The organism is Rahnella sp. RcJ3 (assembly GCF_009498575.1).
GTDB classification, from domain to species: Bacteria; Pseudomonadota; Gammaproteobacteria; order Enterobacterales; family Enterobacteriaceae; genus Rahnella; species Rahnella aceris.
Map to the genome: position 1 here is coordinate 1 of NZ_QSNX01000010.1, position 226272 is coordinate 226272.

General features: G+C 52.4%; 208 protein-coding genes, 1 other RNA gene, 1 pseudogene and 1 riboswitch. Of the genes and pseudogenes, 96 read left to right on the plus strand and 114 right to left on the minus strand.

Translation table 11 applies throughout. The features are described 5' to 3' along the window. The first annotated feature begins 428 nt into the window (after positions 1 to 428). From DXU84_RS14215 to DXU84_RS14235, 5 genes are all read left to right on the plus strand, one after another. On the plus strand, positions 429 to 1880 hold the full coding sequence (locus DXU84_RS14215) for a circularly permuted type 2 ATP-grasp protein (protein WP_013577183.1): 1452 nt from the start codon (positions 429 to 431) through the stop codon (positions 1878 to 1880). After that, entirely contained in the window at positions 1874 to 2815 is a 942-nt protein-coding gene (locus DXU84_RS14220; RefSeq protein WP_013577184.1) for an alpha-E domain-containing protein, read from the plus strand. Before DXU84_RS14215 ends, DXU84_RS14220 begins: the two co-directional genes overlap by 7 nt. After that, positions 2815 to 3609 (plus strand): transglutaminase family protein, encoded by a 795-nt coding sequence (locus DXU84_RS14225; RefSeq protein ID WP_013577185.1) that lies wholly within the window; start codon positions 2815 to 2817, stop codon positions 3607 to 3609. Before DXU84_RS14220 ends, DXU84_RS14225 begins: the two co-directional genes overlap by 1 nt. Positions 3610 to 3635: 26 nt before the next feature. Next, a complete protein-coding gene (locus DXU84_RS14230; RefSeq protein ID WP_153376073.1) occupies positions 3636 to 4367 on the plus strand; it encodes a proteasome-type protease in 732 nt (243 codons plus the stop codon). A 99-nt stretch (positions 4368 to 4466) separates the two neighbouring features. Beyond that, a complete protein-coding gene (locus DXU84_RS14235) occupies positions 4467 to 5498 on the plus strand; it encodes a LacI family DNA-binding transcriptional regulator (protein WP_370461781.1) in 1032 nt (343 codons plus the stop codon). Positions 5499 to 5543: 45 nt separating this feature from the next. Here DXU84_RS14235 and DXU84_RS14240 read toward each other — a convergent pair whose 3' ends face one another. The 15 genes from DXU84_RS14240 to uxaC all read right to left on the minus strand — a co-directional run bounded on the left by DXU84_RS14240 (position 5544) and on the right by uxaC (position 23831). After that, on the minus strand, positions 5544 to 6554 hold the full coding sequence (locus tag DXU84_RS14240) for an OmpG family monomeric porin (protein ID WP_013577188.1): 1011 nt from the start codon (positions 6552 to 6554) through the stop codon (positions 5544 to 5546). A gap of 99 nt (positions 6555 to 6653) precedes the next feature. Continuing rightward, positions 6654 to 7742, minus strand: a complete 1089-nt coding sequence (locus tag DXU84_RS14245; RefSeq protein ID WP_112151035.1) for an ABC transporter ATP-binding protein — start codon at positions 7740 to 7742, stop codon at positions 6654 to 6656. Between the two features lie 9 nt (positions 7743 to 7751). After that, the gene (pgmB, locus tag DXU84_RS14250; protein ID WP_153376076.1) at positions 7752 to 8435 is read right to left on the minus strand and encodes a beta-phosphoglucomutase; all 684 of its coding nucleotides are present in this window, start codon (positions 8433 to 8435) and stop codon (positions 7752 to 7754) included. Further along, positions 8425 to 10671: a glycoside hydrolase family 65 protein gene (locus tag DXU84_RS14255; RefSeq protein ID WP_153376078.1), complete on the minus strand. Its 2247-nt coding sequence runs from the start codon at positions 10669 to 10671 to the stop codon at positions 8425 to 8427. Before DXU84_RS14255 ends, pgmB begins: the two co-directional genes overlap by 11 nt. Beyond that, the gene (locus tag DXU84_RS14260) at positions 10668 to 11726 is read right to left on the minus strand and encodes a Gfo/Idh/MocA family protein (protein WP_112151038.1); all 1059 of its coding nucleotides are present in this window, start codon (positions 11724 to 11726) and stop codon (positions 10668 to 10670) included. Before DXU84_RS14260 ends, DXU84_RS14255 begins: the two co-directional genes overlap by 4 nt. Positions 11727 to 11741: 15 nt before the next feature. Beyond that, the gene (locus DXU84_RS14265) at positions 11742 to 12533 is read right to left on the minus strand and encodes a sugar phosphate isomerase/epimerase (protein ID WP_015690503.1); all 792 of its coding nucleotides are present in this window, start codon (positions 12531 to 12533) and stop codon (positions 11742 to 11744) included. Between the two features lie 12 nt (positions 12534 to 12545). Beyond that, positions 12546 to 13598, minus strand: a complete 1053-nt coding sequence (locus DXU84_RS14270) for a zinc-binding alcohol dehydrogenase (RefSeq protein WP_013577194.1) — start codon at positions 13596 to 13598, stop codon at positions 12546 to 12548. Positions 13599 to 13641: 43 nt separating this feature from the next. Next, positions 13642 to 14487, minus strand: coding sequence for a carbohydrate ABC transporter permease (locus tag DXU84_RS14275; RefSeq protein WP_013577195.1), 846 nt, complete (start codon positions 14485 to 14487; stop codon positions 13642 to 13644). Beyond that, a complete protein-coding gene (locus tag DXU84_RS14280) occupies positions 14474 to 15355 on the minus strand; it encodes a carbohydrate ABC transporter permease (protein WP_013577196.1) in 882 nt (293 codons plus the stop codon). Before DXU84_RS14280 ends, DXU84_RS14275 begins: the two co-directional genes overlap by 14 nt. A 30-nt stretch (positions 15356 to 15385) precedes the next feature. After that, positions 15386 to 16678 (minus strand): ABC transporter substrate-binding protein, encoded by a 1293-nt coding sequence (locus tag DXU84_RS14285; RefSeq protein ID WP_194286520.1) that lies wholly within the window; start codon positions 16676 to 16678, stop codon positions 15386 to 15388. 106 nt (positions 16679 to 16784) lie between these two features. Beyond that, a complete protein-coding gene (locus DXU84_RS14290; RefSeq protein ID WP_153376082.1) occupies positions 16785 to 18464 on the minus strand; it encodes an alpha-amylase family glycosyl hydrolase in 1680 nt (559 codons plus the stop codon). Positions 18465 to 18658: 194 nt separating this feature from the next. Continuing rightward, positions 18659 to 19213: a YgjV family protein gene (locus DXU84_RS14295; protein ID WP_013577199.1), complete on the minus strand. Its 555-nt coding sequence runs from the start codon at positions 19211 to 19213 to the stop codon at positions 18659 to 18661. 96 nt (positions 19214 to 19309) lie between these two features. Next, positions 19310 to 20800, minus strand: coding sequence for a UxaA family hydrolase (locus DXU84_RS14300; protein WP_037035079.1), 1491 nt, complete (start codon positions 20798 to 20800; stop codon positions 19310 to 19312). 10 nt (positions 20801 to 20810) lie between these two features. Next, complete coding sequence (locus DXU84_RS14305; RefSeq protein WP_153376084.1) at positions 20811 to 22262, minus strand: tagaturonate reductase; 1452 nt, start codon at positions 22260 to 22262, stop codon at positions 20811 to 20813. A gap of 156 nt (positions 22263 to 22418) precedes the next feature. Next, entirely contained in the window at positions 22419 to 23831 is a 1413-nt protein-coding gene (gene uxaC, locus DXU84_RS14310) for a glucuronate isomerase (RefSeq protein ID WP_112197450.1), read from the minus strand. A gap of 971 nt (positions 23832 to 24802) precedes the next feature. Here uxaC and DXU84_RS14315 point away from each other — a divergent pair. The 10 genes from DXU84_RS14315 (at position 24803) to DXU84_RS14360 (ending at position 31951) form a co-directional block, all read left to right on the plus strand. Next, complete coding sequence (locus DXU84_RS14315) at positions 24803 to 26095, plus strand: MFS transporter (protein WP_013577203.1); 1293 nt, start codon at positions 24803 to 24805, stop codon at positions 26093 to 26095. 190 nt (positions 26096 to 26285) lie between these two features. Further along, positions 26286 to 27062, plus strand: coding sequence for a transcriptional regulator ExuR (exuR, locus tag DXU84_RS14320; RefSeq protein ID WP_013577204.1), 777 nt, complete (start codon positions 26286 to 26288; stop codon positions 27060 to 27062). Positions 27063 to 27445: 383 nt separating this feature from the next. Beyond that, positions 27446 to 28126, plus strand: coding sequence for a DedA family protein (locus DXU84_RS14325; RefSeq protein ID WP_013577205.1), 681 nt, complete (start codon positions 27446 to 27448; stop codon positions 28124 to 28126). Further along, positions 28126 to 28509: an EnvZ/OmpR regulon moderator MzrA gene (gene mzrA, locus DXU84_RS14330; protein ID WP_015690506.1), complete on the plus strand. Its 384-nt coding sequence runs from the start codon at positions 28126 to 28128 to the stop codon at positions 28507 to 28509. Before DXU84_RS14325 ends, mzrA begins: the two co-directional genes overlap by 1 nt. A gap of 132 nt (positions 28510 to 28641) precedes the next feature. Continuing rightward, complete coding sequence (locus DXU84_RS14335; protein WP_112151103.1) at positions 28642 to 29019, plus strand: DUF1090 domain-containing protein; 378 nt, start codon at positions 28642 to 28644, stop codon at positions 29017 to 29019. Positions 29020 to 29166: 147 nt separating this feature from the next. Then, the gene (locus DXU84_RS14340) at positions 29167 to 29469 is read left to right on the plus strand and encodes a YqjD family protein (protein WP_013577208.1); all 303 of its coding nucleotides are present in this window, start codon (positions 29167 to 29169) and stop codon (positions 29467 to 29469) included. 2 nt (positions 29470 to 29471) lie between these two features. Then, complete coding sequence (locus DXU84_RS14345) at positions 29472 to 29879, plus strand: phage holin family protein (protein ID WP_013577209.1); 408 nt, start codon at positions 29472 to 29474, stop codon at positions 29877 to 29879. Beyond that, positions 29876 to 30160, plus strand: coding sequence for a YqjK-like family protein (locus DXU84_RS14350; RefSeq protein WP_037035072.1), 285 nt, complete (start codon positions 29876 to 29878; stop codon positions 30158 to 30160). The genes DXU84_RS14345 and DXU84_RS14350 overlap by 4 nt, the downstream gene beginning before the upstream one ends. Before the next feature lie 240 nt (positions 30161 to 30400). Further along, the gene (locus DXU84_RS14355; RefSeq protein WP_013577211.1) at positions 30401 to 30793 is read left to right on the plus strand and encodes a DoxX family protein; all 393 of its coding nucleotides are present in this window, start codon (positions 30401 to 30403) and stop codon (positions 30791 to 30793) included. 174 nt (positions 30794 to 30967) lie between these two features. Then, on the plus strand, positions 30968 to 31951 hold the full coding sequence (locus DXU84_RS14360) for a glutathione S-transferase family protein (RefSeq protein ID WP_131638404.1): 984 nt from the start codon (positions 30968 to 30970) through the stop codon (positions 31949 to 31951). A gap of 41 nt (positions 31952 to 31992) precedes the next feature. Here the strand turns inward: DXU84_RS14360 and DXU84_RS14365 are convergent, their stop codons facing one another. Next, a complete protein-coding gene (locus DXU84_RS14365) occupies positions 31993 to 32898 on the minus strand; it encodes a LysR family transcriptional regulator (protein ID WP_013577213.1) in 906 nt (301 codons plus the stop codon). A 110-nt stretch (positions 32899 to 33008) separates the two neighbouring features. On the opposite strand from DXU84_RS14365, the gene DXU84_RS14370 reads away from it, so the two are divergent. From DXU84_RS14370 to DXU84_RS14430, 13 genes are all read left to right on the plus strand, one after another. Next, a complete protein-coding gene (locus DXU84_RS14370) occupies positions 33009 to 33713 on the plus strand; it encodes a pirin family protein (RefSeq protein WP_015690510.1) in 705 nt (234 codons plus the stop codon). Positions 33714 to 34311: 598 nt separating this feature from the next. Then, on the plus strand, positions 34312 to 35010 hold the full coding sequence (locus DXU84_RS14375; protein ID WP_013577215.1) for a prepilin-type N-terminal cleavage/methylation domain-containing protein: 699 nt from the start codon (positions 34312 to 34314) through the stop codon (positions 35008 to 35010). 95 nt (positions 35011 to 35105) lie between these two features. Next, positions 35106 to 36773, plus strand: a complete 1668-nt coding sequence (locus DXU84_RS14380; RefSeq protein ID WP_153376086.1) for a Tfp pilus assembly protein FimT/FimU — start codon at positions 35106 to 35108, stop codon at positions 36771 to 36773. Between the two features lie 58 nt (positions 36774 to 36831). After that, on the plus strand, positions 36832 to 37272 hold the full coding sequence (locus DXU84_RS25140; RefSeq protein WP_223510127.1) for a TcpQ domain-containing protein: 441 nt from the start codon (positions 36832 to 36834) through the stop codon (positions 37270 to 37272). 23 nt (positions 37273 to 37295) lie between these two features. Further along, positions 37296 to 38744 carry a type II and III secretion system protein gene (locus DXU84_RS14390; RefSeq protein ID WP_013577218.1) on the plus strand — a complete coding sequence of 483 codons (1449 nt, stop codon included), beginning with the start codon at positions 37296 to 37298 and terminating at the stop codon, positions 38742 to 38744. Positions 38745 to 38882: 138 nt separating this feature from the next. Beyond that, complete coding sequence (locus tag DXU84_RS14395; protein WP_223510128.1) at positions 38883 to 39320, plus strand: pilus assembly protein; 438 nt, start codon at positions 38883 to 38885, stop codon at positions 39318 to 39320. 4 nt (positions 39321 to 39324) lie between these two features. Beyond that, positions 39325 to 40173 (plus strand): hypothetical protein, encoded by an 849-nt coding sequence (locus tag DXU84_RS14400; RefSeq protein ID WP_153376090.1) that lies wholly within the window; start codon positions 39325 to 39327, stop codon positions 40171 to 40173. Next, positions 40155 to 40658 (plus strand): hypothetical protein, encoded by a 504-nt coding sequence (locus DXU84_RS14405; RefSeq protein ID WP_153376092.1) that lies wholly within the window; start codon positions 40155 to 40157, stop codon positions 40656 to 40658. The genes DXU84_RS14400 and DXU84_RS14405 overlap by 19 nt, the downstream gene beginning before the upstream one ends. Further along, a complete protein-coding gene (locus DXU84_RS14410) occupies positions 40655 to 42184 on the plus strand; it encodes an ATPase, T2SS/T4P/T4SS family (protein WP_013577222.1) in 1530 nt (509 codons plus the stop codon). The genes DXU84_RS14405 and DXU84_RS14410 overlap by 4 nt, the downstream gene beginning before the upstream one ends. After that, positions 42168 to 43214 carry a type II secretion system F family protein gene (locus tag DXU84_RS14415; protein ID WP_013577223.1) on the plus strand — a complete coding sequence of 349 codons (1047 nt, stop codon included), beginning with the start codon at positions 42168 to 42170 and terminating at the stop codon, positions 43212 to 43214. Before DXU84_RS14410 ends, DXU84_RS14415 begins: the two co-directional genes overlap by 17 nt. 11 nt (positions 43215 to 43225) lie before the next feature. Continuing rightward, complete coding sequence (locus DXU84_RS14420) at positions 43226 to 44572, plus strand: hypothetical protein (RefSeq protein WP_153376094.1); 1347 nt, start codon at positions 43226 to 43228, stop codon at positions 44570 to 44572. Between the two features lie 19 nt (positions 44573 to 44591). Next, positions 44592 to 45458 (plus strand): A24 family peptidase, encoded by an 867-nt coding sequence (locus DXU84_RS14425; protein ID WP_223510130.1) that lies wholly within the window; start codon positions 44592 to 44594, stop codon positions 45456 to 45458. A 3-nt stretch (positions 45459 to 45461) separates the two neighbouring features. Continuing rightward, positions 45462 to 46271: a M23 family metallopeptidase gene (locus DXU84_RS14430; protein ID WP_015690517.1), complete on the plus strand. Its 810-nt coding sequence runs from the start codon at positions 45462 to 45464 to the stop codon at positions 46269 to 46271. A gap of 55 nt (positions 46272 to 46326) precedes the next feature. Here the strand turns inward: DXU84_RS14430 and rnpB are convergent. Continuing rightward, an RNA gene (gene rnpB, locus DXU84_RS14435) (RNase P RNA component class A) lies at positions 46327 to 46705 on the minus strand. Positions 46706 to 46730: 25 nt separating this feature from the next. After that, positions 46731 to 47600 (minus strand): 16S rRNA (cytidine(1402)-2'-O)-methyltransferase, encoded by an 870-nt coding sequence (gene rsmI, locus DXU84_RS14440; RefSeq protein WP_013577227.1) that lies wholly within the window; start codon positions 47598 to 47600, stop codon positions 46731 to 46733. A 61-nt stretch (positions 47601 to 47661) separates the two neighbouring features. Between rsmI and DXU84_RS14445 the strand changes: the two genes are divergently transcribed. The 4 genes from DXU84_RS14445 to dolP all read left to right on the plus strand — a co-directional run bounded on the left by DXU84_RS14445 (position 47662) and on the right by dolP (position 51338). Then, positions 47662 to 49698 (plus strand): penicillin-binding protein activator, encoded by a 2037-nt coding sequence (locus DXU84_RS14445; protein WP_013577228.1) that lies wholly within the window; start codon positions 47662 to 47664, stop codon positions 49696 to 49698. A gap of 65 nt (positions 49699 to 49763) precedes the next feature. Continuing rightward, complete coding sequence (locus DXU84_RS14450; protein WP_153376096.1) at positions 49764 to 50132, plus strand: YraN family protein; 369 nt, start codon at positions 49764 to 49766, stop codon at positions 50130 to 50132. 30 nt (positions 50133 to 50162) lie between these two features. Next, the gene (gene diaA, locus DXU84_RS14455; protein ID WP_013577230.1) at positions 50163 to 50753 is read left to right on the plus strand and encodes a DnaA initiator-associating protein DiaA; all 591 of its coding nucleotides are present in this window, start codon (positions 50163 to 50165) and stop codon (positions 50751 to 50753) included. Positions 50754 to 50762: 9 nt separating this feature from the next. Continuing rightward, positions 50763 to 51338, plus strand: coding sequence for a division/outer membrane stress-associated lipid-binding lipoprotein (dolP, locus tag DXU84_RS14460; RefSeq protein WP_013577231.1), 576 nt, complete (start codon positions 50763 to 50765; stop codon positions 51336 to 51338). A gap of 80 nt (positions 51339 to 51418) precedes the next feature. Here dolP and mtgA read toward each other — a convergent pair whose 3' ends face one another. Both mtgA and arcB read right to left on the minus strand, forming a co-directional pair. Next, a complete protein-coding gene (gene mtgA / locus DXU84_RS14465; RefSeq protein ID WP_013577232.1) occupies positions 51419 to 52141 on the minus strand; it encodes a monofunctional biosynthetic peptidoglycan transglycosylase in 723 nt (240 codons plus the stop codon). A gap of 896 nt (positions 52142 to 53037) precedes the next feature. Beyond that, positions 53038 to 55377: an aerobic respiration two-component sensor histidine kinase ArcB gene (gene arcB / locus DXU84_RS14470; RefSeq protein WP_013577233.1), complete on the minus strand. Its 2340-nt coding sequence runs from the start codon at positions 55375 to 55377 to the stop codon at positions 53038 to 53040. A gap of 872 nt (positions 55378 to 56249) precedes the next feature. Here arcB and gltB point away from each other — a divergent pair. Both gltB and DXU84_RS14480 read left to right on the plus strand, forming a co-directional pair. Beyond that, positions 56250 to 60707, plus strand: coding sequence for a glutamate synthase large subunit (gene gltB, locus DXU84_RS14475; RefSeq protein ID WP_112151045.1), 4458 nt, complete (start codon positions 56250 to 56252; stop codon positions 60705 to 60707). Between the two features lie 9 nt (positions 60708 to 60716). Next, a complete protein-coding gene (locus DXU84_RS14480; protein ID WP_013577235.1) occupies positions 60717 to 62135 on the plus strand; it encodes a glutamate synthase small subunit in 1419 nt (472 codons plus the stop codon). Between the two features lie 163 nt (positions 62136 to 62298). On the opposite strand, the gene sspB is transcribed toward DXU84_RS14480, so the two are convergent. The 5 genes from sspB to zapE all read right to left on the minus strand — a co-directional run bounded on the left by sspB (position 62299) and on the right by zapE (position 66068). Next, positions 62299 to 62793, minus strand: a complete 495-nt coding sequence (gene sspB, locus DXU84_RS14485; RefSeq protein WP_013577236.1) for a ClpXP protease specificity-enhancing factor — start codon at positions 62791 to 62793, stop codon at positions 62299 to 62301. Positions 62794 to 62796: 3 nt separating this feature from the next. After that, positions 62797 to 63438 carry a stringent starvation protein SspA gene (gene sspA / locus DXU84_RS14490; protein WP_013577237.1) on the minus strand — a complete coding sequence of 214 codons (642 nt, stop codon included), beginning with the start codon at positions 63436 to 63438 and terminating at the stop codon, positions 62797 to 62799. A 334-nt stretch (positions 63439 to 63772) separates the two neighbouring features. Then, on the minus strand, positions 63773 to 64165 hold the full coding sequence (gene rpsI / locus DXU84_RS14495; RefSeq protein ID WP_013577238.1) for a 30S ribosomal protein S9: 393 nt from the start codon (positions 64163 to 64165) through the stop codon (positions 63773 to 63775). 16 nt (positions 64166 to 64181) lie between these two features. Further along, the gene (rplM, locus tag DXU84_RS14500; protein WP_013577239.1) at positions 64182 to 64610 is read right to left on the minus strand and encodes a 50S ribosomal protein L13; all 429 of its coding nucleotides are present in this window, start codon (positions 64608 to 64610) and stop codon (positions 64182 to 64184) included. Between the two features lie 318 nt (positions 64611 to 64928). After that, the gene (gene zapE / locus DXU84_RS14510; protein WP_112151046.1) at positions 64929 to 66068 is read right to left on the minus strand and encodes a cell division protein ZapE; all 1140 of its coding nucleotides are present in this window, start codon (positions 66066 to 66068) and stop codon (positions 64929 to 64931) included. 285 nt (positions 66069 to 66353) lie between these two features. Here zapE and zapG point away from each other — a divergent pair, with 285 nt between their 5' ends. The 3 genes from zapG to degS all read left to right on the plus strand — a co-directional run bounded on the left by zapG (position 66354) and on the right by degS (position 69432). Continuing rightward, on the plus strand, positions 66354 to 66755 hold the full coding sequence (gene zapG, locus DXU84_RS14515; RefSeq protein ID WP_013577242.1) for a Z-ring associated protein ZapG: 402 nt from the start codon (positions 66354 to 66356) through the stop codon (positions 66753 to 66755). A gap of 154 nt (positions 66756 to 66909) precedes the next feature. Beyond that, on the plus strand, positions 66910 to 68277 hold the full coding sequence (gene degQ / locus DXU84_RS14520; protein WP_013577243.1) for a serine endoprotease DegQ: 1368 nt from the start codon (positions 66910 to 66912) through the stop codon (positions 68275 to 68277). Between the two features lie 87 nt (positions 68278 to 68364). Further along, the gene (gene degS, locus DXU84_RS14525; protein ID WP_037035040.1) at positions 68365 to 69432 is read left to right on the plus strand and encodes an outer membrane-stress sensor serine endopeptidase DegS; all 1068 of its coding nucleotides are present in this window, start codon (positions 68365 to 68367) and stop codon (positions 69430 to 69432) included. A gap of 96 nt (positions 69433 to 69528) precedes the next feature. Here degS and murA read toward each other — a convergent pair whose 3' ends face one another. From murA to mlaF, 7 genes are all read right to left on the minus strand, one after another. After that, the gene (gene murA, locus DXU84_RS14530) at positions 69529 to 70788 is read right to left on the minus strand and encodes a UDP-N-acetylglucosamine 1-carboxyvinyltransferase (RefSeq protein WP_013577245.1); all 1260 of its coding nucleotides are present in this window, start codon (positions 70786 to 70788) and stop codon (positions 69529 to 69531) included. Between the two features lie 67 nt (positions 70789 to 70855). Further along, the gene (gene ibaG / locus DXU84_RS14535; RefSeq protein WP_013577246.1) at positions 70856 to 71110 is read right to left on the minus strand and encodes a BolA family iron metabolism protein IbaG; all 255 of its coding nucleotides are present in this window, start codon (positions 71108 to 71110) and stop codon (positions 70856 to 70858) included. A gap of 168 nt (positions 71111 to 71278) precedes the next feature. After that, positions 71279 to 71593, minus strand: a complete 315-nt coding sequence (mlaB, locus tag DXU84_RS14540) for a lipid asymmetry maintenance protein MlaB (RefSeq protein ID WP_013577247.1) — start codon at positions 71591 to 71593, stop codon at positions 71279 to 71281. Next, a complete protein-coding gene (gene mlaC / locus DXU84_RS14545; protein WP_037035038.1) occupies positions 71590 to 72225 on the minus strand; it encodes a phospholipid-binding protein MlaC in 636 nt (211 codons plus the stop codon). Before mlaC ends, mlaB begins: the two co-directional genes overlap by 4 nt. 41 nt (positions 72226 to 72266) lie before the next feature. Then, positions 72267 to 72833, minus strand: a complete 567-nt coding sequence (gene mlaD / locus DXU84_RS14550) for an outer membrane lipid asymmetry maintenance protein MlaD (protein ID WP_013577249.1) — start codon at positions 72831 to 72833, stop codon at positions 72267 to 72269. 3 nt (positions 72834 to 72836) lie between these two features. Then, positions 72837 to 73619, minus strand: a complete 783-nt coding sequence (gene mlaE, locus DXU84_RS14555; RefSeq protein ID WP_013577250.1) for a lipid asymmetry maintenance ABC transporter permease subunit MlaE — start codon at positions 73617 to 73619, stop codon at positions 72837 to 72839. 15 nt (positions 73620 to 73634) lie between these two features. Further along, a complete protein-coding gene (gene mlaF / locus DXU84_RS14560) occupies positions 73635 to 74438 on the minus strand; it encodes a phospholipid ABC transporter ATP-binding protein MlaF (protein ID WP_013577251.1) in 804 nt (267 codons plus the stop codon). Positions 74439 to 74745: 307 nt separating this feature from the next. Here mlaF and DXU84_RS14565 point away from each other — a divergent pair, with 307 nt between their 5' ends. The 11 genes from DXU84_RS14565 to npr all read left to right on the plus strand — a co-directional run bounded on the left by DXU84_RS14565 (position 74746) and on the right by npr (position 82763). Further along, positions 74746 to 75723, plus strand: coding sequence for a calcium/sodium antiporter (locus DXU84_RS14565; RefSeq protein ID WP_121019667.1), 978 nt, complete (start codon positions 74746 to 74748; stop codon positions 75721 to 75723). Positions 75724 to 75742: 19 nt separating this feature from the next. Then, entirely contained in the window at positions 75743 to 76729 is a 987-nt protein-coding gene (gene kdsD, locus DXU84_RS14570) for an arabinose-5-phosphate isomerase KdsD (RefSeq protein WP_013577253.1), read from the plus strand. A gap of 16 nt (positions 76730 to 76745) precedes the next feature. Further along, entirely contained in the window at positions 76746 to 77312 is a 567-nt protein-coding gene (kdsC, locus tag DXU84_RS14575) for a 3-deoxy-manno-octulosonate-8-phosphatase KdsC (RefSeq protein WP_013577254.1), read from the plus strand. Next, a complete protein-coding gene (gene lptC, locus DXU84_RS14580) occupies positions 77309 to 77878 on the plus strand; it encodes an LPS export ABC transporter periplasmic protein LptC (RefSeq protein WP_013577255.1) in 570 nt (189 codons plus the stop codon). The genes kdsC and lptC overlap by 4 nt, the downstream gene beginning before the upstream one ends. After that, a complete protein-coding gene (lptA, locus tag DXU84_RS14585; RefSeq protein WP_013577256.1) occupies positions 77856 to 78413 on the plus strand; it encodes a lipopolysaccharide ABC transporter substrate-binding protein LptA in 558 nt (185 codons plus the stop codon). Before lptC ends, lptA begins: the two co-directional genes overlap by 23 nt. Positions 78414 to 78419: 6 nt before the next feature. Further along, a complete protein-coding gene (gene lptB, locus DXU84_RS14590) occupies positions 78420 to 79145 on the plus strand; it encodes an LPS export ABC transporter ATP-binding protein (RefSeq protein WP_013577257.1) in 726 nt (241 codons plus the stop codon). A 101-nt stretch (positions 79146 to 79246) separates the two neighbouring features. Then, positions 79247 to 80680 carry an RNA polymerase factor sigma-54 gene (gene rpoN / locus DXU84_RS14595; RefSeq protein ID WP_013577258.1) on the plus strand — a complete coding sequence of 478 codons (1434 nt, stop codon included), beginning with the start codon at positions 79247 to 79249 and terminating at the stop codon, positions 80678 to 80680. 23 nt (positions 80681 to 80703) lie between these two features. Next, positions 80704 to 80991, plus strand: a complete 288-nt coding sequence (gene hpf / locus DXU84_RS14600; protein WP_013577259.1) for a ribosome hibernation promoting factor — start codon at positions 80704 to 80706, stop codon at positions 80989 to 80991. 98 nt (positions 80992 to 81089) lie between these two features. Beyond that, positions 81090 to 81572: a PTS IIA-like nitrogen regulatory protein PtsN gene (gene ptsN / locus DXU84_RS14605; protein ID WP_173362074.1), complete on the plus strand. Its 483-nt coding sequence runs from the start codon at positions 81090 to 81092 to the stop codon at positions 81570 to 81572. A gap of 67 nt (positions 81573 to 81639) precedes the next feature. Beyond that, entirely contained in the window at positions 81640 to 82494 is an 855-nt protein-coding gene (rapZ, locus tag DXU84_RS14610) for an RNase adapter RapZ (protein WP_013577261.1), read from the plus strand. Beyond that, on the plus strand, positions 82491 to 82763 hold the full coding sequence (gene npr, locus DXU84_RS14615; RefSeq protein WP_013577262.1) for a PTS phosphocarrier protein NPr: 273 nt from the start codon (positions 82491 to 82493) through the stop codon (positions 82761 to 82763). The genes rapZ and npr overlap by 4 nt, the downstream gene beginning before the upstream one ends. A 25-nt stretch (positions 82764 to 82788) precedes the next feature. On the opposite strand, the gene DXU84_RS14620 is transcribed toward npr, so the two are convergent. The 9 genes from DXU84_RS14620 to DXU84_RS14660 form a co-directional block, all read right to left on the minus strand. Then, positions 82789 to 84708, minus strand: a complete 1920-nt coding sequence (locus DXU84_RS14620; protein WP_013577263.1) for a transcription antiterminator — start codon at positions 84706 to 84708, stop codon at positions 82789 to 82791. A 216-nt stretch (positions 84709 to 84924) separates the two neighbouring features. Next, positions 84925 to 85665 (minus strand): KDGP aldolase family protein, encoded by a 741-nt coding sequence (locus tag DXU84_RS14625; protein WP_153376100.1) that lies wholly within the window; start codon positions 85663 to 85665, stop codon positions 84925 to 84927. Continuing rightward, positions 85662 to 86789 carry a DgaE family pyridoxal phosphate-dependent ammonia lyase gene (locus tag DXU84_RS14630; RefSeq protein ID WP_153376102.1) on the minus strand — a complete coding sequence of 376 codons (1128 nt, stop codon included), beginning with the start codon at positions 86787 to 86789 and terminating at the stop codon, positions 85662 to 85664. The genes DXU84_RS14625 and DXU84_RS14630 overlap by 4 nt, the downstream gene beginning before the upstream one ends. Next, positions 86779 to 87912, minus strand: a complete 1134-nt coding sequence (locus DXU84_RS14635) for an amidohydrolase/deacetylase family metallohydrolase (RefSeq protein WP_013577266.1) — start codon at positions 87910 to 87912, stop codon at positions 86779 to 86781. The genes DXU84_RS14630 and DXU84_RS14635 overlap by 11 nt, the downstream gene beginning before the upstream one ends. A gap of 81 nt (positions 87913 to 87993) precedes the next feature. Next, positions 87994 to 88641 carry a DUF4310 family protein gene (locus DXU84_RS14640; RefSeq protein ID WP_119262142.1) on the minus strand — a complete coding sequence of 216 codons (648 nt, stop codon included), beginning with the start codon at positions 88639 to 88641 and terminating at the stop codon, positions 87994 to 87996. Between the two features lie 13 nt (positions 88642 to 88654). Beyond that, positions 88655 to 89431: a DUF4311 domain-containing protein gene (locus tag DXU84_RS14645; RefSeq protein ID WP_037035026.1), complete on the minus strand. Its 777-nt coding sequence runs from the start codon at positions 89429 to 89431 to the stop codon at positions 88655 to 88657. Positions 89432 to 89463: 32 nt separating this feature from the next. Further along, entirely contained in the window at positions 89464 to 89763 is a 300-nt protein-coding gene (locus tag DXU84_RS14650; protein ID WP_037035025.1) for a DUF4312 family protein, read from the minus strand. Beyond that, on the minus strand, positions 89763 to 90128 hold the full coding sequence (locus DXU84_RS14655; RefSeq protein WP_013577270.1) for an SFCGS family glycine-rich protein: 366 nt from the start codon (positions 90126 to 90128) through the stop codon (positions 89763 to 89765). The genes DXU84_RS14650 and DXU84_RS14655 overlap by 1 nt, the downstream gene beginning before the upstream one ends. Positions 90129 to 90174: 46 nt before the next feature. After that, positions 90175 to 90525, minus strand: coding sequence for a PRD domain-containing protein (locus DXU84_RS14660; RefSeq protein WP_112198097.1), 351 nt, complete (start codon positions 90523 to 90525; stop codon positions 90175 to 90177). Between the two features lie 399 nt (positions 90526 to 90924). Between DXU84_RS14660 and rnk the strand changes: the two genes are divergently transcribed. Further along, a complete protein-coding gene (rnk, locus tag DXU84_RS14665) occupies positions 90925 to 91335 on the plus strand; it encodes a nucleoside diphosphate kinase regulator (protein WP_119262143.1) in 411 nt (136 codons plus the stop codon). Positions 91336 to 91788: 453 nt separating this feature from the next. On the opposite strand, the gene cybC is transcribed toward rnk, so the two are convergent. Both cybC and pmbA read right to left on the minus strand, forming a co-directional pair. Further along, a complete protein-coding gene (gene cybC, locus DXU84_RS14670; protein WP_013577274.1) occupies positions 91789 to 92175 on the minus strand; it encodes a cytochrome b562 in 387 nt (128 codons plus the stop codon). A gap of 147 nt (positions 92176 to 92322) precedes the next feature. After that, positions 92323 to 93663: a metalloprotease PmbA gene (gene pmbA, locus DXU84_RS14675; RefSeq protein ID WP_015690526.1), complete on the minus strand. Its 1341-nt coding sequence runs from the start codon at positions 93661 to 93663 to the stop codon at positions 92323 to 92325. 227 nt (positions 93664 to 93890) lie between these two features. Between pmbA and yjgA the strand changes: the two genes are divergently transcribed. After that, positions 93891 to 94442 (plus strand): ribosome biogenesis factor YjgA, encoded by a 552-nt coding sequence (gene yjgA / locus DXU84_RS14680; RefSeq protein ID WP_013577276.1) that lies wholly within the window; start codon positions 93891 to 93893, stop codon positions 94440 to 94442. A gap of 52 nt (positions 94443 to 94494) precedes the next feature. Here yjgA and DXU84_RS14685 read toward each other — a convergent pair whose 3' ends face one another. The 3 genes from DXU84_RS14685 to DXU84_RS14695 all read right to left on the minus strand — a co-directional run bounded on the left by DXU84_RS14685 (position 94495) and on the right by DXU84_RS14695 (position 96778). Beyond that, entirely contained in the window at positions 94495 to 94788 is a 294-nt protein-coding gene (locus tag DXU84_RS14685; RefSeq protein ID WP_013577277.1) for a barstar family protein, read from the minus strand. A 5-nt stretch (positions 94789 to 94793) separates the two neighbouring features. Beyond that, positions 94794 to 95240: a ribonuclease domain-containing protein gene (locus tag DXU84_RS14690; RefSeq protein ID WP_153376105.1), complete on the minus strand. Its 447-nt coding sequence runs from the start codon at positions 95238 to 95240 to the stop codon at positions 94794 to 94796. A gap of 77 nt (positions 95241 to 95317) precedes the next feature. Next, positions 95318 to 96778, minus strand: coding sequence for an NAD-dependent succinate-semialdehyde dehydrogenase (locus DXU84_RS14695; RefSeq protein WP_013577279.1), 1461 nt, complete (start codon positions 96776 to 96778; stop codon positions 95318 to 95320). Positions 96779 to 96963: 185 nt separating this feature from the next. On the opposite strand from DXU84_RS14695, the gene DXU84_RS14700 reads away from it, so the two are divergent. Beyond that, a complete protein-coding gene (locus DXU84_RS14700; protein ID WP_013577280.1) occupies positions 96964 to 97545 on the plus strand; it encodes a maltose acetyltransferase domain-containing protein in 582 nt (193 codons plus the stop codon). Positions 97546 to 97552: 7 nt separating this feature from the next. On the opposite strand, the gene aaeB is transcribed toward DXU84_RS14700, so the two are convergent. From aaeB to aaeX, 3 genes are read right to left on the minus strand one after another with little or no spacing between them, the layout of a single operon-like run. Further along, positions 97553 to 99511 (minus strand): p-hydroxybenzoic acid efflux pump subunit AaeB, encoded by a 1959-nt coding sequence (gene aaeB, locus DXU84_RS14705; protein WP_121019661.1) that lies wholly within the window; start codon positions 99509 to 99511, stop codon positions 97553 to 97555. 10 nt (positions 99512 to 99521) lie between these two features. Next, positions 99522 to 100457 carry a p-hydroxybenzoic acid efflux pump subunit AaeA gene (gene aaeA / locus DXU84_RS14710; protein WP_013577282.1) on the minus strand — a complete coding sequence of 312 codons (936 nt, stop codon included), beginning with the start codon at positions 100455 to 100457 and terminating at the stop codon, positions 99522 to 99524. Between the two features lie 7 nt (positions 100458 to 100464). After that, positions 100465 to 100668: a p-hydroxybenzoic acid efflux pump operon protein AaeX gene (gene aaeX / locus DXU84_RS14715; RefSeq protein WP_013577283.1), complete on the minus strand. Its 204-nt coding sequence runs from the start codon at positions 100666 to 100668 to the stop codon at positions 100465 to 100467. Between the two features lie 273 nt (positions 100669 to 100941). Between aaeX and aaeR the strand changes: the two genes are divergently transcribed. Further along, on the plus strand, positions 100942 to 101880 hold the full coding sequence (gene aaeR / locus DXU84_RS14720; protein ID WP_013577284.1) for an HTH-type transcriptional activator AaeR: 939 nt from the start codon (positions 100942 to 100944) through the stop codon (positions 101878 to 101880). Between the two features lie 73 nt (positions 101881 to 101953). On the opposite strand, the gene tldD is transcribed toward aaeR, so the two are convergent. From tldD to csrD, 8 genes are all read right to left on the minus strand, one after another. Beyond that, positions 101954 to 103399, minus strand: a complete 1446-nt coding sequence (gene tldD / locus DXU84_RS14725) for a metalloprotease TldD (protein ID WP_013577285.1) — start codon at positions 103397 to 103399, stop codon at positions 101954 to 101956. A gap of 141 nt (positions 103400 to 103540) precedes the next feature. Beyond that, positions 103541 to 107368 (minus strand): AsmA2 domain-containing protein YhdP, encoded by a 3828-nt coding sequence (gene yhdP / locus DXU84_RS14730; protein ID WP_013577286.1) that lies wholly within the window; start codon positions 107366 to 107368, stop codon positions 103541 to 103543. Between the two features lie 98 nt (positions 107369 to 107466). Beyond that, on the minus strand, positions 107467 to 108936 hold the full coding sequence (gene rng / locus DXU84_RS14735; protein ID WP_013577287.1) for a ribonuclease G: 1470 nt from the start codon (positions 108934 to 108936) through the stop codon (positions 107467 to 107469). Continuing rightward, a complete protein-coding gene (locus tag DXU84_RS14740) occupies positions 108926 to 109519 on the minus strand; it encodes a nucleoside triphosphate pyrophosphatase (protein WP_013577288.1) in 594 nt (197 codons plus the stop codon). Before DXU84_RS14740 ends, rng begins: the two co-directional genes overlap by 11 nt. A 7-nt stretch (positions 109520 to 109526) precedes the next feature. Then, the gene (gene mreD, locus DXU84_RS14745; RefSeq protein WP_013577289.1) at positions 109527 to 110015 is read right to left on the minus strand and encodes a rod shape-determining protein MreD; all 489 of its coding nucleotides are present in this window, start codon (positions 110013 to 110015) and stop codon (positions 109527 to 109529) included. Beyond that, entirely contained in the window at positions 110012 to 111019 is a 1008-nt protein-coding gene (gene mreC, locus DXU84_RS14750) for a rod shape-determining protein MreC (RefSeq protein ID WP_013577290.1), read from the minus strand. The genes mreD and mreC overlap by 4 nt, the downstream gene beginning before the upstream one ends. Positions 111020 to 111274: 255 nt before the next feature. After that, entirely contained in the window at positions 111275 to 112318 is a 1044-nt protein-coding gene (gene mreB / locus DXU84_RS14755; RefSeq protein ID WP_013577291.1) for a rod shape-determining protein MreB, read from the minus strand. Between the two features lie 355 nt (positions 112319 to 112673). Beyond that, a complete protein-coding gene (gene csrD, locus DXU84_RS14760; protein ID WP_134706255.1) occupies positions 112674 to 114608 on the minus strand; it encodes an RNase E specificity factor CsrD in 1935 nt (644 codons plus the stop codon). 316 nt (positions 114609 to 114924) lie between these two features. On the opposite strand from csrD, the gene msrP reads away from it, so the two are divergent. The 18 genes from msrP (at position 114925) to DXU84_RS14850 (ending at position 131221) form a co-directional block, all read left to right on the plus strand. Beyond that, a complete protein-coding gene (gene msrP, locus DXU84_RS14765) occupies positions 114925 to 115926 on the plus strand; it encodes a protein-methionine-sulfoxide reductase catalytic subunit MsrP (RefSeq protein ID WP_153376109.1) in 1002 nt (333 codons plus the stop codon). Between the two features lie 18 nt (positions 115927 to 115944). Beyond that, positions 115945 to 116547 (plus strand): protein-methionine-sulfoxide reductase heme-binding subunit MsrQ, encoded by a 603-nt coding sequence (gene msrQ, locus DXU84_RS14770; RefSeq protein ID WP_013577294.1) that lies wholly within the window; start codon positions 115945 to 115947, stop codon positions 116545 to 116547. 241 nt (positions 116548 to 116788) lie between these two features. Further along, entirely contained in the window at positions 116789 to 117241 is a 453-nt protein-coding gene (gene aroQ / locus DXU84_RS14775) for a type II 3-dehydroquinate dehydratase (RefSeq protein WP_013577295.1), read from the plus strand. A 32-nt stretch (positions 117242 to 117273) separates the two neighbouring features. Continuing rightward, on the plus strand, positions 117274 to 117738 hold the full coding sequence (accB, locus tag DXU84_RS14780; protein ID WP_013577296.1) for an acetyl-CoA carboxylase biotin carboxyl carrier protein: 465 nt from the start codon (positions 117274 to 117276) through the stop codon (positions 117736 to 117738). A gap of 11 nt (positions 117739 to 117749) precedes the next feature. Further along, positions 117750 to 119099, plus strand: coding sequence for an acetyl-CoA carboxylase biotin carboxylase subunit (gene accC, locus DXU84_RS14785; protein ID WP_013577297.1), 1350 nt, complete (start codon positions 117750 to 117752; stop codon positions 119097 to 119099). 85 nt (positions 119100 to 119184) lie between these two features. Continuing rightward, the gene (locus DXU84_RS14790; RefSeq protein ID WP_015690529.1) at positions 119185 to 119427 is read left to right on the plus strand and encodes a YhdT family protein; all 243 of its coding nucleotides are present in this window, start codon (positions 119185 to 119187) and stop codon (positions 119425 to 119427) included. After that, complete coding sequence (gene panF, locus DXU84_RS14795) at positions 119417 to 120862, plus strand: sodium/pantothenate symporter (RefSeq protein WP_119262146.1); 1446 nt, start codon at positions 119417 to 119419, stop codon at positions 120860 to 120862. Before DXU84_RS14790 ends, panF begins: the two co-directional genes overlap by 11 nt. 43 nt (positions 120863 to 120905) lie before the next feature. Further along, positions 120906 to 121790, plus strand: a complete 885-nt coding sequence (gene prmA, locus DXU84_RS14800) for a 50S ribosomal protein L11 methyltransferase (RefSeq protein ID WP_153376111.1) — start codon at positions 120906 to 120908, stop codon at positions 121788 to 121790. A gap of 149 nt (positions 121791 to 121939) precedes the next feature. After that, the gene (locus DXU84_RS14805) at positions 121940 to 122692 is read left to right on the plus strand and encodes a carbonic anhydrase (RefSeq protein WP_225444940.1); all 753 of its coding nucleotides are present in this window, start codon (positions 121940 to 121942) and stop codon (positions 122690 to 122692) included. Between the two features lie 389 nt (positions 122693 to 123081). Next, on the plus strand, positions 123082 to 124047 hold the full coding sequence (gene dusB, locus DXU84_RS14810; protein ID WP_013577302.1) for a tRNA dihydrouridine synthase DusB: 966 nt from the start codon (positions 123082 to 123084) through the stop codon (positions 124045 to 124047). A gap of 21 nt (positions 124048 to 124068) precedes the next feature. Then, on the plus strand, positions 124069 to 124365 hold the full coding sequence (gene fis / locus DXU84_RS14815) for a DNA-binding transcriptional regulator Fis (protein WP_004097144.1): 297 nt from the start codon (positions 124069 to 124071) through the stop codon (positions 124363 to 124365). 197 nt (positions 124366 to 124562) lie between these two features. Further along, positions 124563 to 124994 (plus strand): DoxX family protein, encoded by a 432-nt coding sequence (locus DXU84_RS14820; RefSeq protein ID WP_370447499.1) that lies wholly within the window; start codon positions 124563 to 124565, stop codon positions 124992 to 124994. 420 nt (positions 124995 to 125414) lie between these two features. Beyond that, positions 125415 to 126335, plus strand: a complete 921-nt coding sequence (gene lpxP, locus DXU84_RS14825) for a kdo(2)-lipid IV(A) palmitoleoyltransferase (protein ID WP_013577304.1) — start codon at positions 125415 to 125417, stop codon at positions 126333 to 126335. An 86-nt stretch (positions 126336 to 126421) separates the two neighbouring features. Further along, a complete protein-coding gene (locus DXU84_RS14830; protein ID WP_153376113.1) occupies positions 126422 to 126607 on the plus strand; it encodes a hypothetical protein in 186 nt (61 codons plus the stop codon). Positions 126608 to 127024: 417 nt separating this feature from the next. Beyond that, positions 127025 to 128050: an amino acid ABC transporter substrate-binding protein gene (locus DXU84_RS14835; RefSeq protein WP_013577306.1), complete on the plus strand. Its 1026-nt coding sequence runs from the start codon at positions 127025 to 127027 to the stop codon at positions 128048 to 128050. A 103-nt stretch (positions 128051 to 128153) separates the two neighbouring features. Next, a complete protein-coding gene (locus DXU84_RS14840; RefSeq protein ID WP_013577307.1) occupies positions 128154 to 129332 on the plus strand; it encodes an amino acid ABC transporter permease in 1179 nt (392 codons plus the stop codon). 9 nt (positions 129333 to 129341) lie between these two features. Further along, positions 129342 to 130451 carry an amino acid ABC transporter permease gene (locus tag DXU84_RS14845; protein ID WP_041673173.1) on the plus strand — a complete coding sequence of 370 codons (1110 nt, stop codon included), beginning with the start codon at positions 129342 to 129344 and terminating at the stop codon, positions 130449 to 130451. Between the two features lie 8 nt (positions 130452 to 130459). After that, a complete protein-coding gene (locus DXU84_RS14850) occupies positions 130460 to 131221 on the plus strand; it encodes an amino acid ABC transporter ATP-binding protein (RefSeq protein WP_013577309.1) in 762 nt (253 codons plus the stop codon). A 392-nt stretch (positions 131222 to 131613) separates the two neighbouring features. On the opposite strand, the gene DXU84_RS14855 is transcribed toward DXU84_RS14850, so the two are convergent. Together DXU84_RS14855 and DXU84_RS14860 are read right to left on the minus strand one after the other, a co-directional pair. Further along, a complete protein-coding gene (locus DXU84_RS14855) occupies positions 131614 to 132303 on the minus strand; it encodes an LrgB family protein (protein WP_013577310.1) in 690 nt (229 codons plus the stop codon). Continuing rightward, entirely contained in the window at positions 132296 to 132718 is a 423-nt protein-coding gene (locus DXU84_RS14860; protein ID WP_013577311.1) for a CidA/LrgA family protein, read from the minus strand. The genes DXU84_RS14855 and DXU84_RS14860 overlap by 8 nt, the downstream gene beginning before the upstream one ends. Positions 132719 to 132862: 144 nt before the next feature. On the opposite strand from DXU84_RS14860, the gene DXU84_RS14865 reads away from it, so the two are divergent. Continuing rightward, on the plus strand, positions 132863 to 133741 hold the full coding sequence (locus tag DXU84_RS14865; protein ID WP_013577312.1) for a LysR family transcriptional regulator: 879 nt from the start codon (positions 132863 to 132865) through the stop codon (positions 133739 to 133741). 58 nt (positions 133742 to 133799) lie between these two features. Here the strand turns inward: DXU84_RS14865 and DXU84_RS14870 are convergent, their stop codons facing one another. The 3 genes from DXU84_RS14870 to DXU84_RS14880 all read right to left on the minus strand — a co-directional run bounded on the left by DXU84_RS14870 (position 133800) and on the right by DXU84_RS14880 (position 138163). Next, positions 133800 to 135449 carry a Na+/H+ antiporter gene (locus DXU84_RS14870; protein ID WP_113876704.1) on the minus strand — a complete coding sequence of 550 codons (1650 nt, stop codon included), beginning with the start codon at positions 135447 to 135449 and terminating at the stop codon, positions 133800 to 133802. A gap of 268 nt (positions 135450 to 135717) precedes the next feature. Further along, positions 135718 to 137085, minus strand: coding sequence for an NCS2 family permease (locus DXU84_RS14875; RefSeq protein WP_013577314.1), 1368 nt, complete (start codon positions 137083 to 137085; stop codon positions 135718 to 135720). A gap of 409 nt (positions 137086 to 137494) precedes the next feature. After that, on the minus strand, positions 137495 to 138163 hold the full coding sequence (locus DXU84_RS14880; protein ID WP_013577315.1) for a glutathione S-transferase family protein: 669 nt from the start codon (positions 138161 to 138163) through the stop codon (positions 137495 to 137497). A gap of 268 nt (positions 138164 to 138431) precedes the next feature. On the opposite strand from DXU84_RS14880, the gene DXU84_RS14885 reads away from it, so the two are divergent. Beyond that, entirely contained in the window at positions 138432 to 140525 is a 2094-nt protein-coding gene (locus DXU84_RS14885) for a bifunctional diguanylate cyclase/phosphodiesterase (protein ID WP_013577316.1), read from the plus strand. Positions 140526 to 140535: 10 nt separating this feature from the next. Here the strand turns inward: DXU84_RS14885 and DXU84_RS14890 are convergent, their stop codons facing one another. Together DXU84_RS14890 and DXU84_RS14895 are read right to left on the minus strand one after the other, a co-directional pair. Further along, positions 140536 to 142098, minus strand: coding sequence for a methyl-accepting chemotaxis protein (locus DXU84_RS14890; protein WP_013577317.1), 1563 nt, complete (start codon positions 142096 to 142098; stop codon positions 140536 to 140538). A 235-nt stretch (positions 142099 to 142333) separates the two neighbouring features. Next, the gene (locus DXU84_RS14895) at positions 142334 to 143137 is read right to left on the minus strand and encodes an inositol monophosphatase family protein (RefSeq protein ID WP_153376115.1); all 804 of its coding nucleotides are present in this window, start codon (positions 143135 to 143137) and stop codon (positions 142334 to 142336) included. Positions 143138 to 143294: 157 nt separating this feature from the next. On the opposite strand from DXU84_RS14895, the gene DXU84_RS14900 reads away from it, so the two are divergent. The 3 genes from DXU84_RS14900 to DXU84_RS14910 all read left to right on the plus strand — a co-directional run bounded on the left by DXU84_RS14900 (position 143295) and on the right by DXU84_RS14910 (position 145885). After that, on the plus strand, positions 143295 to 143927 hold the full coding sequence (locus DXU84_RS14900) for a LysE family translocator (RefSeq protein ID WP_013577319.1): 633 nt from the start codon (positions 143295 to 143297) through the stop codon (positions 143925 to 143927). 81 nt (positions 143928 to 144008) lie between these two features. Next, on the plus strand, positions 144009 to 145097 hold the full coding sequence (locus DXU84_RS14905) for an ABC transporter substrate-binding protein (RefSeq protein ID WP_037034992.1): 1089 nt from the start codon (positions 144009 to 144011) through the stop codon (positions 145095 to 145097). Between the two features lie 47 nt (positions 145098 to 145144). Continuing rightward, positions 145145 to 145885, plus strand: a complete 741-nt coding sequence (locus tag DXU84_RS14910) for a molybdate ABC transporter substrate-binding protein (RefSeq protein WP_013577321.1) — start codon at positions 145145 to 145147, stop codon at positions 145883 to 145885. A gap of 28 nt (positions 145886 to 145913) precedes the next feature. On the opposite strand, the gene DXU84_RS14915 is transcribed toward DXU84_RS14910, so the two are convergent. Then, positions 145914 to 146771, minus strand: coding sequence for a PA4780 family RIO1-like protein kinase (locus DXU84_RS14915; protein WP_013577322.1), 858 nt, complete (start codon positions 146769 to 146771; stop codon positions 145914 to 145916). Positions 146772 to 147218: 447 nt separating this feature from the next. Between DXU84_RS14915 and DXU84_RS14920 the strand changes: the two genes are divergently transcribed. Then, positions 147219 to 148334, plus strand: a complete 1116-nt coding sequence (locus DXU84_RS14920; protein ID WP_013577323.1) for an SDR family oxidoreductase — start codon at positions 147219 to 147221, stop codon at positions 148332 to 148334. Positions 148335 to 148499: 165 nt separating this feature from the next. Here DXU84_RS14920 and DXU84_RS14925 read toward each other — a convergent pair whose 3' ends face one another. The 3 genes from DXU84_RS14925 to DXU84_RS14935 form a co-directional block, all read right to left on the minus strand. Continuing rightward, positions 148500 to 149123, minus strand: a complete 624-nt coding sequence (locus DXU84_RS14925; protein ID WP_037034986.1) for a glutathione S-transferase family protein — start codon at positions 149121 to 149123, stop codon at positions 148500 to 148502. Positions 149124 to 149158: 35 nt separating this feature from the next. Beyond that, a complete protein-coding gene (locus tag DXU84_RS14930) occupies positions 149159 to 149692 on the minus strand; it encodes a GNAT family N-acetyltransferase (RefSeq protein WP_013577325.1) in 534 nt (177 codons plus the stop codon). 85 nt (positions 149693 to 149777) lie between these two features. Then, positions 149778 to 150656 carry an AraC family transcriptional regulator gene (locus DXU84_RS14935; RefSeq protein ID WP_162906083.1) on the minus strand — a complete coding sequence of 293 codons (879 nt, stop codon included), beginning with the start codon at positions 150654 to 150656 and terminating at the stop codon, positions 149778 to 149780. A gap of 188 nt (positions 150657 to 150844) precedes the next feature. On the opposite strand from DXU84_RS14935, the gene DXU84_RS14940 reads away from it, so the two are divergent. Both DXU84_RS14940 and DXU84_RS14945 read left to right on the plus strand, forming a co-directional pair. After that, a complete protein-coding gene (locus DXU84_RS14940; RefSeq protein WP_013577327.1) occupies positions 150845 to 151750 on the plus strand; it encodes a DMT family transporter in 906 nt (301 codons plus the stop codon). Between the two features lie 116 nt (positions 151751 to 151866). Further along, the gene (locus tag DXU84_RS14945) at positions 151867 to 152247 is read left to right on the plus strand and encodes a tautomerase family protein (RefSeq protein ID WP_013577328.1); all 381 of its coding nucleotides are present in this window, start codon (positions 151867 to 151869) and stop codon (positions 152245 to 152247) included. A gap of 21 nt (positions 152248 to 152268) precedes the next feature. Here DXU84_RS14945 and DXU84_RS14950 read toward each other — a convergent pair whose 3' ends face one another. The 3 genes from DXU84_RS14950 to DXU84_RS14960 form a co-directional block, all read right to left on the minus strand. Then, positions 152269 to 152613, minus strand: coding sequence for a type II toxin-antitoxin system PemK/MazF family toxin (locus DXU84_RS14950; RefSeq protein WP_013577329.1), 345 nt, complete (start codon positions 152611 to 152613; stop codon positions 152269 to 152271). Further along, entirely contained in the window at positions 152613 to 152867 is a 255-nt protein-coding gene (locus tag DXU84_RS14955) for a transcriptional regulator (RefSeq protein WP_223510138.1), read from the minus strand. Before DXU84_RS14955 ends, DXU84_RS14950 begins: the two co-directional genes overlap by 1 nt. A gap of 116 nt (positions 152868 to 152983) precedes the next feature. Continuing rightward, entirely contained in the window at positions 152984 to 153724 is a 741-nt protein-coding gene (locus DXU84_RS14960; RefSeq protein WP_112151070.1) for an SDR family oxidoreductase, read from the minus strand. Between the two features lie 121 nt (positions 153725 to 153845). Between DXU84_RS14960 and DXU84_RS14965 the strand changes: the two genes are divergently transcribed. Together DXU84_RS14965 and DXU84_RS14970 are read left to right on the plus strand one after the other, a co-directional pair. After that, entirely contained in the window at positions 153846 to 154748 is a 903-nt protein-coding gene (locus DXU84_RS14965; RefSeq protein ID WP_013577332.1) for a LysR family transcriptional regulator, read from the plus strand. Between the two features lie 54 nt (positions 154749 to 154802). Beyond that, the gene (locus tag DXU84_RS14970; RefSeq protein WP_013577333.1) at positions 154803 to 155288 is read left to right on the plus strand and encodes a hypothetical protein; all 486 of its coding nucleotides are present in this window, start codon (positions 154803 to 154805) and stop codon (positions 155286 to 155288) included. A 37-nt stretch (positions 155289 to 155325) separates the two neighbouring features. Here the strand turns inward: DXU84_RS14970 and DXU84_RS14975 are convergent, their stop codons facing one another. The 4 genes from DXU84_RS14975 to DXU84_RS14990 all read right to left on the minus strand — a co-directional run bounded on the left by DXU84_RS14975 (position 155326) and on the right by DXU84_RS14990 (position 161372). Continuing rightward, positions 155326 to 156912: a hypothetical protein gene (locus tag DXU84_RS14975; RefSeq protein ID WP_153376117.1), complete on the minus strand. Its 1587-nt coding sequence runs from the start codon at positions 156910 to 156912 to the stop codon at positions 155326 to 155328. Positions 156913 to 157037: 125 nt separating this feature from the next. After that, positions 157038 to 158195: an FAD-dependent urate hydroxylase HpxO gene (gene hpxO / locus DXU84_RS14980; RefSeq protein ID WP_013577335.1), complete on the minus strand. Its 1158-nt coding sequence runs from the start codon at positions 158193 to 158195 to the stop codon at positions 157038 to 157040. Positions 158196 to 158495: 300 nt separating this feature from the next. Beyond that, entirely contained in the window at positions 158496 to 160427 is a 1932-nt protein-coding gene (locus tag DXU84_RS14985) for a metallophosphoesterase (protein WP_153376119.1), read from the minus strand. A 255-nt stretch (positions 160428 to 160682) separates the two neighbouring features. Continuing rightward, positions 160683 to 161372 carry a YopT-type cysteine protease domain-containing protein gene (locus tag DXU84_RS14990; protein ID WP_013577337.1) on the minus strand — a complete coding sequence of 230 codons (690 nt, stop codon included), beginning with the start codon at positions 161370 to 161372 and terminating at the stop codon, positions 160683 to 160685. Positions 161373 to 161578: 206 nt separating this feature from the next. On the opposite strand from DXU84_RS14990, the gene DXU84_RS14995 reads away from it, so the two are divergent. Beyond that, positions 161579 to 162433 (plus strand): LysR family transcriptional regulator, encoded by an 855-nt coding sequence (locus DXU84_RS14995; RefSeq protein ID WP_037034979.1) that lies wholly within the window; start codon positions 161579 to 161581, stop codon positions 162431 to 162433. 95 nt (positions 162434 to 162528) lie between these two features. Continuing rightward, positions 162529 to 163947 carry an amidohydrolase family protein gene (locus tag DXU84_RS15000; protein WP_153376121.1) on the plus strand — a complete coding sequence of 473 codons (1419 nt, stop codon included), beginning with the start codon at positions 162529 to 162531 and terminating at the stop codon, positions 163945 to 163947. Positions 163948 to 164034: 87 nt separating this feature from the next. On the opposite strand, the gene DXU84_RS15005 is transcribed toward DXU84_RS15000, so the two are convergent. Continuing rightward, positions 164035 to 164577: a single-stranded DNA-binding protein gene (locus DXU84_RS15005; protein ID WP_013577340.1), complete on the minus strand. Its 543-nt coding sequence runs from the start codon at positions 164575 to 164577 to the stop codon at positions 164035 to 164037. Between the two features lie 326 nt (positions 164578 to 164903). On the opposite strand from DXU84_RS15005, the gene uvrA reads away from it, so the two are divergent. Beyond that, complete coding sequence (gene uvrA, locus DXU84_RS15010; RefSeq protein WP_037034977.1) at positions 164904 to 167759, plus strand: excinuclease ABC subunit UvrA; 2856 nt, start codon at positions 164904 to 164906, stop codon at positions 167757 to 167759. A gap of 49 nt (positions 167760 to 167808) precedes the next feature. Here the strand turns inward: uvrA and DXU84_RS15015 are convergent, their stop codons facing one another. From DXU84_RS15015 to DXU84_RS15030, 4 genes are all read right to left on the minus strand, one after another. Next, entirely contained in the window at positions 167809 to 168564 is a 756-nt protein-coding gene (locus tag DXU84_RS15015) for a hypothetical protein (RefSeq protein ID WP_013577342.1), read from the minus strand. Then, positions 168543 to 169583 carry a hypothetical protein gene (locus DXU84_RS15020; protein WP_013577343.1) on the minus strand — a complete coding sequence of 347 codons (1041 nt, stop codon included), beginning with the start codon at positions 169581 to 169583 and terminating at the stop codon, positions 168543 to 168545. The genes DXU84_RS15015 and DXU84_RS15020 overlap by 22 nt, the downstream gene beginning before the upstream one ends. 81 nt (positions 169584 to 169664) lie before the next feature. Beyond that, positions 169665 to 170846 (minus strand): esterase, encoded by a 1182-nt coding sequence (locus DXU84_RS15025; protein ID WP_015690548.1) that lies wholly within the window; start codon positions 170844 to 170846, stop codon positions 169665 to 169667. Between the two features lie 115 nt (positions 170847 to 170961). Then, positions 170962 to 171879 carry a LysR family transcriptional regulator gene (locus tag DXU84_RS15030; RefSeq protein ID WP_013577345.1) on the minus strand — a complete coding sequence of 306 codons (918 nt, stop codon included), beginning with the start codon at positions 171877 to 171879 and terminating at the stop codon, positions 170962 to 170964. Between the two features lie 101 nt (positions 171880 to 171980). On the opposite strand from DXU84_RS15030, the gene DXU84_RS15035 reads away from it, so the two are divergent. Both DXU84_RS15035 and DXU84_RS15040 read left to right on the plus strand, forming a co-directional pair. Next, positions 171981 to 172601: a glutathione S-transferase gene (locus DXU84_RS15035; protein WP_013577346.1), complete on the plus strand. Its 621-nt coding sequence runs from the start codon at positions 171981 to 171983 to the stop codon at positions 172599 to 172601. Positions 172602 to 172607: 6 nt separating this feature from the next. Continuing rightward, positions 172608 to 173528, plus strand: a complete 921-nt coding sequence (locus DXU84_RS15040) for a pyridoxamine 5'-phosphate oxidase family protein (RefSeq protein WP_013577347.1) — start codon at positions 172608 to 172610, stop codon at positions 173526 to 173528. On the opposite strand, the gene DXU84_RS15045 is transcribed toward DXU84_RS15040, so the two are convergent. From DXU84_RS15045 to yihU, 7 genes are all read right to left on the minus strand, one after another. Continuing rightward, complete coding sequence (locus DXU84_RS15045; RefSeq protein WP_153376123.1) at positions 173510 to 173863, minus strand: MmcQ/YjbR family DNA-binding protein; 354 nt, start codon at positions 173861 to 173863, stop codon at positions 173510 to 173512. The genes DXU84_RS15040 and DXU84_RS15045 overlap by 19 nt on opposite strands. 77 nt (positions 173864 to 173940) lie before the next feature. Then, positions 173941 to 175356 (minus strand): MFS transporter, encoded by a 1416-nt coding sequence (locus DXU84_RS15050; protein WP_013577349.1) that lies wholly within the window; start codon positions 175354 to 175356, stop codon positions 173941 to 173943. 46 nt (positions 175357 to 175402) lie between these two features. Continuing rightward, positions 175403 to 176788, minus strand: a complete 1386-nt coding sequence (locus DXU84_RS15055; RefSeq protein ID WP_121019649.1) for an MFS transporter — start codon at positions 176786 to 176788, stop codon at positions 175403 to 175405. 55 nt (positions 176789 to 176843) lie between these two features. Beyond that, a complete protein-coding gene (locus DXU84_RS15060) occupies positions 176844 to 178880 on the minus strand; it encodes an alpha-glucosidase (RefSeq protein ID WP_153376125.1) in 2037 nt (678 codons plus the stop codon). Positions 178881 to 178897: 17 nt separating this feature from the next. Next, entirely contained in the window at positions 178898 to 180139 is a 1242-nt protein-coding gene (gene yihS / locus DXU84_RS15065; protein WP_153376127.1) for a sulfoquinovose isomerase, read from the minus strand. Positions 180140 to 180154: 15 nt separating this feature from the next. Further along, the gene (gene yihT / locus DXU84_RS15070; RefSeq protein ID WP_013577353.1) at positions 180155 to 181033 is read right to left on the minus strand and encodes a sulfofructosephosphate aldolase; all 879 of its coding nucleotides are present in this window, start codon (positions 181031 to 181033) and stop codon (positions 180155 to 180157) included. 22 nt (positions 181034 to 181055) lie between these two features. Next, the gene (yihU, locus tag DXU84_RS15075; protein WP_153376129.1) at positions 181056 to 181952 is read right to left on the minus strand and encodes a sulfolactaldehyde 3-reductase; all 897 of its coding nucleotides are present in this window, start codon (positions 181950 to 181952) and stop codon (positions 181056 to 181058) included. Positions 181953 to 182124: 172 nt separating this feature from the next. Between yihU and DXU84_RS15080 the strand changes: the two genes are divergently transcribed. Both DXU84_RS15080 and DXU84_RS15085 read left to right on the plus strand, forming a co-directional pair. Beyond that, positions 182125 to 183021: a sugar kinase gene (locus DXU84_RS15080; RefSeq protein WP_153376131.1), complete on the plus strand. Its 897-nt coding sequence runs from the start codon at positions 182125 to 182127 to the stop codon at positions 183019 to 183021. 36 nt (positions 183022 to 183057) lie between these two features. After that, positions 183058 to 183843: a DeoR/GlpR family DNA-binding transcription regulator gene (locus DXU84_RS15085; protein WP_112197680.1), complete on the plus strand. Its 786-nt coding sequence runs from the start codon at positions 183058 to 183060 to the stop codon at positions 183841 to 183843. Between the two features lie 103 nt (positions 183844 to 183946). On the opposite strand, the gene DXU84_RS15090 is transcribed toward DXU84_RS15085, so the two are convergent. After that, positions 183947 to 185140, minus strand: a complete 1194-nt coding sequence (locus tag DXU84_RS15090; RefSeq protein ID WP_217243768.1) for an amino acid aminotransferase — start codon at positions 185138 to 185140, stop codon at positions 183947 to 183949. A 225-nt stretch (positions 185141 to 185365) separates the two neighbouring features. Between DXU84_RS15090 and DXU84_RS25145 the strand changes: the two are divergent. Further along, positions 185366 to 185536, plus strand: a pseudogene (locus DXU84_RS25145) (SDR family NAD(P)-dependent oxidoreductase); the annotation flags it as partial. Between the two features lie 94 nt (positions 185537 to 185630). Here the strand turns inward: DXU84_RS25145 and DXU84_RS15100 are convergent. Both DXU84_RS15100 and DXU84_RS15105 read right to left on the minus strand, forming a co-directional pair. After that, a complete protein-coding gene (locus tag DXU84_RS15100; protein WP_013577359.1) occupies positions 185631 to 186263 on the minus strand; it encodes a YitT family protein in 633 nt (210 codons plus the stop codon). A 245-nt stretch (positions 186264 to 186508) separates the two neighbouring features. After that, positions 186509 to 186973, minus strand: coding sequence for an Lrp/AsnC family transcriptional regulator (locus tag DXU84_RS15105; protein ID WP_013577360.1), 465 nt, complete (start codon positions 186971 to 186973; stop codon positions 186509 to 186511). A gap of 134 nt (positions 186974 to 187107) precedes the next feature. Between DXU84_RS15105 and DXU84_RS15110 the strand changes: the two genes are divergently transcribed. Then, entirely contained in the window at positions 187108 to 187887 is a 780-nt protein-coding gene (locus tag DXU84_RS15110; protein ID WP_013577361.1) for a transporter substrate-binding domain-containing protein, read from the plus strand. A gap of 3 nt (positions 187888 to 187890) precedes the next feature. Here the strand turns inward: DXU84_RS15110 and alr are convergent, their stop codons facing one another. Both alr and dnaB read right to left on the minus strand, forming a co-directional pair. Further along, positions 187891 to 188970, minus strand: coding sequence for an alanine racemase (gene alr, locus DXU84_RS15115; RefSeq protein ID WP_121019644.1), 1080 nt, complete (start codon positions 188968 to 188970; stop codon positions 187891 to 187893). Between the two features lie 108 nt (positions 188971 to 189078). After that, positions 189079 to 190485 (minus strand): replicative DNA helicase, encoded by a 1407-nt coding sequence (gene dnaB, locus DXU84_RS15120; RefSeq protein ID WP_013577363.1) that lies wholly within the window; start codon positions 190483 to 190485, stop codon positions 189079 to 189081. A gap of 182 nt (positions 190486 to 190667) precedes the next feature. Here dnaB and DXU84_RS15125 point away from each other — a divergent pair, with 182 nt between their 5' ends. Further along, the gene (locus tag DXU84_RS15125; protein WP_153376133.1) at positions 190668 to 191651 is read left to right on the plus strand and encodes a quinone oxidoreductase; all 984 of its coding nucleotides are present in this window, start codon (positions 190668 to 190670) and stop codon (positions 191649 to 191651) included. 395 nt (positions 191652 to 192046) lie between these two features. On the opposite strand, the gene pspG is transcribed toward DXU84_RS15125, so the two are convergent. Both pspG and dusA read right to left on the minus strand, forming a co-directional pair. Then, on the minus strand, positions 192047 to 192283 hold the full coding sequence (gene pspG, locus DXU84_RS15130) for an envelope stress response protein PspG (protein WP_013577365.1): 237 nt from the start codon (positions 192281 to 192283) through the stop codon (positions 192047 to 192049). Between the two features lie 192 nt (positions 192284 to 192475). Then, a complete protein-coding gene (gene dusA / locus DXU84_RS15135; RefSeq protein WP_121019643.1) occupies positions 192476 to 193483 on the minus strand; it encodes a tRNA dihydrouridine(20/20a) synthase DusA in 1008 nt (335 codons plus the stop codon). A 262-nt stretch (positions 193484 to 193745) separates the two neighbouring features. Between dusA and zur the strand changes: the two genes are divergently transcribed. Next, positions 193746 to 194255, plus strand: a complete 510-nt coding sequence (gene zur / locus DXU84_RS15140; protein ID WP_037035116.1) for a zinc uptake transcriptional repressor Zur — start codon at positions 193746 to 193748, stop codon at positions 194253 to 194255. 158 nt (positions 194256 to 194413) lie between these two features. Here zur and DXU84_RS15145 read toward each other — a convergent pair whose 3' ends face one another. The 4 genes from DXU84_RS15145 to DXU84_RS15160 form a co-directional block, all read right to left on the minus strand. Next, the gene (locus DXU84_RS15145; RefSeq protein ID WP_013577368.1) at positions 194414 to 194623 is read right to left on the minus strand and encodes a CsbD family protein; all 210 of its coding nucleotides are present in this window, start codon (positions 194621 to 194623) and stop codon (positions 194414 to 194416) included. A gap of 189 nt (positions 194624 to 194812) precedes the next feature. Next, entirely contained in the window at positions 194813 to 196177 is a 1365-nt protein-coding gene (gene dinF / locus DXU84_RS15150; RefSeq protein WP_013577369.1) for an MATE family efflux transporter DinF, read from the minus strand. Positions 196178 to 196475: 298 nt separating this feature from the next. Next, positions 196476 to 197084 (minus strand): transcriptional repressor LexA, encoded by a 609-nt coding sequence (gene lexA, locus DXU84_RS15155; protein ID WP_013577370.1) that lies wholly within the window; start codon positions 197082 to 197084, stop codon positions 196476 to 196478. Between the two features lie 119 nt (positions 197085 to 197203). After that, entirely contained in the window at positions 197204 to 197572 is a 369-nt protein-coding gene (locus tag DXU84_RS15160; RefSeq protein WP_013577371.1) for a diacylglycerol kinase, read from the minus strand. A gap of 117 nt (positions 197573 to 197689) precedes the next feature. Between DXU84_RS15160 and plsB the strand changes: the two genes are divergently transcribed. Then, complete coding sequence (gene plsB, locus DXU84_RS15165; RefSeq protein WP_013577372.1) at positions 197690 to 200173, plus strand: glycerol-3-phosphate 1-O-acyltransferase PlsB; 2484 nt, start codon at positions 197690 to 197692, stop codon at positions 200171 to 200173. Between the two features lie 97 nt (positions 200174 to 200270). Here plsB and ubiA read toward each other — a convergent pair whose 3' ends face one another. From ubiA to pgi, 4 genes are all read right to left on the minus strand, one after another. Then, positions 200271 to 201137 carry a 4-hydroxybenzoate octaprenyltransferase gene (gene ubiA, locus DXU84_RS15170; RefSeq protein WP_153376144.1) on the minus strand — a complete coding sequence of 289 codons (867 nt, stop codon included), beginning with the start codon at positions 201135 to 201137 and terminating at the stop codon, positions 200271 to 200273. A 41-nt stretch (positions 201138 to 201178) separates the two neighbouring features. Further along, positions 201179 to 201718 carry a chorismate lyase gene (ubiC, locus tag DXU84_RS15175; RefSeq protein ID WP_121019641.1) on the minus strand — a complete coding sequence of 180 codons (540 nt, stop codon included), beginning with the start codon at positions 201716 to 201718 and terminating at the stop codon, positions 201179 to 201181. A gap of 89 nt (positions 201719 to 201807) precedes the next feature. Further along, positions 201808 to 202215 carry a phosphate-starvation-inducible protein PsiE gene (gene psiE, locus DXU84_RS15180; protein ID WP_013577375.1) on the minus strand — a complete coding sequence of 136 codons (408 nt, stop codon included), beginning with the start codon at positions 202213 to 202215 and terminating at the stop codon, positions 201808 to 201810. Positions 202216 to 202465: 250 nt separating this feature from the next. Continuing rightward, positions 202466 to 204112 carry a glucose-6-phosphate isomerase gene (pgi, locus tag DXU84_RS15185; protein ID WP_013577376.1) on the minus strand — a complete coding sequence of 549 codons (1647 nt, stop codon included), beginning with the start codon at positions 204110 to 204112 and terminating at the stop codon, positions 202466 to 202468. Between the two features lie 228 nt (positions 204113 to 204340). Further along, positions 204341 to 204530, plus strand: a riboswitch (Lysine riboswitch). Between the two features lie 106 nt (positions 204531 to 204636). Here pgi and lysC point away from each other — a divergent pair. Further along, positions 204637 to 206025, plus strand: a complete 1389-nt coding sequence (lysC, locus tag DXU84_RS15190; RefSeq protein WP_013577377.1) for a lysine-sensitive aspartokinase 3 — start codon at positions 204637 to 204639, stop codon at positions 206023 to 206025. Positions 206026 to 206115: 90 nt separating this feature from the next. Further along, entirely contained in the window at positions 206116 to 207033 is a 918-nt protein-coding gene (panS, locus tag DXU84_RS15195; protein ID WP_013577378.1) for a ketopantoate/pantoate/pantothenate transporter PanS, read from the plus strand. Between the two features lie 65 nt (positions 207034 to 207098). Here panS and DXU84_RS15200 read toward each other — a convergent pair whose 3' ends face one another. The 7 genes from DXU84_RS15200 to DXU84_RS15230 all read right to left on the minus strand — a co-directional run bounded on the left by DXU84_RS15200 (position 207099) and on the right by DXU84_RS15230 (position 214029). After that, a complete protein-coding gene (locus DXU84_RS15200; protein WP_013577379.1) occupies positions 207099 to 208751 on the minus strand; it encodes a Na/Pi cotransporter family protein in 1653 nt (550 codons plus the stop codon). A 15-nt stretch (positions 208752 to 208766) separates the two neighbouring features. After that, positions 208767 to 209423 carry an HAD family phosphatase gene (locus DXU84_RS15205; RefSeq protein ID WP_112197686.1) on the minus strand — a complete coding sequence of 219 codons (657 nt, stop codon included), beginning with the start codon at positions 209421 to 209423 and terminating at the stop codon, positions 208767 to 208769. Continuing rightward, complete coding sequence (locus tag DXU84_RS15210; RefSeq protein ID WP_013577381.1) at positions 209420 to 210412, minus strand: ABC transporter ATP-binding protein; 993 nt, start codon at positions 210410 to 210412, stop codon at positions 209420 to 209422. The genes DXU84_RS15205 and DXU84_RS15210 overlap by 4 nt, the downstream gene beginning before the upstream one ends. A 2-nt stretch (positions 210413 to 210414) precedes the next feature. Beyond that, entirely contained in the window at positions 210415 to 211200 is a 786-nt protein-coding gene (locus DXU84_RS15215) for an ABC transporter permease (RefSeq protein WP_153376135.1), read from the minus strand. Positions 211201 to 211222: 22 nt separating this feature from the next. After that, entirely contained in the window at positions 211223 to 212065 is an 843-nt protein-coding gene (locus DXU84_RS15220) for an ABC transporter permease subunit (RefSeq protein ID WP_037034946.1), read from the minus strand. A 26-nt stretch (positions 212066 to 212091) separates the two neighbouring features. Beyond that, a complete protein-coding gene (locus tag DXU84_RS15225) occupies positions 212092 to 212889 on the minus strand; it encodes an alkaline phosphatase family protein (RefSeq protein ID WP_013577384.1) in 798 nt (265 codons plus the stop codon). 81 nt (positions 212890 to 212970) lie between these two features. After that, complete coding sequence (locus DXU84_RS15230; RefSeq protein WP_013577385.1) at positions 212971 to 214029, minus strand: ABC transporter substrate-binding protein; 1059 nt, start codon at positions 214027 to 214029, stop codon at positions 212971 to 212973. A 204-nt stretch (positions 214030 to 214233) separates the two neighbouring features. Between DXU84_RS15230 and DXU84_RS15235 the strand changes: the two genes are divergently transcribed. Next, positions 214234 to 214944: a UTRA domain-containing protein gene (locus DXU84_RS15235; protein WP_153376136.1), complete on the plus strand. Its 711-nt coding sequence runs from the start codon at positions 214234 to 214236 to the stop codon at positions 214942 to 214944. A 149-nt stretch (positions 214945 to 215093) separates the two neighbouring features. Here the strand turns inward: DXU84_RS15235 and metH are convergent, their stop codons facing one another. Further along, the gene (gene metH / locus DXU84_RS15240; protein WP_013577387.1) at positions 215094 to 218795 is read right to left on the minus strand and encodes a methionine synthase; all 3702 of its coding nucleotides are present in this window, start codon (positions 218793 to 218795) and stop codon (positions 215094 to 215096) included. 247 nt (positions 218796 to 219042) lie between these two features. On the opposite strand from metH, the gene iclR reads away from it, so the two are divergent. Next, entirely contained in the window at positions 219043 to 219885 is an 843-nt protein-coding gene (gene iclR, locus DXU84_RS15245; protein WP_013577388.1) for a glyoxylate bypass operon transcriptional repressor IclR, read from the plus strand. A 45-nt stretch (positions 219886 to 219930) separates the two neighbouring features. Here the strand turns inward: iclR and aceK are convergent, their stop codons facing one another. The 4 genes from aceK to metA all read right to left on the minus strand — a co-directional run bounded on the left by aceK (position 219931) and on the right by metA (position 225961). Beyond that, a complete protein-coding gene (gene aceK / locus DXU84_RS15250) occupies positions 219931 to 221643 on the minus strand; it encodes a bifunctional isocitrate dehydrogenase kinase/phosphatase (RefSeq protein ID WP_153376137.1) in 1713 nt (570 codons plus the stop codon). A 52-nt stretch (positions 221644 to 221695) separates the two neighbouring features. After that, positions 221696 to 223018, minus strand: a complete 1323-nt coding sequence (aceA, locus tag DXU84_RS15255) for an isocitrate lyase (RefSeq protein WP_013577390.1) — start codon at positions 223016 to 223018, stop codon at positions 221696 to 221698. A gap of 40 nt (positions 223019 to 223058) precedes the next feature. Beyond that, a complete protein-coding gene (gene aceB, locus DXU84_RS15260; protein WP_013577391.1) occupies positions 223059 to 224657 on the minus strand; it encodes a malate synthase A in 1599 nt (532 codons plus the stop codon). 374 nt (positions 224658 to 225031) lie between these two features. Continuing rightward, complete coding sequence (gene metA, locus DXU84_RS15265) at positions 225032 to 225961, minus strand: homoserine O-succinyltransferase (protein WP_013577392.1); 930 nt, start codon at positions 225959 to 225961, stop codon at positions 225032 to 225034. Between the last annotated feature and the right edge of the window lie 311 nt (positions 225962 to 226272).

Here is a 226272-nt window from a genome sequence, read left to right on the forward strand (position 1 = left end):
CAGATATCAAGTGAGTAGCGGGAAAGTGTGTCCATTCCGGTCCCTGGTTGGCATGTGAAAAGCATCCTGCTTTTCGGGGTGTGAGGAAACTGTATTCACATGGTGAAATTGTGGGAATTTTGTATCAGGATCCGGAGAATGCGAATGTGATGATGCACAGAAATACTAAACATAATTAATGTATCCATAAGTTTTTTTGTTGTTTTCATATCATCAATGGCGATTGCCTCATCAACGATCATACTTACAGTAACCTAATCATTTCTGCCCTCTTTTCACTCAACTTGAAAGCGCGCTGCACCCGAACAGGGCAGACCGGCCCCTTTTCACCTGATTTTCAGCCCGTTTTGCACGCTGGCACACTTTATGCCTGATCTTCATTGTTATTGAACGATTCAATTGCAGCCTGTCCAGTTTGTGAGGTGATGATGATCAAGATTGACCTTTCCGATTCACCCTTTTTTGATGAAATGTTGATGGCTGAAGGCAAACACCGCAGCCATTATCAGGCCTACTGGCAGTGGTTGCAGCAAGCCGATCAACAGGCAGTCCAGCGCAAAAAAGAGGAAGCTGCGCTGTTGTTTCACCGGGTGGGGATTACCTTTAATGTTTATGGCGAAGATGATGGCGCGGAACGGCTGATCCCGTTTGACAGCGTGCCACGCATTATTCCGGCCAGCGAATGGCAGATGCTTGATCGCGGGATCCGTCAGCGGGTTCAGGCGCTTAATGCTTTTCTGCATGATATTTATCATGACCAGAAGATCCTCAAGGCAGGGATCGTGCCCGCCGAACAAGTGCTGGCCAACGATCAGTATCAGCCCTGCATGCAGGGCATCGATCTTCATCGTGATACCTACGCCCACATTGCCGGAACCGACATGGTGCGGGGAGGCGATGGCGAATACTACGTGCTGGAAGACAACCTGCGCACGCCGTCCGGTGTGTCTTACATGATGGAAAACCGCAAAATGATGATGCGGTTATATCCCGAATTGTTTGCCGAGCAGCGTATCGCGCCGGTTTCCCGCTACCCTTCCCACTTACTGCAAACCCTGCGCGAAAGCACCACCGTCAACGATCCGACCGTCGTGGTACTGACGCCGGGCCGCTTTAACAGTGCCTATTTCGAGCACAGTTTCCTCGCACAACAAATGGGCGTTGAACTGGTAGAAAGTGTCGATCTGTTCGTGAAAGACGGCGCGGTGTTTATGCGCACCACCGCCGGACCGTGCAAGATTGACGTGATCTACCGGCGTATCGACGACGCCTTCCTCGATCCGCTGGCGTTCCGCGCCGATTCCATGCTCGGGGTTCCCGGCCTGCTGTCGGTGTATCGATCCGGTGGTGTGGTGCTGGCGAATGCGATCGGTACCGGCGTGGCGGATGATAAATCGATCTACCCGTATGTACCGGAGATGATCCGTTACTACCTGGCGGAGGATCCGATCCTCAATAACGTGCCGACGTGGCAATGCCGCAAGGAAAGCGATCTGTCTTTCGTGCTGGCAAACCTGGAAAAAATGGTGGTGAAAGAGGTTCATGGCGCAGGCGGTTACGGCATGCTGATTGGGCCGACGGCCAGCAAGGCAGAAATTGAACGCTTCCGCGAATTACTGCGCATCCGCCCGGAAAACTACATCGCGCAGGAAACGCTGGCGCTTTCCACCTGCCCGACCTTTGTCGGTAACGGGCTGGCACCGCGTCATATCGACCTGCGGCCCTTTGCGCTGACCGGCGCCGAAATTCGTCTGGTGCCGGGCGGATTAACCCGCGTAGCGCTGGAAGAAGGCTCGCTGGTAGTGAATTCATCTCAGGGCGGCGGGACCAAAGATACCTGGGTGCTGGAAGAAAATCCGACGGAGGATGACGCATGCTAAGCAGAACAGCCAGCGAACTGTACTGGATGGCGCGTTATCTGGAACGCGCCGAGAATATTGCACGCCTGCTGGACGTGACCAATAAGCTGTCGATGATGTCGATCCGTGACGTCAACGCACGCGATGAAAACAATGATTTACTGGTACCGCTGACCATGACCGGTACGCGGACACTGTTCAACGAGCACTATCCGCAGGAGTCGATGGGTAATCTGCTCAACTTCTTCGCTCTGGACAGCTTCAACCACAGCAGCATTTTCAGTTGCCTGCAGATGGCCTGGAACAATGCGCATGCGGTGCGCGGCAGTCTTTCTTCTGAAGTCTGGGAAAGCATCAATGCCACCTGGATAGAGATGAAACTGATCCGCCGTCAGGGCGTCGGTTCTGCTGGTGCAGACGCTTTCTTCGACTGGGTCAAGGAGCGCTCACATCTGTTCCGCGGTGCGATGTTCGGCACATTACTGCGCAGTGATGCACTGAACTTTATTCGCCTCGGCACCATGCTTGAGCGTGCGGACAGCACCGCCCGCCTGCTGGATGCCAAAAATCAGTTACTGAATGCCGATGAAGATCCGGTGCGCGAATACTACCGGATGGACACGCTGCTGCGTGCGGTCAGCGCCCGCGAAGCGTTCCACACGCTTTATAAGCAGCAACTTAGCCAGAAACGTATTGCCGAGCTGCTGATACTGCGCCGCGAGTTACCGCGTTCTCTGCTTTCCTGTGTCGAAATCATGGCCGAACAGCTGGAGGAAATCGGCGGCAGCGCAGGCAATTTGCCACGCCGCCGTGTCCATACCCTTCATGCTCAGCTTCGCTTCACCGAAATGGACGAGATTGTTGAGATGGGTCTCAGCCCCTGGTTGATGCAGTTTCTGGATCAGACCAATGCCATCGCTGAGAGCATTCATCAAACCTATCTGGAGGCCCAATAATGAAACTGAATGTCACACATCAGACGCATTACAGCTATGCGCAACAAGTTAAACACAGCACGCAATATCTGCGCCTCACACCGCAGGATTCCAGCCATCAGAAGATTTTGTCGTGGGATCTGACCTTGCCGGAATATGCCACCCGCACGCTGGATGCCTATGGCAATGTGCTGCATGTCCTGACGCTCGATCAACCCCATCAGGCGATCACCATTGAAGCCAACGGCGTGGTCGAGATTGAAGACAATACGGAAGACGATAATTGCGGGCATCTCTCGCCGCTGGTGTTTTTGCGCACCAGCCCGCTGACCCTGGCCGATGGCGCGATCCGCGATTTCGCCAGCCGTTATTACCGGCCGCAGGCACAGCATGAAAGTCTGTGCAGCCTGATGGGCGAACTGCTGCTGAAAATGCCTTACAACCCCGGCAGCACCACGGTGAAAGACAGCGCCTCACAAGCCTTTTCAGCACAAACCGGCGTATGTCAGGATCACACACACGTTTTCCTGGCCTGCTGCCGCAGCCTGGGCATCCCGGCGCGTTACGTCAGCGGCTATCTTTACTCGGAAGACTCGGCGCATGTGGCCATGCATGCGTGGGCGGAAGCCTGGCTGGATGACCGCTGGCAGAGCTTCGATGTCACCAATAACACCTGTAAACCGAATCAGCATTTGAAACTGGCTATCGGCATAGATTATCTTGATGCATGCCCGGTCCGCGGTATCCGGTTAGGGGGAGGAAGCGAAGACATGCGCACTGTCGCGGCCGTTGCCATACTCGACGTTCCGCAATGATCCTGAATACCTGAGGAAACCTTTTTATGACTTACTGTGTGGCCATGCGCTTGTCCTCTGGCCTGGTGTTTGTTTCAGATTCACGCACCAATGCCGGAGTGGACCATATTTCCACCTTCCGTAAACTGCATGTTTTTCATCAAAGCGATGAACGCGTGCTGGTGATCCAGAGTGCCGGAAATCTGGCGACCACACAGAGCATTATCAGTCTGCTGCATCGTCGCTGCGCAGACGATGAGCGGGAAAACCTGCTGAACGTGAAGTCGCTTTACGATGCCGCCAGCCTGCTGGGTGAAACGGTGCGTGAAGTGATTGCACGGGACAGCGGCGCAAATCAGGGGGGCAATACAGATTTCAGCTGCAATCTGTTGCTCGGCGGACAGATTAAAGGTGAGAGCCAGCGGCTGTTCCACATTTATCCGCAGGGGAATTTCATCGAAGCCACGCACGACACGCCATATTTCCAGATTGGTGAGAGTAAGTACGGTAAGCCGATTATCGATCGCGTACTGAGCTACGACACCGCGCTGGATCAGGCGATGCAATGTGCGCTGATTTCGATGGACTCCACACTGCGCAGTAATCTTTCCGTCGGCCTGCCGCTGGATGTGATGACCTATCCGACAGACAGCTTCAGCGCCGCGCAACAGCACCGGATCACCGAAACACACCCGTATTTCGACATGATCCGCAAAGGCTGGGGCGAAGGCCTGCTGAGCATTTTTGCGCAGTTGCCGCCGCTGAAATTAGACGAGTAATAATCCGCCACATCAGGTCTGGGGAAAATGGACAACCTCAGACCTGCCCCGTATTATCAATATCCCGTCCTTAATACGGATATTTGAGGTGCATATATTGTGGCAGTCACTATTTATGATATTGCCCGTCTGGCAAAAGTGTCCAAATCTACCGTTTCCAGAGTTATTACCAACCAAACCAATATTTCGCCAGATGCCCGTGAGCGCGTGCTGGATGCTATCCGCACGCTGAATTATCAGCCAAGCAAACTGGCGCGGGCGCTGACATCCAAAGGTTTTGATGCGATTTTAGTGATATCCACCCGTTCGACCAAAACAACCGCCGGGAACCCTTTCTTCTCCGAAATATTGCAATCCATTGCGCTGAGAGCGGAAGAAGAGGGTTTTGACGTTATTTTGCAGACGTCCAAAAATAGCGAAGAAGATCTGCAAAAGTGTGTCGCTAAAATAACGGAAAAAATGGTGAAAGGCGTGATAATGCTCAGTTCACCCGCCGATGAATATATTCTGGAACAGTTAGATAATTATCAGGTTCCTGTGGTGGTGATTGGCAATATTGAAGGAACATATCAGCACGTCTTTTCCGTCGATACCGATAATTTTCAGGACAGTTACCGGCTGACAGAACATCTTATTTCGCTCGGTCACCAGGATATTGCCTGCCTGCACGCGCCGCTGGATTATCACGTTTCCATTGACCGCCTTGCCGGTTATAAACGCGCCATGCAGGATGCCGGTCTGACTGCGCAACCGGGCCTGATGATTAACGGCGGTTATACCACCGAAAGCGCTTATCTGGCGGCGACGACATTGCTGCAAAAGGCGCATCCGCCGACGGCCGTTTTCGCCACGGATGCCGTGAAAGTCATGAGCATTTACCGCGCGGCCCATGAACAGAAAAAGATCATTCCCGATGAAATTTCCATCACCGGTTACAGCAGCGACAATATTTCGCCGATCCTGTCTCCGGGGCTGACCGGCATTGAAATTCCTATCCGCGAATTAGGCTGGCAGGGTTGCGGTGTGCTGTTCGATAAAATTTTCGATCGTCCCGGCGCGCATTCCCGCACGCTGGTGCCGACACAGCTGGTGGTGAATCATTCCGCCATAGAAATCACTGCCGGAAAATAAGAAAACCCAACCGGAAAACAGCTTCCGGTTGGGTGATGAGAGGCATCAGAAAGAATAGGTGACACCGACACCGGTATAATGGAATTTGGTCTTCGCATTGGCGCTGGCATCGGTATTATCGTGCAACTGCAATTCGTAGGCATATTCCAGTGAGATGGCAAAACCGTTGGGTAAAGGCTGATTGATTAACAACCCGAATCGCGTATCGGTTTCTCCTTCGCGTTCTCCGCGATCATCATTGTAATAATAGGTATCCAGCGTCCGGCGGGCATAAGGCGTCAGCACAGTTTTCCCGCTGGAGAAAAGATCGAAGCTCACCGGCAAATAGATACGCGCTTCCTGTTTAGCGAATTCCCCGCGCTGGCTGTCACCGGTATTCCATCCGCGATCTAAATAATAACTGACCTGCATCGCGATATCGTCGGTGAAACTGTATTTCAAACCGGTTTCACCTTCAAACTCTTTATTCAGATAGCCGTTATCGTCCATACTGTTATAATAATTATACAACGCCATCCAGCCGTTATATTTCAACGCAGGACTAAGCGACACCGACCAGTCTGGCTGAATGGTATAACGCTGGGTATTATAAGAATTGCCCTCTTTCTTTTTATCTTCATTATATTGCCACTGATAGTTCCTGAAACCGAGCATCAGCCCCAGCGCATAATCTGCGTTATCCACAAACTGATAATGCATATCGAATTCGACCTGATTAAACCAGTCACTTCGGGTATCTTCGGAGTAATCGACGTTATGGTCTTCCTGATAAAATGCGCCGTAGAAGTTCCACTTTCCTTTGCTGAAGTTAACAAATACCGTCGGTTCATAAGCGCCGTCTTTATCGCCCTGACCTTCTGTGTTCTCTGTTTCCTGCATGGCGCCGATCTGCACCTTCCAGGGTTCAGCAGGTAACGCAACGTTACCGATCGGTACCGGTGTCAGCATTGCCGGTGAATTATGATCTTCATTTTTATTTACGCTTTCGCTCTCAGCGGAAAAAGCCGACGAGCAGACTGTGCCGCATAATAATGCGGCAGCCACTTTCATTTTCATTATAATAATTCCTTTTACAGTAGGGGCAGATGGATATTAAAACAACGGATAACCTCTTTTAAAATTCGTGTTATTTATACACGTTAGTGAAATAACTTATTAATGCGCGGTAATGACTTCCTCAGTTTCACAATCAAAGAAATGACATTTATTCATATCAAAGCACAGGGATAATAATTGTCCGGCCTGATAATCAGTATTAGCGTTTGAACGGCAGACAAATTCATGACCGCCAATCGAGCAATACAACATAAATTCTGCTCCGGTCAGTTCAGCCACCGTAATTCGCGCGTCAAAATGTGCGTTCTGCTGCTCTGCACCGGCGATATCTTCAGGACGGATCCCGAGTACCAGCGGTTTACGTTGATAACCCCGTGCATTCAATATCGTCAGTTTGTCTTCAGGCACCGGAATATGCAGGCTTTCCGTCACGAAAAAGTTGCCATCCAGCGCACCACGGATAAAGTTCATCGCAGGTGATCCAATAAAACCGGCCACAAACATATTTTGTGGATGGTTATAGACCGTTTTAGGCGCGCCAACCTGCTGGATAATGCCGTCTTTCATCACCACAATCCGCGTCGCCATGGTCATAGCTTCGGTCTGATCATGGGTGACATAAATCATCGTCGTATTGAGTTTATGGTGCAGCTTGCTGATTTCGGCCCGCATCTGTACCCGCAGTTTGGCATCGAGGTTCGACAGCGGTTCGTCCATCAGAAAGACTTTGGCATCACGCACAATCGCGCGCCCGAGCGCGACGCGCTGACGCTGGCCGCCGGATAACGCCCCCGGACGTCGCGCCAGATACTCATTCAGCCCGAGGATCTGGGCCGCATACTCCACGCGCTGACTGATTTCCTCCGGCGCAATCTTTCTCAGTTTCAGGCCAAACGCCATGTTGTCGTACACGGACATATGCGGGTAAAGCGCATAGTTCTGAAATACCATCGCTATCTCGCGATCTTTCGGTGCGACGTCGTTCATGCGCACGCCGTCGATCAGCAGGTCGCCGGAAGAAATTTCCTCCAGCCCGGCGATCATACGCAGGGTGGTAGATTTTCCGCAGCCAGATGGCCCGACAAACACGATAAATTCTTTATCCGCGATCTCCAGATTGAAATCCTTCACCACGTGAACCTGTTTGTCATAAATTTTCTGAATGTGTTGCAGTGAAATCTGAGCCATAATTTTTCCTTAAATATCAGCCTGATGATGCAACCATAGTTGCCTGATAACCGCCCACGACAGCCCGTCGGTAGAATCCAGACGGTGATTTGCCCCTTCCAGCGTGGCGCCAATGCCAATCGAGAAAATGCCTCCGGCACGTAATGCATCAATCCCCGCCTGCGCATCCTCTATCCCTGCGGCATGCTGCGGCGCGATATTCAGCGCCTCGCAAACGTTGAGGAAAATTTCCGGATGCGGTTTGGAATGCGTGATCCGGCGGGCGTCCGCGACATAATCGAAAGCCTGCTCCAGTCCTAACGCCATGAGCACCTGCGGGGCATTTTGTGAAACGGAAGCCAGACCGGTGAGCACACTCTGTTCACGCAACGTGTGCAGCAATTCACTGATCCCCGGCAAAATGTCCGCCGTGGTCAGCCCGGCGAGTAATCCGACATAATCGTCATTTTTCTCCGCCGCCATTGCGTCACATTCTGCCTGCGTAAAAGTTCCGGTTTTTCCGCCCACAGCGAGGATCTTCAACAGCGATTCCTGACGACTGACGCCCTTCAGTTGCTCATTAAACGCAGCATCGATGGGGATCCCGATACGCTGCGCCAGTCGTTGCCAGGCCATAAAATGCAGGTGCGCGGTATCGACCACCACACCATCGAGGTCAAAAATAACGGCACGCGGCAGGGGTTCAGTTTTCATCATGAGATCCTTTCAGAATGAGGCTTTCCGTAAATGTGTGAGAGATGCCGTTGATCCAGACCTTCAGCGGCTGAGCATCCGTTTTGCTGAGGGTAAATTGCCGGGGTTCGATAGACACCGTCAGGCGTGTTCCACGCCAGCAAAGGGGAAACTGTAACCGCGTCCAGCCCTGCGGCAGCGAGGGCCGGAAATGCAGTTCGCCTGACTGATAATCCAGCCCCGCAAACCCCATCAGCGCCCCCGTCCAGATAGCGGCCGTGGCGGCCGCATGAATACCGTCGTCCGAAGAGTGAGGTTCTTCGCCCAAATCGATGCGGCACGCCTCGCGGTAAAACTGCAATGCCTGTGCGACCTGCCCGGTCCGGGCGGCAACAATCGCATGCACCGATTTACTCAGCGAAGAGTCGTGAATCGTACGCGGTTCATAAAAACTGAGACTGGCAGCCTGACATTGTGGCGTGAACTGTGCGGGCAGCAGTTGCATGAGCATGACCACATCGGCCTGTTTCAGAATCTGCATCTCGTTGATTTCCGCACGGGAATAATCCAGCAAAATGGCCTGTGTGCCCTGCCGGGATTTATAGGCTGTCAGGTCGCATTGCGGTTTGCTGAGGAAGGAATCATCCTGCGCGATCACACCCTGCACATCGGGCTGCGGCAGATACAGGTGCGTCAGAAAATCTTCCGCCTGCGCAAAGAATGCGGCGTCCTCATGATTAAATTCATGCAGATACCGGCAGGCCTCCCGGACGTTGTACTGCGCCATATAATTGGTAAACGCATTATTATCAACATGTTCGGTGTATTCATCCGGCCCGATGACGTTGAGAATTGCCAGCCGGTCGTCACGCCATTCAGCGCGGCTCATCCAGAACCGCGCGGTTTCTTTCAGCAGCGCCAGTCCCATTTGTTGCATAAATTCCGTGTCGAGCGTGGCCTGGAAATAGCCCACCGTGGCATAGGCGATATCTGCCACCAGATGATGTTCTGCCAGCGCCGATGCCACCCGTTGCCGCTGACCGGTACGGATATTGATCGCGGCAAATTCAGGCGTTTCCTCTTCGCCGCTGAACGCGCTTTCCCACGGAAACAGTGCGCCCTGATAACCGTTCTGCCGGGCTTTGTCCTGCGCCTGCGCCAGATGCAGATAGCGGTATTCCAGCAGTTTTCGCGCCTGTTCAGACGCATTCAGCAGGGCAAAAGGCAGGATAAATATTTCGGTATCCCAGAAAACATGCCCTTTATAGCCTTCGCCGGTCAGCCCTTTCGCCGCCACACTGGCGCGCGCGTCATGCGCCGGGATCATCAGCTTCAGGTGATACAGCGCAAAATCCAGCGCACGTTGATCCTGGGGATCATCTGACGCCACACAGACCCGTGATGCCTGCCAGTAATGCTGCCAGTGGCGGGTATTTTCCATCAGCAGGTGTCCGTAACCTTGCTGCGCGTGTGCCAGCAGGGCCTTCAGGCAGCGTGCTGCGAAGGTGTTTTCTGGCAGGAAATCTGCGTCGAGCGACGTGGCAATCCAGCTGAATTTCTCCAGCGTCACCGCTTCACCGGCAGATAACGGCAGGCTGATATGTTGCAGTAACTGGCGGTTTTTCGACGAAAAACTGCTGCTGGCGCGGGCAGGAAACAGGCACTGGCTGGTGATGACCGCCTGCTGCTGGCCGTCTGTGGTCTGATAACCGCCTTGTAAAACGTTTTGATCGAAAACCCGCACTGAACATTCATTCAGATGCTGTCTGCCGCTGTTGGTGAGCGTTGCATCAATGCCGGTGCTCACGCACAAATGTGCATTCGCATCCAGCGCGGTAACAGTTAAACGGCTCGCCACCAGCGCCAGCGGAGAAAGCGCCACAAAACGACGGGTTTCGATTTTGAAACGCTGACCGGCGGGCGACTGCCAGACCAGTTCGCGATACAGCTCACCGTTCATGGTGCGCAGTTCACGCTGATAGGACAGCAGCGTGCCGGAAAGCAGCGATAAACTTTCGCCGTCCAGCTCAATGCGCATACCAATAATATCCGGCAGATTCACCAGTTCGGTGACTTCGGTCGTATTCGCACGGTGATAAAAACCCGCGACAAACATGCCCCGCTGTTGATCGGTATAGGCTTCTTCGTGACAGCCACGGATACCAATCCGGCCATTGCCGCAGGTATGCAGGCTGCCGTACTTATTCAGGCGATGTGGTGAAAACGGTGCTTCGGGCAGGATCTGAGGCTGAATCATAGATACACGCTCTCCCCCGACTCTGCCGACTGATAGACAGCCGCCACCAGTTGCTGGATCCGGTATCCCTGTTCCGCGTCTGCCAGACTCACCGTTTCCCCGCGAACCGCCGCTACAAACGCCTGAACGCTGCGCACATGGCGCTGATCGTCGGCAACCTCCCGGTGGAATAACCTCACCAGTTCACCCTTTTCATCGGTATACACCTGGGCAGGAAACAGTGTGGCACCGGCCTTATCACCGCAAAACTCAACATTCATCACCGATTGCGGCTGAATATTCAGCGCAAACGCCGTTTCCAGACGCAGCAACCCGCCGTTGCAGAACTCAATCGCGGCAAATACTGAATCTTCCACGCTGTATTTCTGCGGATCCCAGCTTCCGAACTGCCCTTCACTTTTGCGGTTACCGATTTTCTGAAACATCTGCGCGGTGACTTTGCGCACCGCCGGAAAGCCGAGCACGTACATGGCGGCATCCAGCATATGAATGCCGATGTCGATCAGCGGTCCGCCGCCGGACTGCGTTTTATCCGTGAAATTGCCCCAGCCGGGCACGCCGCAGCGGCGCAGGGCACGCGCGGTGGTGACATAAACCTCACCCAGTTCTCCCGCTGCGACTTTCTGGCGTAAAATGCGCGCATCTTCGGCGAAACGGTGATGAAAGTCATAGGCCAGAAGCCGGCCAGCCTGTTCCGCCGCCTGCCACATTTCCAGCGCCTGCGCGGCGGTCATGGCAGGCGGTTTTTCACAGAACACATGACAGCCGTGCTGCAATGCCGTGATCACTTGCTGATGATGGAAAAGGTTGGGCGTACAGATGCTGACGATGTCGGGCCGTTCAGCCTCCAGCATCTCTTCCAGTGAGGTAAAAGCACGGGCGATACCGTTGCGCCCGGCAAATGCCTGAGCGCGCGCCGTATCGCAATCCACCACCGCGACCAGTTCAAGCCCCGGAAGCTGGCGGTAACAGGCCACATGGACCTTTTCCGCCACCTGACCCGCCCCCACCAGCGCCACTTTCAGCGTTCCTGCCGGTTTCGTTATAAATTCCATTTCGCGGCCTGTCAGTCAGAGTAAATTGCGAAGATAGGTCAGTGAATCCTGATAAGCCTGGGTCGGATTTTCTGCCCGCACGCGGCATTCGTAGACGATATAGCCGTCGTAGCCATCTTCTTTCAGTTGCTGAAATGCGCGGCCAAAATCAATGCTTCCGCTGCCCGGCTGGTAACGATGATTGTCAGCAATATGTACATGGCCGAGCAGATCGCGTTGCTGATGGAACGCAGCGCTGAGGCAATCCTCCTCAATACTCATATGGTAAAAATCACCGATAATTTTGACGTGCTCAAGCGCGCCCTCTTCGATATAACGGCGTGCCTCCGCCAGCGTGTTTATCATGTGATCCTGATAACGGTTCAGCGGCTCCAGATACACCGTGGTGCCGGTGCGTCTGGCGACATTTTCCAGCTCCCGCAAGGATGCGCTGACCGCCAGACGGTCGCCCGCCTGACTGCGCGGTGAGGTCATCGGCGGCAGACGGTAGGTAAACATTCCCCAGGCGGCGGGCACGATAATCCCTTTACCGCCGACCTGCGAAAGGGCTTCCAGAATCGCAGTGATTTGCTGCAATCCGTTCAGACGGCGCTCTTCGATGAAATCACCGATCCAACCCTCATAGCCGCCGCAGGCGGTAATCACTGGCAGGCCGGTTTGGGCGATAGCGGCTTTCACTTCGTCGAGATGATTTACCAGCAATTTGCCGTCAATTTCAAAACCGTCGAAACCCATTGCCTTGATAAATTTGAATTTCTCCAGAATATTTTCCGGGAAGAATGCCTGATTTTGTGTACCGATTTTCATGTCTAAGTCCTTTTAGAAAGTGATGCCGAGCTTGATGCTCTGATCAGGATGTTGATCGACGTATTTCATGTAGCTCTCCGCGCTGTTGCTGAACGTGACCACCGGATCGATCAGGTCTTCGCAGTTCAGGTAGCCGTTCATCAGCAGTTCCCAGCAGGAGTCTTCGATGCGTTTACGGCTCCAGCGGGGATAATCGGGATTGGGTTCGCTGCATGCGCGGGAAAAGACGATTTTGGCATTGTTAAAGTGGGCTTCCCGCCCGAGGTTAAAGCCTTCGGCAAAGGGTTTGGCAAAGGCGACATAAGAAATTGTGCCGCCGTAAGCGATACCCCGCAGCGCCGCCTGCAATGCCTGGGCATTGCCGCTGGTTTCGATGATGACGTCCGCACCCTGTTTGCCGGTGAGTTTTTTGATCTCCAGCCCGATGTCAGTACCGATCGGGTTAAACACGGCATCCGCGCCGTTTTTCAGCGCAATTTCCCCGCGTTTTTCCAGCGGATCGACGCCAATCACGATGCTGGCACCGGCCTTTTTCGCCAGTTGCACAGCGATTTGACCGATCGCCCCCAGCCCGACAATCACCACGAAATCGCCGACACGGACATTGCCGTCACGCACACCACTCATGGCGAACTGCGCCGGGTCATAACAGACGGCGTTTTTCCATGAGGCACCGGCGGGCATTTTGCGCAATTTGTAATTGTTCACGGCGTTGACGATCACCGTTTCGCTCAGCGGTCCGTAAGTACAGACATCATCGCCCAGCGCGTAATCCGTCACCTCGCAGCCCTTTTCGCAAACGGTGCCCACCACCATGTTGCCGAGCTGGAATTCGCCGAACACGATACCGCGCGGCGCATCCGCCGGACGGGGGACAAACATGCCCCATTCAGCCGAAAACTCCTCGTCAATAAACGGGCTGACGCCGCGAAAATCTACCACTTCGGTACCGTGTTTCGGTGCGCCAAATTTCACGCGAATTTTGACTTCATATGCCGCGACCGGGCGGTCCTCATAATCCATCAGTTCAGCCACACGCGGCTGGGTTGCGACCAGTTTTTTCATCGGATATTCCTTCATCTTTAATCAGTCAATATGCGTTTTAACGTCAGCCTTTTACGCCGCCGTCAGTAAGATTGCCTTTGATAAACCGCTCCGAAAGCGCGTACATCAGGACAACCGGCAGCGCGGTCACCAGCGAGGCAGCCATCATTCTTCCCCAGACATAATCCGGTGTGCTGAACAACGTGTTCAGGCCGACAGGCAGGGTGAAATTGGCAGAGCTGGAGAGGAAAATGGAGGCGAAGAGATAGTCATTCCACGCCACCATAAAGCAGTACACAAACACCGAAATGATGCCGGAGATCGCCAGCGGCACGGTGATGTAGAAAATGATTTGCAGCCGGTTAAGCCCGTCCATCATCGCCGCTTCTTCAATGTCGTGAGGAATGGTGTCGAAGTAACTTTTCAGCATAAACACGGCCGTCGGCAAGGTCTGAACCACCATGGTGATCACCAGCGCGGTAGTGGTGTCATACAGGCCCAGCGCCGAAATAATCTTGAACAGCGGCACCACCAGCAAAATGCCGGAAAACATGTAGACGGTATAAAAGCTGGCGTTGATGGTGACGCGCCCTTTAAAACGCAGCCGTGACAACGCATAAGCGCCCAGGATGCCGAAAAACACAGCGATCACGGACGCCAGTACCGACACGGTCAGGCTGTTTTTGAAGTAACTGAGGAACGGGAAAATCTGCGGATTGAAAATATCCACGTAATGATGGAAATCCCACTCCTGCGGAAACAGCGTCGGATGGCGGGAAATCGCCTCTTTACTGCTTTTGAACGAGGTCATCAGCATGATGAAAAAAGGAAATAACATCGCGCCAAGGAAAATCAGCAGGCTGGCATAAAAGCCCGCTTTGCGCAGGATCTTGCGGTTAGTTGCTGCCATTGATATTCACCCGTTTTCTGGCAAGAAGGATCACGATAAAGATCAGGGCAAACAGCACCATGGATATGGCGGCGGCTTTACCTAAATCGTTAAAGGCGAAGGCGGTTTTATAGAGATACACACCCAGAATATTGACCTTGTTGGTCAGCAGGTAGACGTCGGCAAACATGTAGAACATCCAGATCGCGCGCAGCGTGACCACCGTTGCCAGTACCGGCATGATGGCGGGCAGCGTGACGATGCGGAATTTCTGCCAGGCATTGGCGCCATCCATGCCTGCGGCTTCGTACAGGGATTTATCGACGGTCTGCAAAATCGCCAGAAACGAAATAAAGGCGTAGGGGAAGTAACGCCAGATGGCGAACAACACCACCAGCACGAAGCTGCTGACCGGATTGTCGAACCACAGCGGGGCATCGCTGAACAAATGCAGCATGTCAGCACCGATCACATTCACAATGCCGTAGCCGTTGTTGAACATGTATTTCCAGGCAAATACCAGCGAAATGGAAGGCGTGACATAGGACAAAATCACCAGCGAACGCGCCGTTTTGCGAAAGCGGAACTCACGGTTAAAAAACAACGCGACGCCCAGCCCCAGCCCGGTACTGCCCGCGACGACCAGTGCGGTGTACCAGAACGTCACCCACAACGAGTGATAAAAGCCCGGATCGCTGAGAATGCTGATGTAGTTATCCAGCCCGACAAACCGGTTATCAAGACGCGGATTCAGCGGGATTTGCAGAAAGCTGATCTGGATATTCGACAACATCGGATACGCCACCAGCAGCCCCAGCAAAAAGATGCTGGGGGCGAGCAGAAGCAGCGCAAAACGACCGTCAGAATGGTTAAATTTACGTGATTTCATGATCTTCCCTGACAATTCAGGCTCCTCCGTTTAGCGTTTTTGCATCAGTGCTTCGATACGCTTTTGCCCTTCCGCCAGTGACTGCTGCGGATCCTTCTTCCCGACGGTCACGCCATTGAGCATTTCGCTGAGCACGGCAGAGCCTGTGATATCGCCCATTGCTGCGAAGTTTTTCTCCCCGACGGAACCGAACACCTGCACGTTGGCAAACTCGTTCACCAGCATTTGCGGCAGCGTGCCAAATGCCTTGATCACCGGATTGTTTTGCCAGGTGGCATTACCGGTCACGCCTTGGGTCACCGGCAATGCGGCACCCGGCGACATCAGCACCCAGGCTGTCGCGTTATCCGGTTTTTCGAGGAAGCTCACCCACCGTTCGGCGGCCTCACGTTCAGGCGTATCCAGCCCGTTGGAGATGGTCAGTGAGGTGATGGTGCCGTAAACGGCTTTGGATTTTTCAGTCGGCACGGCAAAACCAAGGTCACCGGCTTTGCCTTCGCTGTACACCGCAGGAAGAATATAAGTGGAGTAAATCGCCATCGGCACCGTGCCGTTCATAAAGGCGTCTTTGATTTCCATGACGTCATTGGAACCAGGCATCGAGAAGGTGGCGAGCTGACGGTAATAATCCAGCGCCTGCTGCATTTCCGGCGTGTTAACCGTGATTTGCCCCTGAGCATTAAATACGTTGGCATCGTTGGAAAGCGCAAACTGCGAGAAAGCCTGTTCGGTCAAAACACTTTCGGCGGTCGGTAACGCAATGCCATATTTTTTCCGCGCGGGCTGATTAAATGCCGTGGCAATGCGGGTGACATCCTGCCAGTTTTGCGGCGCAGAGAATCCGGCGTCAGCCAGTTGTGATTTGTTGTACCAGATCCCCTGTATCCAGCCATGGATCGGTACGCCGGTGTAATTCTCGCCTTCTTCCGTGCGCACGATGCGCAATACGCCGGGATAAAACTGATCAGCACCTATGCCGTCGATCACCTGCCTGATGGCATCGCGGTCGATCAGCTGTTCCTGATCCATCACTTTGGCGTAATCGTGACTGACTTCAATCACGGCTGGCAGTGCGCCGGTACGGGCCAGCGTAATCACTTTGGTGTTGTAGGCATCTTCTTCCACCGGCACCGGTTTAATGGTGATCTGCGGATTTTCCTGTTCAAATTTCGCAATCAGCTGATTAATGACCACCTGACGTTCCTGCTCGACCGAAGAATGCATAAACTCAATGGTGACCTGTCTCTCTTTGGCGTCCTCACAGGCCGATAAACATAATGCGGATAATAATAACGGAGTTATAAGGATATATTTTCTTTTCATTTTTATATTCATGAACATCTCCTTTGCTAATTTATAGCCAGCCGAAATCACTGGTCTGTGAAATATCACACCCTTTAAATACAAAAAAAATAACGGAACATCTTAATTAATGGCGTAACCAGATATACTGATAAGGCTTTAATGTTATTTCCCCGTCACATTTCAGTGAATGATTATAAGGTAAGACCTGATAATCCCCCGAAGGGAGCGTTACCTGAATATTGTTAGCGGAAAGGTTAAACAGACACACTATTTCCTGGTTTCCCTGCCCCCGGATAAAGGCAAACACACTTTCATGACATTCTATGACCCGCATCGGCGCGGAAGGATGAAATGCCGCCTGTTCAGTTCGGCAGATAATTAATTTCTTCAGTTCACCAAATACCCGCGCACGTAATGAATCAGGTTCAGATAATATCTGTCCAATTTCCGTGACATCATATTTCTGCCGGTTAATTGCCCGGTTATGCCCGGTGTTCTCAACCCCCTGAATATCGTTACGCGAACCCAGAATACTTTGGATATACACCGCAGGAACACCGGGGAATGCCAGCAAAATAGCGTGCGCCAGCATGAAGCGTTGCAGACGGATATCGTCGTCGTCCGACTGCCGGTTCAGCGCATCCATATAGGTGACGTTGATTTCATACGGGCTGGTGCTGCCATCCGGATTATTTTTATACGACACCCTCGCGCCTTCCTGTTGCAGCGCATCCACCAGCCTGAGGATCTCTGATTCCGGCAGTAATCCGCGCAACGGGTTCAGGCCAATGCCATCATGCGAAGCAAGAAAATTAAAGAAGGTGGTGGCGGGTGTGCAGGCATCCAGACCGGCGGCCCAGCGTTTCAGCGTTTCCCCGTTTTCACTGTGAATGGCATGCAGAACCAGCGGCGGCAGCGGGAACTGATAGACCATCTGCGCCTCATCAAACCCGTTACCAAAGTAACTGATGTTGTCCTGATGCGGCACATTGGTTTCGGTAATAATCACAGTACCGGGTGAAACATACTCCACCACGGCGCGGAATAGCTTCACCAGTAAATGTGTTTTGGGCAGATGAATACAGGAGGTGCCGGGTTCCTTCCACATGTAGCCCACAGCATCAAGACGCACATATTCAGCGCCTTCCGACAGGTATTTCAGTAACACGTCCAGCATGTCGCGCAGTACGTCAGGATGCGCAAAATTCAGGTCGATCTGATCCGCGCTGAAGGTGGTCCAGACATGACGGGTTTCGCCATTTTCAAAGCGGAAAGGCGTTAACAGCGGCGATCTGCGGGGACGGGTCACGGCAGATAAATCACTATTTTCGTTCAGGCTAATAAAATAGTTTTCATATTTCGAATTGCCCGCCAGATATTGTTTAAACCATTCACTGCTCGCGGAAATATGATTACAGACATAATCAAACATCAGTCGTGAAGACTGGCCAAGCTTACGGATATCTTTCCAGTCCCCCGCCAGTGGATTGACCTGCTGATAATCAATCACCGAGAAACCATCATCCGACGAATAAGGATAAAAAGGCAGAAGGTGAACAATATTAAAAACATCCGCCAGATGCTGCTGATAAAAACTATCAAATACTGAAAGTGTTTTTTCTGCTTTGTTCGTGAACTGATCTGCATAGGTGATCAATACCACATCTTTTTCATCCCATCCCTGTTTGGCCGTATAGGTAATCTGATTTCTGGCAACCTCAATGCGTGTAATCAGATCATCTAAGAATACCGCTGACAATTTCCCTGCATATATCTGTTTCAGTAATCCCTGAATAGCGTCCATGATTTTCCTTTTTCCCTTTCCCTTTTTGTGGGACCGCTCCCACGGAATCGGAAATTACTCCTGCGTCCGGAGGTTGTCAACGAGGCAAACAGGCGGAAGGAATCAATAGAGGGGGAAACGCGGAATTATTATTGCAATCTGTGAGCAGATTCAAAATAAGCGGGGTACGCGAATGAAGGACAAAAAAGCAGGGACTATCCCTGCTCATCCATCTTCTGCACTAGCTTCTTCTCGACCTCAAACGGATCGATGCCACGCAATTGCAGGCGGCGGAAGCGAATGATATTAAAACCGTTCATGACCAGAAAACTGCCTTCGATAAGTGAACCGCCAATCGAGCCAAGCCAGATGTTGTGTGCCACCCAGCAGCAGGTTGAGCACCACATAATGCACCGGGTTGTCAGCCCGCTGGTGCGGAACAGCGCCCAGGTACTGACAACTGTCGCGCCGACCGGTAAGAGTTCCATCCAGTGATGGGCGCGGCTTAGCCCCAGCACCAGGGTCAGGACGATGAAAATTACCATAATCAACTGGTTACGGGTACGCAGGGAAATCAGTGTGCGCAGAGAATTCAGTAAGGCGCTCATGCCAGCGGGCGCGGCACCCATCATCAGAAAATGCACGCCGATAATGGCGCTGTAGGCAGAAAGCTGTTGTTTGAAACGGCGGTCGCTGCGGTTGAAAAACATCGTGATGCCGACCATGAAGGCCACAACACCAACTGACTGGGCAAACCAGTAATACGTCATTTGTCAGGAGTCTCATACGTGGGGGTCTTGCGCTGCAAAAGCAAACGGCGTTCCATAACTGAAACGCCGTTTCATCCTAACGATAAACCTGACCGGTTACAATGTGACACCGCTTTTAAAAATGGCTAATTCGCGGAAATCATTGAGTTCGTTTTTGGCTTTGCGGCCATCGGCGATCGCCACGATCAGATCCACAAATTCACCCAGTAACTGATCCATACTGACATCGTGGATCAGGCGTCCGGCATCGAAATCGATCCAGTGCGGTTTTTTCGTGGCCAGTTCACTGTTGGTTGCCAGTTTCACCGTCGGCACAAAACCGCCGTAAGGCGTGCCGCGTCCGGTACTGAACAGCACCATATGACAGCCCGCACCTGCCAGCGCACTGGTGGCGACGGCGTCGTTACCCGGCGCACTCAGCAGGTTCAGCCCCGGCGTAGTCAGGCGTTCGCCGTATTTCAGCACGTCCATTACCGGGCTTTGGCCAGCTTTTTGTGTACAGCCCAGCGATTTTTCTTCCAGCGTAGTGATGCCACCGGCTTTGTTACCCGGAGACGGGTTCTCGTAAATCGGCTGATTATGTTCGATGAAGTACTGTTTGAAATCATTCACCATGTGAACGGTTTTTTCAAACGTACTTTCATCGCGACAACGGCTCATCAGAATACGTTCTGCGCCAAACATTTCAGGCACTTCGGTCAGCACGGAAGTGCCGCCGTTGGCGATCACGTAGTCGGAGAAACGCCCCAGCAGCGGGTTAGCGGTGATACCCGATAAACCATCAGAGCCACCACATTCCAGACCGAATTTCAGTTCGCTGAGTTTACCGGCAACGCGTTTATCGTCACGCATTACAGCATACAGTTCGCGCAGGCGTTCCAGACCGGCTTCCACTTCGTCGTCGAACTTTTGCAGCGTCATGAAACGCACGCGCTCTTCGTCCACTTCGCCCAGCGTTTCACGGAACACGTCCACCTGATTGTTTTCACAACCAAGGCCGATCACCAGCACCGCACCCGCATTCGGATGGCGTACCATATTTTGCAGCATAGTACGGGTGTTCACATGGTCGTCACCCAGTTGCGAACAACCGAACGGATGCGTGAACAGGTAAACGCCGTCGGTACCCTCCGCGTCATTGGTTTCTTTCAGGAAACGTGTCTGGATCTGGCGGGCTATCCCGTTGACGCAACCAACGGTCGGGATCAACCACAGCTCGTTACGGATCCCCACCTGACCATTTTTACGACGGAAGATCTGCACATCGCGATCCGCCATCTGTTCCGGCAGGCTGGCGAAATCCGGCTGATACTGGTATTCGTCCAGATCACTCAGGTTAGTTTTGCCGTTTTGCGAATGAATATGCACACCCGGCTCAATCGCCGTCAGCGCATGCCCGATCGGCAGGCCGTATTTAACAATGTTCTCCCCCGCCGCAATCTGGCGAAGGGCAAACTTGTGGCCACGGGCAACCGGCTGAGCCAACACGACGGTGTGACCGCCTGCTTCGACCTGCTCGCCCGCGTCGATATCGCGCAACGCGACGGCGACGTTATCAGCGGTATGAATTTGAATGATACTTTGCATAGTTGCTCTCTTAGCTGTAAGCCGCCAACGCGTCACGCATGCCAAGGTCTTCAATCGACTGCAATTGTTCGGTCACTTTTGCAGTCAGACCCGGCACGGTATTCAGGTCACGTCCCCAGTGTTCTTCATCTGCCAGCACGGTTTCGACCAGCCCGGCCAACGGCAGGCTGCCATTACGCACGTTACCCCACAATTCGGAGAAACGGCTCAACCAGTGTGCATCGTCCTGCAGCGGATAAATTTCACCGTTACGTTCACCACGGTAAAACGCCAGCAAGGCTGCCAGTGCAAAGGTCAGGCGCGGAGGCAGAAGCTGATTCTTTTCCTGGCTCGCCAGCAGTTGCGGCAGAATGCGGGTGCGGTATTTGGTCATGCCGTTCAGGGCAATCGACAGCAGCTGATGCTGAATGAACGGGTTGCGGAAACGGCTGAGTACCGCCTGGGCAAAGGACGTCAGTTCATCCTGTGGCAAATCCAGCATCGGCGAGATTTCCTCAGCGATCGCCAGTTCGACAAAGCGGCTGATTTGCGCATCATTCATGGATTCGCCAACGGTGTTCAGCCCTGACAGGAAGGCCACCGGCACCAGCGCGGTGTGTGCGCCGTTAAGGATCGCCACTTTGCGTTCTTTATACGGTTTGATGTCGTCAACCAGACGGATATTCAGCGGCAGCTTGTCCAGACGCAGTTCCTGCGCGAGACTTTTTGGCCCCTGAATGACGAATAAATAGAAGTGTTCGGCACTGTCGAAGAAGCTGTCCTGATAACCCAGTTCTTCCTGCAGGCTGTCGACTTCACTGCGCGGATAACCGGTAACGATGCGGTCAACCAGCGTTGAGCAGAAGGTGTTGCTGTTTTTCAGCCACTGGATGAATGCCGCTGGCAATGCCCAAAGTTGTGCGTAACGCAGCACCAGTTCCTGCAACGCTTCACCGTTGTAGTCGATCAGTTCGCATGGCAGCAGAACCCAGCCTTTATCGGCCGCGCCGGAGAAATGGTTGAAACGCTCGAACAGCAACCGGGTCAGTTTAGCCGGGAAGCTGGCCGGAGGCGTATCGTCCGGACGGTCGCTTTCGACATAGCTGATACCGGCTTCGGTCGTGTTAGAAAACACGAAGCGGATATTCGGGTCACGGGCCAGCGCCAGGTATTCATCAAACTGGTGATAGATATTAATTTCGCGGTTAACGGAGCGGATGATCCGGGTATCACGCACCGTTTCCCCCTGCTCGTTCAGACCGCTGATGATGGTGGTGTACAGACCATCCTGCGTGCTGAGTGAAGGCGGAAAGTCAGTGTCAATCGGACGAACAACCACGATCCCGGCATCCAGATCGGTATGTTCATTCAGCAGGTCGATTTGCCAGTCGACAAACGCCCGCAGGAAATTACCTTCACCGAATTGAATAATTTTGTCCGGATGTTGACGGCCAGGGAAGTCACGGCGATTTAACCTTTGCATCTCACATTCACCTTAATTTGCTCAGACTCCGGTCTTTGAGGGCGGGAAAATTGCCCTATGGCCGTCGTTATCTGTTGGGATAGTTGTTTGTTATTTCAATGTTTATTTCAGGAGCGCAGGAACCTGCGCTCCGTCGTGCTACTCAGTTCAAGCCGATCAGTTCAGTTCAATCTGGAAATACTGTTTCGCGTTATCGAAGCAGATGTTTTTCACCATGCTGCCCAGCAGTTCGATGTCTGCCGGTGCTTCGCCCTCTTCCACCCAGCGACCAATCATCTGGCACAGAATGCGACGGAAATATTCATGACGCGTATAGGACAGGAAACTGCGGCTGTCAGTCAGCATGCCGACGAAACGGCTGAGTAAGCCGAGGTTGGCGAGCTGTGTCATCTGACGTTGCATGCCGTCTTTCTGGTCGTTAAACCACCAGCCGGAACCGAACTGCATTTTGCCCGGCATCCCTTCACCCTGGAAATTACCGACCATGGTGCCGATCACTTCGTTATCACGCGGGTTCAGGCAGTACAGAATGGTTTTTGGCAGGCCACCGGCCAGACCTTGCGCGCCCAGCAATTTGGACAGCGGCTCGGCCAGTGGCTGGTCGTTAATGGAGTCGAAACCAACGTCTGCGCCAATCAGCTGGAACATACGGGTGTTGTTATTACGCAGCGCGCCAATGTGATACTGCTGTACCCATTCACGACGTTGATATTCAGAAGCCAGATACAGCAGAACGCCGGTTTTGAACTGAGCAATTTCTTGCGCAGTTGGCGTTTCACCGCTCAGACGACGGGACAGAATGCCGTCCAGAGTCGCATCATCCGCTTCGCCGTAAACCACTACATCCAGCGCGTGGTCTGACACTTTGCAGCCGTGCGCCGCAAAGTGATCCATACGTTTTTTCAGGGCATCACGCAGATCGCTGAAACGGGTAATGGAGACATCCGCCGCGGCTTCGAGTTTCTTCATGTAATCGACGAAGGTTGCCGCTTCAATGTTGAAGGCTTTATCCGGGCGCCAGCTTGGCAGCACTTTGACATCAAAGCCGGAGTCTTGTGCCACCGCTTTATGATGTTCCAGAGAATCAATCGGGTCATCGGTAGTGCCGACCATTTTCACGTTCATCTGTTTCATGATGCCGCGGGCAGAGAATGCATCCTGCGCCAGCAATTCATTACCGCGCTCCCAGATTTCGCCCGCGGTAGACGGGGAAAGCAGTTTACCGGTGATGCCAAACGGACGGCGCAGCTCAAGGTGCGTCCAGTGGTACAGCGGGTTACCGATCGTGTGGGGAACCGTTGCAGCCCAGGCGTCAAATTTCTCGCGGTCGCTGGCATCGCCGGTACACATCCGCTCAGGCACACCGTTGGTACGCATTGCGCGCCATTTGTAGTGATCGCCTTTCAGCCAAATGTCATACAGGTTTTTGAATTTATAGTCCTGCGCAATCAGCTCAGGTGGCAAATGGCAGTGGTAGTCAAAAATTGGCTCATCTTTCGCGTAGTCGTGATACAGGCGACGTGCGAATTCTGTGTCGAGAAGGAAGTCTTCCGTTAAAAACTGCGCCATCTTAGGTTCCTCATCATGAATTCTGTAGAGTTGTCACTCAATGGTGCGAAGTTATCACACCAATTTAAGCTATCGTCCAGTACTTTTTAATGCACCAAAGCCATTAAAATGACTGATTTCATTCCAAAAAAACAAACTAATTCTCTGTAAAATAATGACTTTAGCGTCATCAGCTGCTGGTGCTTATTATCCTCACAATTAGAGTGTCATTTTGTGATGTCACTCAAACTTTAAATCTGTATGACAAGTTATTTCGTACCAAATGTGACAAAACCTAAAAAGTGCGCGCCGGCTTGCGGACATTCAACCGGGCTTCGGCCTCATTATCTCTCTTCCCACGCCAGCAGGGCTTATGTAATCCATTTGCCCTTCAGGCGGCCTGCATCGGTCAATTTTTACCAGATAACAGTGTTCATTAACTGCTCACGATAAATGTGATCATTTCGTAAAGTTGTCACACCAATTACGTTTCATTTTTCAGGCTGTCATTGTTAAGCATTGACAGAAAAGTGTGAACCTGATCAATCAAAATACAGTTTTCATTGTAAAATCAAGTAAATAACCGTGAAGTTAAAAAAGTTAAGTAACCACACAATATAAATGTGGTTTTGTGATGTCATTCAAATTTTAAATCTGTATGACAAGTTATCTTTGCATCGCCCGGACAAGAGCGTCAGAGATTACCTGCCACGTCCTTTCGCTGTTGTCCGGGCAAAACACTTCCCGGGTGCAGTCAGCCCCATGGCGAAGCAGTAATTCTGGTGTTCAGGACGTTCATCGGACCCTTACGCACAGATAACAATAACGCAGTGCGTAATAACACGGGCAGCTCCCAGTGAAATCATCTGGCGGCAACGTTCCCGAAAACACTTTAAGGAAAGCCAGAACCCCCACGCTTGTTCAGGTGGTGCGAAATACGCCCTGACAGCCTGATGTTGTCATCGCCGGATTATTTACTGGGAGAGAGTTAAATGGGTAAGATTAAAGGGTTACGCTGGTACATGATCGCACTCGTCACCTGCGGCACTGTATTAGGTTATTTGACACGTAACGCCATTGCGGCTGCAGCGCCAACGCTGATGAGCCAGTTAAACATCACCACACAGCAATATTCCTATATTATCGCCGCCTATTCCGCCTGCTACACCCTGATGCAGCCGGTCGCCGGTTACGTTCTCGACGTCATGGGCACCAAAGTCGGTTACGCGATGTTCGCTATTATGTGGGCCATCTTCTGTATGGCGACGGCGCTGGCAAGTAGCTGGGGTGGCCTGGCCATCGCCCGCGGTGCAGTCGGTATGGCAGAAGCGGCCATGATCCCTGCCGGCCTCAAAGCCAGCAGCGAATGGTTCCCGGCAAAAGAACGTTCTATTGCCGTCGGTTACTTCAACGTGGGTTCATCTATTGGCGGCATGATTGCGCCGCCGCTGGTCGTCTGGTGCATCGTGATGCATAGCTGGCAACTGGCCTTCATCATTACCGGCGTACTGAGCCTGATCTGGGCACTGAGCTGGCTGGTGTTCTATAAGCACCCTAAAGATCAGAAGAAACTCAGCGCAGAAGAACGCACCTACATTCTGGAAGGTCAGGAAGCACAGCATCAGACCAACAACGGCAAGAAAATGTCTGCCTGGCAGATCCTGCGTAACCGTCAGTTCTGGGGCATCGCGCTGCCACGTTTCCTGGCTGAACCCGCCTGGGGAACATTCAACGCCTGGATCCCGCTGTTCATGTTCAAAGTGTATGGTTTCAATCTGAAAGAAATCGCGATGTTTGCCTGGATGCCGATGCTGTTTGCCGACCTCGGCTGTATCCTGGGCGGCTATCTGCCACCGTTATTCCAGAAGTACTTCAAAGTTAATCTGATCGTTTCCCGTAAAATGGTTGTCACCATGGGGGCGGTTCTGATGATTGGCCCTGGCATGATCGGTTTGTTCACCAGCCCTTACGCCGCTATTGCTTTGTTATGTGTCGGTGGTTTTGCTCACCAGTCACTGTCCGGAGCGCTGATCACTCTGTCATCTGATGTGTTCGGTCGTAACGAAGTGGCTACCGCCAACGGTCTGACCGGTATGGCGGCCTGGATGGCAAGTACCATGTTTGCACTGGTGGTCGGGGCGCTGGCCGATACCATCGGTTTCAGCCCGCTGTTCGCCGCCCTTGCCGTGTTCGATCTGCTCGGCGCCATCATTATCTGGACAGTCCTGCAGAACCGTTCTGCAGTAGAACCTGTCCCGGCTCCGCTGAAAACCGCAAAAGCCTAAACGTCTGTTCGTCAGCCCGGTAACTCTCTTTACCGGGCTTTGCATTTTTCTGACATTTCTCCCATGCCTTTCTGTCCGATGCACGGTGCATCAAACTTTCGTAAAACGTATACTGGCACTTGTATAATAAGTTCACAGGTCTGTCCGACACTCATTTCTTACAGGTTTCACTACTTTAAAGAGCACTCATATGGAATCCACAGACACCAGACGCCTATATCAACAACTGGCTGCCACGCTCAAGGAACGCATCGAAACAGGCTTGTATCCGGTTGGCGAAAAGCTGCCCGCTGAACGTCTGATTTCAGATGAAATGGATGTCAGTCGCACGGTCGTGCGTGAAGCGATTATCATGCTGGAAGTTGAAGGTTATGTGGAAGTCCGTAAAGGGTCGGGAATTCATGTGATGTCAAATCAGCAGCGCCACCTTGTTGTGCCCGATTGTGGCAGCGAGTTTGGCACTGCCGGTCCGTTTGAGCTGTTACAGGCACGTCAGCTGATTGAAAGTAACATCGCTGAATTCGCCGCCACACAAGTCACCAAGCAGGACATCATGCGTCTGATGGAAATTCAGGAGCATGCCCGCCAGGAAGACCGCTTCCGCGATTCAGAATGGGATTTAAAATTCCATGTGCAGGTCGCACAGGCCACGCAAAACAGTGCGCTGGCGACCATCGTTGAGAAGATGTGGAGCCAGCGCTTGCATAACCCTTACTGGCGCAAACTGCATGAGCACATTGATGAGAAGTCCATTGAGAGCTGGTGTGAAGAACACGATCTGATTTTAAAAGCGCTGATCCGCCGTGATCCCCACGCCGCCAAACTGGCAATGTGGCAGCATCTGGAAAACACCAAACAAATGCTTTTCCGCGCGACCAGCGATGATTTCGAGTTTAACGTAGACCGTTATCTTTATTCAGAAAACCCGGTAGTTCATCTCGACCCGCCGGTACTCAATTCTAAATAAATTCCCCTTAAGGCAGGTTTATTCTCCCAACCTGCCTTTTTCGTGCCTCTGCTTTGCCCCCGCCAATCCTGTCAGGCACTGTCGAGTAGTGTCAGCCAATGTAAAACCCTTTTCCATAACGTGCTTCAGACTTAAATGATCAGTCTCAACGCGCTATATTTACCTGTCTGAGTTATTGTTATTTTGTTACAGTTAGACCACTTTTTTTACCCGTCCATGCCGAGTGAAACAGGCCCGGAGACGCGTAAATCCCCGAAAAACTCATGACCAGAAAGCCCGCCAGGGAAGAGGCGACCTTATCAGCAAAACAGGCAGCGTCGAGACAAATTCTCCGCTGATGTCTTTCGCTGACCCACTGAAAATGATGGAGTTTTACAACACCGATGGAAATTATCAGTTCGCTTATCGATGCCCTCTGGCAACAAGATTATAAAACCCTGGCTAATCCCCAATTAGTCTGGGCGTTGTATCTGATTTTATTCATGATTATTTTTCTGGAAAACGGTTTGTTGCCTGCGGCTTTTTTGCCGGGCGACAGCCTGCTGATCCTTGTTGGCGTTTTGATCGCCAAAGATGCCATGAATTTCCCTTTAACCATTTTCCTGCTGACCACCGCAGCCAGCCTCGGTTGCTGGCTGAGTTACGCCCAGGGAAAATGGCTGGGCAACACCCGGATAGTACAAAGCTGGCTGGCGCATTTACCCGTGCATTATCATGAACGTGCACACGCGCTTTTCCATAAGCACGGTCTTTCCGCCTTGTTAGTCGGCCGTTTTCTGGCCTTTGTCCGCACCCTGCTGCCAACAATTGCCGGACTTTCAGGCCTGAACAATAGCCGTTTCCAGTTTTTCAACTGGGTGAGCGGATTGTTGTGGATCCTGATCCTGACCTCGCTGGGGTATTTTCTCGGTAAAACCCCGCTGTTCCTGAAATATGAAGATCAGGTGATGAACTGCCTGATGCTGCTCCCTGTTTTGCTGCTGGTCGGCGGCCTGATCGGTTCGATTGTCGTGCTGTGGCGCAAAAAACACGCTGACCGTCAAAATAAAGGCAAGAACGCATAATGAACCGAAGATTACTCAAACGTTCATTTATCTGGCCTCTGCTGCTCATGCTGCTGGCGGCGGCGACTATGATCGGGCTGGCGGTATCCCGTCTTCCGGCACCGACCAGTGCGCTGCAAATCCGTCCTGCCAGAGCGGGCGTCGCGTTACCCGATGGTTTTTATGTCTATCAGGGGCTGAGCCAGCGCGGTATTCACATCAAAAGCATTACGCCGCTCAATGATGCTTTGGTGGTACAACTCGACACCGCCTCACAACGCAAACTGGCGGAGACCGTATTGCAGGACATTTTGCCTGCCGGATTCGTTATCCAGTACTACGAACCTCAACATGCCACGACCTGGGGGTCGAAACTGGATCGTGAGCGTCTTAAGTTCGGATAAGACCATGCGCAGGATTTGTCTCATATCACCACATATTCAGCGGTAATATAATTTAGACGCTAGCATTCATAAAACTCATCAACAAATGGAATTAAGTGCACATTCGCTTAAACGTCAAAAGGAAAACCGATGATGAAAATCACTTTATCTGCCCTCACTCTTGTTCCTGCATTGCTGTTTACCACTGCCGCTTTTGCCGCACCTCAGCCGGAAAGTTGCGTGACTAAACAACAGGAAATCCAGAAACAGATCGACGAAGCGCGGGCGCATAAAAACCAGAACCGCGTTGACGGTCTGGAGAAAGCGTTACGTGAAAATAAAGCGCACTGTACCGATGCAGGTCTGAAAGCAGAAAATCAGAAACGTGTTGAAGAGAAACGTGAAAAAGTTGCCGAACGTGAGCAAGAGTTGAAAGAGGTTCAGGCTAATGGCGACCACGAAAAAATCATCAAGAAACAGCAAAAACTGGAAGAAGCGAAGTCTGAACTGAAAGAGGCTGAAGGCCATTAATCGCTTTTCAGACTGACAGATTTTGCCTCACGCCATAGCGGGTTTACAGCGATCTTGCCTTTTGAAACAGACAATTCGCATTTGCGATAACCCGAATATCCGCTATGTTAAAAGTTCGAATCAGTTAACGTATGGAGTGACTTACACATGGCTAGTAATACATCAGAACAACTGCGCGCTGAACTCAAGTCATTGGCAGATACTCTGGAAGAAGTTCTCCAGACCTCTACCGATAAGCCGAAAGCTGAACTCGATAAACTGCGTGGTAAAGCAGAATCCCTGCTCAAAGATACCCGCGAGCGTCTGAGTGATACAGGTGACAAGATTGCCTATCAGACCAAAGAAATCGCCGGTAAAGCTGACGATTACGTGCATGAAAAACCCTGGACGGGCGTCGGTATTGGTGCCGCGGTCGGTGTTGTGATTGGCGTTCTGTTAGCCCGCCGCTGATTATGGCTGAATCGATCAAACCTTCGCCACAAGGGCCGGGTAAGGGCCTGTTTGACATCGTTTCCCGCATTGCCACCGTGGTGGTGAGCATTGTGGAAACGCGTGTCCGGCTGGCTGTGGTTGAGCTGGAAGAGGAAAAGGCCAATATTTTCCAATTACTGCTTATGGCCGGTATTACCCTGATCTTTACTGCCTTTGGTCTTATGAGTTTGCTGGTTGTTTTATTCTGGGCCATTGACCCGGCCTATCGTCTTACGGCGATAGCAACAACGACCGGCGTGTTGCTGCTTCTGGCGGTGATCCTTGGCGCGATGACACTGGCGAAAGCCAAACGATCAACACTGCTTAGCCTCACCCGAAAGCAACTGGACGTCGATCGCGCCCTGCTGGAAAAGGATGACGAGCTATGAGCATTCCGAACCGTGCTATCGAAAAAGTCAGGTTGCTGCGCAAAATTGAGCGTCAGCGTGGCGAGCTTTCTCAGGCCGGTTCTGACTGGCTGGATGCCACCGCGAAAGTGGATCACTACTGGGTAAAACTGGTGGATATGCGTAAATATCTGGTCGTAGGCTCAAGCCTGCTGGCTGTTTACGGTATCCGTCATCCCAGTGCAGTGGTTCGCTGGTCCCGGCGCGCTTTCGGTATCTGGGGAACGGTACGTCTGTTTCGCAAGACCATCGGCAACAAATAGCGTGATACCCATCCTGCAAAAAGGGCTGATTGAAAAACAATCAGCCCTTTTCTTTTTGAATAACAATACGGTGGCTGTTCAATTTATTTGAACCATTCAGACAGATTTACTTGCTAACATAACTTATTCATCCGACTTATTATCTCGTCATCAACTGATGCGGTAACGGCAGGAAATATTTTCCGACCGGACCGGTAACACTTTTAGCTCAATTTGGGCGCACCACTTTCGGAGTCGAAGATGAACAAGTTACACGACACAGCTTTACTGGTTGCACGTATTCTGATGCCTATTCTGTTTATTGTTGCAGGTTGGGGCAAAATTAACGGTTACACCGCGACTGCGGGTTACATGGCTTCCATGGGCGTACCAAGCTTCTTCCTGCCACTGACTATCTTGTTAGAGTTTGGCGGCGGTCTGGCAATCTTGTTCGGCTTCTTTACCCGTACCACCGCGCTGATCACCGCCATCTTCACTATCCTGACGGCGCTGATCTTCCACACTGATTTTGCACAGGGCGTGAACCAGATGATGTTCATGAAAAACCTGTCTATCGCGGGTGGATTCTTCGTCCTGTTTGCTTCCGGCCCTGGCGCATTCAGCATCGACCGCCTGATCAAGAAAAACTGGTAATTGCCCCGGCACCAGGGAGCAGCAACCACGCTATAATTAAATAAGACAATAAGTCAGACCTGCAGGGCGATGTGATTTATCACCTCGCCCTTTTTTATTACTTATCTGTAAATCTCCCCTAAATCATTCGGGTTGCATCACGGCGGCTCGAAGGATGAGGGGGAAGGAGGAAAAATGGGACAACTAGTGAATGGCGTTTGGCAGGACACCTGGTACGACACCAAGTCGACCGGCGGTCATTTCAAACGTTCAGCAGCGCAGTTTCGTAACTGGATAACGCCTGATGGGACGCCGGGCGAACACGGCGTTGGCGGCTTTACCGCAGAACGCGACCGTTATCATCTGTATGTTTCGCTGGCCTGCCCGTGGGCGCACCGCACCTTACTGATGCGTACGCTGAAAGGGCTGGAAGACATTATCCCGGTGTCTGTCGTGCACCCGCTGATGCTGGAACACGGCTGGACGTTCGGCACCGATTTCCCGGCCGCGACCGGTGATGATTTGTATCATCTGAATTACGCCTATGAAATCTATCTGCGCGCGCAGAACGATTACACCGGCCGCGTCACCGTGCCAATCCTGTGGGATAAAAAGCAGCAGACCATCGTCAGCAATGAATCCGCCGATATCATCCGCATGTTCAACAGCGCGTTTGATGCCGTGGGTGCCAAAGCCGGGGATTATTATCCCGAGGCGTTGCGTTCAGAGATTGATGAGATTAATGAGTGGGTGTATCCGCAAATCAATAATGGGGTGTATAAGGCGGGTTTTGCGACATCTCAGGAAGCCTACGATGAAGCGGTTGACGGTGTTTTTGCGGCACTGGAACGTGCCGAGGAATTACTGGGCAAACATCGCTATCTGACCGGCAATCAGCTGACCGAGGCGGATCTGCGTTTGTGGACCACGCTGGTGCGTTTTGATCCCGTCTATGTCACACACTTTAAATGCGATCGCTACCGCATCAGCGACTACCCGAATCTGTACGGTTTCCTGCGCGATATCTACCAGATGCCGGGGATTCGCGACACGGTGAATTTCGCGCACATCCGTAATCACTATTTCCGCAGCCACGCGACCATCAATCCTTACGGGATTATTTCCACCGGACCGGCGCAGGATTTAGACTCTGAGCACGGCCGCGATAGCCGTTTTTGATTTCGTTCGGCTCCTTCCCCTTTCACACGGGGAAGGACACATTACTTCACGTCCCGCGTAGCCAGCAGCTTAGGGATTTCACGCAGGAACCAGGCTTTTGCCTCGCCCATGCTGTCACGGCGCCACGCCATAATAATGTCGATTTCACGGTTATATTCCGCGCTCACCACCCGCAATCGCCCTTCCTCGATATCTTTCTCGACCATCGGATAAGGCATCGTCGCCACGCCCAATCCCGCCAGCAAGGCTTTACGCTTCTCTTCGATGGTACTGACCGTCAGACGCTGCTGTTTATCCAGCAACTGAACGGTTAATACCGGGCGCTCACGGGCGGTATCCGCCACGGCAATCCCGCGGTATTTAACCCGGCTAACGTCAGACAGCGGCTCCGCTTCAAGATGGATCGGGTGATCCGGCGCAGCCACGTATATGCTGGCCAGCTTATACAGCTTGCGGCTGTTAATTTCGGTGGAAGATCGGAAGTGCATATCCGGCGCGATCACAATATCCGCCCGGCCTTGCTCGAGACGTTCCCACGCACCGGCCAGCACTTCGGTTAACAGAGACACCTGCGTATTGGCTTTCAGCGCCAGCTTTTCAATCAGCGGGAACAACTGCGCAGCGGGCGATAACGCTTCACACACGATGGTGATGTGCGTTTCCCAACCGCGGGCCAGTGCTTCGGCATCCACTGTCAGTTTATCTGCGGCTTCCAGCAATACTCGTCCACGTTCGAGCAACATCCGGCCAACATTGGTGAATTTTGTCCGATGACCTGAACGGTCAAATAACACCACATCCAGCTCTTCTTCAAGTTTCTGCATGGTGTAGCTCAATGCCGACGGGACGCGGCCCAGCTCATCAGCGGCAGCGGCGAAACTCCCCCTGCGGTCAATCGCATCCATGACCCGTAATGCTTCCAGTGTGAGTGCGCGATCCTTAGCCATTCTCTTCTCTTTCAGGAAATTTGAATATAGCGACCAGATTAACTGGCTAACAATCACACGTCCAGACGCTTACCATTTATACATCGAAATTTTTAAGAGAGGCGACCGCCATGATTACCAGCAGAACGGCAAAAGAGTGCGGTACCGCTGACTTTGGCTGGCTCCAGGCACGGTATACATTTTCCTTCGGCCATTACTTTGATCCCAAGCTGATGGGCTACGCTTCCCTGCGCGTCCTGAATCAGGAAGTGCTGTCACCCGGCGCCAGTTTCCAGCCGCGCACGTATCCGCGCGTGGATGTGCTGAATCTGGTGTTGCAGGGTTCGGCGGAATACCGCGACAGCGAAGGCAACAGCATGCAGGTCAGCGCCGGTGAAGCTGCGTTGCTGTCGACGCAGGCGAATGTCAGTTACAGCGAACTGAACACCAGCACCACCCAGCCCCTGACGCGGATGCAACTGTGGCTGGATGCCTGCCCTGAACACGAGAATCCGTTAACGCAGAAAATGGTACTGCCGGAGGCGACGCATTTCCTGCTGGCCTCACCGGACGGGGAAAAGGGAAGCCTGCAACTGCGGCAAAATGTGTGGATCCATCAACTGACACTGGCGGCGGGTGAAGCAATAACATTGCCGGTTCGCGGACCACGCGCCTATTTGCAATCAATTCACGGGCAGATTGATGCGCAGGGTTCGGTCAGCCGCGAGCTACAAAAACTAGCCTGTGGCGATGGCGCGTTTATCCATCAGGAAAACAGCCTGACGGTTTCTGCCATTACACCGTTACGCGCACTATTAATTGATATGCCGGTATGAATTTTGAGGAATACGAAGAAAATAAAACGCCGCGCAGGGCAACCTGTCCGGCATTTTTTAAATGCTCGAATGACATTATTCCATAAAAAGAGTTACGGAAATACGTAATAAATGAGCTATCTGACAGCAGCCATTACCCGACAGGCTCACTCGAAAAAATGGATAGAGAAAAGGAATAAAAAACCTTCTATCCAATTGATAACACTGTACAAAAAACACCTTTTCCTCATGTGAAAGCCAACCCGGAATGATCACTAAAATTTATATTTAGAAGTCAGGCAATGACTATATATATAATATTCATCAAAATGATCTTATTATTAACACCCCCTAATAGTTCATATGAATAACATTTAATTCGTTTGATCCGATTTATTATCTATACGCATTCTTTTTTTTGCTCTATGATTTCCGGCGCTGGTTAATGGGATTGATTTTTTATAAAGGGAATGGCCATGAACTACTGCCTTTAAAACGTTAGTAACAACATTAAGACGTTAGTCTATATATTTCTTATTTATAAGAATCTTGCTCTATTCCAGCGGGATCGTATTACTACGTGATTTATAAAATTTATTTCAAGCCTAAGGATTAAGGTATGAAAAATGCAATTACTGCATTAAAGCGTAAAGCAAATCAGTATCAGGAACTTAAAAAACAGCGTGGTGTTACCTTACTGGAGATCATCATCGTTCTGGGCATTATCGGTATTATTGCAGCGGGTGTAGTTGTGTTGGCAAACCGTGCCTTCACAGCACAGGATATCAGTGAATTAGCCGATAATACTAACTCAGTCCGTGTGGGGACAACAGAAGCTTATAAAGACAGCGCTGAATATCCGGCTACTGCGTCTGCAGCGTCACTGACTAAATCGGATATCGGTAGTGCAACCGATACAACAGGCTCAATCATTTCGACTCTGGTTAAAATGGGTAAAATTTCCGTTGGAGAAGCTTTCAATGGTATATCAAACGACCCGTTCGAATTGGGTGGTGTTAAGTACGCGACTGCTGATACGAAGATGAAAGGTTTCTACCTTGTTATTAATGGTCTTGATACAGAAGATTGTCGTAATATTGCATCTCAAATTGGCGGGCAATGGGACTATGTTGCTTCCGCGCAAGTTGCTGCAGGTGGAGATTTAGCATCGGCGCCAACGTCATTATCAGGCACAGCTACAGCGCCGATTCTTAAGACGCTGACTGAAGACAAATTAACTCCAGAAACCATTGTTGGCACTGGTTTTTGTGATAGCTCCGTCGGTTCAGACAACGCGCTGGTGTTAGGCAGTAAATAAGTAAAGCGTTAAAACTATCCTTTATTAAAACAGGAGCCTGCCGCGATTATTGTTGCAGGCTCATTTTCGATGACGTTGAAATGATGAGAATGTGTATGCCAGGGGTAAGAAACAGTAAAGGGTTTACCTTATTGGAAATGATTATCGTCATGGGCATTATGGGTGTCGTATTCACCTCATTCTCCCTGTATAAGAAAAAACAAATCGAATCAGTTGCAAGGGAAAATCTGACCAATATACTTGCAGGTGAAATTCATGGCTTTTTACAGTTTGTAAATAAAGATAACATTCAACTAACCACCGATGTCGATGCGGATGGTGAATTAGATTTTATCGTTAACCCTCTCTATAACCCTGACATTTTAACTTCCGATGAAAAAGGAAAAGCTTACGCCACGCGTTTTAATAATAAGCCAAATGAAGAACCGAGTGATAAGAATGATTACATTAAATGGGACAATACTCAGGCACGAGGTTATTTCACCAGTCACCGCTGCTACAGCTCAACTAATCAGAAAGTTGCAGATGACGAATTCAATACGGAGGACTTACCCTGTAAGCAACCTCCGGACAGTCAGGATAAATATCTGGTGCTCGAACGTGTCGATCTGATCGGCCCGGATAACTCGCGGGCGATTGATCAGGTCGATTTTTTCATCAGTTTTCATCCAGGACGTAATGGAAAAAGTGATGTTGATAAATTTTCCATCGAAAATTATGCCACCGCCTTTAGCAAGGCATTTTCCCATTACGATCTGACGTTCATTCAGGCCGACTATCTCTATCGTAACGATGAAAAAAATACACAAGCCACAAACTTTGGTACCGGCTGGAAGTTGTTAAAAACAAATAATGCCAAGGCCACGGATAGTGCTATTCCGTTTGGAAGCATGGCTTCGTATCTGGACGATATGAATCAAAATATCGCGCAGTTGGGTGTCCGTTTCAGTTTCAAGGCGGGCGTGGGGAAAAACGTCAAGCCGGACGGCTCAGTCGGTGTAAATAAACTGTGCTGGAATTATAAAGAAAATATGATGACTCACTGTCTTGAAGTTGAAAACGGCTCAGGACGCAATCAGGATGAGGGTGTGATGCATCTGACGGCTAAAAATGCGAATAATCAGATTGTCACAGGTACATTGATGGCCAATGTCATTTTCGAAGGTGAGGCATTTGACCCGGAAAAAGGGAATGTCGTCGCATTAATGACCAGTCCAGTGGTTTCCTACCAATCCTTTGGCAATAAAAAGGACACCGGTACCAATGATGTCATTGTTAATGACCCGGAGAATTACAATAAAAAAGTCACTGATGAACCAGGCCACATCAAGCTTCCCGTACAAACTTGCCCTCTGGCTCCGCCCGCTCCCGCTGACCCGCAGAAAGTGCCGCGACAGCTTTACCCAAGAATGGCTGCCGCCATTTCTTCTATAGCGGCTGATGTGGGTAAGCTGGAAACATCAGAAGGCGAAGATGAAGACGGTGGAGACTTCACCGACTTTTCCAATAGTGAAAATAACCGGAGAACCACTACAGGTGTATTAGATCATTTAAGTGGCGTCGCCGTGCAAGTGAATCTTATTAAAGATGATGCCAACGGCGATTACTGGGTGATCAGTGCAACCAGCGGTGTTTTTGACAATGTGACGGGGCAAGGTGTTAGCGTTATTAATCCGAGTTCACTTTCCGTTGTACTGACCTCATGGTGTAGTTCAATAAAGCAACCTGAACTGGATGCTCATGTACCCATGCCACCGGATTAATTCAACATTGATATATGATTTAAAAATAGGTTTTTAACAATTTTCAGGATGAAGGAAAATGAAATTTAAAATAGCGGGATGCATAACGATTTTATTCATAGCCCTTGGACAATGTGCGTACGCGACAGTGAATGCAGATGGCAGTTTATCACATTCATCTTCGGTTCCCCCTGTAAGTAAACCGGCTGACGCACCGCGAAATCCTTTCTCTGGTGGGGATAGTATCTCTGTTCTGACTCCGGCAACGGTGAGTGTCACGCTGACACTGAACAGTGGTGAACTGTTAAGTCAGGGAATTAAAACATGGGCAGAACAGGCGGGTTATAAACTGCTCTGGCAAAGCAAAAATGATTACTTAATTTATAGTCATATTTCCCTCGTGGGAAACAATGACGATGAAGTTCTGGCAGAGTTAGGAAAGCTATTTTCTTCTGAAAACTACGGGTTGATTATTAAAAATTATCAGAAGAATCACGTATTACTTATTGATGATATGTAACGGAATTATTTCGGGATAGGGATATGAAAACCAAAATTGGATTAATGATAGCGTTTCTTCTCTTGCAAGGTTGCGCAGAAAGTTTCAACAAACAATTTTCACGTAGCAATGTGAAAGACGCTATACCTGGCGCGACGTCTGCGGATGAAATGAAGGTTAAGCCCTATGTGAAATATGACACGGCTTATTTAGGCACGAAAGTAGACTACAGTTCTACGCGTCAGATTTTACTGGCTAAAAAAGTCACCATAAATTCTTATGAACCTACAGACCTGAATACCGTTCTGGATGTATTGCTGGCGCAAACCGGGGTTAGCCACAGAATGAATTTGGCTATTCCTGGCCAGAAAGGAACTGATGCCGGCAAAGTCAGCATCGAGCCGCACAGCATCAATTTCACCGGAACCTTTGAAGAGTTCATGCGTTACATTTCCGCGCTGTACGATGTAAAAGCCAATCTGGATGAGAATAATATTCTTAAAATCGATGCTTATAGTGTCTATGCTATTAAGCTTGATTTTTATGGTGAGAACAATAAGTTCGAGGCCAGTCTGGACTTATCTAATGATGCAGTCAGTAACGGCGGACTGGAAGGAAAGTCTGAAACCAAATTCGAATCATCATTCTGGGATGATGTCGAAGACATGGCAGAGAAGTATGTTTCAAGCGGCATGTACAGTATTTTTAAAGATGCCTCCATTGTTACGCTTACCGGGCGTCCGTCAGAGTATAAAGTCCTGAGCGACGTCTTAAAAAAATATCAGGACGATAATAACCGGCAATTTGTCGTCACATACAAAATTTTCACTCTTAATAAAGAGAAATTGGAAGAGTACGGTGCTGGCCTGAATATGTCTTACATAGATGGGGGCAGCAGCGTCGTCATTGATACGTCAATGATGGATATGTTAGGGGGCGGTATGACTGTCGCTGGCGGCGCTGATCGTGCACTGAGTATCGATGCGAAGCTAAATGCCCTGTATTCACTTACCGGGAGTAAGGTGCTGCAAAGTGGTTCGTTTGTGACACGCAATAACACCCCCATTCCTCTCAACATGACTAATTCTCAGCACTACGTCTCAGGCCGTACCCGCACGGTGAATAAAGACAGCGGAGACGAGGATGTCGAGATCGAAACCGCTGAAATCATTACCGGCACCAGCTTTATTATTACTCCGCGTGTCATGACCGATGGTCGTGTCGAAGTCACCAGTGGATTTACCAAGAGCCAGTTAAACTCTATAGATGTGTTTGATACGGTTCAGTTACCCAATGTCACGACAACTGAAATGTTTAATTCAACAGCAGTGAACCCTGGTAGTTTACTGATGGTTGCAAAATATGAACTAAATGAATTAAGCAAAGACAAGGAATACCAGATGTTAGGTTATGGTCAAAGTACTGCTGACAATGAAAATACTGTCGTCATGGTGGTGGGTATTGACTATTACCGGGCACCTTTGAACCGTTAACGATTGGAGACGGACATCATGTTAAATACGTTGTCGCGTAACAATATATTGACGGGGTTAATTTGGGACTCCTCAAACCATGAAAATATGGACGCCGGATATATGCGATGGATGGTAAATATACGTCGGAGTCATCGTATGTATGTTTACCGTGTTCAGGATGACATAACGACAAACGAGCTCGTTGGCTATTCCATAAAGACAGCGCCGGGTTGTGAATCTTTTGCTGTTCATCTCAGAAAACTTTACGGAGATGGCCTTTATCACTTTATGGCGGGCGACGAAAAAGTTTATTTGTTGATCATTATGGACGGCATCATCATTAGTGGAAGTGACTGCGTTATCACTGAGACATTTTTTGGAGAAATATTGTCGTCTTTACCTGAATCAAAATATTCACGTTTGCGCGTCTCGGAAATAACGCCTGCACAGTTAGACTGTATCGCTGAGTCATGCAAAGAAAATCAACTCATTTATAGAAAAAAGCAGCGAATATTCTGGACAGGTGTGGCCGGTGGTGTAGCCCTTCTTGTTATTTGTTCTTCAATATTTCTGTATAGCATAATTTCCGGGTAACAATATGATAAAAGGACTTAAATTACAGAAAAACTCTCAGCCGCTTTCCAGAAACATTAAAGTTGCGATTGCGGTTGTCGTTCTCTTGTTGCTTGTTGCTGGCGGAGTGACCGTCTGGTATTTCTATGCCTATAAACCAGCACAGGTGAAGGAGGACGTCAGACGTCGTGAGGAACAGCAATTAGCGAATGATATAAAAACTGTCGAAAAGTACTATTTGAAATCGTTAACGGGTGGGAGCATCACGCAATTCACCAAACTGGCGTCTGAGATTTCAAAAAGTCAAAACATCCTGGCCGAATTCAATTATACAAATGAAACATTTGTTTGTGATCCACAGAACTGCTCATTTAGTTATCAGCTGAATAAAGGCAATGTATTTAATATAGCGCAGAAAAATTTTTGGGGTGAAAATTATACAGCGATTTTCTCAGATGACGCGGTTAATTTCTCGGGGATTCAATCAGGCCTGAGTGATAACCCGTTACTGAGTGCCTATAAAAACAAAGCAGATATTACTGCGCCATTCTGCGGGGATTTATTAAACTATCTTTATTCTTATAACTCGATATCGGGTATCCAGCAAACATTAAAAATAGTCTCCCTTCCTGGTTCGCCTGTGCAGACGAACGAAAATAAAATAGCCAAAAAAGGGAGAGGTAAATACTACGGACTTAACACGATGAACTGGGAAATGGAAATACCCAAAACGTCTAAAAATGGCATAGATGTATTGTACGTCGCCAGTATTTTAGAAAGACAAGCATTCGGGGACGCGTTTATTATTCAAAAAATCGATAGCGTTAAAGATAATAAAATTTCAGGAGTCATGGTATGCAAAATCGGAAATTAATGTTAACAGCTCTGATTGTTTTGTTTTCTTCTGGCAGTTTCGCTGATGACGTTAAAACCACCAGCGATCCTGTCGGGGAAGTCCCGGCTCCAATTCAGCAGCATATCTCCAGATTGATGGAAGATGACGTGGCTTTTAATCAGGCCCAGCGTGAGCTTTCACAACAGCTGACGCTCGCTAAGTTGCGGCTGGAAATGGCAAAGATAAAAAGTGAAGCCTCGGAACTGACTCAGGTGCCAATGATGAGCAACATGGGTGGCGAATCTGACGATAAAGAAGCTAAACCGGCTTCACAAGCCCCTCTTGTCGAACCGAAAATAATGATGCTGTCGCAGATTGCTGGCATCACACAGGCAGCCGTCTCCGTGGGCACAAAAATCGTATTTGTCCGTATCGGAGAGATTTTCTTAGCCAACGGTAAACGTTATGCCGTCCATCAGGGCAATAACGGACGTCAGTCATTTGTTCAGGAAGTCTCCCGGTGATCCTGGATTTCATACGACTTACGGACGATTCCATACACAGCGGCGAATGGACTTTTGCTGAAATTGAGGATCGCATGTTGCTCGCCCGTTTGGGCACGCAGGAGTATCTCGTTTCTCAACGTTCTTTAATTGAAGAGCTGCATATTCTTCAATATGAAGTTCGCAAAATGAACGACATCCATCGTCACAAGATTGTCGGAATCGGGGGCGTCACAGAAGCCGTTTATTTCAAAATTTATGAACTTGTTTCTTTGCAGAAACAGAGCCGTGTTGCACTGGATATTAGTGAAACGCAGAAGGAACTTGAAGCCATATTGATTGAAGCCGTTGATATGGGGGCCAGTGACCTTCATATCACCCGCAATGATATTCTTGCGCAGCTTGAGGTCAGGGTAAATGGCATGCTGCTACCAATGATGCAGATGCCTGCCAGCAAATGCGATGAGCTGGTATTCGTCCTGTACAACGTACAAGCCAGCACCCGTGATACCACCTGGAACCGTACTATTCCGCAAAGCGCCAATATTCTCTATACGCTTAACGGATTAAGTTTTCGTTTCCGCTACGCCCACTTTCCCATTTTTGGTGAAACGAACGATTGTTTTCATGCTGTATTACGTATTATCCCATCAGGACTCTCTAAAGGAGCCGTCGCTAATCTCAATAAACTCGGTATATCGGAAGAAGAATTAGAAGATCTGAAAAAGATCCTCAGTAATCCCTATGGGGCATATTTTATTGCGGGCACCACTGGTTCAGGAAAATCCACCACTCTGAAGAACCTGATGGAGTGGCTGCAGGTTAACCGTTATGGAAATAAAGGCTGTTTTCTTACTGTAGAAGATCCTGTCGAATATCAGATATTTGGAGCAAAACAAAGCTCAGTGGTCAGTGTTGAAGGTGGCGGTTTCCATTCTGCTATCAAATCCGCATTACGCCGCGATCCTGATGTTCTGATGGTGGGCGAAATCCGCGACTCTATCTCCGCGAATGCCCTCGCCGGCGCAGTTGAAAGCGGTCACTACTGTTTTACGACTGTTCATGCAGGGAATATTGTCTCCCTGCTACAGCGCTTATCCGCCATGGGCATCACCAGCGATAAACTCTCCACACCGGGCTTTATTGCCGGATTGCAGTGTCAAAAACTTGTCCCTGTTATTTGTCCTCATTGCCATCATTCTGTCGAAATCACATTTGGTGAGAAATTGATGACCCTCTACGAGCAAAACGAAAGGGGGTGTGAAAAATGTAAGCATACCGGTATAAGCGGCAGGCAACTTGTCATGGAATATATGCGACCCACATATGATGAACTCGCCGCAATATCTAAACAAGAGTGGTTACAGGTTTACACCTTATGGCGAAAAAAACGCATCTCGTCACCGGGTCTGAGTGAGGGATTTGAAATAAAAGAAAAGGTATTTGCGGAAGTACTTCGTGGTCGGGTTTGTGCTACCTGGTTCAGTATGGAATTTGGCGATGTAGATAAAGACAACTCGGAGATTATCCATGGCAAAGTTCGGTAAGAAACAGCGGCTTTTTCTTTATAAGTTCTGTGCTGACATGATCAGAACAGACCTGCCCCTTTACGATTCCCTGCTCAAACTTCAGCTCGAGGGTAAAAGCCTGTTAGGCCCGGGTTTTGCGAAGAATATTTCCGTGTTAACCAATAATATGAAGGCAGGTCTTAAAGGTGCCTCCATTGCCGTTATGTTTGATGGTCTGGTTCCCCAAAGTGAACTTAGCGTTATTCACGCGGCCGAGCAGAGCGGCAGTCTGGCTGATGGCTTTATGACGCTCGTCAATGTCATAAACTATAACAGTGAGTTGAAAAGCAAACTTATTTCCGCCGTGCTTTTCCCGGTGATTATGATGATTCTTTCTCTTATTGTCATCGCAGGATATTCGATGAAAGTTTTCCCGGCTTTCGAAAGTGTCGTTCCCGTCAACAAATGGCCTGGCGTGACACAATCATTATATACCTTCGGGAAAGCATTGGTGGCCGGCCTGTGGATTTATATACTGATTGTTATTACGGTGACAGTCTTTTTCATTAAGACGATTATTTCCAACTTTAGCGGTCAGTTCAGAAATAAATTTCTGGATCGGATCCTTCCCTTTTCGACCTATAAACAAATTGTCGCCTCGATATTTATAAACAACCTTGCGTTGATGTTAAAAAATGGCATTCCTTTAAATGACGGACTCGCCATTATCCTCTTAAACTCTAACAGATGGCTGAAGCATCATATCAATGGCATGCGCGAGAAAATGGCTATTGGGCTGGGTTACGGGGATGCATTGAATACAGGATTATTCGGTCCTGAAACGCTGCTTAACATTAGCTTGTATGCAGAATTACCTTCATTTAATGAGGTGCTTAGTTCTGTTTCAGCGAAGTCCAGAGAACATGTTCAGGAATATATTAAAAAACTAGCCGGGCTATTGAAATCACTTTCGACACTTGTACTGGGTGGCTGTGTGATTTGGGTTTTCGCAGCACTGTTCGCCCTTTCGGATACATTAGGGAAAATGGGCGCAAGTGGTTCTTTTTAAAGGGGTGTATGATGAAAAAAATAATTCTGCTTTTCATTTTCTTGAATATAGTATCGGTTAATAGCTTTTCGGCCACGATACCTAAAGGAGGCGTGTTCAAATTTGCTGAATCTGATAGCGGTGGCGGTACAGCACAACCGCTGGATATGCCCCTTGCGTTGCCTATTGCTAATTTTTTTGGATATACCCGAAGTGGTGACAAATATTCCTATGAGGAGAAAAACTCCCTGCCAATTGCAATAAATATTATGTATATAGAATCCTCTTCCGGACAGGTTCCTGCCCAGCGTTTACCGGAGATAACAGATGACAATTTTGATTTCTCAGAACACTACCTTCACTATGATACACAAGCCAATTACAGCTGGGTGAGTGGCGGTAAAGAAGGAGACTGGGGCCTGCCCATCATTAATGCGAAACCCTATCAGAAAGGCGACCCTTTCCCGGCAATTACGGCATGTTCAGGTACGCCTGTCTCCCTGAAAGAGCAGCGTTATAAATGTAAGCCAGCAATGACGAGCTCGACGCGAAATCTCTCTTTATATGATGAACTGATTGAACTGGCCGCCAGCAAAAATCAAAAGTTATGGGTTGGCACGATTATTTTCCCCCGCGCTTCAGACGGACCTGAAGGTAATACCAGCAACAACAGCACGGGGGGGGAAGGGCATGAATTAGTTGTTTATCTTCCTCATCGTCATATGGAAGTCATACACTTAGAAGCCTTGTTGCTCGGCGATGCTGATGGCAGTGAGCAACGGCTTGCAGCCTGGACACTCCAAAGTGATGACGGAGAATATTTCGTACGCTATAAGAGTTTCGGGATCAACAATGATTATCCTGCAGAGTATGCTTTCGTTTCAAACGGGAAAGATACGCTCAATCATGATAAAACAGAGAGTAAGTACCTTATTCCCTACTACCTGGATAACGAGAGGATGGCCATAACAGATGTTGCTGCAATTCATACTCGTCTTGCCGGAGGTGTGCATTGGTCGGGTATCTGGAACGGACAGGGGGCTATTAACGAGCAAGGTATACGGGGTAGTGATATATTTACATGCCTGAATGGTGCTAAAGGATCGGTGGATGATTATACCGACTTAACCCATTTTCAGGATCCGGCTGTCGATTCGTTTAGGGAAGTGCCCGGTTTCAATATTATCCATATTCCGGAAGGGCAGAAAGGATTTACCTTTGCACAAATGATGGGAAAGCAACCGACATCAGACAATGCTTATATTTGCGACACCAAAGGCACTCAGTTATTTTCGCAGCGATTAGAAATTGCAACGGAAGAAGAACCAAATATATTCATTGATTTTATGGAAGTAAAAAAAGGTATCACAGAGAAATAACGCTCTCATTGAAAATACCGTGTTTTTCCGTTCATTCTCGCAGGGAATCGTTTTAATGACTCTTTTCTATTTTTGGTTTTATCCTGTTATGGCACTGATATTCGGATTGTTTATTGGCAGCTTTATTAATGTGCTAATTTATCGATTGCCGTTAATGATTTTCGCAGAATACGGTACGGAACCGGACGCTGTTAAAGTGAATCTCTGGTGGCCACCTTCTCATTGCCCGGCATGTGGTGCTTCCGTAATGAAGCGAGACAATATCCCTGTTCTGAGTTGGTTATGGCTTAAGGGAAAGTGTCGTCATTGTGAAAGTCCAATCTCCGCACAGTATCTGATTTCCGAAATACTGTGCGGGGGCATTTTTGCCGCACTGGCGATTGCAGGGCTGCCGCATTTTACAGAAATTCAGATCTGCTGCTTTTTCCTCTATTTCTGTCTGCTTTACAGTCTGACGGTAATTGATTTTAAGCATCTGATTTTGCCCGACAGTTTGGTGTCATTGCTGTTATGGAGTGGCTTACTCTGCTCAGTATTGGGGATTACGGATATCGGGCCGCGATCGGCAATTTGTGGTGCCGTCATTATCTGGCTTGTGCTTTATGCCGTGATGGCAGCGTATGATAAATGGCGTGGCCGTGAGGGGCTGGGCTATGGCGATGTCAAACTAATGGCTGCGATCACCGTTTGGGTGGGAATGGAGAAAATTCCGGAACTGATCATGTGGTCGGCAGCCTCAGGCATTATGGTGTATGTGCTCTGTACTGTGCTGAACCAGCGCCGGACTCTGGATGAAAATCATCCGGCTGCTGAAAAGCATTACATTCCCTTCGGTCCTTCGATTTCGATGGCCGGTTTGGTGATTTTTTTTATTGAGCAGCTGTAAACCATGCGCCGGATATTTCCTTTCATCCTGCTCCTGCCGTTTATGGCAAAAGCAGGAGGCGATGCCCCTGTCACAATGGTTTTGCTGCGTGCAGCACGTGCCGACAAGGAAAATCCTCCTGCCACTTTTTCTCAGGCGATGTTATTTATCGTCGCCGGAGAAAAAACATCGCTCAGTCATCCGCAAGCGGTTAATGAAGTCTCCGCAGGTTATCCCCATTTTAGCTCACCACTGAACATTCCTTTACGGATCACTTCTGCATTCAGTATGCGCTGGCATCCTCTTTTGCGACGCTTTTCCCAGCATGAGGGAACCGATTTTGCCGCCCCACCGTTTACACCGGTGTTTGCCACAGAAAAAGGGATCGTCGTTGAAGCGAAGTACCATCCCGTCGCTGGCAATTACGTGGTGGTACGCCACCCGCAAGGATGGAAAAGCCGCTACCTGCATCTGAACAGACTGAATGTCGTCGCCGGCCAGGAGATCAAACAGGGCAGCATCGTGGCTTACTCCGGCAATACCGGACGCAGCACCGGCCCCCATTTGCATTTTGAGTTGATGCATCAGGGGCAGCCGGTTGACGCCGTGAAATTCCTGTCAGCATCCAATGCCTCATACGGCCAGATGACAGCCAAGATGACTTCGAAAATTTCAGTACCGAAAATCATGCTGGTGACTGAAATCGCGGGGCAGGAAAAAGTCATGGTGAAGTATCGCGAGAAAATAATTTATGCCAGTGCGGATCAGAAAGTGTTTGGGGATTATAAAGTGGTGCTGAAGAGCGGAAGATATCGTTTACAGAAAGTGTCCTGAAGGGAACAAAAGTTGGTGCATTCCTCAGGAATACACCAACTCATTGTTTTATATAGAGTGGAGTTGACCGTTAAGCCGGGTTCTGTCGTGGACAGTCATTCGTCTAGGCCAGCAATCGCTCACTGGCTCAAGCAGCCTACCCGGGTTCAGTACGGGCCGTACCATGTGAACCCCTATTTGGCCTTGCTCCGGGTGGAGTTTACCTTGCCACGAACTGTTGCCAGCCGCGCGGTGCGCTCTTACCGCACCCTTTCACCCTTACCTGATCCCGCTTGCGCGGGCCATCGGCGGTTTGCTCTCTGTTGCACTTGTCGTAAGCTCGCGCTTCCCAGGCGTTACCTGGCACCCTGCCCTATGGAGCCCGGACTTTCCTCCCCTCCTTCTGTCTCCCCCGAAAGGGACGGCAAAGAAGCGGCGACTGTCTGGTCAACTCCGCGGCGGATAATAGGGTATTACGCCCTATTTGTCACCCTCTTGCTCATCAAGCGCGTATTTATACAACGCATTCTTCTTCACACCGTGGATTTCGGCGGCCAGCGCGGCCGCTTTTTTGAGCGGCAGTTCTTTTTGCAGCAATGCCAGTGTGCGCAGGGCTTCCGCCGGTAAGGCTTCGGTATCGACCTTATGGCCTTCAACGATCAGCACCATTTCACCGCGCCGGCGCGTTTCGACTTCCTGCACCCATGCCAGCAGTTCACCCACCGGCGCACCGTGAATATTTTCCCAGGTTTTGGTCAGTTCACGCGCCAGTACGACATAACGATCTGGCCCCCAGACTTCGACCATATCCTGCAAACTGTCCAACAGGCGGTGCGTGGATTCATAGAAAATCAGCGTACGGGGTTCTTCAATCAATGCCTGCAACGTATCTTTACGGGATTTGGTTTTGGCGGGCAGAAACCCTTCGTAACAGAAACGATCAGAGGGCAAACCGGCGGCACAAAGCGCGGTGATCGCCGCACAGGCACCGGGTAACGGCACCACGCGGATACCAGCTTCACGGCAGCGACGCACAAGGTGATAGCCAGGATCATTGATCAGCGGCGTACCGGCATCCGAGACCAGCGCTATCGTCTGGCCTGCCTGCAATTTCGCCAGTAAATGCTCAGCTTTCTGCTGTTCATTATGATCATGCAGCGGATACATTTTTGCCGTGATCGCGAAATGTTGCAGCAGCAATCCGGTATGGCGGGTATCTTCTGCAGCAATCAAATCTACACTGTTCAGTACGGCCAGCGCGCGTTGGGTAATATCCCCTAAATTGCCAATTGGCGTCGGTACGATATACAGCGTTGAGGCAGAAATATCTGCTTGATCGTCTTGATTCATTGTTTCATCCGGATTGCCGATTTAATATTGAGCATCTTAAAAAAACATCACTGGAAACTGAATGCCTTCCTCAATGACCTTTCGTACCCGTTCGGGACGTTTACTCCCTGCCATCATCGTGGCCATGCTTCTTGCCAGCTGTTCAGGTCAGGCGCCGCAGGCACCGACAGAAAGTGTCCAGGGTGCAGCGTCCGGCAGCTCTGACTATTATTTGCAGCAGGCGCAGCAAAGCGGTGATGATAACAAGGCTGACTGGCAATTGCTTGCAGTGCGTGCCTTGATACGCGAAGGCAAAGCGCCTCAGGCGGCGGAACAGCTGGCTAAAGTGCCGCAAAATCTGACGGCAGCCCAAACCGTCGAACAGCAACTGACCAGTGCAGAAGTGCAGGTTGCGCTGAAAAATTATCCGGCAGCAGCCACCAGTCTGAGCCAGTTGGATCCCCACGATCTGACTAACGATCAGAAAGCCCGTTATTATCAGGCGCAAATCGATGCCAGTCAGGGGCGCACCAGCCTTGGCGTGATCCGCGCCTATATCGCGCAGGAGCCGCTGGTACAAGGTCAGCCGCATCAGGACAACATTGACCGCACCTGGATGGCGCTGACGCAGATGTCCGCACAGGACGTCAACAGCATCGTGATCAATGCGGATGAAAATACGCTGCAGGGATGGCTGGATTTACTCAGCGTCTGGCAAAGCAACAAGCAGGATCCTGATTTACTGAAAGCCGGGATTAAAGACTGGCAGCGCCGTTATCCGGTGAATCCGGCAGCGAAAAGCCTGCCGACTCAGCTCAATAATGTGCTGACTTTCCAGCCTGCTTCAACCGGCAAAATTGCGCTGTTTCTGCCAATGAGCGGCCCGGCACAGGTTTACGGGAATGCCATTCAGCAGGGTTTTAATGCGGCAATGAGCGGTCAGGTCAGCCAGCCAGCGGCACAAACGGCACCGACCGATCCAAACGCACAATCTCAGACGCCGGCAGACCCGAACGCAGCCGTCAGTACATCTGCACCGGACGCCAGCGCGCAAAATACCGCGTCTCAAACCGATCCTTCCCAGGCTCAGCCTGCCGCAACCCCAGCCGCTGCGCCCGTGGCCAGCAGCAACGGGCAGGTGAAAGTGTATGATACCAATGGTCAGCCTCTGGCCGCGCTTCTGACGCAGGCTCAGCAGGATGGCGCAACGCTGGTTGTCGGCCCGCTGCTGAAAGATCAGGTGAACGCACTCGCTTCTGACCAGACGCCTCTGAATGTTTTAGCGCTCAATCAGCCAGAAACTGAGAAAAACAGCCCGAATATCTGTTACTTTGCGCTCTCGCCGGAAGACGAGGCACAGGATGCTGCGCGCCACATGTGGTCTGAGCAGAAACGTATGCCGCTGTTACTGGTGCCGCGTGGCAGCTTCGGCGACCGTATCGCGCAGGCTTTTGCTAACGAATGGCAGAAACTGGGCGGGCAAACCGTACTGAAACAAGGTCTCGGTTCCGCCGGTGAATTGCGTTCTTCTATTGGCAGCGGTATCCGCCTGACCGGTACGCCGGTCACCACCAGTGATGCAGCCGCGCCAGCACAAGCGCAGGGTGTCACAATTGGTGGCATTACCATCCCGGCGCCGCCGACAGATGCACAGATTACGCAAGGCAGTACCGGTGGCGCAGTGGATTCCGTCTACGTTGTTGCGACACAAAGTGAACTGACGCTGATTAAACCGATGCTGGATCTGGCCGTGAATGGCCGCGTGCATCCTTCAGTGTACGCCAGTTCGCGCAGCTATCAGGCAGGTGCCGGTCCGGATTACCGTCTCGAAATGGAAGGCGTGCAGTTTAGCGATATTCCTTTACTGGCAGGCGGTAACCCTGCGCTGATGCAGCAGGCAGCCGCGAAGTTTGGTAACGACTATTCGCTGGTTCGTCTCTATGCGATGGGGATCGATGCCTGGAATCTGGCAAATCATTTCTCCCAGATGCGCACATTGCCTGGCTTCCAGGTTTCCGGCAGCACCGGAGAATTGAGCGCCAATAGCAATTGCGTGATCCACCGTAAATTGCCATGGCTGCAATACCGTCAGGGTTCGCTGGTGCCAGTTTCTTCTTAAGAGAAAACTGAAACAGCTCAACAGAGATCGGAATTCTCAGCCATTACAGGTACAAGGACGTACTGATGAAGTCTTTTTTGTCAAAAACGCGGGCGTGCGGCGATAAATACGAAGCATTTGCACGACGCTATCTCGAAGAAGCCGGGTTAACCTTCGTGGCGGCCAATGTGGCCTGCCGTGCCGGTGAAATTGACATGATCATGCGTGACCAGCAAACCTGGGTGTTTGTTGAAGTCCGTTACCGGCGCAACGCCAGTTTTGGTGGTGCGGCGGCCAGCGTGACGATTCAAAAACAGCAGCGCCTGTTACGCGCTGCCTCTTTCTGGCTTGCAGGAAAGAACGCAAGCTTTGACACATCATCTTGCCGTTTTGATGTTTTTGCCATCACCGGCAGCCAGATAGAATGGCTGCGTGATGCCTTCAATGCGGAATAAATATTACGACGACTGACTGGACGAAAACCCGTGCTGGATAGAATCAAAGTCTGCTTTACAGAAAGTATCCAAACTCAGATTGCGGCGGCAGAAGCCTTGCCTGACGCGATTTCCCGCGCCGCGATGACGCTGGTGCAATCGCTGCTTAACGGCAATAAAATTCTGTGCTGCGGCAATGGCACCTCTGCGGCAAATGCGCAGCATTTTTCCGCCAGTCTGATTAATCGTTTTGAAACTGAACGTCCCAGCCTTCCTGCAATCTCATTATGTGCAGATAACATTGTGCTCACTGCGATTGCCAACGATCGACTGCATGAAGAAATTTATGCTAAACAGGTCCGCGCCTTAGGTCAGGCGGGTGATGTTCTGCTGGCCATTTCTACCCGCGGCAACAGCCGTGATATTGTCAAAGCCGTTGAAGCAGCGGTAACCCGTGATATGACCATTGTCGCATTAACAGGTTATGACGGCGGCGAGCTGGCGGGTTTACTGGGGCCTCATGATGTTGAGATCCGTATTCCCTCTCATCGCAGCGCCCGCATTCAGGAAATGCATATGCTCACAGTTAACTGTCTCTGTGACCTGATAGATAACACGCTGTTCCCACACCAGGACGATTAAGGAGATCCCATGAAGGCGAGTCCTCTCTTTGCTGTATTGTTAAGCGCCCTTCTGCTACAAGGCTGTGTCGCCGCTGCGGTAGTTGGTGCGGCTGGCGTCGCAACAAAAACAACGACTGACCCACGTACGGTCGGCACTCAGGTTGATGACAGCACGCTGGAAGCCCGTGTCTCTAATGCGGTGAGTAAAGATAAACAACTGAAAGACGAAGCCCGCATCGTGGCGACTGCGTATCAGGGTAAAGTCCTGTTAACCGGTCAGGCGCCGACGGCGGATATGGCTTCTCGCGCAAAACAAATTGCGATGGGTGTTGAAGGCGCAACGGAAGTGTACAACGAAATCCGTACCGGTAAGCCGGTCAGCATGGGCACAGCGTCAATGGATACGTGGATCACCACCAAAGTCCGTTCTCAGTTGCTGACCAGTGATTCGGTTAAATCATCTAACGTCAAAGTCACCACCGAAAACGGCGAAGTGTTCCTGCTGGGTCTGGTGACGCAGGAAGAAGGTAAGTCAGCGGCTGGGATAGCGGCTGGCGTGAGCGGCGTTAAACACGTCACCACGGCCTTTACTTACGTTAAATAGCTACGTGAAATAATTCAGTACGTTATAACCAAAAAGGACAGCTCAGGCTGTCCTTTTTTTTACTGTAAACATCATCCGCTCTAATGCAGTTTATGCTCTTGCAGGAAAGACTCACCACCGAGCTGGCTCATCTGACGCAGGATCCATTGCTGACGGCGTATGACATACGCAGAAGGCGCATTCACCTTAAACAGATGCGGATTCGGCAACACTGCGGCCAGTAACGCGGCCTGAGACGCAGTCAGGCGGCTGGCCGGTTTATGGAAGAAATGCTGCGCAGCCTGCTCGACGCCAAAGACGCCATCACCAAACTCCGCGATATTCAGGTACACCGTCAGAATGCGACGTTTTGTCCATACGGTTTCAATACCCACGGTCAGCCCGGCCTCAAGCCCTTTACGCACCCAACTGCGCCCATCCCACAGAAACAGGTTTTTAGCGGTTTGCTGGGATAATGTCGAAGCACCACGCATTTTTCCGCCGTCTTTATCCAGCACCGACTGAATAGCATCGACATCAAATCCCCAATGAGTCGGGAATTTCTGATCTTCCGCCGCCATCACCGCGAGCGCCATTGGTGAGGAAATCTCACTCATTGGCACCCAGTCCGAATGTGCAACATAACCAAAATCACCGGTCAGCCACGCGGAAATCTGGCGCTCCACCATCACGGCAGAAAAAGGCACGGGTAAAAAAGAAAAAAGAAGAATGCCCGCTACCCATAAGCAGAGTAACAGTATCACTGCGCGTTTTAGCCATAACAGCGGCGTACGCAACAGGCCTTTTCGAGTAATTTTATTCATTTGGCGCTTTCCACAACACATCCGACCATCTAATCAATCTCAATAATAACCTGCAAGATCAGGCTAGCGAAATGCTGCACAATATTGCTAACAATTGAGCAATAACAATGAAACTTTTGCTTACATTCAGAACGAAAAATTCCGATTAAACCACTACCATCAAGGAGTTCCGTCAAACAGTCAGGAACTCTTGCTTTTTTCACTGCGACTGATTTTTAAGCAAAAAAGTAAAATTTTTGTAAACTAATCAACAAAAGATACGTAAGATTAATTTATGATTCCGATCAGTGAAAGTGAATAAATTCTCATCAATTATTCCGTAATGCGTTAACGCACTAAGTCAAATACAACACCTGTGATACCTAAAAAATCAGCAGGGTGTGCACCTTTTTATCAGATAAAAAACGCATAAACCTAAGTGAAATTTTTTCATTTAAAATAAATTTCAGATCTCTTTTGGCTCCGGAGAGATCATTTCGCTGAAATTCACACTTAAACCATATATTACAACAAGTTGGCATAAATTTTTCAATTTATAGAACCGGTTTCATAGACGGGCATGTCGCAAATTCACCTGCAAAACCGCCTGCTATTGTTCACTTCCATAAGCAAAATTGCATGTCGCCAATACAACATCAACATGCTTCATTTGTATTCTGTCAAAAATCCTGCGATAAAGACTTGATGTTTTGTATAGACAAAGACTAATCTACATCACAGTTTTTAATGAATGTTGTAACAGTTCTGCTTATATTTGTTATGTTGATTGCTACAGGATGTATTAGACTTTAAACCTGAATTCCAAGACCTGCGAAAACCGAACCCTAAAAACTATCGTGGGTTACCTCTTTCCCTGGTGTTGGCGCAGTATTCGCGCACCCCGGCCTCGGCCGGGGTTATTTTTTTTCAGCGTTTGCCGTCCAGTCACGTAATACTTTGATGTCATTGCGCCATTCGGCCTTCAGCTCATCAATCCATTCCTGAACGTTATCCCACCAGGCTGGCAATGTCGGCGTCTGAATTTGTTGTGCCAGTTGCTGTAAATGTTTCAGGCCAACAGAACCCGCCGCGCCTTTGATTTTGTGGCCTTCCTCGGCAATCCCTTTTTGATCGCGTGCCGTCATGTTGGAATCAAGCACAGCCAGATAGCCCGGCATCATTTTTTCAAACATATCCGCACTCTGATAAATCAGTTTCGCCCCAACCAGGTCGATGTACTGCTCAAGCATGGCGGTATCAAGCAACGATTCGCTGTCTTTCATCACTACGGGCTCCTTTTCCACTACGGAAACGTCAGGCTGATGATCCCAGAACTGCTGAATCATCGCGGTCAGCGCGGAAACAGACAGCGGCTTGCTCAGCACGTCATCCATTCCCGCATCGAGATACTCTTTTTTGTCTTTCAGCACGTTTGCTGTCAGGGCAATCAGTGGCGGCAGATGTTGTCCGGCGTAATCGGTGCGCAGCTTGCGGGCAATATCCAGCCCTGTCATGTCAGGCAACTGGATATCCAGCAGTACCAGATCGAATTCGTCAGGATCGAACATCTCCAGCGCATCATGGCCATTCATCGCCACTTCCACGCTGTTACCTAACTTCTCCAGCACTGAACGCGCCACAATGACGTTCAGCTCAATGTCTTCGACCAGCAGCACGTGCAGCGCCGGTAAGGGCATGTCTTCTTCGTCACTGGCCAGGTCAGCCGGTGAATCCAGCGTTGGTGCGCGTACGACGAGCGTAAAGCAGGAACCCTGACCCGGCACGCTGCTGACGGTGATATCGCCGCCCATTGCCTGTGCCAGACGTTTTGAGACCGCCAGCCCAATCCCTGTGCCGGTCGCCGGTTTACCGCCGTTCTGATCTTTCACCTGATAATACATGGCAAAGATTTTGTCCTGCTCATCCTGCGGGATCCCCAGACCGGAATCGCGCACGACAAATCGCAGCATATCGTTCGGTTCATAATGCACGCTCAGCACAATCTCACCTTCGCGGGTGAATTTGACGGCGTTGCCGATCAGATTCCACAGAATCTGGCGCAGACGCGTGCCGTCCGTCGTAATACTGCGCGGCAACGGCAGGTCAGGCTCCATGATAAATTTCAGCCCTTTCGGCTGGGCCAGCAGTCCGGAGAGATTTTCCAGATCGGAGAGGAATTCGGTGAAATCAACCGGCTGGTTATCAAGCTGCACTTTGCGGCGCTCAATTTTGTCCATTTCAATAATATCGTTGAAGATATTGCCGAGGGTGATCGCGCTGACATGAATGGTTTTCAGGTAGCTGTGCTGTTCTTTGTCCAGCTCGGTGTCGAGCAAAATGCGGCTCAGCCCGACGATACCGTTAAGCGGCGTACGCAGCTCGTGGCTGATCGTTGAGATAAAAGTGGTCTTCTCACGGCTGGCGTTCTCTAACGCGTCCTGATAGCGCTTACGCTCGGTAATATCACGTCCGAAGCCCATCAGCCCGTGTCGCTTACCGATACGGTCATAAAACGGCACTTTACGCAATTCGAAGCAGGCTTTGCGCCCGTCCGGATAGACCAGCCATTGTTCGTAGGTCAGGGAAACGTTGTGACGGAAAACCTTCTCGTCGGTTTCGACCACTTTCTCGGCGATATCCGGAGTATAAACATCGTTGGGAGTCAGGCCGATCAGTTGCTTTTCACTTTTGCCGGTCAGCAGTTCCATCGCCCGGTTACAGCCGGAGAATTCTTTGTCTTCGTTGCGGTAATACACCAGGTCCGGCGAGGCATCGAGGAAAGAGCGTAATAATGCAGATTGCTGGCTCAGTTCGATCTGCGCCTGTTCGCGGTGCTGCATTTCGAGTTTCAGCTTATCGACCACTGCCAGACGCGCTTCTTCCGCTTTCACACGGTCGGCGATTTCCTGATTCAGTTGGGTGATGTTGTCTTTGAGTTGCTGATTCAGTTCGAGGTCGCGGTGGCGCATTTCTTCCAGTTTATCGACCAGACGCGCTAAACGCTGACGCGACTCTTCAAGTTGTTCAACCACCACCGACAGGAAGTAAACCGCCCAGGGCGTGATCAGCAAACCAAAGAAGATGGAACGAACGACGTCGATACTCTCAACCTGCCCGCGCAGGAGCATAGTGACCGCCATCTGGACAATCATTGCCAGTACCACCAGCGCAGACGCCAGCAACAGTGAGAATCTCACCAGCCCCAGCTTGACCATCAGATCGACATAATACTGCGCTAAAACCCGGATTTGCTTCATAACGTTTCCCTTAAAACGAAGTCGTCTGAATCATACCGCAAAACCTCACCGGCGTGATGGCAGGGGATAAATTGAGCGTGAAGTTTGTGAGATGCACCTTGCAGGGGCTTGTCATGGTGCAATGCAGGAAATAAGGGCAGAGTTATTGACTATTATCTGCGGTGATATTATTAATATCGGCCGGCTTTATCAGGCTGCACGCGTTGCCAACTGCCGTCCAGCTAACATTTTTTCCTTTTATCCTCCGAATATTTTCTCTCCCGGTGCGTTTCGCACAGGCATAACTATTCATTATTACTGCAAATAAAGTCATTCGTGGCAGTATGAATAATTCTTATTACAAACACCGGACTAACACATTATTACTGTCAGGTTAAAAACAGTGACAAACCGCATGGGTACAGTATTTTCCAGTATAAAATACTGGTAATTACGCCCCTGCCAGCACGGTGCGGAGATCTTACGCTTTCCCCATAGTGAGTCAGCTCACACTTTACGTGCATGCCCCCATCGGAAATATGCCAGCAAAAACCCCATAAAACATATATATTTCAAATAATTAAATCTCTTTATATCACTTTTAATATAACTTAAATCGCCATTTGACCTGTCTGTGCTTTCTCGCTAAGTTGGGAGTCCGCTGGAAGCAATCTCGACGGGTGAGCAACTCGTCATATTTATGCAGTAATTGAAGACTCCCTCATTAAAACAAGTCAACCACCACTTGTGAGAACCATCACGAGAGGCCTTTGACGGAGATGTCCGGGCAATCAACGCACCGCAAGAGTGCGCGAAATTGCGGACAAACCTCTGTGTATAAGCCCGCTCGCGATTGGTGTGAGAGTCTCGCAGAGCCTGGGGAGGTTCACGTAATGTTGTACGATAAATCCCAAGAGAGGGACAACTGTGGTTTCGGCCTGATCGCCCATATAGAAGGCGAACCTAGCCATAAGGTCGTGCGTACTGCGATCCACGCGCTGGCCCGTATGCAACACCGTGGCGCGATCCTTGCTGACGGCAAGACCGGCGACGGCTGTGGCCTTCATTTACAGAAACCTGACCGCTTCTTCCGCATGATTGCTGAAGAACGTGGCTGGCGTCTGGCGAAAAACTATGCCGTTGGCATGCTGTTCCTCAGCAAAGATGAAAAAGAAGCTGAGGCAAGCCGCCGCATTGTTGAAGAAGAGTTGCAAAACGAGACGCTGTCCGTGGTGGGCTGGCGTGACGTTCCGACCAATCCGGACGTACTCGGTGAAATCGCGCTTTCCTCCCTGCCCCGCATCGAACAAATTTTTGTCAACGCGCCTGCCGGCTGGCGTCCGCGTGACATGGAACGCCGCCTTTATATGGCGCGCCGCCGTATTGAGAAACGCATTCAGGATAAAGACTTCTATGTGTGCAGTTTCTCCAACGTGGTCACGATCTATAAAGGCCTGTGTATGCCTGCGGATCTGCCACGCTTCTATTTAGACCTGGCCGACCTGCGTCTGGAATCGGCCATCTGCCTGTTCCACCAGCGTTTCTCGACTAACACCGTCCCGCGCTGGCAACTGGCTCAGCCTTTCCGCTATCTGGCGCACAACGGCGAAATCAACACCATCACCGGTAACCGCCAGTGGGCGCGTGCCCGTGCGTATAAATTCAAAACGCCGCTGATCCCCGATCTGCAAGACGCCTCACCGTTCGTGAATGAAACCGGTTCGGACTCCAGCTCGCTGGACAACATGCTGGAACTGTTCCTGGCAGGCGGGATGGATTTACTGCGCGCCATGCGTTTGCTGGTGCCGCCAGCCTGGCAGCAAAACCCGGATATGGACGACGATCTGCGCGCATTCTTCGACTTTAACTCCATGCACATGGAGCCGTGGGATGGCCCGGCCGGTATCGTGATGTCAGATGGCCGTTATGCCGCCTGTAACCTTGACCGTAACGGTCTGCGTCCTGCGCGCTATGTCATCACCAAAGATAAGCTGATCACCTGTGCGTCCGAAGTTGGCATCTGGGATTATCAGCCGGACGAAGTGGTCGAAAAAGGCCGCGTCGGACCGGGCGAGCTGATGGTGATCGACACCCGCAGCGGCAAAATCCACCATTCTGCAGAAACTGACAACGATCTGAAGGGCCGCCATCCTTATAAGCAATGGATGGAGAAAAACGTTCAGCGTCTGGTGCCGTTCGAAGACTTGCCGGAAGATCAGGTGGGCAGCCGTGAGCTGGAAGACACCTTACTGGAAACTTTCCAGAAGCAATTCGGCTACAGCAGCGAAGAACTCGATCAGATCATCCGCGTACTGGGTGAAAACGGTCAGGAAGCCGTCGGCTCCATGGGTGACGACACGCCATTTGCCGTGCTCTCCAGCCGTCCGCGTATCGTGTATGACTACTTCCGCCAGCAATTTGCGCAGGTCACTAACCCGCCAATCGATCCGCTGCGCGAAGCCCACGTGATGTCTCTGGCGACCAGCATCGGCCGCGAGATGAACGTGTTCTGCGAAGCCGAAGGTCAGGCTCACCGTCTGAGCTTCAAATCGCCAATCCTGCTGTGGTCTGACTTTAAACAGCTGACCACACTCGACAGCAAACACTATCGCGCGGAAACGCTGGATATTACGTACGATCCGACCGAACAAAATATGGAGCAGTTCGTCCAGAAACTCTGTGACGAAGGCGAACAGAAAGTGCGTAACGGCGCGGTTCTGCTGGTGCTGTCTGACCGCAATATCGCCCCGAACCGCCTGCCGCTGCCTGCACCCATGGCCGTCGGTGCGTTGCAGTTGCGTCTGGTTGAAAAAAGCCTGCGATGCGATGCCAACATCATTGTTGAAACCGCCAGCGCCCGTGACCCGCACCATTTCGCCGTGCTGATTGGCTTCGGTGCCACTGCGGTTTACCCGTATCTGGCCTACGAAACCCTGGCAAAACTGGTCGACTCCCAGGTCATCGAGAAGAAATACCGTGAAGTGATGCTGAACTACCGTAACGGCATCAACAAAGGCCTGTACAAGATCATGTCCAAAATGGGCATATCAACCGTCGCCTCTTACCGTTGCTCGAAACTGTTTGAAGCAGTCGGTCTGGCGAAGGATCTGTGCAACACCTGCTTTAACGGCGTCGTCAGCCGTATCGGCGGTGCCGGTTACAGCGACTTCGAACAGGACTTACTGAACCTGTCCAAGCGCGCGTGGCTGAAACGCAAAACGCTGGATCAGGGCGGCCTGCTGAAATTTGTCCACGGTGGCGAATACCATTCCTATAACCCGGACGTGGTCACTACCCTGCAAGCCGCTGTCAACAGCGGTGATTACGACGATTATAAGAAATACGCCAAACTGGTAAACGAGCGTCCGGTGGCCACACTGCGTGACTTGCTGAAAGTCACGCCAAAAGGCCAGCCGATCCCTGTTGATCAGGTTGAACCGGCGGAAGGTTTATTTACCCGTTTCGATACCGCAGCGATGTCTATCGGCGCACTGAGCCCGGAAGCGCATGAATCTCTGGCCGAAGCGATGAACAGCATCGGCGGACGTTCTAACTCCGGCGAAGGTGGCGAAGACCCGGCGCGTTACGGCACCAATAAAGTGTCCCGTATCAAACAGGTGGCTTCAGGTCGTTTCGGTGTAACCCCGGCGTATCTGGTCAATGCTGACGTTATCCAGATCAAAGTGGCGCAGGGTGCAAAACCAGGCGAAGGCGGCCAGTTGCCGGGTGACAAAGTGACGCCGTACATCGCGAAACTGCGCTATTCCGTACCGGGCGTGACCCTGATTTCTCCACCGCCGCACCACGATATTTATTCCATTGAAGATCTGGCGCAGCTGATTTTCGACCTGAAACAGGTCAACCCGAAAGCGATGATTTCGGTGAAACTGGTGTCTGAACCGGGCGTCGGCACTATCGCCGTTGGCGTGGCAAAAGCTTACGCGGATCTCATCACTATCGCTGGCTACGATGGCGGCACCGGCGCAAGCCCGCTGTCTTCGGTGAAGTATGCCGGTTGTCCGTGGGAACTGGGCCTGGTAGAAACACAACAGGCACTGGTGGCCAACGGCCTGCGTCATAAGATCCGTCTGCAGGTTGATGGCGGCCTGAAAACCGGCCTCGACATCATCAAGGCAGCGATTCTTGGTGCAGAAAGCTTCGGTTTTGGTACCGGCCCGATGGTGGCGCTGGGTTGTAAATACCTGCGTATTTGCCACCTGAACAACTGTGCAACGGGCGTGGCAACTCAGGATGAAAAACTGCGTCGCAACCATTATCACGGACTGCCGGAACGTGTAGTGAACTACTTCAGGTTCATCACGCAGGAAACCCGTGAAATCATGGCCGAGTTGGGTGTCAGCCAGCTGGTAGATCTGATTGGTCGTACCGATCTGCTGACTGAGCTGGACGGTTTCACCGCCAAGCAAAACAATCTCGACCTTTCTGCGATACTGGCAACGGCCACGCCGCATGAAGGCAAAGCGGTGTACTGCACCGAAAGCAACCCGGCGTTCGACAAGGGTCAGCTGAATAAAGACATCCTGGAACAGGCCGCGCCGCATATCGATTCAAAACAGAGCAAAGCGTTCTACTTTGATATCCGCAACACTGACCGTTCCGTTGGCGCTATGTTGTCCGGTGCGATTGCAGAGAAACATGGCGATCAGGGCATGGCGGCTGATCCGGTGCGTATTAACTTCAACGGCACCGCAGGCCAGAGCTTCGGCGTCTGGAACGCAGGCGGCGTAGATTTAATGCTGACCGGCGACGCGAACGACTATGTGGGCAAAGGTATGGCGGGTGGCCGCATTGCCATTCGTCCGCCAATTGGTTCTGCGTTCCGCAGTCACGAAGCCAGCATCATCGGTAACACCTGTTTATATGGCGCAACCGGCGGCAAAATGTTTGCTGCAGGCCGCGCGGGTGAGCGTTTCGCGGTACGTAACTCCGGTGCCATCACCGTGGTGGAAGGCATCGGCGATAACGGTTGTGAATATATGACCGGCGGCATTGTTTGTGTGCTGGGCCGTACCGGCGTCAACTTCGGCGCAGGCATGACCGGTGGTTTCGCTTATGTTCTTGATGAAGATGGCGAATTCCGCAAACGTGTTAACCCGGAACTGGTTGAAGTCCTGGAAGTAGCCGATCTGGCTATCCATGAAGAGCATCTGCGCGGTTTGATCATCGAACACGTACAGCTGACCGCATCGACCCGTGGTGAAGAGATTTTGGCGAACTGGCCGGAATGGGCGCCTAAATTTGCCCTGGTAAAACCGAAGTCCAGTGATGTCAAAGCATTGTTGGGTCACCGTAGTCGTTCCGCAGCTGAGCTGCGGGTACAAGCGCAGTAAGAGGTTAAGATGAGTCAAAACGTTTATCAATTTGTCGACCTGCAGCGTGTTGATCCGCCTAAGAAAGCGCTGAAGATCCGCAAAATTGAGTTTGTGGAAATTTACGAGCCGTTCTCAGCAACGCAGGCCGCATCACAGGCTGACCGCTGCCTGTCCTGCGGTAACCCTTACTGCGAATGGAAATGCCCGGTTCACAACTACATTCCGAACTGGCTGAAGCTGGCGAACGAAGGTCGCATCATGGAAGCAGCCGACCTCGCGCATCAGACTAACAGCCTGCCGGAAGTCTGCGGGCGCGTTTGTCCGCAGGACAGACTGTGCGAAGGCTCCTGTACCCTGAACGATGAGTTCGGTGCAGTGACCATCGGTAACATCGAACGCTACATCAACGATAAAGCGATCGAGATGGGCTGGCGTCCGGATATGTCTCACGTGCAGCCAACCGGCAAACGCGTGGCGATCATCGGCGCAGGCCCGGCAGGTCTGGCTTGTGCAGACGTCCTGACCCGTAACGGTGTGAAAGCGGTGGTTTACGATCGCCATCCGGAAATCGGCGGCCTGCTGACTTTCGGTATTCCGGCCTTCAAGCTGGAAAAATCAGTGATGACCAAGCGTCGCGAAATCTTCACTGAGATGGGTATCGAATTCCAGCTCAATACCGAAGTCGGCAAAGATATCACTATTGATGCGCTGCTGGCGGAATACGATTCTGTATTCCTCGGCGTTGGCACCTATCAGTCCATGCGCGGTGGCCTGGCGAACGAAGATGCGCCGGGCGTGTACGATGCCCTGCCGTTCCTCATCGCTAACACCAAGCAACTGATGGGCTACGATGACAGCCAGGAAGAACCTTACGTGACGATGGATAAGAAACGCGTCGTGGTGCTGGGCGGTGGTGATACCGCAATGGACTGCGTGCGTACCTCGATTCGTCAGGGCGCAACGCATGTAACCTGTGCGTACCGTCGTGATGAAGAGAACATGCCGGGCTCGCGTCGTGAAGTGAAGAATGCGCGTGAAGAAGGTGTGGATTTCAAATTCAACCTGCAACCGCTGAGCATCGAGCTGAATGATTCAGGCCGCGTATGCGGCGTGCGTATGGCGCGTACCGAACTGGGCGCTCCGGATGCCCATGGCCGCCGTCGTGCAGAAATCGTGGCCGGTTCCGAACATGTGATGGAAGCTGATGCCGTGGTGATGGCATTTGGTTTCCGCCCTCACAAAATGGAATGGCTGGCAGCCCATGACGTTGAGCTGGACTCTCAGGGACGCATCGTTGCCCCTGAAGGCAGCGACAACGCCTTCCAGACCAGCAATCCGAAAATCTTCGCGGGTGGCGATGCAGTTCGCGGTTCTGATCTGGTGGTGACAGCGATTGCTGAAGGCCGCAAGGCCGCAGAAGGCATCATGAACTTCCTCGAAGTCTGATCCGGCGGGGCATCAAAACGGGGCTGCCAGCGATGGCAGCCCCGTTGTTTTTTTAATCGTATGCAATCTGCACTGGCGAAAAGAGGCGGCGGCGTATTTAAGGCAATAAAAAACCCCACGTAACAACGCAGGGTTTAAGCATGAAGCCGGATTGAGCGGGTTGTTATTTCACAACACGCAATGCCGGGCGACCACCGCGAGGCGGTGTCGGCGGCTCATCATCCGGATCTTCTTCAGCCACATCCGGCAAATCACCATCAATGACTGACATGGTCGGTTCTGTCGGCTCATCAGCGCTCAGGTCACCGTCAAAGGCACCTTCGGCTTCATAAGCAGGTTCAGGTTCGAACATGGTACCGGCACCGTTTTCACGGGCATAAATTGCCAGAACAGCAGCAATCGGTACAAACACGTTACGCGGTACGCCACCAAAACGGGCGTTAAAGCGTACGTCATCATTACCCAGTTCGAGATTGCCGACAGCACGCGGCGCAACGTTCAGAACAATTTGTCCGTCACGCGCAAACTCCATCGGCACCATCACGCCAGGCATCGTCACGTCAACCACCAGATGCGGGGTTAACTGGTTGTCCAGCAACCAGTCATAAAAAGCCCGCAGCAGATAGGGGCGACGCGGAGACATGTCGGTCATCTCCATACCTTAACCTCGGGTATGCAAACGCATTTCGCGCTCTGCTTCGGTCAGGGAAGCCAGGAAAGCATCACGTTCGAAGACGCGGGTCATGTAGCCTTTCAGCTCTTTCGAACCGGTACCTGACAATTCAATGCCCAGCTCTGGCAAACGCCACAACAGCGGAGCCAGGTAGCAATCGACCAGACTGAACTCTTCGCTTTTGAAATAAGGCATGTACGAGAAGATTGGCGCAATCGCCAGCAGCTCTTCACGCAGTTGCTTACGTGCAGCGTCCGCTTCAGTCGCAGAACCTTGCTCGATTTGACGCATCAGCGAATACCAGTCATTTTCGATGCGGTGCATCATCAGACGGCTCTCACCACGGGCAACCGGATAAACCGGCATCAGCGGCGGATGCGGGAAGCGCTCATCAAGATATTCCATGATGATGCGGGATTCAAACAGGGTCAGCTCACGATCAACCAGTGTCGGTACAGTGCGGTAAGGGTTGAGGTCAATAAGATCCTGCGGCAGGTGATCCATCTCAACCTGCTCGATCTCGACACTGACACCTTTTTCCGCCAGTACGATACGTACCTGATGGCTAAAAATGTCGGTCGGGCCGGAAAACAGCGTCATTACCGAACGTTTGTTGGCAGCGACAGCCATGAAAACCTCCAAGTTTATCTAGAATATTACAGCGAGTTATCGCCAGCCTGCAGTTTTTGTCCCGTAGTTTCATAGACAACCATCGGCAAGGCGAACCCAGCCAGGAAGCGCGGCAACGTCAACTGCTCGGCGAACAGGCACAAAAGTGTGTGATAGTTTACCAGATTTTACGCAGGCTGTGGGGGACGGTGAGACGATTTCATGGGGAATTGTGTGTCAGGAGATCATTTCCCCTGCAATTACGGAACAAAAGGCATAAAAAAACCCGGTGAAACACCGGGTTTTTGACGCTGATTTTCGTGCCGAAGCACTGTGCTGCAATAGCAGCAGAAAATTAACGCTTGGAGAACTGAGGACGACGACGTGCTTTACGCAGACCGACTTTCTTACGTTCAACCTGACGAGCATCACGAGTAACGAAGCCAGCTTTACGCAGTTCGCCACGAAGATTTTCGTCATATTCCATCAGTGCACGGGTAATACCGTGACGGATAGCACCAGCTTGACCGGAGATACCACCACCTTTAACGGTGATGTACAGGTCGAATTTCTCAACCATGTCGACCAGTTCCAGTGGTTGACGAACTACCATGCGGGCAGTTTCACGACCAAAGTACTGTTCCAGGCTACGCTGGTTAATTACGATGTTACCACTACCCGGTTTGATGAAAACACGAGCGGCGGAGCTTTTGCGGCGACCAGTGCCGTAGTATTGATTTTCAGCCATTGCCTATAATCCCGAATTAAATGTCAAGAACTTGCGGTTGTTGCGCCGCATGAGTGTGCTCGTTACCCGCGTAAACTTTCATTTTACGGTACATTGCACGACCCAACGGGCCCTTTGGCAACATGCCTTTAACCGCGAGCTCGATCACGCGTTCAGGACGGCGAGCGATCATCTCTTCAAAGGTCGCTTGCTTGATACCACCGATGTGGCCGGTGTGATGGTAATAAATCTTGTCGTTACGCTTGTTGCCAGTAACAGCAACTTTTTCTGCGTTCAGAACGATGATGTAATCACCAGTATCAACGTGCGGAGTGTATTCCGCTTTATGTTTGCCACGCAGACGGCGAGCCAGTTCAGTGGCCAGGCGACCTAAGGTCTTGCCGGTAGCGTCAACTACGAACCAGTCACGTTGTACGGTTTCCGGTTTAGCTGTAAAAGTTTTCATTAAAAGCTTACCCAATTAAAGTTACACGTTGGCGAACACCCGAACGCTTACTTGTTTATAAAATAAGTATTTGAGGTTCACACGACCATCGTCCAGCAAACCTACCCCTTCGAATAGCCAATGCTGGCACTTATAAAGTTTCGGGAAAAAAACTTTGTAGTAACGTGGGGTCGCAAGATTATAGAGAAGTCTCCCGCAAAGATCGAACCCTTTTTCGACAAAAAGGAAGATTTCCCTCAACGTCTCCAGAGGGTTCGCCATGCAGGCTTTACTGCGCCTTTTTATACCACAGGCTGAACAAATAATAATCAATTAAAATCACGGCAGATGCGGCCGCCTGAGGTATTCCTCACTCTGCATCTCCTGCAGACGCGAGAGGCAACGCTGATATTCGAATTTCAGCCGTTCCCCCTGATAAATCTCAAACATCGGCACCGCTGCGGAAATCACCAGTTTTACATGGCGCTCATAGAATTCATCGACCAGCGCCAGAAAACGCCGCGCAGCGTTCTCACTGTCTGCGCCCATCACCGGCACATTATGCAGCAGTACACTGTGATAGATTTTCGACAGCGCAATATAATCGAGCTGGCTGCGCGCCTCTTCACATAAGGTATGAAATTCCACCGCCAGCACGCCGTCAACGGCAGCAATGGCCTGCAGCGGACGATGATTCACTTCAAGTACGGGTCTTTCGCCTGCCTCCGCGCCACTGTGATTGCCGGTCAGTTTGCCTAGCATGGAATGCATCGCGTCACTCGTATCAGGGCCAACAGGCGATAACCACAAATTGGCTTGTGTCAGCGTACGCAGACGGTAATCAATGCCGGCATCCACATTCAGCACATCGCAATATTCTTTAATCAGATCAATGGCCGGCAGGAACCGCGCGCGTTGCAGACCGTTGCGGTACAGCAAATCAGGCGGAATGTTCGACGTCGCAATCAGGGTGATACCGCGGGCAAACAGCGCCTGCAGCAACGTCGCCAGCAACATCGCATCGGTAATATCCGAAACAAAAAACTCGTCGAAACAGAGTACGTCCGTTTCCGCTTTGAAGCGGTCAGCAATCACTTCCAGCGGATCTTCCTGCCCCTGAAGCTCCGTCAGTTCTTCATGGACACGCAACATAAAGCGGTGAAAATGCAGGCGAAGCTTACGTTCACCGGGCAGGCTGTGGAAAAACAAATCCATCAGCCAGGTTTTACCGCGCCCCACGCCGCCCCACATATACAGTCCCTGTACTGGTCGCGAAGGGGTTTTCGGCGGAGATTTTGCAAACAAACGGCCCAGCAACCCTCCACGACCGGTGGTCTGAGGCATTGTTGCGGGCTGCGCGGAAAGTGCCTGATAAATCACATCAAGCTTTGCGACAGCCTGTTTCTGAACAGCATCCGCCTGGAATTCACCGGCATCCACAGCGTTCTGATAAAGGAAAAGGGGTGATTGAGATTGCATCTTTGTTAACGTCCCTGAGAAAAAATTTTTATGTTTTTCACGTCGTTTAGCCGCTTTTTTGCCGTGGGTTCGCCGCTTTTCCCGGCTGTCTGTGTATGAAAAAACCAACAGATAGCAGTGATTTTCCCCGCAGGATTCCACTCTGGCAAGGTTAACGGTTATAGTGGAGCTATTGCATGACAAATGCGTGTAACAATTACGTTAAAACCATTGTGTAAAGAAGTTAAGTCATAAAAGTTACGTGAAAAAGCCCTGCGGGACAACGAAGTCAAAATAGGAGTCATTATGACCTGGGAGTATGCACTCATTGGATTAGTGGTCGGTATCGCGATTGGTGCGGTAGCGATGCGCTTTGGTAATCGTAAATTACGTGATCAACAAGTCATGAAAAACGAACTGGAGAAAAGCAAAGCCGAACTCGACGAATACCGTCAGGAACTGGTGGGCCATTTTGCCCGCAGCGCAGAGTTGCTGGATAACATGGCGACTGATTACCGTCAGCTGTATCAGCACATGGCTAAAAGCTCCAACAATTTGCTGCCCGATATGCCCGAGCAAGATAATCCGTTCAACTACCGCCTGACCGGCTCCGAGGCCGATAACGATCAGGTACCGGTGCAAATGCCACGCGATTATTCTGATGGCGCGTCCGGTCTGCTGCGTGGTGAGCGTCCGGTTCGTAAATAACAGACGCCCCTGACCTGCATAACAATCGTTATGCAGGCGTATTTACGGCATATGTCCCGTGCATGTGCCGTTCTCCAGACCCTTCCCGTGCTGTGAATCACCGTTCTATTGTCCATAACTGACGTCCATTACAGAAAGCGAGAGAGTTATCGTGATGAAGAAAAAGTCATTTTTGCTCAGTGTGTTAGCTGTTAGCCTTGGATTAACTTTCGCTTCTGCGCCTATGGCGAATGCCGCTTTACCTACGGAAGTTCAGGGACAACCTTTGCCAAGTCTGGCACCTATGCTGGAAAAAGTATTGCCCGCAGTCGTGGGCGTTCAGGTTTCAGGTACCCAGCCACCCAGTGCGGATGTCCCACCGGAATACAAATTCTTCTTCGGTCAGCAGGACCCGGAACCCAATCAGGGGCCACAGCCTTTTGAAGGGCTGGGTTCAGGCGTTATTATTGATGCCGCCAAAGGCTATGTGCTCACCAACAACCACGTGGTGAATAATGCGGATAAAATCAACGTTCAGCTCAACGATGGCCGTGAATATAAAGCCAGGCTCATCGGCAAAGACGATCAGTCTGATATTGCGGTGATCCAGCTGATTGATGCTAAAAATTTGACACAAATTACGATGGCGGATTCCGACAACCTGCGTGTCGGTGATTTTGCCGTCGCCGTTGGCAATCCGTTTGGGCTTGGCCAGACGGTGACATCCGGCATTGTTTCTGCGCTTGGTCGCAGCGGCCTGAATCTTGAGGGGCTGGAAAACTTTATTCAGACCGATGCGTCGATTAACCGCGGTAACTCCGGGGGCGCATTGCTCGATCTGAAAGGTGAACTGATTGGTATTAACACCGCCATCATTTCCTCTCAGGGTGGCAGCGTCGGTATCGGTTTTGCTATCCCGGCGAACATGGCGAAGAACCTCAGCCATCAGTTGATTGAGTTCGGTGAAGTGAAACGCGGCCTGCTGGGGATCCGCGGCAGTGAAATGACGCCGGAACTGGCGCAGGCATTCAAACTTGACAGCCAGCGCGGCGCTTTCGTCAATGAAGTATTGCCGGATTCTGCAGCGGCGAAAGCCGGTATTAAACCGGGCGACGTACTGATTACCCTGCAGGGGAAAACGCTGAGCAGCTTTGCTGAGTTACGCGCGAAAGTGGGCACCGCAGGTCCGGGCGTCACCATGCAGATTGGTTTGCTGCGCGATGGTAAACCGATGACTGTGAACGTCACGCTGGATAAAAGCCCGGCCGTGGAAGTCAGCATTGAGAAACTCAATCCTGCCTTGCAGGGTGTGACGCTCAGCGATCCGGCGGATAAAAACGCCAAAGGCGTGCATGTCGATGACGTGAAAAAAGGGACGCCCGCTGACCAAATCGGTCTGGAAAAAGACGATGTGATTATCGGTGTAAACCGCGAACCGCTCGAAAATCTGGCCGCTTTCCGCAAAATACTGGAAAGCAAACCTGACCTGATCGCGCTGAGCATCTTGCGTAAAGGGCAAAATATCTACTTATTCATGCCGTAAAGCGTTGAAAATCGGACGCAGGTGCTGCTGCGTCCGATTAACTCATGCTATTCTTCCCTCACTTTTTATCTCGCATCCCATATACCCATGTTTGTTAAGCTATTGAGATCCGCTGTTATCGGCCTGATTGTTGCTGGCATTTTGCTGGCGGCGGTACCTATGTTGCGTAAAAACATCACAGAACCGCTGTTTGACCGAAACTTCACCCAAAACAGCGAAGAACCGGTCAGCTATAACTCAGGCGTCCGCCACGCTGCTCCGGCAGTGGTGAACGTTTATAACCGCAACATGGGTAACAGTTCACAGAACGAACTGGCCATCCGCACACTGGGTTCCGGTGTGATCATGAACGACAATGGTTATATCCTCACCAACAAGCACGTAATCAATAATGCCGATCAGATCATCGTCGCATTGCAGGATGGCCGCGTATTTGAAGCCTTGCTGGTCGGCTCTGACAGCCTGACTGACCTGGCCGTGCTGAAAATCAACGCCGGAAATCTGCCGGTGATCCCGATTAATCCACATCGCGCCCCGCATGTCGGTGATGTCGTGATGGCAATTGGTAACCCGTATAACCTCGGTCAGACAGTCACGCAGGGTATTATCAGCGCCACTGGTCGCATTGGCCTCAGCCCGTCAGGCCGCCAGAACTTTCTGCAAACCGATGCATCGATTAACCAGGGTAACTCCGGCGGTGCACTGGTGAATTCGCTGGGTGAGCTGATGGGGATTAATACACTGTCCTTTGACCAAAGTAATGACGGCGCCACACCGGAAGGTATCGGCTTTGCCATCCCGACCGCACTGGCGACAAAAGTCATGGGCAAGCTGATTCGCGATGGCCGGGTTATTCGCGGGTATATCGGAATCAGCGGGCGCGAGGTTTCCCCTCTGCACGGGCCGAATAGCGGACTGGATCATATTCAGGGGATTGTGGTGAATGAAGTCACACCCAATGGCCCGGCGGCTAATGCAGGCATGCAGGTCAGAGACGTGATCGTTAACGTCAACAACAAACCGGCTGTTTCCGCTATCGAGACAATGGATCAGGTCGCAGAGGTTCGTCCGGGTACGGTCATTCCGGTGGAGATTATGCGTGACGGTCAGAAGCTGACCTTGCAGGTGACCGTGCAGGAATATCCTGATCACTGACGATCGCTGAAGACAGCAACGAAAAAGCCGGAAAGGTTTCCCCTTCCGGCTTTTTTATTGCATCAGAAATCGTTTTATTGCATCAAGAGCTACGAATCATTCGCCGTTGAAGCGCTCAATTTTCGCACCCAGCTGACGCAATTTATCTTCGATACGCTCATAGCCACGATCGATGTGATAAATACGGTCAACCACGGTCACCCCCTCGGCAATACAACCCGCCAGAACCAGACTTGCAGAAGCACGTAAATCGGTCGCCATCACCTGAGCGCCAGACAGTTTTTCAACGCCATGACAAATCAGGGTGCTGCCTTCGATTTCAGCATGTGCGCCCATACGGATCAGTTCAGGAATGTGCATGAAACGGTTTTCGAAGATGGTTTCGGTGATCACACCGGTACCCTCTGCCACCAGATTCAGCAAGCTGAACTGCGCCTGCATGTCAGTCGGGAAGCCCGGATGCGGTGCGGTGCGGAAGGTGACGGCTTTAGCCCGTTTGCCATGCATGTCGAGACTGATCCAGTCTTCGCCCACTTCGATATCGGCACCGGCTTCACGCAGTTTTGCCAGTACAGCATCCAGCGTATCAGGACGGGCTTCGCGACAGGTAATCTTGCCACCGGAAATCGCGGCCGCCACCAGGAAGGTGCCGGTTTCGATACGATCGGGGACCACACGGTAAACACCGCCACCCAGACGTGCAACGCCTTCGATGGTGATTTTATCAGTACCCGCACCGGTAATTTTCGCACCCAGCGTATTCAGGAAATTCGCGGTATCGACGATTTCCGGCTCACGCGCGGCGTTTTCAATAATGGTGGTGCCTTCAGCCAATGTCGCTGCGCTCATGATGGTAACGGTCGCACCCACGCTGACTTTATCCATCACGATGTGCGCACCTTTCAGGCGGCCATCGACAGAGGCTTTCACATAACCTTCTTCCAGCACAATGGTCGCGCCCAGCTGTTCCAGACCGGTAATATGCAGGTCAACAGGACGTGCGCCGATAGCACAGCCGCCCGGCAGGGAGACTTCACCGCGACCAAAACGCGCCACCAGCGGGCCAAGAGCCCAGATAGAAGCGCGCATGGTTTTCACCAGGTCATACGGCGCACAAAACTCATTCACCGCACTGGCGTCAACGAAAACAGAACCGTTGCGTTCTATTTTGGTGCCCAGCTGGCTCAGCAGTTTGATGGTGGTATCGATATCTTTCAGATGAGGAACGTTCTGGAGTTCAACAGGTTCTTCAGCAAGCAGTGCGGCAAACAAAATAGGAAGTGCTGCATTTTTTGCACCAGAGATAGTGACTTCACCGCTCAGGCGAGTCCCACCCTGTACACGAAATTTATCCATTATGACTGCTCTCTATTCATTAAAACGACAGGTCAAATACGAGGAAGCTGCCGGAACTCCGGCAGTCTTATAAACCGCTCAGTTTACGGTCACGCGCCCATTCTTCAGGGGTATAAGCCTTAATAGACAGTGCGTGAATTCGATTGTCGGCGATGTATTCCATCAGCGGTGCGTAAACGGTCTGCTGTTTTTTCACGCGGCTCATGCCATCAAACATCGCACCAACGACAATGGCCTGAAAATGACTGCCATCGCCAGTAATGTGGGCTTCGTCCAGTGCCAATGCGTTCATCAGCACGTCTTTAATTTCACTCGTTTCCATAGGGATCTATTCTTCTGAAGAATCATAACAGCCCGATATCTTATAGGGATCGGCGCAATTCTTAAACCACGAAAAAGCCCCTGACGAAGAGTTTCGCACAGGGGCTTTACGGACATTCAGTCAATTATTCACATCCCGCAGCCTAACTCACGGGAACTGCTCATATATTTATTCAACAGAGCAGCCCGTAGTGTCCGACGGAATAATGTCCTGAAGGTTATACAAGGTAATCAGTGTTCTCAGCCTGTCGGTGATGCCCGCAATCGTCAGCGTAATCCCCTGCTGACGGGCTTCCTCGCGTAAATGCACCAGGAAAGCCAGACCGGAAGAATCCACACGCTCCAGCCCGGAAACATCCAGACAGGTCACGCCGGACATCAGCTTTCTGCGCATATCCCAGAATGCCACCAGCGTTTCGCGATCTAACTCACCGTGCAACATCAGTCGCGGCGGCTGCGATTCCCAGCGCAGGGCTTCACTCATTGTTGTTTATCCAGCGTGATCGGCTGAGCAGCGGCTTGTTTCAGACGCGCTGTCAGACCCTCGATACCTTTCTGGCGCAAGATATCTGCCCACTCGTTCTGTTTGGTCGAAATCATGCTGACGCCTTCGGCGATCATGTCATACGCCTGCCATTCGCCTGTGCGGCTGTTTTTACGCCACTGGAAATCCAGACGAACCGGAGGACGACCATTCGGATCAGTAATGGTGACACGGATAGCAATGATATCTTTATCCGCGTAGGACTGCTCTGGTTGCACCGTGTAGCTCTGGCCGTTGTACATCGCCAGCGCCTGACCGTAAGCCTGTTGCAGGTATTCAGAGAACGCCGCGAAATAAGCCTCGCGCTGTGCAGGTGTCGCCTGTTGATAATAGCGGCCTAATACCAGCGCGCCGGCGTATTTGACCTGCACATACGGCAGCAATTCTTCACGAACGATCTGGCGCAGATAGTTAGGATCCTGCTTGATTTTCGGCTGTTCGGTTTTGAGGCGGGTGAAGGTTTTGTTCGCTGCTTCATTCATCACGCTGTAAGGATTGGTCTTGTCCACAGCAGCATTCGCCAGCGGAGCCATAACCACCAACAGTGCAGCGATCACTAAACGTTTAAACATACTTATTTCCTCTTTTATGGAGAATCCGTAATGGCAAATTCTTAATGGGCAGCCGGCTGTGGCGCCGTATTAGCGTCAGGTGCAGGTGCAGCATTCCCTTCAGGCGCAGCAGGAGCCGCCGTTGCGTCAGGGTCAGCCTTGCCGTCGCCACTCTTATAAAGGAACTGGCCAATCAGGTCTTCGAGAACCATCGCTGATTTAGTGTCCTGAATAACGCCACCGTTTTTAAGGATAGTCGTTCCCATTTCAGGGTCTTCAAAACCAATATTCAACGCCAGGAATTGTTCGCCCAGCAAACCAGACGTGCGGATCGCCAGCGTACTGGTGCTCGGGATCTGGTTGTATTTCTGGTCGATATCCATTTCGACACGTGGGGAATAGTTTTTATCAAGCGTTATGCTGCTGACGCGGCCGATAACCACGCCACCGACTTTGACCGGCGAACCGCTTTTCAGGCCGCCTATATTGTCGAAGTCCGCAGAAATACGGTAAGTCGGGTCGGAGCCGATGGAACGGATGTCGGCCACTTTAAGACACAGGAAGATCACCGCAATCAATGCGATGATTAAAAACGCGCCTACCCAGATTTCACTCTTTTTCGTTTGCATGGTTTAATTTCCAAACATCAGTGCTGTCAGCACAAAATCCAATCCCAGCACCGCCAGTGACGAATGCACCACAGTACGTGTCGTTGCCCGGCTAATCCCTTCGGACGTCGGTATCGCATCATAGCCATTGAACAACGCAATCCAGGTCACAGTGATAGCGAAAACAAGGCTTTTAATCAGGCAGTTAAGTAAATCAGTCCGCCAGTCTACCGCGGTTTGCATCGCTGACCAGAAGAAACCGCTGTCGATGCCTTTCCAGTCCACACCCACCAGCGAACCTCCCCAAACCCCCACGGCAACGAAAATCGCCGTCAACAAAGGCATGGAAATCAGACCGGCCCAGAAACGCGGTGCAACAACGCGGCGCAGCGGATCGATAGCCATCATCTCCAGGCTGGAAATTTGCTCAGTGGCTTTCATCAACCCCAGTTCGGCGGTCAGCGCGGAACCCGCTCGGCCGGCGAACAGCAGAGCAGTCACCACCGGTCCAAGTTCGCGCAGTAAAGAGAGCGCCACCATCATGCCGAGGCTGGCCTCAGCGCTGTAGGTGGTTAAAATCAGATATCCCTGCAAACCAAGCACCATGCCGATAAACAAGCCGGAAACGAGGATAATCAGCAGGGAAAGTACACCAACGCTGTAAAGCTGCTTGATCAACAGCGGCCACTGCTTGGCAAATTGCGGCTTACCGACCAATGCCCGAAAGAGCATCAGACCGGCGCGGCCAAAAGACGCACAGGTGTTTATCCCGCGGCGCCCGACTGAGGCTAACGCCTTAATTAACATGAATAGGGAACTCCATCATCCGAGCAGCTCGGTTTTGTAATCACCGGCAGGGAAACGGAAAGGCACCGGTCCATCGGCAATACCGTCAAGGAACTGACGAACACGCGGATCAGGATTATTTTGCAGCTCCTCAGGTGTGCCTTCGGCAATCACATGCTGCGCGGCCACAATATAAGCGTAATCAGCAATACTTAGCACTTCAGGAACGTCATGAGAAACCACGATGCACGTCACACCCAGCGCATGGTTCAGTTCATCAATGAGTTTAACCAGGACGCCCATGGTGATCGGATCCTGTCCCACAAAAGGCTCATCGAACATGATCAGTTCAGGGTCGAGGGCAATCGCACGAGCCAGTGCGACACGTCTTGCCATACCGCCAGACAATTCAGCAGGCATCAGGTCACCGGCACCGCGTAACCCGACCGCTTCCAGTTTCATGGTCACCGTACTGCGCAGTAATTCTTCCGGTAATTTGCTGTGTTCACGCAGCGGGAACGCCACATTTTCGAACACAGTCAGGTCAGTAAACAATGCACCGGACTGAAACAACATACTCATTTTCTTGCGCGATTCGTACAATTTGCGACGGGACAACGTCGGAATGTTATCGCCGTCGAACCAGATTTCGCCGCTGTCGGGCGCAAGTTGTCCGCCAATCAGACGCAGCAAGGTGGTTTTACCGATCCCCGAAGGCCCCATGATTGCAGTGACTTTGCCACGCGGCACGGTCATATTTATCTCTTCGAAAATGGGACGATCGCCGCGCACAAAACTCATGCCTTTGATCTCAACCAGATTCGATTCGCTTTGACTCATTCAGTTTTTCCCTTCGGAATGCTTTCGCTAAGAATACGTCTGACACGCACAAGGTATCGTATAACTTTGGTATTTTTACAAAAACTTACCCCGGTTTCGTTACCAAAGTTGCCATCGATTTACTTTTCTGCCACAGACGGTCAAAATCAACGAATTACCATTTTAAAATAAAAGCCTTCATCGTCTAACATACAGGAACCCGCAGGCGTCATTTTCAGACAAAATGTCGCCTTAGCTCATGTTGACGAAGGAATCGCCTGCCCGCCAGGGCAACGAACCTCGCATTATACCCAATAAAGGATGTTTCATGCTTCTCGCTATCGTACTGATGATTGTCGGCTTGTTACTGTTAGTTTACGCCGCTGATCGTCTGGTGTACGGAGCCGCAGTGCTGGCACGCTCGATGGGCATCTCCCCGCTGGTGATTGGTATGACTGTCGTCGGCGTCGGAATATCCCTTCCTGAACTGGTGGTTTCCACCACCGCCGCCATCAACGATCAGATGGATTTGGCCGTCGGAAACGCAATTGGTTCGAATATCATTAATATTCTTCTGATTTTGGGCGGTGCTGCCCTGATTCATCCACTTTCCGTTCGTTCTGATATATTACGCCGCGAGCTCCCATTATTGTTACTGGTCACCGCACTGTGTGGTTTTCTGTTAAGCGACGGCGAACTCAGCCGGTTTGATGGCATTTTGCTACTGGCCAGCGCAGGCGTGTTCGTGATGCTGATGATAAAAATCGCCCGCGCCGCCGAAAAAGAGGGGCTGGATACGCTGACCTACGAGCAAATGTCCGAACTTCCGCAAGACAGTAGCAATACGGTCGCATTTTTGTGGCTGGCACTGGGCTTTATCATCATGCCGCTGGCGTCGGGCATGATCGTTGATAACAGCACTGTCATCGCGCGTTATCTGGGTGTCAGTGAACTGGTGATTGGCCTGACGGTGATTGCTATCGGTACCAGTCTGCCAGAACTGGCGACCTTTATCGCCGGCGCTATCAAAGGCGAAGATGACATCGCGCTGGGTAATATTATCGGCGCAAACATTTTTAATACCTGCCTGGTGCTGGGATTACCCGCGCTGGTAGCACCAGGTTCGTTCAACCCAGACGCGTTTCATCGCGATTATTGGGTCATGCTGGCGGTCAGCGTGGTGCTTTCCGGACTATGCCTGATGCGTAAACACCGTATCGGACATTTAGCCGGTGCATTACTGCTGTGTGGATTTATCGCTTATATGGCCGTGCTGTTTCTATTACCGGACAGCATTGCCTTCTGAACTCTGTCAGGAACCCACTATGGCTAACGATACCTTCGCCCCCGGTTTTGATTTTCAGGCCGTCGGACATGATGTGCTGAAAACAGAACGTGAAGGACTTGAGCAGTTAGATCAATACATTAACGGTGATTTTACCCGCGCCTGCGAAAAAATCTTCGCCTGCAATGGCAAAGTCGTCGTCATGGGCATGGGCAAATCTGGTCATATCGGCCGTAAGATGGCCGCCACCTTTGCCAGTACGGGCACACCGGCATTCTTTGTGCATCCCGGCGAAGCCAGCCACGGTGATCTGGGCATGGTATCGAAGCAGGATGTCGTCATTCTGATTTCCAACTCCGGCGAAGCCCATGAAATTCTGGGGCTGATACCGGTACTCAAACGTCTGGGCATTACGCTTATCTGCATGACGTCTAACCCCGAAAGCACGATGGGGAAAGCGGCAGATGTTCACCTTTGTGTAAAAGTGCCCAAAGAAGCCTGCCCGCTGGGTCTGGCACCGACCAGCAGCACCACGGCAGTGCTGGTGATGGGCGATGCACTGGCCGTCGCACTGCTTGAAGCACGCGGCTTCACACCGGAAGATTTCGCCCTGTCACATCCTGGCGGAGCACTGGGTCGCAAGCTGTTACTGCGCGTCAGCGATATCATGCACACCGGGGATGAAATTCCGCACGTCAGCCGTGAAGCTTCGTTGCGGGATGCGTTGCTGGAAATCACCCGAAAAAATCTGGGCATGACGGTTATCTGCAACGATTTGATGAAAATCGAAGGGATCTTTACCGATGGGGATTTACGACGCATCTTTGATATGGGCGTCAACATCAATACGGCATCGATTGCGGATGTGATGACGACAGGCGGTATCCGCGTGCGTCCTTCACTGCTGGCAGTTGATGCGCTGAATTTAATGCAGGACAAACACATCACTTGCGTGATGGTTGCTGATGGTGACCAGTTGCTGGGTGTGTTACATATGCACGATATGCTGCGCGCTGGCGTAGTTTAATTGAGGAATTCCCTGAATGAGTAATAGCGCAGCCCTGGTGGAAACCTGCTACGGTCCGGTCAGTGCGCAAGTGCTTGAACGGGCAAAAGCAATCCGCCTGCTGATTTGCGATGTCGATGGCGTTATGTCTGATGGCCTGATCTATATGGGAAATCAGGGAGAAGAGCTGAAAAGTTTCAACGTTCGCGACGGTTACGGTATCCGCTGCCTGCTGACATCCGATATCGAAGTCGCGATTATTACAGGCCGCAATGCGAAATTACTGGAAGATCGCGCTAAAACTCTGGGCATACGCCACTTGTATCAGGGGCAATCTGATAAGCTTTTGGCCTTCCGCGAACTGTTAGATACACTGTCTCTGCGGGCCGAAGAAGTGGCGTACATTGGTGATGACCTGATTGACTGGCCGGTGATGGCCGAAGTGGGTCTCTCTGTCGCGGTTCAGGATGCACATCCTGTTCTGTTACCGAAAGCGCATTATGTTACCCGTATCGCGGGTGGACGTGGTGCAGTACGCGAACTGTGTGATTTGATTCTGCTGGCGCAGGGTAAGCTGGAGGACGCCAAAGGGCTGTCGATATGAGTAAAGCAAAACTTTGGATTATTCTGGCGCTGACTGCCATCGTTCTGGTGCTGATTGGCTGGTCATTATCTGACAACAGCGATGATGTTCCGCAAGCGGTCAATGATCAGGATCCGACTTACCAGACGTCCCACACCGTTACGATGGTGTATGACCCGATGGGCAGCCTGACGTATAAACTGGTTTCAGACCAGGTAAAATATTACACCGCTGATCAGGTGTCATGGTTTACCAATCCAGTCGCGACCATGTATGACAAGAACAAAGTAGCCACCTGGGTATTGCGTTCTGATAAAGCGAAACTGACTCAGGATAAAATGCTCTATCTTTATGGGCATGTGCAGGCAGACAGCCTGACACCTGAGACATCACAGCTGCAAAGAATCAAAACGGACAATGCACGGGTTAACCTGACGACACAGGACGTTGCCTCAGACGATGAAGTGACGTTGTATGGTACAGGTTTTACATCTAACGGCATGAAAATGCGTGGTAATCTGCGTGACAAAACAGCAGAGCTGATCGAAAAGGTAACGACCTCTTATGAAATTCAAAGCAAAAAATAAAATCCGTGATCTCCTGATCGTCAGCTCATTGTTAGCCGTCAGCGTTCCGGCATTTGCCTTAAAAGACGATACAACGAAACCGATCACCATTGATTCAGCAAACCAGGCGCTCGACGTCAATACCAATACCGCGACCTTTACCGGCAATGTGGTCGTCAATCAGGGTACGATCCAGGTTAAAGCCGACAAAGTGGTCGTCATCCGCCCGCAGGGGGTTTCCGGTAAAGAAGTGGTAGAAGGTTACGGCAACCCGGTGACGTTCTACCAGATGCAGGATAACGGTAAGCCGATTAAAGGCCATGCACAGAAAGTCCGCTACGAAGTGGAAAATGACCTCGTCACGCTGACCGGCAACGCTTACCTTGAGCAACTGGACAGCAATGTGAAAGGCGACCGTATTACCTATCTGGTACAGAAACAGCAAATGGAAGCCTTTAGTGATAAAGGTAACCGTGTGACGACCGTTCTGGTACCTTCGCAGCTGCAACAAAAAACGCCTGCAGCGGGCGGCCAGCCGACCAAAAAGAGTAACTGATATTTTATGGCTAAATTAATCGCAGAGAATCTGGCAAAGGCATACAAAGGCCGTAAGGTCGTTGAAGATGTCAGTCTGATGGTCAACTCGGGTGAAATCGTCGGGTTATTAGGGCCAAACGGTGCGGGTAAAACCACCACCTTTTACATGGTCGTGGGCATCGTCCAGCGCGATGCGGGCCGCATTATCGTTGATGATGAAGACATCAGCCTGCTGCCGCTGCATACCCGCGCCCGTCGCGGTATTGGCTATCTTCCGCAGGAAGCCTCCATTTTCCGTCGTCTGAGCGTATTTGATAACCTGATGGCGGTGCTGCAGATCCGTGACGATCTGACCAAAGAACAGCGTAATGACCGCGCTAATGAATTAATGGAAGAGTTCCATATTTCTCATTTGCGCGATAACCTCGGTCAGTCACTGTCTGGTGGTGAACGCCGTCGTGTTGAAATTGCCCGTGCACTGGCAGCGAACCCTAAATTCATCCTGCTGGATGAACCGTTCGCCGGGGTTGACCCGATTTCCGTTATCGACATCAAAAAAATCATTGAGCATTTACGTGACAGCGGCCTCGGCGTACTGATCACTGACCATAACGTTCGCGAAACACTCGACGTTTGTGAACGCGCGTATATCGTCAGTCAGGGGAAATTGATCGCCCACGGCACGCCAGCCGACATTCTTGCTGATGAACAAGTTAAACGTGTTTATCTTGGTGAAGAATTCCGTCTGTGATCTGTGCCGCCGGAACCGTGCCTGTTTCAACCTACACTGAAACAGGCCGTCTCTGACAGAAGTGTTGCCGTTTTCACTCATCAACGGAATTAAGCCAAGATATGAAGCAAGGTTTGCAACTCAGACTCAGCCAACAACTGGCAATGACTCCTCAGTTACAACAGGCCATCCGCTTGTTGCAACTATCCACGCTTGAGCTCCAGCAGGAGATCCAACTCGCGCTGGAGAGCAACCCTCTGTTGGAACAAACCGACCTTCATGAAGAAATCGACTCGGTAGAAACCACCGACAGCGAAGGGTTAGACACCCGCGAGGCACTCGAGCAGAAAGACATGCCGGAAGAGTTGCCGCTGGACGCCACCTGGGATGAGATTTACACCGCAGGCACGCCGTCAGGCACCGGCAATGATTACAGCGACGATGAGCTACCGATTTACCAGGGCGAAACCACGCAGACACTTCAGGATTACCTGATGTGGCAGGTCGAGCTGACGCCGTTCTCTGATACCGATGCCGCGATTGCCACCTCAATCGTCGATGCAGTGGATGACACCGGTTACCTGACCGTCTCCCTTGACGACATTCTCGAAAGCGTCGGTGATGAAAATGTCACCATGGACGAAGTCGAAGCCGTACTTAAGCGCGTTCAGCGTTTTGATCCGGTGGGTGTGGCCGCCCGTGACCTGCGCGACTGCCTGCTGATCCAGCTTTCTCAATATGCGACTGACACGCCTTTCATCACTGAAGCCCGTCTTATCATCAGCGAACATCTCGATTTGCTGGCGAACCATGATTTCCGCGCACTTATGCGATCAACCCGGTTAAAAGAAGATACACTGAAAGGAGCGATGCTCCTGATCCAGTCTCTTGATCCGCGTCCGGGCCAGTCTATCAACACCGGCGAATCCGAATACGTGATCCCGGATGTGCTGGTGCGTAAAGTGTCAGGTGTCTGGGCGGTAGAACTCAATTCCGACAGCATTCCGCGTCTGAAGATTAACCAGCAGTACGCCGCGATGGGGAATTCCGCACGCAGCGACAGCGACGGGCAATTTATCCGCAGCAATCTGCAGGAAGCCAAGTGGTTAATCAAAAGCCTGGAAAGCCGTAACGACACGCTGTTGAAAGTGACGCGCTGCATCGTTGAGCAGCAGCAGGCGTTCTTTGAACTGGGTGAAGAATTTATGAAACCTATGGTGCTGGCAGATATTGCCAGTGCCGTGGAAATGCACGAATCGACGATTTCACGTGTGACGACGCAGAAGTTCCTGCACAGCCCGCGTGGCATTTTCGAACTGAAGTATTTCTTCTCCAGCCATGTCAGTACAGACAGCGGTGGCGAGGCATCGTCAACCGCGATCCGGGCGCTGGTGAAGAAATTAATCGCAGCGGAGAATCCTGTAAAACCGCTCAGTGACAGTAAGTTAGCGACCCTGCTTTCCGATCAGGGAATTATGGTTGCGCGTCGGACTGTCGCCAAATACCGAGAGTCTTTGTCCATCCCGCCCTCAAACCAACGTAAACAGTTAGTTTGACCTCAACAGAGAAGGAAGACATTATGCAGCTCAACATTACCGGACATCACATTGAGATCACGGATCCCCTGAGAGAATTCATCACGTCGAAGCTGGCTAAGCTTGAGCAGTATTTCGACAGGATTAATCAGGTGTATGTGGTGTTGAGCGTGGAAAAGGTGCAGAAAGTAGCGGAAGCCACTTTGCATGTGAACGGAGGCGAATTACATGCCACCTCGGAACATCAGGATATGTACGCAGCGATTGACGGACTGGTTGATAAACTGGCCCGACAGTTGAATAAACATAAAGACAAACTGAAACAGCACTGACATTCATGTAGCCAACCCTGTGCTACAAACCTTCGGGCATCGGCTTGTGACCTTCGGGAAACGAGCCGATATAGCTTTAAGGGTGAAACAGCGCAAAAGTGAAAGATGACATGATTAACGATACTGCAATGCAATTAACGTCGGTGCTTAATGCCGAATGCACCAAAAGCGGCGTTCATTGCGCCAGCAAAAAACGCGCACTGGAAATCATCAGTGAGCTGGCCGCCAAACAATTAAATTTGTCGCCGCAGGTGATTTTTGACGCCATTTTGACCCGTGAACGTATGGGGAGCACCGGGATCGGTGCCGGGATCGCCATCCCGCACGGTAAGCTGGAAGAAGACACTTTACGTGCCGTCGGCGTATTCATTCAGCTTGAACAACCGATTGCTTTTGACGCCATCGATAATCAGCCGGTAGATTTGCTTTTTGCCTTGCTGGTACCGGCAGATCAATGTAAAACCCATTTACATACATTATCTTTAGTCGCTAAGAAATTAGCTGATAAAACAGTGTGTCGCCGTCTGCGTGGCGCGCAAAGTGACGAAGAACTGTTCCAGATAATGACTGAAAACGAATAAATTGCTGATTCCCGGTACAGTGCCGGGAAAATGAATTCTGCACACTGAATGCCAGGGGAGTGACACCATGGTGCTGATGATTGTCAGCGGCCGTTCCGGTTCCGGGAAGTCGGTTGCCCTACGGGCACTAGAAGACATGGGTTTTTACTGCGTGGATAACCTGCCGGTGGTGTTATTGCCGCAGCTTGCCCAGACCCTTGTTGAACGTAATACGTCAGCGGCCGTCAGCATTGACGTCCGTAACATGCCGGAAACACCGGAAGTTTATGAGTATGCGATGTCACAACTGCCGGAGAGCTTCTCACCGCAGTTGTTATTCCTTGATGCCGACCGCAATACTCTGATCCGCCGCTACAGCGACACCCGTCGACTGCACCCGCTTTCCAGCAAAAATCTGTCCCTCGAAAGTGCCATTGATGAAGAAGCCGATCTGCTCGAACCACTGCGTTCGTCTGCGGATCTGATCATCGACACCTCCGAAATGTCCGTGCATGAACTGGCAGAAATGCTGCGTACCCGTCTGCTGGGTAAACGCGAGCGCGAACTGACGATGGTGTTCGAATCCTTCGGTTTCAAACACGGCATTCCGATTGATGCGGATTACGTTTTCGATGTGCGTTTTCTGCCAAACCCGCACTGGGATCCGAAACTGCGTCCGATGACAGGCCTTGATAAGCCGGTCGCGGCGTTTCTTGACCGTCATACTGAAGTGCACAACTTTATTTACCAGACCCGCAGCTACCTCGAACAATGGCTGCCGATGCTGGAAACGAACAACCGCAGCTATCTGACCGTCGCCATTGGCTGTACCGGCGGTAAACACCGTTCGGTCTATATCGCAGAGCAACTGGCCGACTATTTCCGTTCCCGCGGGAAAAATGTGCAATCCCGCCATCGCACGCTGGAAAAACGCAAATCATGACGGTGAAACAAACGGTAGAAATCAAAAACCGGTTGGGTATGCATGCCCGCCCGGCAATGAAGTTGTTTGAACTGGTGCAGAGCTTTGAATCAGAAGTGATGCTGCGCAACGACACGGGCATTGAAGCGGAAGCCAGCAGTGTCATCGCGCTGCTGATGCTCGATTCCCCGAAAGGTCAGAAAATCGAAATCGAAGCCACCGGCCCCGATGAAGAACAGGCATTGACGGCAGTGGTAAATCTGATTAATTCAGGTTTTGATGAAGACTGATAATTAACGCACTCTTTGAGCCGTATTAAATGCGGCTTAAACAGTCGATTGCAATGGCCTTGAAACTCTCAAAGTTTTCGCTGCTCAGCAAACGGCTCATTGAGCGTTCCCGCACAAACGTCACGAACAAATCGTAAATCGCCATCGCCTCTTCATAATCTGCCTTGCTGATTGCCAGCAGGAAAATCACGTGTGCGGTCTCCCCTTCTCCCCACGCAATGCCCTGCGGAGAGAGCAACGTTATCACCACGGTTTTCTTCGCCAGCAGCCCCAGCGAGTGCGGCAGCGCAATCCCTTCCCCCAGCATGGTCGAGACAATTTCCTCGCGCTCAACCACCGACGGATAAAACGCCTGATCGACGTAGCCTTCGGCTTCCAGCTGAGAGCACACATGGCGGAATAACTCCGCCTGCGTCATCGGTTCATCGATGATCATGAAGTGTTTTTCGTCGAAGAATTTTTCCAGCATATAAGGCCGGGTGCGATCAACCAGTACCAGCTTGCCAAGCTGCTCCATCTGGTATTCGGTCGGGAATGGCGACAGCACCACCACCGGTTTATTCTTCTCGCTGATGCGGGCGTTGGAGATGATGAAATCTTCGTCGATGTGTTCCAGTTGTTCGTAATCCCGCAACGTCACAACCTGTTTCATCACCAGCTGCGGATATTTGCGGCTAATCTGCGCCTGAATCATACGGATGGTCGAATTGCCGGTGTCGCATACCAGCATCACCTGCGGATGTCGCTGATAACCGATGTTGTAATGCCGCTCCAGCCCGACGCCGATATGCAGCACAAGAAACCCAATCTCGTTTTCACTCAGGGTGTACGGCGTGTATTTCCCCCAGCTCGACACCGCCGCCAGCGTGACGTCATACGCCATCGGGTAATGCTGTTTGATGTTGTTCAGCAGCGGGTTGGGGATATTAATCTGGTATTTCACCCGCGTAATCATGGTTTTGATATGCGTCAGCAGATCAGCGCGCAGCTGTTTATCACCTTGTAAATCATAACTATAGTGCGAATTGATATACGACAGGATGTAATCGACCAGCGATTCGTCATCGTCAGCATTAATGTCCGTTGGCAGGATTTGCTGGACGCGACGCGCGGCGATATTCACCCGCAGATAAGCTTCTTCAGAGGCCGGAATTTCCTTGCCCACCAGACTTTTCAGCTCCGCAGCCAGCCGCACAGAAACGTGTTTGACCGCCGGGTCACCGTCTTCAGCATCAAAATCAGTCAGCGGATAACCGCCGGCAATGCGTTTAATGGCCACCGCGCAATAGAGAATCAGATATTGTTCACCTTCGTCGGTCAGTTGAATAGAAGACTGCGTCAGAAGCTGATGCATAAAGCGCGTCAGCGGCACCAGCGCTTCCGACTCCAGGCTTTCCGCCTTCAGCAGCGGATTGGCCTGTTCTTCGGCATCGAGCTGGAACAACAAGTCGGTCAGGCAGGCGCGGATTGCCAGCTCCGCACCAAACAGCTTCATGCCGTAGCGCGGCTTGGTTTCAATATTCAGATGATAGCGGGCCAGATGCTCCCTTACCTCAGCCATATCATTTTGCAGGGTTCCCCGGCTGACAAACCATTCATCAGCCAGATCTTCCAGCTTTAATGAAAAAGCTGAGGTCAAAAAGCGGATCAGCAGCGTCTTCACCCGCTCTGCGGCCGTACGCGGCGTCGGATTCGGTTTACGTTGTGTCGACTGCTGTAACGACGAGAACAGGCTCTGATCATCAACGCGCAGCTGATACCCGCTGCCACGGTTGTGTACGAAGGTCGCGCCATAGTCCGCGATGATTTCATTAAGCGCAGTGATATCCGCACGGACCGTCCGCGTCGACACCGACAGGCGTTTTGCCAGTTCATCCTGAGGCAGCGTTTCGGTTTGCAGCGCATCAAACAGTTGCGCCAGACGTTGATTGGGAAATCTCACCATTGTTCTTCCATATTATTCCGGCTACGGCGCGATCACCCTTTACGACGAACTGCCGACCGCCACAGAGTCATCGATAAACGCGGTTTGCCGTTTTCGGCAAATACCTTGAATCAGGTGATGTTATCGCTTCGTTGATTGATTGCGTAAATATATTTGCCATCCGGTAACAACATCAGTGTGCCCGGACGGCTTACCGCGCAGGAAAGGTCAGAACCTTCAGCCCACCAGCTTTTTGACGCTGGCCAGCAGGGTTTTCACATCGTCAGGACGGGTGTTACCGGTGGCGCTGTCGATAATCGAGCTGTAGATATGCGGGATGATTTTAGTGACGCCCGCCGCCAGCGCGATTTCCATAATCGGCTCGAAGTTTTCTAAATCGATACCGCCGGTCGGTTCCAGCCAGAAATCCTGTTCCGCACAGGCACGGGCCACGGCAGCGAATTCATCACGGGTTTTCAGGCCACCCATCGGGAAATATTTAACCGAGCTGCCGCCCATATCTTTCAGCAGCGCAATGGCGGTTTCCACCGGCACGATGGCGTCCGCAGAAGCAGAACTCAGTGGTCCGGTATTGATTTTCACGAAACCGACTTTTCCGGTGGGTGAAATCAGACCGTTGACCACACTGTCGTTTTGTCCAAGCATTCCACGGCTGGTACCTACGCCGGTAAAGACCTGATTGACGTGCTGCGGCTGAACCTGCGCTGAAATCTGGCTGACCATCAAAGACTGACGCGGATCGCCCGCGCCTAAACCGACAGACAACGCGTTTTCAATCAATGCGGCATACTCTTTCATGTCCGCCACCGCACTCGCGACGTCTGGATAATTTTTGGAAAGCACACCGACCAGTACATGACCTTCTGCCGCTTCATAGATATCACGGGCATTGTCTTTCGAGCCCGCCAGCACATTCAGGCACACGCGGTCACGATAGAAATTTGGGGTCAGCTTCATGCTTTGTCTCCGCTGAAAAGTTGTTTAAAACGTTGTGCGACGATGGTGAGCTGCGGCGGCGTCACGCTGCGCACATCGACTTCGATCTTGCCTTCGTTGGCGCGGTAGCCACGGAAATAAATCGCGATATCGCCGTTTTTCATGGCGTCCACAATGGCTTTGGTTTTCCAGCCCAGTATCGCTTCATCGAAAGTGATTTCCGTACGGGCGATATCACGTCCGGCGCTGTCCCAGACCACGCGTCCGGTGACACCGCTGATTTCATTCAGGCTGGCGATAAATGGCGTCATCTTGTCGACCATTTCCTGCCCGGTGGTTTTCGGCAAGGTGAGATAGCTTTCGATGGCCTGCGTCAGGCCAAGAATGCCTTCTTTGCCGACTTTCATCGCACGACCAATCCCGCCCGATTGCAGTTTTACCCATTCGACATACTGTTTTTTGCCGAGCACCAGCCCGCTGGTCGGCCCTTCGATGGCCTTCGCGCCACTGTAAATCACCAGATCTGCACCCATCTCGTAATAACAGGTCAGATCTTCTTCCGCGGCGGCATCGACGATCAGCGGCACATTGTGCTTACGCGCCACTTCAGCGGCTTCCGCAACCGACAAAATGCTTTTCTGCACTGAGTGGTGCGATTTTATGTACATGATTGCAGCGGTACGCGGGGTGATGCAGGCCGCGAGTTGTGCGGCAGAACATTCGTTGGCATAACCGGCTTCTACCACCTTGCCACCGCCCATCGTCACCATCGTCGCGACCGGTGCACCGAAATTCACGTTATGGCCTTTTGGCAGAACGATATCGTGCGGGATTTCCAGTGGCGCGGCGTGCAGGTTTTCCAGCAGCCAGGCGTCATCTTTGACGATCACCGCCGCCACAGATTGCGCGATCCCGGCAGAAGCGCAGGAAACCACCACCGCGTTTTCGACGTTTAGCAGTTTCGCGATGTAAGCGCCGGTTTTGTTCACCAGATCTTTCATCTCAAAGTAATGATTCAGACCGGTATTCACCACTGCTGCGACTTCTTCACGCGGCGTGGAAACGCCCAGCGCTGTGATACGACCGGAAGCATTAATGACTTGTTTTAACTGGTACTTTTCATACAGCGATTGTTCAGAAGACATGAGCAGATTTCCCTTCTTCGGTTAACAGAGTGACGCCCGCGACCACAGCGGCCAGAGGCACCAGCAAACTTTCGCCCTTCACGGACTGTCCTTCGGAATCGATAAACACCTGCGGCGCCTGACGGCGTTCAAACAGGGTCAGATCGGCGTCGGCACCGATTTGCAGACGACCTTTGGCAGGAAGACGCAGCGCATCAGCGGCATGCGATGTAACGCAATCAATCACCTGCGGCAATGTCATGCCGACGCTGAAGAATTTCGACATCACCGTCGCCAGGCTGTGAACCGGCCCGTTGAGGCGATTGCGGCAATAAATATCGGAACTGATGGTGTGCGGCAAAATGCCCTGCTTAATGGCCAGCTCTGCCACTTCAAAGCTGAAACTCGCGGTGCCGTGACCGACATCCAGCAGCACGCCACGGCTGAGCGCCCGCTTAACGGAATCACGCAGCACGCCTTCCGGCGAGAGAATGCGGTTCGGCTTGCCGTTATAGCAGTGGGTAATGATGTCGCCCGAGGTCAGTAAATCTGCGATTTCGTCGAGGTTCGGCGGGTTATTACCGATATGCACCATCAGGGGCAGGTCATCGTTTTCCTGCTGAATTTCTTTGGCGCGCACCAGTGGCTTAATGCCGTTCTGGCCGACCACACTGCTGCTCATGCGCGCTTTGATGCCAATGATAAAACCGGGATTTCGCGCGATGGCGTCACGCACGCCGACCTTGTCGATCTGGGTCATATCCGCCAGTTCGTTCTGCGTGACAATGCCGGTGCGGGCGATATTGAGAAACGCGTAGACGTTGGTTTTCGCCTCACGGGTAATCTGATAGAAATCGTCGACATCATTCGCGCCGGTACTGCCCGCATCGGCCACGGTGGTGACACCGCAGGCCACACCAATCAGATCGGCTTCGTCATGATAAATCGGCGATTTGGGGTAACAGTGAACATGGGAGTCGATCCATCCCGCGCTGGCGTAAACCTTGCCCTGAAGATCGAGAGTCTGGCGGGCGGTGGCACCGCAGGGCAACGTGCCAATGGCGGCGAATTTGCCGTCGCGGATTGCAATATCAGTCAGGCTGCCGTCTGCGCGTAATGCCTGCCGGATGATTAAGTCATACATACGACGTTCTCCATAATCTCGGGCGTCAGGAGTGTTCCTGACGCCCGTTTACTGCAGCTTTTCTTCTGTACTACTGCGTTCTTACAGTGAAACCGGGAAGACAGCGCCCAGCACCATTGCGCCGAGAATGGCACCACCGGTAATCGGTTTTTGCCACAGATAGAAACCCAGTGCGCCAATCAGCGAGCCCAGACCGATAGGAATCGATGCCGCCATCGCCGACAGGATAATCAACGGCCCGAGGAAGCGGCCGGAGGCATTACCCGCGCCCATCATCACGTCAGCGCCGTAGGTAGAATTGCTCTGATTGATGGTGAATTTACGTGCCAGAATGATGATGTAACCGACGGCTAACCCGAGGATCAGGCCGGTTACCAGCGAGGCCGCGAAGTTCGCCACCGGGAAGATAATCCCCGCGCCGAGCAACAGTGCCGGGACGCCCAGGCCGATACCGGTCTGGATCGCACCGCCGATATCGAGAATACCGACCAGCGAACCTTCGATGATGCGGGCAAACAGAAAGCTGGCACCGAAGGCCGCCACGGCGCCGTACACACCGGTATCCATGCCGGAACGCAGCATTGATACAAACGCCACTTCATTAAACGCACCGATGCCGTACAGGTAATACATGTGTGTCCCGGCGAAAACACCGGAAGACAGCAGTCCGACAAAAATCGGGAACGACCACTCGGCGTACCAGAAACCACGTTTGGCTTGTTCTTCCATTGTCATGTTCCTCTTACTTGCCGCTGAGTGAATTGTGAATGCCGTTCAGCCATGTCGGGACGTCCAGCATGAATGACTGCAACAGTTTGACGTCGAAGCCACGGAAGAAACCGCTGAGGACGAACAGCGCGATAATCGCCGCCATCATCACTTTGGTGACGTGGTTCCAGCCGCTTTCTTCGACGCCTTTACCGATCAGGATACCCAGCACCAGACCCGGTACGGCGTTACCCATGATCATCTGCGCCAGACCACCAAAAATAGTGGCCCAGAAACCGGAACGACGTCCTGCATCGATCGCCGCCAGCCAGAAAATCACCGGCATCACGGTGTTCACCAACAGGTTGGCCGCAGGCACCAGCACTTTGATTGCCGTGACCTGCAACGCCGCAGGCACCGCAGACGCAGTAGTGTTGAGGAAGGCGACCACAATCATGCCGATGATGCCGCCTGCAATCGCCATCTTGCGCGGGTCATGCATGGTTTCAGCCACATTGCGGTTTTTAAACATCAGGGCAGCGGTTGCCCAGTGGGGAATGATGCGGTGGTCAACGTCCTGGGTGAAAGAACCTGCCGCCACGGAAGAAGCCCAGGCGTTAAAGAAGAAGCCCAGACCAAATGAGAAATGCGAAGCCGGATCGCCTTCACAGGAGTTTAATTCCCCAAGCGTACGAAAAGCCCCCATTCCTTGCACGGTGGGTGCATGGAACATACGTGCGGCCCCCGCACCTACGCCCACGCCAACCAGTCCGCCGATAATAAGCGACTTAAATAAAATAATTAAAAACATCAGTATATCCTTGTCATTTATAGCTAACGTTTTTATTTCGTGACAAAAACTACCTGTTCCGTATTAATAACAGTCAGGTTGACGGTAATGTCTAACGCCACGTAATAACTCTTTCTTTCCCTGGCCAGAAAAAAGAACAGAAACTTTTCTCTTTTGACTGACTCTTCTGCCTTTATTATCCTGACGTCCTGCGGTTCTATACGCAGTAAGACATTATTGGCAGACGATTTGAGAACCGTTCTCTGAACCTGACTCAGTGCGGAAGAAAAGGCGGCAGCCTTATTTTCGCCCTTTCCTTCAACCCGAACTGTCGTGGTTAATTGTTGCTTCATTACGCCTGACCATACTTCTTGTTATAAGCTTCAACCAGACGCTGACCCAGTTCTTCTTTATCCATAAATCCGAACCCTAATACTAAACAGCCTTCGTTAATTGCCGTGACACCTTCATCCACTGAACGCATCCCGTACTTAGCTTTATATCCGTATTTGTTTTGTGCGGTAATCGCACCGGCACCGCCACTGCCGCAGAAAGAAATACCAAAGGTCGCACCTTCTGCTTTCATCACGTCACCGAGTTTCATATCTGCTGCCATACCCGGGACAACGATGGCTTTCCCGCCAGCCGCTTCCACGCCGGCTGCCACTTTCTGGCCTTTACCTAAACGGTCGCCGATCACAACTAATACTTGTCCCATGATTCACATCTCCACATTAATTAATGCATTAAAATTTCAATAAAAATTATTTCGGCTCGTTGTCTCTGGCCACTTCAAAATGTACCGAGAGCAAATACGCTTCCTCAATCGGTAAATTCCCGAACCAGCTCACCACGTCCTCTGCCATTTGCATGGAGTCGGCAGAGATTTCATCAAATAACTCTTTTTCGACTTCAGGCAACGGCTCACCGGTAATCGAGCGTAATACCATGGCTTTAACGTGTGACGTTAACATCTGCAACTGAACATCGGTGGTGTAGATATTCTTCGCACTTTGCATTGTCTGAATATCTTTTAATACTTGCTCTGTTATCGCCGCAGCATCTTTCAATTCAATCCGCCCGGTTCCATTCACAGATGCGCTTGCGTTATTCACTCGCGGTTACCTCTCTCCTTGCCCGGCCCACTATTTTCAGCCGTGTATTTCGTCTGTCTTTACCCTAACCCCGGTAAGATTTCCTGTGTAGAGGGTCTTTTTCCAGTTCGAAGTGGAAATACGATGCGCTGAGCAGATCCAATTCGCAAAACGAAAAGTTAAGTCGCCATATCACTGAATATTGCAGGGTGTAGCAGCGTATTACACTGGTAATCGGATTTTTCGCAATGCGGATTAATTCCCTCACAACGCTTTCATTTCCGCTTAAGAGTGCCTAGTATCAAAGAACACATGCAAATTACCGACACCCCTGCGCTTACCCGCAGGGGTGTTATTTTTTGCCGACCGGCACCCCACTCGCATGAAGCGGGTGATGCAAAAGGAACCATGGAGAATGTTATGAGTAAACCGACACTGATCATCAATGAACTTGACGCAGAACGCCTGGACACACTGCTGGCGCAACCGGCGTTTGCCAGCAGCCCGGTCGCCGACGCACTGAATGACGAGTTAGATCGCGCCGAGATTTTGCCGCCCGAGGAAATCCCTGCCGACGTAGTGACGATGAACAGCAAGGTTCGCTTTACTGAAGGTAAAGACGGCGAAGAACACATCCGCACGCTGGTCTATCCGGCGGCGCTGAAAGACAGCAACGAGCAACTGTCGGTGATGGCCCCGCTGGGCGCTGCCCTGCTGGGGCTGCGCGTGGGCGCAAGTATCACGTGGGAAATGCCAAATGGCGAGAACAGCCGGATTGAAGTGCTGGAATTGTTGTTTCAGCCGGAGGCGGCGGGGGAGTTGAGACGTTAAGGCAGTTAACTCCTTTTTCTGCGAAGGTGGGAGGCAACGCGCTGAACGACTCCCTCCCCTGCGAAGGGGAGGGTTGGGGTGGGGTATTAATGGCGAATCAATAAGTTGAAGTTTGCACTGACATTGGTTTTGCCTTTAAAACCCCCTCCCCGCCTCCCCCTTCGCAGGGGGAGGAGCAAGACAGCGGTCAATTCCGGCTATTTCTCACCATGAAGTAATGTGGGTTTTACTCCCTCCCCTGCGAAGGGGAGGGTTGGGGTGGGGTATTAATGGCGAATCAATAAGTTAAAGTTTGCACTGACATTGGTTTTGTCATTAAAACCCCCTCCCCGCCTCCCCCTTCGCAGGGGGAGGAGCAAGACAGCGGTCAATTCCGGCTATTTCTCACCATGAAATAATGTGGGTTTTACTCCCTACCCTTCGCAGGGGAGGAGCAAGACACCCGCCATCTGCTTACTTAAACTTCTTGTGGTTCTCATTCCTTGTCGCCTTGAACCCTTCAGCTTCTTTCTTCGCTTCATCGACCTTGCCCGCTTTGGCTAAAGCGGAGGCCTTGTCAATCTGGCCAATCAGCGTATCCAGCCCTTTGTGGTAATCCTGCATTTCCGGGCTGTCAGGGGCTTTGCCTTTCAGTTTCGGTGGTGTGGCTTTTTTCGCGTCCTCGGCAGCCGCTTTCATGTTTGCCAGACCGGTGGTCAGTTCGGCCTGATCGCTGGTTTTCAACACCTTGCCGTAGTTATCAGCAATTGTATCCATGTCCGTTTCTAAATCTGCTGCCAGTGCTGCCGTGCTGCTGCCGAGCATGGCTATCACCGCTAACGCCATCAGTTGTTTACGCATGAACTTTCTCTCTATTGTTATTTGTTTATTAGATAAAACGACATTGCTTGTAAGGCTTTATAAAAATAGGCTGAGAGAGAGAAAAACGGGATGAATTTTTTGTAAAGAATTAAAGCAGCGATCGGGCGACCGCTGCTTTAAGGAGGGTTATTCGCCAGCGATTTTCATTGCCGGTAACAGCACGGAACCGCACTGGATATTGCTGCGGGTTTCGATGTCGCTGCCAATGGCGACCATATTGCGCCACATGTCTTTCAGATTACCGGCAATAGTGATTTCGCTTACCGGATACTGGATCTCGCCATTCTCGACCCAGAAACCTGCCGCGCCACGGGAGTAATCGCCGGTAACGCCACTGACGCCCTGCCCCATCAGTTCGGTGACGACCAGGCCTTTATCGAGCTTACGCAGCATTCCGGCGAAATCATCGCCCTGACCGGCGATGCGCCAGTTGTGAATGCCGCCCGCGTGACCGGTGGTTTGCAGACCGAGCTTACGCGCGGAATAGCAGGTCATCAGCCAGTTTTGCAGCACGCCGTCTTTGACGATATCACGACGCTCGGTGCGCACACCTTCGCTGTCGAATGGCGTGGAAGCCAGCCCCTGCAACAGGTGCGGATGTTCTTCAATGGTCAGCCACTCCGGCAAAATTTGCTTGCCGAGGCTGTCGAGCAGGAAAGACGATTTACGGTAAATGCTGCCACCGCTGATCGCCCCCACCAGATGCCCGAACAGGCCAGTCGCCACTTCAGAAGCGAACAATACCGGGGCCTGCATGGTCGGTAATTTGCGCGGCGCCAGACGTGACAAGGTGCGGCGGGCGCACTCTGCGCCGACCCATTCAGGGTCTTTCAGATCGCTCATTTTACGGGCGATGGAGTAGGCATAATCGCGCTCCATGTCGCCTTCGTGTTCGGCAATCACTGAGGCGGAAATCGAATGACGCGTCGAGCAATAGCTTTGCAACATGCCGTGGCTGTTACCGAAAACGCGGATACCGTAATGGCTGTTGAAACTGCCACCTTCGGTGTTGGTGATACGCTTGTCAGCCTGCAACGCCGCCTGTTCAGCACGTGCGGCCAGTTCGATGCTGCGATCCGGATCCAGCTCTTCCGGGTGGAATAAATCCAGGTCCGGTGCATCGAACGCCAGCATCTCTTTATCGGCCACGCCCGCGAACGGATCCGGCGACGTGTAACGGGCAATATCCAGCGCCGCCTGCACGGTGCGGGAAATAGCGTCCGGGCTTAAATCGGTGGAAGACGCACTGCCTTTACGGTTCTGATAATAAACGGTGATGCCCAGTGCGCCGTCGCTGTTGAATTCCACATTCTCGACTTCGCCAAAACGGGTGCTGACGCCGATACCGGTGGTTTTGCTGACCGCCACTTCTGCAGCATCTGAACCGGCTTTCGCCAGTTCCAGTGCCTGAGATACGGCCTGTTCCAGAGTCTTACGCTGCTGCGCTACTTGATTCACTACGTTCATCGGCATGCCATCGCTTATGAGATAAAAGGGATTGTTCTACACTGATATACAGAAAGTCTTATCTTTGAGTCTAACAGAGACTCGCCACAATTTCGCATTCACTCCGGCGTTGTTATGCCCAAAGTTGCAACAGAACATGGATGTATGCGGCATAACCCTGCATAATGCCGCCAAAGCAATAAAGCACAATCAAACTGACAGGATTACCTCGTTAAGAGGAAGCGCCCATGACAAAGAAAATTGACGACTGGCACGACGACGTTCCCGAAACCAACGAGAACGAAGATGATGAAGAAATCATCTGGGTCAGTAAAAGTGAAATTAAACGTGACGCCGAGGCGCTGAAAGATCTCGGTGCAGAAATGGTTGAACTGGGTAAAAACTCGCTGGACAAACTGCCGCTGGACGACGATCTGCGCGCAGCGATCGACTTAGCGCAGAAGATCAAGAAAGAAGGCCGCCGCCGCCAGTTACAGCTGATTGGTAAAATGCTGCGTTCCCGCGATGTTGAACCGATCCAGACCGCGCTGGATAAGCTGAAAAACCGCCATAACCAGCAGATTTCGCTGTTCCATAAACTGGAAATGCTGCGTGACCGTCTGGTTGAAGAAGGTGATGATGCGATCCCGCCGGTACTGGAGTTGTATCCTGAAGCCGATCGCCAGCAACTGCGCGCACTGATCCGTAACGCACAGAAAGAGAAAGCCACTAACAAGCCGCCGAAATCTTACCGCCAGATTTTTCAGTATCTGCGCGAACTGGCTGAAGGTCAGGAATAAAAAAACAAAAACCCGCCTTTTTACTTAACAGAAAATGGCGGGTTTTTTCTTTTCAGCCTTTAGCCTTTACTGCGGGTTTCTCCAGCAGATTCAGCCGCAACTCGCCTTCCAGTTCTTCCTCCGCTTCTTCAAACAACAGAATCAGCGCGCCGAAACGGCGTTTACGGCTGGCATTCAGATTAATGAAATCTATCTCAACCGGCAGTGCAATCCCGCCCGTTACCTCATCCCAGAGTGCGTCCAGATTCGCGCCGAAGCTGTCAGTCAGTGCAAACTGACGGACAAACTCGCGGTAGAATGCGGGTAAATCCGGGATGTGATTAAAATCGAAGCTCACTTTATTCATCGACATCACTCCACCCGAACGAAGTTCTGATAATGGTCTTTACTGACATAAATCAGCCCGTCGCTGGCAAACAACACGCGGTCAGCACCGCGACGCCGGCAGCGATAGTTAATATCCGCTTCGCGCCACACCCTTTTGTACGCCGAAGGCAAACGTCCTTCCCGGTTTGAGAAGCGGTCACCACCGATGGCTTTGCCCGGCAATACATCACATAAATTCCCGGAACGGGCATCCCAGCCGGCTTCCCGCGCCTTTTTCTTGGTGATGTAATTTTCAGGCAATTTATGGTTCTGGCGTAAATAGCCGATCACCGTTTGTTCATCGGTGCCCGGAACTATTGTGCCCTGATTATATGTCGTTTTCGCGACAACCTGCCCCGCGACACCGCACAGCCCGAAAAACACGGCGGCCATCACCAGATTGCGCACACACCGCCCGTTAAATGCCTTCATTGACGTCCTTTGTGTTGAGCCGGAATGAAACTGTTTCTGTTTATTGTTTCTTAAAAAGTAACTTCTGGAAAGCTGACTTAAAGATTCCCTAAATGCAGCGTTTTCACCTGCAAATATTCTTCCAGCCCCAGCACCGAACCTTCACGTCCAAGGCCGGATTCTTTTACGCCGCCAAATGGCGCGGCTTCGTTGGAAATCGCACATTCATTAATACCAATCATCCCGCTCTCAATAGCATCCGCGACCCGGAAAATACGTTGAAGATTCTGGCTATAGAAATACGCTGCCAGCCCGAAAGGTGTGTCGTTGGCGCGTTTAATCACTTCCTCTTCCGTTTTGAAACGGAAACAGGCCGCCAGCGGACCGAAGGTTTCTTCATGCGCCACTTTCATGTCATCAGTGGCATCAATAATGACCGTCGGCTGGAAGAAGTTGCCACCGAGTTTGTGGCGCTGTCCGCCCTCCATCAGGCGTCCACCTTTCTCCAGCGCATCCTTGACGTGCTCTTCAACTTTCTCCAGTCCTTTGATATCAATCAGCGGCCCGACAATGACGCCTTCGTCCATGCCGTTGCCGACTTTCAGCTTGCGTACTTCTTCCACCAGCCGCGAGGTAAACGCCTCGTACACGCCCTCCTGCACATAAATACGATTGATGCACACGCAGACCTGGCCGGTATTGCGGAATTTACAAGTGATCGCGCCCTTCACCGCCGCCTCAATGTCGGCATCGTCAAACACGATATACGGCGCATTGCCACCCAGTTCCATCGACACCTTTTTCATGGTGTCGGCGCTGTTACGCACCAGCGTTTTGCCGATTTCCGTCGAGCCGGTAAAGGAGACTTTACGTACCGCATTGCTGGTCATAATCACGTCGCTGATGGCACCGGTGTCACCGGCCACGCCATTGATCACACCGTCAGGAACCCCGGCATCCTGCGCCAGTTGCAACAAGGCGAACGCCGACAGCGGCGTGTTACTGGCCGGTTTGATAAGACCGGTACAGCCTGCCGCCAGCGCCGGCCCCAGTTTACGGGTGAGCATCGCCAGCGGGAAATTCCACGGCGTGATGGCCGCCACCACGCCGACCGGTTCGCGGGTCGCCAGAATGCGTGAGCCGGATTTGGCCGGAGGAATGATTTCTCCGTTAGCGCGTTTGGCTTCTTCGCTGAACCATTGCAGGTAGCTGGCGGCGTAATCGACTTCGCCCAGTGCCTCTTTCAGCGGTTTGCCCTGCTCGGCAACCATCAGCTCACCCAGAAACTGCTTATTTTCCAGCATCAGTTCATACCAGCGATGCAAGATTTCAGAACGCGCTTTCGCAGTGGTTTTGCGCCATTCGGGGAATGCGTCACTGGCTGCCTTCACCGCGGCTTCTGTTTCTGCTTTACCGGCTTTGGCGACTTTGGCGACCACATCGCCGGTTGCCGGATCCAGCACATCAAAGGTTTCTTTGGCTTTAAGCCATTTACCACCGGCAAAATAGCCGGTCTTAAATAATGGATGCGTGGAGAGTTTATGAGGTTGGGCTGACATGAGGATCCTCCTGATTTATGCCGTTTTAAGCGATCTATCAGGTAAGTATAGCGGCTTGAGCAGAAGCGTCTGTCAGACAGCACTGAGAGACACAGATCGCAAAGTGAATTGTCATACGTTCACAGTTTCCGCATCCCTCAGTAAACTGCGGTGAACCCCACCCCATTTTTACAAAGGAAGAAGGCATGTCGACGCGCGAAAAAATGAATATCGGTGAACTTTATACAGACATGGACGAAGGATTGCCGGAGGAACGCGGTGCCGGAAAAGAGCGGGTGTATGATTTCAATCTCACGCGCCCTTCTGAAGAGGCAAAGCGCCTGCAATTGCTCAGAAGTATTATGGGCAGTCTGGGGGAGTCCTGCTGGATTGAGCCGCCGCTGCGCGTCGCGTATGGCACCCATATTCATATCGGCAACCACTTTTACGCTAACTTCAATCTCACGGTGGTGGATGACGCCACCGTGACCATTGGCAATAACGTGATGATCGCACCGAACGTCACGCTCGCCACCGCCGGACATCCCATTGATCCTGACATCCGCATCACCGGACAGCAATTCTCGCTGCCGATTGTCATTGAAGATAATGTCTGGCTGGGCACCGGCGTGATAGTCAATCCGGGTGTGACGATTGGACGTAACAGCGTGATTGGGGCTGGCAGTGTGGTGACCAAATCCATTCCCCCGGATGTGGTCGCGGCAGGTGTACCCTGCCGCGTATTACGTCCGATCACCGCCAGCGACCGTGAGGCTTTCCTGAAATAGCCGCCGGTCAGGCCAGGAACGCGTGCTGATAACGTTGCAGCATGTCAGTGAGGCGCCTTACCGGCTCGGTCACTTTCAGTGGTGCGTCGTACTCGACCAGTTTCTCCTGATACTCACCCAGCTCTTTCAGTAACCGCTGATAATAATAGGTGCGCTTGCCTTCACCTGAAGCAGAGACCACGTGATCGGCCGTATTACGGATTTTCTTGTGGAATGCCGACAGCTCATCATTCACCGGCACTTCTGCCAGTTTCATGCGCTGGTGCGCGATAATCAGCATCAGCGCCAGACGGTATTTACCAATATCGTTCGGGAACATCACCAGCAACTGGTTCAGCTGATGATAAAGCGCCGGAAGATGGTTTTCACGACGCCGGTACGCTTTGGTGGTCAGCGCCGATACCGCGCTGCTCATAAAGCGGTTAAGCAGCGTACGCCCGGTTTTCTCGCGAGACTTGTCGCGCACAATCAGCAACACCGCCATCGCGATCACCGTACCGATCGCCTGCCCCATCGCGTTATCCAGAAACGACGTGACGTTAAAAACCATCGGATTGCTGAGCACCAGAATATTAATGGTGCCCGCCAGCAACCCGAGCATACCGAGACGACGCTTGGTCACTTCGATACCGATAAAGAAGGTGAAGATCCCCAGCATCAGACACAGCAGGAACAGGCTCTGCTGCGTTGCGGGCATGATCAGCATAAACATCATCGAGCCGACCGGAATCGCCAGCAACATGCCGATAATGAAATCCATCGCCATGCCTTTCGGGTTCGGCGTACGCATCGCCAGCGAAGTCACCACTGCGATGATAATCACGCAACCACTGGCTGACGTCCAGCCGGTCCACAGCCACATCAGGCAGCCGATGGTTGTCGCCGTGAAGGTTCTCAGGCCGTTGACCAGCGCATGGTGACGTTCTGCTGAAACAGGCCGCACCACCACTTCGCCATCGAGCACCCCGCTTTCAATGGTGCTGATACTGCTGTTGGTCTGGATGCCTTTCATCAGCAACAGCGCACGGGTTCCGGCGCCGGTCCAGGCGCTGACCGTCATCAGTACGTTGTCGCTGTGCATGCCGGTAATCATCTGGCGTAATTGTTTCAGTCTGCGATGCACATCCGCCACGTTTTCAGCGGGTTCAGCAAACAATGCTTTCAGTTCAGGCGAGACCCGTTCCGGAGAGCTTTGCATAATCAGATAGGTTTCGCACGCCTGGGTGATCATGCTCAGCGAGGTGCTGTGCAGCGCTTTCAGGCGCCGATTACACCGCTGCCAGCGCGACGACTCCATCATCAGACTGCCGCGCATCCCGTTCAGCGCGGTCGTGCTTTTCACCAGGTTGTTCCAGGACTTATCGATGTCTTCCTTCGTCCCGCTATTCACGCAAATCCGCATCAGCGCAAACTGATCCAACATCAGCTGACTGACGGCACGGTCAATATCTTTTTTGATGGAACGGGGAGAGAACAACAGGTCAGCGACGATAGCGCAGCAAATCCCGATAACGATTTCACTGCAACGCTCAACCGCAAACTGCGGAGTTTGCAAAGGCGAGCTGGCGGAAGTCACTACGATAATCAGCGCGGTATAACCAGCCAGACCCAGCGCATACGAGTTCTCGATACGAACCAGCGACGACCACCAGGTGCACACGCCCGCCCAGATGCAGCATAACAGCAGCATAACGACCGGTGCGCGGGCGGTAGCAATCACGATCACCAGCGCCGCGATACAGCCGATAAAGGTGCCGATAACCCGCAGAAAACCACGATGACGAATAGCACCGGCAAAGGGTTCGCCACCCGCCGCCAGCGCAGGTCCCGACGTTACGATCGCGGCAGTCATGGCCGACCAGCGCGGGGTTTCGAGTTGCAGATAGAACCCGAGAACCAGTGCGCCGAGGATCGCGAACGTCAGCTTGCAGGCAAAACGTACGCGCGGGATAAGTACGCTATTCATCTTTCCGGCCTTAACCAAACTCTCTCAGACGGTGCAGGAGGCGAAGGAACGGGGATCCTTCATCTTGTTTACGGTCATGGCTGCCGGTAATCACGACCGTCGCCGTGGTACCTGCCGGATAAGGATGTTGCTGGTCTTTGTCATCAAGCAGGATTTTCACTGGCACACGCTGTGCCAGACGCACCCATTCAAGGTTGCTGTCGATGGTCGCCAGACCGTTGGTCGCCGCAGAAGAGGAGCTGTTCGTCACCGCCGCCGCTACGCTGTCGACCGTACCGTGCATAATACGGTTGCTGCCGAGCGGCGTGATTTCCGCACGATCCCCTTTTTTCAGCCCCGGCAGTTTGGTTTCTTCCAGATACGCCAGAATGTAGAAGGAATTTTTCTTCACCAGCGCCACGGCAGTCGAACCCCGGTTAATGTAGTTGCCCGGATGAACGGTCAGGTTAGTCACCCAGCCATCAGCAGGTGCGACAACCACGGTACGTTCCAGATCCAGCACCGCCAGATCCCGTGCAGCCTGCGCTTTCGCCAGCTGATGTTCAGCGGTTTGCAGCACGTTATTGGCCTGATCGATTTCTTCCTGCGACATGGCCTGTACGCCCAGTTTCACACGACGTCCGGCCTCGCGCTTTTTCTCAGAAGCCAGCGCCTGGTAATACGCGACGTCAGCACTCGCTTCGTCCAGCGCCTGCTGGTAACGCGGCTGGTCAATTTTGAACAGTACCTGGCCTTTTTTCACCAGTTGGTTATCCGTCACCGGCACATCGGTAATCAGACCGGTGACATCGGGCGCGATGGACACAACGTCAGCGGTAAACTTGGCATCACGGGTCCATGGAGATTCTGTATAGAACGCCCAGGCTTTGAAGATTGCGATGACAGCCAGCACGACAAGAATCAACGTTATTGTGTAACGTATTATTTTTATGGAGAAATTTTTCACAACGCCCTCAGACGAACATGCAGGAGATCAGGTAGAAAAGACAGCAGTACAACGCTGTGTTGAACAATGCCGGGTGCCAGACAAAATCATAAATTCCGGTGGGTTGCAATATGCGCCGCAGCAGGAAAAACACCACCAGCGCCAACAATATTTCAAAAAACACCGGAGGAAACGACAATCCGAAAATCACCATTACCGGAAGCAAACTCATCAAAAATTCCTTACATTATTACGACGGACAAACACATATCGTCCCGCGCACGCATTATTCGTTATTTTAGGCAACGGCACGCGACCCCGGAGAAAATAATTCAACGGGAGCAGAGCAATGAAGCTGCAGAGTTGCCAGGGAAGTGTGCGAAGGTAAGCATGATGTCAGGAAAACTGAAACCTGAGCTTTATCGCCCGGAAGGGTATATTAGCGTGCTTATTATCAACAGATCAACGTTCTGTGATCTAAATCACTTTTAAGCCAGAGTTAACAATGGACCGATTAAAACGCATGTCGATCTTTGCTCAGGTCGTGGAAAGCGGCTCCTTCACGGCGGCCGCACGACGCCTCGACATGAGCGTTTCTGCCATCAGCCAGACGATTTCAAAGCTGGAAAATGACTTACAAATCAAATTACTAAACCGTAGCACCCGCAGCATCGGTCTGACAGAAGCCGGTAAACTTTATTATCAGGGTTGCCGGAAAATGTTGCACGACGTACGTGAAGTGCATGAACAATTGTATGCCTTCAACAACACCCCGACCGGAACATTACGCATCGGCAGTTCATCGACGATGGCACAAAATGTTCTTGCCGCGATGACTGCGGAAATGCTCACCGAATACCCCGGTCTGACGGTGAATCTGGTGACTGGCATTCCGGCACCGGACCTGATCGCTGACGGACTGGACGTGGTGATCCGCGTCGGCGCGTTGCAGGATTCCAGCCTGTTCTGCACCCGCTTAGGCTCAATGCCGATGGTGGTGTGTGCGGCGCGCAGTTATCTGGCACAACACGGCACGCCGGAGAAACCCGCCGATATGGTGAATTTCTCCTGGCTGGAATACAGCGTCCGCCCGGACAGTGAATTCGAACTGATCGCCCCCGAAGGTGTTTCAACGCGTATTACACCGCAAGGCCGCTTCGTAACTAACGATTCGCAGACCATGATCCGCTGGCTGAAAGCCGGTGTCGGTATCGCGTATGTTCCGCTGATGTGGGTGATTGAGGAGATTAATGCCGGTGAGGTGGAGATTCTGTTCAGGCGCTATCAGTCCGATCCGCGCCCGGTTTACGCGCTGTATACTGAAAAGGACAAACTGCCGCTGAAAGTGCAGGTCTGTATTGATTATCTGACGGATTATTTCAAACGGGTAAGCAAGGTGTATCAGGGATACCGGCAGGGCAAGAAAGTGACTCAGTGGAATTGAGTTCGTATCAAACCAAAAACCCACCTGACCTCCCCTTGTGAAAGGGGAGGGATAACACCGAAATAATCTTCTGCTACGCAGTGCCGCCGACGGTGAGATTATCCAGTTTCAGGGTAGGCTGACCGACCCCGACCGGCAGGCTCTGGCCTTCTTTACCACACACACCGACGCCTTTATCGAGCGCCAGATCGTTGCCGACCATGGAAATCTGTTGCATCGCTTCAATGCCCGAGCCGATCAGCGTCGCGCCTTTCACCGGTTTGGTGATGCGGCCTTTTTCGATCAGATAAGCTTCGGAGGTAGAGAACACGAATTTACCCGAAGTAATATCCACCTGACCGCCGCCGAAGTTTGGCGCATACAGGCCAAATTCTACGCTACTGATAATGTCTTCCGGCGTTGATTTCCCGGCCAGCATATAGGTGTTGGTCATACGCGGCATCGGCAGATGTGCGTAAGATTCGCGGCGGCCGTTACCGGTCGGCGCAACGCCCATCAGGCGCGCATTCAGTTTGTCTTGCATGTAGCCTTTCAGCACGCCGTTTTCGATCAGCACGTTGTACTGCCCCGGCACACCTTCGTCGTCAATCGCCAGCGAACCGCGCAGGCCCGGCAGGGTGCCGTCGTCCACTACGGTACACAGTTCAGAAGCCACCCGTTTGCCCATCTGACCGCTAAATACAGAGGTTCCGCGACGGTTGAAGTCACCTTCCAGACCGTGGCCTACCGCCTCATGTAACAGCACGCCTGGCCAGCCTGCGCCCAGCACCACCGGCATGCCACCTGCCGGGGCGGCGACTGCCGTCAGATTCAGCAACGCCATACGCACGGCATCACGGGCAAAAGCTTCCGCACGCACTTCACCGTTAACGGTTTCGAGGAAGTAGTCATAACCAACACGACCGCCGCCGCCACTTGAGCCACGCTCACGACGTCCATCCTGTTCAACCAGAACGCTCACGGACAGACGCACCAGAGGGCGAATGTCTGCCGCCAGCGTGCCGTCGGTGGCTGCCACCAGGATGTTTTCATACACGCCGGTGATGCTGGCACTGACTTCCTGCACGCGCTTATCGGCCGCACGGGCAATTTTGTCGACGCGGTGTAGCAGTTCGATTTTTGCTTCGCGTGACAGGCTTTGCAGCGGATCCAGCGGAGAATAAAGAGATTTATAGGCAATTTCGCCCAGCGTATGCGCTTTGCCATTGCCCTGGTCGCGGACAATGCTGCGGGCAGCTGTTGCACTCAGGTTCAGGGCATTCAGCGTGATTTGGTCAGCATAAGCAAAACCGGTTTTTTCACCGCTTACCGCACGAACACCGACGCCCTGATCGATATTGTAAGAACCGTCTTTGATGATGCTGTCTTCGATCACCCAGCTTTCATGGAAACTGGACTGGAAAAAGAGATCGGCATAATCAAGACGACGTTCAGACAACTGGCCCAAAATGGAAAACAGATCCTGATGACTCAGATTATTAGCAGTTAGTAACTGCTCACTGACTAAGGCCAGACTCATAGATGTTCACTCTCTTTTAGACGACAATCCGGCGTGCAGACTGTGGTCTACACAGTCTGCACGCCAGACAATCCATTGTTACAAGGTTATTAACAGCCTAACACAGCATGAACGAGGTTTCCTGCCACCTTCACGGTGGCGTTACTGTGCGGCGGCGGCTTTTGGATGTTCAACCGGTTTACGCAGAATTTCGTTGATACGGGGTTCTGCGATAGTGCCGTCAATCTGATAGCGGATAAGCGAGATTTTATTCCACAGCGGCGCCAGCACTTTACTGGCAGCGAAGACTGCAACGCCGACTACCGGGTTGATGACGAACGCCGTCGCCACACCTACTGTGGCGGAAATTTCCGGCGCAATGACCGCTTCGAGATCCAATTGCTGATTCACGAAATTGACCTTCCCGGTGATGGCGATATCTGCTTCCAGCCCGTCAACCAGCAGATCGTCGGTATGAAGTACGCCGTCTTTAATCCAGGCCGTGGATTTGATGGAGTCAAAATAGAAGCCCTGGCCAAAGGTATCGCTGAAATCAAGACGCAGTTTGCGCAGCAGCGCATCGAAGCTGACCAGTCGCAGCAATTGTCCGGCGCGGCCCGTGCCGACATCCGCAATTTCGCCTTTGCCCAGCGTGTTTTTCAGGGTGCCGTTCAGTGTGCTGATATCCGGCTTCCACGGCACGGATTTCCAGTGCAAATCAAAGTTAACGTCAAACGGCGCGCCTTTCAGTGGTGTAGTCACGCCAAAGAATGACATGGCCTGCTCAATATTCTTACCGGTCAGCTTGCCTTTCAGGCCGGTGTTTTCGCCCTGCCCGTTCTGCCTCCAGTCGCCCTGCACGTCGAGACGTGCCACGCCGGTATCTATCAGACCGTTACGCAGCATCAGTTGATCGCCTTGCGGTGTCAGGTCAGCATTCACTTTGCGGAAGTTCTGACCGAGGAACCAGCAGGCTTCACAACGCAGTTGCAATGCCGGCCAGCTGGCAAACGAAATCTTTTCAGTAGCAAACGGATTACCGCCCGGCTGACCGCTGCTGGCCACATCCGCGACCGTCCATTGCGGATTGAAATAGACGTATTTCAGATTAGCCAGCCACGGACCGTTGTCATTCATATTCAGCCTGCCATCGATTTCCTTACCTTTGGCAGTGACCTCCATGCCCTGATGCCCTTGTACCGAGGTGAGGGTCAGGTCATTCCAGACCTGTCCGCCCAGTGTCAGCGCAGGCGTTGTCAGGATAATCTGGTGCGGGAAGCTGAAACCGGCCAGTTTAGTAGTAGTGTCCTGCGTCGCTTTATCCGGTGACAGCAAACCCAGCCAGCTTTCACCATCAAGTGCGGGCAGATGGAGCGTCAGACTGCTGTCATCCGGCAATGGAGGCGTTTTTTTGCTGTTTGCCTGCCACGATGCGCGATCGAGTTTCAGTTGTTTACCCAGCAGCCAGCGGCTGTTGAAATGATCTTTGCCCGCCAGCACACCTTGCAGATTAAAACTGTGCAGGTCGCCTTTGACATTCACCACCAGCGGCAGCGGATGACCGGCTTTCTTGCTCAACGGATCGGGTAAGTGACTGCTCACATCTTTCAGATCGGCGTTTACATCGACGGTATAGGTCGGGGTGCCTTTGTGCGGCAGCGTAATATTGACGTCGCCTTTCCACGGTGTACCACCCGAAATTTTACTGGCGGCTGCCGCTGGCAAGCCGGGGATTTTGGACAGTTGCCAGTTGGCATCCAGCCCGACCTGAACCTTGAAATCATCCGGCAGTTCCTGCGTGCTGAACATCACGTTGACCGGTTGCCCGAACCAGTTACCGGTAAGCCGGTTACTTTGCAGGTTGCCATTGTCATAACTGAACTGGCCACTGAGCTGACTGATTTTGCTGTTCAGCGGTTTAATAAACAGACTGTTGTTATTGAGCGTGACGCCACCGGATGCACGCACAAGTTCACCATCGAGCGGAATATCCAGATGTAAGCGACCATTCACTTCGCCGCCAATCTGCAATTCCTGTAGCGCGGAGCCCAGCGAGTCATGCAACGGCGTATCCATGAAATAATCGCCGATATCTTTCCCCTGCCCGCGCAGGTCCGCATCAATAAACAGTTTTTCTTTCAGGTAGTCAGGAATATTGGCAACGACATTGTTACCGTCCACATTGCCCAGTTTGGTGTGCGCGGCTTTCATAAACAGGCCGTCATTAAGGAAATCGAGATCGATATCCAGATCAGTCAGCGCTGGCCAACCTGGCTGGAACTCAAAGGTCGAGTGGCGTAGCGGAACCCACACTTCAAACTGCCCTTCGTTCTTTTTGAACGGGAAATGATGTGGATTGCCGTTGAAGGTCAGGGTGGCGTTATCCACCTGACCGGCCTTTATGGCACCACTGAGATAATTTACCAGATGTTTGCCCATCAGCGGTTCAGGGAAATAGCGCCAGGCCTGACCGGCGTCATACAGGCGAATACCGGCCAGGATATTCAGCCACGGGTCACCTTTGACAGGCTGGTTGTAGCGGAAATCGCCCTTCGCCCACAGCGCGTTGGCTTTGACATCTACGTCTTTACCCGACAATGACCAGCCATCTTTGCCGTTCTTCCAGTTAAAGGTACCGGTCGCCGCACTGATATCCAGAGGTGCGCGGAACATTTCGCCGTACGGCAGCAGGCTGTCTTGTAATTTCACCGTCATCTGCCCGCCCGCCACGCTACCTTTCAGGCCACCACTGAAATGATTGACACCCGGCAGCAGTTTCCAGCGCTGCCAGCTGACATCGCGCCAGTTCACATCAAAACGGGTCTGATCAGGCTGCTTTAGCGGGATATCCAGCGCGAGCCGATCAACGTTACCGGCGGGTTTTAAATCCTGCCAGCGCTCCAGTAAAGCCGGAGTCAGGAATGAGAAAGTCGGGATCACCGGGCCTAAACGTTCCAGTTGCAGATTGGTGCCACGGATGCGCAGCTCTTCACCCTGCGAGGGCCCGAGGAACTGGTTATTTTCCGGCAGATAAAGTACTTCAAGGCGGCCTTTCGGCCACGCCACACCATCGGTTTTCAGATTCAGCTGCTTCGTGCCAACCTGCCAGCCATTACCCTGACGGTTACCGTGTAATGTCAGATTATCGACATCGAGCTGGTGTTCCTCAGTGCCATTTTTCCAGGTGGCAGAGCCATTTTTCAGCAATGCGTCAGCGGCATAAATATCGCCACTACGCACCGTCAGCCACGCCGCAAGGCTGAAGTTAGCACTTTCCAGACCGGTATTATTGCGCAACCACCGGCTGAACCACGGTTTCATGTCGATATCATCGGCCTGAAGATAAATTTTCCCGTTATTGAGCAAACCATTGGTGTCGTTCAGATCCATACGCAACTGCACAATGCCGTGCTGCCCGTTAAAACTCGACAGGCTAAGCTGCCCTTCGGCGCGATGGCGGTTGTGGCTGTTCAGCCAGGTCATCTGAGGAATGTCGAATTCCGCCCGTGGACCGGAAGGCGTCAGGAAGGAAATGCGGCTGTTGCGCAGATCGAAATGGTCGACCTGTCTGAGGAAAATATCACTGACGCGGTTTGGCTGGATGCCGTTGCCTTTATTGCTTTCGCCACCCAGCGTGCTGTTTAAATCCAGCTGCAAATTGTAAAAAGTAAGGTCGCGGAACTGCCAGCGGAAATGCAGCAAGGATTGCCAGACGTCCAGCGCCAGGGTAATGCGCTGAACCTGCCACTTTGAGTCCGGTAATGTCACCTGTAGGCCTCGGATCTCCATGATCGGGCCAAAGGTTTTCCAGCTGGCGCTGACTTGCGATAACTCGATCGGTACGCCCGTGACCGCCTCGACTTTCCCGACCAGTTGATCCTGGAAGCGGGTCAACTGAGGCAATGCCAGACGCAAGCCACTGATCACCAAAGCCACTATCACGACAAGGGTTGCGCTGGTGGTTAATAAAATACCGGGCAGTCGCCTCAAACTTCTCTCCTTGTTTTCCATTCCATGCTGGTTTTCACCCGCACAGACGGCAATGGAAACCTTTAACTTCTTGATGCTTCAGACGAATAGCCATCGGATCACATCATGACGACGTCAAACTGTTCCTGACTGTAGAGCGGCTCGATCTGCACTTTCACCTGCTTGCCGACGAAGATTTCTACTTCGGCCAGTGCATGGGATTCTTCTCCCTTGAGCGCTTCCCCTACTGCGGCAGATGCGTAAACCAGGAAACGGTCAGAATCGTAGGCATGATGCACACGCACAATTTCACGCAGAATTTCATAGCAGACGGTTTCAACGGTTTTCACCGTGCCGCGTGCATGACAGGTCGGACAATCGCTGCACAGCACATGTTCGACGCTTTCGCGGGTACGTTTGCGGGTCATCTCCACCAAACCAAGGGCGGAGAAACCGTGAATACCGGTTTTCACGCGGTCTTTCGACAGCGCCTGCTCGAGGCTGTGCAGCACGCGACGGCGGTGATCTTCATTCGACATATCAATGAAGTCGATAATGATAATGCCGCCGAGATTGCGCAGCCGTAGCTGACGGGCAATGGCCTGCGTCGCTTCGGTGTTAGTGTTAAATATCGTGTCTTCCAGATTACGATGGCCGACAAACGCACCGGTATTAATATCCACGGTGGTCATGGCTTCGGTCTGATCGATAATCAGATAGCCGCCGGACTTGAGTTCCACCTTGCGCTCGAGCGCACGCTGGATTTCGTTCTCCACATCGAATAGATCGAAAATAGGCTGCTTGCCGCTGTAATGCTCCAGCTTGCTGGTCATTTCAGGCATGTATTCGCTGGTGAATTCGACCAGCAATTCATACGTCAGGCGGGAGTCAACGCGGATGCGGTCCAGTGCTTCACCGGCAAAATCACGCAGCACACGGTGCGCCAGTGCCAGCTCACCATACAGCTTGCATTTGGTTTTGTTGCGACGCTTGCGCTCCATCACCTTGGTCCACAAGCGTTTCAGGTAGGCCGCATCTTGTTTGAGTTCTTCTTCACCCACGCCTTCGGCTGCGGTACGAATAATATAGCCGCCGTGCTCATCACAATATTCTGAGACGATACGTTTGAGGCGATCACGCTCGGCTTCGCTTTCAATACGCTGCGACACGCCAACGTGTGACGCACCAGGCATGAACACCAGATAGCGGGAAGGCAAGGTAATGTCAGTCGTCAGACGCGCACCTTTGGTGCCCAGCGGATCTTTCACCACCTGCACCATCAGATCCTGGCCCTGATGCACCAGTTCTGCGATGTCACGCACGTGGAAATTTTTCTGCTCGTCACGCGCCACACATTCGGTGTGCGGCATGATGTCTGAAGCATGTAAAAATGCGGCTTTTTCAAGGCCGATATCGACAAATGCTGCCTGCATACCCGGCAGAACACGGCTGATACGCCCTTTATAAATATTGCCGGCAATCCCGCGCTTGGTCTCGCGCTCAATATGGATCTCCTGCAGAATGCCACCGTCAATGTAAGCCACGCGGGTTTCAGACGGGGTGACATTGACCAGTAATTCAGCTGTCATGTTTTCTCCTAAGCTCGCGTAAGGCAGAAAATTCATTGAGCAGTTCCTGAGTTTCCACCAGAGGAAGGCCCACAACTGCATAGTAACTGCCGCGAATTTCACGGACGAAACAACCGCCCTTTCCCTGAATACCATAAGCGCCCGCTTTATCCATGGGCTCACCGCTCAGAATATAATGTGCAATATCGTCGGAGGATAGTGAACGGAAAGTGACATCGGTCACAACCAACGTATTGAGGCATTCCTGCCTGTCGGCAAACGCAATGGCGGTCATCACCTGATGCTGTCTGCCAGACAATGCCTTAAGCATAACAGCGGCTTGCGCTTCGTCACGTGGCTTTTCCAACACTTTACCGTCGAGGACTACAATCGTATCTGCGCCAAGCACCGGCAAATCCTCTGCCGCGACCGTCACACCGGCCTGTGCTTTATCTTTCGCCAGCCGTAAAACATAATCTTGCGGGGCTTCGTCAGGCTGACGCTCTTCTGCAACCTCAGTCACCAGACGCTCAAAAGGCAGTTCCAGCAAGGCCAGTAATTCACGGCGACGTGGTGACCCGGAAGCCAGATAAAGTGCGGTCATAACATCCTCATTGCACAGCAAACTGACGACGAATTTTACGCATCAGCAGGAACAGCCATGGCCACAGCACACCGTCGACCACACTGCTCCAGAAAACTTCAGGCCGGAACGACACATTGACTACCAGGAATTCTCCCCAGAACACCATGACGTCCACAGCCAGCGAAAGCACCATAACAATCAGCGCTTGTTGCCACAGAGCCAGGTTACGGAATAACTGGAATTTGAACGCGACCAGGTAGGCGGTAATGGCAAAAGCCAGCGCGCGAATACCCAGGGTCGATCCCAGGATCAGATCCATAATAAACCCGACAACAAAACCGGTACCCACGTTGACGCGATGCGGTAATGCCATCACCCAGTAAATCAGGATCAGCATCAGCCATGACGGCCTGAACATATAAATCTGTTCAGGCCACGGCATCACCTGCAATAACATGGCTATTAAGAAGGATAGCCAAATAATCCAGCGTCCGTGGCTCCGGTAGCTGTTCATTGCGTCGCTCCCTGCACAGCAGGCGTGCTAACCGGTGTCGTTACCGTACCCGTTGCCGGTGGAGGAACAGGAGCTGGCGGCCCCATATCTCCCGGAGGTGGCAACACTTGCGGCATCATTTGCATCAGGCGTTCATTGGCCACGCGATGAACTTCATCCGGCGGTAAAGGATGCTCGCCATTACGGTCAGAGCCCCATAGTAACAGCAGGTAACGCAGACGTTGCAGACCGGCGGTCGGACGCGCCTGAATGACGGTATACGCACGCTGATTATCAACTTTAACCGAAGATACAACGCCGACCGGATACCCTTCAGGGAAACGTCCACCCAGACCTGAGGTGACCAGCACATCACCGACACGAATATCGGTGTTGCTTGGTAAGTGTTCAAGTTGTAAGTCATCAGCACAGCCGCTACCGGCAGCGATAACGCGGATGTCATTACGCAGCACCTGAATCGGCAACGCATGTGAAGCATCACAAATCAGCAGCACACGGCTGGTCAGCGCGGCAACAGCGATGACCTGGCCAACGACGCCTTTATCGCTGATGACAGGTTGCCCGATATACACACCGTTGTTGCTGCCTTTGTCGATGACGATCTGATCGCTGTAAGGATCATTGCTGGTGGAGAGAACCTGCGTCACCATTTTGTGCTCGTCCTGACGCAACGGTGATCCCAGCAGCTCGCGCAAGCGAGCATTTTCTTGTTTGTATTGGCCAAGCAGCATCAGGTCACTGTTTTTCAGCAACAATTCCTGACGCAAAGCGCGGTTTTCAAGTTCCAGCTGGCCGCGGGTGGCAAACGTAGAAGAGACCTGATCTAAGAATTCACGCGGGGCATTGGACAAAAAATAGAAGGGACTGACGGCAGTATCCATATAGGTGCGGATTTTAACAAACGTACCTATTTTACTGTCGGCAACAATCAGGACAATGGCCGTGAGAATAGCCAAAAAAAGTCGCAGTTGCAGGGAAGGTCCCCTGCTAAAAATTGGCTTCATAAAATATGCGAGTTCCTCGGCAACAGAAAGTTTCAGCCAGTCGAAGTAAAGACCTCACCTGACAGAAACGGCGGCAATCTCATGGGATAGCCAAAACACTGGCAGAGCTTTATCGCTCAGCCAGTGTTTGCACGGATCCACATTGAACACTGCACACTTCGCGTTGCAGGTTTTACCTGACGGACAACCACCTTCCCGGGCAGACTATTCTTGCTTGCAACAAGACTTGTTTGAATCAGCAAGTCTCCGCTGAGATTACTCTTCGCTGAATAAGTCGCCGCCGTGCATGTCGATCATTTCTAATGCTTTACCACCGCCACGGGCGACGCAGGTCAGTGGATCTTCTGCGACAACAACAGGAATACCCGTTTCTTCCATCAGCAGGCGATCAAGGTTACGCAGTAATGCGCCACCGCCGGTCAGCACCATGCCGCGCTCGGAGATGTCGGAAGCCAGTTCTGGCGGACACTGTTCCAGTGCAACCATCACCGCGCTGACGATACCGGTTAGCGGCTCTTGCAATGCTTCGAGAATTTCGTTGGAGTTCAGCGTGAAACCACGTGGAACACCTTCAGCCAGGTTACGACCGCGCACTTCGATTTCGTGAACTTCATCACCCGGATAGGCAGAACCGATGCTGTGCTTGATACGCTCAGCCGTTGCTTCACCGATCAGTGAACCATAATTACGGCGTACGTAATTAATGATAGCTTCGTCGAAACGATCGCCACCGATACGTACAGAAGAGGAATACACCACGCCGTTCAGGGAGATCACGGCAACTTCTGTGGTACCACCACCGATATCCACCACCATTGAACCGGTCGCTTCGGATACCGGCAGGCCTGCACCGATTGCCGCAGCCATCGGTTCTTCAATCAGGAACACTTCACGCGCGCCTGCACCTTGTGCAGATTCACGGATAGCACGGCGTTCAACCTGAGTTGCACCGACTGGCACACACACCAGTACACGCGGGCTTGGGCGCATGAAGCTGTTGCTGTGAACTTGCTTGATGAAGTGTTGCAGCATTTTCTCAGTCACGAAAAAGTCAGCGATAACGCCGTCTTTCATTGGACGAATAGCGGCAATATTGCCAGGAGTACGACCCAGCATCTGTTTCGCGTCGTGACCAACAGCAGCAACGCTTTTAGGTGAACCAGCACGATCCTGACGAATAGCCACAACTGATGGCTCATTCAGCACGATGCCTTGTCCTTTTACATAAATGAGGGTATTGGCGGTACCCAGGTCGATGGACAAGTCGTTGGAAAACATGCCACGAAATTTCTTAAACATAACGAAGGGATAATCCTGCTAGCTGGGGGCGGAAAATAAAATCCGCCTACTTTACCAACCACGCGAAGCAGCGACAAGGCGCAAAAACGTCCTGCTTCCGTGAAAATTGTCCGTGATGTCGCCATTCACTTGCGGTGACTTTTTGAGGCTGATGGCACTGCGAAATAATTCTGTCTCGCAGGCTCGGTTTACCTCGGGCAGGCACCCAGGCGAAGTAGCAACACCACACATAAATTCTTACACTTTTACCAACATCTTCCATCCATCTGCGGTCTGAGTACAAACACCGGAAACCAGACAAGGGCGTAGGTCAAAAGCTGGCTCATTCTACGTTAAATAATGCATTAACGGTCACTTAAACATCGCGGTTGTGTGAATATTTTTTACCGGCCGGTTCAACAGGCTCCGGACCGGCAAAAAAATCGCCCTGCCCGCCGTGGATCCCGCTTTTCAGCAGGACAGCCCACTCCTCTTTTGTGCGCACGCCAGAGGCAAATACCAGCGCCTGAGTCCCTTCGCATGCACTGAGTAAGCTTTGTACAAAGAGCTGATTTTCAACCCTTTTATCAATATCACGCACTAACCCCGGGTGAAGCTTAACTCTCTCCACCGGGAAAGTTTTCAGATAGGAGGTGCTGACCACCGTCAGTCCGGCTTGCGAAACGGCCAGACGACAGCCCAAACCCTGTAACAATCTGATCGCAGGACGCAGGCGGTCGGTATGTTGACAGAGATCCGCCTCAGCAAGTTCAATCAAAATTCGATTTCGTTGTGTTCTTTCGCACTGCAGCAAGGTATCGCGCAGCCAGCGAACAAATGAGCGCTGCAATAATGAATCAACCGTCAGGTGAAATGCTAACGTTTCATCCGGCCAACGGTTAAGTAACGGAATAATCTGACTTAACATGACCCGGTCAAAGCTTTGCGACAACCCGAACTGAACCACCAGCGGGATAAACTCCGCAGCCAGCAGTTCCTGCTCGCCGTCGAAGACACGCCGCTGCACCTCACGGTGATCCGGTTTGTTGTCCCGGGTGAAGGCGGGCTTCTGATAAAGGCGCGGGCCGCCGCGCGCCAGCGTGTTTTCCAGCAGGGTCCGCCAGCGCACGCTGCCGCGACCTTTTTCCGGCACATTTTTATCATAGATAAACCAGCTGTTACTGCCCTGGAACGCCGCATGTCGCGTCGCCTGCTCGGCCATGTCCATCACCTGATCCGGCGTCTGACCGAAACGGTAGGCGCTGATACCGATGTACATCAGCGCATCGCGGTCAATTAGCGACGAGGTCGGCAGGACGCCGAGCGCATTGACTAATTGTGAGGCCATCACTTCCGCTTCCTTTAAGGTGCGGTGTGGCAACAGCACGGCAAAATCACTGTGGAAATAACGTGCCAGCAGCGCGTCAACATGGCGCATCACGAACGTCGATAACAAATTCACCATCGCCGAACGCAGTTCTTCGACCACTGCCTGACCGTGCGTTTCGCGCATGGTGTCGAAATCCGGCAAGCGCAGTAACATCAGCACACCGTGCGCACCCTTTTCTTCCAGCTGCGTCGCAAGCTGATTATCAAAGAACAAGCGGTTACTGAGGCCGGTTTGCGCGTCCTGCTGAGCATAAGCACGGATCAAGGTATCCACGCGGCTGCGCTGCTCACGTGCTTCATTCAGATCCCCTAGCAGACGATCTATCGCACTGCTGGCAGAATGCGGCCATTCGCCCACATGACCGGACAGCCCTTCCCGTTCACCGCGTAATATTCTGACCGCGCGGTCTTCCAGCTTTTCCACACCGTCCGTTTCCTGACGTAACCAGCGAAAACTGAGCAGCAGCATAGCGAGCATGACCAGAATGGCGATCCCAATCGTGAACGTAGAACGCAGGGAGCGGATGTAACTGCTGACAGGATCAACATAGGAAATGTGCAGCGACATGGCGTGGTTGTGCATCAGCGGGATAATGGCAGTGTCATATTCCGGCATCACGCTGTCCCACGAGCGGTGTACATCCGGACGCTCGTGGTATTCAAAAACGGTGGTGTTATCAAGTTTGACTTCGATATCCGTGACATCAAGCATACGCATAGCCTGAGGCATCCAGCGTTGGGCATCTGCGGGGGGATGCGTCAGTAATGCCTGATCATAAGTCGTGGCAAGTGCCTGAAGATGTTGTTCGGTATCTTGTTTGTTCAGATAGATAAAGCTGAAAGTGACGCCAAGCAACATCAGTAACATTGCCAGCGCAACTAACATCGTCATCAGTGCCGATAGTCTGGTAGTAAATCGCATCCCTGTGCCTTACTCGCTACGGTGAGGGGGAAACAAACCCTTTCTCTGAGCTTGCCACGAAAAAACGCCGCTACTATAAAACAGAAAAATGCGATGAAAGGAGAAATTTTCGAAAGAGTCATTCGCATACATTCATAGCATAGCAATACAAAAACCAATCAATTCGTAATTCTTATATAAATGGTAAACGCCTCCTCAATGCCTGCGGCAAAATGCGCTTTTTTAGCGTGATATCTCGCAAAGCGTCCGGTTTCACGCCATGCTTTGTTTATAACCATAAAAATGAATCACGAAAATGAGAATGCCGGAGAAGGCTATGTTCAAACCCCGCAAACTAACCGAAGCAGACGTCACACCCGAAAGTATTTTTTATGACCGGCGCAAAGTTTTACAGGCACTGGGGATCAGTGCCGCGGCACTCGCTGTTCCCCAAAATGCACGCGCAGATATCCTTTCCTGGTTCAAAGGCCATGACCGCCCTGCCGTGCCCGCCGGTAAACCGCTGGATTTCACCAAACCCGCTGCTTATCAAAATGACCTGACACTGACCCCCGAGGACAAAGTTTCCGGCTACAACAATTTCTATGAATTCGGGCTGGATAAAGCTGATCCGGCCGCCAACGCCGGGCAACTGGTTACCTCGCCGTGGAAATTAACAATAGAAGGCGAAGTTGCTAAACCGATGACGCTGGATATGGATGACATCATGAAGCGCTTCCCGCTTGAGCAACGTATTTACCGGATGCGTTGCGTCGAAGCCTGGTCGATGGTGGTGCCGTGGATCGGTTTTCAGCTGAGTGAGATTCTCAAACTTGCCGAACCGACCAGCAAAGCGCGTTATGTCGCGTTTACTACCTTATATGACCCGGAACATATGCCGGGGCAGAAAGACCGGTTTATCGGCGGTGGACTGAATTACCCGTACGTTGAAGGATTGCGTATAGATGAAGCGATGAACCCGCTGGCAATGATGACGGTCGGCGTTTATGGCAAAGCACTTCCGCCACAAAACGGCGCGCCTATCCGCCTGACCATTCCGTGGAAGTACGGTTTCAAAGGCATCAAATCCATCGTGAACATCAAATTTACTCAAGATGAGCCGCCGACAACCTGGAACCAGATTGCCTCCAACGAATACGGGTTTTACGCCAACGTGAACCCGCATGTGGATCACCCGCGCTGGTCGCAGGCAACGGAACGGTTTATCGGTTCCGGCGGCTTACTCGACGTGCAACGCCAGCCGACATTGCTGTTCAATGGTTATGCCGGGCAGGTAGCATCGATGTATCACGGTATGGATTTACGTAAGTTCTATTAAGGAAGAGGCGGTTCAGTTATGCGTCGTTTAAGCCCTGCCAATATTACCGGGTTGAAAGTGATCATCTATCTTTGCGCCATTTTGCCTTTTTTCTGGATTGTGCTTTCGATTAATCAGGGCGGGTTCAGCGCCGATCCCGCCAAAGATATTCAGCATTTTACCGGTAGGATGACTCTGAAATTTTTGCTGGTGACATTACTGGTCACGCCCGTCGCACGCTATGGCAAACAGCCATTACTGATCCGCACGCGCCGTTTGCTGGGGTTGTGGTGTTTTGCGTGGGGAACCTTGCATCTTCTCAGCTATTCATTCCTGGAGCTTGGGATCAACAATATCCGCCTGCTGGGAAGTGAACTGATATCGCGCCCGTATCTCACCCTCGGTATCATCTGCTGGATCCTGCTGCTGGCACTGGCCTGCACCTCCACCGTGTGGGCACAACGCAAAATGGGATCAACCTGGCAAAAGTTGCACAACTTCATTTATCTCATCGCCATACTTGCGCCGATCCACTACCTTTGGTCGGTAAAAGTGCTGTCGCCACAACCGGTGATTTACGCAATACTTGCCGTCATCTTGCTGGCATTCCGTTATAAAAAATTCCGCCAGTGGCTGCGATAAGCCGTGGAACTTTTGGCCCGGTTGCCCCTCATAATTTCGACAATTGCACCCACGTTGACCGGCCGAGGGTTGATTATCTTCGCTGATAAGACCAGTATTTAGCTGCGAATTGCCACGATATCATTATAATGCCCGACCTCATGCCGAAGAGACGGGCCGATTTGCCGCGAAATAGGTGACAAACCGGTGACATCAGGGTATTTTCTACAATCTTTGTCTAATTGCCGGAGATAGGCTCACAATGGCGCATAAGTTTGACATTTTGCTACTGAACGGTCCTAACCTGAATTTGTTAGGCACCCGTGAGCCTGAAACGTACGGACACACCACGCTCAACGATATTGTTAAAGGTTTGGAAGTGCAGGCTGCTGCTGCTGATGTAGCACTGAGCCATCTGCAATCCAATGCAGAACATGTCCTGATTGAACGTATTCATCAGGCACGCGGAAATGTCGATTTCATCCTGATCAATCCCGCGGCCTTTACCCATACCAGCGTGGCGCTGCGCGATGCATTACTGGGGGTGTCGATTCCGTTTATCGAGATCCATCTGTCGAATGTACATGCCCGCGAAGCGTTCCGGCACCATTCCTATCTTTCCGACATCGCAGTGGGCGTTATTTGCGGACTTGGCGCAGATGGCTACCACTTTGCATTACAGGCAGCGGTTAACCGCTTGTCAAAAACCCACTAATTTCTACGCAAAAAGAGTACGGAATCACACCCATGGATATTCGTAAAATTAAAAAACTGATCGAACTGGTTGAAGAATCAGGCATTTCTGAACTGGAAATTTCTGAAGGCGAAGAATCAGTACGTATCAGCCGTGCTGCACCTGCGCAGGCTTATCCTATGATGCAACAGGCTTACGCTATGCCTGTACAACAACAGCCAGGTCTGGCTGCTGCGGTTGCGCCAGCAGCTGCGCCTGCAGAAGCAGCTCCGGCTGCAATCAGTGGCCATATCGTTCGCTCACCGATGGTAGGCACCTTCTACCGTACGCCAAGCCCGGACGCTAAAGCCTTCATCGAAGTGGGTCAGAAAGTGAACGCCGGTGATACCCTGTGTATCGTTGAAGCGATGAAAATGATGAACCAAATCGAAGCAGACAAATCCGGTGTTGTTAAAGCAATTCTGGTAGAAAGCGGCCAACCGGTTGAATTCGACGAGCCGCTGGTCGTCATCGAATAACGAGGCGTACCATGGTAGATAAAATTGTTATCGCGAACCGCGGCGAGATTGCTCTGCGTATTTTGCGTGCCTGTAAAGAAATGGGCATCAAAACCGTTGCTGTGCACTCTACCGCTGACCGTGACCTGAAACACGTGCTGCTGGCAGACGAAACCGTCTGTATCGGTCCTGCACCTTCAGTAAAAAGCTATCTGAACATCCCTGCCATCATCGCTGCGGCGGAAATCACTGGTGCGGTGGCTATCCACCCGGGCTACGGTTTCCTGTCCGAGAATGCCGATTTTGCAGAGCAGGTTGAGCGTTCTGGTTTTATCTTCATCGGCCCGAAAGCTGAAACTATCCGCCTGATGGGTGACAAAGTTTCTGCGATCCAGGCGATGAAAGCGGCTGGCGTACCTTGTGTACCTGGCTCTGACGGCCCGCTGGGCGATGACATGGATCAAAACCGTGCCTTCGCAAAACGTATCGGCTATCCGGTCATCATCAAAGCTTCTGGCGGCGGCGGCGGTCGTGGTATGCGTGTTGTACGCGGCGACAAAGACCTCGAACAGTCCATCAACATGACCCGTGCGGAAGCTAAAGCAGCTTTCAACAACGACATGGTTTACATGGAAAAATACCTGGAAAATCCACGTCACGTGGAAATTCAGGTACTGGCTGATGGTCAGGGCAACGCCGTTTATCTGGCTGAACGTGACTGCTCCATGCAGCGTCGTCACCAGAAAGTCGTTGAAGAAGCGCCAGCACCGGGCATCACGGAAGATCTTCGTCGTTTCATCGGCGAACGTTGTGCCAAAGCCTGTGTGGATATTGGCTACCGTGGCGCAGGTACTTTCGAGTTCCTGTATGAAAACGGCGAGTTCTTCTTCATCGAAATGAACACCCGTATCCAGGTTGAGCATCCGGTTACCGAGATGATCACCGGTGTGGATTTGATCAAAGAGCAGCTGCGCATTGCGTCCGGCCAGCCACTGTCGATCAAACAAAGCGAAGTGAAAGTCAAAGGCCATGCGGTGGAATGCCGCATTAACGCGGAAGACCCTAACACCTTCCTGCCAAGCCCAGGCAAAATCACCCGTTTCCACGCCCCTGGCGGCTTCGGTGTTCGTTGGGAATCGCACATTTACGCAGGCTACACAGTGCCTCCGTACTACGATTCCATGATCGGTAAACTGATCACTTACGGTGAAACCCGTGAAGTGGCCATTGCCCGCATGAAAAATGCGCTGGCAGAACTGATCATCGACGGCATCAAAACCAACATTGAACTGCAAATGCGCATTATGGACGACGAGAATTTCCAGCATGGTGGCACTAACATCCACTATCTTGAGAAAAAACTCGGTTTGCAGGAAAAATAAAAAAGACCGTACCGTTGCGTACTCTCTTATCAAGGCCGGATATTCCGGCCTTTTTTACGTTTTGAGGGGAGACAAGTAAATGGCGTTGGACAAACGTTTCTTACAAGCCAACCGTGAAGCCCGATGGGCTTTTGGGCTGACGATTGCTTATCTGCTGGCATGGAGTTTTGCCGCCTATATTCCTGACGATAAACAGGGCATCACCGGCCTGCCGCACTGGTTCGAAATGGCCTGTCTGCTGGTACCGCTGATATTCGTTCTTTTAAGCTGGCTGATGGTTCGCGTGATTTACCGCGATATTCCGCTGGAGGACAGTCATGCAGACTGAAGTCTTATTGCCACTGATTGCCTATTTGCTGCTGGTTTTCGGGTTGTCTGTTTATGCATATACCCGCCGCGAGCAGGGCAACTTCCTGACTGAATATTTCCTCGGCAACCGCTCCATGGGCGGCTTCGTGCTGGCCATGACCCTGACCGCCACCTACATCAGTGCCAGTTCCTTTATCGGCGGCCCCGGTGCCGCCTACAAATTTGGCCTTGGCTGGGTATTGCTGGCAATGATTCAGTTGCCTGCCGTCTGGCTTTCACTCGGCGTACTGGGTAAAAAATTCGCCATTCTGGCGCGCCGCTATAATGCGGTCACGCTGAACGACATGCTGTTTGCCCGCTACCAGAGCCGTCTGCTGGTCTGGCTGGCAAGCCTGAGTCTGCTGGTGGCATTTCTGGGCGCGATGACCGTTCAGTTCATCGGTGGTGCACGCCTGCTGGAAACAGCAGCCGGTATTCCTTACGACACCGGACTGCTGATTTTCGGCATCAGCATCGCGCTGTATACCGCGTTTGGCGGCTTTCGTGCCAGCGTGCTCAATGACGCCATGCAGGGACTGGTGATGCTGCTCGGCACCATTTTACTCCTGATCGCTGTCATTCACGCGGCGGGTGGCCTGCACAGTGCGGTGGATAAGCTCCAGCAAATCGACCCGAAACTGGTATCCGTGCATGGCGGGGATGACGTCCTTTCACTGCCGTTTATGGCTTCTTTCTGGGTTTTGGTGTGCTTTGGCGTGATTGGCCTGCCGCATACCGCCGTGCGCTGTATTTCCTACAAAGACAGCAAAGCGGTACACCGTGGCATTGTGCTCGGCACTATCGTGGTCGCCATTTTGATGCTTGGTATGCATCTGGCGGGTGCGCTGGGGCGTGCCATTTTACCTGATCTGAAAATTCCCGATCAGGTGATCCCGACGCTGATGATCACCGTGCTGCCGCCCTACGCCGCCGGGATTTTCCTCGCGGCACCGATGGCCGCCATTATGTCGACCATCAACGCGCAGCTTTTGCAATCATCTGCGACTATCGTTAAAGACTTGTACCTCGGTATTAAACCGGAACAACTGGCTAACGAGCGCAAGTTAAAACGCTTCTCAAGCTGGGCCACCTTTATACTGGGATTACTGGTCTTACTGGCCGCATGGCGTCCGCCGGAAATGATTATCTGGCTGAACCTGCTGGCGTTTGGCGGGCTGGAAGCGGTGTTCCTGTGGCCGCTGGTGCTCGGTTTGTACTGGGAGCGGGCGAACGCCACGGGCGCACTGAGCTCAATGATTGTTGGCGCGGTTTGTTATACCCTGCTCGCCAGTATTGACCTGCATATTGCCGGTCTGCATCCGATTGTGCCGTCGCTGTTGCTGAGCCTGCTGGCGTTTTATGCCGGCAATAAGTTTGGTAAACAGCCACGCGAAAACGTACTCAAGCCGTCCTGAACAGGCGGCACTGATTTTACAGATTGTTAAGAAGAGAATGGCTATGCCTTGGATCCAACTGAAAATTAATACCACCGGTAACGACGCGGAAACGCTGAGCGACGCGCTTATCGAAAGTGGCGCCGTGTCCGTAACGTTCCAGGACACCCACGATAATCCGGTCTTCGAACCGCTGCCGGGCGAAACCCTGCTGTGGGGTGATACCGACGCCATCGGCCTGTACGATGCGGAAACCGACATGGACGAAGTGATCGTCATGCTGGAGAACGAACCTCTGCTGGGCAAAGGTTTCGTGCACAAAATCGAACAACTGGAAGACAAAGACTGGGAACGCGAATGGATGGATAACTTCCACCCGATGCGTTTTGGCGAACGTCTGTGGATTTGCCCGAGCTGGCGCGATGTGCCGGATCCGAATGCCGTGAACGTGATGCTGGATCCGGGACTGGCGTTTGGTACCGGCACCCACCCGACCACCGCGATGTGTCTGCAATGGCTCGACAGTCTGGATCTGACCGATAAAACCGTGATCGACTTCGGTTGTGGTTCCGGCATTCTGGCGATCGCCGCGCTGAAGCTGGGTGCAAAACACGTGGTTGGGATCGACATCGATCCGCAGGCGATTCAGGCCAGCCGCGATAACGCCGAACGTAACGGCGTATCAGAGCGTCTGTCGCTTTATCTGCCGAAAGACCAGCCTGATAACCTGTCAGCCGACGTGGTGGTCGCCAATATTCTCGCAGGCCCTCTGCGCGAACTGGCGCCACTGATCAGCGTGCTGCCTGTAGCAGGTGGCCATCTGGGGCTTTCCGGCGTACTGGCCAGCCAGGCGCAAAGCGTAGCGGATGCCTATAAAGACAAATTCGAACTGGATCCGGTGGCCGAGAAAGAAGAATGGTGCCGTATAACCGGTGTTAAAAAAGCCTGATGTCAGCCTCCCGCTTTTTCTGTTTGTTTGTGCAGAAAGAGCGGGTTTCCCCCCAAAATCCTTTTCCGGCCTTTTCCCGTATTTCTCCTGCCGCCTAAACCCCTTACACTTCGCAAGGTTTATTACTCAGCAAATGAAAGGGATAACTCTTGAAAGGAACAATATTGTCTGCCGCGCTGGCTGCACTTACGCTGTCAGTTTCTGCACAACCCGCCTTCGCAAACGAAGCGCCACATTGGTCATATGATGGCGACGCCGCCCCGCAAAACTGGTCAAAACTCAGCCCTGACTTCCATCTGTGCGAGCAGGGCAAAGCACAGTCGCCTATCGATATCAAAGAGGCGTTAGAGGTGCACCCTCGCCCGCTTAAACTCAGCTATCAGTTACCGCCGGTGAATGTCATTAATAACGGCCACAGCGTGCAGGTGAATGTTCAGCAGGGTGATTTTGCCACGCTGGACGGGGATAAATTCGTCCTCCAGCAATTCCACTTCCACTCTCCGAGCGAAAATACCCTCAACGGTAAATCTTTCCCGATGGAGGCGCATTTTGTTCATATGGATGCTGACGGTGAAATTGCGGTGATTGCCGTAATGTTTGAAACCGGCAAAGCTAATGCCGAGCTGGAAAAAATCTGGCAACAGATGCCGGAAAAAGCGGGCGAATCTGTCACGCTGAAAGAGAAAGTCAGTCTTGATGGCCTGCTGCCCACCGATCTGACGCATTATCGTTTCAGCGGATCGCTGACTACGCCACCTTGTACAGAAGGCGTTCGCTGGCTGGTCGTTAAACAACCTCAGACGCTGTCTGAGGCGCAGTTGAAGAAATTCCAGCATGCGATGCATCATGCGAACAATCGCCCGGTACAAGGACTGCATGGCCGCGTGGTAGTGGCAGAGTAATTCCGTACTGCAGATTAAGGTGCAGAATCTGTTTCTGCATCTATTTGTCTTGTTTGTTCACCTTTCTGAAAATGAGTCACTTTTTAACCAAAAGACGATCTGCATCACAGAATTTTGTGGTTGTTGCTGCTTAAAACGTCAGATCTCCCCTTAGAATCAACTGTTATAACCGGATGATTCAGAGAGTTATTAGGAATTTGCCCAAGCGCACAATTTGACCGAAGTCACATAACTCAATGTAAAACCACGATAAAAAAACAAATCGTCATGAACTTCAGCGCTGACAAGACATTTTCTTATCAAATTGCTCAAAGTTTGGCCTTTCATATCGCAGCGAAAATGCGTAATATACGCGCCCTTGCGGACATCAGTATGGTCATTCCTAGTTCATGCGCATCGGACACCACCAGCTTACAAATTGCCTGATTGCGGCCCCGATGGCCGGTATCACTGACCGACCATTTCGTGCCTTATGTCATGCGATGGGGGCTGGAATGGCAGTATCTGAAATGCTCTCCTCCAATCCGGAGGTGTGGCGGACGGATAAGTCACGTTTGCGCATGGTACATAACGATGAACCGGGGATCCGCGCCGTGCAAATTGCCGGTTGCGACCCCGAAGATATGGCGGCTGCTGCACGAATTAACGTGGAAAGCGGTGCGCAAATCATTGATATCAATATGGGCTGCCCGGCCAAGAAAGTGAACCGCAAACTGGCAGGTTCTGCATTGTTGCAGTATCCGGATTTGGTGAAACAAATCCTGACTGCCGTTGTTAAGGCGGTAGATGTGCCAGTCACGTTGAAAATTCGTACTGGTTGGGCACCGGAACACCGTAACTGTGTACAAATTGCCCAATTGGCTGAAGACTGTGGAATTCAGGCCCTGACTATTCATGGCCGAACCCGTGCCTGTCTCTTCAATGGAGAAGCAGAGTACGACAGTATTCGGACAGTTAAGCAGAGTGTTTCCATTCCGATTATCGCGAATGGCGACATAACTGACCCGCATAAAGCCAGAGCGGTGCTCGACTACACCGGAGCTGATGCTCTGATGATAGGACGTGCCGCTCAGGGGAGACCCTGGATCTTCCGGGAAATCCAGCATTATCTGGACACAGGGGAGCTGTTACCTCCACCTCCTATGGGTGAGGTTCAGCGCTTGTTAATAGGGCACGTACGGGAATTGCACGACTTTTACGGTCAAGGCAAGGGATTCCGTATCGCCCGTAAGCATGTTTCCTGGTATCTCCAGGAGCATGCCCCAAATGACCAGTTTCGGCGCTCCTTCAACGCCATAGAGGATGCCAGCGAACAGCTGGAGGCGTTGGAAGCATATTTCGAAAATCTTGCGTAACAAAAAAGAGCTGACAGAACTATGTTCGAACAACGCGTGAATTCTGACGTACTGACCGTTTCTACCGTTAATTCTCAGGATCAGGTAACCCAAAAACCCCTGCGTGACTCGGTAAAACAAGCACTTAAGGGCTATTTTGCTCAATTGAATGGTCAGGACGTGAATGACCTGTATGAGTTGGTATTGGCTGAAGTTGAACAGCCACTGTTAGACATGGTGATGCAGTATACCCGTGGCAACCAGACTCGTGCGGCCCTGATGATGGGTATCAACCGCGGTACGCTGCGTAAGAAATTGAAAAAATACGGCATGAACTGATACTAATCAGTCGATGTCTTAAAAAGGCGCTTTTCCGCAAGGGGAGCGCCTTTTTGTTTTCTGCTTTGCCCGTAAACCTTTACCCCAAAATCTGCGCAAAACCTAACCCAGATCAACCCAAATGAGAATAATTATCTCCTGCATTCAGCGATTAAGCACTACCTTAGACGGACAATAAAACGTCTCCGGGAGTCACTCTGATGAAGCAACTTTATCTTCGTTTTACCGCAGCACTGAACAAACCTGATCTGGCGATTTTGCTGTTACGGATCACCTATGGACTGCTGATTTTTCACGGCTGGCATAAGCTGCATGACGGTCTGGGCGGTATTCAGGGCATGCTGGCAGGCTATGGTATTCCGGCATTTGTCGCCTACGGCGTGATCATCGGCGAAGTGATCGCCCCGATTATGATGATGCTGGGGATTTTCACCCGACTCGCCGCGCTGTCTGCCGCAGCGACAATGATTGTTGCGTGGATGATGGTCGGTATCCATCACACCTTTGCACTCACCCCGGTCGGTGCCTGGGCGATTGAAGATATCGTCTATTACTTCATGGCCGCCGTCGTGATCGCGCTGTATGGCAGTGGACGGTACTCTGTGATGAGCAACCCGCTGTATCGCTGATATTCCCTCTCAGCATGTTTCGCCAGCGGAGCATGCTGAAATATCATGTAGCGGATATCGCGACGTCTGAATGCTAATGCCTTCTTTCCGTAGTGTTTTCATTTTATTGTCTAAACCCACACGTAAATAAACAGTAAAGAGTGCGTTTATCGGACAATTACCCTCTGCGGTTAGATCACACGACATGTTATACTCACGGCAAGAGTCGAATTCGCCCCGCTCAACGCCTACGGACAGCCCTTCAGCTTCGCGATCCCGCCTTTTAATTGTGTCTTGATAAAGTAAAAGTGAGTCAATATATGTGCTTTCGGAAACGTTTACACCCGCATGTTGTCCCACTCTTTAACAGACAATTCGTATCGCGACTGAGCTAACCCCTGACGCGTTACCCCGGTTTTTTATGCAGATGATTGGGCTTTTATGAATTCTCCTCGCTTTCGCGCATCATTTTTACATCCACGTTACTGGCTGACCTGGTTTGGCCTTGGCGTATTGTTCCTGCTGGTTCAGCTTCCTTATCCGGTGTTAAACCGTCTCGGCATCTGGCTGGGCCGGACGTCCATGCGTTTCCTGAAACGTCGTGTGTCGATAACGCGCCGTAACCTGCAATTGTGCTTCCCGGATCTCCCCGCTGATCAGGTCGAAGCGCGCATCATCAGCAACTTTGAATCCCTTGGCATGGGCCTGCTGGAAACCGGCATGGCCTGGTTCTGGTCGGATGCCCGTGTTAAACGCTGGTTTGACGTCAGCGGCCTGCACAACCTGAAAAAGGCGCAGGAAAACAAACAGGGCGTGCTGGTGATTGGCGTGCATTTTATGTCGCTGGAATTAGGCGGCCGCGCGATGGGCTTATGTCAGCCGATGATGGCGATGTATCGCCCGCACAATAATAAAGCGATGGAATTTGTGCAGACCTGGGGTCGTATGCGGTCTAACAAGGCGATGCTCGATCGCAAAGATTTACGCGGTATGGTTCACGCGCTTAAAAAAGGCGAAGCTGTCTGGTTTGCGCCGGATCAGGATTACGGCCCGCGTGGCAGCGTATTTGCGCCACTGTTTGCTGTCGATCAGGCCGCAACTACCAGCGGAACCTTTATGCTGGCGCGTCTGGCAAAACCTGCGCTGGTGACCGTTGTGCTGGTACGTAAAGCAGGCGGTACGGGTTATGAACTGGTTATCCAGCCCCAGTTGCAGGATTACCCGATCGACGATGAAATGGCGGCAGCAGCCTACATGAATCGCGTGATCGAAAAAGAAATTATGCGTGCGCCGGATCAGTATCTCTGGCTGCATCGCCGCTTTAAAACCCGCCCGGCGGGTGCGCCTTCGCTTTATCGATAAGCGCCAGAGGCCATAAAACAGTAGCCCGATGCCACCGCGTCGGGCTTTTTTCATTCATTGCATCCAATAAGAGATCTGTAATCTTTATGGCTAAAAAACCCGACGCGACACCTTCTATCTTTGACCATCTCAAAGATGATGACAGCTTTGACCTTTGGGGGCGCTCAGGCCTCAGTTCTGCGCTCAACCAAGCCAAACCTAAAACGCCGGACAATGACCAGATTGCGGCGGCGCGTAAACTGATCAACGGCAGTAAAGATCAGGCCAAATAAGTCACTCTATTTTCTCCGCTGCACTGATAATGTCCCCTGTTTTAAATCCCGTCATGCCAACATATCTCTCAGAACGCCTGGTCTGAGAGATTTACTCATCGTTTTGCCTCATTTTTTTTCCAAATATGAATGCACATTTCACTTCGCTGCAAACAGCGCGATCTGCACTCCAATATTGAAATATTCCGCACTCATTTAACGCAGCCACATTGACCGCGCACTGAAACGGGGCAATAAATTTTATACGCCTCGTCAATGTTACTGTGCAATTCCTCTACATGACTTGATTGATGGGGCGTTTTTCATGTTGGCACTCCCTTTGCAAAGACAGGTGCAGAGGGCGTTGCCCCATAAACAGACAGGGTGCTCCGGCACTTACACAATAATAATTTTCAGTTTTGTCTCACAGGACGCTTTATGAAAAAAATATTGCTCTCAACACTGATTGCCGCAGCAAGCTTCGTGACACTGGCTGGTCAGGCTCATGCAGGTACCACTCTGGATGCCGTTAAAAAGAAAGGATTTGTTCAATGCGGTATCAGCGACGGCCTGCCAGGCTTCTCTTACGCTGACTCCAAAGGCAAATTCACCGGTATCGACGTTGACGTCTGCCGTGCGGTGGCTGCTGCCGTGTTTGGTGATGCTGAGAAAGTGAAATATACCCCGCTGACTGCCAAAGAGCGTTTCACCGCGCTGCAGTCTGGCGAAGTGGACATCCTGTCACGTAACACGACCTGGACCTCTTCCCGCGATGCGGGCATGGGCATGATTTTCGCTGGCGTAAACTACTACGACGGTATCGGCTTCCTGACTCACCAGAAAGCGGGCCTGAAAAGCGCGAAAGAACTCGATGGCGCAACGGTCTGTCTGCAGGCCGGTACGGATACCGAGCTGAACGTGGCTGACTACTTCAAAGCCAACAAAATGACTTACACCCCGGTCACCTTCGACCGCTCGGACGAAAGTGCGAAAGCGCTGGACTCAGGTCGTTGTGACACCCTGGCCTCTGACCAGTCTCAGTTGTACGCACTGCGTATCAAACTCGGCAAACCAGACGAATTCATCGTTCTGCCGGAAGTGATTTCTAAAGAACCTCTGGGTCCGGTAGTTCGTCGTGGTGACGAAGACTGGCTGGCGATCGTCCGCTGGTCACTGTTCGCGATGCTGAACGCTGAAGAAATGGGCGTAACCTCTCAGAACGTGGATAAGCTGGCGGCTAACCCGACGACACCTGATATGAGCAACCTGCTGGGCAAAACCGGGACTTACGGTGCTGACCTGAAAGTGCCTAATGACTGGGTAGTAAAAATCGTTAAACAGGTCGGCAACTACGGCGAAAGCTTTGAACGCAACGTCGGTCAGGGCAGCGAGCTGAAAATCAAACGTGGCCAGAACGCATTGTGGAATAAAGGCGGGATCCAATACGCTCCTCCAGTTCGCTAAATATCCTTTCTTCATGAAGTTGAAAAGTGTTTAAGGATGTTGATGCACCGGTCGTTCCCCGGTGCATCACTTCCCGGTGAAAGATTGCTAAAGGCCATTCACTATGTCGCAACGCCCAACCGAAAAAGGTTCGTTATCGCTGACCAACCCAGCCGTACGAGCCTGGATTTATCAAATTTTCGCGGTGGTGTTGCTGGTAGCCTGTTTGGGTTACCTGCTCCACAACACCATTACCAATCTGACTACACGAGGGATCACCTCGGGATTTGCGTTTCTTGAAAAAGGTGCCGGTTTCGGCATTGTTCAGCATCTTATTGATTACCAGGAAGGTGACACCTACGCCCGCGTATTTGTTATCGGTCTGCTGAATACGCTGCTGGTTTCCGCGCTGTGTATCGTTTTTGCCTCGATTCTCGGGTTCATTATCGGCTTAGGACGCCTTTCCGATAACTGGCTGATTCGCAAAGTCTCGACGGTATATATCGAGACGTTCCGTAACATTCCCCCGCTGCTGCAAATCTTCTTCTGGTATTTCGCCGTACTGCGTAACCTGCCGGGACCGCGTCAGAGTCTGAATGCTTTTGACCTGGCTTTCGTCAGTAACCGTGGCCTGTATCTGCCATCACCGGAACTGGCACCGGGCAGTCTGGCGGGCTTTATCGCCGTGCTGCTGGCGATTTTTGGCATCATCGCGCTGCAACGCTACAACCATTTCCGCCAGATCCACACCGGCCGGATCTGGCATATCTGGCCGTGGGCGATTGTGATGCTGGTTGTCTTTCCGGCGCTGGCGCACCTGATTTTCGGGCCTGCGCTGCACTGGGACGTGCCTGCGCTACGCGGGTTCAACTTCCGTGGCGGCATGGTGCTGATCCCGGAACTGGCGGCGTTAACGCTGGCATTATCGGTCTATACCTCAACGTTTATCGCCGAAGTGATCCGATCCGGCATTCAGTCTGTCTCACACGGTCAGCATGAAGCCGCCCGTTCGTTAGGATTGCCGAATCCTGTCACGTTGCGTCAGGTGATTTTGCCGCAGGCCATGCGGGTGATCATTCCACCGCTGACCAGCCAGTATCTCAATATCGTGAAAAACTCCTCTCTGGCGGCTGCAATTGGCTATCCGGATATGGTGTCGCTGTTCGCCGGTACCGTGCTCAATCAGACCGGTCAGGCAATTGAAACCATTGCTATTACGATGTCGGTGTACCTGATCATCAGCCTGGCAATTTCCTTCCTGATGAACATTTACAACCGGCGTATCGCGCTGGTCGAGCGTTAAGGGAATCCCATGACAATGACAACACTTCCTCCGGGAGTCAGAGCCGTGAAACCCGGAACGCCACTCGGAACGGCCGTGCTCTGGGCGCGTAAAAATTTGTTCTCCAGTTGGTTTAACAGCCTGCTGACGCTGTTCTGTTTATGGCTGATGTGGCTGCTGATCCCTCCGCTGTTGAACTGGGTGATTTTCCAGGCCAACTGGGTTGGCACGGCGCGCACTGACTGCACCAAAGCTGGCGCGTGCTGGGTGTTTATCCACGCACGTTTCGGCCAGTTCATGTACGGGCTGTATCCGTTCGATCAACGCTGGCGCATCAACGTCACACTGATCGTCGGTCTGCTGACCCTTGCACCGATCTTCTTTAAAGCCATGCCACGCCGCGGACGTTATATCGCCTGCTGGATGGTGCTCTTCCCGATTTTCACCTGGATCATGCTGTACGGCGGTTTCCTGGGGTTGAGTCGCGTCGAAACCCGCCAGTGGGGTGGCCTGACACTGACGCTGATCATTGCCGCTGTCGGCATTGCCGGTGCGTTACCGCTGGGCATTATGCTGGCGCTGGCACGGCGTTCAAGCCTGCCTGTCGTGCGTATTCTGTCGGTGATTTTCATCGAGTTCTGGCGCGGCGTGCCGCTTATCACCGTGCTGTTCATGTCCTCGGTGATGCTGCCGCTGTTTATGACCGAAGGGACGAGTATCGACAAACTGGTGCGTGCGCTGGTGGGTGTGGTGCTGTTCCAGTCGGCGTATGTCGCGGAAGTGGTGCGCGGCGGGTTACAGGCGCTGCCGAAAGGCCAGACGGAGGCCGCCGAATCACTGGCGCTCGGCTACTGGAAAACGCAAGGCTTAGTCATTCTGCCGCAGGCACTGAAAATGGTGATACCGGGTCTGGTCAACACTATTATCGCGCTGTTTAAGGACACCAGTCTGGTGATCATCATCGGCCTGTTTGATTTGTTCAGCAGCGTCCAGCAAGCCACCGTCGATCCTGAATGGCTGGGCATGTCAACCGAAGGCTACGTCTTCGCCGCCGCCGTCTACTGGATTTTCTGTTTTAGCATGTCGCGTTATAGCCAGCATTTGGAAAGACGCTTTCACACCGGACGTTCCGCACACTGAGGTAAACCATGAGCGACCATCAAGTCACTGAAAACCAAAATATGATGATCACGCTGGAAAACGTGAATAAGTGGTACGGACAGTTCCACGTATTGAAAGACATCAACCTGAGCGTGAAACCGCGTGAACGTATCGTGTTGTGCGGCCCTTCCGGCTCGGGGAAATCAACGACCATCCGTTGCATTAACCATCTGGAAGAGCACCAGCAAGGGCGCATCGTGGTGGACGGAACCGAGCTGAACGACGACTTGCGCAATATCGAACGCGTGCGCACCGAAGTCGGTATGGTGTTCCAGCATTTCAACCTGTTCCCGCATCTGACCGTCTTGCAAAACTGCACCCTGGCACCCTGCTGGGTGCGTAAGATGCCAAAGAAAGAAGCCGAAGAACTGGCGATGCATTACCTGAAACGTGTCCGTATCGCCGAGCATGCGCATAAATTCCCCGGCCAGCTTTCCGGTGGTCAGCAACAGCGTGTGGCGATCGCCCGTTCGCTGTGTATGAAGCCCAAAATTATGCTGTTTGATGAACCGACTTCTGCGCTCGATCCGGAAATGGTGAAAGAGGTGCTGGACACCATGATCACGCTGGCGGAAGAAGGCATGACCATGTTGTGTGTAACGCATGAAATGGGCTTTGCAAGAACGGTCGCCGACCGGGTGATCTTTATGGATCGCGGGGAGATCGTGGAACAGGCCCCGCCGCTGGAGTTCTTTGCCAATCCGAAGTCAGCGAGGACGCGGGAGTTCTTGTCACAGGTGATTCACTGAGCTGAGGCCGCAGCTTGACCGGCATCTGAACGGAACGGTGAAAATTTCGGTTTCTCATTAGCGGTGATCACTTATCGCGCTGCGCCGAAACCGCCCAAAAGGGGAAAGTGAGGTTGTGAAGTTAACGTTGAGGCCGGTTCCAAAATACCGCCGGAGGAGAGGTGGAAAACCGCGCGTCTTTTTGCGCGGGTTGTAACCCGAACGGAGGGCACCGCGCAGCGGCGGAATTTTGCGGCTATCGCTGCGGCACCTGAAACATAGCCAGCGAGCGAAGCGTGCAGTAAAAGAGCCCGGGATTCTTAAGGGCGGCGGCGATAAGCCGCCCTTAAGGCCAGTTTGGGTGGCAACCCAAGGTATTGACCTTAATGTTTCAGATCTTTTTCAAAAGATCATCACCACATCACCCCGCCGATCACCGGCGCAATCACCACAGTGACAACCCCTGCCAGCATCATCACCAGGCTTGATACTACGCCTTCCTCCGCACCCAGTTCATAAGCTCTCGCCGTGCCCGCACCGTGTGACGCCGCACCGAAACCGGCACCTTTTGCGAGGCCGCTTTTTACCGCCAGACGCAGAAACAGCATATCCCCGACCGCCATGCCGAATACGCCGGTGATCACCACAAACAACGCGACCAGATCAGGCTGGCCACCCATTTGTTTCGCGGCTGCCAGTGCAAACGGCGTAGTGATAGAGCGTACCGCCAGACTACGCTGGATTTCTTCGGGCAGGGTCAGCATGCGCGCCAGCCAGACGGAACTGCCGACGGCAACGACTATCGCCGTCAGCACGCCCGCACTCAGCGACATCCAGTGACGGCGGATCACCGCCATATTCTCGTAAACCGGCACCGCAAACGCGATGGTTGACGGCCCGAGCAGCCATAACAACCAGTGCGTCTCACCGAGGTAATCCTGATACGACGTGTGCGTCACCACCAGCAAAATCACCAGTACAATCGGCGTGAACACCAGTGGCATCAGCAGCAGTGTGCGCTTCTGGCGGTACAGTTTTTTGTTGCCGTAATACAACCCGAGGGTGACCACAAAACACAACATGCTGATCAGTAAATCAGTCACGGCTCGCCTTCCTTGCCGCCAGACGCTGCTCCAGACGATACACTTTATCGACCACCACGGCAGTCGCCCCGAGCGTCAGCATCGTGCTGATCCCAATCACCAGAAAGATTTTCCAGCCTTCGATCATCAGCAACTGGGCGTAATTCACCACAGCCACCACGGCTGGTACGAAGAACAGCAGCATTTCCGCCAGCAACCAGCGGGAACCGGCTTTCACCCATTTCACAGGCAAAATACGCAACATAATCAGCAGTAAAAGCATCAGCATCCCGACAATATTGGCGGGTAACGGCAGATGTAACGCAGTGACCAGACGATCAGCGATAACGAATAACACCGCGTACAACACCACCTGAACAGGGATCTGACAACGGGTCAGCAGGGACGGCGCTTTAGTGCGCAACGCCAACAACATGGGGACGACCTCGAAAGAGGGAAAAGTGTGAAAATGAAGTATACGCTGGCAGGAAACCGGTAAAGAAATGAATTAAAATCATAAAAATGATTCCAGTTTGGAATACTTTGTAACTCGCCGATCTGACCGGGGAAACATCAGCCCATGGACGTCCGTACCTTACGCTATTTTGTCGAAGTGGTTCGCCAGCAGAGCTTTACCCGCGCGGCGGAAAAGTTGTTCGTCACCCAGCCAACGATCAGCAAAATGCTGCGTCATCTGGAAGAAGAACTGGAATGCACGCTGATTGTCCGCGAAGGACGGCGTTTACACCTGACCGACAGCGGTCAGGCGTTGTATCAGCGTGGCCTGAATATCCTTGAGGAATTCCGCCAGCTTGAAGCGGAACTGGAAGACATTAACTCGCTGAAATCCGGTCATCTGCGGCTGGGCATTCCGCCGATGGTCGGGACGCAAATCGCGCCGCTTATCGGCAGCTTCCGCCAGCAATATCCCGGCATTGAACTGATTATTTCCGAGTTTGGCGGGCTGACCGTGCAACAGGCTGTGATTTCCGGCGAGCTGGATCTGGCGCTGACTGCCCTGCCCGCTGACGCCGTGCCTTCTATCGCCTCACTGCTGCTGTTCAGTCATCCGCTGTGCGTTGTGGTGCCGCGCACGCCGCACTGGCTGAACCGCACGCGCATCGGGTTCAGTGATCTGGCTGATGAAAGCATCCTGATTTATAACGAAGATTTTGCCCTGTACCGCCAGCTGATGGATGCCTTTACCTCACACGGCTTTACGCCAAAAATTGCGGCGCGCAGCGGGCAGTGGGATTTCCTGGCGGCGATGGTACAAACCGGTATGGGTGTGGCGATTTTGCCGGAACCTGTCTGTCAGCGGCTGGATAAGAATGCGCTGATGTGGCTGCCACTGGATCCGCTGATGCCGTGGCAGCTCGGGCTGATCTGGCATCAGGGCAGCTATCTCTCGCACAGTGCACAGGCGTGGATCACGTTGTGCCGCGACTACTGGAAATAGCCAATAAAAAACCGCGTGAACCTGGCAGCGCACGCGGTTTTTTCATTTCTGACAGAAACTACACTTCTTTTTCGACAAGCAGCGCTTCAAGTAAATCGAGGTCATGCAGCAGTTTTTGCAGCGTCTCGTTACTGATTTTCTGCGTGGCACGCAGGTGATACAGCTCACCACGTTCAGCGCGCAGCGCGGTCAGACGGAAGCGGCGCTCGAGATTTTCCAGCTTCAGCGCGGTTTCCATATCATCGCGGTTGGCCGTGCGTCGCCGTAACGTCCCGATAACCCGCGAACTGATTTCCTTCAGCGTCTGTTCATCAATGTTTTCTTCGGTATCCGCCGCCAGACGCTCTTCCATCTTATGCAGGCTTTCAATCGCCACTTCCGCCGCGATAGATTTCGCCATGCGCTCTTCTTCGCGATAAGCGGTACCATCAGCCACCACCACGCCTTTGAGCAGGAACGGCAAGGCAATCACACCGGCAATCAGCGAGAACAGAATGACGCCGGTCGCCAGGAACACCAGCTGATAACGCGACGGAAACGCCGAACCATCGGCGAGGAATAACGGAATCGACAACACACCGGCCAGCGTAATGGCTCCGCGCACACCGGCAAAAGACGCCACCCACAGTTCACGCGTACTGTAGCTGCCAAACAGCAGCGGTTTCTTTTTCAGGAAACGGTTGCTGAAATTCTTCATCACCCACAGCCAGACGAAACGCAGGATCAGCAGCGCAAAGTAGATAATCCCGACATCAGCAAACAGGTGCCACGTCACGATAGACGGGTCGTGTGTCGCCTGATCAATTGAGTTCTCAAGGATGCCCGGCAATTGCAGGCCCAGCATGATGAACACCATGCCGTTGAACACGAACTCAAGCATCGCCCAGACGCTGTTCGCACGCAGACGCATCGCCAGCGGTGCATTACGAATAATGCCGGACTGGCTGATGGTCATCCCTGCAGCCACAGCGGCCAGAATGCCCGACACACCGATATGTTCGGCAATCAGATAAGACGCGAACGGCAACAGCAGCAGGAAGACGATTTGTGTCGCCGGATCATCACCGCTCCAGCGGCTCATAATGCGCAGCGATTTACTGTACAACCACGTCACCGCCACACCGGCCATGAGACCGCCAATCGCGACTTTCAGGAACTCAACACTGGCACCACCGACGGTAAAGATCATCGTGCCCATCGCCACGGCGATAGCGAATTTCAGCGACACCAGACCGGACGCGTCATTCATCAGCGCTTCACCTTCCAGCACGCTCATGATCGACTTCGGAATACGGCCCTTACCGACAATGCCGCCCAGTGCCACGGCATCGGTCGGCGACAGCACCGCAGCCAGCGCGAACGCGGCCACCAGCGGAATATCCGGCACCATCATATAAATCAGATAACCGATACCGACGACGGTGAGCAGCACCAGCACCAGCGCCAGCCCGAGAATTTCGCGCCCGTGGTGGAGGAATTCACGGGTCGGGGTTTTCCAGCCATCGGCGAACAGCAACGGCGGGATAAAGAGGACGAGAAACAGTTCCGGATCGAAGTCCACGTGCAGGCCAAAATTGGGCCACGCCAGCAAAGCACCGACGGCAATCTGCATTAATGGAAGAGGAACCTGAAATGGCAACATTCTGGTGACGACACCGGAGAGCGACACCACCAGAATCAAAATCAGAATGGTAAAGAAGATTTCCATGCTTTCCTTAGACTCTTGTTTTTATGAATTTCAGCCAGACACAGGTGAGTGAGTCCGGAGCGAACCTTGGAATAGTAGATCAAAAGGGGACGGGATTTAAATCAGTGCGTGCGGTTACATCAGAGAGGGTTTGCTCCTCCCCCTGCGAAGGGGGAGGACGGGAGGGGGTTTTAATGACAAAACTCATGCCAAAGCACACTTCAACCTACTGATTCGTCATTAATACCCCACCCCAGCCCTCCCCTTCGCAGGGGAGGGAGCAAACAGATCAAATAGCCCATCCGCCCGCATAAAACACCACTAACGCTACGGCGATAATCACCGTGCCGATGTTCAGTTTTCGCCATTCGCCGGAGAAGATGCGTCCAATCACCAGTGCGCTGAAACCGAGCATAATACCGGTGACGATGTTACAGGTCAGAACGATAAATACTGCGCACAGTAACCCTGACATCGCATCCACGAAATCATTGAAATCCAGTTTGGTGACATTGCTGAGCATCAGCAAACCCACGTACATCAGCGCGGGTGCGGTGGCGTAAGCCGGTACCAGATAAGACAGCGGAGAGAGGAACAGCATCAGCAGGAACAGCACACCGACGACGGTAGCCGTCAGACCGGTTTTGCCGCCCGCCGCCGTACCGGCTGCCGATTCGATATAAACCGCTGCCGGAGATGCGCCAACCAGGGAGGCAAAAATACTGCTCACGGAGTCAGCCGTCAGGGCTTTACCGCCGCTGATGATCTGGCCGTTTTCATCCAGTAAGTTTGCCTGTCCGGCGACAGCGCGGATGGTGCCGGTGGCATCAAACACCGCTGTCATCACCAGTGCCAGCACGCTGGGCAATACCGCAGCTTTCAGTGCACCCAGAATATCGAGATCGAAAATCACCGATTTACCGTCAGCCCCCGCCAGAGAAGGCATGGCGAATAAACCCTGATATTTCACTGTTGGATCGAAGATCAGGCCGATAATGGAAATCGCGATAATCACCAGCAAGATGCCGCCCGGAACGCGCAGTTTCTCCAGGCCAAAAATCACCGCCAGACCAAGCAACGTCATCACGACCGGGAATGAGGTAAATGCGCCGAGTGCCACCGGTAAGCCGTCCAGCGGGTTTTTCACCACCAGACCGACGCCATTGGCGGCGATCAGTAACAGGAACAGGCCGATACCAATACCGGTACCGTGCGCAACGCCGGTTGGCAGATTGCGCAAAATCCACGAACGGATGCCGGTCACCGAGATAATGGTGAACAACACACCCATCAGAAATACCGCGCCGAGCGCCACCGGTACGCTGATGTGCTGGCCGAGAACCAGACTAAACGCGGTAAAAGCAGTCAGAGAAATGGCGCAACCAATCGCCAGCGGCAAATTCGCCCACAGCCCCATCAGCAGGGAGCCGAAACCGGCGACCAGACAGGTCGCGACAAACACTGCGGTTGGCGAGAAGCCCGCTTTGCCGAGCATCGAGGGCACGACAATCACCGAATAGACCATCGCCAGAAAGGTGGTTAAGCCAGCGATAACTTCCTGGCGGACGTTACTGCCACGCGCACTGATTTTGAAAAAAGCATCAAGCGGGCCTTTTGGCGCAACTGCGCGGCCAGCTTGAGGTTGTTGACTCGACATGGAAAATCCTCTGAATGTCTTTACTGATTAGCCGGCGTGGTCATTATGAAACCGTTTCTGCACGTTCACTTCCTTATTTGTCGCCTGAAATCGCCGAAAACGGCGTCAGAACGGCAAGGCAAACGTTTAACTCGCATCGCGTGTGGCAGGACAAAAAATTACGCAAACGATTATCCTGCCTTTAACCGCCGTACATCAACCGTGAATGACAACAATTTACCGTTGTCTGGTCAATAAAAACGCGGTTGTGGTGGAAATTTATCCGGTGGCAGAAAAAGAGACAAACAAGGAGGGGAAAGAAGGGAAATAAATAACAGGGTATTTATTGTGGTTTATCTTTTATAAGACGTTTATTACGTAAAACTCCGCCCGTAATGAACGCCTGAAAATATAAAAAATGGATAAGAAATTAACGCAAAATATTAAACGAACCGCCGTTTTCCAGCACTTTCTGATATGCCGGACGCGCGGTGACATTCGATAACCAGGCCTTCAGCAGAGGATATTTTCCCAGTCCGGCGCGGGCATTGATCGCCTCTATCGGGAAACTCATCTGAATATCTGCCGCGCTGAACTGTTGACCGGCGAAATAAGGATGTGTACTCAGATGCTGTTCCAGATAATCCATATGCGTATAAATCTGCTTATCCAGATAATTCTTCTGCACGCCCTGTCCTATGGCGCCGGCAATCGGACGGATGAGCCACGGCATCGGCGGTTTACCCAGACGGCTAAAAATCAGCTTCATCACCAGCAAAGGCATCAGAGAACCTTCAGCGTAGTGTATCCAGTAACGATACTGCTGATGCTCAGCAAACGCCGTGGGTTTCAGCGTGCCCGCCTCATCGTACACTTCCTGCAGGTATTCAATGATGGCGCCAGATTCCGCAAGGATCAGCCCGTTGTCTTCCAGCACCGGCGACTTGCCCAGAGGATGGACTTTTTTCAGCGATGGCGGCGCCAGCATGGTTCCTTTATCCCGCTGATAACATTTGATTTCGTAAGGGACGCCCAATTCTTCGAGCATCCATAAGATTCGCTGTGAACGGGAATTATCCAAATGATGCACAGTTAGCATAAAAGTCTTCTGTCCTTTTTCAATTAATTATTTGTTAACTATAGACAACACTTTCAAAGCGCGTATCAGATTCGCTTTATTAACCCTGACTTTCTTCAGGGTTAATTTATCAAAAATCTTTTTATTTGATTAAAATCACTTACGGATTAATCTTAATTATGCCAAAAAAATTATCGCAACTTCGTTCGCCTTTAATAAGGCTTAATGCCATTATCGCCGGATAACAAATTAACCCGTCGCTTTCGACTCTCTGTTGGTGGAGCCTCACATGTTTTCCAGTAATTACAACAATGTGCTTGTGATGTTTTCGTTCATTGTTGCAATGCTTGCCTCTTATACCGCGCTTGATATGGCAGGCCGGGTTGCCACCACAGAGGGAAAGGCTTCCCGACTTTGGTTAACAGGTGGCGCCATTGCAATGGGTATCGGCATCTGGTCGATGCATTTTATCGGCATGCTGGCCTTTAATGCTTCGATGCCAATGGGTTACGACCCTTTAATTACCCTGCTTTCTATGCTGATTGCCATCATTTCCTCAGCTTTTGCGCTGTGGCTGGTATGCCTTGAGGAGTTACCCACCGGGCGGTTACTTGCCGGTGCCTTGCTGATGGGCGGCGGTATTGCCGCGATGCATTACACGGGTATGGCGGCGATGCAGATGATGCCGCCCATTGTCTACGATTACCGTTGGGTCGCGTTATCCGTGGGAGTGGCGATTGTCGCCTCCGGCGCGGCGCTGTGGATGGCGTTCAATCTGCGTCATCAGTCACCCAATGTCCGTCTGCTGCGCATCAGCGCTGCGGTGGTAATGGGCGCTGCCATTGTCGGTATGCATTACATCGGCATGGCTGCGGCACAATTCCCGATGGACAGCCACAGTATGGCGGCGTTCAGCGGCGTAGACAATAACTGGCTGGCACTGCTGGTGATTGTGGTCACGCTGGCGATTCTGGCGATCACCCTGATCATTTCTATTCTTGATGGCCGGATGCAGGCACGCACCTCGATTCTGGCATCTTCGCTGGCACAGGCGAACCGCGAGCTGACCCAACTGGCGCTGCACGACAATCTGACCCATTTGCCAAATCGTCTGTTGCTGGAAGACCGCCTGAGTCAGGCGTTTCAGAAAGCGTCACGTGGCGAATCACAGTTTGCGGTGCTGTTTTTCGATCTCGACGGATTCAAAGCCGTTAACGATGCCTTCGGCCACCACATCGGCGATCAGCTGTTAATTTCAGTCACCGAACGCCTGCAATCGCAGCTGAGGGCGACAGATACGCTGGCGCGGCTCGGCGGCGATGAGTTTGTACTGCTGGTTGAGATCACCGAACCCACCGATGCCTCGCAACTGGCCGATAAACTGGTGCATCTGATTGCGCGTCCGTTTTACGTTTCCCGCTACGAACTGCTGGTCTCTGCCAGCGTGGGGATCGCGGTGTATCCGGGCGATGGCGAGAATGAACGCGAGCTGATGCTCAATGCTGACGCCGCGATGTATCACACCAAAAATTCCGGCCGTAACGGCCACAGTTTCTTCCAGCCGTCGATGAATGCCAACGCCCAGAACCAGTTGCAAATGCTCAATGATTTGCGTCTGGCGGTTGCACACCATGAGCTGCGTTTGCACTATCAGCCGAAATTTATTGCGCCTTACGGGCCGGTGAGTGGCTTCGAAGCGCTGCTGCGCTGGGAGCGCGACGGTAACCTCCTCAGCCCGGATGTGTTTTTGCCGCTGGCGGAAAAAACCGGACTGATTATCCCGATTGGCGAATGGGTGCTCAATGAAGCCTGTCGCCAGTTGCGGGAATGGCATCTGGCCGGCCATACACAATGGACAGTGGCGGTGAATCTTTCCACGCTGCAATTTGAGCAGGCGAATCTGGTCGAAATGGTGATTGAAACCATTGAACGCCATCAGATCCCGCCTGAAATGCTGACGCTGGAAGTGACAGAAACCACCGCGATGCGTAACCCGGATGCCAGCGTGGAAATTCTGGAGCGCCTGACACAGTACGGCGTAAAAGCCTCCATTGATGATTTCGGTACTGGCTATTCCAGCCTGCTCTATCTGAAACGTCTGCCGGCCAGTGAGCTGAAAATCGACGGTGCATTTATTAATGACCTGATTGCCGGTAGCGAAGACGCCAGTATCGTTTCTGCGATCATTGCCCTCGGCCAGACGCTGAACCTGAAAGTGGTGGCCGAAGGCGTTGAAACGATCCAACAGCAGGAATTTCTGACGCAACTGGGCTGCGACACCTTACAGGGTTATCTTCTGGGGCGTCCGATGACGCCACAGCAGATTGCCCAACACCCCGATACGGACTGGGAGTCGCAGATAACCCTCACAGATAAAACCTGAGGCCCCCAGCTCAGGCTGTCGCCGTGCGGAAAAATCGCACGGCGTTGCGTAGCTCAACACTTTGTTCCGTCAGGGATTGCGCCGCTGCCGCTGCCTGTTCCACCAGCGCGGCGTTCTGCTGCGTCACCCTGTCCATCTGGTCAACGGCAATCCCCACTTCGTGAATACCGGTGTGCTGCTCAGAACTTGCTGTCGAGATTTCTCTGACAATTTCAGCCACCTTATTCACCGAGCTGACAATCTCATTCATGGCTTTACTGGCGCGATCAGCCTGCAATGACCCTTCGGCAATTTTGCTGACGGTGCCCTGAATCAGATCTTTAATTTCTTTCGCCGCCTGCCCGCTTTTTTGCGCCAGCACCCGCACCTCACTCGCCACCACCGCAAACCCTTTACCCTGCGTACCGGCACGCGCCGCTTCCACGGCGGCGTTCAGCGCCAGCAGGTTGGTCTGGAAGGCAATGCCTTCAATCACGCTGATGATATTGATAATTTCATTCGAACTGCCGGAAACATCACGCATATGTGCCTGCATCCCCGTAACAATCACGCCGCCCTGAGACGCCGTTTTCGAGGTTTCCAGCGCCAGCTGGCTGGCCTGCCGGGCGTTCTCAGCGTTCTGGCTGACGGTCGCGGTCAGGTTTTGCATATTGGAACTGGTCTGCACCAGCGAGGCCGCCTGTTCTTCGGTGCGCTGTGATAAATCCACATTGCCCTGTTCAATTTCACTGGCGGCATGATTGATGGATTCACTGCCTTCCATAATCTGATGAATGGTTTTATTCAGTTGCTGGTTCATGCCGTTCAGCGAAGCCAGCAAACTGCCGTCATCACCCGGTTTCAGCGTGATTTTTGCCGCCAGATTACCGGCGGCGATTTCACGCATAATAGAGGCGGCATAAGCCGGTTCACCGCCCAGTTGTTTCACCAGATGGTGCGCCAGCAGCAGTGCCATCGTCAGTGAAAGAATAAACGCCACGCCGACCAGCACTAAAAACATCGCGCTGGCCGTGTGATAGCTGCTGCGCGCATCCGCTGCCGCCTGCTCACTGTTGGTCAGCTCGTTTTTTACCAGCGTCGCCAGATCCGCCATTAACTGTGTGCGATATTTCCGTGAGTTATCGCCACTGATTTTCGTGGCCTGCGCAATGTCGTTGCGTTCAACCGCCGCAATTACATCATTATTCGCCAGCGAAAACTGCTCAAAATTAGCGACGATTTGCTTAAACAGATCTGACTGACTGCCGCCGCTGTCCAGCTTCAGATACGCATTTTCCGCGTCTTTAAAGGTGGCAACCGCCTGAAGGATTTCGACCCGGTGGCCGTCGCGCGGCGCCCCCTCTGGCGAGGCGATATATTGCACCTGTTGCAGGCGTAATTCCGCCAGCGTGCCGCGCATCACCAGCGGATACTGCACGCCGGGAAGCCGGTAGGCACGGTAGTTTTCAATCTGCTGATTACTGCTGTTGAGCAGCCAGGCTGACATCGCCGCCAGAATCAACAGCAAGCTCAGGACGAGTGCGAATGCACCCAGCAAACGGGCAAGTATGGAAAGGTTGGTGATCTTTTTCATCTGGGCACATCGGAAAGTCAGTGACAGGAAACACTCATAACGGCCGGAATGAAGGGAACTTTAGGGAAAATGAAACTATATTTCATTTTGTTAAGCGCTGTCTTTCGTAATGTAATTTTAGGGTTACCGGACGAATTTTTCATGTTACCGGCCCGCCTTAAAAACATGATCTGCCACGCGTTGCAAAGATTTGCTCTCTCATAAAGAGAGAGCACTCAGCGCGACTCACTTTGGCTCACTTCGGTTCAAAAGCGGGCCATAACGGAGTGACTGCCGACAACAGATTCGCCGTACCGGCCGCCACCGACATGTGTCGGAAATTGTCGCTGCCGTCCGCTGTCTTCGCAAATTTCACCACCGTTTCCAGCCCGGCTTCCTGACACAACACCGTGCCGCCAGCGATATCCCACAGCGTGGTGCGCCGTTGCAGATGGCCGTCGATAATGCCTTTTGCCGCAAACACCATGCCGACCGTGGTACAGCGATAACAATGTACTGACCAGTCAGCCGCGCGGATCCCCTGATAAAAGGCCGAGGCTTCGTCCAGCTTGTCGTCCGCACTGTCGCCCAGCGACACAATCTGTACATCTTCAAAACGATCATCGCGACGGAAGGGTTTGTCGTTGAGGAAAATCCCCTTTCCGGATTCTGCTGAAAACAGGTCGTTTAAAACCGGCAGTGCCACAATGCCGATCACCGGCTGTTTATTTTCCACCAGCCCGAGCGACACGCCCCACAGCGGCGAACCGCGCAGGAAATTCGAGGTGCCGTCGATAGGATCAATCACCCAGCACGGCGCGTCGGTCAGAATGCCGCCCATCTCTTCGCCGATCACCGCATCCTGCGGAAAATGCTCTGCCAGCCGGGTGCGGATAAACTGCTCAACCGCCAGATCGGCTTCTGAAACGAAATCCTGCGTACGCTTACTGCTGATTTCGATAGCGTCCCGGCGGTGAAAAAAGTCCAGCGCCAGTCTGGCGGCCTGCGCCGCAATCTGACTGGCAACCGCCAGACGCGGGGACATCATAGTGTTGGTCATGATAAATCCTGAGTTTTCAGTCGGAAGGAACAAAAGCTGTCTTCATAGAATGCATCGGAATCGATGAATAAAAAATGACAACCTGCCACTTGCTAAAATAGCGTAAAACACTCTATATCTGTGTGCTTCAACTTTCTGAATTTTGCCGGAGATTTCCATGCCCGATGCCGCCCATTGGTTGCCCTTTCTGCTGATTTGTCTCGGGCTGGTATTAACGCCCGGCCCGAACATGATTTACCTGATTTCACGCTCACTCTGTCAGGGGCCGAAAGCCGGACTGATTTCCCTCGGCGGCGTAGTGCTGGGCTTCCTGTTTTACATGTTGTTTGCTGCGCTCGGCATTACCGCGCTGCTGATGGCGGTGCCCTTCGCTTATGACGCCCTGCGCATCGGCGGCGCTGCGTATTTGCTGTATATGGCGTGGCAGGCGGTGAAACCCGGCGGACGCTCGCCGTTTCAGGTCAGGGATTTACCCCGCGACAGCAATAAAAAACTGTTCACCATGGGGCTGGTCACTAATCTGCTGAACCCGAAAGCGGCGGTGTTATATCTGACGCTGTTACCGCAGTTTATCGTGCCTGAACAAGGGCATGTGCTGACGCAGTCGCTGATTCTGGGCAGCTCGCAAATTCTGATCAGTGCGACGGTCAACGCGCTCATTGCCCTTTCAGCCGGTTACATTGCCGTCTTTCTGGCCGGGCGACCATTGTGGATGGTCATCCAGCGCTGGTTTATGGGTGCAGTGCTGGGCGGGCTGGCTATGCGTATGTTGCTCGACGGGCGTAAATAACCGGCCATTTGTCACGCGTCATATTCAGTTCCGCATCAACGCTATATAATCCTTTGCATAACGAAACCAGAGGATTTTTCCATGCGTCTATTTTCATCCCGATTTTTGCCTGCCGTTGCCTTGCTCGGGCTTGCCCTGAGCCTGGCTTCCCCTTGCGCTTTTGCCACACGCCAGATAACCGATCAGCTTGGCCGTCAGGTCACTATTCCCGATCAGGTGGATCGCGTCGTCGTTTTGCAACATCAGACCCTTAATCTGCTGGTTCAGCTGGATGCCACCAAAGATATTGTCGGCGTGCTGAACAACTGGCAGCGACAGCTGGGCAGCGGTTATGTGCGTCTTGCGCCGGAGCTGGCGAAAACGCCGGTGGTCGGCGACCTGACCAGCGTGAACCTGGAAAGCGTGGTGGCGCTTCATCCGCAAGTGGTGTTCGTCACCAACTATGCACCACAGGAAATGATCGACCAGATCAGCCAGGCCGGGATCGCCGTCGTGGCGGTTTCATTGCGGGATGATCCGAAAGGCGAAGAACATATGATGAACCCGGTGCTGCCGGATGAAGATGAGGCGTACACCGAAGGGCTGAAGAAAGGCATCGCGCTGATTGGCGATGTGGTCAATCACCAGAAACAGGCACAGGCGTTGATCGACTATACTTTTTCTCAGCGTCAGTTAACTGGCGAGCGGCTGAAAGATATTCCGGCCAATCAGCGGATCCGCACGTATATGGCAAATCCCGATCTGACCACTTACGGTTCCGGCAAATATACCGGCCTGATGATGGCGCATGCCGGTGCGATGAACGTTGCGGCAGCCACAGTGAAAGGGTTTAAGCAGGTCGCGCTGGAACAGGTGATCGCCTGGAACCCGCAGGTGATCTTCGTGCAGGATCGGTATCCGGAAGTGGTCGGGCAGATCACCGGTGATCCGAAATGGCAGGGTATTGATGCGGTCAAAAATCACCGCGTTTATCTGATGCCGGAATACGCCAAAGCCTGGGGCTATCCGATGCCTGAAGCGATGGCGATCGGCGAACTGTGGATGGCGAAAAAACTCTACCCGCAAAAATTCGCTGACATCGATATGCAAAAACAGGCTGATGCCTGGTACCAGCGCTTCTACCGGACGGATTTTAAACCCGCGGCAGACGCGGCGCGCGCGGGGAAATAGCCTCGTCTCCGGCGCTTTACGTTGAGGCAATGTGACAAGGAGACCTGATGACAAATACGATTAAAGTGCTGGCGGCAGGGAGTTTACGCCGCGCATGGGCGCCGCTGTGCGATGCCTTTACGGAAGAAACCGACAGCAAAGTCGACGTGGAATTCGGCCCCGCCGGGCTGTTGCGCGAACGTATCGAACAAGGGGAAAAGGTCGATCTGTTTGCCTCGGCCAATACCGCGCATCCGCTGACGTTGCAGCAGCACGGTAAGGCGCTGGACGTGGAAGCATTTTGCGGCAACAGCCTGTGTGTCACCGCCCGAAAAGGGCCGGAACTGGATAAACTCAACTGGCTGAGCGTATTACTTGATCCCCGTTTTCGGCTGGCGACATCGACACCGCAAAGCGATCCTTCCGGTGATTACACCTGGCAAATGTTTGAGCAGATCGAAAGGCGACATCCCGATGCCGGGGCTATTTTACGCAACAAGGCGCTGCGTCTGGTGGGCGGTGAGAAATCGGCCAAAATTCCGGCAGGCAAACTGGCGGCAGAATGGCTGATTTGCAGCGGTCAGGCCGATGTTTTTATCGGCTACACCAGTTATGCCGCGCTGTTGCGGGAAAATGATGCGCTGGAAGTCTACAACATTCCGGCGGATTACAACGTGCGGGCCAGATACGCGCTCGCGACCTGCACGGAGAAAGGGAAACCGCTGGCAGAATTTATTCTTTCAGAAACCGGCCAGCATATTTTGCAGAACGCCGGTTTTTGCGGGAGACATGCGGTGATGCCGGAATAGAAAAAATACAAACAGGTACAACGCGACCTTAGTGATCGAGGTCTCTTTCTTTCATTGCCCGCTGACGATCGTAATACTCATCTTCAGCGGCAGTGATTTCATCGAGCAGCGAATCCACATCGGCTTTGTGCGTATCTTCGGTGAACAATCCGGTCAGAATAGTTTCCGGTGTCAGTTTGCCGTCTTCGTACAATGCCCAGATTTCTTTGGCAAAGCGCGTTTCCAGCAACTGCGGTGCAAACTGCCCGTAGTACTCGGTCATGTTATTCACATCGCGCTCGAACATCGATTCAGCGTGGTTATTGGCAGCGGCGTCCACGGCCTGCGGCAGGTCGATAATCACCGGCCCTTCAGCGTCCATCAACACGTTAAACTCTGACAAGTCACCGTGAACGATACCGGCGCACAGCATGCGTACGATATTGCGGATCATGGTGTCGAAATCGGCTACCGCTTCTTCTTCAGTCAGGATGACGTCACTCAGACGCGGCGCGACTACGCCGTCAGCGTCGGTGATAAGCTCCATCAGCAGCACGCCGTCCAGACAAATGTAAGGCTGCGGCACGCGCACACCGGCATTCGCCAGACGGAACAGCGCATCCACTTCGGCGGTCTGCCAGGATTCTTCCTGCTGTTTACGCCCGAACTTTGACCCCTTTTGCATCGCACGCGCGTTGCGGGTGTTACGGACTTTACGGCCTTCCTGATACTGCACGGCCTGCTTGAAGCTACGTTGTGTCGCTTCTTTATACACTTTGGCGCAGCGGATCTCTTCACCGCATAAAACGGTGTAAACATCGGCTTCTTTGCCACTTTTCAGTCGACGGACCACATCATCAATCAGGCCGTCATCCACCAGAGGTTGGATTCTATTTGGGATTTTCATGCAGCCTTGTACCTTATTTCAGCGCATGAGGGAATGACCTGCGCAATATTCCCTGCATTACACACCAGACACGCCGTTCGCGTCATCCTTTCTGATCCTTATCGCTTACTGTTCTCAAGGGTACAGTTTAACGTAGTGGCGATGGAGTGGATACTTTATGCACATACGTTATCACTTTTTACCGGTGCTTTTCACCGTCAACGCCCGCCGGGGTTTTATGGCACCCTGATTAAATTTAACTTAAATAATTAATTTATGTCCGCTAATTATTTCTTACTGTAAATAAAGCATGCCAGTTAATAAATTTTTATGTCTTCGGAACTTTTTCTTTAACTTAAGCTTTTCGTGCTGTTTACGCTTCGTTTATTCAAGGCAAAAAACGGTATACGTTCCGTTTAGAATAGAGGTGATACTGTGCCGGTAATTTCCCGTTGCAGGTCTTCTGATATGAATACTATTTTAATAACCGGTGCCACTGGTTTTGTTGGCGGAGCTGTCGTTGAATATTTTCTTCGCCAGCAACTCACCACCAATAATGCATTATTACTCTTAGTCAGGGCTGACGATAATGCGACGGGACTCGCCAGAATTATCGATAATTTGAAGAAGTTTGAATTACATGATACTCAGCTTTCTCCGCTAACTGAGCAATCAATATTGACCGGCGATCTGGCCGATCCGGAAAGTTTTATTCATGACGCGCGTTTAGATAATGTCACGCACGTTATTAACTGCGCCGCCATCGCCTCGTTTGGTCATAATCCGGCCATGTGGCGTGTGAATGTCGAAGGTTCACTGGCCTTCGCCAAACGTATGGTGCAGGTAAAAGGTTTGCAGCGATTTGTGCATGTTGGCACGGCGATGGCATCGATGCCGGATAAAGACAGCGTCTTCTACGAAGGCATGCCGGACAACGAGCAGAACGAAGATCTGGTGCAGTATACGGCTTCCAAGCGGGCGATTGAGAATCTTGTCCGCGCCGAATGCCCGTCGCTGCCGTTCGTGGTTGCACGACCGTCGATTATCGTCGGTCACACGCAGCATGGCTGCCAGCCTTCAAGCAGCATCTTTTGGGTGTTCATGATGGCGATTAAACTGAAGAAATTCACCTGTACGCTCGACGATCAGGTGGATGTTATTCCGGTGGACTATTGCGCGATGGTGCTGGTAAAACTGTGTCTCGCCAAAGACCTCAGCCATAATTTTTATCATATTTCTTCCGGCGAAGAGATGTGTACGCCATTCCATGAAATAGATACCTCGGTGGCAAAAGCCAATAATACTTCACGCATTATCAGTGAATATGAACAGACCAGTTATCAGGAATTTACCGGCATCCGCAAACAATTTAAAGATGTGCTCGGCCCGTGTAATGATAAAATTATTTTACGTGCCATTAAACTTTATGGCGGTTTTGCTCAGTTAAACGTGAAGTTTGATAATTCTCGTTTATTAGATATGGGCATTCCAAAACCTGCTGCCTTTAACAGTTATATTGATAAATGTGTTTCCTCAACCCGCGGACAATCTATCAGCGAACTGATGCAGGTTGATTTTAAATAAACCCGGTGTCTGTTAAATATTAAACACTCCCCTAAATCATTCAGTTGCTTCAAGGCGGCAACTGAATGAATCCCCGGGAGCTTACATAAGTAAGTGACCGGGGTGAATGACCAATCTGCAGGGAGCAGATTGGAACGCTGCTTGCAGCGTGAAGGATGACGGGGATTAGACAAGGCCGTTTCGGCCATACAGCCTGAAACCTTCGCGCTGATTCAGGCGGTCATAATACGCCGTCACTGCCGGTAACGCCGGACGGGACATGGGTGTCATCGACCAGCGGTTCACTGCCAGCCCGATGGGAATATCCGCCAGCGTAAAATTATCCCCCAGCACATAATCGCCGCTGCGCTGAAGTTGTTCTTCCAGCATCTGCATATGACGGTTCCATTCGCTGACACCGGCATCAATCAGCGCCGGATCCTGATGCTGCGGACTGTTGCGCGCCAGCGCCGGAAACGCATAGCGCCAGGAATTATTCAGCTCACCGGATTGCCAGTCCATCCACTGTTCGGTCAGCGCACGACGTTTCGGGTCAGATGACAGCAAATCTTCGCGCCCTTCCCGCGCCGCCAGATAGCGGCAAATCACGTTGGATTCCCACAGTACAAATTCGCCATCGAGCACTACCGGCACCATCGCATTCGGGTTCAGTGCTTTAAATTCCGCAGTCTGGACAGACTGAAAACCCGAACCGAATTGTTCCTGTTCGAAATCCAGCCCCAGTTCCTGACAGGTCCACAACACTTTACGCACATTGATCGACGGTGATTTACCCAAAATCTTTAGCATGATTTCCCCTGTTAACGTGGTACACGAATAGCCGGTCACGACGGACGAATAAAGATCCGCGTGGCTGAGCCGTGATAAGTGGTATCCGTTTTTGCCACGAAACCACATTTTTCCGCCAGACGAACCGAGGCCTGATGCTCCGGCGCAATAATGCAGCATAGCTGACGATCGACGTGTGTACCGGCCCATTTCAGCACTGCCTGCGCGGCTTCAAAGGCGTAGCCTTTGCCATGAAATGCCGGAGAAACGACCCAGCCCATTTCCGCCATGCCTTTGAGCGAGGGTGTGATATCACGCTGATAATCCGCCAGGCCAATTTCGCCAACAAACGCGCCTTCTGCACCCGCCGTTTTTTCGAACACAATCCAGTAACCGAAACCGAGCATCTGCCAGTGGCCCGGATACCGCAGCAGACGACTCCAGCTGGCTTCGCGACCCGAAGGCGTGCCACCGATGTATTTCACAACCGCCGGATCGGCCCATTGCGCGGCAATATCTTCAAAATCATCAACATGATGGCCACGTAAAATCAGACGTTCGGTTTCGATAACGGGAGCACTGGTCTGCATGGTTTTTCCTGAATAAGGTGAATTACCATTAACTTAGCACCACAATTGTGCTGACCGGAAGAGAGGTTTTAGCGGGAAATAAAAATCAGACGATAATGCCGCCGCGCAGTGCCGTCGGCGTTATGCCACGCACGGATTTGAAACGGTTACTGAAATGGCTGGCGGAGCTGAATCCGCATTCCAGCGCAATGGACGTGATGTCCATCTGACTGGTTTTCAGCAAGTTTTCCGCGCGGATCAGCCGGGCATTCATCACGTACTGATGCGGTGCCAGCCCCATGCTTTGTTTAAACATGCGGGCGAAGTGGAATTCGCTGAGTTCTGCCAGCGCGGCAAGTTCCGGCAGTAATAAAGGCTGCCCGAGATGCGTGTGAATATAATCTTTTACGCGGTTGAGCATATGCGGAGCCAGCCCGCCGCGTACCGTTGGCAGCGCCCATTGCAGATGGGTGTAATGTTTCACCAGATGCGCCATCAGCAGATTGGCGGCGCTGCTGAGCATCAGTTGATTGCTGTTTTCCTGCCACTGGCTGCTGAGCAAAAAGTGGCGATACAACAGCGTAATTTGCGGATCCTCTCCGAATGTGCGTTCTTCCAGCTCAATCGCCGCCGGGCTGCGATCCCAGGTTTGTTCCACCAGATGTCGCAGGTGTTCGTCGGAGCAATACAGATGCACAAACGACAAATCGTCGCGCACATCCCAGCTCGACATACTGCCTTTCGGCATCAGACAAAAACGATCCGGCCCGCCGCCGTTCCGCCAGCCGCTGCGGGTTTTGTGGTAACACTCGTAGCCGTCGGCAACGTACAGGCTCAGCGTATGGTGATCAGCGCTTTCCTGATTCACGATGTCATTTTTGTTCGACCACGCCGCCAGCTGAATACCGGAACCCAGTTCCACACTGTCATGCAGAACCGCTTTGTGCTGACGCAGCGTTTCGAAAGCCTGATAGACCTTAGTCATGGCGTACCCGTGTGGAGGAAAGATGACGCCCATTTTACGGTTTTCCCCCGCCCCGGTGCCAGATCTTGCTGTGCGGGTGACTGAAAAAATGCGCAAGAATATGCAACTCAGCGCAAAACGTTGAAAGCCAGCGGTCTGCCGTTACCGCAGAATGTCCTCAGTCATTACTGTCTGAGTGAGAGATTTCTATGAACGCACTGCTTTATATTTTGGTGATCCTGATCTGGGGTACCACCTGGTTTGCGATTTATCTGCAACAGGGCGACGTGCCGGTCACGGTGTCGGTTTTCTACCGTTTCCTGCTGGCTGCGGTGATCATGCTGGTGGCATTGCTGGCGACACGCAGGTTGCGTCGTCTGGCGCTGAAAGATCACCTTTTCTGCCTGGTTCAGGGTTGCTGCGTTTTTTGCTTCAATTTTTACTGCTTCTATCACGCCGCAGCCTACATCACCAGCGGGCTGGAATCGGTGATTTTCTCGATGGCCGTGCTGTTCAACGCGTTCAACGGCATGCTGTTTTTCCGTCAGAAACTGGCTCCGGCAGTGATCCCTGCGTCGGTTCTCGGGCTGGCAGGTATTATCACGCTTTTCTGGCATGACCTCAGCGCCGCGCATATCGCACCGGAATTGCTCAAAGGCATCGGCCTCAGCCTGCTCGGCACTTACGGTTTCTCACTCGGCAACATGATCAGCTCACGCCATCAGCGTCACGGGCTGGATGTGCTTTCCACCAATACCTACGCGATGTTTTACGGTACAGCCGTCATGGGCGCGCTGAGCCTGATGCAGGGCGCTTCCTTCGCCATCGACCTGACGCCGCAATATCTCGGCTCGCTGGTCTATCTTTCCGTGTTTGGTTCGGTACTGGCTTTCGGCATTTACTTCACGCTGGTCGGCCGCATCGGTGCCAGTCAGGCGGCCTACAGTACGCTGCTGTTCCCGCTGGTCGCACTGACGGTTTCAACATTTTATGAAAATTATCAATGGCATGCCAATGCGGTTATCGGGCTGGCGCTGATCCTGCTCGGTAATCTGGTGATGTTCTGCCGTCCGGCCTGGCTGGAGATGTTCAGGCGCAAAGCCGCTGCGGCGTAGGGCAGCTTACCGGCGGGTACAAAAAAACACTCGACAACTCTCCTCCTCGTGTTGCATACCTGAAAGGCCGCATCCTAAGAGATGCGCGCCCTACAGAAAATAATGAGGAGAATAAAATGCCTTTTGTACGTATTGATATGGTCGAAGGAAAACCCGAAACCTACCGCAAAACCGTCGGCGATGTGATCTATGACGCGCTGCGCTCAGCTCTTAATGCGCCGGAAAACGACAAGTTTATTGTCATCTCCGAACACTCTCCGGCAGAAATGATGATTTCCCCTGATTATCTGAATATACAGCGCAGCCCGAACTGCATTGTGATTCAGGTAACGCTCAACACCGGCCGTACACTGGAAATGAAAAAGGCGTTCTATCACGCCGTCGCTTACGGGCTGCATGAAAAAGTCGGGTTACGTCTGGAAGATGTGTTCATCAGCCTGGTGGAAGTGCCGAAAGAAAACTGGTCCTTCGGCAACGGCGAAGCGCAATACGCGTGAGAAAAGGTCTGAAGGTAAACTTCAGGCCAACAAGTTCTCACCACCAATCAGCGGAATGATTCGGGCAAGCACGTCGTTAAAGACGCCACTTTCCGCAACAGCGATAAACTTTGCCTGACGGTGCCGCCAGTCCATTGTATGGATCAACGTGGTGGCAACCACACAAGGTGCGCTCAGATTGTTGACCGGCACTTCGGTCGGCGCGCCCCGGATGCTGCTGCTCACCGGCATACAAATCACCAGCCCGGTAACCTGATTATACGTTTCATGAGACAGGATCAGCGCCGGTCGATATTTGCCTATTTCCTTTCCTTTGGTGGGCTCAAAATCCAGCCAGCAAATATCCCCGCGCTTTGGTAAATACATTAATAATCAAGCTCCCTGTCAGTCGGTTCTGCCAATTCATCAGCGTGAGCATTATACGCGCTCAGCCCCGATAACAAGCTGGCCTCAGTGACCTTCTGCTTATCGGCTTTACGAATTTGCAGCCCGTCTTCAGAAATCTCGATATCAACGACATCACCTTCCTCGAATTGTGGAATTGACTTCAAATTTCCGGACAGCCGTAACGCGATGCTGTTACCCCATTTCTGTAATGTGGCCTGAGTACGCATGTTCATTTCTCCACCGTTGTATCTACAAAGAGTATACAACCAAAAACCCGTAACAGTATTCCTGATACGGGTTTTTGCGAGCTGCATTCCGGCTTTTTATTTTCCTGCGTTAAACGGAAGGATTAAATAATCCCGCCATTCGCCTTCAGCGTCTGGCCGTTGACCCACGCACCGTCGGGACCGGCGAGGAAGGCGACGACGGAGGCGATATCTTCCGGCTGACCGAGGCGCTCGAGCGGCGAGGTTTTGGCGATGGTTTCCACCAGTTGATCCGATTTACCGTTGAGGAATAAATCCGTTGCTGTCGGGCCGGGCGCAACAGTATTGACGGTTATCTGACGGCCGCGCATTTCCTTGGTGAGCACGCGGCTCAGCGCCTCGACAGCCGCTTTGGTCGCGGCATACACGCCATAAGTCGGCTGATATAACCCGACCACGGTTGATGAGAAATTGATGATACGTCCGCCGTCGTGCAGATGTTTCGCCGCTTCACGCAGCGTGTTGAAAGTGCCTTTCAGGTTGATATCGATAAGGCGGTCGAATGCTGCATCGTCGGTTTCGGCAATGGCGGAAAGCGTCATAATACCCGCATTATTCACCAGCACATCCACGCCGCCAAACGCCTGTTCCGCGCTGGCAAACATCCGGCCGACCGCCGCCGCGTCGCTGACATCCGCCTGCGCGCTGATAGCTTTTCCGCCTGCCTGTTCAATTTTTCTGACCACCGCGTCGGCTTCTGCCGCACCGCGTGAGTAGTTCACAATCACGGTAAAACCGTCGTGCGCCAGACGTTCTGCGATGGCGGCGCCAATACCCCGTGATGCGCCGGTGACCAGCGCGACTTTCTGTTTGGATGAAGTCATGATGCGTTTCCTTTTTTCAGTGATTCGGATCTGTTGTCAGTGAGGAAAGCGTAGCCGATTGACGCTGCCGGATAATTACCTGATATTCGTTATCACTATCCGGAAAAGGCGAACAATCATCATGGATAAACTCGACAGCATGCAGTTATTCACCCGCGTGGTGGAGCTGCGCAGTTTTACGCAGGCTGCACAAGCGCTGAATCTGAAACGTTCCACGGTGACCGATGCCATTAAACAACTGGAGTCGCGGCTGAACATCCGGCTTCTGCAGCGTACCACCCGACACGTCAGCGCGACGCTGGATGGCGAAGCCTATTACCAGCGCTGTCTGCGTATTCTGGCAGATGTGGAAGATGCTGAAATGGCGTTTGCCGGTGCGCAGCCGAAGGGGTTATTGCGGGTGGATGTACACGGTTCGATGGCGCGGCATTTTCTGCTGCCCGGCCTGGCGGATTTTCTGGCGCAGTATCCCGACATTGAGTTTTACATGAGCGAAGGCGACCGGCTGGTGGATCTGGTGCGGGAAGGCATTGATTGCGTGATCCGCGCCGGTGAACTGAAAGACAGCGATATGGTGGCGCGCCCGCTCGGTACGCTGCCGGAAATTACCTGCGCCAGCCCGGACTATCTGCAACGTTTTGGCATACCGGAAACGCCAGACGATCTCGCCGGTCACCGGATGATTGGTTTTCGTTCCAGCGCAACCGGCGGGCTGTTGCCGCTGATTTTTCAGGTGCAGGGCAAAAACCGTGAAATCCTGCTGCCGACCAGTTTGTCGGTCAGCGGCGCGGAAAGCATGAAAGAAGCGGCACGGCGCGGGATGGGGATTATTCAGGTGCCGCATTACGGCCTGCTGGAGGATCTGGCGCAGGGAAGTCTGGTACAAATCCTGGCGGATTTCCCGGCCGGTTCACTGCCGGTTTCCCTGCTTTACCCGCGTAACCGCCAGCTTTCACCGCGCGTACGGGTGTTTATCGACTGGATGGTGAAAGAGTTTGCGCGGCGCGATCCGCATCTGACATGATAGTTTTTCTGCTCTGAAAGCATGACGTCACAACGTTAACGACTGGAGACGCCGATGACCACACCTGCTGTATTGCTGCATATCGGCAGCGAAGAAACGCAAGTTATCGTCCGTAATGATGATAACGACGATAAAAGTTTGCTCCTGACACTGGGCTCACAACTCACCTCTGTCGGCTATTTTCATCATTCACCGCCGACGCCGGATGAAATGGAAACTGCCATTATGGTGGTCGAGGACGAAGTGATGCGCATCCGGCACGACATTCCGCCGGGCGCTAAACTGTTCAGCACGGACAACGATATCCGTGCGCTGGCCCGCATTGCCGGTGAGGCGGAAAATGAAGTGATGACGTTGTCGCTCGACGCGGTGGAACGCACTTTCGACCGGCTGGCGCTGGTCATTAATGGCCGCCCGGCGCATTTCGAAGGTATCCCCGACGGCAATGATTTCGCCGCCACGCTGCTGATTTTGCGCGAATTTATGCATCATCTGCAATTTGATGAAATTGTGGTGAGAGGCATGAAATTTGAGATGTAATGATTAACAGCCCCGTCAGGGGCTGTTTTGGTTTTATCTACACTAATGAAGGACTGTTTTTCAACTGCGCAGCATCCGATTCCATCAGTACCATCCCGCTGAGATCCGGCAGGGTCTGATGATTCAGATAATCCCGGAACGACATGCGCGGGGCGTTATTTTCCCAGGCCGATTGCAGCGTGCCCAGCAGGTCAGTGGTTTTCGACGTGATTTCCGGCGTGGTGATGTCGGATTCCAGTGCGCCTTTCACATATTTCTGAATATGTGTTGAGTTGCTGGCGGACTGAGCCACTGAGGCACTCATCAGCGCACCTTTGTGATATTGCACGGACGTCGTGCTTTCTGCCTTGTCATCAATCTGATAGTAAAGGTAATTCTGCGAGTTGCGGTCGCTGGTCAGATTCAGTTTCAGCCCCGGTGTCAGCGATGCATGATAACTGGCGGCCAGATGTGACTGTTGCTTCTGCGTGATATTGCGGTCCTGCGTACCCGTGCCGGTGATCGTGCTGGTTTGAGAAACCTGATAAGAGAACGTATCGGTTTCATCCGGGCGCATCGGATTGGTGGAATCGACCGGTGTCTGCGAGACTGACGCCGTGAAATCCGCCAGCCCGGTCATCATGTTTTTATCGGTTTTGGTCAGCGAGAAATAAACCGGCTCAGCCCCCCCGCTTTTATAAGTCGTCGCGGTTTCGCCATAATTGCTGTTCAGCGCCGTAAAGGCATCTTTGAACATGTTCATCAGCGATTCGTCACCATTGCCACGATTACCCGCGCTGCTGATTTGTTTCAGATAACTGTTCAGCGCCTGCTTCTGCTGGCTTTCTGTGCCCAGCAGTGCGCGCTTACTCATGTCGACGCTGATATCCACCGTGCCAGCAACACCGGTCGATTTCACTGAGCGGGTATTCGCATCAGCATGAAAATCCAGCGTCTGGGTATTGGTGGTGCCCAGCGTGGCGTGTAAGTCCACCGACGACAGCACCGAGGTATCAAACTTCGTCAGGCCACTCAGATCGAGCTTCGGCGGTTGCGCCGTCAGGCCATCAATCGCTTTCTGAAAACCTTCCGCAAGACCGGCCAGCGCTTTGCGATCGGCATCGCTGAGCGTGCCTTTGCTGACATTCACCTGCACGCCGAGTCCGTCATCATCACTGCCCAGCGTGATATCCACCAGTGCGCCGCTGGCAGTTTTAATGCTCAGGCTTATCTGGTTATCAGCTTTGGTATGAAGTTGGGTTTGGGCGGCAACGTTGGCCGCCGAACGGGTCGACTGAGCGGAAGTCTGCTTCATCACCGATTGCGAATAACTGCTGCTGTCGGTAGTGAAACGCTCAAGCAGCGCCGCACCGAGTCCGGTAAAACGCGCCGCATTGCCGGAATGGCTGAAGTTCGATGCAAGCTTTGAAGACATCAGATCACTGGAAGAACGTTCCCAGACCAGTGCCGGTTTGGTGATGTTGTAGACCGGCGAAGCGGTGTCCGCCTGGCCGATCATTACCGTGGTGGATTGCGCCGTCGAAGCCTGCTGCTGGCTGGCTGCAGTAGTGACTGCCGTCAGTGATTTTGTTGACGTAACCAGCGTGTTGAGCGCCTGATTACCTGTCGCAGAGATAACTGTCATCCCGATGAGTCCCTATGTTTTTGCGCCATAGCGCCAGTGGATACCTTGATCCTTCTGATGCTATTTTCGGCAAAAACACAGGAAGCTTTAAGGATATGTAAAAGTTGTTTCTTACGCCCCCGACGTTATTCCAGCGGACCGCCCAGAATGGTTTCGCACATGCCGGAAAGAATGCGTTCGCCGGTTTCGCTTTTCAGATCCTCATACCATTGTTCGGTCACGGCCATTTCTTTGCCGTGGGTGACATCGCAGCGTTTACGCGCCTTCAGCACCAGATCCTTCACGCGATATGCCCGTTTTTCCTGATAACGCAGCAATGCATCTTCAATGCCTAATGAATTGGTTTGCAGCATATTTGCCAGCACCACTGCATCTTCCATCGCCGCGCAACCGCCCTGCCCGATATCCGGCGTGGTGCTGTGGCCGGAATCACCGAGCAGCGCAATCCGTCCTTTGACCAGTTGCATAAAGGGTTCGATGTCGTGGATTTCAACGCGGTTGGTGGTTTCAGGATTGATCTGGCTGATCAGCTTCTGCACCGGTTCCGCCCAGCCCGCAAAGTAACCCTGTAAATCCTCGCGTACCGTAGTGCGATCCTGCGGCAAGCCTTTTGGCAGCGGCACATCAAAGAAAAAGTAGAAACGGTTGCCACTCACCGGCATCAGGGACACGCGTTTACCCTCGCCGACAAACGTCGTCCACTGGTCGGCAGGCGCGATGCTTTCATCGATTTCCACCAGGCCGTTCCAGTTAACATAACCGGCATAGCGGCGCTCCGTTGCATAACCCAGAACGTGCTGGCGGATAATGGAATGGGTGCCGTCAGCGGCAATCAGCAGATCGCCGGTCGCGGAAGTGCCGTCGTCAAACCAGGCGGTGACGCTGTCGGCAGATTCTTCAACGTGCGTCACGCGCTTGCCAAACTGCACCTGGTCGCGGCCATAAGTCTCCAGCAGCATCGACTGAAGTTCCGCGCGTGCCACCGGATATGGCTGCTCGCCGACGCTTTGGATCAGCGGATCCATACTGAAACGCGTCATGGTCTGGCCCTGCTGATATTCTTTGTAGGCCATAAAACGCATGTTGCCGCCGAGTTCGCGCAGCGCCTCTTTCATGCCGAGATAATTCAGGCACTTTACGCCGTTAGGCCAGATGGAAATCGCCGCACCGACCGGTTTGATCTCTTTCACTGCCTCGTATACCGCCGTTTCGATACCAAAACGCTTCAGCGCAATCGCCGCACACGCCCCGCCAATACCGCCACCAATCACGATCGCTTTCATATTTTTCTCCCCTGAGTCTCTTTAGGGAAAAGCAATTTCTGTACCAGAAAGACGATTTGCCGCCAAAGCCTTGTATACAATCTTAAGTGAAATCATTAACTGCCGAAGCGCAGGTGAAATGCGCTAAAACGAGGCGTCGTTTTGGAGCAAGAGTGGCGTAATAGCCGCGAAGTGAATCACTCTGGTGCGAAAGGATGGGGCGGAGAGAAAGCCGGAGGAAGATTTACATCAGACAAATATTCGCAAATCACTCCCCCAGCAGAGGGAGTGATAATTTGGATCCACAAATGCCGCAGTGCGTTACTTGCACCAACCCCAGTGCAGGTTACGAGGTAGCGTTCCCCACGTTTCTATGCAGGTATTTTCCTGTTTGGTCAGTGACTGGGAATATAAAGCCCGTCCCGTTCCTGTTACACCTTTAATTTTTACGTTCGTCGCTTCAGCAGGAATAATAACCTGCTGAGTATTACCCAGCGATAATTTATATTCTTTATTGAAATTGGCTTTAGTACTGCTGTTGGTATAAGTGAGTCTGTAATAACCTGTGTAACCGCCTTTATTACGCAGACTCAGGATGTAACTTTTCGGTACAGGTGCCATTTCCGGGACGTTGAAATTAAGTGTAAATTCCGCTCCCGGTGACATTTCATCAATTTTATCATTGCTTACCATATATGTTTTTCCCATCTGCTTATTGTAATCAAGCTCAAGAATCAGCATATCGCCGTAATAAGCCGCCCCGCTGTTTGATGAAGAGATACCATGTGAATGGCCACCAAATCTTATCGAGCCGCCATACTCCCCCAGTATATCCCGCGTTGGAGTCTCATTTTCACTGTAACTTTCACCTCCATGCTCCAACGCTATTGTTGCTTTACCTTTTATGCCTGCATCGCGTAACTGCTCACGGAACCAGCCCTCACCGTCCCTGACCTTAATATCATACCGGCGGGCAGCATCCGAATTAAACCCTGAAAATTCCTTCGTATAATGCAAATTATTATTAAGCTGAATGAAACGAATACCCGCAATATCAAAACTGTAACCGAAACTGCCAATATAGTTGGTACTGAGATGCGGGAATTTATAACCATTCATGACGTCGTAATCAACGGAAACGACATCTTTCAAACTATTAATATGATCAACTAAATTCCGGATACTACGAATTGCACAGCGATTTTCCCACAAACCACAGTCATTCACATTGCCGTCATAATCATGATTACCCAGCCCGTACCAGTAAGGTGCATTAAGTTTGCCAAAAGCTTTCTTGGCATCAGACCACTCGCCACCATGCCCCCAGTGGGTAATGTCGCCGTTAATAATCGTCCCCCTGAAGGCATCACCGTATTTGTCTTTCAGTGTGTTAATTGCATCAATCTTCTTAAAGTTAGCTTTGCTGGGCACCGTGTTATATGGCGTAGATGTAGTCTCTGCCCCAAAATGCCAGTCAGACGTAATGGCATAATATTCTTTTGGATGAACAACACGCCACCAGGCATTATCTTTTTTATTTTCCGGGTAATACCAGTTTTTACTTTTCGCATTACCATTAAACTTTGCTTCAAAGAATTCAGTAGTCCCGTTAACCTGACGGCCATGTATTTCACCGACCGTCGTATCAGCGCTCCAGGCTTTTGGCGCAGCAATGGAACCATACACCGCAGAGGTTACCGCCGCGTCCGGGAAGACCTCCTGTCTCAGCTGTTCTTTCATATTTTTCAGTGCTTCGAATGTTTCTTCCGCACTGTCTGTTGAAACTTCGTAAGGACGGGAATGCTCCACCCCATTTACATCGGTGTAAACCATCTCCCCTTTTGCAACAACTGGAGAGATATTGTTATCACTGGAATCGACCGTTTTAGCTTCTAATAAACGCACGGCTTGTCCACCTGGCACAGTGATTGCTTTTATTTCATATGGACTTGAATTCTCTGAAACCTTATAGCCAGATATTTCGGTTGAGAGTTTCATCCGGGCATAGTCATTTTGATCATCAGGAATAGGTAACCCGTCCTGATGAGGGTCAGGTACCGGAACAGGCGCGGGAGGATTAGGAGAAGGACCCGGTGATATTTCCCGTTGCATAGAACTCATGTCGATCATCTTCATGCCATCAGGCACAGTGAGTACAACATCCGGTACATGGTAACCACCTCTTTGCGTTGCCACATTGCTAATATTTATTTCTGCTGAGGTATAAAATGGCAAACAAGCAGCGATAGCCATGGCTATCCTGCCATATTTAATTTTATTTTTTGAGACGAACACACTTTCACCCTTGAGGTTAATCATTTTACTGTTAGTAAATTATCGTACCTCGATATTATAATTTGTAACAAACATTTGTTTTAAAATAAATAATTAAGTTGACTTATTTTACAACGACCATTAAACAATCGGAATACAGAAGTTAAATACATATCAACGCTAAGAATAAAACCTTAAAAGTGGTTTTTCACTGTTATCTGTGAGTCCGGAGATTCAGGAAAAAACGGAAGCTGAATAATGTTCAACCGTCAACATAAAGTACTGGCTGTAGTATTCAGAAAAAATATGTATCAGAAATTTTTCCATTTCATCGCTGATACCATTCTTAAAGGGAAAAACCGTCTCACCATAATTGGGGTCAAAGATTTTTATTTGATTGGATTCTGCCCTGAGACCTAATGAGTGTCCGCTGGAAGATTTTTTAATCGATATATGACAGCCATTGCCCTGACTGACACTTTTTAATATTGACTGCGCCATGGTAATTGCGGTGTTTCCAGTCAATTTTATTTCCTCCCGAATAAAATTAACCTGATAAGATTTTAGAATGCCATGAAAAACACTTTTCATTTCTTTCATATTCCCGCTGGCACTCAGGTGTTCCTGAAAATTCATGATCCCCCGCACCACCGTCTTACCTTTTTCACTGGCAATATAGGCACTGAACCGGCTCCAGCTTTGACCTGATATCAGGTATGCGCCCACCAGCCCCTGACACACACCGTTTTCAAGACCATATTCAACCACCCGGCCGGCGCGATCATAGACATTTCCGGTCCATGCGCCCTTACGTTTTTTCTCATCACAATGATCCCATTTATTTTTCTTAATATATTCCCCCTGTCGGAATTTATTATATATCCCATTATAATTTTGTATCAGTCTAACTGAATCCATTCTCATAAAATCACTTCATTCCATTATTAAGAAAAATTTTGCAAATGATAAAGAAAAAATACTTTCAATGTTGAACATGATTAATTCAGAAAACATAAAGGAAACCTTTTCTTCTAAGGGGTTCTCAGCCTCTGGTCTGGTGCGAGAGCGGGAAGGTTGATACTCTGCTAAGTATTGATATTTCGAATACCAAAAGCATAAACATTTAAAAAATGAATCGCTATCCGATGTTCAGCCCGCAGCAGTTGCTTAGTTTTGTCGCCGTCTGCGAAACCGGCAGTTTTACCCGTGCGGCCGACCGCGTGTACCTGTCGCAATCGACAGTCAGCCAGCAAATCCGCCGCCTGGAAGAAGCGCTGGGAAAACCTTTGCTGGAACGCACGTCTCATCAGGTGCAACTGACTGAAGAAGGCGAACGGTTGCTGGGTTATGCGCGGCGGATTATCGCCCTGAACGGTGAAGCGCACGATGCGCTGAGTGACCAGTGGCCGGACGGCGTAGTGCGTCTCGGTGTGCCGGAAGATTTTGCCGCGGCCACCACGTCCCTGCTGGCGCAATTCAGCCGCGCCCATCCGCATATTCGCCTTGATGTCACCAGCGGCCTGAGTCACGAACTGCGCCGCGCCTGGCAACAGGAGATGCTGGATATCATTCTGGTGAAACAACTCACCGGCGAAAAGGCCAACGCCTCGCGCCCCGAGCCGATGCTGTGGCTGGACAGCGCGGCGTTTCCGGCGTTTGAACGGGATCCCATCCCGCTGGTACTGTTTCCGCTCAACGGGTTATACCGCGAAGAACTGTGTCAGGCACTGGATGCTCTCGGGCGTAGCTGGCGTATCAGTTACAGCAGCGCCAGCCTCGCCGCGCTGGTCGCTGCCAGTGCGGCCGGATTGGGCGTCACCTTATTGCCCGCCAGTTGCCGCCAGCCGGAGCACCGGATTCTTGGGGCAGAAAGCGGATTGCCACCGATTGATAACGTCGAGCTGGCGCTGTTTTACCGCCACGACGCGACGCCTGCGCAAATCGCACTGGCCGGAAAATTAAAGGATTTTTGTCAGCTTAGTTAGCCATTGCATTTTCCACTGGCAGGCAGTGGGAAAAATCGCAGCCGGAACCGGCGTCATCTTTTAAGGTGAAGGGAAAAGCAGCATCCTCCCGCATCATGATTAAGGAATTCGACGTGCAAAATCCTCAGCAACAAAGCCGCAGAAACTTTCTTTCGCATAGCGCCAAAATCACTGCCACCGGCGCGCTGTTAACCGCAGGTATGGCATCAGCCTCCCCGTTCAAACCGGGCGCGATGGACGAAAAATGTGACGATGCCAGCCAGATCAACGCGATTTCTGCGCCGCATTACCAGTTGCGCAATGTGCGGCTGGAAGAGGGTTTTGAGCGCGAAGGCGATATCGTTATTGCCACCAGAACCGGTTTGTACAATCTTGAAATCAACAACGGCAAAATCGTGGCGATCCAGCCGGCAAAAGACGCCCCGGCCAGCACCTTGCCTGCTTTTGATGCCAGAGGATTACTTCTGCTGCCCGCCACGCGCGACATGCATATTCACCTCGACAAAACCTTCTACGGCGGCAAATGGGAAGCACCGCGCCCGCGTAAAGGCAAAACTATCATGGACATGATTGCCCGCGAACAGGTGCTGATCCCCAAACTGCTACCAACATCGGTGGAACATGCCGAAGCGATCATCGGGCTGCTGCATTCCAAAGGCACCACAGTGGCGCGCAGCCACTGCAATATCGACCCGGTCAGCGGCCTGAAAAGCCTTGAGCATCTGAAAATCGCACTGGAAAAACATCAGCAGGATTTCAGTTGTGAAATTGTGGCGTTCCCGCAACACGGCTTGCTGCATTCGAAAGTCGATGGCCTGATGCGTGAGGCGATGCAAATGGGCGCGCAATACGTCGGCGGACTGGATCCGACTAACGTGGATGACGCGATGGAAAAATCCCTCGACGCGATGTTTCAGATTGCACTGGATACGAATAAAGGCGTGGATATTCATCTGCATGAAACCACGCCGGCCGGTATCGCGGCAGTGAAATACATGATTCAGACCGTGGAGAAAAACCCGCAACTGAAAGGCAAAGTGACGCTCAGCCACGGTTTTGCGCTGGCGATGATGCAGGGCGCGGAACTCGACGACGTCATTGCAGGGCTTTCAGAGCAGCAGTTCACCGTCGCTTCCACCATTCCGCTCGGCAAACTGAATATGCCGCTGCCGCAGCTCAGCCAGAACGGCGTATTTGTCATGACCGGCACAGACAGCGTCATTGATCACTGGTCGCCGTTCGGCACCGGCAGCATGCTGGAAAAAGCCAGCCTCTATGCCCAGCTCTACGGTAACTCCGACGAATTTGGCCTGACGCGCTCCCTCGCTATCGCCACCGGCAACGTTCTGCCGCTCGACGACAGCGGCACACGCCAGTGGCCTGCGGTGAACGATAACGCCGAAATGATCCTGGTCGACGCCAGTTGCTCTGCCGAAGCGGTGGCGCGGGTGTCAGAGGTGAAAGCGACATTCCATCAGGGCAGATTAGTGTTTGGTGCGGTGGGGAAAGTGTGAGGAATTGAAAGTAGTCAACGCTGCAAAGCAAAAAGCCCCTTTCGGGGCTTTTTGTTGTTCTGAACGTTGATGCCCGAAGGCAATGAATCAGAACGGGATATCGTCGTCGAAATCCATTGGGGGTTCGTTGTTCTGTGCTGGCGCGTTGTTTTGCGCAGCCGGACGAGATTGCTGACCGCCACTGAACTGGTTGCCGCCTTGTGGCTGCTGAGGCTGACCCCAACCGCCCTGCTGGCCGCCTGCGGATGGCTGACCACCACCTGCTGGTGCGCCGCCGCTTGCACGGCCGCCGAGCATCTGCATGGTGCCGCCGACGTTAACAACGACTTCGGTGGTGTATTTTTCAACGCCAGCCTGATCGGTCCATTTACGGGTTTGCAGTGCGCCTTCGATATAAACCTGAGAACCTTTCTTCAGGTATTCGCCTGCGACTTCCGCTAATTTGCCGAACAACACTACACGGTGCCATTCGGTTTTTTCTTTCTGCTCGCCGGTGGCTTTGTCACGCCAGCTTTCAGACGTTGCCAGAGTGATGTTGGCAACCGCGCCGCCGTTAGGCATGTAGCGGACTTCCGGGTCTTGCCCCAGATTACCGACGAGAATAACTTTGTTTACGCCTCTGCTGGCCATGTGGATTCTCCTGATGATGTATGTCGTGGTTGAAACCACAGTTTGGGGTGTGAGGAAACTCACTTCGCGACATTATAACCACAAAACGTTGCCTCCGTACCACGGATGTCATGCACTGCGATTTTCTTTCCAGATTGTTCAGCAAACATTCCATTGTTACATTGAGTACTGGATATACATTCAGGTTTTGGGGTGGCACAGGCTGTGATTTGTGTCATAATTGCGCGTTACGTTCTTCTCTGTGCCCGATTCGATGGCTGGCGCGAAACTGGTTTTCACGGCGGTCACCGGCACGGTGAGCTATCAAGTTAATCCGGGAATGATGAATGGATAAGATCGAAGTTCGGGGCGCACGCACCCATAATCTCAAGAATATCAACCTGATTATCCCGCGCGACAAACTGATTGTTGTCACCGGCTTATCCGGTTCAGGCAAGTCCTCTCTGGCGTTCGATACGCTGTACGCCGAAGGCCAGCGCCGCTACGTCGAGTCGCTGTCGGCCTACGCACGCCAATTTTTATCCTTAATGGAAAAACCAGACGTCGACCATATTGAAGGTCTGTCTCCGGCGATTTCGATTGAGCAAAAATCAACGTCGCACAACCCGCGTTCTACCGTCGGGACGATCACCGAAATCCACGACTACCTGCGCCTGCTGTTTGCCCGCGTGGGCGAGCCGCGCTGCCCGGATCATAATATTCCGCTTTCAGCACAGACCGTCAGCCAGATGGTGGATAACGTGCTGGCTCAGCCGGAAGGCCAGCGTCTGATGCTGCTGGCGACCATCATTAAAGATCGCAAAGGCGAGCATACCAAGACGCTGGAAAACCTGGCGTCGCAGGGCTATATCCGTGCGCGTATTGATGGTGAAGTGTGTGATTTGTCCGATCCGCCAAAATTAGAATTGCAGAAGAAACACACCATTGAAGTGGTCGTTGACCGCTTTAAAGTGCGTGACGATCTGGCGCAACGCCTGGCGGAATCGTTTGAAACCGCGCTCGAGCTTTCCGGTGGTACCGCCGTGGTCGCCGATATGGATGACCCGAAAGCCGAAGAAATGCTGTTCTCGGCCAACTTTGCCTGTCCGGTGTGCGGCTACAGCATGCGCGAGCTTGAACCGCGTATGTTCTCGTTCAACAACCCGGCGGGAGCCTGTCCGACCTGTGACGGGCTGGGTGTGCAGCAGTTCTTCGACCCTGATCGTGTGGTGCAAAACCCTGAGCTTTCACTGGCGGGCGGCGCAATCCGTGGCTGGGATCGTCGTAACTTCTATTATTTCCAGATGCTGCGCTCTCTCGGTGAGCATTATGATTTCGACGTGGAAGCGCCGTTTAACGAACTGAGCAGCGACGTGCAAAACGCCATCCTGCACGGTTCCGGCAAAACCACCATTGAATTCAAATACATCAACGATCGCGGTGATACCTCGATTCGTCGCCATCCGTTTGAAGGCGTGCTGCACAATATGGAACGCCGTTATAAAGAAACGGAATCCAGCGCAGTACGTGAAGAACTGTCGAAATACATCAGCAACCGTCCGTGTACTTCCTGCCGCGGCACCCGTCTGCGCGAGGAAGCGCGTAACGTATTTGTCGAAGAAACCACGCTGCCGGAAATCTCTGATTTCAGCATCGGCCATGCGATGGATTTCTTCCGCAATATGAAACTCAGCGGTCAGCGCGCCAAAATTGCTGAGAAAGTGCTGAAAGAGATTGGCGATCGCCTGAAATTCCTGGTGAACGTCGGCCTGAATTACCTCTCGCTGTCACGTTCTGCGGAAACGCTGTCCGGCGGCGAAGCCCAGCGTATCCGTCTGGCGAGCCAGATTGGTGCCGGTCTGGTGGGCGTGATGTACGTGCTGGATGAGCCGTCTATCGGCCTGCATCAGCGCGACAACGAGCGTCTGCTGGAAACCCTGATCCACCTGCGCGACCTCGGTAACACGGTGATTGTGGTCGAGCACGACGAAGACGCGATCCGCGCTGCCGACCATATTATTGATATTGGTCCGGGTGCAGGCGTACACGGTGGCGAAGTGGTGGCTGAAGGCACCGCTGAAGACATTATGGCGACCGAGAATTCACTGACCGGCCAGTTCCTGAGCGGTAAACGGGAAATCTCCGTACCGGCGCAGCGCGTCCCGGCGGATGCCACCAAAGTGCTGAAACTTTCCGGCGCTAAAGGCAACAACCTGAAAGATGTCACGCTGACGCTGCCGGTGGGCCTGTTTACCTGTATCACCGGCGTGTCCGGCTCCGGTAAATCGACGTTGATCAACGACACGCTGTTCCCGCTGGCACAGCGCGAGCTGAATGGCGCAACGATTGCTGAAGCTGCGCCGTACCGTGAAATCGAAGGTCTGGGCCATTTCGATAAAGTCATCGACATCGACCAGAGCCCGATTGGCCGTACGCCGCGCTCTAACCCGGCAACCTACACCGGTATTTTCACGCCGGTGCGTGAGCTGTTTGCCGGTGTGCCGGAATCACGTTCACGCGGCTACACGCCGGGGCGTTTCAGTTTCAACGTCAAAGGCGGCCGCTGCGAAGCCTGTCAGGGCGACGGCGTGATCAAAGTTGAAATGCACTTCCTGCCGGATATTTATGTGCCGTGCGATCAGTGCAAAGGCAAACGCTATAACCGCGAAACGCTGGAAATTAAATACAAAGGCAAGAGCATCCACGAAGTGCTGGAGATGACCATTGAAGAAGCGCGTGATTTCTTCGATGCCGTCCCTGCCCTTGCGCGTAAATTGCAGACGCTGATCGACGTCGGTCTGACCTACATCAGCCTCGGCCAGTCAGCGACCACGCTGTCCGGCGGTGAAGCACAGCGCGTCAAACTGGCGCGTGAGCTGTCCAAACGCGGCACCGGTCAGACGTTGTATATTCTCGACGAACCGACCACCGGCCTGCACTTTGCCGATATTCAGCAACTGTTGGAAGTGCTGCATCAGCTACGCGATCAGGGCAACACCATCGTGGTGATTGAACACAATCTGGACGTGATTAAAACCGCGGACTGGATTGTTGATCTCGGGCCAGAAGGCGGTGCGGGCGGCGGACAGATTCTGGTCGCCGGTACGCCGGAAACCGTCGCGGAATGCAAAGAATCGCATACTGCGCGCTTCCTGAAACCGTTGCTGGAACGCCACAGCCAGCAGGCGAAGAAAAGCGCTTAAGCCATAGCAAAAGGCCTTCCCAAACGGGAAGGCCTTTTGTTTGTCCTGATTACAGACCAAATCCTTCTCTGATCCTTTTAATGACATCTTCTACAGACCCCCGCTGATTCAGTGACCTGAGATCAATATTCTCATCTGACAGTTTTGTGAGAAAGCTCTCCATGTCAGCCCGAATGTTCTCGGGAATGGTGGCAGCCTTTCCTGTCAGTTGACCTGATAACCGGATCACATCATTTCTGTGCTTATTCACAACACGGGAATCCACAGGTTCTCCTGCCGCCTTGCGGGTTGACAGATCAAGCCACGCATTCATTTTTAAAGGGATTAACCTGTCTGCTCCGATATACGAGAATAATTCCGTGCGCAGGAGGCCATCCCTGAGGAAGGAATAATAATGTTCATCGAGGAGGATAGCTGAGAGGCTGGAAACACCTTCATCTTTGGGGATCGGGATAATCTGAGCATCTTCCGGAGGTTCCATTCCTTGTGGAGAACGCGAGAAAAGTTCAATCTGAAAGGGGTAACTCGTGTTTTCTGGTTTCAGAAACCGGTAAAAAATGGGCTTTCCCTCACCCGTCTGGCGGATTTCGTAGTTGCCTGACTTTATAAATTCCCAAAACAAACTGACAAAATCAGGGCTCAGCGCCTCAATAATGAGGACAATATCCAGATCTTTGGTGGCCCGAAATTCTTCCCCGGCTTCATCCATAGTGATCCAGGATGCGACACCACCGATGAGGACGTATTGATCCTGATATTTTTTGAAATACTCGCCAAACAGTTTTAGTCCCCGAATTTCATCCATGGGTATTGATCCTTAAGTTCACTGAGCGCCAGTTGGACCCGTTCATCCTGATTATCTTTCTGTGTCAGATACAGAGATATTTCATCAACGATATGTGTTGAAGCTTTGGGACTCCGGTAGCTCCAGATTTCAACTGTAGCTACAGCGCTGTCGATATGAGTCACTTCATCAAATTCCCCCCTTTTCAGGAGTGAAGTGAATACTTCCCGGGTCATCGCAAACACAGGCTTAGCGCCACGGGCCAGCATCGTGTATTCCGCTAAAGCGCTGTCTCCGGCATAACAGACCCCCTCATCTAAAGGAGGTAGCTTGTTAATCCAGACGATTTTCTTCACCGGATTACGCATCAGCAGAAGAGATTTTACGAAAGTCTCTGAGCGCGAAAATCTGAGTGAATAAAATCGGGTCGAAAAATCTTTCTCATGCGTTGAAGCAAGAAGCCCGGATTTTGTCAGCTCAGAAATGGCTTTTGAGAGCGTCACGCGACTGTAATTATATAAGCCCATCAACTGCTCAGCCGTACAGGTAATACCGGATTTAGAGAATGACTCATCCCATAAAAGCTGGATGAGCATAGCCTGAGTGGCCGGAGAAAAATCGTTTTGCACGTCTTTGCCGGCGCTTTTTTTACGAATTCTGAAGGCATCGCGCAAATCCATGGCCAGTTCAGGAATAAATAACTGCTTTTTAATCGCAATAAAATTTATGTGATGGTCAATCAAGCTGCGGCGTTCCGCCAGATTCATATTTTCGCAGACGTAGACAACCACCTTATCTGTCATCCTTTCAATGAGTGACAGACGTTTCCTTATCGTGACAATGCCCGGATAGGTGTCATCCCGCTGTAAAGCCGCCAGCAGAATCAGAGGAGCGTCACCCGGCACACCAACTTCCAGTTCGAAGAAACCAAACAACTCCTGAAGACTGAATGAAACTGAGAGTTTTACTTCGGTGGCTGTAGTGCGAAAGCCTAAAACCGTTTCAAGGTAGCTAACCAGTTGCGTTATCTTCTGTGTCATTTGCAGATCCGTGTAAAGTCATTTTTTAAAGTATAAAGCAAATCACTTTATACATCGAAAAAGACTTTACACGGTGTGACCCTACTTAAATATCTTCTGCACAAACTCCGCATAGGCCGGGCGCCAGACGTCCATTTCATGGCCGAGATTCGGGTATTCGTGGTAATCGAATTTAATCTTTTTCTCTTCCAGCTCGGTTTTCAATCCGGCAATGTCCTTCCCTGTTACCACATCTTTCTCGCCGACAACCACGGTGAAGTTTTTCAGTTGTGCATTGATTTTTTCCGGTTCAGCGAAGCGTTTCGCCACATCCGCATTGGGTACGGTGGTGGTGCTGACACCGCTGAGTGTCGCCAGCCAGCCAAACTGGTCGAGATGCGTCATGCCACTGACCAGCGTCTGATAACCGCCTTGAGAAAGCCCGGCCAGCGCGCGTCCGGTTGCGTCATCACGCACACGGAAGGTTTTAGAAATCAGCGGGATAATATCACCGGTCAGCTCTTTATCTGCGGCAGCGGCATTGCGCGGATAAAACTCTTTGCGGCGATCTTTGGTGACGTAATCTTCCGGCACCACGCCTTTGGCGTCGGTTTCGGTATCCGGAATGACCACCAGCATCGGCACGATTTTTTTCTCCGCCAGCAGGTTATCCATGATTTGCGGAATGCGCCCCTGATCCAGCGCCGAGCGACCGGTGTCGCCAAAGCCGTGATAGAAATACAGCACCGGCAACGGCTGTGAAGCATCGGTGTAACCCGGTGGCGTCCACACCGCGACCTGACGCTCGGAATTCAGCGCGGCGGAATGATAGGTCAGCGTGCGGACTTCGCCGTGCGGCACGTTTTTCACATCAAGAATACTGCCGGGCACCAGGATCAAACTGGTATTCACCTGACGCTGTGGCTTGGGCATTGCACTGCCAGGATCGGCAATCCTCAAGCCATCCACGTTGAAGAAATATTCATAGAGATCAGGCTTCTGTGCACCCGATGTCCAGCTCCAGACACCTTTATCGTCCTTGGTCATCTGATGCGGAATGTAGGTCACCGGCGTGGCACCGGTCACCACATCGACATGTTCGGCAGTCGGCGCATACAGCCGGTAAGTGATGGTTAAATCAGGATTCACCGCCGTGATGTAATTTTTCGCAGGCACCGACGCATCAGGATCCTGCGGCAAGCTTTGCGCAGAGACGGTCAGCGGGAACGGCGCGCTGAGCGCCAGAATCAAAAGCGTGGCAAGATTCAGCCGGTTACGGGTCATCATCCTTTCCTTCTGGGTTGGCGTGAGCAAACGGACAACCTGTCCTCAAGTAACTCACTGTTTTTGCACAACTCTCAGAGTAGGTTATTTTTACCGCCAGCGAGCGTGATCGGCGTCACTGTTCCGAAGATGCATCTAAAGCATGAAGCTGCGGCAGTGCACTCAGCCGCTGATAAGCAAAATCCCAGAAAGTCCGTACCTTGCGTGGCATTTGCTGTACCTGCTGCGCCACCAGTTGTACCGGCAACGGCAAAGGTTCGAAATCCTTCAGCAGCCGCACCATACGGCCTGCCTGCACATCATCCCTGACCTGATACGACAATAACCGTGCTATCCCCTGCCCGCTGCGCACCGCCAGCAGTTGCGATTCCACATCGTTGGAAAGCAAACGTGGCGACAGCCGCACGCGCAAATCGTCCTCATTCGGCCCGAAACGCCATTCACGGATTTGGGTGCGCAGCGTGCCCATCACCGTCTGATGAGAAGCGAGTTCCGACGGATGTTGCGGTTCACCATGCTGCGCCAGATACGCCGGACTGGCGACCAGAACGCGGGTGACTTGCGCAACCTTACGGGCGACTTTGCCTGAATCTTCCTGATGACCGATGCGCACCGCCAGATCTAACCCTTCGTCAATCAGATCCAGATTACGGTCATTTAACATCATTTCGATTTGCATATCAGGATGTTGCGCCAGAAATTCCATCACCAGCGGCGCGACGTGTTTACGACCAAACTGTACCGGTGCGGTGATGCGCAGCAGGCCGCTGAGCTGGGTTTCTGCGGTATCTTCTACCGCGTTCTGATACTGGCTGAGCAGCAGTCGCGCTTTTTCCGCCAGCCGTGCGCCTGCTTCTGTCGGCGCCAGACTGCGCGTGGTGCGCTCGACCAGCCTTGCGCCGAACCGGTGTTCCAGCGAAGCAATGGCGCGGGTGATCGCCGGAGGAGAACGGTGAAGTTTACGGGCAGCTTCCGCCAGGCTGCCATACTGAAGTACAGCGACAAAAATCGCCATTTCATCTAAACGGTCCATAGATTCTTCCACCAGGTGAAACGCTCAATTTCAATCTTCGTGGATCCCAATCATTTGATGCAAGAGTAATCTTGACGCCAGACCCATAAAGGAGACATTCCATGCCAGCCATTCAACTTTACAGCACACCGCTTTCCGGCCATTGCCACCGCGTAACTCTGCTGCTGAACATGCTCAGTCTGCCCTTTGAGAACAAAGACGGCGGCAAAGACATTCGTCAAACCGCCGAATTCGCGCAGTTAAATCCGCTGCAGCAGGTGCCGGTGCTGACCGACGGCGAACTCGTTGTCACCGACAGCAATGCGATTCTGGTGTATCTGGTGAAACGTTACGCGCCCGACAGCCACTGGTTGCCGGAAGATCCGGTGCAGGCCGCTGAGGTGCAAAAATGGTTGTCCCGCGCCGCCGGTGAAGTGCGTTACGGCCCGGCATCCGCCCGCATGGTGAAACAGTTCGCGGCACCGGAATCTTATGAAAGCGCGCTGGCCGTGACGGCAAAGTTTCTGCCACAGCTTGAACAGCATTTGGAAAGCCGCGAGTTTCTGGCGACGGAGCGGGCCACCATTGCCGATCTGGCCTGTTACAGCTATGTGGCGACGGCTCCGGAAGGCGGCGTTTCGCTGGCGGATTACCCGGCGATTCGCCGCTGGCTGAAACGGGTGCAAAGCCTGCCGGGCTTTACGCCACTTCCGGCGTTGCCACTGCCTGAAATTGTGGGGTAAAACGCGATGAACCATCCTTTCCATGCAGACGAAATCCTGGCACAGGACATGGCAGGGTTTGATGTTTCCGCACACGGCATCCGCGATGCGATGCCGGAACAGCACCGGCTTTTTTTCGCCACGCTGCCGTATCTGTTTATCTCAACACTGGACGAAAACGGCTGGCCGGTGGCAACTCTGCTGACCGGCCCCGCCGGGTTTATCAGTACGCCGGATGACATCCATTTGCGGATAAATGCGCCGCGACGGGCGGACGATCCGGCCCTGGCCGCTTTACAGCCGGGGAAACAGATTGGCGGGCTGGGGATCGATTTTTCCAACCGGCGGCGTAACCGCGTGAACGGCAGGATCGGGCGCATGGATAAAAACCGCATTGAGATCGTCGTCGATCAAAGTTTTGGTAATTGTCCGCAGTATATCCAGATACGCAAACTGGCCGATGTTCCCGTCAGTTTGCCGCTGGCTGCGCGGGAGGATATGACCGAACCGGATGCTGACGCCCGCGCACTGATTGCCCGCGCCGATACGTTTTTTATCGCCAGCCACGCGCACGGCGGTGCCGATGTGTCGCATCGCGGCGGCCAGCCGGGATTTGCGCATCTGGTGGGAAACCGCTTATGGGTGCCTGATTTTCGCGGCAACCGTTATATGAATACGCTGGGGAATTTGCTGGCAGAACCGCGTGCTGCACTGCTGTTTATCGATTTCGAAAACGGTGACCTGTTGCATCTTCAGGGACACACGCAAATCCACTGGCAGCCGGAGGATATTCCCGGGCCAGCAGGCGCAGAACGTTACTGGAGCCTGGACATCACCCGCGTGTGGCGGTTTCGCGGCGCACTGCCGTGGCGGGCAGAGGTGGCGGACTTCTCTCCTGCAACCCTCAGCAGTGGCAACTGGCCGGATAATCAGCGGCCAATTTCCTGACGCACCGCCTCCGGCAGACCGGATACCACCAACTGGTAGGAATCATCAATCAGATAATAAAACTGTGAATCGGGCAGCGAGCCGTCGAGGAACACGGTATTCCAGTGCGCTTTGTTGAGATGATCTCCCGCCACAATATCCGGATGTGCTGCCCGTAATTGCTCTGCCAGTTCAGGGCTGGTTTTCAGCGAAATAGCCTCGCGGCCATCAATTTCACACACCATGGCAAACATCGCGTCGCCCACTTTTACCTGATTTGCGCCGCGCTGATTTTCAACACTTTGCTCCGCACCGGGTTTTCCCATGCAATAGGTCAGCAATTCCGAACTGGTCATGTTTGGGTTTCTCCTTGTAACGTGATGGCTACGTAGCACGAAAGTGCCCTCGGTTAACCATAGCAAACCTGAACGATTTACAGGCTTAACACAGACGTCTTTTCTTTGCCGGTGACAGGATCTGGAATCTCCCCTTTTTTGCGCGCGCCGATTTCCTCAATGATTCTGGCAAAGCGTTCCTCATTGAGTTTGTAAAATACGCCCATAATGATCGCCGCACTGATAGCCAGTGCACAGGGCCAGATAAAGATCAGCTGACGCAAACCGAGTAAGGTCGCGCTGCCCTGCACCGCATTCGGGATATAACCGATTTGAGTCAGCATAATTCCCGGCAGGAATCCGGCAAGCGCGGCAGATATTTTTCGTGAAAAGGTATAACCGGTATACACCGAGCCTTCGGCACGAATACCGGTTTTCCATTCGCCGTAATCCACGGTATCTGGCACCAGCGCCCAGTTCAGGCTGTTGACAAATGCGGTGCCAAAAAATGCCATGCAGGAAAACAGCACAAAGCTTAACGAGCTGTTTCCCCACAGGAAATTAAGCATATCGCCGGTTGCCCACAACAGTAATCCCCCCAGGTACACCTGTTTTTTGCCAAAGCGTTTCACGCAACCCGGCACCAGAAAGACACCGACCAGAATGCAGCCCATGCTGAAAAACCCCATCCACGACAACAGATGAATATCATTAAGCACGTACTGCGTGTAATACACCTGGATCGCCAGTTTGATGTTAAACGCCGCCAGCGTACACAGATTGGCGAGGCACAGTACCAGCAACGGCGGATTACGAAATATGGCGCGAAACGACCGCAGGATGCCGGATTTATGTCCAGCAGGCGTGAGTTCAACGTAACGTTCCCTGACGCCGCGATAGCACCAGCCCATACACAGAATGCCGCAGGTGGCGAAAATCAGGGCAGCGGAGAAATACCCCACCGAAGGGGAATTACCGAACAACGCCTGTACCGGCATAAACCCGACGGTACACAACAATAATCCGAGCGTGGCACCGCCCTGGCGCCAGGCGGCAAGCTGCGCCCGTTCATGGGGATTTTTGGTGATAGCGGGCACCATCGCGCCGTATGAACAATTCATCAGGCTGTAGAACAAGCCGAACAACATAAACAGTACGGTGGCGAGCGCCGTTTTCACCGGCAGGCCGAAATCATTCGCCATAAACTGCGCCGTCGCGATCAGCCCTACCGGCACGGAGGCATACAAAATGAACGGTCTGAACTTACCCCGCGCACCAATATGACGGCGGGAATCAAGTAACACGCCGGTCAGCATATCGGTGAAAGCGGTGAAAAACTTCGCCACCAGGAAGATGATGCCGCCATAAAACGCCGGCATGCCCAGTTCATCGGTATAAAACTTCAGGAGATACAGCGTCCCGATACATAACATCAGGTTCGAGCCAAAATCGCCCATTCCATAGGCGCACTTCTCGCGCAACGTCAGCGGATCAGGGTGATGACAATCCTTCATAGGCGATCCTCAAAGCGCCCCGCAGGGCGCTGTTACAGTGAATGCATTATGCCGTCTGCTTACGCTGCTCAATTTCCGCAACGATGCGCACGTACATTTTCTCGTTGAGGTTATAGAAACAGCCCATCGCCACGATGGTGATTGCCGCCAGCGCACAGGGATAAATGAAGATCAGCTGACGCAGCCCTTCCTGCGTGTGCGCCGACTGCACCACGTTAGGCACATAGCCGATTTGCGTCAGCATCAGGCCGGGGAAGAACCCCGCCAGTGCCTGTGAAACTTTGCGAAAGAAGGTGAAACCGGTGTAGACCGTGCCTTCCGAACGCACGCCGGTGCGCCACTCGCCGTATTCCACCGTGTCGGACACCAGCGCCCAGTTCAGGCTATTGACGAACGCCGATCCGAAGAACGCCAGACAGGAGAACGCGACAAAGCTGACCGAGCCGCTGCCATAGAAGTAGTTAAGGATGTCGCCGACAATCCACAGCGCCAGACCGCCGATATACACTTTTTTCTTACCAAATCGCCGGACGGCGGCAGGCATCAGGAACACGCCAATGAAAATGCATCCCATGCTGAAAAAACCCATATAAGAGAGCAGGATCGGGTCATTCAGCACGTACTGCGTGTAATACACCTGAATCGCCAGTTTGACGTTAAACGCCCCCAGCGTGCAGAGATTGGCGATGCACAGAATGAACAGCGGACGGTTACCGGCAATCGCCCGGAATGACAGCAACAGCCCCGGTTTTTGCGTATCACTGGCGGGCTGCGCCTCGACATAACGCTCTTTCACGCCGGCATAACACAGCCACATAAACAGTAACCCGACCAGCGAGAACAGCGTCGCGGCAAAGATATAACTGCGCTGCGCATGACCTTCAAGCAGGTTCATCACCGGCACAAAACCGACAGTGCACAACAGCAGTCCCAGCGTGGCTCCGCCCTGCCGCCATGCCGCGAGTGACGCCCGCTCGTCCGGGTTTTTGGTGATAGCAGGCACCATCGCGCCATACGAGCAATTCATCATGCTGAAAAACAGCCCGTACAACATAAACAACAGTGTTGCCACGACGGTTTTACCGGTGATCTCAAACGGTGTGCCGACGAAATTGGCGACGGCCAGCAACGTCACCGGAAACGCGGCGTACAATACGAAGGGGCGGAATTTGCCCTTTGGCCCGATCTTACGGCGCGAATCCAGCATGATGCCGGTACCCATATCGGTAAATGCGGTAAAGAATTTGGCGATCAAAAAGATAATGCCGCCGTAAGTCCCCGGCAGGCCGAGCACGTCAGTGTAAAATTTCAGCAGGTACAGCGTGCCAATATCGAGCAGGATATTGGAGCCTAAATCCCCCATGCCGTAGGCCAGTTTTTCCCTGAAAGGCAGGCGCAGGGTCGCGGGGTTTTCCGATGTTGTCTGACTCATTATTATTCTCCTTCACCCGCCGGGGCGATGTATTCCCCCCGGCGGGCAAGCCTTATCAGAGGTGACGTAATGCACCGAACAGCGCTGCCCACTCGCTGTCTGCACGATAAAAGACCGGCGGCTGTCCTAACGGCGCGGCCACCGTAATATCGCCGCCGTGATGCGTTTCCCCGGTCCAGGCGTTGATCCACGTATCCTGCGGCAGATACAGCGACCAGTCGCTGCGCCCTTCTTCATGCACCGGTGCCACCAGCAGATCGCGGCCAAACAGGTACTGATATTTCAGGGTATAGGTGCGGGCATCGTCTTCGTAATGCAGGAACAACGGACGCATCACCGGTAAACCGCGCTGACTGTTTTGTTGCACGGCCTGCCGGATATACGGTTTGAGATGAGTGAACACGCCGGTCATGCGGGCGAAATGAGCGATGGTTTCCGCGTCGCCGTCAAACTGCCAGTTGTCGCCCGGACGGTTGCCTTCGTGAGTGCGCATCATCGGGGTGAAGGCGCTGAAATCGCACCAGCGCAGCAGCAGTTCCTTGCTGCGTTTCATCTCGAACAGCGTGGTGTAACCGCCAATATCGCTGTGATGCAGACCGTGGCCGCTCATTGCCAGCGACAAGGCCGCCGGGATCACCGAGGCCAGCCCGTCGTCCGGGCTCCAGTCAACGTTCTGATCACCCGCCCACATCATCGTCGAATATTTCTGACTGCCGGTGTAACCGGCGCGCATAAAGAACAGCACCTCGCCGAGCTTGCCGGTTTCCTGCAAGGCTTCGTAGTTACATTTCGCCCACAGTGCGGGCCAGGCGTTATGCATGATTTCCGCACTGATGCCGTTGTGCAGGAAGGTATCGGTTGGCAGATATTCACCGAAATCCGCCATCCAGCCGCCACATCCCAGTTCAATCAGGTTCTTTTTGATGACGTTTTTGAACCAGTCATAGGCAGCAGGATTGGTCAGATCGACCACGCCTGCGTAAAACTCGCCGAATTCGACGTGATAATCGCCCCCCGTGGCATCTTTGGTCAGATAGCCTTTTTTTGAGGCTTCGGCACACAAATCCCGATCGCTGGCGACATACGGATTGATGTAAGAAAGGAACTGCACGCCCTCTTCTTTCCACAGAGGAATACGCTGGTCGAGTTGCGGATACAGCTCACTGTTCCACTTCCAGTTCCACATCACGCGTTTGCCGAATGAGGTCATGCGGATACCGGACCAGTCCTGCGCCCAGATGCCGTTGACCTTCACGCCGCCTTCGCGCATCACGTCGAGTTTCTGCTGGCAGACTTCCGTGCCGCCCTGAATACCCAGCGTCACGCCGTCGTATACCCAGTCCGGTAATTCCGGCTGGCGGCCCAACAGCGCAGTGAGTTTTTCCAGCAGGCTGATATAGTCGTCGGCACATTCAAAACGCAGCGTGGCGCTATCTTCCCAGAAGGCCAGTTCGTGGTAGTCCGGCGCGCTGAAATCGAAATTCATATAACCGCTGTTTTCAACATGGCAGTAAACCTTCTGCGTGCTGACAAAGGTCGGCTGGGGGAAGAACGTCCAGTAATAGTCGCCGCCTGCGTTCTCTTTGCAGTCGGCCTGCCAGGTCACATAGGTTTGTTTGTTGCGCCCGACGCCCTGCTCGCTGGTCCACAGCGGGAAAGGTTTGCCGCGCAAATCAAAGTAAGAGAATTGTTCACCGCAGCCGTAAATATGATCTTGCGGTTGCGCTGCCAGCCGCAACCAGATGCGGTTATGTGCGCGGTTATCATTTTGCAGGTTGAGCTGTAAACGCCCGCTATCATCGGTGGTGATAACCAGCGTAGCGCTGAGCGTATTACCACGGCTGAAATGTAAGTGCCATCCCGCGGGTTGCGCAGTGATCTTAACGTCTGTCAGGGCGACCTTTTCATTCAGACGATCTTTAATACTGAAATTACCGCGAAACATATCGATATCCGCTTCGCCGCCGCCAATCCACAAACAAGGCGCTTGCGCGGTATGACGTAAAATCAGACGCTGTTGATAAATCAGCGAAAATTCGTTATTACCGGCGATAAATTCAATCTGAGTATTTTTATTTTGTAGGGTACTCATGATGGTCTCCGTGATTTTTATTTTGCATTAACGTCCAGCAGACCCGCAGCCACGGCAGGCGCCAGCCCGGGTGCCAGCGGCAGACGCGGGATCACCAGGCAGTGCAGCAGATGATAAATATCCTGTTTGCCGTCCCAGACTTTGGTGGTGACGTTGTTGTCAGTGTCCAGCTCCTGCCACCAAGAACCATTTTCGTAGTCCATCAGGTATTTCACGCAGTAATCCCACCAGGTCTGATACCAGGTTTCGTATTGCGCCTCACCGGTCACGCAGTGCAGTGCATACGCGGTGCCCATTGCCTCCACAACCGGCCAGCGCACGCGTTCACGCACGATGGGTTTCCCGTCCCAGTCAACGGAATAAACAAAACCGTCTGCGCCATCCGGTGCCCAGGCATCGCGGAGGGTGGCGTGGAACAGCCCTTTGGCATCTTCCAGCAACCAGGCTGGTGGCGTTTCAAAACGGGCTTCCAGCGCGGCATGCAGATGCAGCATCAGCCGTCCCCATTCGATCCAATGCCCCGGCGTGCCGCCGTAAGCGCGGAAACGGTGCGCCGGATTATCTTTGTTGTAATCGCGGATCGGGTTCCACTGCGTATCGAAATGTTCATTAACGCGATACTCACCCCGACGGGCGACGTCATGAATAATGACCGAGGCAATTCTCAGTGCGCGATCCAGCCATTTGCGTTCGTGCGTGACGTCATAAACAATCAGGAAAGCTTCGACGGCGTGCATATTCGCATTGCCGCCGCGATAGGCTTCGGTTTCGCTGAAGGCTTCATCCCACGACTCGAGACACATCTGTTCGTCTTCACTCCAGAAATACTTTTCGATCACGCCGATGGCCTGATCGAGTAACGCTCCGGCCTCAGGATGGCCGGTGGTGACCGCGCTGGCGGCGCCCAGCAAAACAAAGAAATGCTGATAACCTTGTTTCGAGGCATCCACCACGCCTTCATCATTTACGCAGGCGTACCAGCCGCCGTATTGTTTATCCGCCAGCGCGCCGTTGAGGGCACGGATGCCGTGATCCACCAGCGCATACGCACCGGGACGGCCCATGCCTGCGGCAACGGAATAGACGTGCAGCATGCGGGCAGTGATCCACAAATGGGTGCCCATCTCTGCCCGGACCTGGCCGTTATTGCCCAGCCAGCCAAAGCCGGTGGCCACAGCGGCATTTTTGCCAAAATCGAAGATCCGGTCGGTTTCCTGCTCAAGCCAGCGGTGGTGGCTCAACGTGTTAAACCATTTCATTTTCCACTCCTTTCGTTAGCGGCGGCGCGCCATCATCTCGTCCACAATGTCGCCCAGGCGCTGTAATTTCGGCGCGGAAACATCCCTGAGCATGAGTTCGGTATCAGGTAAACCGACCACGGATGACCAGACCGCACGGCCTGCGAGGAAACCGGACGCGCCCGCCGTCATGGCGACGCTGACCGCGCGCGGGAAGAGTTTTTCATCAACACCGGAGGAGAGGATCACCCACGGCATATGAATATGTTCATTGAGGTGTTGCGATGCACGTAGCAGTTCAGCCTGCGTACCGCGCCCGCTGAGTGGCATTTCGACTTTATAAAGATCAGCGCCGCTGTCGCCGAGTTCTTTTGCGGCATCGATAATCGCCTGTTCGCGGTCAAATTTGTCGCCACGACGCGGCGGCCTGACCACCGGCTCGATAATGCTCAGCAGCCCGTGTGCATGGCAGCGCTGATTAAATTCCTTCACCATCGCCAGACGTTGCTGCGGATCTTCATCGCTGCGCCACAGCACCAGTAATTTCAGCGCCTTACCGCCGTTTTCCCGGACCTGTTGCGGATCGACATTTTTATCGATCACCACGCTGTCCACCGGAATGCCGTTGCCCGGAATAAATTCGTCTGCCGCGACAATCATGGCGCAGCTTTTCGCGATGGCCTGTTGCTCAACAATCTGGCGGTAACAGAACTGCTGATCGACCAGAATCGCGGAGGCGTACGGCGATAAAATCCGCGCGGCATTGACTTTAAAATCAGTCAGCACCTGATCGGCGACCGGGGCTTTCGCGCCGGCTGCCGCGAACATTAAGCGCATCGCTTCACGCTGATCGACCGCCAGCATGGCGAAGCCGCCGGACGGACGGGTGATATCGTTAAGGCTGTAATGAGTCATTTAACTTTCCTTGGTTAATGCGTTACGGATGTGTTTTCTGAGCCAGACCGGCGCTGGTGCGCACCTGCTCAAGAATGGCGGTCCAGTCCTGACGCCCGCGCCCGGCGGCACGCGCCTGGTTGTACACTTCGCGGGAAGCCGCACCGAGCGGCATCGGCACATGCAACTGATTAGCGACGTCCAGCGCGATACCGAGGTCTTTATGGGCGAGGTCAATCATGAAGGCCGGTGACAAATCACCTTTCAGCACTTTGTTCGGCCATGAGGTGGTGAAGTGGCCTTTTCCGGCCGGGGTGCCGCTCATTACCTGCAGCGCCACATCAAAAGAGAGATCCAGCGCTTCGCACAGCACGGCGGCTTCGGCGGAGAGCGCATTCAGGGCGATACTCATGTAGTTATTGATCAGCTTGACGCGGATGCCTTTGCCCGGCCCGCCCGCGTTAATCAGCTCCGAGCCCATCGCCATCAACACTGGCCTCGCGCGCTCAACCTGTTCTGCCGTGCCGCCTGCCAGTAGCAGTAAGGTACCGGCCACTGCGTGATCAGAGGTTCTGCCCACCGGCACATCCATCATGCTGAAGCCTTTTTCGTGCATCTGCGCAATCAGCTTGTCGGTCTGTAACGGATGGATAGTCGACATATCAATAACCAGCGTGGACGGGCTCAGGGTTTCGCAAATACCATCACGGCCAAATAAAACCTCACTTACCAGATCGCCGTTGGGCAGCATAGTAATGACAAATTCTGCGCCCGCCGCCGCTTCTGCCGCGCTCTTGCTGCCCGTTGCCCCCTGCCGTATCAGTGAGTTAACTGCCTGCGGGTTGAGATCGAACACCGCTAACCGGTGTCCCTGTTTAATCAGATTGGCCGCCATCGGAGCGCCCATTTGCCCCAGACCAATAAATGCGACGTTTGCCATCCGTCTCTCCTTTGTGCTGATCAGGCATGTCACTTTTTGATAATCAGCGGTGTCTGTGTTTGTCGTTTTTTGATCGTATTTGTAATTTAAGGTCAAAAAATTGACAGCCATCACTTTTTTAACAATTCGCTAAATTAAAATAACCCCATCAAAACACGCTTAAGGAATAGCCATGATTCGTATCGCCTGTGTTGGAATTACCGTGATGGACCGGATCTATTACGTTGAAGAACTGCCTGCGGAAGGAGGGAAGTATGTCGCTGAAAAATATCATGAAGTGGGTGGCGGTCCGGCGGCCACGGCTGCGGTGGCGGCGGCCAGACTGGGCGCACAGGTGGACTTTATTGGTCGCGTGGGCGATGACGATACCGGCAACCGGCTGCTCGCGGAGCTGGAATCCCTGGGGGTAAATACCCGCTATGTCCGTCGCGTTGAGCAGGCCCGTTCTTCGCAATCCGCCATTCTGGTGGACAACAAAGGTGAGCGGATCATCATCAATTATCCCAGCCCGGATTTACCCGTTTCCGCCGAGTGGTTACAAGCCATCGACTTTTCCCAGTGGGATGTGGTGCTGGCTGATGTGCGCTGGCATGACGGCGCGAAGCAGGCGTTTACCCTGGCGCGCCAGGCCGGTGTGCTCACCGTGCTGGATGCCGATGTGACGCCACAGGATATCGCCGAACTGGTGGCGTTAAGCGACCACAGCGCCTTTTCCGCGCCCGGTTTGCAACGGCTGACCGGAAAAACGGACGCCGGTGCTGCGTTAGTTAACGCCCAAACGCTCACAAATGGTCATGTGTATGTCACGCAGGGCGGGCAAGGTTGTCTCTGGCTGGAAAATGACCGTTTGCATCATCAGCCGGGTTTTGCCGTCAACGTAGTGGACACCACCGGCGCAGGAGATGTTTTTCACGGCGCACTGGCGGTCAGTCTGGCCCAGGGAGCGTCGCCCGCCGAAGCCGTGCGCTTTGCCAGCGGTGTTGCTGCACTGAAATGTACCCGGCCGGGTGGCCGTGCGGGGATACCTGACTGTGATCAGGCCCGGTCTTTTTTGTCACTTTCTGTATAGAATACGACTCAGACGCTCATTTTAAAGGATGTATCCATGAGTCTTACTGAACTGACCGGTAATCCGCGCCACGATCAACTGCTCGCATTGATTGCCGAGCGTGGTTACATGAACATTGAAGAACTGGCGGCGTTACTGGATGTCTCGACCCAAACCGCCCGCCGCGATATCCGCAAGCTCAGCGATCAGGGGCTGATCACGCGCCATCACGGTGGCGCGGGGCGGGCCTCAAGTGTGGTCAATACTGCCTTTGAGCAGCGCGAGATTTCCTGGACGGAAGAGAAAAAAGCCATTGCGGAATCCATCGCCGATTACATCCCCGACGGCTCAACGGTGTTTATCACCATTGGCACCACAGTCGAGCAGGTCGCGCATTCGCTGCTCAATCATAACCGGCTGCGGATTATCACCAATTGTCTGCGCGTCGCGCATATTTTGTATAAGAACCCGCGCTTTGAGGTGATGGTGCCTGGCGGCACGCTGCGCCCGCATAATGGTGGCATTATCGGCCCGGCGGCCACGGCTTTTGTCGCCGGCTTTCGTGCCGACTATCTGGTGACCAGCGTCGGCGCAATTGAAAGCGACGGCGCCCTGCTGGAGTTCGATGTCAACGAGGCCAGCGTGGTGAAAACCATGATGGCGCATTCACGCCATATCCTGCTGGCTGCTGACCATACCAAATTTCATGCCTCAGCGGCGGTCGAAATCGGCAATGTCTCACAGGCCACGGCGCTGTTCACCGACGAACTTCCGCCCGCCGGATTGCTCAAGGTGCTGAAAAACCATCAGGTCGAAGTGATAAAAGTCAGTACCGCGGAATAAAAAAGGCCGACATTTCTGTCGGCCTTAATCAACATCTTATCCCCTAAATAATTCGGGTTGCGGGAAGGCGGTAAGCTCACGCAGCCCGAAGTATGACGGGGATTTACTGAACCGCGGCGAAAGCCTCAGCCACTTGCTTCACATTGTGGTGATTCAGACCGGCCATGCAGACGCGGCCGCTGAGTATCAGGTAAACGCCAAATTCTTCACGCAGACGGACAACCTGCGCTTCGCTGAAACCGGTGTAGCTGAACATCCCGCGCTGTTGCAGCAGGTAGTCAAAATTACGGCCCGGCAAGGCGGTTTTCAGGCTGTCGACCAGCGTGTGGCGCATTTCGAGAATACGGGTACGCATTTGCTCGACTTCGGCTTTCCACTGGGCATTCAGCGCGCTGTCGCTCAGGACTTTCGCCACTACTTTCGCGCCGAAGCTTGGCGGGCTGGAGTAGTTACGGCGCACGGTGGCTTTCAGTTGCCCCAGTACACGTCCCGCCGCATCGCTGTCTTCACAGACCACAGACAGGCCGCCGACACGTTCGCCGTACAGGGAGAAGATTTTCGAGAAGGAGTTGCTGACGAAGCAGTTCACACCTGCCGCAGCCATCGCCCGGATGGCGTAAGCGTCATCGTCAATGCCCGCGCCAAAGCCCTGATAAGCGATGTCGAGGAACGGGATCAGCTCACGCTGTTTGGTGATTTCAATCACCTGATCCCACTCCGCTGGCGTCAGGTCAGAACCGGTCGGGTTGTGGCAGCAAGGGTGCAGCAGCACAATGCTTTGCGCTGGCAAGGTTTTCAGGCGGTCAATCATCGCCGGGAAATTTACCCCCAGCGTCTCTGGGTCAAAGTACGGATAGGTATGCACTTTGAAGCCTGCGCCTGCAAAGATAGCCACGTGGTTTTCCCAGGTCGGGTCGCTCACGTAAACTTCTGAATTCGGGAAATAAAACTTCAGGAAATCAGCACCGACTTTCAGTGCGCCGGAACCGCCGACGGTCTGAATGGTCGCAATACGCTGTTGTTTCAGCGCCGGATGATCGGCACCAAACAGCAATTCCTGAATGCCTGCGCGGTATGCGGGCAGACCTTCCATTGGCAGATAGACTGACGCGGCCTGTGGCCCGGCGTTCAGTTGTTGCTCTGCATTTTCCACTGCCGCCAGTTGCGGAATAATACCCTGCTCGTCGTAATAAAGACCGATGCTCAGGTTTACCTTATCTTGTCTCGGATCGGTCTTGAAGCTTTCCATCAGCGACAAAATCGGGTCACCGGCATAGGCATCGACATGTTGGAACACGGTATACATCTCCTTGGTTTGGTTAAGTGGCGCTGCGATCCACATCCGGCAACCCGGCGCATCGCAACTGTTTCACAGACTATCAAAGTTCGTTAAAAAAGATGACAACTATGTTGTCGATTTTCGGGCACTCATTGCGTATCAAACCGTCCGTTCGCCTGAGATGCTGATCCGCTCACATCAACTACGATCAAATGGACATCTCATTCTTCCCGGAGCAAACCAATGACAACTCAACACTCACTGCAAGGTAAAGCCGCTTTCGTTCAGGGCGGTTCACGCGGCATCGGTGCCGCCATAGTTCAGCGTCTGGCCCGCGAAGGCGCCAGCGTGGCCTTCACCTACGTTTCTTCTGAAGAAATTTCCGGCCCTGAAGCGGGGTATATCACCGGCGCAAATCTGACGATTGACGGCGGTTTCGGCGCGTAACACTTGCCGGTTCATTCATAAAAATGGCGCAGTCCCCTGCGCCATTTTTTTATCCATTTCGTCAGACGCTGTAGCGCCCCGGACGGTGATTCATCGCAATGATCAGGTTGACGATCACCGCGCCCAGCACCGAAGCAATCAGCATTTCAAGGCTGACCACAAACAGCGATGCCAGCACGATGCAGCAGTCCACACCCATTTGCAGTTTACCGGCGCGAATACCGTATTTGTCCTGCAGGAACAGCGCCAGAATGTTCACGCCGCCCAGACTGGCTTTGTGGCGGAACAGCACAATGAAGCCGATGCCCATAATCACATTGGCAAACAGCGTGGCGTAAAACGGCTGAAGATGATCGAAATGAACAAACAGCGGATGCAAATCAGAAAACACGGAAACCAGCGCGACAGCAGCAAAAGTTTTCAGTGTGAACTGCAAACCCATGCGACGAAAAGAGAGGTAATAAAAAGGTAAGTTGATGATAAAAAAGGCCGTACCGAATGATACCTGCGTCACGTAATGCGCCAGAAACGCCATTCCCGCCGTGCCGCCGGTCAGTGCGCCGACCTGACGCAACATCACCACACCAAAAGAGACCATCAGCGTACCGATAATGATCGCCAGCGCATCTTCAACCAGCGTGTGCCCGATGCGCGGCTGCTCAACCGGCTGTTTGATGTCGTCTACACTTGCCATAATTCCCTGTACCTCAAAATAATAATACTAAAGACTGATTTTGAGATAATTAATGAGATGGAGAGTTAAGGCAATATTCACGCATAGAATTTGCATTAAAAATCGAAAATAAGATTTTATGACGCGTTAATTATTCTTTACATGCACAGATCACGCATATTAATTCAAAATATTGCACCATTAAAGTGAGTCTGCACCAAAATAAATCACCCAAACAGTGCACCTGAAATACGCCCTTATTTTTCTCAGCTAAGCGTCAATAAGCCGTTTTCTTTTAAACGGTTAAGCACTACCGATGTTTTTACGTGGGCGACACTTTTATGGACTGACAGAATTTGGCTGATCAACATGCTTAAACCGGCTAAATCTTTCACCGCAACTTTCAGCAAATAATCCGCATCGCCAGTGGTTTTATAGGCATCAATAATGGAATCGACTTCGCCCAGCATGCTGTGAAATGCATCGACCTGTGCGGGCAAATGATTGATAAGCCTGACTTCAATCAGACCAATCATGCCTAAGTCGAGGGCTTCCGGTGCCAGACGGGCATGATAACCGAGAATGAGTTGTGCCTGTTCCAGACCAATCCGGCGGCGTGAACACTGTGATGCTGACAGTCCGACCAGCTCGCTTAATTCCTGGTTAGTCAGTCTTCCGTTGGTTTGTAATAAGGTCAGAATTTTCAGATCGTAATCGTCAATGCTGTACATGGCAGTGTTCCTGTCGCTTTAATTTTTATATGTGGATTCTTATTGCAAAAAACATTCCCACTATAACCAGTTATAAATACTTTTCGGCCGTTTTTTCTTATACTTGCGCATGATTTAAACGCAAGGAAAAAATAATGAAAAAAGTATTCTACTCTCTCGTTTTGCTGTCAGTTTTGCCCGGTCTCGCAAAAGCAGAGCCGGCATCTTCACGCCTTGAACGCGTATTACAGAAAGGCTCGCTGAATGTCTGCACCACCGGCGACTATAAACCGTATACATTTTTGAAAGAAAACGGTGAGTATGAAGGCATTGATATTGCAATGGCGGAATCGCTGGCGGCGAGTCTGGATGTGAAAGTGAACTGGGTACCGGTCACCTGGAAATCTCTGCCGGACGAAATGAGCGCAGGGCATTGTGATATCGCGATGGGCGGGATTTCGGTCACGCTGAAACGCCAGCAAAAAGCCTGGTTTGCCAACGTACTGGATCAGGACGGCAAAATCCCCCTGGTGCGCTGCGAAAATGTGCGTCAGTACCAGACGGTTGAGCAGTTAAACCGTGCCTCCGTGCGCCTGATTGAACCGGCAGGCGGTACCAATGAAGCCTTCGTACACAGCCATCTGCCAAAAGGCACGCTGACCCTGAGCGATAACGTGACCATCTTCCAGAAGCTGGTGGATAAGAAAGCGGATGTGATGATTACGGATGCTTCGGAAGCGCTGTTTCAGCAGAAACATTACCCGAAACTGTGTGCGGTAAACCCGAAGAAGCCGCTGCAATATGGCGAAAAGGCTTACATGCTGCCGCGTGATGACGTGAGCTGGAAGATGTATGTCGACCAGTGGCTGCACCTGAGCAAAGCCACTGGTGAATATCAGAAGATCGTCAGCCAGTGGCTGGCCGTGAAAAAGTAAGACTTAGTCGCCAATATAAACGCGGGCGACGCGCTCGCTGAGCTGGGTAATCAGCTCATAAGCACTGATACCGGTTGCCTGCGCAATGCGCTCAACCGGTAATTTCCCGCCCCAGAAAATCACTTCATCGCCGACCTTATCGGTCGCATCTGGCCCTAAATCGACAGTGATCATATCCATCGACACACGCCCGGCAACCGGCACTTCCCGACCATTGACCAAAACCGGCGTACCGTTCGGCGCACTGCGCGGATAGCCGTCGCCATACCCCATCGCTACCACGCCCAGACGGGTATCACGGTTGCTGACCCAGGTGCTGCCATAACCGACCGGTTCACCGGCAGCATGCTCACGCACGGCGATCAGGCTGGAAGTCAGTGTCATTGCCGGTTGCAGCCCAAAATCGCTGGCTGTACCGGTTTCCATTGGCGACACGCCGTACAAAATAATGCCGGGGCGGACCAGGTTCATATGCGATTCCGGCCACAACAAAATACCGCCGGAAGCCGCAATAGATTTTTGTCCCGGCTTGCCTTCGGCAAATTCATTAAAACAGTTCAGCTGTTTCGGTGTCGCGTCGCTTTCCGGTTCGTCCGCGCGGCAGAAATGGCTCATCATATTGACCGGCTGAACCACGTTTTTGCAGGCACTCAGACGCTGATAAAATGCATCGGCCTGTGCCGGATGAACGCCCAAACGGTGCATACCGGTGTCGATTTTCAGCCAGACATTCAGCGGACGCGCGAGGTCAGCACTTTCCAGCGCATCAAGCTGTTCGAGGCTGTGAACAGCGGTATCAAGCTGATGTTCAATCAGCAACGGTAATTCGCTGGCGGAGAAAAAACCTTCGAGCAGGAGGATGGGTTTTACCACACCGGCTTTACGCAGCATCAGCGCTTCGCTAAGCCGGGAAACGCCGTAATAATCAGCGTCCTGCAAGCTATGCACCGTCTCCAGCAGACCGTGCCCATAAGCGTTTGCTTTCACTACCGCAACCAGACGACTTTGTGGCGCCAGATGACGCACCCGTTGCAGATTGTGTCGCAGAGCGCGGCGATCAATGACAGCCGTAGCCGCTTTCATTTTAAGTCCTTTGCATGAATTTGAGAGTTTCTGATAGCAAGGCTGAGAACCAAACCCCACCTAGCCTCCCCTTGTGAAAGGGGAGGGATAAATTCAAAACCCGGGAAGTTAATCCTCGTCGTATTGCGGGCCGCCATAGTTATCAAATCGCGACCACTGACCGTTAAAGGTCAGGCGGACGGTACCGATCGGGCCGTTACGTTGTTTACCGAGGATGATTTGCGCGATGCCTTTTTCTTCACTGTTATCGTGATAGACCTCATCACGATAGATGAACATGATTAAGTCGGCGTCCTGCTCGATGGAGCCGGATTCACGTAAGTCGGAGTTGACCGGGCGTTTATCCGCACGTTGCTCCAGGCTTCGGTTAAGCTGCGACAGCGCCACCACCGGCACCTGCAATTCTTTCGCCAGCGCTTTGAGCGAGCGGGAGATTTCGGCAATTTCCAGCGTACGGTTATCAGACAACGCCGGAACGCGCATCAGCTGGAGGTAGTCGATCATGATCAGGCTCAGGCCGCCGTGCTCACGGAAGATACGTCGCGCACGCGAACGAACTTCGGTTGGCGTCAGCCCGGACGAATCATCGATATACATGTTACGTTTTTCGAGCAGAATCCCCATGGTGCTGGAAATACGTGCCCAGTCTTCATCATCGAGCTGGCCGGTACGGATTTTGGTCTGGTCGACGCGCGAAAGCGACGCCAGCATACGCATCATGATCTGGTCGCCGGGCATCTCAAGGCTGAAGATTAAGACCGGTTTATCCTGCATCATCGCGGCATTTTCTGCGAGGTTCATCGCAAAAGTGGTTTTACCCATCGACGGACGCGCCGCCACGATGATCAGGTCAGATTTTTGCAAGCCTGCGGTTTTCTTGTCGAGGTCAGCATAGCCGGTTGAAACGCCGGTTACGCCGTCATGCGGGCGCTGGAACAGCTCTTCGATACGGGAGACCGTGCTTTCCAGAATACGGTCGATACTTTTTGGACCTTCGTCTTTACTGGCGCGGCTTTCGGCAATCTGGAATACGCGGGATTCGGCTAAGTCCAGCAGGTCTTCGCTGCTGCGACCTTGCGGATCATAGCCCGCGTCGGCAATTTCATTGGCGACGGAGATCATTTCCCGGACAACAGCACGTTCGCGCACAATGTCAGCGTAAGCGCCGATGTTCGCCGCACTGGGGGTGTTTTTAGAGAGCTCTGCCAGATACGCAAAACCGCCGACGGAATCCAGATCGCCTTTCTGTTCCAGCGATTCGGAAAGCGTGATCAGGTCGATTGGTTTGCTCATTTCCAGCAAACGCTGCATTTCGGTAAAAATCAGGCGGTGCGGGCGGCTGAAGAAGTCATTGCTGACCACCCGTTCGGCCACATTATCCCAGCGTTCGTTATCCAGCATCAGCCCGCCCAGAACGGATTGTTCAGCTTCCAGCGAATGCGGCGGAAGTTTCAACCCTTCCATCTGGCGATCGCGGTTTTCGTTCTGTTGATTGGTCGGTTTTTTTGCTGCCATCTGTGGATTATTTCCTGCTCTAAGCGCCTGTTTTATGAGCGTCGGGTTTCCAAAAATCGGAGCCTGACTCGCGCGACAGTATAAACCATTTCAAAAGGGTATTAACCCTTAGTGCCGAAAATCTGGATTGTCCCTGACATTTAGCCTAGGGTTGAAATCAGACTCCATCACGAGGAAAAAACATGGCAAAGCGCATCCAGTTTTCTGAAACAGGCACCCCGGACGTTCTGCAATACGTTGATTATCAGCCACAAGATCCGCAGGCAGACGAAGTCCAGGTCGAGAATAAAGCCATCGGTATCAACTATATCGATACTTATGTGCGCAGCGGTCTGTACGCACCGGCCAGTTTTCCGGCGGGTTTAGGCACGGAAGCGGCAGGCATAGTCAGTAAAGTCGGTAGTGGCGTAACGGACATCAAACCTGGCGATCGTGTGGTTTACGCACAATCCGCGCCCGGCGCTTACAGCGAATTCCATAACGTACCACAGGAAAAAATCGCCCTTTTGCCGGACGCGATCAGCTTTGAGCAGGCCGCAGCCTCCTTCCTTAAAGGGCTGACAGTTTATTATTTACTGCGCAAAACCCATGAAGTACAGGCCGGTGAAACCATTCTTTTCCATGCCGCAGCCGGTGGCGTAGGCCTGATTGCCTGCCAGTGGGCGAAAGCGCTGGGCGTAAAACTGATTGGCACCGTGGGCTCTGATGAAAAAGCCGAACGCGCCAGACAGGCCGGTGCATGGGAAACCATTAACTACCAGAAAGAAGATATCGCGACCCGCGTGGCGGAACTGACGAACGGCGAAAAAGTCGGTGTGGTTTACGATTCCGTCGGCAAAGATACCTTTGAAAAATCGTTAAACAGCCTGAAACGTCGCGGTTTACTGGTCAGTTTCGGCAATGCGTCCGGCCCGGTAAAAGGCGTGGTTCTGGCGATACTCAATCAAAAAGGTTCGCTGTTTGTGACGCGCCCTTCCCTGAATGGTTACGTGACTAACCGTGAAGAACTGCTGGAGGCGAGCAGCGAGCTGTTCTCAATGATCGCCAGTGGCGCGATAAAAGTGGATGTCAGTGACGCGCAGAAATTCCCACTGTCCGAGGCAAAACGCGCGCATGAAACGCTGGAAAGCCGCGTGACACAGGGTTCAAGTCTGCTCATCCCATAAAAGTTTCCCTGAACCAATGCAAAAAAGGCTTTCACAGTTGTGAAAGCCTTTTTTACTGCCTGACTCAGACGACCTCTGATTTCAGACGGGTACTGCTGTAGGGTACTGCCGGGTAAATCCACAGGGCGATGTCACTTAAGCGACTATTGTGTGCCTCAGCGGACTTGATGAATTCGGTTTACAGCCTGCTGGCTGCCAATGAATCCATCCTAACAGTCACCCATGTTAAAAAATATGATTTATGCATTTTGACCGCACATTCTGACCTAGCTTGTGATCGCTAGCACATAAGCAAAAGTTATCACTGCAACGGTTACATTTTTTTGCGCTCAGAATACGGTCAGCAATCCCCATCATTTCATGCAGTTACGGAAACCGATAAAGTGAAGCTGTTATTACGGCAAGCGACGGCGACGGTATTTTGGCTCATCAGGCCGGAAAAATGTCCGGTAAATCCAGACCGCAAGCACGGCCAAAAGCAGCCACGGCAACATTTTTACAACAATCGCCAAAAACCCACCCAACATCATCAGAGCAAATGCCACGACCAGCGCCGCAACCATACCCAGTAAAGAAATGCCGGTCAGCATCAGCATAAAGAAAAAACCAAGCACGAAGAGAATTTCCAGCATCGGGTGCTCCTTAATAAGCCATGTGCGATAAGACGTAGCGTCCAAACACGCATTAACCATTACAAGAAACATGCCAGTGTGATGGGATAAATAATTGATTGAATAATAAGGAAAAAATAATTCGCAGGCACGAATGGCCTGCGAAAAGATAGTAAATTTGACTAACAGATAGCGATTTTACTCACCCTGTTTTTATGCCTGCGCCACCACTTCCTGCGGCTGAGCAACCATCTGCAACGCCTGTTCGACCACATCAATGCCCGCGCCGGCTTTATGCGCATTCTCACTCAGATGACGACGGAACTGACGCGCGCCCGGCACCCCCTGGAACAGACCAAGAATATGGCGGGTGATGTGACCGAGGTAAGTACCTTTGCTCAGTTCCGCTTCGATATACGGATACAGCGCTCGGATAATATCCGGCCCGGTTTTCAGCGGCGCATCAGAGCCGAACAGCTCGCGATCCACATTCAGCAACAGGCCCGGATTCTGGTAAGCCTCACGCCCCACCATCACGCCATCCATATATTGCAGGTGCGTTTTGGCTTCTTCGAGGGTTTTGATACCGCCGTTAATTGCCAGGGTCAGGTGCGGGAAATCACGCTTGAGCTGATATACGCGCGGGTAATCCAGCGGCGGAATTTCACGATTTTCTTTCGGACTGAGGCCCGAAAGCCAGGCTTTACGCGCATGAATAATGAAGGTATCGCAACCGCCGTTTTCTGAAACCTGACGGATGAAATCACACAGAAATTCGTAGCTGTCCTGATCGTCAATACCGATTCGCGTTTTAACCGTGACCGGAATTGAGACTACGTCGCGCATGGCTTTGATGCAGTCAGCCACCAGCGACGCCTGACCCATCAGACAGGCACCAAACATGCCGTTCTGCACGCGATCTGACGGGCAACCGACGTTGAGGTTAATTTCGTCATAACCACGTTCTTCCGCCCGTTTTGCGCAATGCGCCAGATCAGCCGGATTGCTGCCACCAAGCTGCAAAGACACCGGATGTTCTGCATCGCCAAACCCGAGATAATCCCCTTTGCCGTGAATAATGGCGCCGGTCGTGACCATTTCGGTATACAGCAACGTCTGGCCGGTCATCAGCCGGTGAAAATGGCGGCAGTGGCGATCGGTCCAGTCGAGCATCGGCGCAACGGAAAAACGCTGGGCGGAAAAGGGAGTGGTCTGGGGCATTACGTGTTGAGTTTCTGACATCGGCCTGACATTCGCTGAAGGGGTTCGTGACGCTCCCCCCGCTTCGCGCCAGAGGGAAGGTAATCGCTGATTATACCACAGAACAAAGATTCGGCATCTTGTGCCGCTGAGCAGGCGGATGCCGACGTTGCATCACATCTGAATGGCGCATAATTCGTCGTTTTGGTGCAAGCATGATAAAATCATCGGTGGTCGCATGATGTGGCCTATTCATTCCAATCTGCGCTCAGAGACCGTTGCTATGACCCTGAATAATCCGGAAAAATTACTTTCACAAGCTGAAGAACTTTGCCAGCAGCGCAATGTTCGCCTGACGCCTCAGCGGCTGGAAGTACTGCGCCTGATGACGCAACAACCCGGTGCGATCAGCGCCTATGACTTGCTGGATCTATTGCGCGTAAGCGAACCTCAGGCGAAACCACCGACCGTTTACCGGGCGCTGGATTTTCTGCTGGAACAGGGATTTATTCACCGTGTTGAATCCGCAAACAGCTATGTTCTCTGCCATCATTTTGAAGAGCCGAGCCATACTTCTGCGCTGTTTATCTGCGACCGCTGCGGGTTAGTTACCGAAAAAACCACCGACGGCATTGAAGAGCGTCTGGCAAAACTGTCATTAGAATCCGGATTTGAGCTTCGCCATTCCGTCGTTGAAGCGCATGGCTTATGTGCAGAATGCAAAGTAGTAGAAACCTGCGACAGCCATGACCATTGCGATCACGACCACAGTATTGTGGTGAAAAAACGCTGAATGATCGGGTTTTAAGGTTTTGAAGGTGACTCGTAAGAGGAGGATGTTTTGTACAGAGAAGAGGTTGGGTACATCCGTGTACCCGTATCCTGAAGCGTTCCGGGTAGGAGCAGCTAAATCTCAGGATACGTCACTGGCACGCGAGGGGGAGTCGCGTCTTACCAGTGATATTTGTTTTTGGTTTCCCATTCATTGAGCTCTTTCTCGGCCTGATCTTTTTGATAGCCGTAACGCTCCTGAATTTTACCGACTAACTGATCACGTTTACCTTCAACCACTGTCAGGTCGTCATCAGTCAGTTTGCCCCATTGTTCTTTCACTTTCCCTTTGAACTGCTTCCAGTTACCGTCGGCTTGGTCCTTATTCATAAAATATCTCCTGTTACCTTGGGTTTTATGAACTGCATTTCGTCTTGCAGCTCGTCCTTAACACTTTAAAGGTTAGTAGAGAATCTCGATTAATCCTCCCTAAACAGGGATAAAAACCACTATTAGGATTAATCTAAAGCATGAAATAACGACAAAGCTGCGCTTATTTCTTTGAAAATAGCTGAAAAATCAGTGCGACGGAGACGAAAACCATGTGTCATGCCGCCAGTAACGACGCCATATCCAGCCCAGTGAAATCCCGCGTAACCCGAGGAATACCGTCAGCGCCAGCCACAACGCATGATTGCCCAGCAGCGGTAAAGTGAACAATGTCAGCCCGAACCCCAGCGCCGCCACCAGCATGCTGTTTCGCATATCCCGCCCACGCGTTGCGCCGATAAACATGCCATCAAGCAAATAGCACCAGACAGCCACCAGCGGCAGTATAATTTGCCAGCCAAGATATCGGTCCGCCAGCTCACGCAATTCCGGTAATGATGTCAGCGCATCAATGATCGCCCCACCCGCCAGCGCGTAAACCAGAGCAAAAAACAGCGCAACCAGCCCGGCCTGACGACACGCGGCATGCCAGACATTCAGCAGTTTTTCGCGGTTGCGGGCACCGAATGCCTCACCGGAATGCGCTTCGATAGCATAAGCAAAACCGTCAAGTGCAAACGCGGTAAATGTCAGCAGGTTCATCAACACGGCGTTGACCGCCACAATGTGGCTGCCCAGCCGCGCGCCCAGAACGGTCAGCGATGCAAAGCAAAGCTGCAACAGTAATGAGCGCAGCATGATGTCGCGGTTAAGCCCGAGAAGACGGCGCAAATTACCACGCCACGCGGAGGTGATTTCTGCGCCGGTGATACCGCGTCGTTTCATCACCCGCCAGACGAAATACAGCCCGATGAGTAGCGTGAAATACTCGGAGCTTGCCGTCGCCATGGCTGCGCCACGCACGTTCCAGCCCAGCCCGATCACCAGCCACAGATCCAGAATGATATTCAGCAAATTCCCGGCAATCAGCAAAATCACCGGCCCGCGAACGTACTGAATGCCGAGCAACCACCCGAGGATCACCAGATTCGCCAGTGAAGCCGGGGCGCTGAACCAGCGGATTTCGATAAACAGCCTCGCCTGTTCAAGCACGGGCTGGCTGCCGCCGACAATGTGAAACGCCAGCTCCATCAGCGGATGACGGAATACCACAATAATGACGCCCGCCAGTACAGCCAGAAGGAAGGGTTGTACAAAAGCACGCGCCAGAAGCTGATTATCTTTCGCGCCCAGCGCCTGAGCGGTCATGCCGGTGGTACTCATCCGCAGAAACAGTAAGAGCATAAAAAGGAAAGTGGTGATCATCGAACCCACAGCCACGCCGCCGAGATAATCCGGGCTGTCGAGATGACCGATCACTGCGGTATCCACCAGGCCGAGGAGTGGCACCGTGATATTGGAAAAAATCATCGGCAATGCCAGCATCCAGAGCGCTTTATCGGCAGGGCTTAAAAAGGTGTTTTTGAGTGTGTGTCGCAGGGAATGATGTTGCATAGAGAATCTCATGCCGGAGGTTCAGGTTATGCCTGTAAATGACATCGCCCCGAAAGGGGCGATGATGAGAGAAACGCATTTCTCTTTGAATTCACATGGATGCCAGAGGCGGCCGCCATCCATATTCAATTAGTTTTAGTCTTGTCTATCTGACACAGCAATTTCTGACTTAGTCATATCTGACCGAGTAATTCGAGTTATATCAAGGCGGCAACTAAGCGAACGCCGGGAGCATACACAAATATGTGACCGGGGTTCGCGAAGGCAGCCAACGCAGAGATAGCTCGAAGTACGAAGGTCAGATCCAGTCGCCGTTGCGGATAACACCTACGGCTAAGCCTTCAATGCTGAAATTCTGCTCGCGCAAATCCACCACGATCGGCTGAAACTCGCTGTTCTCTGGCAATAACTGCACCACACTGCCTTGTTTTTTCAGGCGTTTCACGGTGACCTCATCATCGATACGGGCCACCACAACCTGACCATTACGCACGTCTTGCGTTTTATGCACGGCCAGCAGATCGCCGTCAAGGATACCAATATCACGCATCGACATACCGCTGACACGCAGCAGGAAATCGGCGCTCGGCTTAAACATTGCCGGATCGATCTGATAGTGCCCTTCGATATGTTGCTGCGCCAGCAGCGGTTCACCGGCGGCAACGCGGCCAATCAGCGGTAAACCTTCTTCTTCTTCCATCAGCAGACGAATGCCGCGTGATGCACCGGAAACAATCTCAATAACACCTTTACGCGCCAGCGCTTTAAGATGCTCTTCCGCCGCATTGGGAGAACGGAACCCCAGACGTGATGCAATCTCTGCGCGGGTTGGTGGCATACCGGTGGTGGAGATATGATCGCGAATAAGGTCGTAGACCTCTTGTTGTCTGGTCGTTAAAGCTTTCATTCCGCCCCCTGGTTGTTTATACAGTCTTGCTGTGAGTATATACAGCTAAACGGTCAATGAAAACCTAAGATTGAATAAAAACAGGGCATAACGTTGATTCCTGGAATGCAGATTCCAAATCAGAACCATCGCGACCAAAAGATGCTGACCCAGACAAAAATCGCCAATATGATGGTCAGAAGTACGGCAGCAGAGCCGATATCTTTTGCGCGACCGGAAAGCACATGAAACTCAGGCCCGATGCGGTCTATTGCACATTCCACCGCGCTGTTGAGCAACTCCGTGACACAGACCAGCACGACGGATCCCACCAGCAGGATACGTTCAATGGTGCTGACATCAAGCCAGAAAGATAGCAAAATTAACGGGATAGCGACGCTGGCCTCCTGGCGAAATGCCGCTTCGTTTTGCCATGCCGCTTTGAATCCTTTCCAGGAATAGCCGGCCGCTTTATAAATTCGGGTAAATCCGGTGACTTGGTTCGCCATTTCGGGTACTGATCCTTAGAGTGTTTGCAGCATTTTAGCTTTTATATGACCACAGATCTCCACGGATCTTTCTGGTATCCTTGCGGCGAAATTGCTAACAAGAGGCTTCACGTTTTTATGTCAGGTTGGCGTAGACTTTATTACACATTATTGAATTTACCACTCTCATTGCTGGTAAAGAGCAAGGTCATACCTTCAGATCCGGTTACCGAGTTGCATTTAGACCCGACGCGGCCGATTTTGTACGTATTACCTTATAATTCCAAAGCCGATTTGCTGACGTTGCGTGCGCAATGTCTGGCGCAGAATCTGCCTGATCCTCTTATTCCGCTGGAAATTGACGGAACCCTGCTACCAAGCCATGTCTTTATAGCCGAAGGCCCGCGCGTATTCTCTTATTACACGCCGAAGCAGGAGTCCGTAAAGCTGTTCCACGACTACCTTGATTTGCACCGCAATAATCCGGATTTAGACATTCAGATGTTGCCGGTGTCGGTAATGTTTGGTCGTGCACCGGGCCGTGAAGGTCAGGACGACACGCCGCATCTGCGCGTGCTGAACGGTATCCAGAAATTTTTCGCTGTGCTGTGGCTGGGGCGGGACAGTTTCGTCCGTTTCTCCAATACCGTTTCCCTGCGTTATATGGCGACGGAACACGGCACAGATAAGACGATTGCTCAAAAACTGGCACGTGTGGCGCGGATGCATTTCTCCCGTCAGCGTCTGGCTGCGGTTGGTCCGCGCCTTCCGGCACGTCAGGATTTATTCAATAAATTGCTGGCCTCAAAAGCCATTGAGAAAGCGATTGAAGACGAAGCCCGCAGCAAGAAAATTTCCCACGAAAAAGCCCAACAAAACGCCATCGCCCTGATGGAAGAGATTGCCGCTGACTTCTCTTATGAAGCCGTGCGCCTCTCTGACCGTGTGCTGAGCTGGACGTGGAACCGTTTGTACAAAGGCATCAACGTTAATAATGCCGAGCGTGTACGCCAGTTAGCGCTGGACGGTCAGGAAATTGTGTATGTGCCTTGCCACCGCAGCCACATGGACTATCTGCTGCTGTCTTACGTGCTCTATCATCAGGGTCTGGTACCGCCGCATATTGCCGCCGGTATCAACCTGAATTTCTGGCCGGCTGGCCCGATTTTCCGCCGTCTGGGTGCGTTCTTTATTCGTCGAACCTTTAAAGGCAACAAGCTCTATTCGACGGTTTTCCGTGAATATCTGGGCGAACTGTTCAGCCGCGGTTATTCGGTGGAATACTTTGTGGAAGGGGGGCGTTCGCGAACCGGGCGTCTGCTGGAGCCGAAAACGGGCACGCTGGCCATGACCATTCAGGCCATGCTGCGCGGCGGTTCACGTCCGATTACGCTGGTACCGATTTACATCGGTTATGAGCACGTCATGGAAGTGGGTACGTACGCGAAAGAATTACGCGGTGCGACCAAAGAGAAAGAAAGCCTGACACAGATGCTGAACGGGCTGCGCAAGCTGCGTAACCTCGGCCAGGGTTACGTGAACTTCGGTGAGCCGCTGCATCTGACCACTTACCTGAACCAGAACGTGCCAACCTGGCGTGAAGCCATCGACCCGATCGAAGCACAACGTCCAAGCTGGCTGACGCCGACAGTGCAGGATTTGGCAGAACAGATCATGGTGCGCATCAACAATTCAGCGGCAGCCAATGCCATGAACTTGTGTTGTACCGCGCTGCTGGCCTCCCGTCAGCGTTCACTGACACGCGAACAGCTGACCGAGCAAATCGACTGTTATCTGCAATTGCTGCGTAACGTGCCTTACAACGCGGATTCGACGGTGCCTGATCTGACCGCTGACCAGTTGCTTGATCACGCGCTGAACATGAATAAGTTCCAGGTTGAGAAAGACAACATTGGCGACATCATCGTTCTGCCTCGCGAACAGGCCGTGCTGATGACGTATTACCGCAACAACATCCATCATATGCTGGTGTTGCCATCACTGATTTCAAGCATTGTGATGCACCACCGCCAGGTCAGCCGCGCGGAATTACTGCATCAGGTCGAACTGATTTATCCGATGCTCAAAGCCGAACTGTTTATGCATTTCGATACGCCTGAGCTGCCACAAGTGCTGGATGTTCTGACGCTGGAACTGGCGCGTCAGCAAATCATTCACCTTGAAGATGATGAGCTGACACTTAATCCGGCCCGTATCCGCACCCTCCAGTTGCTGGCGGCTGGTGTACGTGAAACGCTGCAACGTTACGCGATTACCTTCTCCCTGCTCACCAATAACCCAAGCATCAACCGCGGTGCACTGGAAAAAGAGAGCCGGATTATGGCGCAGCGTTTATCCGTGCTGCACGGTATCAATGCCCCTGAATTCTTCGATAAAGCTGTGTTCTCGACGCTGGTCGGCACACTGCGCGCAGAAGGCTATATCAGTGACACCGGCGATGCCATTCAGGAACAAACGCGTGAGATTTACCTCATGCTCAGCGACCTGATGACACCGGATATCAAGCTAACTATCGAGAGTGCGGGAATGCCTTCTGAGCTGCCGCAAGCAACGGAGCCACCGGCTGAACCGAAGATGGATGTACGCGATACCGATCATTAACCCGTATTAGCGCCAGACATCAGATTAAAAAAACAAAACGCCCGGACTTTTTACAGAGTCCGGGCGTTTTTAATTGTTGTCGCGCAGGCTAACTTACTTAGAAATTGAAGCCTGACAGGCTCATCAGAATACCGAGGAACAACACCAGCCCGACATAATTGTTCTGGTGGAAAGCCAGGAAACAGGCATCACGTTCACGTTTAGCAATCAGCTTTTGCTGATGCACAAACAGCGCAGCAGCCAGCAGCAACGACCAGTAAAACGGTGCGCTGAGCTGGGACAGATAACCGACAATCCCCATCAGGATCAGCGTTGCCAGTTGCAGAAGGCCGATGATCAGCGTGTCAAAACGACCAAACAGAATCGCTGTCGATTTCACGCCGATCTTCAAATCATCGTCACGATCGACCATCGCGTATTGCGTATCGTAAGCCACCGTCCAGCAGATATTTGCCACGAACATTAACCAGCAGCTAAGCGGCACACTTTCGCTCACAGCGGCATACGCCATCGGAATTGCCCAGCCAAACGCCGCGCCCAAAACCACCTGCGGCAGATGGCTGACGCGCTTCATGAACGGATAAATCCATGCCAGCGCCAGTCCGGCCAGAGACAGCCAAATGGTCATGCGGTTAAGCAGCAGAACCAGCAGGAATGACACCAGCACCAGTCCGGCGAATAATATTTTCGCCTGCTTGCCGGTGATCGCCCCGCTCGGCAATGGCCGGTGAGCGGTGCGTTTTACGTGACCATCAAACTTACGGTCAGCGTAGTCATTCACCACGCAACCGGCGGCACGCATGAAGAAAACGCCCAGCACGAAGACCAGCAAAATCTTCGCAGACGGCATTCCCCCCCCCGCGACCCACAGTGCCCATAACGTTGGCCACAACAGCAGCAGTGAGCCAATCGGCTTATCAATGCGCATCAGGCGGCAGTAATCACGCCATGTGCCCTGCGTCATACTTCCTGACACTCTCTGTTCTCCTTGTTGATTAGTCTGACTCATACCTTGCTCACTTTACCCTCAGGGCGGTGAACCGGCGAATCCGGGAGGAAAATTTCGGTCAGCAGCAACGGCTTATCAGACAAACGCAGGCGGGAACGGCGCGCCCATAATTCTCCCTGCTCACTGTGTAACTGGCCTAAATGAATGTAATCGCGGGACAAGTTGTTCCCGCTAAACAGATAGCGCCCCAGCGGCACCGTGCCTAAATCGACCAGCGCCAGATCCGGCCCGGTCAGCGTTTCTTCAGGAATGACCGTGCGCCCCAGCAGCCAGGGTTCGGCATCGCCAAACAGCACGATTTCGCGGATCCAGTAACGGGCACTTTCCGGCAACTGCTGTGCTTCGCTTTCACCCAGTTCTTCGCGACTGACAAAACATTCATTTTGCGGTTTCACGGTGACGGTAACACCCTGCTTTTCAAACCGGCGGGTCATGGACCCCATTTCCATCAGCCAGTCAGCCACATCCGCAGGCACCTGCGAAGGGTCGTCAAACCAGTGGATCGGGGATGGTTCGGGGGAATGGGGATCAGACATCAACGGCTCCGTAATGAAGGCATTCATACCTCCAATGAATTATCTGCCTCGCATTCTAGCGCATCAATGCGAGGCAGTAATTGCCTGATTTATTCGCGGCGCAGACGTTCGCTATTGGCCAGAAACAGTGTCACGACCAGCACAAGGATCGCGCAGGCGTAAACCAATGTGTCATAAGGACTTTTGTGGTCGACGATGATCAGGCGGATAATCGCGGTGATGCCGATGTAAATAAAATAGCGTAACGGGAAATGATAGCCCGACGAAAAATATTTAATAATCAGGGCAATAAACTCAAAATAGAGGAAGTAAATTACAATCCCTTCGATGAGCAGATATGACGAAGACTGATCGTTATTCACGAACAACACCATTGCTAAATGATAGGTTTCGCGCCCGATAAAAATCATCAGGATCGCGGCCAGTCCTAATAAGAATACGTTCAAAATTCGCTGCATAATGACGGATATCATTAATGCCCGTTTTGATCCTGCCATGTGATCTACATCCCACTTTTGTTATTAATCCCCGCAGAATACCACAGAGTCAGCACAGGAAAAGCGCCATTAAAAAAGGGCCAGCCGGTGAAGGCTAACCCTTTTATTGAGAAATATTTCGACCTGTCCCTCTAAATCATTCGGGCTGGATCAAGGCGGCAAGGGAACGAAGCCCCGGGAGTATACACAAGTATGTGACCGGGGTTCATGAAGGCAGCCAACGCCGAGGCAGCGCGAAGGAAGACGGGTATTAGCGCCAGTTTTTGAAGCGGTTGATTAAACCGTTCGTGGAACTGTCGTGGCCTGTCACTTCTGAGCTACCTTCCAGTTCTGGCAGGATACGGTTTGCCAGCTGTTTGCCCAGTTCTACGCCCCATTGGTCGAAGGTGTAGATGTTCAGGATCACGCCCTGGGTGAAGATTTTGTGTTCATACATTGCGATCAACGCACCCAGGCTGTAAGGCGTGATTTCACGCAGCAGGATGGAGTTGGTCGGACGGTTACCTTCGAACACTTTGAACGGCGCAACGTGTTTAACGTCTTCTGGTTTTTTACCCTGATCGGCGAATTCTTTCTCGACAACATCCAGAGATTTACCGAATGCCAGCGCTTCGGTCTGGGCGAAGAAGTTAGATAACAGTTTCGCGTGGTGATCGCTCAGCGGGTTATGGCTGATGGCCGGTGCGATGAAGTCACAAGGGATGATTTTAGTCCCCTGGTGAATCAGCTGATAGAACGCGTGCTGACCGTTAGTGCCCGGTTCGCCCCAGATGATCGGGCCAGTCTGGTAATCCACCGGGTTGCCGTTACGGTCAACGAACTTACCGTTAGATTCCATGTTGCCTTGCTGGAAGTAAGCGGCAAAACGGTGCATGTACTGGTCGTATGGCAGGATAGCTTCGGTTTCGGTGCCGTAGAAATCGTTGTACCAGATGCCGATCAGCGCCAGCAGTACCGGCAGGTTTTTCTCAGCCGGCGTATTCGCGAAGTGTTTATCCATCGCGTGCGCACCGCTCAGCAGTTGTTCGAAGTTATCGAAACCTACAGACAGCGCGATAGACAGACCGATTGCGGACCACAGAGAGTAACGGCCACCGACCCAGTCCCAGAATTCGAACATGTTGTCGGTGTCGATACCAAACTCACTCACCGCTTTACCGTTGGTGGACAGCGCCGCGAAGTGTTTCGCCACGTGTTGGTTATCGCCAGCGGTTTTCAGGAACCAGTCACGCGCGCTGTGGGCGTTGGTCATGGTTTCCTGCGTGGTGAAGGTTTTTGATGCAACCAGGAACAGCGTGGTTTCCGGAGACAAATCCTTCAGCGTTTCAGCGATATGCGTGCCGTCAACGTTGGAGACGAAATGCATATTCAGGTGGTTTTTGTACGGACGCAGCGCTTCAGTGACCATGAACGGACCGAGGTCTGAACCGCCGATACCGATGTTCACCACGTCGGTGATGGCTTTGCCGGTATAACCTTTCCATTCGCCACCGATAACACGTTCGGTGAAGCCTTTGATTTTCGCCAGAACTGCATTCACTTCCGGCATCACATCTTTGCCGTCCACGACGATTGGCGTGTTGCTGCGGTTACGCAGTGCAACGTGCAGAACAGCACGGTCTTCGGTGCGGTTGATCTTCTCGCCAGAGAACATCGATTTGATTGCGCCCTGAAGGTCAGTCTCTTTCGCCAGCGCCTGCAGCTTATCCAGCGTCTCTGCGGTGATGCGGTTTTTGGAGAAATCGACCAGCATCTGGTCTTCAAACGTGGCAGAGAATTTGGAGAAACGATCACCATCTTCAGCAAACAGATGGCTAATCTGCACATCTTTCATCTTGTCGAAATGCTGCTGCAGGGCTTGCCAGGCAGCGGTCTGAGTTGGATTGATATTTTTCATAGCAATGCTCTTAGGCTGAGAATAAATATGAGGTAACTGTCCCGATTGTAGCCTGAAGTTCCCGGGAAGAGATGCCTTTTCTTGCGATAGGTTAGATCTGCTTAATCACAATGACAGAGAACAATATTAGATGAGAATCGCTCAAAATGTGGCGCATGCATTGCCTGACCGTTGACAGACGGGCGATAAACGGCTATTCCTAAGCGCCTAACTCGCGCGCTCGATGCGCGAGCCAGAAGAGGCGCGTCGCCCAGGCAGTGTATCGGAGGAGCCGAAATCCTACGAAGATACATCAGGGGGAGCGGCGCCGAGATCATAAGCCCACGGCAGGCAAATGATCGACTACAGGGGCTGAATCCCCTGGGTTGTCACCGGAACACCCAACAGGGTGTCGGCTAGGTGGGGCGCTTCTGGGTGTATCGTAGTATCTCTACGCCTGCTCCCGTTTCCCGCTCTTCCCTTTGTGCCAATTCTTATGGAATCGATGGCCGTCATGATATGGCGACCCGGACACGAGGTTTTACATGAATCACGCAGTATCCCGCAACGCCAGCCAGCAGCCTTTGGGCAATGTCATCGTCGCCAAATTCGGCGGTACCAGCGTGGCGGATTTCGACGCAATGAACCGCAGCGCGGATATCGTGCTGTCGCGCCCTGAAGTGCGTCTGGTTGTTCTCTCCGCCTCTGCGGGCGTCACCAATTTATTAGTTGAGCTGGCAGAAGGTAAAGAAACCGAACGCCGGGTGTTCCTGCTTGATGAAATTCGCCGCATCCAGAGCGCCATTATCGATCGCCTCGATAATCCCACCGTGATCCGCGAAGAAATCGGCCGCATGCTGGAAAATATCGCCATGCTGTCAGAAGCGGCGAGCCTTGCGACCTCTACCGCGCTGACCGACGAACTGGTGAGCCATGGCGAACTGATGTCCACCCTGCTGTTTGTTGAAATCATCCGCCAGCGCAACGTGCCAGTGGAATGGTTCGACGTACGTAAAATCATGCGTACCAACGATCGCTTTGGGCGCGCGGAGCCGGATACACAGGTATTAAGCGAGTTAACCGTTCAGCAGCTACAACCGCGCTTGCAGGACGCCCTGGTAATCACACAAGGTTTTATCGGCTCAGAAGGCAAAGGCCGCACCACGACGCTTGGCCGTGGCGGCAGCGATTACACCGCCGCATTGTTGGGTGAAGCGCTGAGCGTTTCCCGTGTGGATATCTGGACTGACGTCCCGGGGATTTATACCACCGACCCGCGTCTGGTGCCGGCGGCAAAACGTATTGACCGCATTGCGTTTGAAGAAGCCGCTGAAATGGCGACATTTGGTGCCAAAGTTCTGCATCCAGCCACTCTGCTGCCCGCGGTGCGTCGCGGTATCCCGGTGTTTGTAGGCTCGAGCAAAGACCCGTCAGGCGGCGGCACCTTAGTGTGTGATACCAGCGATAATCCGCCGTTGTTCCGTGCGATAGCCCTGCGCCGCAGACAAACGCTGGTCACGCTGCACAGCCTGAGCATGCTCCATTCACGCGGTTTCCTCGCCGAAGTGTTTGGTATTCTGGCACGCCACAGTATCTCTGTGGATCTGATCACCACATCCGAAGTCAGCGTCGCGCTGACGCTGGATACCACCGGTTCCACATCCTCAGGCGACAGCCTGCTGACCACCTCACTGCTGACAGAATTATCCTCACTGTGCCGCGTGGAAGTGGAAGAGAATCTGGCGCTGATTGCGATTATCGGCAACAAACTGTCCCAGGCCTGTGGCGTCGGCAAAGAAGTGTTCGGCGTGCTGGACCCGTTCAATATCCGCATGATTTGCTACGGCGCAAGCAGCTACAACCTGTGCTTCCTGGTGCCGGGCAACGATGCCGATCAGGTCGTTAAAACTCTACACCGCAACCTGTTCGAATAATGACGGGCGCGGTATGTGAGAAGACCGGGCCATGTGCCCGGTCTTTTTTTGTCTGTACTTTTGCAAACAACAAAGACAAGGATCACCTCAATGTTAGCCAAAATAACCCGCCTGTTCCCGTTGTGGGCCGTGCTGTTATCCGTCGCGGCCTATTACTCGCCCGGTACGTTCACGCCGATCGGCCCGCATGTTTCTACCCTGCTGATGCTGATTATGTTCGCGATGGGTGTCACTCTCGAATTCGGTGATTTCAAACGCGTGCTTTCCCGACCTGGCCCGGTTGCTGCCGCCACGTTCCTGCATTATCTGATCATGCCGCTGGCGGCGTGGGTGCTGGCAAAACTGTTCCATATGCCGGCAGATTTATCGGCGGGAATGATTCTGGTGGGCAGCGTTGCCAGCGGTACAGCCTCTAACGTGATGATTTATCTTGCGAAAGGAGATGTCGCGCTTTCCGTGACGATTTCAGCAGTTTCCACACTGGTGGGGGTTTTCGCCACGCCACTGCTGACGCGTCTGTATGTCGATACGCACATTAAAGTGGATGTGGAAGGCATGCTGTTAAGCATTTTGCAGATCGTCGTCATCCCGATTTTAGCCGGTCTGATTATTCATCATCTGTTCACGAAAACCGTGAAACGTATCGAACCGCTGCTGCCGCTTTTCTCAATGGCATGCATTGTCGCCATTATCAGCGCCGTCGTGGCGGGCAGTCAGGGCTTTATCGGTTCGGTGGGATTGATCGTGATTGTGGCGGTTATTCTGCACAACGGCATAGGCTTACTGAGCGGTTACTGGGGCGGGAAACTGTTTGGCTTTGACGAAACCACCTGCCGCACGCTGGCGATGGAAGTCGGGATGCAGAACTCAGGTTTAGCGGCGACGCTGGGGAAAATCTATTTCACCCCGCTGGCCGCACTGCCGGGCGCATTGTTCTCGGTATGGCACAATCTGTCAGGTTCTTTGCTGGCCGGTTACTGGTCCGGTAAGCCGGTCAAAAAAGACTGATTTCCAGACGAAAAAGAAGATGAAAAAGAAACGGGCGCCTTCCTCAGCGCCCGTTTTGATTCGTCCTACACCCGTTGCACATCATCATTCGGTTCGCGCTGCTCATCTTCCTGCTCATCCTGATCCAGCACGTTATAGGCCACTGCACAGAACAGTGAGTTCAGACGTTTCATATCCCCCAGCAACCCGAGGTGCAGCGAGCTGGTTTCGATACTCTGCACATTATGCTGATGCAGGCGATCGACGTGCGCATGCGCATAACGGCGGTCGAGAATGCGGAAACGGTGTTTGGAGCGGCGCAGACGGCGCGCACTGGTCAGATCGTTCGACAGGAAAACGCCCAGACTCAGGCGCAGGTTATCCTGCAATTTCTCATGTAAGGCATCCAGCTCCACCAGTCCTTCCGGCGAGAACGCGCGTCGGGTAGCGTGGGATTTGGCGGTGATATCGCCGGTCATGCGCTCGATAATGTCACCGGCCTGTTCGAGGTTCAGCGCCATTTCGATGATTTCAGCCCAGCGGCGGGAATCATCTTCGCCAAGTCCTTCCTTGTTGATTTGCGCCAGATACAGTTTGATGGCGGTATAGAGCACATCAACATCATCGTCGAGACGCCGCACTTCGCGATCCTGCGCCAGTTTACCGTGCATCACTTCCCGGTTGAGGATCAGCATATGTTCGACCACGTCGCCCATGCGCAAGGTTTCACGGGCGGCATTGGCCAGCGCCAGCGTCGGGGTATCAATTGCGCTGACATCCAGATGGCGCGGACGCAGACGGGGATCATCTTCAGGCACATCGGCAATCATCATCTCGCAAACCTTCGCCATCGGCGCCGTCAGCGGCACCATCGCCAGACAACGGATCAGGTTGTAGAACATGTGGAAGTAGATCACCAGTTCTTCATCCGGAATGCCAAGCCGCGCCAGTTGCGTCGACAACAGTCCGACAAACGGCAGCACAATCACCAAACCAATCAGTTTAAACAGCGTACTGCCGAGCGCCACGCGGCGACCGGCGGCATTCATTTTACTGGCGTTAATCATCGCCAGCAGCCCGCTGCCGAGGTTGGCACCGATGACCAGACAAAGTGACACTTTAAGCGAAATCACGCCGGTCGCGGCAAGGGTTGCCGTCAGCAACACCGCCGCCAGACTGGAATAACTGATGATGGCAAACACTGCGCCGGTCAGGGCATCGAGCAGCACATCACCGGTCAGGGACGAGAATAAAACTTTAACGCCGGAGGCCTGCATGATCGGCGTCGCGGCGCCCACAATCAGCTCCAGCGCCAGTAAAATCAGCCCCAGCCCGATACCGACACGGCCCATTTGCCCCGCACGGGTCTGTTTACGGCTGAGGAAGAACGCGACACCGACGAAAATCAGCAGCGGAGAAAGCCAGGAGAGATCGAAGGTCAGGATACGCGCCATCACGGCGGTCCCGACATCTGCACCGAGAATAATCACCAGTGCCGGAGCCAGGGCTACCAGCCCCTGCGATACAAACGACGTGACCAGCAGCGCGGTAGCATTACTGCTTTGCACCAGCGCAGTAACGCCAATGCCCGCCACAAACGCCAGCGGTTTTTTCTCGACACTGTTACTCAGAACACGGCGCAGATTGGCGCCAAAGACACGCATGATGCCGGTACGCACGATGTGCGTACCCCATACGAGCAGAGAAATAGCAGACAACAAATGCAAAAGGGTTAACACGAAAGAACAGCTCCATTAACGCCAGGCATAGACCGGCCATCCTGCCTGCCGGGCGTGCTGGAGCAGGATAGCGTCTGGATTCACCGCCACCGGCTGGCCCACGCGGGTCAGCAACGGCAGATCATTATGGGAATCAGAATAAAAACTGGCTGATTGCAAAAGGGATGCGTCCTGATTGATGAGCTCCAGCAACCGCGAGACTTTTCCCTCGCGATAGGTCATCGTCCCTCGTGTGGCGCCGGTAAAACGCCCGTCTTTCATTTCAACACCAATCGCCAGCGTTTCATCAACACCGAGAAAACGGGCAATCGGCTGCACCAGATGTTCACCGGACGCGGAAATAATTACCGTCCGGTCGCCCTGTGCACGGTGAGCAGCCAGACACTCACGCGCCTGCGTGTAAACACGCGGGGCAATCACATCCTGAATATAATTCGCGACCATCGCCGCGACATCACGTTGACTGCGGCCGGACAGCGGCACCAAAGTACAACGCATGTACTCCTGCATATCCATCTGACCGATAGCATATTGCTGCATCAGCGCGGCATCTTGTTGCAGAAAAGCCTGCTCATCGGCCACCCAGCCATTTGCCACCATGTAGGCTGACCACAAACTCGAACAGTCGCCGCTAATCAGGGTTTCATCGAGATCAAACAGCGCCAGTTTCATGCAACTTCCCGTAACGTAACAAGATCTAACTGTAGACCAATATCGCTGCCATCGGCGCGAAGTGAGGCCACAGAACGGTTTAAGACATCCACAGAAAGCTCAACTCCGTGTGCTAAAACGCGATAACGCACGACGTTGCCAAGCAGACTGTGGCTGATAATTTTAGCCGGAATACCTTCAATCAGCTCGCATATTGTGACCGACTCCGGACGGATGGCGACACGGCCCGTGTAAGTTATGCCGGTCAGCGCCATCGCCTGTTCAGGGCTTAGCAGGTTGTAGCTGCCGATAAAGCCCGCAGCAAACGCATCCACCGGTTCAGTATACAGGGTTTCGGCATCGGCATTTTGGACGATTTGCCCTTTGTTCATCAGCACAATCCGGTCGGACATGGTCAGCGCTTCTTCCTGATCGTGGGTCACGAAAATCGCCGTCAGATTCATTTCACGCTGAATACGGCGGATTTGCTCACGCAGATGCTTACGGATACGGGCATCGAGCGCGGAAAGGGGTTCGTCGAGCAGCAACAGGCGCGGCTGCGTAACCAGTGAACGCGCCAGTGCCACACGCTGACACTGACCACCGGAAAGCTGATGCGGATAACGTTTTGCGTAATCGTTCATTTCCACCAGTTCCAGTACTTCACCGACGCGCCGGTGCAGCTCTGACGCCGGTATCTTTTGCATTTTCAGGCCGAACGCGACATTGGCTTCAACCGTCATATTAGGAAACAGCGCATAGCTCTGGAAGACCATGCCGATGCCGCGCTGTTGTGGCGGCAGCGGCACAATATCCTGCCCCTGAATCAGAATTTTTCCGCTGTCGACGGAAGTCAGACCGGCCAGACAGCGCAGCAGCGTGGATTTTCCGCAGCCGCTTGGCCCCAGCAGTGTGACGAATTCTCCCTCTTCTGCTGAGAAATCGATGTTGTTGAAAATCTGCGTCGGACCGTAAGACTTGTTGAGTTGAGTAACCTGCAAATACGACATAATCAGCTCTTTCCTTTGTTCAGCATGTTCGCCACCCAGGTGAAAATCAGGACGACCATGAAATAGGAGATGACCAATGCGCTGGTAAAATGGCCGCTGCCATTACGCATGTTATAGAGGTAAACCTGAACCGTTTCATAACGGCTGCCCGCCAGCAGATTGGCGAACACAAACTCCCCGATCAGGAAGGAAAACGACAGCAGGACGGCAATCATTCCGCCTTTGCGTAAGTTAGGCAAAACCACCAGCAGCGCCGCTTTCCAGGTGCTGGCACCGAGCAGATGTGCAGCATCCATCAGGTCACGCAGGTTGATCGCCTGCATGTTGTTAGAAATAGCGCGATAGATAAACGGCAGCGCGATGGTGAAGTAACAGCCAATCAGGATCCACGGCGTACCGGTGAGCGCCAGCGGTTCAGCGGAATAGAGTTGCATCAGGCCCACCGATGACACCACCGGCGGCACGGCGAACGGCAGCAGGATCAGGATGTTCATCAGTGCATCGAGCTTAGGGAAATAGTAAGCAATCACAAACATTAGTGGCAGGATCAGTACCAGCGACAGAAAAAGTGTGCCGAAACACACCAGCAGCGAATGCCAGAGCGCAATCAGGAAGCGCGGATCGCTCCACAGTTCCACCAGCCATTTCAGCGTAAAGCCGCTCGGTAAAATGGTCACCCCCCATTCCAGCACCAGCGCATAGACCAGCGTCGCCAGCAGCGGCAACATCAGGACAATCAGTAAAATCCAGATCACCACACGGTGGTAAATTGCTTCAGACCGCGACATCTTACGTTCCTTTTTCTGCCCGTCAGCTGCGCTGACTGAGATAACTTTTACGCAATAACCACTGATGGATCAGCGTGATAAAGGCCATCAGCACCACCAGCAACATCGCCAGCGCGCTGCCCATATTCGGATCGAGAGAAATATCCCCCGAGACCAACGCCGCGATACGCACCGGCACCACGTTAAAGTTACCGGTGGTCAGCGCATACACCGTGGCATACGCGCCAAGGGCATTGGCGAGCAAAATAACGAAGGTGCCGAGCAAGGCCGGGAACAGTACCGGAATACCGATATGACGCCAGTAACGCCAGCGTCCCGCGCCCAGCAAGGCCGCTGACTCGCGCCAGTCCTCCCGTAACGCATCAAATGCCGGATACATCAGCAACACGCCGAGCGGGATCTGGAAATAGGTATAGAGCACAATCAGGCCGTCTTTTGAATAGAGGTCGAAGTGTTCCATCAGGCCATATTTTTTCAGCAGCAGCGTCAGACAACCATTCAGGCCAAGCAGGATAACGAAGGCGAAGGCCAGCGGTACGCCCGCAAAGTTGCTGGTCATGTTAGTAAACGACATCACAAAGTCGTGCAGCTTTGTCGGGCCAAGCTGGCGAAGTGAGTAACTACCCACTAACGCAATAAGCAAACCGTATAAACTCGACCAGATGGAAATATCCAGTGAGAAACGCATAGCCTGTAAATAGAACGGTGATGTCAGAATGTCGGTGTAATTGCCCAGTCCCCAGGCTTCATAGGTTTCGCTGTAAAAGCTGCTCACCGCAATCCATGTCAGCGGCGCCAGCTGAAAAGCGATGAAAAACACCAGAAACGGCAGCATAAACAACGCCGCAATCCACTTAGCTTTCATCGGGTATCCTCTAAAAGTGACGGGATTCAGGCCAGTAATGCCGCGCAATGTGGCTTGTCGTGGGCAATATTGAGGATCTGACAAACGGTTCCGCATAACTCCGTCTGCAACGGTGCGGCCTCTTTGAAGCTGAACGCACTGCCGAAGACGAACAGCGGCACCTGACGCTCCTCCGGCAAAATACCGCCGTGGCTGCGGTCATCATTCATACCGTGATCCGCAGTCACGATCACCTGATAACCGGCGTCCAGCCAGTCGCCCAGATAGCGCGACAGGATGCCGTCTGCGGTGCGTGCTTTGTTGCGGTATTGGGGCGTCGACAGGCCAAATTTATGCCCGGCATCATCAATGTTCATCGGGTGGATCAGCAGGAAGTCGGGATCATGACGACGACGCAGGCTTTCGGCGTCATCGAACAGATGCGAATCAGGGTAACTATCATCGTAATAAAAATGGCCGTGCTGGATAGTCAGCGAGTCATCGCTGGTGTGGCGGTCACGCGGCGGGTCAAACGGCGTGCGGTTATACAGCTCGCTGACCCAGTGATAAGCCGCAGCAGCCGTCGTCAGGCCAGCGTCGCGGGCATAGTGGAAAATACTACGTTGAGTCGATAACCGGTCAACGTGGTTGTGAACAATGCCACTCACCACCGGCGTGATACCGGTGAGAATGCATTCATAAAGTGGCCGGGACAGCGAAGGCAATTCGCATTCCAGTTGATACAAGCGGCCGCGTCCTGCGGCACACTGGGCTTGCAGATAACCCATTGCGTCGCGGCCGACCTGATAATTCAGCCCGTCGAGTACTACCAGAATGCTCTTCATACCATGTATACCTTTCATTTCTTACAGGTGTTGTTATTAACCAATGCTTTCGCTGTCCGGTTTTTCTTATTTTTTAATCAATTACTGCTGCATGTTGATCATGACGTTTTCCTGCCACAGACGCGGCAAGGTTTTCGCGCTCTTATCCCAGGCAGCCGGATCTGCAATCGGGTGCGCATTTTTGTATTCGCTGGAAGGCAACAGTTTGGCTTTTGCATCGTCTGGCAGCGTGATGTGATCGGCACGGATTGGACGGGCATAGCCTTGTGCCAGATTGATCTGACCGGCATCAGAGAAGATGTATTCACGCGCCAGTTTGGCGGCGTTCGGATGTTTGGCGAATTTGTTGATGATCGTGGTGTAACCGGACGTGATAGTGCCATCAGATGGGATCACCACGTCGAAGCGGGTTTTGTCGATTTTGTCGCGATAGCTCAGACCGTTGAAGTCCCAGACTACGCCAACCTGCACTTCACCTTTTTCCAGAGACGCGATGACCGGGTTAGTCAGGCTCAGACGCCCTGCTTTCGCCAGTTTGCCAAAATATTCCAGACCTGGTTTCAGGTCCTTTTCATTGCCGCCCATCGCGTAAGTTGCCGCCAGCACGCCATTTGCGGCCTGCGCTGCGGTGCTCACGTCACCGATAGTCACTTTGTATTTGCTGTTTAGCAGATCAGCCCAGCTGTGTGGCTCATCTTTCACCTGCGATTTATCAATGATGAAGGCGATAGTGCCGGTATAAGCAAGTGCCCACATACCCTCTTTATCTTTTGCCCAGTCTGGTACCTGATCCCAGGTGGTCGGTTTATAGGGCTGAGTCACGCCTTTTTGCACGGCAACGGGTCCAAAAGCTGCACCCACGTCGCCAATATCAGCACTGGCATTGTCTTTTTCTGCCAGGAATTTCGCGATCTCCTGTGCCGAACTCATATCGGTATCGCTATGTTTCAGGCCATACTTGGTGCTCAGATCACTCCAGGTTCCTTTCCAGTTCGCCCAGTCATCAGGCATACCGACACTGTTTACCGTTCCTTCGGCTTGTGCCGCTTTCAGGAGTGCAGCAGGAGGTTCAGCGGCAAATGCCGATGAAGCGGAGAGGACAAGCGCGCTGGTTAACACAGAAGCGAACAACTGTTTCATAACGGATGCTCCGGATGGTAGTGTGTGTGAAGTGCTGGTCTAGTCCAGCAAGAACCAAGCCAATCTAACGCTCAATTGTGATAATTATATGTCAGCGCGAAAAAGCAGCAGTTTTAAGCTTATCGCTGTTAACAAGCGCACATTATTTACACGATGAAAGTTCAGATTGGTGCAAAAACGCACTGAAATGAGGCTTGCTGACCGATGAGTGAATCGCAGACTACCCTTGCCGTTATCTGCAAGGCATTAAGCGAAAGTATTGCGGCCGGGGCATTTTCTGCCGAGGGAAGGCTGCCTTCTGAGCGCACGTTGAGTGAACAGTTTTCCACTACCCGTATTACATTACGGGAAGCATTGAGCCAGCTTGAGGCCCAGGGTCTGATTTACCGGGAAGTACGCCGGGGCTGGTTTGTTTCCCCGCCACGCATTGTCTACAACCCGCTGCAAAGAAGTCACTTTCACGCAATGGCGAAAGATCAGGGGCGCAGCGCAAAGACCACAGTGATTAATGCGAAGCACTGTATTGCCAGCGATACGGTGTGTCAGAAGTTATTGTTGCCGTCAGAGAGTGAGGTCATTTGCATCCGGCGGTTGCGTTATATCGATAACCGCCCGGTTTTGTACGTCGAGCACTATCTTAATCCTCTGTATTTTCAGGGCATTCTTGACGCGGATCTCACGACATCGCTGACTGATTTGTACGCATCCCGCTATGACATCCATTACGGACGCGTGCGTTTCGACATGGTGCCGACATTGCTGCCTGAAGAGGCGTCACATGCGCTGAAAGTGGCTCCCGGCAGTCCGGCGCTGTTTATTACGCGGACCAACCGCGACCAGCACGACCGGGTTATCGACTGCGATTTAGAATACTGGCGCTATGACGCGCTGCACATTGATGTGGAAGTGAGTTGATTTAAGTGGAAAAAAACACCGATGGGATACCCTAAATCATTCGAGATGAATTAAGGCGGCAACTGAATGAACCCCAGGAGCTTACTGAAGTAAGTGACTGGGGTTCGTGATGGCAGCCAATGCAGAGTCAACTTGAAGGATGACGGGTATTAGTCGGCGTCGTAACCTAAGTTCGGCGCCAGCCAGCGCTCCACTTCGGCGACCGGCATATTTTTACGTGCCGCGTAATCTTCGACCTGATCACGCTGGATTTGTGCCACGGCGAAGTATTTGCTGTCAGGGTGGCTGAAATACCAGCCTGACACCGCAGCACCCGGCCACATCGCAAAGGATTCGGTCAGTTGCATACCGGTATTGGCTTCCACATCCAGCAGCTTCCAGATTTGCCCCTTTTCAGTGTGTTCAGGACAGGCCGGGTAACCGGGCGCCGGACGTATTCCCTGATAATTCTCGCGGATCAGCTCTTCGTTGCTCAGATTCTCGTTGGCGGCAAAACCCCAATACACCTTGCGCACTTTCTCATGCAGGTATTCCGCAAACGCTTCTGCCAGACGGTCAGCCAGCGCCTTGATCATGATTTTATTGTAATCATCATGCTGTTTGTCATACGCCTCGGCCAGCGCATCCTCCTCCAGCCCGCCGGTTACAGCAAATGCCCCCATGTAATCTTTCTTGCCGCTGGATTTCGGTGCGACAAAGTCAGCCAGGCAATAGTTGGCGAAATCGGTTTTTTCCGTTTGCTGACGCAGATGATGGCTGACCACCAGCACGTCTTCGCGGCGTTCATCGCTGTAGATTTCGATGTCATCGCCTTTGCGGTTTGCCGGGAAGAGACCGACGACGCCGCGTGGGTTGAGCAATTTCTCAGCGCAAAGTTTATCGAGCAGGTCATTGGCATCTTTGAACAGGCGTTTCGCTTCTTCGCCGACAACTTCATCTTCAAGAATGCGCGGATATTTACCTGCCAGCGACCAGGTCATGAAGAACGGCGTCCAGTCGATGTAATTGCGCAGTGTTTCAATGCTGGCTTCGACTTTCTGGATGCCCAGACGATGGACCACCGGTGGCGTGTAAGCTTCCCAATCGATAAAAGTAGCGTTGTCGCGGGCCACTTCAAGACTCACTGGCGGCGTGCGCGGCTTTTTACGACCATGCTGGATACGTACAGTGTCGTACTCTTTACGTGTACGTTCGATAAACGCGTCCCGCTGATCTTTTGACAGCAACGCAGACACCACGCCGACAGAACGCGAGGCGTTTTGCACGTAGCAGGTCACACCACTGTAATTTTTTTCGATTTTCACCGCAGTGTGCGCTTTCGATGTGGTTGCGCCGCCAATCAGCAACGGCATGGTAAAACCACGCCGCTCCATTTCTTTCGCGACGTTGACCATTTCATCGAGTGACGGCGTAATCAGCCCGGAAAGCCCGATGATATCGACGTTTTCTTCGATGGCGGTTTTCAGGATTTTGTCCGTCGGCACCATTACACCGAGATCGATAATCTCGTAGTTATTACATTGCAGCACCACGCCAACGATGTTTTTACCGATGTCATGGACATCGCCTTTGACCGTGGCCAGCAGGATTTTGCCGTTGGTCTGGCCCTTTTCCTTGCTGGCTTCAATGTATGGCTCCAGATAGGCCACGGCCTGTTTCATCACGCGCGCGGATTTCACCACTTGCGGCAGGAACATTTTACCGGCACCAAACAGGTCGCCGACGACGTTCATACCGTCCATCAGCGGGCCTTCGATCACTTCGATAGGACGCGCGGCCAGCTGACGGCACTCTTCGGTATCCAGTTCGATAAATTCGGTAATGCCTTTCACCAGCGAGTATTCGAGGCGTTTTTTCACGTCCCAGCTGCGCCATTCCGCCTGCTGCTTATTCGCTTCTCCATCGTCCTTGCTGCCACGGTATTTTTCAGCCAGTTCAAGCAGGCGCTCAGTACCATCATCGCGGCGGTTGAGGATCACATCTTCGACGGCGTCGCGCAGTTCAGCCGGTAAATCATCATAAATCGCCAACTGACCGGCGTTGACGATGCCCATATCCATACCGTTGCGGATGGCGTGATACAGGAAGACGGCGTGAATGGCTTCACGTACCGGTTCGTTACCGCGGAAAGAGAATGAAACATTGGAAACACCGCCGGAAATCAGCGCATGCGGCAGTTGTGCTTTGATATCGGCGCAGGCTTCGATGAAATCGACGGCGTAGTTGTTGTGTTCGTCAATGCCGGTCGCCACCGCAAAGATATTCGGGTCAAAAATGATGTCTTCCGGCGGGAAGCCGACTTTTTCAGTCAACAGCTTGTAGGCACGGCGGCAGATTTCAATTTTGCGGGCGCGGGTATCCGCCTGCCCGGTTTCATCGAATGCCATGACCACAACGGCCGCGCCGTACCGGCGTACCATACGGGCGTGGTGCAGGAAGGCTTCTTCGCCTTCTTTCATGGAAATGGAGTTAACAATCCCCTTGCCCTGAATGCATTTCAGGCCTTTTTCGATAACATCCCATTTGGAGGAGTCGATCATGATCGGCACACGGGCGATATCCGGTTCACCGGCAATCAGGCTGAGGAAACGCACCATTGCCGCTTCGGCGTCGAGCATCCCTTCATCCATGTTGATATCGATGATTTGCGCGCCACTTTCTACCTGCTGACGGGCTACCGCCAGCGCTTCCGCATACTTTTCTTCTTTAATCAGTCGCTTGAAACGAGCAGAACCGGTCACATTAGTACGTTCACCGACGTTCACAAACAGCGTCTGTGGATCGATGGTCAGCGGTTCCAGCCCTGCCAGACGACAGGCAACAGGAATGGTCGGTAAAGCGCGGGGCGGTACGCCTTCCACGGCTTTCACCATCGCCGCGATATGCGCAGGCGTGGTACCACAGCAGCCACCGACAATGTTCAGAAAGCCCGAGCGTGCCCATTCGGCAATATGCTCAGCCATTTCTTTGGCTTCGAGATCGTATTCACCAAAAGCATTAGGTAAACCGGCGTTCGGGTGCGCGGTGACATAACATTCTGCAATACGAGATAACTCAGCGACATACTGACGTAACTCATCCGGACCCAGCGCGCAGTTAAGGCCAAAGGTGAGCGGTTTAACGTGACGCAGCGAGTTATAAAAAGCTTCGGTTGTCTGGCCAGATAAGGTGCGGCCGGAAGCATCAGTAATCGTGCCGGAAACCATGACAGGCAATACGATGCCCATTGCTTCGAATTCACTTTCTACTGCGAACGTCGCGGCTTTGGCGTTGAGAGTGTCAAATACGGTTTCGATCATGATCAGATCGGCACCGCCTTCGATCAGTGCCCGGGTGGATTCGCGGTAGGCTTCAACCAGCTGATCGAAAGATACGTTACGAAATGCGGGATCGTTAACATCCGGGGAAATCGACGCCGTCCGGTTGGTCGGGCCTAAAACCCCGGCAACATAACGCGGTTTATCCGGCGTACGGGCGGTCCACGCATCGGCACATTGACGCGCCAGCCGCGCAGCTTCATAGTTAATTTCAGCCGACAGCGATTCCATATGGTAGTCAGCCATTGCAATCGTGGTGGAGTTGAAGGTGTTGGTTTCGAGGATATCTGCACCAGCAGCAAGATAACCGTTATGGATCTCGACGATCACGTCTGGTTTGGAGAGCACCAGAAGATCATTATTGCCTTTAAGATCGCTTTCCCAGTCAGCAAAACGCTCACCACGGTAATCTTCTTCTTCCAGACGATAGCTTTGGATCATGGTGCCCATACCGCCATCCAGAACCAAAATGCGCTGTGCCAGCTGCTTATGTAGCGCCTCAACTCGATTAGTCACTTTCACCTCATCACCCATCACGCACACCCGGCAAATTGTTCATTCATGCGCCGGAAATCATGGTCAACATCCTAGCATACCTTCCTCAGCCAAAAGCCCGCACCGACGTGAGACTTTTTCAATTCGGGAAGACATCCCGCAAACGCAGTGCAACACATCGGATGAGCGTAAAGGCAGGTTGCGATCCATACTGTAAAAACGAAAACCAATTCCAAAAATGATTTTTCTTCGCCAGCTTTTGGCGCATCTTACAAGGAACAGGCTCATGGCAACGTCCGTAACGGCTCCGGCCAAACGTGCTAAGAAAACCAAAGCCGCGGCTGTAACCGGCAGCGCAGCGACCGGGCAGGTGCAGTCCCTGACACGTGGCCTTAAGTTGCTGGAATATATCGCTGAAGCCCAGGGCAGCGTGGCACTGACCGATCTCGCCCAGCAGGCGGGTTTACCCAATTCCACCACCCACCGCCTTCTGACCACCATGCAACAGCAGGGATTTGTCCGTCAGGTCGGCGATTTGGGCCTGTGGACCATTGGCTCACATGCTTTTATCGTAGGAAGCAGTTTCCTGCAAAGCCGGAATTTACTGGCAATGGTGCATCCGATGTTACGCCGCCTGATGGAAGAATCCGGCGAAACGGTGAATCTGGCGGTGCTGGATCACAGTGATTATCAGGCGATCATCATCGATCAGGTGCAGTGCAATGCCCTGATGAGGATGTCCGCGCCGATTGGTGGCAAATTACCGATGCATGCGTCGGGTGCCGGTAAAGCATTTCTTTCGACGTTGCCGGAAGAGCGTCTGGCAAAACTGCTGCATAAAATAGGCCTGCACAGCTATACGCCCCTGACAAAAACGTCTCCTGTGAATCTGAAGCAGGAGTTGGCGGATACCCGTAAACGCGGCTATGCCTTTGATGATGAAGAGCATGCGCTCGGACTGCGTTGTGTGGCAACCTGCATTTACGACGAACACAACGATGCCTATGCGGCGATTTCAATCTCGGGCCCGGTTTCACGAATCACCGATGACCGCGTGACGGAACTGGGTGCACTGGTGATTCATGCGGCGAAAGAAATCACGCAGGCCTACGGCGGTGGAAAACACTGAGAAAGATGCTGAAATCCCACCATTATCCGGGAGGATTTCAGCAAATTAACGCTGGCTAAAACGCCGGGAACGACGATACGCAAAAACATCTTCGACGTGCCCTTCACGGATACGCTGTTGCAAACCGCGCCAGTAACCGGCGCTAAACAAATCGTCGTGTAGCGTTTCAAAGATTTGACCAAGGCGTTTGTCGCTGCAAAGGAAATGCCGGAATTCTTCCGGGAAAACATCGCCCGGAGCAATGCTGTACCAGGGTTCGCTGGCCAGTTCATCCTCCGGGTAACGGGGTGCGGGAATATCGCGGAAATTAACTTCAGTCATGTAGCAGATTTCATCGTAGTCATAAAACACCACACGACCATGACGGGTCACGCCAAAATTCTTAAACAACATGTCGCCGGGGAAGATATTCGCCGCAGCCAGTTGTTTGATCGCATTGCCGTATTCTTCAATCACGTCATGAAGCTGCGTATCGCTGGCCTGTTCCAGATATAAATTCAGCGGCGTCATACGCCGTTCAATATACAGATGCCGGAGCGCAATGCTGTCCCCCAGATCTTCTATCTTGGCAGGTACTTCGCACTGTAGTTCAGCCATCAGTTCAGGGCTGATGTTTTTCTTCGGCAGAACAAAGTGCTCAAATTCCTGGGTATCGGCCATCCGCCCGACGCGGTCATGCTCTTTCACCAACTGATAGCAGGCTTTGACCTGTGCCTCAGTCACTTCTTTCTGCGGCGCAAAATTATCTTTTATCACCTTGAACACGCGGTCACTGCCAGGCAGGGTAAATACCAGCATGACCATGCCTTTGACCCCCGGCGCAATAATAAAAGACTCGTCGGCTTGCGCCATAAAGTGCAAATGTTCACGGTAACATTCTGTTTTTGCGTGCTTTTGACAACCGATAGCGCTGTACAGCTCAGCCGTGGTTTTGGCCGGTAAAATCTCACGTAACCATTCAACCAGCGCACCGGGCTGCGGGGCATACACCATAAAATATGAGCGGGCAAAGCCAAAGACTATGCTGGCATCGTTGCTTTCCGTCAGACAGGCATCAACAAATAACTCATTCTGATGACTAAGATGCACCGGCAATAACAGCGGGAATATCTGTGAAGCACATCTGATTTTGCCGATTATCCACGCGGCTTTATTGCGATAAAAAATCTCGGTAGCGATCTCAATATCAGCATCCGCAAGCCACTCTGCGGGGAAGCGTTGCTTTAATGCAGTGGCAATATAATCCACATCACGGTTCGCATCCTCCCACGGTAAGCGCACCGGCAGGTCATCAAGGACTTTTACCAGCGTGGCAAAGAAATTACCCTGAACCGGGTAGAGGCGTGACAAAGGACGGGCACAATGTTGCTGACGCCGGGAGGACTGCTCACTGAAAATAAAAAGTTTGTCCGCTGTCAGATCGCGATGTTTGAAAATCCGGCAATAGACTGAATTAAAAAAGCTTTCAGCGATTTCAGCCCTCGGATAATCAGGCAGTAATCCGGAGTAACATTCCTTTATGCGGATCAGAAACGCGGCATCATAAAAACGCTGGCCGGTAATGCATTTGAGCTGGGCGACAACCAGACCGACATGGTGGTCATACAAATGGATACGTTGCTTCATCGCTGCCTGTACCGCTGACCAGTCGGCATTTTCAAAGCGCTGCTGCGCCCCCGATGTCACTTCGAGAAAGCGGCCGTACTGGGCGTCGAACCCCTGTAAAATAGTCTGCGCAATCAACAGCTCTATACGCATAGTGGCGACTCCCTGAGGAAAGAGACCCGGCTTTCACCAGGTCTGATGAGCATCAGTGTGACGTCGGAGAAAACTGCTGTTCTTCGGTAGAGCCGGTGAGTGCGGTAACCGAGGAGCGACCGCCCTGAATAATGGTAGTGACTTTATCGAAATAGCCGGTTCCGACTTCCTGCTGATGAGAAGCAAAGGTATAGCCGCGATCTATGGCTGCAAATTCCGGCTCCTGCACTTTATCCACGTAGTGCTTCATCCCCTCGCCCTGTGCATAAGCATGGGCAAGATCGAACATGTTGAACCACATGCTGTGAATGCCCGCCAGCGTAATGAACTGATACTGGTAACCCATCGCGGCCAACTGGTCCTGGAAACTGGCGATGGTTTTATCGTCGAGATTCTTCTTCCAGTTAAACGATGGCGAACAGTTATAGGCCAGCAATTTGCCCGGGAATTTAGCGTGGATGGCCTCAGCAAAACGCTGAGCCAGTTTCAGATCAGGCGTCGATGTCTCGCACCACACTACGTCGGCATAAGGTGCGTACGCCAGACCGCGACTGATGGCCTGCTCAATACCGGCGTTCGTCCGGTAGAAACCTTCATGTGTTCTTTCGCCGGTAATAAACTGGCTGTCATACGGGTCGCAGTCCGACGTCAGTAAATCTGCCGCATCGGCATCGGTACGTGCCACCAACAACGTCGGCACACCAAGAACATCGGCGGCAAGACGCGCGGAAATCAGCTTCTGTACGGCTTCCTGTGTCGGCACCAGAACTTTGCCGCCCATATGCCCGCACTTCTTCACCGCAGCAAGCTGATCTTCAAAATGAACGGCGGCAGCACCGGCTTCAATCATGGATTTCATCAGTTCAAAGGCATTGAGTACGCCACCAAAACCGGCTTCAGCGTCCGCCACAATCGGCAGGAAATAGTCGGTATAGCCAGGCTGCCCGGGCTCAATGTTATTGGCCCACTGGATCTGATCAGCGCGACGAAAAGTGTTGTTAATCCGCGCCACAACTTCAGGCACCGAATTCACAGGATACAAAGACTGGTCGGGATACATACTGGAAGCCGTATTGGCATCCGCGGCAACTTGCCATCCCGAGAGATAAATGGCTTCGATACCCGCTTTTGCCTGTTGTAAGGCCTGGCCACCTGTCAGCGCGCCGAGGCAATTCACATACCCTTTACGCGATGCGCCGTGGAGTAAATTCCACAGGCGGGCAGCTCCGTGCTGAGCCAGCGTACACTCCGGATTGACTGAACCCCGCAGGCTGATCACTTCTGCCGCCGTGTAAGGTCGGGTGATATTTTTCCAGCGTGGTTGGCTCCACGTTTCTTCAAGCTGCTGAATTTGCTGAGTACGGTTCGTTTTCATGGCAAATACTCCGGTCTTTTTATGTGTAGGGTAAGAAGGATCAGGCCAGCAGCTGATAGCCCGGCAGGGTCAGGAAGTCGATTAACTCATCTTGTGTGGTGATTTTTTCCATCAAGGCAGCCGCCTGCGTGAAACGACCGGCACTGAAACGTTGTTCGCCCAACTCCTGCTGAATAACCAGCATTTCTTCGTTCAGCATGCGGCGGAATAACGGCTTGGTGACGGGTTGTCCGTCATTAAGCGTTTTGCCGTGGTGGATCCATTGCCAGATGGATGTGCGGGAGATTTCAGCCGTGGCAGCATCTTCCATCAACCCGTAAATCGGGACGCAGCCGTTGCCAGAAATCCAGGCTTCAATGTATTGCACTGCGACGCGAATATTGGCGCGCATTCCCTCTTCAGTACGCTCGCCGGAACAAGGTTCGAGTAATTGCTCTGCAGTAATTTCGGCATCTTCTTCACGTAGTACATCCAGCTGGTTTGAACGGTTACCCAGCGCTTTGTCGAACACTTCAAGCACGGTGTCTGCCAGCCCAGGGTGTGCAATCCAGGTACCATCATGTCCGTTATTCGCTTCCAGCTCTTTGTCTGTGCGGACTTTATTCAGCACCCACTCGTTACGCTTAACGTCTTTGCTGGGAATAAATGCTGCCATTCCGCCCATCGCAAATGCCCCACGCCGGTGACAGGTTTTAATCAGCAGCCGGGAATAAGCATTTAGAAAAGGCTGAGTCATCGTTACGGACTGACGGTCAGGTAATATACGGTCAGAATGATTCTTCAACGTTTTGATATAACTGAAGATGTAATCCCAGCGACCACAGTTCAGTCCGACAATGTGATCGCGCAAGTGGTAAAGGATTTCGTCCATCTGGAAAACCGCAGGCAGGGTTTCAATCAGCACCGTGGCTTTAATCGTGCCCCGCGCCAATCCCGCATAATCCTCGGCAAAACTGAAGACCTGGCTCCACCAGTCAGCCTCATGATAAGACTGCATTTTTGGCAGATAGAAATAGGGGCCACTGCCTTTTGCCAGTAATGCGCGATAGTTATGGAAAAAGTACAAAGCGAAATCGAACAACGAACCGGGAATAGCTTCACCCTGCCAGTTCACATGCTTTTCAGGTAAATGCAGGCCACGTACACGACAAATCAGAACGGCAGGATCAGGTTTGAGCTGATAAATTTTCCCGGATTCATTGGTGTAGCTGATACTCCCGTTCACCGCATCGCGTAAGTTAATCTGCCCTTCTATAACTTTCTGCCAGTCCGGTGCCAGAGAGTCCTCAAAATCCGCCATAAAGACTTTTACATTGGCGTTCAGCGCATTGATCACCATCTTGCGTTCGACAGGACCAGTGATTTCTACCCGGCGATCCAGTAAATCAGCCGGAATGCCCCGTACCTTCCAATCTGAATTTTTTATGGAATGCGTTTCCGAAATAAAATCAGGCAACACCCCCTGATCTATCTTCTGCTGTACGGCAATGCGATCGGCCAGTAATCGATTTCGCAGCGGGGTAAAACGGACAACCAGTTCGGATAAAAAATCCACGGCTTCTTCGGTCAGAATTTGCGCTTCGTTTTCACCAAAACGGCGCGTAAAACCAAGCTGACTGCGGGTAATTTGCTCAGACATCGTTTATCTCCTGATTTATCTGCTTAATCTGCCAGACCGCCTCACTGAACAGATGCTATTACGGTCGAAAACATACCCGAGATACGCTCATGATCCTGAGGTGGCTTTTCTCTGGTTATTTATTGCCCGATAGATTTAAGCGTAATCAGTAATTTCATAAAATCAAAAACGATTTCCATTTTATTTAAAAATTAAAAAAGTTCTGTTTTTAATCAATTAGATAGAATTAAATAAATTTTCCGTAAAATGGGAATGAATTTCGAATCTAAGAAAAATGTATGCAGAAGGAAGAAGATCAGAAAAAAGATCGCAGGGAGAAAAAGGGGAGAAAAACAGACGACCGGTAAGATCGTCTGCTGGAAGCGGAAGGGGATTTACTCGAGTGTCGGATTCATCTGGCGCAGATCAAACGGCGTGATCTGATAAACATAGTAATTCAGCCAGTTAGTGAACAGCAGATGTCCATGGCTTCGCCAGGTCGCCTTCGGTGCCAGCTCGGCGTTATCCTGCGGGAAATAGTTGTAAGGCATTTCAGGTGATAACCCCGCCGCCACATCACGCAGATACTCTCCTGCCAACGTTCCCGCATCATATTCAGGGTGCCCGGTCACAAAAGCCATCCGCTTATCTTTTGTCGCAAAGAGATAGGCGCCGGCTTCGTCGGATTCAGCAAAGATCTCCAGATCCGTGTGCTGGCGGAGCACATCAGCCGGAAAATCTGCATAACGGGAATGGGGTGCCAGGAAGCTTTCATCAAAGCCACGGGTCAGTAATGCCAGCGGTTGCAGCGTCTGATGAGGATACACACCCGAAAGCTTCGCTTCGCGGGTCATTTTAGGTAGTCCATAAAGCACATTCAGAGCAGCCTGAACCGCCCAGCAAACAAAAAGTGTGGATGTTACATGCTTTTTCGCCCAGTGGATCACGCGCTCAATTTCCGGCCAGTATGCTACATCACAAAAATCGACCAATCCTAAAGGCGCACCGGTAACGATCAGGCCATCATAGTTGTCATGCTGAATGTCTTCAAAGTCACAATAGAAATTATTCAGATGCTCTGCAGGGGTGTTTTTAGATTCACGACTGTCAATGCGCAGCAGCTGCACATCTATCTGCAGAGGAGAGTTGGAAAGCAGCCGTAAAAACTGATTTTCGGTCTCAATTTTCTTCGGCATCAGGTTGAGAACCAGCACCTTAAGAGGACGGATCTCCTGCGTTTTCGCACGTGATGACGTCATGACAAAAACGTTCTCATTGCGCAGGAAATTCACGGCTGGTAATTCATCTGGAACCCGGATCGGCATAACAACTTCCTCACTACATCCATTTATACGTTTAGACTTCTAGATAGCCGAAGATAACGGGTTTTGATTGAGATGTCGAGCCTGCAAGCGGTAAGTGAAAATGTTTCAGCTTAAGCTACTAATTTAGACGGTCTGGTTATAAAGGAGAGCAGTTCAGGGCGCAGGAGAGATAAAAACGGCGAGTTAAGTTGTGGATCCTGACGGTTTTTAGGATAGATAATGTACAGAGCATTTCAAATTCCGCATAGCAAAAAGCCCCGTACTTTCGTACGGGGCTTTCCACTAATTTGATGCCTGGCAGTTCCCTACTC

Excerpts from the sequence above, each read along its gene's own strand:
- DXU84_RS14215 (WP_013577183.1), top strand. The coding sequence starts at position 429 with ATGATCAAGATTGACCTTTCCGATTCACCCTTTTTTGATGAAATGTTG.
- DXU84_RS14220 (WP_013577184.1), top strand. The coding sequence starts at position 1,874 with ATGCTAAGCAGAACAGCCAGCGAACTGTACTGGATGGCGCGTTATCTG.
- DXU84_RS14225 (WP_013577185.1), top strand. The coding sequence starts at position 2,815 with ATGAAACTGAATGTCACACATCAGACGCATTACAGCTATGCGCAACAA.
- DXU84_RS14230 (WP_153376073.1), top strand. The coding sequence starts at position 3,636 with ATGACTTACTGTGTGGCCATGCGCTTGTCCTCTGGCCTGGTGTTTGTT.
- DXU84_RS14240 (WP_013577188.1), bottom strand. The coding sequence starts at position 6,554 with ATGAAAATGAAAGTGGCTGCCGCATTATTATGCGGCACAGTCTGCTCG.
- DXU84_RS14245 (WP_112151035.1), bottom strand. The coding sequence starts at position 7,742 with ATGGCTCAGATTTCACTGCAACACATTCAGAAAATTTATGACAAACAG.
- pgmB (WP_153376076.1), bottom strand. The coding sequence starts at position 8,435 with ATGAAAACTGAACCCCTGCCGCGTGCCGTTATTTTTGACCTCGATGGT.
- DXU84_RS14255 (WP_153376078.1), bottom strand. The coding sequence starts at position 10,671 with ATGATTCAGCCTCAGATCCTGCCCGAAGCACCGTTTTCACCACATCGC.
- DXU84_RS14260 (WP_112151038.1), bottom strand. The coding sequence starts at position 11,726 with ATGGAATTTATAACGAAACCGGCAGGAACGCTGAAAGTGGCGCTGGTG.
- DXU84_RS14265 (WP_015690503.1), bottom strand. The coding sequence starts at position 12,533 with ATGAAAATCGGTACACAAAATCAGGCATTCTTCCCGGAAAATATTCTG.
- DXU84_RS14270 (WP_013577194.1), bottom strand. The coding sequence starts at position 13,598 with ATGAAAAAACTGGTCGCAACCCAGCCGCGTGTGGCTGAACTGATGGAT.
- DXU84_RS14275 (WP_013577195.1), bottom strand. The coding sequence starts at position 14,487 with ATGGCAGCAACTAACCGCAAGATCCTGCGCAAAGCGGGCTTTTATGCC.
- DXU84_RS14280 (WP_013577196.1), bottom strand. The coding sequence starts at position 15,355 with ATGAAATCACGTAAATTTAACCATTCTGACGGTCGTTTTGCGCTGCTT.
- DXU84_RS14285 (WP_194286520.1), bottom strand. The coding sequence starts at position 16,678 with ATGAAAAGAAAATATATCCTTATAACTCCGTTATTATTATCCGCATTA.
- DXU84_RS14290 (WP_153376082.1), bottom strand. The coding sequence starts at position 18,464 with ATGGACGCTATTCAGGGATTACTGAAACAGATATATGCAGGGAAATTG.
- DXU84_RS14295 (WP_013577199.1), bottom strand. The coding sequence starts at position 19,213 with ATGACGTATTACTGGTTTGCCCAGTCAGTTGGTGTTGTGGCCTTCATG.
- DXU84_RS14300 (WP_037035079.1), bottom strand. The coding sequence starts at position 20,800 with ATGCAAAGTATCATTCAAATTCATACCGCTGATAACGTCGCCGTCGCG.
- DXU84_RS14305 (WP_153376084.1), bottom strand. The coding sequence starts at position 22,262 with ATGCAAAGGTTAAATCGCCGTGACTTCCCTGGCCGTCAACATCCGGAC.
- uxaC (WP_112197450.1), bottom strand. The coding sequence starts at position 23,831 with ATGGCGCAGTTTTTAACGGAAGACTTCCTTCTCGACACAGAATTCGCA.
- DXU84_RS14315 (WP_013577203.1), top strand. The coding sequence starts at position 24,803 with ATGGGTAAGATTAAAGGGTTACGCTGGTACATGATCGCACTCGTCACC.
- exuR (WP_013577204.1), top strand. The coding sequence starts at position 26,286 with ATGGAATCCACAGACACCAGACGCCTATATCAACAACTGGCTGCCACG.
- DXU84_RS14325 (WP_013577205.1), top strand. The coding sequence starts at position 27,446 with ATGGAAATTATCAGTTCGCTTATCGATGCCCTCTGGCAACAAGATTAT.
- mzrA (WP_015690506.1), top strand. The coding sequence starts at position 28,126 with ATGAACCGAAGATTACTCAAACGTTCATTTATCTGGCCTCTGCTGCTC.
- DXU84_RS14335 (WP_112151103.1), top strand. The coding sequence starts at position 28,642 with ATGAAAATCACTTTATCTGCCCTCACTCTTGTTCCTGCATTGCTGTTT.
- DXU84_RS14340 (WP_013577208.1), top strand. The coding sequence starts at position 29,167 with ATGGCTAGTAATACATCAGAACAACTGCGCGCTGAACTCAAGTCATTG.
- DXU84_RS14345 (WP_013577209.1), top strand. The coding sequence starts at position 29,472 with ATGGCTGAATCGATCAAACCTTCGCCACAAGGGCCGGGTAAGGGCCTG.
- DXU84_RS14350 (WP_037035072.1), top strand. The coding sequence starts at position 29,876 with ATGAGCATTCCGAACCGTGCTATCGAAAAAGTCAGGTTGCTGCGCAAA.
- DXU84_RS14355 (WP_013577211.1), top strand. The coding sequence starts at position 30,401 with ATGAACAAGTTACACGACACAGCTTTACTGGTTGCACGTATTCTGATG.
- DXU84_RS14360 (WP_131638404.1), top strand. The coding sequence starts at position 30,968 with ATGGGACAACTAGTGAATGGCGTTTGGCAGGACACCTGGTACGACACC.
- DXU84_RS14365 (WP_013577213.1), bottom strand. The coding sequence starts at position 32,898 with ATGGCTAAGGATCGCGCACTCACACTGGAAGCATTACGGGTCATGGAT.
- DXU84_RS14370 (WP_015690510.1), top strand. The coding sequence starts at position 33,009 with ATGATTACCAGCAGAACGGCAAAAGAGTGCGGTACCGCTGACTTTGGC.
- DXU84_RS14375 (WP_013577215.1), top strand. The coding sequence starts at position 34,312 with ATGAAAAATGCAATTACTGCATTAAAGCGTAAAGCAAATCAGTATCAG.
- DXU84_RS14380 (WP_153376086.1), top strand. The coding sequence starts at position 35,106 with ATGCCAGGGGTAAGAAACAGTAAAGGGTTTACCTTATTGGAAATGATT.
- DXU84_RS25140 (WP_223510127.1), top strand. The coding sequence starts at position 36,832 with ATGAAATTTAAAATAGCGGGATGCATAACGATTTTATTCATAGCCCTT.
- DXU84_RS14390 (WP_013577218.1), top strand. The coding sequence starts at position 37,296 with ATGAAAACCAAAATTGGATTAATGATAGCGTTTCTTCTCTTGCAAGGT.
- DXU84_RS14395 (WP_223510128.1), top strand. The coding sequence starts at position 38,883 with ATGTATGTTTACCGTGTTCAGGATGACATAACGACAAACGAGCTCGTT.
- DXU84_RS14400 (WP_153376090.1), top strand. The coding sequence starts at position 39,325 with ATGATAAAAGGACTTAAATTACAGAAAAACTCTCAGCCGCTTTCCAGA.
- DXU84_RS14405 (WP_153376092.1), top strand. The coding sequence starts at position 40,155 with ATGCAAAATCGGAAATTAATGTTAACAGCTCTGATTGTTTTGTTTTCT.
- DXU84_RS14415 (WP_013577223.1), top strand. The coding sequence starts at position 42,168 with ATGGCAAAGTTCGGTAAGAAACAGCGGCTTTTTCTTTATAAGTTCTGT.
- DXU84_RS14420 (WP_153376094.1), top strand. The coding sequence starts at position 43,226 with ATGAAAAAAATAATTCTGCTTTTCATTTTCTTGAATATAGTATCGGTT.
- DXU84_RS14430 (WP_015690517.1), top strand. The coding sequence starts at position 45,462 with ATGCGCCGGATATTTCCTTTCATCCTGCTCCTGCCGTTTATGGCAAAA.
- rsmI (WP_013577227.1), bottom strand. The coding sequence starts at position 47,600 with ATGAATCAAGACGATCAAGCAGATATTTCTGCCTCAACGCTGTATATC.
- DXU84_RS14445 (WP_013577228.1), top strand. The coding sequence starts at position 47,662 with ATGCCTTCCTCAATGACCTTTCGTACCCGTTCGGGACGTTTACTCCCT.
- DXU84_RS14450 (WP_153376096.1), top strand. The coding sequence starts at position 49,764 with ATGAAGTCTTTTTTGTCAAAAACGCGGGCGTGCGGCGATAAATACGAA.
- dolP (WP_013577231.1), top strand. The coding sequence starts at position 50,763 with ATGAAGGCGAGTCCTCTCTTTGCTGTATTGTTAAGCGCCCTTCTGCTA.
- mtgA (WP_013577232.1), bottom strand. The coding sequence starts at position 52,141 with ATGAATAAAATTACTCGAAAAGGCCTGTTGCGTACGCCGCTGTTATGG.
- arcB (WP_013577233.1), bottom strand. The coding sequence starts at position 55,377 with ATGAAGCAAATCCGGGTTTTAGCGCAGTATTATGTCGATCTGATGGTC.
- gltB (WP_112151045.1), top strand. The coding sequence starts at position 56,250 with ATGTTGTACGATAAATCCCAAGAGAGGGACAACTGTGGTTTCGGCCTG.
- DXU84_RS14480 (WP_013577235.1), top strand. The coding sequence starts at position 60,717 with ATGAGTCAAAACGTTTATCAATTTGTCGACCTGCAGCGTGTTGATCCG.
- sspB (WP_013577236.1), bottom strand. The coding sequence starts at position 62,793 with ATGGAGATGACCGACATGTCTCCGCGTCGCCCCTATCTGCTGCGGGCT.
- sspA (WP_013577237.1), bottom strand. The coding sequence starts at position 63,438 with ATGGCTGTCGCTGCCAACAAACGTTCGGTAATGACGCTGTTTTCCGGC.
- rpsI (WP_013577238.1), bottom strand. The coding sequence starts at position 64,165 with ATGGCTGAAAATCAATACTACGGCACTGGTCGCCGCAAAAGCTCCGCC.
- rplM (WP_013577239.1), bottom strand. The coding sequence starts at position 64,610 with ATGAAAACTTTTACAGCTAAACCGGAAACCGTACAACGTGACTGGTTC.
- zapE (WP_112151046.1), bottom strand. The coding sequence starts at position 66,068 with ATGCAATCTCAATCACCCCTTTTCCTTTATCAGAACGCTGTGGATGCC.
- zapG (WP_013577242.1), top strand. The coding sequence starts at position 66,354 with ATGACCTGGGAGTATGCACTCATTGGATTAGTGGTCGGTATCGCGATT.
- degQ (WP_013577243.1), top strand. The coding sequence starts at position 66,910 with ATGAAGAAAAAGTCATTTTTGCTCAGTGTGTTAGCTGTTAGCCTTGGA.
- degS (WP_037035040.1), top strand. The coding sequence starts at position 68,365 with ATGTTTGTTAAGCTATTGAGATCCGCTGTTATCGGCCTGATTGTTGCT.
- murA (WP_013577245.1), bottom strand. The coding sequence starts at position 70,788 with ATGGATAAATTTCGTGTACAGGGTGGGACTCGCCTGAGCGGTGAAGTC.
- ibaG (WP_013577246.1), bottom strand. The coding sequence starts at position 71,110 with ATGGAAACGAGTGAAATTAAAGACGTGCTGATGAACGCATTGGCACTG.
- mlaB (WP_013577247.1), bottom strand. The coding sequence starts at position 71,593 with ATGAGTGAAGCCCTGCGCTGGGAATCGCAGCCGCCGCGACTGATGTTG.
- mlaC (WP_037035038.1), bottom strand. The coding sequence starts at position 72,225 with ATGTTTAAACGTTTAGTGATCGCTGCACTGTTGGTGGTTATGGCTCCG.
- mlaD (WP_013577249.1), bottom strand. The coding sequence starts at position 72,833 with ATGCAAACGAAAAAGAGTGAAATCTGGGTAGGCGCGTTTTTAATCATC.
- mlaE (WP_013577250.1), bottom strand. The coding sequence starts at position 73,619 with ATGTTAATTAAGGCGTTAGCCTCAGTCGGGCGCCGCGGGATAAACACC.
- mlaF (WP_013577251.1), bottom strand. The coding sequence starts at position 74,438 with ATGAGTCAAAGCGAATCGAATCTGGTTGAGATCAAAGGCATGAGTTTT.
- DXU84_RS14565 (WP_121019667.1), top strand. The coding sequence starts at position 74,746 with ATGCTTCTCGCTATCGTACTGATGATTGTCGGCTTGTTACTGTTAGTT.
- kdsD (WP_013577253.1), top strand. The coding sequence starts at position 75,743 with ATGGCTAACGATACCTTCGCCCCCGGTTTTGATTTTCAGGCCGTCGGA.
- kdsC (WP_013577254.1), top strand. The coding sequence starts at position 76,746 with ATGAGTAATAGCGCAGCCCTGGTGGAAACCTGCTACGGTCCGGTCAGT.
- lptC (WP_013577255.1), top strand. The coding sequence starts at position 77,309 with ATGAGTAAAGCAAAACTTTGGATTATTCTGGCGCTGACTGCCATCGTT.
- lptA (WP_013577256.1), top strand. The coding sequence starts at position 77,856 with ATGAAATTCAAAGCAAAAAATAAAATCCGTGATCTCCTGATCGTCAGC.
- lptB (WP_013577257.1), top strand. The coding sequence starts at position 78,420 with ATGGCTAAATTAATCGCAGAGAATCTGGCAAAGGCATACAAAGGCCGT.
- rpoN (WP_013577258.1), top strand. The coding sequence starts at position 79,247 with ATGAAGCAAGGTTTGCAACTCAGACTCAGCCAACAACTGGCAATGACT.
- hpf (WP_013577259.1), top strand. The coding sequence starts at position 80,704 with ATGCAGCTCAACATTACCGGACATCACATTGAGATCACGGATCCCCTG.
- rapZ (WP_013577261.1), top strand. The coding sequence starts at position 81,640 with ATGGTGCTGATGATTGTCAGCGGCCGTTCCGGTTCCGGGAAGTCGGTT.
- npr (WP_013577262.1), top strand. The coding sequence starts at position 82,491 with ATGACGGTGAAACAAACGGTAGAAATCAAAAACCGGTTGGGTATGCAT.
- DXU84_RS14620 (WP_013577263.1), bottom strand. The coding sequence starts at position 84,708 with ATGGTGAGATTTCCCAATCAACGTCTGGCGCAACTGTTTGATGCGCTG.
- DXU84_RS14625 (WP_153376100.1), bottom strand. The coding sequence starts at position 85,665 with ATGAAGCTGACCCCAAATTTCTATCGTGACCGCGTGTGCCTGAATGTG.
- DXU84_RS14630 (WP_153376102.1), bottom strand. The coding sequence starts at position 86,789 with ATGTCTTCTGAACAATCGCTGTATGAAAAGTACCAGTTAAAACAAGTC.
- DXU84_RS14635 (WP_013577266.1), bottom strand. The coding sequence starts at position 87,912 with ATGTATGACTTAATCATCCGGCAGGCATTACGCGCAGACGGCAGCCTG.
- DXU84_RS14640 (WP_119262142.1), bottom strand. The coding sequence starts at position 88,641 with ATGGAAGAACAAGCCAAACGTGGTTTCTGGTACGCCGAGTGGTCGTTC.
- DXU84_RS14645 (WP_037035026.1), bottom strand. The coding sequence starts at position 89,431 with ATGTTTTTAATTATTTTATTTAAGTCGCTTATTATCGGCGGACTGGTT.
- DXU84_RS14650 (WP_037035025.1), bottom strand. The coding sequence starts at position 89,763 with ATGAAGCAACAATTAACCACGACAGTTCGGGTTGAAGGAAAGGGCGAA.
- DXU84_RS14655 (WP_013577270.1), bottom strand. The coding sequence starts at position 90,128 with ATGGGACAAGTATTAGTTGTGATCGGCGACCGTTTAGGTAAAGGCCAG.
- rnk (WP_119262143.1), top strand. The coding sequence starts at position 90,925 with ATGAGTAAACCGACACTGATCATCAATGAACTTGACGCAGAACGCCTG.
- cybC (WP_013577274.1), bottom strand. The coding sequence starts at position 92,175 with ATGCGTAAACAACTGATGGCGTTAGCGGTGATAGCCATGCTCGGCAGC.
- pmbA (WP_015690526.1), bottom strand. The coding sequence starts at position 93,663 with ATGAACGTAGTGAATCAAGTAGCGCAGCAGCGTAAGACTCTGGAACAG.
- yjgA (WP_013577276.1), top strand. The coding sequence starts at position 93,891 with ATGACAAAGAAAATTGACGACTGGCACGACGACGTTCCCGAAACCAAC.
- DXU84_RS14685 (WP_013577277.1), bottom strand. The coding sequence starts at position 94,788 with ATGAATAAAGTGAGCTTCGATTTTAATCACATCCCGGATTTACCCGCA.
- DXU84_RS14690 (WP_153376105.1), bottom strand. The coding sequence starts at position 95,240 with ATGAAGGCATTTAACGGGCGGTGTGTGCGCAATCTGGTGATGGCCGCC.
- DXU84_RS14695 (WP_013577279.1), bottom strand. The coding sequence starts at position 96,778 with ATGTCAGCCCAACCTCATAAACTCTCCACGCATCCATTATTTAAGACC.
- DXU84_RS14700 (WP_013577280.1), top strand. The coding sequence starts at position 96,964 with ATGTCGACGCGCGAAAAAATGAATATCGGTGAACTTTATACAGACATG.
- aaeB (WP_121019661.1), bottom strand. The coding sequence starts at position 99,511 with ATGAATAGCGTACTTATCCCGCGCGTACGTTTTGCCTGCAAGCTGACG.
- aaeX (WP_013577283.1), bottom strand. The coding sequence starts at position 100,668 with ATGAGTTTGCTTCCGGTAATGGTGATTTTCGGATTGTCGTTTCCTCCG.
- aaeR (WP_013577284.1), top strand. The coding sequence starts at position 100,942 with ATGGACCGATTAAAACGCATGTCGATCTTTGCTCAGGTCGTGGAAAGC.
- tldD (WP_013577285.1), bottom strand. The coding sequence starts at position 103,399 with ATGAGTCTGGCCTTAGTCAGTGAGCAGTTACTAACTGCTAATAATCTG.
- rng (WP_013577287.1), bottom strand. The coding sequence starts at position 108,936 with ATGACAGCTGAATTACTGGTCAATGTCACCCCGTCTGAAACCCGCGTG.
- DXU84_RS14740 (WP_013577288.1), bottom strand. The coding sequence starts at position 109,519 with ATGACCGCACTTTATCTGGCTTCCGGGTCACCACGTCGCCGTGAATTA.
- mreD (WP_013577289.1), bottom strand. The coding sequence starts at position 110,015 with ATGAACAGCTACCGGAGCCACGGACGCTGGATTATTTGGCTATCCTTC.
- mreC (WP_013577290.1), bottom strand. The coding sequence starts at position 111,019 with ATGAAGCCAATTTTTAGCAGGGGACCTTCCCTGCAACTGCGACTTTTT.
- mreB (WP_013577291.1), bottom strand. The coding sequence starts at position 112,318 with ATGTTTAAGAAATTTCGTGGCATGTTTTCCAACGACTTGTCCATCGAC.
- csrD (WP_134706255.1), bottom strand. The coding sequence starts at position 114,608 with ATGCGATTTACTACCAGACTATCGGCACTGATGACGATGTTAGTTGCG.
- msrP (WP_153376109.1), top strand. The coding sequence starts at position 114,925 with ATGTTCAAACCCCGCAAACTAACCGAAGCAGACGTCACACCCGAAAGT.
- msrQ (WP_013577294.1), top strand. The coding sequence starts at position 115,945 with ATGCGTCGTTTAAGCCCTGCCAATATTACCGGGTTGAAAGTGATCATC.
- aroQ (WP_013577295.1), top strand. The coding sequence starts at position 116,789 with ATGGCGCATAAGTTTGACATTTTGCTACTGAACGGTCCTAACCTGAAT.
- accB (WP_013577296.1), top strand. The coding sequence starts at position 117,274 with ATGGATATTCGTAAAATTAAAAAACTGATCGAACTGGTTGAAGAATCA.
- accC (WP_013577297.1), top strand. The coding sequence starts at position 117,750 with ATGGTAGATAAAATTGTTATCGCGAACCGCGGCGAGATTGCTCTGCGT.
- panF (WP_119262146.1), top strand. The coding sequence starts at position 119,417 with ATGCAGACTGAAGTCTTATTGCCACTGATTGCCTATTTGCTGCTGGTT.
- prmA (WP_153376111.1), top strand. The coding sequence starts at position 120,906 with ATGCCTTGGATCCAACTGAAAATTAATACCACCGGTAACGACGCGGAA.
- dusB (WP_013577302.1), top strand. The coding sequence starts at position 123,082 with ATGCGCATCGGACACCACCAGCTTACAAATTGCCTGATTGCGGCCCCG.
- fis (WP_004097144.1), top strand. The coding sequence starts at position 124,069 with ATGTTCGAACAACGCGTGAATTCTGACGTACTGACCGTTTCTACCGTT.
- lpxP (WP_013577304.1), top strand. The coding sequence starts at position 125,415 with ATGAATTCTCCTCGCTTTCGCGCATCATTTTTACATCCACGTTACTGG.
- DXU84_RS14830 (WP_153376113.1), top strand. The coding sequence starts at position 126,422 with ATGGCTAAAAAACCCGACGCGACACCTTCTATCTTTGACCATCTCAAA.
- DXU84_RS14835 (WP_013577306.1), top strand. The coding sequence starts at position 127,025 with ATGAAAAAAATATTGCTCTCAACACTGATTGCCGCAGCAAGCTTCGTG.
- DXU84_RS14840 (WP_013577307.1), top strand. The coding sequence starts at position 128,154 with ATGTCGCAACGCCCAACCGAAAAAGGTTCGTTATCGCTGACCAACCCA.
- DXU84_RS14845 (WP_041673173.1), top strand. The coding sequence starts at position 129,342 with ATGACAATGACAACACTTCCTCCGGGAGTCAGAGCCGTGAAACCCGGA.
- DXU84_RS14850 (WP_013577309.1), top strand. The coding sequence starts at position 130,460 with ATGAGCGACCATCAAGTCACTGAAAACCAAAATATGATGATCACGCTG.
- DXU84_RS14860 (WP_013577311.1), bottom strand. The coding sequence starts at position 132,718 with ATGTTGTTGGCGTTGCGCACTAAAGCGCCGTCCCTGCTGACCCGTTGT.
- DXU84_RS14865 (WP_013577312.1), top strand. The coding sequence starts at position 132,863 with ATGGACGTCCGTACCTTACGCTATTTTGTCGAAGTGGTTCGCCAGCAG.
- DXU84_RS14870 (WP_113876704.1), bottom strand. The coding sequence starts at position 135,449 with ATGGAAATCTTCTTTACCATTCTGATTTTGATTCTGGTGGTGTCGCTC.
- DXU84_RS14875 (WP_013577314.1), bottom strand. The coding sequence starts at position 137,085 with ATGTCGAGTCAACAACCTCAAGCTGGCCGCGCAGTTGCGCCAAAAGGC.
- DXU84_RS14880 (WP_013577315.1), bottom strand. The coding sequence starts at position 138,163 with ATGCTAACTGTGCATCATTTGGATAATTCCCGTTCACAGCGAATCTTA.
- DXU84_RS14885 (WP_013577316.1), top strand. The coding sequence starts at position 138,432 with ATGTTTTCCAGTAATTACAACAATGTGCTTGTGATGTTTTCGTTCATT.
- DXU84_RS14890 (WP_013577317.1), bottom strand. The coding sequence starts at position 142,098 with ATGAAAAAGATCACCAACCTTTCCATACTTGCCCGTTTGCTGGGTGCA.
- DXU84_RS14895 (WP_153376115.1), bottom strand. The coding sequence starts at position 143,137 with ATGACCAACACTATGATGTCCCCGCGTCTGGCGGTTGCCAGTCAGATT.
- DXU84_RS14900 (WP_013577319.1), top strand. The coding sequence starts at position 143,295 with ATGCCCGATGCCGCCCATTGGTTGCCCTTTCTGCTGATTTGTCTCGGG.
- DXU84_RS14905 (WP_037034992.1), top strand. The coding sequence starts at position 144,009 with ATGCGTCTATTTTCATCCCGATTTTTGCCTGCCGTTGCCTTGCTCGGG.
- DXU84_RS14910 (WP_013577321.1), top strand. The coding sequence starts at position 145,145 with ATGACAAATACGATTAAAGTGCTGGCGGCAGGGAGTTTACGCCGCGCA.
- DXU84_RS14915 (WP_013577322.1), bottom strand. The coding sequence starts at position 146,771 with ATGAAAATCCCAAATAGAATCCAACCTCTGGTGGATGACGGCCTGATT.
- DXU84_RS14920 (WP_013577323.1), top strand. The coding sequence starts at position 147,219 with ATGAATACTATTTTAATAACCGGTGCCACTGGTTTTGTTGGCGGAGCT.
- DXU84_RS14925 (WP_037034986.1), bottom strand. The coding sequence starts at position 149,123 with ATGCTAAAGATTTTGGGTAAATCACCGTCGATCAATGTGCGTAAAGTG.
- DXU84_RS14930 (WP_013577325.1), bottom strand. The coding sequence starts at position 149,692 with ATGCAGACCAGTGCTCCCGTTATCGAAACCGAACGTCTGATTTTACGT.
- DXU84_RS14935 (WP_162906083.1), bottom strand. The coding sequence starts at position 150,656 with ATGACTAAGGTCTATCAGGCTTTCGAAACGCTGCGTCAGCACAAAGCG.
- DXU84_RS14940 (WP_013577327.1), top strand. The coding sequence starts at position 150,845 with ATGAACGCACTGCTTTATATTTTGGTGATCCTGATCTGGGGTACCACC.
- DXU84_RS14945 (WP_013577328.1), top strand. The coding sequence starts at position 151,867 with ATGCCTTTTGTACGTATTGATATGGTCGAAGGAAAACCCGAAACCTAC.
- DXU84_RS14950 (WP_013577329.1), bottom strand. The coding sequence starts at position 152,613 with ATGTATTTACCAAAGCGCGGGGATATTTGCTGGCTGGATTTTGAGCCC.
- DXU84_RS14955 (WP_223510138.1), bottom strand. The coding sequence starts at position 152,867 with ATGAACATGCGTACTCAGGCCACATTACAGAAATGGGGTAACAGCATC.
- DXU84_RS14960 (WP_112151070.1), bottom strand. The coding sequence starts at position 153,724 with ATGACTTCATCCAAACAGAAAGTCGCGCTGGTCACCGGCGCATCACGG.
- DXU84_RS14965 (WP_013577332.1), top strand. The coding sequence starts at position 153,846 with ATGGATAAACTCGACAGCATGCAGTTATTCACCCGCGTGGTGGAGCTG.
- DXU84_RS14970 (WP_013577333.1), top strand. The coding sequence starts at position 154,803 with ATGACCACACCTGCTGTATTGCTGCATATCGGCAGCGAAGAAACGCAA.
- DXU84_RS14975 (WP_153376117.1), bottom strand. The coding sequence starts at position 156,912 with ATGACAGTTATCTCTGCGACAGGTAATCAGGCGCTCAACACGCTGGTT.
- hpxO (WP_013577335.1), bottom strand. The coding sequence starts at position 158,195 with ATGAAAGCGATCGTGATTGGTGGCGGTATTGGCGGGGCGTGTGCGGCG.
- DXU84_RS14985 (WP_153376119.1), bottom strand. The coding sequence starts at position 160,427 with ATGGCTATCGCTGCTTGTTTGCCATTTTATACCTCAGCAGAAATAAAT.
- DXU84_RS14990 (WP_013577337.1), bottom strand. The coding sequence starts at position 161,372 with ATGAGAATGGATTCAGTTAGACTGATACAAAATTATAATGGGATATAT.
- DXU84_RS14995 (WP_037034979.1), top strand. The coding sequence starts at position 161,579 with ATGAATCGCTATCCGATGTTCAGCCCGCAGCAGTTGCTTAGTTTTGTC.
- DXU84_RS15000 (WP_153376121.1), top strand. The coding sequence starts at position 162,529 with ATGATTAAGGAATTCGACGTGCAAAATCCTCAGCAACAAAGCCGCAGA.
- DXU84_RS15005 (WP_013577340.1), bottom strand. The coding sequence starts at position 164,577 with ATGGCCAGCAGAGGCGTAAACAAAGTTATTCTCGTCGGTAATCTGGGG.
- uvrA (WP_037034977.1), top strand. The coding sequence starts at position 164,904 with ATGGATAAGATCGAAGTTCGGGGCGCACGCACCCATAATCTCAAGAAT.
- DXU84_RS15015 (WP_013577342.1), bottom strand. The coding sequence starts at position 168,564 with ATGGATGAAATTCGGGGACTAAAACTGTTTGGCGAGTATTTCAAAAAA.
- DXU84_RS15020 (WP_013577343.1), bottom strand. The coding sequence starts at position 169,583 with ATGACACAGAAGATAACGCAACTGGTTAGCTACCTTGAAACGGTTTTA.
- DXU84_RS15025 (WP_015690548.1), bottom strand. The coding sequence starts at position 170,846 with ATGACCCGTAACCGGCTGAATCTTGCCACGCTTTTGATTCTGGCGCTC.
- DXU84_RS15030 (WP_013577345.1), bottom strand. The coding sequence starts at position 171,879 with ATGGACCGTTTAGATGAAATGGCGATTTTTGTCGCTGTACTTCAGTAT.
- DXU84_RS15035 (WP_013577346.1), top strand. The coding sequence starts at position 171,981 with ATGCCAGCCATTCAACTTTACAGCACACCGCTTTCCGGCCATTGCCAC.
- DXU84_RS15040 (WP_013577347.1), top strand. The coding sequence starts at position 172,608 with ATGAACCATCCTTTCCATGCAGACGAAATCCTGGCACAGGACATGGCA.
- DXU84_RS15045 (WP_153376123.1), bottom strand. The coding sequence starts at position 173,863 with ATGACCAGTTCGGAATTGCTGACCTATTGCATGGGAAAACCCGGTGCG.
- DXU84_RS15050 (WP_013577349.1), bottom strand. The coding sequence starts at position 175,356 with ATGAAGGATTGTCATCACCCTGATCCGCTGACGTTGCGCGAGAAGTGC.
- DXU84_RS15055 (WP_121019649.1), bottom strand. The coding sequence starts at position 176,788 with ATGAGTCAGACAACATCGGAAAACCCCGCGACCCTGCGCCTGCCTTTC.
- DXU84_RS15060 (WP_153376125.1), bottom strand. The coding sequence starts at position 178,880 with ATGAGTACCCTACAAAATAAAAATACTCAGATTGAATTTATCGCCGGT.
- yihS (WP_153376127.1), bottom strand. The coding sequence starts at position 180,139 with ATGAAATGGTTTAACACGTTGAGCCACCACCGCTGGCTTGAGCAGGAA.
- yihT (WP_013577353.1), bottom strand. The coding sequence starts at position 181,033 with ATGACTCATTACAGCCTTAACGATATCACCCGTCCGTCCGGCGGCTTC.
- yihU (WP_153376129.1), bottom strand. The coding sequence starts at position 181,952 with ATGGCAAACGTCGCATTTATTGGTCTGGGGCAAATGGGCGCTCCGATG.
- DXU84_RS15080 (WP_153376131.1), top strand. The coding sequence starts at position 182,125 with ATGATTCGTATCGCCTGTGTTGGAATTACCGTGATGGACCGGATCTAT.
- DXU84_RS15085 (WP_112197680.1), top strand. The coding sequence starts at position 183,058 with ATGAGTCTTACTGAACTGACCGGTAATCCGCGCCACGATCAACTGCTC.
- DXU84_RS15100 (WP_013577359.1), bottom strand. The coding sequence starts at position 186,263 with ATGGCAAGTGTAGACGACATCAAACAGCCGGTTGAGCAGCCGCGCATC.
- DXU84_RS15105 (WP_013577360.1), bottom strand. The coding sequence starts at position 186,973 with ATGTACAGCATTGACGATTACGATCTGAAAATTCTGACCTTATTACAA.
- DXU84_RS15110 (WP_013577361.1), top strand. The coding sequence starts at position 187,108 with ATGAAAAAAGTATTCTACTCTCTCGTTTTGCTGTCAGTTTTGCCCGGT.
- alr (WP_121019644.1), bottom strand. The coding sequence starts at position 188,970 with ATGAAAGCGGCTACGGCTGTCATTGATCGCCGCGCTCTGCGACACAAT.
- dnaB (WP_013577363.1), bottom strand. The coding sequence starts at position 190,485 with ATGGCAGCAAAAAAACCGACCAATCAACAGAACGAAAACCGCGATCGC.
- DXU84_RS15125 (WP_153376133.1), top strand. The coding sequence starts at position 190,668 with ATGGCAAAGCGCATCCAGTTTTCTGAAACAGGCACCCCGGACGTTCTG.
- pspG (WP_013577365.1), bottom strand. The coding sequence starts at position 192,283 with ATGCTGGAAATTCTCTTCGTGCTTGGTTTTTTCTTTATGCTGATGCTG.
- dusA (WP_121019643.1), bottom strand. The coding sequence starts at position 193,483 with ATGCCCCAGACCACTCCCTTTTCCGCCCAGCGTTTTTCCGTTGCGCCG.
- zur (WP_037035116.1), top strand. The coding sequence starts at position 193,746 with ATGACCCTGAATAATCCGGAAAAATTACTTTCACAAGCTGAAGAACTT.
- DXU84_RS15145 (WP_013577368.1), bottom strand. The coding sequence starts at position 194,623 with ATGAATAAGGACCAAGCCGACGGTAACTGGAAGCAGTTCAAAGGGAAA.
- dinF (WP_013577369.1), bottom strand. The coding sequence starts at position 196,177 with ATGCAACATCATTCCCTGCGACACACACTCAAAAACACCTTTTTAAGC.
- lexA (WP_013577370.1), bottom strand. The coding sequence starts at position 197,084 with ATGAAAGCTTTAACGACCAGACAACAAGAGGTCTACGACCTTATTCGC.
- DXU84_RS15160 (WP_013577371.1), bottom strand. The coding sequence starts at position 197,572 with ATGGCGAACCAAGTCACCGGATTTACCCGAATTTATAAAGCGGCCGGC.
- plsB (WP_013577372.1), top strand. The coding sequence starts at position 197,690 with ATGTCAGGTTGGCGTAGACTTTATTACACATTATTGAATTTACCACTC.
- ubiA (WP_153376144.1), bottom strand. The coding sequence starts at position 201,137 with ATGACGCAGGGCACATGGCGTGATTACTGCCGCCTGATGCGCATTGAT.
- ubiC (WP_121019641.1), bottom strand. The coding sequence starts at position 201,718 with ATGTCTGATCCCCATTCCCCCGAACCATCCCCGATCCACTGGTTTGAC.
- psiE (WP_013577375.1), bottom strand. The coding sequence starts at position 202,215 with ATGGCAGGATCAAAACGGGCATTAATGATATCCGTCATTATGCAGCGA.
- pgi (WP_013577376.1), bottom strand. The coding sequence starts at position 204,112 with ATGAAAAATATCAATCCAACTCAGACCGCTGCCTGGCAAGCCCTGCAG.
- lysC (WP_013577377.1), top strand. The coding sequence starts at position 204,637 with ATGAATCACGCAGTATCCCGCAACGCCAGCCAGCAGCCTTTGGGCAAT.
- panS (WP_013577378.1), top strand. The coding sequence starts at position 206,116 with ATGTTAGCCAAAATAACCCGCCTGTTCCCGTTGTGGGCCGTGCTGTTA.
- DXU84_RS15205 (WP_112197686.1), bottom strand. The coding sequence starts at position 209,423 with ATGAAACTGGCGCTGTTTGATCTCGATGAAACCCTGATTAGCGGCGAC.
- DXU84_RS15210 (WP_013577381.1), bottom strand. The coding sequence starts at position 210,412 with ATGTCGTATTTGCAGGTTACTCAACTCAACAAGTCTTACGGTCCGACG.
- DXU84_RS15215 (WP_153376135.1), bottom strand. The coding sequence starts at position 211,200 with ATGTCGCGGTCTGAAGCAATTTACCACCGTGTGGTGATCTGGATTTTA.
- DXU84_RS15220 (WP_037034946.1), bottom strand. The coding sequence starts at position 212,065 with ATGAAAGCTAAGTGGATTGCGGCGTTGTTTATGCTGCCGTTTCTGGTG.
- DXU84_RS15225 (WP_013577384.1), bottom strand. The coding sequence starts at position 212,889 with ATGAAGAGCATTCTGGTAGTACTCGACGGGCTGAATTATCAGGTCGGC.
- DXU84_RS15230 (WP_013577385.1), bottom strand. The coding sequence starts at position 214,029 with ATGAAACAGTTGTTCGCTTCTGTGTTAACCAGCGCGCTTGTCCTCTCC.
- DXU84_RS15235 (WP_153376136.1), top strand. The coding sequence starts at position 214,234 with ATGAGTGAATCGCAGACTACCCTTGCCGTTATCTGCAAGGCATTAAGC.
- metH (WP_013577387.1), bottom strand. The coding sequence starts at position 218,795 with ATGGGTGATGAGGTGAAAGTGACTAATCGAGTTGAGGCGCTACATAAG.
- iclR (WP_013577388.1), top strand. The coding sequence starts at position 219,043 with ATGGCAACGTCCGTAACGGCTCCGGCCAAACGTGCTAAGAAAACCAAA.
- aceK (WP_153376137.1), bottom strand. The coding sequence starts at position 221,643 with ATGCGTATAGAGCTGTTGATTGCGCAGACTATTTTACAGGGGTTCGAC.
- aceA (WP_013577390.1), bottom strand. The coding sequence starts at position 223,018 with ATGAAAACGAACCGTACTCAGCAAATTCAGCAGCTTGAAGAAACGTGG.
- aceB (WP_013577391.1), bottom strand. The coding sequence starts at position 224,657 with ATGTCTGAGCAAATTACCCGCAGTCAGCTTGGTTTTACGCGCCGTTTT.
- metA (WP_013577392.1), bottom strand. The coding sequence starts at position 225,961 with ATGCCGATCCGGGTTCCAGATGAATTACCAGCCGTGAATTTCCTGCGC.